Below are 230686 nucleotides of genomic sequence, written 5' to 3'. Positions count from 1 at the left end.
TAGTGTCATTTTTTTCTCTTAAATATACTAAATGTCTAGTTTCAGATTTTTTTTGTAGTTGTGCGTTTTGACTAGCTGTCATTAAGTGCATACCAAAAAATATACCTACACTTATAACTATTGATAAAAAAAGAGCTATAAATAGTCTCATTTTAATTCTCTTTTAGTGTTGATATTGAGATATTAAAAATACCTGCTAGTCTAATTTGATCCATAACTTGAACTAAAGTACCTGTTTTTGCTTGAGTATCTGATTGTATTACTACTGAATTTTGAGTATTTGAAGCTTTAAGCCTTTCTATATTTGCTCTAACTGATCTAATATCAACCATTCTTTTATCAATCCAAATTTCATTATTATTTCTAATTGCTATTAAGATATTTGCAGCTCCTTTTTGTTGTGCAGAGGCTGCACTTGGTCTATTTACTTCTATTCCTGCTTCTTTTACAAAAGATGTTGTAACAATAAAAAATATAAGCATAATAAAAACAACATCAAGCATAGGAGTTAAATTTATTTCTGTTTCTTCTTTATGATGTTTTTGTGAAAATCTTCTCATTTTATAACCTTTGAAAGTTCTAATTCTAATTTTTGAGTATGGTACTTTATAGAAAGTTCTAATTTTTTTTCAAAAAGTATTCCACTTAAAGCTACAACCATTCCGGCCATAGTTGGAATTGTTGCCATTGAAACACCATTTGCCATAGATTTAACATTACTTGTACCCATAATTGCCATAACATCAAATACTTCAATCATTCCTGTTACAGTCCCTAACAGACCAACTAAAGGACATATAATAATTAAAGTTTTTATAAACTGTAATCCTGTTTTTAGTTTTAAGTTAGCTTCTTCAACCATATATCTTTTTATTTCATCTTTAAACTTATTATCTGATGAAACACTTTTTATTTCTTCTAAAATTTTTCTTTTGTATTTTTTATATTCAAAAGTTATAAAGATATATCTTTCAACTAATAAAGTCCATAAAAAAAGTGCAATGGCAAATACGATGTATAAAACAAAGCCTCCTTTATTAAAGAAGGCTAATAAATCGTCTAGATATACTTCAATCATCTTATTTCAACGTTTTTGCTAATAATCCAATACTTTGTTCTTCTAAAATAGATACAAGTTCATCTGCTTTTGAAGAGATATAAGTGTATGCAAATAGAAGTGGTATTGCTGTGATTAAACCTAAAACTGTAGTAATAAGAGCAGTTGAGATACCTCCTGCCATTAGTTTTGGGTCACCTGTACCAAATAAAGTAATTGCTTGGAAAGTTGCTATCATTCCTGTAACAGTTCCTAGTAGTCCTAAAAGAGGCGTTACTGCTGCAAGTAGTTTTACAAAACTTTGACCTTTTTTGATTTTATTTGTTTCTTTTATAATTGCTTCACCAATTTTAATCTCTAAATCATTTATTGAGTCATTTATGTTTTTATAGAAGATATCAGCAATTTTTCCTAAAGAATTATTCTCTTTTGGTTTATCAAGATTTTTTACTTGTGACTTAATTTTTACAGAGGCAATATTCAAAATAAGAATTTTATATAATGCAAATAATAACCCTAGTCCACCAAGAGTAAGAATTATATATCCCACAACTCCACCTTGATTTACTCTATCTAAAATCGTAGGGTTATTCTCTATCATTTCAAAAAGTGTTCCTCTTGTTGGGTCGATAGTTATATTTGAAATTGTGTTTGACTTTTCAAAAGCTTTTGCTTGTTCTAATATGCTACTTCTTGGTTGAACTGCTAGTTCAACTAATGATTTCATATCATTTGAGTATGTTAAGTATTTACCATCTGATACAGCAGCAAATAGACCAACTCTTGTTACATCTTGTTGTACTTTCTCACCACTATTTAAAATAATATCTGCTTTGTATTGAGAAATATTTCCTGATTGAATAATTTCATCTAACATCACATGCCAAAACTTTGTAAGTTCTTCTAAGTTAGGAAGTTTTTTTGAATTTGCAAATTTTGAAAATACTTTTTCTTTACTTAAATCTTGTGATGCAGTAAGTGAGTTTTGATAGTTTGTTAAAAAGTCTGATGAAGTTTGTCTTACACTACCAAACATTTCTCCTAGATTTGCAGCTTTTGCATTAAGTTCTGTCTCTTTTTCTTCTAATAATAGTTCATTTTCATCAATTTTTGTTTTAAACTTAGTAGTTTTTGCTTCTTCAGCTGCTAAAGCTTTTCTACTTTTTTGAACTAAGTATGCTTGTTGATTTTTATTTTTGATAAACTCTTGAAGTCTTTGTTTTTCTTCCACTAATTCTTGTTTTGAGTCACTTTTTACACTTTGTAGTAAACCTTCAAGATTTAGTGAAAAACTTAGAGTAGAAATAAGTGTTAAACTTAGGATATGTTTTATCATTTTAATTCCTTCGCAGCTAAAAATGGTAAATTTAATAAATCAACATTTTGTTGTTTTTTCGCAATTTTGATAGCTTTTCTAATATTTGATTTTGATACTGAATCTTCTATCTTATCCCAAGATTTTGTTTGTTTATTGAAGTATCCATACTCTTTTAAATCTAAACTTTGGTAGTAAAGTGCAACTCTTCCTAATCTTAAAAAGTTGTATGTTTTTCCATCAATTTTGTCTTGATATGATTCTATTGTTTTTGCATAGTCATATTCAATTTTAAAAGCTTCAAGAATTATTCTATATTTTTCATGAGTTTGAATATCTGCTTTATTTAGAGTTTCTTCAAGCTTCGCAACTCTATTTAATCGCTCACTCATTAAAAATGGAGTATCTTCATTAATTAATTTTTTTAGTGAACTAATCATATTAATCATTAAAGGAAAGATGTTTTTTTGAGTTTGTTCTATATCAATAAGCTGTTGGTCTAAACTCTTAATCTCTTCTTCTTGTGATAGTATAATTTTCGATAACTGCTCATTGTAAATTTTTGTACTTTTAATTGAGCTATTATTAAATTTATACTCATTAAAAAGGTTTTCTCTTTGTTCCTCATTCTTATCAATGCTGTTTTGATAAGATTTTAACTGATTATTAGTTTGTTCAATAACTGCAATTGATTTGTCAATTTGATTGGCAAACAATGCTATATTTAAACTAGCTAAAACAATTAATGTTTTACCGATTTTTGTCATTTTTTTCCTTTTGTGTTTTACTCAATAGTAATTTACATGATTATGCCATTAAAAAATGACAATAAAATCACATTAACAATTATAAGAATCATAATCAAAATTATATAAAAAAGTTCTTATTAACTGTTAGTTCAAGACAAGTACTTTTTTATTTTTTAATTTTATGTCTTATTTTTTGTAGATCACTACTATTTATATAGACGAAATAAAACATAAAACTGGACAGTTTTTTTAAAGAAATTCTAAAATTATTTGTTTTGTATTTTTTATACTTCCTAAAATAGTCGTAAATAAAAGTAAAAAAGCCTTCATATAGAAAAAATTCGATATAATTTCGAAAAATTTACAATGAAAGATTAAAATGATTGATGTAAGAGAACTACAAAAAGATTTTGATACTATGGCAAAAGCACTAACTAGAAAGGGTGTTGATAGCGAAGTTTTAGATAACTTAAAATCCCTTGCACTTGAAGCTAAGCTTAAAAGGCAAGATATGGAAAATGTTACAGCCGAACAAAATAAGCTTTCAAAAGAGTTTGGAAGGTATAAAAAAGAAGGTCTTGATATTGCACCACTTCAAGCAAATATCAATGAACTAAAATCGAAGAAGCAAACTTTAGAAGATGATGTTAGAGTACTTGAAGAAAAACTTACTTCAATTGCCTTAGGTGTACCAAATCTTCCAGATGAAAATGTTCCAGATGGTGCAGATGAAGATGAAAATGTTGTATTAGAAACTATTGGTGAAAAACCAACTTTCTCTTTTGAACCAAAAGAACACTGGGATTTAGATAATGGTTGGTTAGACTTTGAAAGAGGTGTAAAACTTGCTAAGTCAAGATTTTCAGCAATTAAAGGTGAGGGTGCAAGATTAGAGAGAGCTTTAATCAATTATATGCTTGATTTTAATAGACAAAGAGGTTTTGAAGAGTGGTATGTACCTTTTATGGCAAACGCAAACACACTTCAAGGAACAGGGCAATTACCTAAATTTGAAGATGATTTATTTAAAATTGAAGGTGAAGATTTATACTTAATTCCAACTGCGGAAGTAAGTCTAACAAACCTTTACAATGATGAAATTGTGCCAGCAGAAGAGTTACCTTTAATGCTTACATCTTATACTCCTTGTTTTAGAAAAGAAGCAGGAAGTGCAGGTAGAGATACAAGAGGATTAATTAGACAACACCAATTTGATAAAGTAGAAATGGTTGCTATTACTAAAGCAGAAGAATCAGAAGAAGTATTTGAAAAAATGGTAGCTTGTGCAAGTGATCTTTTAACTTCACTTGGGCTTGCTCACCAAAAAGTACAATTATGTACAGGTGATTTAGGATTCTCTGCTGCAACAACAATTGACTTAGAAGTTTGGTTACCAGGTCAAAACAAATATAGAGAGATTTCTTCAATTTCTAATACAAGAGAATTCCAAGCAAGAAGAGCAAAAATCAGATATAAAGATGGTAAGAAAAATGTATTAGCTCATACATTAAACGGTTCATCATTAGCAGTAGGAAGAACACTTTTAGCTATTATGGAAAACTATCAAAGAGAAGATGGAACTGTAGAGATTCCTGAGGTTCTTAAGAAATATTTATAAGAAGTAGACTAAAGTCTATTTCTTATATTAATTTTTGGGGTTTACCAAAATAGTAGCCTTGCGAATAAGTAATACCCATTTCATTTAATATATTATAAATATTTTCATTTTCTACAAACTCTGCAATAGTTTCAATGTTTTGTTTTTTAGCAAAAGTTACTATAGTTTCAACTACATTTCTACTATATGAATCTGTTTCAATATTTTTAATTAAAGAACCATCAATTTTTAAAATATCAGGGTTATAATCAAGTAATCTTTCAAAATTAGAATATCCACTTCCAAAGTCATCAATAGCAATTTTTACATTTCCTAGTTTTTTAACTTTTGCTATAAACTTTTTGACACTTTTAAAATCTTTTATATTTTCATTTTCAAGTAATTCAAAAATAACTCGACCTTTATATTCAGATCTTGAAGTTAATTCTATTAATTTATTTTTAATTTCTTCATTTTCCATATCTAATACTGATAAGTTTATACTTACACTATTTGTTATATGATCAAGTACTTTAAAAGAGCTTTCAATTACTCTATTTGTGATTTTAGTATAATATGTTCCTTTTTTAGATACATCAAGAAAAAAATAAGGAGATATTGTTTTTCCTTCTTCATCTATTAATCTTACTAAAGATTCATACTTTACTATTTTTTTTGTTTTATTTTCTATAATAGGTTGGAAATATGAAACAATATTACAATTGTCTAAAGCTGTTTTTACCATGTGAATTGTTTCTATATTTTTTTGAGCAATTTCATGTGCTTCTTGAACCAAATTATTAGCAAAAATTAAACTTTTATTATCTTCTAATGCTTTTTCGATTCCATATTTAGCATTTTCATAAACATTTTTTTCACCATAACAATAACTTACAGCAATTGATACATCATATTCAATATTATCAAATTTTATAGTTGAATTTTTTGTATTTTTTATTAAAGTTAAAAGTTCTACTTCTAAATCTATATTATCTTTTTCTATATTGTCAAGACTATTGCTAATAGCAAATAAGCCATCTCCTAATTTAAAGATTTTTTCATAAAGTTTAGTATTTTTAGGAAATAAACCTATAATTAAATTCTCAAATATTTCTTCAATTTTTTCTACAGTTGTTGCATCATAAAATTTATCTAAAATATCAAAGTTTTCTATTTGTATTAAGGCTAAAAATGATTGTTTATAAGATTCTAAAGATGCAATTAATTGTCTTTTTTCACTCATTATTTCAGTTACATCATTTCTAAGTGCCATGTATTCTATAATTTCACCATTTTGATCAAGTAAAGGTTTTATTGTTGATTTTACAAAATAGCTTTTTCCATCCTTTGCAAGGTTCTTAATAATTCCACTCCAAGGTTCTTTTTTTATTTTGATTGTTGTCCATAATTCTTTAAAAAGTTCTTTTGGATTATCTGGGTGTCTTACTACATTATGATTTTTTCCAATTAGCTCTTCTTGTGAATATCCTGATATTTCACAAAAATTATCATTTACAAAAGTAATTACTCCAGAAGCATCGGTTTTAGAAATTATTGAGCTTTTATTTGTTATTTCTTGATATTGTTTTAATATCATTAAGTTTCTTTGGTTCTGTTTTCTTAATACAGTTTTTTCAATTGCTTTTTTTATTACATCAAAAAGTTGCATAGCATCTAAAGGCTTTACAATAAAATTATCTACACTAAGTTTAATAGCATTTAACATAAATTTACTTTCTGAATGTGCAGAAACAATAATCGTTGCTAGTTCGGGTTTAAGCTCTTTTGTAATTTTAAGAAGCTCTAAACCATTTATTTTAGGCATATTTATGTCAGTTATTAATAAGTCAATATCATCATTCGCTTTAAAAATCTCTAAAGCTTCTTCTCCATCTTTTGCTACAAGCACTTCATTAAAAATTATATTTAGTAAATCTTCAATTGTATCTCTAGTTAAATGTTCATCTTCTGCATATAAAACTTTTATATTTTTAGCATTTTCTATTAAATCATTAAGCTCAGAATTTTTAAACATTTTTTCTCTTTTTTTTATTATTTAAATATTATATTATGATTTTAATAAAAAGCTGTTAAATATGTATTAATTATTTTTGTTGAAAAGTCAAGTTTTATCAAAAGATGTTTGATTATTTAAAAAGATAAAACTTGGGAGATTAAATTTAAACTGATTAGTTTCGATGTGTGTTTTTATATAAAAAAGAAGCTTCATCTTCGAAAAAAATTGTTACAGCTACGTAATTTTTAACTAAGGAGAGATAAATAAGATAAAACTTCTTGTTTTATGAAGGTATTATATCAGAAAAAAAATAAAAATGCTACTTTAATGCTACGTTTATAGCAAAAATTTTGTAATTTCTATTTATAAGTTCAAATTATTTTTATAAATTACTTTAAATATTATTTACTAAGATAAAAATAGTAGATTAAAGAATCTTTCTATTTTTATATGCAAGTAAAATTACTATAGTTATAATGATAAGGGTTATAGGAATAAATGTAGGTATTGGTATAGGATCCCCTGCTGCATAAGAGTGTTTCCCCGCAAGGTAATAGTTTACTCCAAAATATGTCATTATAATAGATGAGTAACTTATTGTTGAAAGTACTGCTAAAGTAAAGTCATTAAGTAAGCCTTTTATATATTTTAAGTGAATAATTATTGCATAAATGATTATTGATACTAAAGTCCATGTTTCTTTTGGATCCCAACCCCAGTATCTTCCCCATGATTCATTTGCCCAAATTCCACCCAAGAAGTTCCCTATTACAAGCAGTACTAATCCAATAAGAATTGACATTTCATTTATTCTATTTGCTTCTTTTATACTTAATAAAATATTGAAAAATTTTTCATCTTCTTTTTTAGGATTTGCTAAAATAAATAAGCATAAACAAATAAAACCTAATAAAGCACTAAGTCCTAAAAATCCGTAACTAGCTGTGATTACACTCACATGAATAGTTAGCCAATATGATTTTAATACAGGTGTAAGTGTTGTTATTTGCGGTTCCATCCAAGATAAATGAGCTACAAATAGAGTTACACCACTTAATATAGTTGTGGTAGCTAAGGCTAAAGACGATTGTTTTGAGAAAAAAATTCCTGATAAAATAATAGCCCAAGCAATATAAATCATTGACTCATAACCATTTGACCAAGGTGCATGACCACTTACATACCATCTAAGAGCAAGCCCTAAAGTATGAATAGTAAATGCAAAAACTAATAAAATGAGTACAGTTTTGATAACTTTATCAAGTTTTATATTTGATTTAAAAATATTAATAAAAATCAAAATAAGTAAGAAAAACCCAAGAAGTAAATAAAAGGGTGTTAATCTTTCAAAAATATTATATTTATTAAAAATTAATTCTGCTTTTATTTTAAAGTCATTTGGAATAATATGACTTGCATTTTGTTTTTGATAAGTTTTTAAATTTTCTAAAGCTTTATTTACTTTTTCCCATGATATTTTATTTTGGCTAGCATCATTTAATGAAAAATAATACTCTTCCATTAGTTTTTTAATATGAGCTGAATCTTGAGCAATTAAAAGTTTTACAGCCTCATTTACATTTAGCCATTTATCGTTTTTATCACCAATTTTTGGAAAAATTCTTAAAAAATCCCCCGTAAATAATGTATAAGCTATATTTAGTCTTTCATCGATTTTGATTAAATCTTTATCAAAGTTATTTCTTAGTGCAGGTTTTTTAGCATTTGCTTCTTCTAGTGCTATTTGAAGTTTGTAGTTTCCTTGTTGATTATAAATATCCATAAAACTTATAGTTTTACTTTTTTTACTTATTCCTATAAGTTTTTTTAGTTTAGTATCTTTTATTTTTATAAAACTAACTTCTTGCCAGATTTTGGGATAAAGCATCATACTTAAGAAAAATTGATTTGCATCTAAACCATAAAGTTCATTTTTTCTACTAATTTTATTGATTATTTCAATTGCTAAAGAGTTAATAGGTTTTATTCTTCCTTGATAATCTTGTACTAATAAACTTCCAAATAGTTGAGCATGATTTTTATCTATATTTAAAACATGAGGGTTTTTATCTAAAATAGTATCTTTTGCATGGCTAGTATTTGGAGTATAAAAAAATATTAAAGCAAGAAAGACTAAACTAAGAGCTTTTTTTGCATGATAAGTTTTTTTAACCTCTTCAAGTGTATATTTTTTTCTAGCTAATTTTCTAAATCTACTTTTTTTGATAAATAAACTTAATAATAATCCAGTAAAAAGTAAAAAGTAACCTATATAAGTAGGTAATTTTCCTGGGTCTTTATTTACTGAAAGAATTGTAGCTGATTCATCTTGTTTGTATGAAGATTGAAAAAATCTATAGCCTTTATAGTCTAAAACATTGTTCATAAAAATAGTATACTCTAAAGTATCATCATTATTTTTATCATAAATTTTTATATCACTTTCATAAGTTGATGGCGAGTTTGAACCTGGATATCTTCTTAATCTAAAGTCATTTAGTAAAATAGAAAAAGGTAGTTCTATCATTTTTGAACCCCATGATAATGATATTGTTTCATCATCAAATTTTACTTTTTTTACAAAACCTTTTGTAGCACCGCCTTTACCAAATAGTGATACTTCTTGTGTTTTTCCTTTATATTTTAAATCTAAAACTACAGCATTTAACTGTTTATCTTTTGGCATATCATTATTTAAACTTACTGTTTTTAATGCACCTTTTGAAGTAGCTTCATTTACCATAAATTGTGTTTGACCAATTCTATATATTTGCTCTAAAATCAAAGGAGTATTTATATTAGCTTTTAAAGTTTTTACTTTTTTAAAGTCTTTTGTATAAACATTTGTTTGTATATTTGATTTAATAAAAATTTCATTTCCTTTAGTTTCAAATATAACTGTAGGTTTTGAAGTTTTTATTTCTTTATTTAAAGCAAATACTAAAAAATTGGTTTCTATAGTATCTTTGTCTTTTAAGTCAATACTTTTAGTACCCATTTGTTGCGATACTATTATATTAATAAGTGCTTGTCCATCTTTTGTAGGAACAATTTTTTCAGCAGCATTTTTTACATATCTATTAAGTTTTATTGATAATTCTTCACCATTTATTAATGTAGTAAAATCAACAGAAGTTTGAGATAAAGGTGTCATTAAAACTTTCTTATCATAAATTATTTGATCATCATTTTTTATTTGAATATATTCATCATTAGAATACATCTTATTTTCTAGGCTTCCTTCTGGGATAGTCATATAAGCTTCATATCCCATATATCTTGTTAATGCTGCACCTAAAAGAATAAAAACAAATGAAATATGTATAAATAAAATAAAGAATTTTTCTTTTTTATACATTTTAAACCAAACTATATTAAATACTATTCCAATTACTAAAATAAGCATTATTAACTCAAACCATGTTTGCCCATAGACAAAAGACTTTGCACCTAAAGGCCCAAAATCATTTTCAACAAAAGTTGCTAAGGCAGATGAAACTGCCATAAAAAATAGTAAAACTATCATTGCTTGCATACTAAAAAAAGATTTGAGTATTTTTTTCATAACTAATCCGTATATAATTGTTTGTAGATTTTAAATTTTAATGTAAGAAGATATAAGAAGCAAAAAAGAGGCAAAAGCCTCTTTTTTATTTTTAGTTGTATGAAGTTTTATCTTCAATACCTTTAGTTGATTCAGGGTTATATAAACCTTTTTTCTCAGCTTCTTTTTTCCATTCTTGCATTAAGCCTTTTTGGAATTTTTTCTTATCTTCAACAAGTTTATCAAATGGTAAACCAATGATTTCTTGTGCTTTTGCTTTATCTGTAATAGCAGGTGCAACATAATCACTTGCTCCATATTTAGCTAATATTTTAGCTAATTTTACTCTAGCATTTCCAGCTTTTTCTAAAGCAGTACCTAATACTTTTAAAGTCTCTTCTGGTGCATGGAAGAAAGCAGGGTGTGATGCTACAGCATAATCCCATCTCCATTGAGCATGTCTGATATCTTTAAGTACAGGTGCCATTTCTTCTTTTGTTGCTCCAACTTCCCAAGCTTTTCCAGCTTCTAAGTGAGCTTTTGCTATTGCTTTCATAGCTTTTTTATGTAAATCGTCTTTTCTTTCTCTTTTTTCATTAATATTTGCTAAAAGAGATTTTTCACTTGTTCTGTGACAATTCATACAAGTTTTATCCATGTGTTCAAGTGGATTTCCAATTTTATGATCTGTATATTTAATACCACCTTCTTGTGTGTAAGGCATGTGACAATCAGCACAAGATACATTGTTTTTACCGTGAGCACCAGTTTTCCACATTTCCCAACCTGGGTGTTGTGCTTTTAACATTGGTGTTTTAGATATTTTATGAGTCCAATCTTTAAACTCTAAATTATCATAATATTTTTCCATATCTTCTACAGAAGTTCCCTCACCCCAAGGTAAAGTAACAACAGCAGCTTTTTTACCATCAGCAAGAGGTGTTTTTTTGAAGTAATATTCAACATGACATTGAGCACAAACCATTGATCTCATATCTTGTTGAGTTGCATCTTCTAAAGTTTTTTCTCCAGCTGCTTTAAGCCCTTCATTTAAATAGTTTCTATTTACTTGTAACTCCATTGTTTTTGGGTTGTGACAGTCAACACAACCAATAGGATTTATAATATCAGAACCATATTTAGCCCATTTACCAGTAAAGTACTCCATATCTCCTTCTTTATCCATGATTCTAGGTACATCAGGAGATTTACAAGTCCAACATGCAGTTGGCATAGGTCCTGTTTTCTCATCAACAGGAGCACCTGTTCTTAATGTATTTCTATTATCTTCGATAGCATAAAAGTGACCTCTTGGAGCATTGTAATCTTTTGCAAAACCATATCCAGCCCATAAAACAACAAGTTCAGGATATTTTTTTAACATATCTTCTATTTCATCAGAATGTTTTGTTTCTTTCCAAGAATCAAATTGTCTTGGATAATGTTTTCTGAACTCTTCATTTTTAGTTTCCCATCGATCAATCTTTGGTACTTCTTTTAATTGTGCTTGTTCTACTTTCTTTTCATTAATTGAAGCTATTAACGCAGACATTAGACCAATTGCTATTATACTTATAACAAGTAGTATTTTGTATTTTTTCATAATGAACCTCTATTTCATTTGTTGTTTAATTCCAAGATTATATGGAGTTGAAATTAAACTTCTAACTTTTCCATGTGGCACATACTTGTGACACTCCCAACATTTCCTACCATTTTCAAGACTTCCTTCTTCTGCATTGTGATATTTGTCAGCATTCATTTTAAGTGTTGCATTTTCACTTGCATGACATCTAACACAATTTGCTTGCACACGGCTTGCACCATCTTCACCTATTTGAATATTATTCTTATAAGTGTTAAGAGTAAATGCAACTGAGTGATTCCATCCATCTATTGCTTTAGCTTTATACTTAGCTACAACATCCCCTACAGGTAGATGACAATCAATACATGCTGCTACATTTTTATGTGAACTTTTTTCCCATGTTGCATACGCTGAATTCATTGTATGACAATTAATACAGGCTTTTGGGTCACTAGATAAATATGACAACATATTAGATGCATAAACTGTGTAAACAAAAAGAGAAGTAGCAATAAGAAGACTTAAAATTGAGCCATAAACTACAACTTTCTGATTCTTTTTCATCGATAATCCTTTAAGTTACTCTGTAATTATAAAACTTATATTTTTTTAATGTCTTGATTTAAGTCAAGAGATTGAATGACTATTCATTTTTAAATAAGTATTTTTTATTTTACTTTTTTTTGAAGATGATATTTTGAAGTGTCATAAAAGTGTACAAAGCCTTTAAAATAGCATATTAGCTTTCAAAATATATAATTTTTTTTTATATTTAGAAGTAAAAATTTAAGTAAAATTAAATTTAGTAAATTTTTATTTACTTTTAAAAATTGTAATTAAAATGTAATAAAGAAAAAAGTTTATATAGATAATGTTATTTTATAGAAAAATTGTTACTTTATAAAAACCTTAGTATCATATAGCTTTCCATCAATTTTTACTTCAAAATATCCTCTTGTAACATTGAAATGTTTAAATGTAAACTCTTCTGCCATTTTTATTTTATATTTATTATAAATAGGAATGGATTTTATGAAGTGACCTCTTGAATTTCCTATTGTAACTTGTGGAGTATTTATATGAGATTTTGATAAAACTATTACTTTTGAGTAGCATAAACCATCATAATTGCTTTTTGTTTTTCTAAGATGTTGTATATTTTCACCATTGCCATTTTTATCAAAAATTCCAATAGCATAAGCTTTGATATTTGAGTTGGCAAAAACCTGTAGATATAATAGTATTATGCTTAATAGTATTTTTTTCATAAAGTATAATACTATATAATTGTGAATGAAACGTAAATCAATTTATTTTTTCATAAATTATCTTTCTAACACAATCATTTGTTTTTAGTCTTAATTTATCATATTTTATCTGATATTCAAGCTTTTTATCAAAACTAATAGGTGTCCTAAGAGATTTGTATTCTACTAGTTTATTATCTTTGTAAACACCTGAAATTTCTGCATAAACCCAGTAAAAACCTTGATCTTTTCTTAGGTTTTTTACATAGCCACTCCATTTAGCATTTTTTTGTAGACTCTCCCATAATTCTTTAAATACAGCCTTAGGCATATCTGGATGTCTAACTATATTATGGTGTTCTCCAATTAATTCATTTGCTTCATATCCTGAGATTTGGGCAAAGGTATCATTTGCATAAGTAATAATACCTTTCAAATCTGTTCTTGATACAATTAGTTCACCTTTAGGTACAATCGTTTCACATAAGAATTGGCTTGAATTATATTGCATTTTATTCTCCTGTATTATCAAAAGTTTTTGCAAATCCTATTAAATCTTTTCTTTTTAAGTCTCCATTATAAACTATATCTTTAGGGTCTATATCTTGTTCATTTAAAATCTTTGGAACAGCTTCTGCATTATCAAGTACTTCTAAGTGTGAACTTAACTCTTCTTCACTATAAGCCATTTGCATATCAGCACTTGCTACGTGAGGAATATTTTCAATAACTTTTAGTTTTTTTAATTCCTCTTCAACATTTTTACCTTCGATTGTAATAATTACTCTTCCTAATTCATCATGCATGTGATAATCACATACATCACATTTTTTAAGTGATTCTACAACTTCATCTATATGTTCTGGTAGTGTTTGTACTACAATACTTGAAATATTCATATTTTACTCCTTAATTTTATAATAGTTTATTTTTTTGTCATCACTTGATACAAAAATTTCTTTTTCATTTATAAAAATAATTTTTGAAATAATTGCTAGATTATCAATTAATATAGCTTTTTTTGTTTTATTTTTTGTATCAAAGATTAAAATATTATTCTCTTCATCATAAGCAATTCCTGCTTGTTTTCCACTTGGACTTAATCCTACACTATAAATCAAAAAAGGTGCAGTTATATATTGTGCTTTATTGTTTAAAATATCATAAACTACTGCTCTTCTATCTTGCCCTGCTGTTGCTATAATTTGATTTTTTAAAGCAACTTGGAAAACATTATCTAGGTTTTGATTTTTGAACTCTTTTTGTAGCTTTAAATCATCAGTTGTAAGCATTTTTAATACACCACTTTCATCTGCAACAACTATTTTTTTCTTATCTTCACTTAAAACAAAATCAGAAAATTTTGATAAAGAAACATCAACTTTTTTGATTCTTTTTTTTGTATTTATATCATAAATATATATTTCATTTGAAAGTAGGGCAAAAACTATTCTATTTTTGTCTAAAAATTTTGCTTTAGCAATAAACATTCTTTCTTTATCAGAAATTATAGTTTTAAAAGTACCATCTTGGTATATATTTAAATTTCTTCCACCTTTTTCTCCTTGAGAAACACTTAATACTTTATCTTTTAAAATATCAATACTGTATATTTTGGAATTAACTAAATCTCCCATAAAGTCTTTAATTTTAGGGAATAAAATAGTTGTAATTTTTTCTTTTGTTTTTGTATCAAAAATATCTATACAAGAAGCATCTGTTGAGGCATAAAGTTTATTCTCTTTGTAAATTAGTTCAGTAACTGCTCCACTTGCTTCATATTGAAATTGTGGTTTTAGTTCATTTGCATTTAAAAAAATAAATAAAAAATTAAAAAGGATAAAATATCTACTTATACTCATAAAAACTCCTTTTATACTATCTTAATTGCATCTGCTGGACAATATTTAATACAGTATCCACATGAAGTACAATTACTATTTATTTCAGGTCTAAACATAGCAAGAAAATCAATTGCTTCATCTAAGCATGGATCTTTACATGAAAAACACATTGTTTTATTCCAACTTAAACAAGATAATATATCAATTTCGATTTTAACATCTATGTTTTTTTTATTTTCAAGCTCTAAAACTCCATGTTCACAAGCATTTGCACACTCATCACAATAAGTACAACCACTATTTTCAAAACTAATAGCAGGTGTTTTATCTTCTAAGATTAAAATTATATTTTCTTCACAAACTGTACTACATTTTTTATCATTACATTCAATACAGTTTGTTAAAAAAACTTCTTCATCTTTGTAGTAAGGAGGTCTTATAATTTTCTCTTGCTTTTCTTTTTTCGTAAAAGATGAAGCAAGAGAACTAAAAAGTTCTCTTCTTTTCATATTATTTTACACCTTCATTGATTGTATCAATTAAGTTAGATTTTTCATTAAGTCCTTTAGTTCTAAATTCAGCTTGGAATTCATTTTTAGGAACTATATTACCTTCTGATTGAGGAGCATGACACTGAGAACAGTTAAATCTTGCACCTGCTAGTGTATGTAGGTTTTTACTTACTGTTTTTACATCACTAGTATTTTGAATTTTTTTACCTTCTTTTACTATTCTACCATCTTTTGCTAAAGATGTTTCTGGTCTAAAGTCTGTAAAGTGAGACTTTGGAATTGGAGTTGCTCCCATAGATTCAGCAATTGCAGGCTCATGACAAGCTGTACATTGATTATTATTTATAGTAATAGGTAACATTCCTTCTACACTATGAGGAATCATTGGAGGAGCATTTTCAAAGGCTCTTTCAATTTTTTTACTAGTTCCTGCTGGTTTATCAGAATACTTTGTTTTATCACCTGTTGTAGTAGATTCTGTATATAAATCAGTTTTTCTTAAACCTAAAGACTCTTCACTTACTGTTTTTGTTGCTGTTGCACACCCTACAGTAAATATTGCTGCAGCAGCTATGATTGCTATTGTTACTTTACTGAACTTCATTTTCTCTTTCCTTTATTAATTTTCTTATGGAAAAGTTTAGTGAATCATCATCACATACTTCAACACATCTTCCACAGTTTGTACATTCAGCTCCCATTATAGGAGCAGACTCTTTTGTAATAATATGTAAAACATGATTCTCAGGGCAAACCTCTTTACATTTCATACAAGCTGTACAAGTTTCATGATCATGATGAACTTTTATAAAACTAAACCTTCCTATTTGTGAATAAACACCACCTAAAGGACAAATATGTCCACACCATCCATTTTTTAAAACAAATAAGTCAAAAAGAAATATCACTAATATTGTTGCCCAACCAAAACCAAGGCCAAAGATAATTCCTCTATGTACCATTGAAATAGGAGAAATCAATTCAAACGCTGCAACACCCATAAAAAATGAAATTATAAAACTAATTGCGATAAGCCAATATCTTATATTTCTTGAAGCAGGTTGCTTTTTTTGGATTTGATTAAATCCAAGTTTTCTTCTTAAATAGTTTGCAGTATCTGTAATAATATTTACAGGACAAACCCAAGAACAAAAAGCTCTCCCACCTAAAACCATATAAAAAAGGATGATTAAAAATGCACCTAATAATATGTCAAATGATATTGTTGCACCTGCTACGAACATTTGTGCTACAGCATAAGGATCACTTAAAGGAATAAATTCTAAAAATAGTGAAGAACTTAAATTTCCCATTAAGATATTTACGCCATAGACATTAGCAATAACATACAAAAACATTATCGAAATTTGTGTGATTCTTCTAGCTAGAAGAAATTTATATTTTTTTATTAAAGTTTTCATTAATATAAATCCTCCATTCCACTATTTAAAGAATCAATGGCAGACTTTTTATTTATACCAGTTGTATTTTTTTTACTTGTGGCATTTTCAAGTCTTTTCTCATCATTTTTATCCCAGCCTTTGATGTAATAATCTCCTGCTTTTCCTAAAGCTGTTTCTCTAGGAAGAACAAAAATAGCTGCTTTTTGGGTTACACAAGCTTTTTCACATAAACCACAACCTGTACATACATCAGCATGAACAACTGGTTTTAAAAAAGCGTGTTTCCCTGTTCTTTCATTTTTTGTATATTCAATACTTATTGCTTCACCAAGCAAAGGGCACGCTCGATAACAAGCATCACATTGAATACCCCAAAATGCTATACAACTATTATCATCAATAACTGCAACACCCATACTAGCTTTATTAATATCTAGTTCTTTTTTTTCATTTTGTACAGATTTTATATCTAATGCATCTGTGGGACAAACAGGCACACAAGGAATATCAGTACACATATAACAAGGAATATCTCTTGGCTCAAAATATGGAGTTCCAAGGGGCTTGTTATCACCTGGTTTTGCTAGTTTTAAAGTATCAAAAGGGCAGGCTTCAACACACATACCGCATTTTATACAAGTAGCAAGAAAATCATCTTCTTTTAAAGCACCAGGTGGTCTTAGTATAAGCTTTGAAGCTTTTACTTCATCAACATAGGCACTCCAAGTAAGACCTCCTAATACTGCAAGACCTGTTGCTCTTGCAATATTTAGGAAAAATCTTCTTCTATCACTAATTGGTTCTTTTCTACTAGCTTTCATTTTTGACTCTTTATATTTGAAGGATTAATATTGCTCAAAACAATACACCCTCCTTATTTATGCTTTATAAATTTTTACCGCACATTTTTTAAAGTCTGTTTGTTTTGATTGTGGACAAGTATAGTCAGCACAAACTTTATTGATAAACACTTTTTCATCAAACCAAGGAACAAACACAAGTCCTTTAGAAGGTCTATTTCTTCCTCTTGTTTCAACTCTAGCTTTTACTTTTCCTCTTCTTGATTCAACCCAACATAAACCACCTTGTTTTACACCATACTTTTTAGCATCTTCTGGATGCATATAACATAATGCCTCTGGAACTGCTCTGTATAATTCAGGTACTCTCATAGTCATAGTACCACTATGCCAGTGCTCTAAAACTCTACCTGTACTTAACCATACTGGATATTCAGTATCTGGCATTTCTGGTGCATCCATATAAGGTCGAGCAAAGATTTTTGCTTTATTTTTAAGTGATGTTTTATTTTTATCTGTAACACCTTTTAAATCACCTTTTGGTAAGGCTTTTGCTAATTTACCATAGAAGGCAAAATCACTATTTGGATTTGCTTTTTTTGCATAAGGATCGTATTTTGTATTAAATCTCCATTGTGTTTCTTTTCCATCAACAACTGGCCATTTAAGTCCTCTTACTCTGTGGTAAGTATCAAAGTCAGCTAAATCGTGTGCATGACCTCTACCAAATTCTGCGTATTCTTCAAATAGATATTTTTGAATAAAGAATCCATAACCTTTCCATGGTTTTCCATCAGATCCAATTACATTTCTTGAATCTCCAAATCCATCAGTGTTGTCATATCCTGCTTGAATTTCATCATCATGAGATAATTTATAAGATTTTGCTTTATCATTAGCAAATAAAATATCATACATAGTTGTATTTTCATCATATCCCATTTTAGTAGCTTCAGCTCTTACATCTGCTAATTTTTTACCATTTCTAAGAGTATATTCACCCCATAAATCTTTTACTGTAAATCTTTTTGAAAGTTCAACCCATTGCCATGTATCAGACATTGCATCACCTACTGGTAGTACTTGTTGTCTCCAGTGTTGAGTTCTTCTTTCCGCATTTCCATAAGCTCCCCATTTTTCATAGATCATTGCAGATGGTAAGATAAGGTCAGATACTTTTGCTGAAATACCAGGGTATCCATCAGAAGTTACAATAAAGTTATCCATTTGTCTTGCTGCTTTAATCCAGTGAGATGCACTTGCTGTATCTTGGTAAGGATTACATACATTTACCCATGCAAACTTAACAACACCATCTTCAATATCTCTATGGATTTTCATAATATGTTGATTTCCAACAGGATTTAATGTGCCTTTTGGAATTTTCCAAGCATTCTCAGTAATTTTTCTATGCTTAGGATTTTTTACCATCATATCTGCTGGTAATCTATGTGCAAATGTTCCTACCTCCCTTGCTGTACCACAAGCTGATGGTTGACCAGTAAGTGAGAATGCACCAGAACCTGGTTTAGCTTGTTTATTTAATAAGAAGTGAACATTATATGCTAAAGTATTTACCCAAGTACCTCTTGTATGTTGGTTCATACCCATAGTCCAGAAAGATACTACTTTTCTATTTTTTTCAATATATAAGTTTGCTAACTCTTTGATTTTTTTCATAAATACTTCATCAGATTCATCAGGATTACCTTTTGAAACTTGAGTTGTATATTCAGCTGTATATGGTTCTAAGAATTTTTTATACTCTTCAAAAGAAATTTCCCAGTGTTTTAAGCCAGCAGGTTTATTTACCATTTTATCTCCAGCTTTATAACCATAAGGTTTAAGTGCAGGAGCTTCATCTTCTGAAACGATTTTTGACATTTCTTTAGAAATAGTTTCCATTTCTTTATCTGTATATTTACCTTCTTTGATTGATTTTTCATCAGATCTTCTCATACCATAACCCATGTTTACAGGAGAAGCAGCAAATACAATATGTTCTTTTACAAAATCCCAATCAATAGCTTCTGGGTGATTATAAACAATCTCTCTTGCAATATAGTTCCATAAAGCTAAATCTGAATTTGGTTTAAAGATAATTTCAATATCCGCTAAGTCAGAAGTTCTATGTCTATAAGTAGATAGGTTTACAACTTTTACTTTTTTAGGATCAGATAGTTTTCTATCTGTAACTCTTGACCATAAAATAGGGTGCATTTCTGCCATGTTTGAACCCCAAGTTACAACTGTATCAGTTAATTCAATATCGTCATAACATCCAGATGGTTCATCAATACCAAATGTTTGGTAGAAACCAACAACAGCAGAAGCCATACAGTGTCTAGCATTTGGATCAATAGCATTAGATCTAAATCCAGCTTTCATCATTTTTTGTGCTGCATAACCTTCTTGAACAGTGTATTGACCAGAAGCAAATACACCAACACCCTCAGGACCTTTTTCTTTTAAAGCTTTTCTGATGTGAACTTCCATTTCATCAAATGCTCTTTTCCAAGAAACAGGAGCGAAATTTCCATTTTTATCAAACTCACCTTTTGAATTAACTCTTAATAAAGGTTGTTTTAATCTATCAGCACCATACATGATTTTTGCATTGAAATAACCTTTAATACAATTAAGACCTCTATTAACAGGAGCTGCAGGATCCCCTTTTACTGCAACAATTTTACCATTTTTTGTTGCAAGCATAATACCACAACCAGTACCACAGAATCTACAAGCTGCCTTGTCCCATCTCCAACCACCTTGAGCTGCATTTGCCTTTGCTTGCAGTTCATTAGGTACACTCATACCAATAGCTGCTGCTGCAGATGCAGCTGCTGAGCTTTTTAGGAAATCTCTTCTTGAAAGCGACATAACTTCTCCTTTAAATATTTAAGTTTTGTAAAATGATTGTAACAATATTGATAACTAAAGCAATTGACCCATGTCAATTTATTTAAGTTTTAATTAAGATAAAAATTGTCCTATTTACTTAAGTGTTCCCAAAATTCAATGGCTATTTAGTACTTTTTATATATAATATTATTTTTATGTAAAGGGTTTTTCGTGGATTTTGTTAACTTATCTTTATTAGCTGTATTTATTCCTACTTTTTTTGTTGTTTCTATTACACCTGGTATGTGTATGACTTTAGCTCTTAGTATGGGAATGAGTATAGGCTTGAAAAATACACTTTATATGATGTATGGAGAATTAGTTGGAGTTGGTTTAGTTGCTACATCTTCTGTTATTGGAGTAGCTACTATTATGCTTAAGTATCCAACAATTTTTTTAATACTTAAATATGGTGGGGGAGCATATCTGTTTTATCTTGGTATTCAAATGTGGTTATCACGTGGAAAAATGGCTATTAATCTTGATGAATGTAAATATAGTATTTCAAAGAAAAATTTAATGATGCAAGGTTTTATAACAGCAATTGCTAACCCAAAAGGCTGGGCATTTTTTATAGCACTTCTTCCTCCTTTTATTGATCAAAATTTACCTATGGGATCACAATTAACAGTTTTGATTTTTATGATTTTACTATTAGAGTTTTCTTGCTTAATTATTTATGCTACAGGTGGTAAGACTCTACGTAAGTTATTACAAAATAGTTCAAATGTAAGATTAATAAATAAAATTGCAGGTAGTATGATGATGGGAATAGGGGTTTGGTTAGCTTTTGGCTAATTCCCCTAAAAGTCTATTTTTTACCTTTAAATTCACTTTTATTTACATTTTCAACAACAGCACTAGCAATATCTTCTGTTAATCTAGAAATGCTATTTGTCTCTTCTGCTACTTGTGCGTTTTCTTGTGTAAATCTATCTAGTTTATTTATTGTATCACTAATATGAAGCATTACTTTTGTTTGTTCTTGTGCTGCATTTGCAACATCAGTAATAATATGATTTGTTTCATTTATTTTACTTTCTAATGACTCAAATCCATTAATCATATTAGAGCTAATATCTTTTCCTTCTTTAGCTTGAATAGTAGCATCTTCAACTAGTTGTTTAATTTGCTTTGCTGCTTCTGCACTTCTTGAAGCTAGGTTTCTTACTTCTTGTGCAACTACTGCAAAACCTTTACCAGCTTCACCAGCTGTTGCTGCTTCTACTGCTGCGTTTAGTGATAAAATATTTGTTTGGAAGGCAATTTGGTCAATTACACTAATTGACTCATTAATTGTTTGAACTTTTTCATTTATTTCATCCATAGCATGAACTGTTTTATTTGCTAAGTTTTTACCTGTTGATGAAGATTTTTTTGTTGTTGAAGATAAGTCAAACATATTTTGTGCTTTGTTGCTTGTTTGATTAATATTTTCAGTAACTTGCGTAATAGATGCAGCTACTTCTTCTAGTGATGCTGCTTGATTAGTTGCATTTGTACTTAATGTATTTACATTTGATGATAATTGTGTTGAACTGTTTTTTAACTTTAGACCATCATTTTGATTATCTACTAACATTTTAGTAATAATCTCATTCATATTAAAAATTTCTTTTCCAATTTTTCCAGTATTGCTTGTATTTAAAGATTCTGTAAAATCTCTTTTTGAGTATAGTTCTAGGACTCTACTTAGTTCATTTATATCTTTACCTACAAATGTTTCTAATTTATCAAGCATGTTATTGATTAAATCTTTTAATTCATTTAGTGAAGTATTATCACAAGTATTCTGTATTCGCTTATTTAAATGCCCATGGCTCACTTTACTTACTACAGTTTTTACATTTTCAATTAAATCATGGTCTTGTGATAAATGAATTTGGATGTCTTCAATATTTTTATTAATTACATTAGCCATTCTACCTATCTCATCTGTAGTATTAATATCAATTTTCTTAGCAGTTTTATTTGTTCTATTTAAATATTTAAAAAAGTCAATTAATCCATCTTGAAATTTTTCTAGAGGATTTGATATTACTTTTGTAATAAGTAAAAAAATCATTACTGAAAGAATAAGAGTTAAAATAATAGTAGCAATAATAAATATTTTTTGCACTTCCTGAGATATTTTTAAAAATTCATCTTCATATGAACCAGCAACAATTACCCAATCCCATTTATCATATGTTGTAAAGGCTGCTATTTTATTATTTACTGAGCCATTTTCATCATACTCATAATGAAGAACTCCATTTTTACTATTAATCATTTCTTTTATAAATTCATTTCCATTGGCATCTTTTAGTTTAAATATGTTTTTGCCTTCTAAGGATTTATGAAGAATAAGATTACCTTTTTTATCAAGAATATAAATATATCCACTATCTCCAATAAGAACTTTTTTAAGCTCTTTTTTTAGGGTTGTTAAACCTTTTGTAAAATCATATCCTATAAATAAAGCACCTATAATTTCATCATTTTTTATTATTGGTGAGTAAACTGACATATAAGTTTTCCCCGCAAAAGATTCAAGCCCAATAAATTTTTTCTTTTCATTTATATTTTTATATGTTTTTGAATCTTTTTTAATAGTATCAAGTAGAATTCTTTCGCCATTTTCATCTTTTAATGATGAGGTAATTCTCATATATTCATCACCATCTTTTACATATACAGCTGAAACAGCTCCTGTTAATTCTTCAAATCTATCAACTGGGTCAAAGTTTTTATTTAATCTTGCAAAACCATCAAATAAAGCAAGTGTTTCTACACCATTTATTTTAACTCTTTTTTCTCCTCTTTTTCTTAGATTTAAAAAAGATTTTTCAAATACATTAAAAAGTGTTAATGAGTTTTTTTCAAGAGTGTCATTATAAATTTGTGTTGTTTGTAGGTAGTTACCAACTTGTACTTGCAGGTTTTTTTCAAGGTCTGTAATTAGTTTACTATTGATATTTTTGATCATAAATACTGTAAATACTGTCATTAAAATAAGAATAGTTATTCCAATAAGAGTAGATATTTTTTTGTTTATAGTATTGTTTAACATAGGGTTACCTTTCTAACATTCAATATAGTTAACGGCTAAGCCGCCCATAGAAGTCTCTTTATATTTATTTTGCATATCTTTACCTGTGTCATACATAGTTTTTATAACAGAATCTAGTGAAATATAATGTTTGCCATCTTCATTTATAGCCATTCTAGCTGCATTTACAGCTTTCATAGCAGCCATTGCATTTCGCTCAATACAAGGTATTTGAACTAATCCAGCTATTGGATCGCAAGTAAGCCCTAAATTATGCTCCATCCCAATCTCAGCTGCATTTTCTATTTGATTATTATTTGCTCCTAAAAATGAAGCCATACCAGCTGCTGCCATTGAACAAGCCACTCCCACTTCTCCTTGACATCCAACATCAGCACCTGAAATTGAAGCATTTTTTTGATATAAAAGTCCAATAGCACCAGAAGTTAATAAAAAGTCAATTACTACTTCATCATTATTTTTATGATTTAAAAAATTTATTATATAGTGCAAAACAGCGGGAATAATTCCCGAAGCACCATTTGTAGGAGCAGTTACAACTCTACCTCCACAAGCATTTTGTTCATTTACAGCTAAGGCATATAGGTTTATCCAATCTACAATTGCTAGTGGATCATTGGGAACTTTAGCTTTTAATTTTTGATGAATATTGAAAGCACGTTTTGGAACATTAAGTCCACCTGGTAAAATACCATCACTACTAAGTCCTTTTGAAACAGACTCTTTCATAACATTCCAAATTTCAAGTAACTCTTTTTTTATATCTTCTTCATTTTTATAGACTTTTTCATTTTCCAATACAAGTTGTGCAATACTTAAATTATTTGTTTTTGCTTTCTCTAGTAACTCTTTTGCTGAAGAAAAATTATAAGGAAGAGTTCTTTCATCTTTTTTTTCATTGTGAATTTCATCTTCACTTATAACTTCTCCTCCTCCAATTGAATAATATATTTTAGAAAATAGTTCAGTTTTATTTCTATAAATACTTAGTTTTATTGCATTTGGATGAAAAGGAAGAGTCTTATTTTTATATAAAATTAAATCATCTTTAGGGGAGAAATTAATCTCTTTTTCATTTAATAGTTTTATTTTTAAAGAATTTTTTATTTCATTTATTTTTGTTTGAATTGTACTTGTGTTTACAGTTTTAGGTTCATTTCCCAATAGACCTAATAAAACAGCACTATCACTATGATGTCCAATTCCTGTAGCTCCTAATGAACCAAATAATTCTATTTTGATTCTGTCAAGATTTGAAAAGTGATTTTGCTTTTTTATCAATTCTATAAACCTTTTAGCAATAAGCATTGGTCCTACGGTGTGTGAACTTGAAGGCCCAACACCTATTTTAAAAAGGTTAAATATAGTCATTTTAGTGATCTAGTATTTGTTCTAAAAATAGTTTTAATCTATCTGATTGAGGATTATCAAAGAACTCATGAGGAGTGTTTTCCTCAACAATTTGTCCTGCATCCATAAAGATAACTCTGTCTGCCACTTTTTTTGCAAATCCCATTTCGTGAGTTACACAAACCATAGTAATTCCATCATTAGCAAGTTCTGTCATTACATCTAAAACTTCCCCAATCATTTCAGGATCAAGTGCTGCTGTTGGTTCATCAAATAACATAATATCTGGGTTTGAACACAAACATCTAGCAATAGCAACTCTTTGTTGTTGACCTCCTGATAATTGATTTGGATACTTATCAGCTTGATCTGCAATTTTAACTCTCTCTAAATAGTGCATTGCAGTTTTTATAGCTTCTTTTCTTGGCTTTTTAGCAACCCAAGTTGGAGCTAAAATCAAGTTTTCTAAGATTGAGAGATGAGGGAAAAGGTTGAAATGTTGAAACACCATTCCAACGTGTGTTCTAATCTCTCTAATTCTTTTTACATCTTCTGTTAACTCTAAACCATTGATAATAATTTGACCTTCTTGGAAAGCTTCAAGTCTATTCATACATCTAATCGTTGTAGATTTACCTGAACCAGAAGGGCCACAAATAACTACTCTTTCACCTTTTTTTACATTTAAGTTAACATTTTTTAGTACGTGAAAATCCCCATACCATTTATTAACTTCTTTTAGTTGTATCATATATTCTACTTCACTCATTTTTTAATCCTATATTATTATCTATGATTTGTATTAAATCTATTTTCAATTGATTTAGCATATTTAGACATACTAAAACAAATAACCCAATATATCATCGTTACGAAAACATAACCTTCTGTTTCAAAACCTAACCAGTTAGTATCACTATTTGTAAGTGTTACCATCGCAAGAACATCAAATAATCCAATAATTAAGATAAGCGTAGTATCTTTGAATAATGAAATAAATGAACCAACAATATTTGGAATAGAAATTTTTAAGGCTTGTGGTAAGATAACTAATCCCATTTTTTTCCAATATGTTAAACCTAAAGCATCTGCTGCCTCATATTGTCCTTTTGGAATAGCTTGAAGACCACCTCTAATAACCTCTGCAATATAAGCAGCTTGGAATAAAGTAATACCAATTAAAGCTCTTAATAACTTATCAAAATCCATTCCCTCGGGGAAGAATAAAGGTAAAATAACAGAAGCCATAAATAAAATTGTAATTAAAGGAACACCTCTAATAAACTCAATATATATAATTGAAATTGTTCTAATTATTGGCATATTAGATTGTCTTCCTAAAGCAAAAATAATTCCAATAGGAAAAGAAGCAATAATACCAACAGAAGCCACGATAATAGTAAGTAATAAACCTCCCCATTTTTCAGTTTCAACTACTTCTAGACCAAAACCACCTGCAACTAAAATATAAGTAAATACAGGAAATGAAAGAATGATAAATGCTCTTACTTTAATATTATCAATCTTTTTAAAAGCAATTACATAAACAAGAAAAATAAATAAAGCTAAGTTTGGTCTCCAATATAACTCTTCTGGATAGAAACCATAGATAAATTGATTAAATTTCTCAAAAATAAAAATCCATCTTGCACCATCTTTTGTAATCTCTTCTTTTGTTCCACTCCAAGTAGCATCAAAAATCATCCAATCTAATAAAGGAGGAATAACAAGATAAAGAAAATAAAATGATATTAGTGTTAAAACTGTACTAAGAATAGAATTAAACAAATTCTCTTTGGCCCAGTGAATAACACCTTTTGTATTTGAAGGAGCAGGTCTTGCTTCTAGTTTTTCATAAATAGCCATTATCTCTCCTTTATTTGCATTTTTTTATTTGCATAGTTCATTAGCACTGAAATAAGAATACTTAGTGTTAAATAAACAGCCATTGTCATCAAGATAATCTCAATTGCTTGTCCTACTTGATTTAGTGATGTACCTGAGAAAATAGTTACTAATTCAGGATATCCAATAGCAGTTGCTAATGAGGAGTTTTTTACTAGATTTAGATACTGATTAATAACAGGAGGAATAATAACTCTTAATGCTTGTGGTAAAACAACTTTTTTTAAGATAACATAGTCTTTTAATCCTAAAGCATGAGCTGCTTCTTTTTGACCTTTTGGAACAGCTTCAATACCTGCTCTTACAGCTTCTGCTATATATGTAGCTGTGTAAATACTAAGTGCAAAGGCTAGGGCAAGTAGTTCTGGAATTAAAGTCCAACCACCTCTAAAGTTAAAACCTTTTAATTGTGCATATTCTAATGTAGCAGGTGTACCACTTAAGAAATAAACTAATATAGGTGCACCTATTAAAATAGCTAAAGAAGTAGGAATCAAAGGAAACTCTTCTCCTGTTTCATCATGTCTTTTTTTGGCCCAATTTGATAGGAAAATGACAGCTATAATAGCTAAGATAAAAGCAATGATAACTGCAATAAAACCACTTTCTAAAATAGGTTTAGGAATATATAACCCACGATTATTAAAAAAAATAGAGTCAAAAAAAGAAATACTTTGTCTTGGGCTTGGTAGGGCTGCTAATACAACGTTATACCAAAAAAGAATTTGTAAAAGAATGGGGATGTTTCTAAATGTTTCAACATATAACATTGATAGTTTTGAAACCATCCAGTTTTTTGAAAGTCTACCAATTCCTACTAATAAACCAATTAAAGTTGCGAAGATAATACCAATAACAGAAACTAAAATAGTATTTAGTAAACCAACTATAAATACTTTTCCATGAGTATCTGATTCATCATAAGCGATTAATGATTGTAAGATTCCAAAACCAGCTTCACTGCTTAAAAAATCAAAACCAGTGTTAATTCCACGTTTTTCAATATTTATAAACATATTATTTAAAACAAAATATTTAAATATAAATATGGCTACAAGTGCAACTACTTGATAAATAATGGCCCTATTCTCAGGATTATTATAAAATGCACTTGAAAGCATTGGGGGCTTATTTTTTTTATTCATTTTTATACCTTATAAAGAAGGGGGATTATTCCCCCTTGATTTGATAGAAATTAATATTTTAAAATATTAGATAAAACTATCTGATTGGTGCTCCATATTGTAAACCACCATCAGTCCAAAGTTTATTTAAACCTCTATCAATTTTAAGTGGAGAGTTAGCCCCAACATTTCTTTCAAATGATTCTCCATAGTTTCCAACATTTTTTATTATATTGTATGCCCATTTTGCATCTAATCCTAAGTTTTCACCTGCTTTTCCTGATTCCCCTAAAATTCTTTTAATCCCTGGGTTTTTAGATTTTAACATTGAATCTACATTTGCTTGAGTTATTCCAAATTCTTCTGCATTAAGCATCGCAATATGAGTCCATTTTACAATATTAAACCATTTGTCATCGCCTTGTCTAACAACAGGACCTAACGGTTCTTTCGAAATAATTTCAGGAAGTACTTTTACAGTTGAAGGGTCTTTTACTTTTAAAACTAATCCATAAAGTTGAGAAGCATCAGATGTTACAACATCACATCTCCCAGATTTAAATCCTTCAATAGTTTGACCAGATGTATCATAAGTAATTGGTTTATAAGTCATTTTATTTGCTTTAAAGTAATCAGTTAAGTTAAGCTCTGTTGTAGTTCCAGCTTGAATACAAACAGTTGCTCCATCTAACTCTTTTGCTGAATTTACACCAATATCTTTATTGATTAAAAAACCCTGCCCATCATAATAATTTACACCAGCAAAGTTAAGACCTAGGGATGTATCTCTTGTATTAGTCCAAGTAGTTGATCTAGATAATAAATCGATTTCACCACTTTGTAATGCTGTAAATCTTTCTTTTGCAGTTAAGGCAACATATTTGACTTTTGAAGCATCACCAAAAACAGCCGATGCAACAGCTTTACACATATCAACATCTAAGCCTTTCCATTGTCCACTTGAATCAGTTGCAGAAAAACCAGCAATTCCTGTAGAAACACCACAATTTAAAACACCTTTTTTCTTAACAGAATCTAATGTATCTGCTGTAGAAACACTTGCTAATAAAGCTACAGTTGCTATGCTTAATGAAGCAGTTTTTAAAAATCTCATTTCTCATCCTTAAAGTTTTTTTGTAAATTCTAAATAACTTTTTGAAATTAATTGAATTTAACTTGTAATTCAGTATATTAGTTAAATATAGCATTTAGGTAGCAATAGTATATATTTAATAGATAATTTTGAATTTTTTTGAAACTTTTTTAAATTTAATAAGATATATAAAAATTATATAGAAATAAAATTGATTATAAAAAACTGTAAATAGAAATAAAGCTCTATTTTATGGGTTTTTGAGCGTTTAGAAAAGAAAAATGGTTTAATTAAACCATTTTAATTCATTTCTTAAGTTTACTACTTCCCCTACAATTATAATAGCAGGGCTTTGGGCTTCTTTAGATTTTGAAACAATATCTTTTAATGTTCCAGTTATTACTTTTTGATTTTTAGTTGTACCATTTGAAATTATAGCAGATGGATAATCTTCTTTTTTTCCTACTTCTAAAAGTTTACTTACTATTAGTTCAATATTGTGTAAGCCCATTAGAAATACAATAGTTTCATCTTCTATAAAACTATCCCAATTTATTTTTGCAATATTATCACTACTTTTTCTATGACCTGTTACAACTCTAAAAGAAGGAGTGATACCTCTATGTGTAATAGGAATACCTGCATAAGCAGGAACAGAAATAGCTGAGGTTACTCCTGGAATAATTTCAAATTCTATATCTCTTTGTTTTAAATATAAGGCTTCTTCTCCACCTCTACCAAAAACAAAAGGATCACCACCTTTTAGTCTTACAACATTTTCATATTTTAAAGCATTTTGAAAGATAAGTTCATTTATTTCATCTTGTGGAACTCTATGATTTCCTTTTTCTTTTCCTACAAAAATAAGTTTTACATCTTTTTTTGCTTCTTTTAATATTTCACTATTTGCTAATCTATCATATATAATAACATCTGCATTTTGTACAACTTTCAATGCTTTGATTGTCATAAGTTCTATATCTCCAGGACCTGCTCCTGTTAAATATACCTTTCCCATTTATTACCTTAAGAGTTTATTTTTTTAAAGTATACAAAAATATACCTTATAAGAATATAGTATATTAAAATAGTAGAGATTAAAATCTTTTTTTTCTGTAAAACTCATTAAGCTTGAGTTTTACAGTTATTAATTAGAGAATCTAATTGTTTTTTTAAGTCTTGAAGTTTTTTTGATGAATTAATCAGTTCTTCTTGAGATTCTATAACCATATCTTCACTTTTATTTAATTGTTGTGAAGATATATTTGTATTATTATTTAATTCATCAAGGATTTCATCAAATTCTGCTGTGATTTCTTCTAGTTTTTTAGAAGCACTAGTTGAGTATTCAACTGCTGAATTAACTTTATTTATGAAACAATTTATTGTATCTGTTGCTTCTTTAATCTCTTCTTCTGCTTCTATTCTTATAGGTTCTAAGGGTTGAGTTCCTGAAGTTTCTACAAGTTTTTTTGAATACTCTAAGAATTTTCTAGCATTTTCTTCCATTGCTTTTAACTGAATAATACTATAGATAATTAAGAATATAATAGTAAAAGCAAAAAAGTATTGCATGTATTTAATATATTCAGTTTTACTTTCAGTATATATAGTATACATAGATACTAATCTATCTACTTCTTCTAAAAGTTTATTATTAGTTTCATAAACAGTATTTACTATATTTTTCAATTCTTTTTCATTAGATTGATTTCTTATTAATAAAAGTTCTTTAAATCTGTTTATATTATTATAAAAACTGTTCCATAAAATTTCAACTTTTGATATTTGTTCTGCAATTTTATCTGTAGGAGCTTTAAATATTCCAATTAAGTTATTACCATCTTTTAAAGAATTTAAATTATAAATAAACTCTAAAGTTGCACTATCAAGTTCAGAAAAGGAGTAATCTTTATTATGATATAAATAAAAGATATTTTTAGAAATTCTTTGAGTAAGCATTCTTTCTTTTCCTGCAATATTTATTACTAGGGCATCTTTTTTATTTTTACTACTTAAATATGTAGTTGTTGCTATAATTATTGTCATTAGAAAAATAAATAAAATACCTATAATTCTAATTTTCCTACCTATTGTATTTTGATTCATACTCCTACTCCTCTGAAAGTTGATATTAGTTCTTCTTCATTTATTATTTTGACATTTCCACTTACTATTTCAATAGTATTATTTCTAACCAGCCTTTTAAGAACTCTTGAGAGTGTCTCTGGTTGAATATGTAACATAAAAGATACTTCTTGTCTTTTTAGTTTATTAAACATTTCAAGATCTTGATTTAACATAAATGCAACCTTTGCTGTTGCGTCAAATACTAGTTCTCTATTTACAATACATTGTAATTGATGAGTTTTATCCAATAATATTTCCATTAAATCCATTGTAAGAATATTTTTTGATAGAAAAAGTTCTTGAAATTTTTCAAAGTCTATTGATAATACAGTTGAATCTTCTGTAAATTCTGCATTTGAAAAACAGTAAATCTCATCACTTCTTAAAGAACTAAGTTCTGAAATCATACTATTTTCATAAACATGATATAAGAAAATCTCATTATCAAACTTATCAATTTTATATATTTTAATCAGACCTTTTACTAAAAAAAGTAAACTATTAGAGGTATCACTTTCATAGTATAAAATGGAATCTTTTGGGTAATTGATTACATTTGATATAGATGCAATTTCATCTATTTGTTCTTTATTTAAACTATTAAAAAAACTTATTTTTGAAATGGTTTCTTGTATAGGCAAGTGTGTCCTTTTAATTTGTTATCTTTAAGCTATTGTATATTATCCTACAACAAAAATAAATTAAATGAACTATTTATAAGGTATAAAATGAGTTTTAAAAAGTATATAAAAGCAGTTGGGACAGGTCCTAAAGGAAATAGAGAATTAAATGAAGATGAAATAGTTGATGCAATAAAATTAATATTAAATAGAGATGTTACAGATGCTCAAATTGGTGCTTTTTTAGTTGCATGGAGAACAAAATTTGAAACTATTGGTGAGTTAAAGGGAACAGTTAAAGCTCTTAAATCTTTTATGAATCCAAAAAAAATTGAAGACTCTATGGAGCTTGGTTACTCTTTTGATGGAAGAGTTAAGAATCCATTTTTATTTCCTTTATATGATGAAATATTAGAAAAGTTTTATGAAAACAATAAAGATATAAGAAAACTTAATTTAGTTATTTCAGGTGATTATGTTCAACCAGCAAAAAATGGACTAACAACTAAAGAAATTTTTGAAAATCTTGACCTAGGTCGATTTTTATTCTACTTTAATAGGATAGAATACTTAAATAAGTTGAGTGATTTAACAACTTTAAGACATGAGTTAGGCCTTAGAACAGCATTTAATACTGTTGAAAAACTTTTAAATCCAGGGGTAAGTGAATATGGTGTTACTACAGCATTTCATAAACCTTATGTACAAAAATACTTAGATATTTTTGAAGATGATTTTAAAGAAGTTATTGTAGTAAAAGCTAGTGAAGGTAGTCCAGAAGTTTTTAAAGATGGAAAATTTTGGAAAAAAACTAATGATGAAATTATAGAAACTTCATTTTCTTTAAAAGATTATGGTGTTTTATATAAAAAAGAGTTTGATAAAATCACTTTAAATGAGGCATTAAATATTGTTAAAAACCCAGATGATGAAATAATGCAATTGGCAAAGTTTAATATTGCATTATATTTAGTTTTTGCTAATAGAGTAACTTCTTTATCTGAAGCTTGGGAAAGGTTAAATTAATTTTACCTTTTTAAGGGAAATTATATTATGCTTCAAATAGACAAATGAATAGGATAAGAAAATGTTAATTGATGGATTTGGAAGAAAAGTAGATTATTTAAGAGTATCTGTAACTGAAAGATGTAATTTTAGATGTCAGTACTGTATGCCTGAAAAGCCTTTTTCATGGGTTCCTAAAGAGAATTTATTATCTTATGAAGATTTATTTAAGTTCATTAAAGTTGCAATTGATGAGGGAATAAAAAAAGTTAGAATTACAGGTGGTGAGCCTCTTTTAAGAGAAGGTTTAGATGAATTTATAAAAATGGTTTATGATTATAAAAATGATATAGATTTAGCTTTAACAACAAATGGTTTTCTACTTCCAAAAGTTGCACAAAAATTAAAAGATGCAGGTCTAAAAAGAATAAACGTGTCTTTAGATTCTTTAAAACCAGATGTAGCTGCAAAAATTGCACAAAAAAATGTTCTTGAAACAGTTTTAAAAGGAATTCAAGCTGCCCATGACGCAGGTCTGAAAATAAAAATAAATTGTGTTCCTATTAAAGGGATTAATGATGAGGATGTTCTTGAAGTATTAGATTTTTGTAAACAAAAAGGTTATCCTGTGAGGTTTATAGAGTTTATGGAAAATCACCATGCAAAAGATGGAGCTAAAGGTTTAAATTCAGATGAGATAAAACAAAGAGTTTCTAAAAAATATGAAAACTTTGAAATAGTTCCAAGAGATACTAGTTCTCCTGCTCAATATTATAAATTAGAAGATGGATATGAATTTGGTATTATAGAACCACATAAAGATGATTTTTGTGCAGCATGTAATAGAATTAGATTAACAGCTGAGGGGTATTTAATTCCATGTTTATATTTTGAAGATGCAATGAGTATAAAAGATGCTGTTAGAGCAAATAAAATTGATGAAGCAGCAGCAATACTAAAAAAAGTTTTAGAAAACAAACCTGAAAAAAATAAATGGTCAGTTCAAGATGACAATGAAGTATCATCAAGAGCCTTTTATCAAACAGGTGGTTGATTATCTTAGAAGAGTCTTTTAGGCTCTCCTAAATAATAACCTTGAGAATAATCAATTCCTAATTCTTTTATTTTTTCTAAAATCTCTTTATTTCCTACAAATTCTGCTACTGTTTTAATTTTTTGTTTTTTGGCAAATACTATAATAGATTCAACTACATGAATACTGTATTCATCTGTTAAAATATTTTTTATTAAAGAACCATCTATTTTTAAAATATCTGGTTGAAATTGAAGTAGCCGTTCATAATTTGAATAACCACTACCAAAATCATCAATAGCAATAGTAACTCCTGCTTTAATCTTACTTTTAAGAATAAACTCTCTTACTAGATTGAAATCTTTTACTTCTTCATCTTCTAAAAGCTCAAAAGTTACTCTTCCATAGTTTTCTTTTTTAGAAACTAATTTCCAAAGTTGTTCCCTTACTTTTAAATTTTCAATATCTGATGAAGATAGATTGATTGTTATATCTTTATTTGTGTGCTTTAAAGCTTGAAATGAATTTTCAATAACGTGTTCAGTAATATCAGAATAATAACCTGTTTTTTTAGCAATATCCAAAAATTGGAAAGGAGATAAGACATTTCCTTTTTTATCAATTAGTCTAATAAGAGATTCATATTTTTCAATTTCATTAGTATTATTGTTAACAATTGGTTGAAAGAAAGAAATAAAACTTCCTTCTTTTGCTAAAGCATCTTTTATCATACCAATATTTTTTAATTTATTTCTAGCTTCAATCTGCGCTCTTTTATGGAAATTTTTTGCATTTATTATAGGGATTTTATATTTTAGAGCATACTGAATAGCTAAATAAGCATCATCTAAAATATGATGGCTTTCTTTAGAATAACTAATACAAATATCAACATCATAATTTGTATCCATAAAAGATATACCTATTTCTTTGAATTTATTTATTACTTCTTTCATTGATTCTTGAATAAAGTCATCATCTAAGTCTTCATTTTTTAAAAAACCAAATAATCCATTATTTAAATTATAAACCTTTTTTAAATCAAAAAAACTTGGGAAATAGTCTAATATTATTTGTGCAAATTCATACTCAAATGTATGCATTAAAGTTTCCGAGTAAAACTCTTTAAATAACTCATAATTTGCTATTTGTAAAAAAATAAGAGTGGGCTTTTCTAAATAAGATAAATCAGCAATTAATTGTTTTTTAGGATTCATAACATCTGTAATATCATGTCTTATTCCAATAATCTCTTTGATATTTCCATCTATATCTATAATAGGAGAAATAGTTGCATCTACATAATATGTAGTTCCTTCTCTACTTAAATTTTTAATAATACCTTTAAATGTTTTATGTTGTTTTATTTGAGACCAAAGTTCTTCATAAACTTTTTTAGGCATATCTGGATGTCTTACTACATTGTGAGATTTTCCTATTAAATACTCTTGAGAAAAACCACTTATTTTACAAAAGTTATCATTTACTTGTGTAATAATACCTCTTGGGTCAGTTTTACTAACAATATCACTTTCATTTAAGACTCTTTTATATTCATTTAATTCTTTTGCTTGTTCAGCAATAGTATCAATATATTCTGCTTGCGAAATATGTAAGTCTGCTTTAAGAAGAATCTCTTCTGTTAAAAATGGCTTTTTCATAAAATCTATAGCCCCATTTTTTATAACGTAAGCATATTTTTGTCTATCTTCTGTGCTTGATAAAACAATTACAGGAATAGATTTTGTTTTAGGATCTTTTTTTATTATTTCAAGTAATTGTATTCCAGAAACTTTTGGCATTTCTATGTCTAAAAAAATTAAATTTATTTTATGGTTATTCTCTAAAAAGTTTATTGCTTCTTGACCATTATTTACAGTTGATACTTTGTAATTTTTAGTTTCTAAAATTGTTTTTATAGATTTTCTTACAAAAGATGAATCATCAACTACTAAAACTTCTTTTTCTTTGTTTTTTGTAAGATTAGTAATAACTTTATGTAAATCTTTTACTAAAAGTCTCAAAGGCACATCTTTTGAAAAGTAATCAATTACTCCATTCTCAAAAAGATGATTTCTTCTTTGTATATCATTGTTTGCTGTTAGTACAATAATCTTAGAATTTCTTTCTTTTATTGTTAGTTCTAAGACTAGTTCATCACCTTCTCCATCTGGTAGTATTAAATCTAAAAGTATATAGTCAATATCATTATTTTGTTTTAATATTTGTTTTGCTTTTTTGATAGTAAAAGCTTGTAGAATTTCGAAATTTGGAGCTCTAAGTAGAGCTAAAAGTGCATTACTATAAGTAATTGAGTCTTCAATTATTAATATTTTAGTCATGAAATTTAAAGCCTTTTTTAAGTTTATATAATTATATCAAAAAATATTTAATTATTTTAATATAATTAAAAAAAATAATTAATAACACTAAAAATAATGCAAAAGAATAATCATAGATAAATTTAGATATAATCACGAATATATTGTTTGATTAAGTTTATCAATTTAGATTTTATATAATTAGATTTATAATAAAAAAGAGGGAAGAATGACTAAAGATTTTAACTATTCTAATTTAAAATTAGGAATTATTGGTGGTGGACAACTTGGTAAAATCATGGCAGTAAAAGCTAAAAAAATGGGTTTTCATGTAACAATACTTGACCCAACATTAGATTGTCCTGCTGCACAGGTTTCTGATAAACAAATTGTTGGAGGTTTTTTTGATAAAGAAAAACTTGAACAAATTGTAAAAGATAGTGATGTTACTACATTTGAATTAGAACATGTTGATACATCAGTTCTTAAAAAACTTTATGATGAGGATAATAACATTCACCCATCACCTTATTTAATCGAGTTAATTCAAGATAAATTTAAACAAAAAGAGTTTTTAGATAAAAAAGGTATTCCTGTACCAAAATATAAAAATGTACAAACTCCTGCTGATTTAGAAAGTTTTGGTTTACCAATTATTCAAAAAGCAAGAAAAGGTGGATATGATGGTAAAGGTGTTGCTTTATTAAAAGACAAAGAAGATTTAGCAAATGCACTTCCTGGTGAAACTTTTATTGAAGAGTTAGTTGATATTAAAAAAGAGTTAGCTGTTATGGTTTCAAGAAATATTGAAGGTCAAATTGCTTGTTATCCTGTAGTAGAAATGCTATTTGATGATAGAGTAAATATTTGTGATATTGTAATTGCACCTGCAAAAATTGATGAAAAAATCAATGAAGCAGCAAGACAAATGTCAATTGATTCAATTGAAGCTTTAGATGGAGTTGGTATTTTTGGTGTTGAGCTTTTCTTAACAAATAATGATGAACTTTTAGTAAATGAAATTGCTCCAAGACCTCATAACTCAGGTCACTATACAGTTGAAGCCTGTGCTACTTCGCAGTTTGAACAAATCATTAGAGCTGTTACAAACTTACCTTTAGGTTCAACAAAATTAATTACACCTGCTGCAATGGTAAATTTATTAGGAGAAGAAGGTTTTACAGGTGAACCCGTAATCGAAGGTATTCATGATGCCTTAGAAATTGATGGTTTATCTTTTCACTTTTATTCTAAAAAAGAAACAAAACCATTTAGAAAAATGGGACATATCACGGTTTTAGATGATAGTGTTGATGGGGCTTTAGAAAAAGTAGAAAAAGCAAAAGAAATTTTAAAAATTAAAGGGAGCAAAAAAGTATGAGTAAAAAACCATTAGTTGGGATCATTATGGGGAGTGATTCAGACTTACCTGTAATGCAAGATGCAGCAAAAATGTTAGAGTTTTTTGGAATTGAGTATGAATTAACAATCGTTTCAGCACATAGAACACCAGAGAAACTTTTTGAGTATTCTAAAAAAGCAGAGAAAAGAGGATTAAGAGCTATTATTGCAGGAGCTGGTGGAGCTGCTCACTTACCTGGTATGGTTGCTTCTTTAACAGCTTTACCTGTTATTGGTGTTCCTGTTAAGACTTCTTCTTTAAGTGGATTAGATTCATTATTATCAATTGTTCAAATGCCAGGAGGAGTTCCTGTATCAACAGTTGCTATTAACAATTCTAAAAATGCAGGAATCTTAGCTGCACAAACTATTGGAGTAAAATCTAAAGAAGTAAGAAAGAAAATCTCAGAGTATAAAAAACAAATGAGAGATGAAGTTGAAACTAAAGCTGTTAAGCTTGAAGATATCAAATATGAAAAATATTTAAAAGAAATGGGAAAATAAATCCCAATTCTTTTAAAATTAAACTAAGTTTAAATTAAACTAAGTATAATTCGCGACCACTTTAATTTTGAAGTGAAATAAATATACCTATTAGGAGGTCATGATGGCTTTAGATCAGGACGTAAAAGCAAGTATTGTAGCAAAATATGCAAAAAAAGAAGGTGATACAGGTTCAGCGCAAGTTCAAATTGCAATTTTAACAGAGCAAATCAAAGTATTAACTGAGCACTTAAAAATCAACAAAAAAGATCACTCTTCAAGATTAGGTCTTTTAAAAATGGTTGGAAAAAGAAAAAGATTATTAAAATACTTAAAAGCTAAATCTTACACTGAATTTACTGAATTAGTAGCTTCATTAGGAATTAGAGCTAAGTAATTAGACTACTTAATAAATTTTAAAAAAGGTCACAAGTTAGCTTGTGACCTTTTTTTTGGTCTTTTCTAAACTAAAAGAAATATTAATTATCATTTTTAATACTTCACAATAACTTATCTTAACCATACTTCATGTAAAATACAAATAATAAAAAATATCGGGACAAAAATGTTATTAACAAAAAAAAGTGAATATGCATTACTTTCTTTGATTTCAATTGCAAAAAGTGAAAATCCAAAGAATGTAGATGTATTATCAAAAGAATTAGACATTTCAAAATCATTTTTAGCAAAGATTATGCAAAACCTTGCAAAACATGATATTGTAGTATCTCATAGGGGAGTAAATGGCGGATTTGCTCTTAAAAAAGCATGGGATGAAATTACAATATTAGAAATAACAACAGCAGCAGAAGAGAAAATACCATCAGTTTTTGAATGTGCACCATCAATAGATAGCTGCCCAAGCCATAAAGGTATGTTATGTACAATTTGGCCTCTTCTAAATAACTTACAATCAAAAGTCAATGGCTTTTTAGAAGATTTAACTCTAAAAGATATTGCTTCATGAAACTATTTCATATTTCACATAATGATTTAGATGGTTATGGCTGTCATTTAGTTACAAAAGAGTATTTTAAAGAAGGTTTTTTTTACAATGCTAATTATGGTTTAGAAGTTAAATTATGTATTAAAAAAGTTTTAGAGCAAATAAAAGAGTTTAAAAATGAAGAGATTTTATTTTTAATTAGTGATTTAAATCTAACATTTCAAGAGTCAAAAGATTTAGATAAAGATGTAGAAAAGTTAATAGAAGATGGTTTTAATATAAAACTTCAACTTTTAGATCATCATGCAACAGGACAAAAAAGTGCTGATAAGTTTCATTGGTATTATTTAGATACAAGTAGATGTGCTACAAGAATTGTATATGATTATATGTTTGAAGAGTATGATGGTTTTATTTGTGATACAAGTGCTTGGATGAAGCCTTTAGTAGATGCGATAAATGCCATTGATATTTGGCTAGAAGATCAACATAAAAACTTTGAATTTGGAAAAGTTCTAATGTCTATGGTTACTAAAGCAAGAGAGATAAATAATGTACTTTTTGCTGATTTAAATAGAGAATATAGAATTTTTTTACTTAAAAAAGCAATTGATTTTATAAATGAAAAAGACGGAAATATCAAGCTTGATAATCAAGTACATTTTTTCAAAAAAGAGTTTTTAAGACTTGATAAAAGTGATGATACTTTAGATAATCTAAGTGCAAAATATTTAGTAAAAACTCTTGCAGATGTAAAAGAGAATCTTACAGTTACTTATAATGGACATAAAGGTTTATTAACATACTGTCTAGGTTCTATCTCAATTCCAGCAAATGCTTTTTTAAAGGCTAATCCTGATTATGATTTCTTTATTGATATTGGAAGAAAAGGAAATGCTTCATTTAGAGCAGATGGAAAAGTAGATGTTTCACTTATGGCTCAAAAATTAGCAAATGGTGGAGGTCATGTAAATGCTTCTGGTGCTAAGTTTGATACTTTTAAAGAAACAATACATTATGAAGAAGTTAAAAACTTCTTACAGCAAAGACTAGATAAACTCTAGTCTTTAATGTGAAGAATGTTTATGAGAGTTTTTATGCTTTTTGATAATCTCTTTTATTTGTTCTTCTTTAAGTTTTTGTAGTGATTGGTCATTTATTTTATTTATTAGTTCTTCACTTGTGATTCTTTCATCTCCTGCATAAAAAATCTCTATATTAGTCTTTTTGATTTTTTCATAAGGTGAACTTCCCATCTCTTTTATAACTATTTTATCTACATTTTTTGATATAAACCAATCAATAAGTTTTGAACCTGAATTTAATTCATTTTTTTCGATTTGTAAACTTTTACCATCATAAAAAGCAAAATATTTTGCTTTACCAAATAGTGGGGAAATAGCACTATCTTTTTTATTTGTTTTTAGTGGAAATACTATCATTTGTTTTATCCTTTATATTTTCTTTATTTAAATTTTGAACTACATTTATCACTATAATTATAAAAAGGAAGTAGACAAATCCTTTTTTCATAGCCTTTATCATTTGTTATTCCTTAATATTTTTCAATGATAATTTATAAGCTATATATATAATCAAAGGCCATGAACAAAGCCATATAATTGAACTTAAATATTCCATATATACTCCTAATAATTATGGGCATGGGGATCTTCTATCTCCTCTTTTGTGATTTTTACTTTATCCATTTGATACCAAACATAAGTAATATATGCTATTACAAAAGGTACCATCAAAGATACATAAGACATAGTTGTAAGTGTATAGTGACTACCTGAACTATTTTGAATAGTAAGGGAACTTTGTAAGTCAAAAATAGATGGGTAATATGCTGTATTATTAAAACCTACGTTTAAAAATAGTGCCATAACAGTTAAAACTATTCCTACTCCTCCTGTTTTAATACAGCAAGTCATATTAAAGTGAATAGTTGCAACAACAGCTATTACAACCATCAAAATCCCTAAAATAAAAAGAGCAAAAACAACAGGCATTTCCAAAAAGTTTATTAAGTATTTATATTTTTCTAAATAAACTAAACCTTCATTATTGTAAGCAAAACCTTCTTTTGTAAATAATATAAAAAGAAAAATTGAAAAGAAAACTAAAAAAATAGGCATATTTATTTTTATACTTTTTATAGCTCTATTTCGAATAATATCATTATTAATATTGTTGATAAAATACAAAGCTCCTGAGATTCTAACTAAGAAAAATAGTGCAAAACCTAGACTTAGATTAAAAGGATTTGTTAAGGCTTCTAAGCCTCTTAAACTTGTATGCCAATGGGAAAAATTGTTTTCATCTACACTAAAAGCTGAACCTGAAAAAAATGTAGCAATAGCAACACCTAATAAAATAACACCTAAACTTCCATTTATAAATAAAAAGCTTTCATATACTTTTTGCCCTAAAAAGTTTTGAGGTTTTTTTCTATATTCATAAGAAACAGCTTGAATAATAAAACAAAATAAAATTGCCATCCAAACCCAATAAGCCCCACCAAAACTAGTAGAGTAAAACAAAGGAAAAGCTGCAAATAAAGCCCCACCAAATAAAACAAGTGTTGTAAATCCAAGTTCCCATTTTCTACCAAGTGAGTTTACAAGCATAGTTTTTAAAGTTTCATCGCCCTTTGAGATAGTTCCAAACAGAGTTTGCCCACCTTGCACAAACATAATAAATCCAAAAATTCCACCAAGTAGTGAAATTATAATCCACCAGTATTGTTGTAGTTGTAATAGTGTAAGTTCTTCAAACATTTTAGTGACCTCCATTTGGACCAATTGAAATCTGTTTTAACATGATTTTTATCTCAGCTATTAAAAGTGCAGTAAATAAAAAGGCAAACATATAAAATGTAATTTTTACATTTGTAGATGAAATATCAGTTGCTGCAATACCAACAGGCATTAAGTCTTGAATTGCCCAAGGTTGACGTCCAACTTCTGCTACAATCCATCCTGCCTCACTTGCTATATATCCTAAAGGTATAGAAGCAACAGCACTTATAAGTAGCCATTTATATTGCATAATATCTTTTTTTAGAACAAAAAATAAAAGTAAAGCAAATAAAGCTAAGAACCAAGAACCAAGAGCTACCATAATATGAAAAGCATAAAAAGTAATACCCACAGGAGGTACAATGTCTTCTGGTTTATCAAGGTGTCCATAACCAAAGTATTTTATATTTTCATTTAGTATTTTTTCATATTTTGCCATAGCAATTAAGTCATTATTCTTTTTTGCTTCTTTATAGTTTTTTAAAGCTTGAATAGCTATTTTACCTTGAGCCATTTTTTGTGAAGTTGGTATAAGATTATACTTTTCATTTCCATAAACTAAATCTTTAAGCCCAGGAACAAAAGCATGAATATTATGATATCCAAGAAGTGATAGGGCATAAGGAGCTTCTATTTCAAAAAGAAAAGTATCTTCATCATTTGTAAGAGTTTTTTTAGGATTTAAAATACCAACAGCAACTATTCCAGCATCTTCTTTTCCTTCATAGAGTCCTTCCATAGCTGCAAGTTTAACTGGTTGTTTAAGGGCTACTTGATGGGCTGATTCATCTCCATTTAATATAATGAAAATTGATGAAATTAAACCAAAAGTAGCTCCAATTATCATAGACTTTTTAGCAAACTCTATTTCTCTTTTTTTAAGTAAATACCAAGCAGAAATACCTACTACAAATAATGAAGCTACTATATAACCACTAGAAATTGTATGCAAAAACTTTGAGATAGCAACAGGAGAGAATAAAACTTCCCAAAAGTTATTCATCTCATTTCTTACTGTATCTGGATTAAAAGTCATTCCTATGGGGTATTGCATCCAACCATTTGCTACTAAAATCCATAAGGCACTAAGATTTGAACCAATTGCTACTAACCAAGTTGATAGTAAGTGAAAACCTTTAGATACTTTATCCCAGCCAAAGAACATAACAGCAAAAAAAGTTGACTCCATAAAAAAAGCTAAAATTCCCTCTACTGCTAAAGGTGCTCCAAATATATCTCCTACAAACCAAGAGTAATTTGCCCAGTTTGTACCAAACTCAAATTCCATTATAATTCCAGTAGCAACACCAATAGCAAAATTTATGGCAAAAAGTGTCATCCAAAATTTTGTAGTTTTTTTCCAAAATTCATTATTTGTTTTTACATATATTGTTTCCATAATAGCAATAATAAAACCAAGACCTAAAGTCAGTGGTACAAATAACCAGTGATATATTGCAGTTAGTGCGAATTGGGCTCTGGACCAGTCAACTAAATGCTCTTCCATTATTTATCCTTTGTAATATTTTTATATACAAAATCTATTTTTCTTTCTTGTGTTTTGTATGTATTTTTAAAGTTATCATCATAAATAAAAAATTTAAGAAATACTAAGATAATGAGTAATTTTACAAATATTAATTTCCAAAGAGTTTTTCCTACTTTTAAGTTTTTAAAACCTTCAATATACATGTTTAAAAAGTTTTTTAATAACATCAACTAATTATCCTTTCATAATTTAAACTTATAATATGAAATGATAAATCAATAAATATTAAAAAACCATAAAATAGTTATAAGTAAAACTTATTAAAAATGAATTTTTTATAAATTGTTATTTATTTAAAAAATAAAAACATTAATATAAGATAAAAAATGTCCTATTTTAGGAGAACTTATTAGAATTGATTAAAAAAAATATTTTTCATATAGTAAAAAATAATCTTTTAAAATTTTTTAATTTTTTTTAACAAGCTTTATATGATATAATTATTGATTATAATAATAAAATTTAAAGGATATAAAATGGAGTGCGAATTTCCAAGTGTAAATTCTAATAATGAAGAAATAATTGAAATATTTAATAATACAAAAACAATAGCAATAGCAGGATTATCTCCAAATGAAGAAAAAGCTTCAAATAGAGTTGCTAAATATTTAAAAAATGCAGGTTTTAAAATAGTTCCTATTTATCCTAAAGAAGATGAAATCCTAGGTGAAAAAGTATATAGAAGCTTAGAAGAAATTCCTTTTAAGATTGATATGGTTGATATTTTTAGAAAGCCTGATGCTATAGCTGCTGTTGTTGATGCTGCTATAAAAAGAGGAGATATTGATACTGTATGGACTCAATTAGGTTTAGTAAATAATGAAGCTGCACAAAAAGCAAAAGAAGCAGGTATGAAAGTAGTACAAAATAAGTGTACGAAGATAGAACACGCAAATAATTTTTAATAGAAAAATTTTAAAGGTTTTTTAGTTTTGATGGGTTGTTAAGTACAAGCTTAGCAACACATCCTGACTTATTATCTTTTCTATTTTTTAGAGTAATTTTAGCTCTTAATGCATCTGCTGCATTTTTTGCTAAGAATAAACCAAGTCCTACTCCACTTTGATTACCAACTCTTTTAAATGGAGCGAATAAATCTATATTTTCATCAATACCTTTACCCTCATCAGTTACAGTGATAATGATTTTTTCTTTACCTTTTTTAAGTCTAATAGCTATTGATTTATCCTCAGGAGTAAACTTAATAGCATTTTGTACAAAGTTTTGTAATATTTGATTAAATAGGGTAACTTGTATAGATACTTTTAAATGATTTACATTAGAAAAAAATGTAACGATAATATTTTTTTGGGCACTTAACATTCTATAATCATTTGTTTTTTTCTTCATGAATTCAACTAAATCTAAATCTTGTGTTTGTTCAAATTGTGCACCCTCAGCTCTTCCTATATCTAAAATTGAAGAGATCATAATATTCATATCATCTATTTGTTTAACAGTTAATTTTAAAGTCTCTTCATAAGCTTCTACTTCTCTTTTTTTTCTAAGAGTTACTTCATTTTTTAATTTCATAACTGCAAGTGGAGTTTTTAATTCATGAGCAGCACCAATAAAGAGTTCTTTTTTAAATTTTACATAAGTCTCAATTCTATTTGTAAGGGAATTAATAGAATCTGATAAAGAGTGAAACTCTATAGGTAAATCTTTTTTGTCTATTTGTGTTAATGAATTTTCATCCATATTTGATAGTTTTTTATTAATTTGAATAATAGGTTTTAATAAAGACTTTGAAACTACAAGTGAATAAATAAGCATTAGTAAAAAACCAGGAATAGCTAATATAAATAAATTTTTGAAAATAATAGAATATAAGATTTCTCTTTCAAAGTTGATATTTCTTATAAGTTGGATAAATTTTCTTTTTTCTAAATTGTAAGGATAAAGAAGTTTTATATAATAGTTGTCATTTTTTTTATATGTAAAAAATTTATAACTTTTAAGTTTTGGATTATTTACTAATCCAATGGATAAGTCATCATCTTGAATTGTTTTAAAGTTTTTAAAGTTAAATTCTTTATTTACATGTGAGATTTTATATATTTTTTTTGCGTCTTTTAACATGTTTTTTTGAATATTTTCATAAGTTGTACTTCTTGAGTATTCATAAAAAATAAAAGATAATGCAATAATAAAAAGCGAAGTAGCAATAATTAGTTTTGTATAAAACTGTTTATATATGCTCTTCGCTTCCATTTATAACCTAAAGGAAAAATTATTTAGTAGTTTCGTCTTGTGTATCAGGGTAACAGAATCTGTAACCTCTTCTTCTGATTGTTTCAATTGTAGAAATATTTAATGGTTTATCCATTTTTTGTCTAATTTGGTTAATTGCAACTTCAATTACATTTGGAGTTACTAATTCTGGTTCTTCCCAGATTGCGTCTAATAATTGCTCTTTAGATACAATTTGATCTCTATGTCTAGCTAAGTGAGTTAATACTTCAAAAGGTTTACCTTTTAATTCGATTTCTTCACCGTTATACTCAATTTTTTCTTCATCAGGATTAATAGCAAGACCTTCAATTTCAATGATGTTTGTTCCACCAAATCTTAATCTAGCTTCAATTCTTGCTAATAAAATATCAAAATCAAATGGTTTTTTTATAAAGTCATCAGCTCCTGATTTTAAAGCTTCAATTTCAGACTCTTTATCATCTCTTGCAGAGATAATTACTACAGCAGTTCTTGAACTTCTGTTTTTTACAATTTTACATAGCTCAATACCATCACCATCTGGAAGCATCCAATCAGTTAAAACTAAATCATAATTTCTAATATCAATAAAGTATTCAGCATCTTTATAATTTTCAGCAGCGTCTACTTGATAACCAAAATCAGTAAGACCCTCTTGTAATGTTCTATTTAAAGTTATTTCATCTTCAATTATTAAAATTCTCATATATTTGTTATCCCTTAAATTTAAGTTAAGTTTAAATTTTTCGGAATTATATCATAAATATTTTTAAATTTAAAGGTTTTTTAAGGTAAATTTATGAATTTATTAAAAAAGTGTGTTTTTTAGGTATTTAGGCTTTTTATTAATTTTTTATTAACAAAGAAAAGTTACAATACTTTAAATATTTATGAAGGAAAATTATGAAGAAGATTATTTCAAGCGTTGTAGCAACATTAGTATTATCTACAGGATTAAGTGCAGCTGATTATTATGCAACAGTAGATGGAGAAAAAATTACTAAAACTGATGTAGCTATGGTTTTACAAGATCCAAGAATGCAATTTGAAGCTTTACCAAAAAAAGCTCAAGAACAAGTTTTAACTCAAATTATTAATAAAAAACTTCTTGCTAAAAAAGCAATGAAAGAAGGAATTGAGAAAGATAAACAATTTAAAGATGCTTTAGAAAGAATGAAATCTGATTTAGCATTTCAAGTTTGGCAACAAAATCAATTAAGAGCTATGAAAATTTCTGAATCAGAACAAAAGAAATTTTACAATGAAAATAAATCAAAGTTTAAAACACCAGCAACATTAAAAGCTAGACACATTTTAGTTAAAACTGAAAAAGAGGCAAAAGATTTAATTAAACAATTAGATAAAGCTTCAAAAAAAGAAGCAAAATTTATTGAATTAGCAAAAACAAAATCTCAAGGACCTAGTGGTAAAGATGGTGGAAATTTAGGTGAGTTTAATGCTCAACAAATGGTTCCTGAATTTGCTAAGGCAGCTCAATCTTTAAAGAAAAACACTTATTCTAAAACTCCTGTTAAAACACAATTTGGATATCATATTATCTATTTAAATGATAAAAAGGCGTCTAAGTCATTATCTTTTAATGAAGTAAAGGGTAATATTTCAAGAATGTTATTACAAAATAAATATAACAAAAAAGTTAAAGACATCACTGACGAATTAAGAAAAAAAGCAAAAATTGTAATTAAATAATCTTAATTAATAAAACACAAGGAGAACAAGTTGGGTGTATTAGATATTGTAAAGCCAGGGGTATTAACAGGAAGTGAAGCTAAAAAGCTTTTTGCTTATGCAAAAGAAAATAAGTTTGCTATTCCTGCTGTAAATGTAGTAGGAACTGATTCAGTAAATGCGGTATTAGAAGCAGCAGCTAAAGTAAATTCACCAGTTATTATCCAATTTTCAAATGGTGGAGCTCAATATTTCGCAGGAAAAGGTTTAAAAGTTGATAATGCAGCTATTTTAGGTGGAGTAAGTGGAGCACAGCATGTGCATACTATGGCTGAGGCTTATGGTATTCCAGTTATTTTACATACTGATCATGCAGCAAGAAAACTTTTACCATGGATTGATGGTTTATTAGAAGCAGGTAAAAAACACTTTGAAAAAACTGGTAGACCTTTATATACATCTCACATGTTAGACTTATCAGAAGAATCTTTAGAAGAAAATATTTCTACATGTGTTGATTACTTTAAAGTAATGAATGAATTAGATATGATGATTGAAATCGAGCTTGGTATTACAGGTGGGGAAGAAGATGGTGTTGATAACACTGATGTAGATAATGCTTTATTATATACTCAACCTGAAGAAGTTTGTTATGCTTATGAAAAATTAGGTGAAGTTGGACCTAACTTTACAATAGCTGCATCTTTCGGAAATGTACATGGTGTTTATAAGCCAGGAAATGTTGTACTTTCTCCAAAGATTTTAGAGAATTCTCAAAAATTTATTCAAGAAAAACACTCAACTGAAGAAAAAGCAGTTGATTTTGTATTCCATGGTGGGTCTGGTTCTGAACTTTCAGAAATTAGAGAAGCTATTGATTATGGTGTTATAAAAATGAATATTGATACAGATACTCAATGGGCATTTTGGGATGGTGTAAGAGCTTATGAAGCTAAAAATCATGATTATTTACAAGGACAAATTGGTAACCCAGATGGGGAAGATAAACCAAATAAGTCTTATTATGATCCAAGAAAATTCTTAAGAGCAGGACAAGAAAGCTTAATTTCTAGATTAGAAGTAGCTTACAGTGATCTTTGTTCTTTAGACAAAAACTAACAAATCTAAAAACCAGCTTTTAGCTGGTTTTACTCCATAAATTAAAATCTAATTTTATTTTAAAACTATATAATATTTCTTAAAGGAAAGCAGATGAATATAGTTTTAGAAAATCGTAAAAAAAAAGATGATGAAATAGAAATAATCTTATTTAAAAATACAGAAAAACTACCTAATAAAACACAAAAAATATTAGACAAAATAAATTTTAAAAATTCAAATTTTAATACATATTTTGAGATAAGTTCAAAAAAAATATTTGTATATATGAAAAATAAAGATAGAGAATCTATAAAAATAGCACTTAGTAAAGCTCTTAAAGTTACTAAAAAACATATTGATTTTTACATAGATATAAAAAGTTTAAACAAAGAGTTAAAAATAGAAGATTTAGTTCAAGGTTTTATTTTAGGTTCTTATGAATTTCTAAAGTATAAAAAGAAAGAAAAAAAAGAGAAAAGACTTTGTATAAATATTAAAAATTCTAAAGAACAAACTAAAGACTTACAAAAAAGGCTACAAGATAGTTTATCTTTATGTCAAAGTGTAAATTTTGTAAGAGATATTGTAAATACTCCTGCACAAGATTTTTATCCAAAAACTATGGCAAATGAAGCTTTAGAAATAGCAAAGAAAAAAAATATGAGTTGTAGTATTTATGGTGAAGATTATATGCGAAAAAACTCTTTAAATGCAATGTATGCTGTAGGAAGAGCATCAAGACATGAAAGTCAATTAATTCACTTATCCTATAAACCATGTAATTTCGCAAGTACAAGGACAAAAAATCCAAAAGCTAAGATAGTTTTAGTAGGTAAGGGTGTTACTTATGATACTGGAGGATTGAGTCTTAAAAGAGGTGATGGTATGGTTTCTATGAAATGTGATAAAGCAGGAGCTATATCAATTTTGGGAGTTATGAAATATTTGAGTCAATCAAACTTAGATATTGAAGTTCATGCTATTTTAGGTGCAGTTGAGAATATGATAGGTTCAAATGCTTATAAACCTGATGATGTGATTAAAATAGGAAATAAAACAGTAGAGATTACAAATACAGATGCAGAAGGAAGGTTAGTTCTTGCAGATTGTTTAGTATATGCACAAAAAAATATAAATAATATAGATTATATATTGGATTTAGCAACACTTACAGGTTCTAGTATAGGAGCATTTGGTGGATATACTAGTGCTGTTTTAGGTCATAGTGAAAAGCTAAAAAATAAGATCTCTAAGGCTTCAAAAAGAAGTGGAGAATTAATAGGCTTTTTACCTTTTAATATTTATATGCAAGATATTTTAAAAAGTGGTGTTGCTGATATTTTAAATTCAAGTGCAAATAAAAATGGTGCAGCAATTATTGGAAGTATGTTTTTAGATAATTTTATAGAAAAAAAATATAAGAAGAAATGGCTACACTTTGATATAGCAGGGCCATCTTATAGAAAAGTAAACTGGGGATATAATCCTTATGGTGCAACAGGTGCAGGTGTAAGACTTGTAGTAGAGTTTTTAAAAGATATAAGTGTGAAGAATCAATAAATTATTGATTCTCATACTTAGGGTATAGATTTATTATACTTCTTTCAAACTCTTCTTTAAACATAGAATAATTCTGAACTTCTTTTGGATGTTCTTGCTCTAAAATTTCAAAAGTATCAAATCCTTGTTTTACTGCATTTTTTAATGTAGTATCTAAATATTGTAGGTAAAAAATATTTTCATCTAAAACTTTTTTATTATAAGAAGCCTTTCCATGACCTGCAACTAAAACCTTAAAATCAATAGTTTTTAGTTTTTCTAAAGCTTTTATCCAATCTTGAAGATTTGCATGGGGCGTTGCTAAAGCACGATTATTAAAAACTAAATCAGAAGTATAAAGGATTTTTGTTTTTTCATCATAAATTACAATATCACTTTTTGTATGACCATTTAGATATAAAACTTTTAGCTTATATCCATCTAAAACAAGCTCTTTTTTTTCTAATAAAGTATTAGGAATTTTAATCTTTGTTGTGTAAGCAATTTTACCAATCAAGTTTACCATATTACTTATATATAATTCACCATTGTTTTTTATATCATCTTTTGTGTGTTTTGTTGCATAGATTTTTACATCTTTAAAAGCATAATTTCCTAAAAAATGATCAGGATGATGATGTGTATTTATTATATATTTTATGGGTTTGTTTGTGATTTTTTTGATAGCTTTTTTTAGCTGTTGTCCATACTCTACACTTGAACCTGTATCTATTAAAATCACAGAGTTTTTAGTAATTATAAAAGCACTATTTGCAATATCTCCGCCATTTTCTTTTGAAAAATACTCTTCTTTTCCATAAATATAATAGCTATTCTCAGTTAGTTTTATAGGTTTTATTTTAAAGTCAAAACTATTTGCATAGCATGAAATAGAAGCTATGATTAATAATAAAAGTTTCATCATAACTCCAATTCAAAGTCATTTCCATCATTGTCAAGAAAATTAATTTTATATGATTTACTATTATCTTTTATTTCAAAAATAAATCTTGGATTTTCACTAATAGCCGAGCTTGTTTTTATAGTTGATAAAAGTTCTTTATCATTTTGAATTTTAATAGTATTTATATAAAATTCAACATTTCCAAATATTAGACCAGTTTCCATTGGATGAAAAATAGAAGCTTTAATTCTATTTTTATCCTTTTTTTTAAAAACTTTACCTTTTGTTTTGCCTAAGAATTTAGCAAAATCACTATTTGTTGAAGCTTGACTTGAGACATCACATCCCCCACCATTACTTCTTATATTTTTACTTCCAATATGCCAAATACCTTTACTATCTAATACTAAGGCTCTTAAAGGTGTTTCTTGAGCTACTTTTATATTTATAGAAATTACTGGAAGGATCTTTGTTGTTTGCATATCAATAATTCTGGGAATTGGATTTAAATCTGCAAATAAAATCATTTTTTGTGCATCTTTTATTTTATAGGCATTTACATAAATTGGAACTTGTACAGGATTATCTGCAAAGTTTGGAACCTTGATTTGTATATTTTTATCATCAAAAATATATTTTTCACTACCTATAGTTTGTTTTATCAAATCATCAAAAGTAGGTGAAAAAATAGGGTTTTTAGCAAAAAGACTTGAACTTAGTAAAAAAGTTGAAATAAAAAAAAGCAATAATTTCATATTAATTCCTTATTGAGTTTTTGAAATTGGAGGCATATATTCAACTCCATATTTTTCAAATATTTTTTTTATAGATCCATCTATGTAAGCTTTATGAAGTACTCCATCTATATGATAACTTAGAGGTCTATACATACTAGAAACTGCCGTAGCTAAGTCCCAATGTGATTTAACATTTGCTAAAGCTTCACTTATGTAATACTTGTTTTTATTATTCTTATAATCTAAAAGATACTCTAATTGTGATTTTAAACCTGCAATAGCATCAACTTTTTTATTTTTAAAATCCTTGATTGCTTTATCAAGTTTAAAATAGTGTTTAACATTTTTACTGATTAATCCTCTAGCAAAACCTGTAATATGTGTATCAGGTAAGGTATCTAATTCGACTGCTATTGTATGATATGCAAAAGTCGCAAGTGTTTCAAATTCGGGAATTATATCTTTATGGGTTGCAATAACCCACTTTTCACTTTGGTAAGGACCTTTAACTGTAACCATTTCATTTTCAAGTTCACCTGTTGATTTATCAGTCATTCTTAAATAATCATAATCATAAGGAATTCTAAACATAATATCGGCTTTTGTTTTATGGACTAAATTACCTTTCCAAATTGTATTTCTTAAATCATCAGATAAGTTTTCATCAGAACCAGTAACATACCAAATAGGTTTAACATTAAGAGATTTTGCTATAATTTTGCCAAGCTCTATATCAATACCTTTTAATTTGCCATTTTCTTCAAAAGAATAAGGTGGAAAGTTTTCGTAAACTGCAATTACGATATTTCCACTTTCTTGAATATGTTCAATACTTCTTGCATTTGCGAATAAAGTAAGTAAAACTATTAGCACTGTTGATTTAAGTAAATTCATTTCTTACTCTTTTGGTAAAGATTGGATATACGTTCTAATTGCCCACATAGCTTCTTGATTTAATACACCTTCAAATGGAGGCATATAAACATTGCCATTTCTAACTGCACCATTTCTAACTCTTTCCATAAACCACTCATCACCATCCATACCTGCTTCTAAAGCTCTTAAATCTGGAGCAATACCACCTGAAATAGCATCAAGTCCATGACACCTTGCACAGTTTTCACTATATGCATAGGCACCTATTTCAACTGCTTTTTTATTATTAGTTTTATATGGATTCTCATCTAACCATTCTTTTCCTAAAGACTCTAAGCCTTTTGTATCAATTTTTTGAGGTGTAACACTTCCATGTCCAAATGCAAACACTGTTGAAAATAGTGTAGCTAATCCTATTTTTTGAATTTTATTCATCTCTTCTTTCCTTTTATTTTTTAGATTCTGAAATTATAAACAGTTTTTATAGCCTGATTATAGCAATGAAAAATAGGGGGTTTTCGCTAAATTCATGCTATAAAACTCTTATACAATGTTTTAGAGTTTTAGTTTTAAAGGATAAATATGTATAAAGTTTTTTTAGTAATTTTATTTTTAATAATAAAGGTAAGTGCCCAAGAGAAACTTAAGGTTGGAGTTTTAGCTTATGGAACTGTAAATTGGGAATTAAATGTAATAAAATATAATAAATTAGATAAAAAATATGGTTTTGATTTGGAGGTTTTAAAGCTTGCTTCTAAAAATGCTTCATCTGTTGCACTTCAAGCAAACTCTGTAGATATGATAGTTACTGATTGGCTTTGGGTAAATACTCAAAGAGCAAATAAAAAAGATTTTACTTTTTATCCATATTCAAAAGCAACAGGAACAATTTATACAAAACAAAATGTAAAGACTCTTTTAGCCTTAGAAGGGCAAGAACTTGGAGTTTCAGGTGGTGCTTATGATAAGAGTTGGCTACTTCTGCGGGCATATAGTAAGCATAAATATAAAAAAGACTTAAAAGATTTAATAACTCCTGTTTTTGCTAGTCCTGTAATCTTATATAAAAAAATACTTGATGGTTCTTTAGATTCTGCTATTAATTTTTGGCATTTTAATGCAAAGTTAAAAGCAAAAGGAGTACAGCCTTTAGTTGAAATGAGTGATGTTTTAAAACAATTAGGTGTAAAAGAGAATATTTCACTAATTGGTTGGACGTTTAGACGAGATATTGCTTTAAAAAATAAAAAGCTTTATAACTCATTTATAAAAGCCAGTCATGAAGCAAAAGATATTCTTTTATCAAATGAAAAAGAATGGGATAGAATAAGACCTCTAATGAAATCAAAAGAAGACAAGGTTTTCAAGGCTTTAAAAGAAGGATTTAGACAAGGAATTATAAAAGAGTTTAATTCTAAAAATATAGAAGATTCAAAAAAAGTATTTGAAATACTTTTAAAAGAAGGTGGTAAAAATTTAGTATCAAATGCTAAAAGTTTAGATGAAAAAACATTTTGGAATTTTCAAAAGTAAGAAGTATAAAAAGTGTTAAGTAAAAATATCAGAATCCTATCAATAGTAGCTTTTTTACTTATATGGGAAGTGACAGCTTTTTTTATAGCAAGTTCTACTTTCCCTTCTATTTCTCAAATAGCTACTAGTTTATATGATCATACTTTTAATTCAGATTTACTTTATAATTTAGGAGTTACTTTATATAGAGTATTTGTTTGTTTTTTTGTAGTTATGTTCTTAGGGATTATTTTTGGTATTTTAATGGGAATATCAAAAAAAATAGATGATATTTTTGATTTTATTTTAATTCTTGGATTAAATATCCCAGCACTTGTAACAATTGTAATTTGTTATATTTGGTTTGGACTTACAGATTTTGCAGCACTTTTAGCTGTGATTTTAAATAAACTTCCAATTGTAATAGTAAATGTAAGAGAGGGTACTAAGGCAATTGATAGAAAATATATTCAATTAGCAAAAGTATATAAAGTATCAAAAAAAGAGACTTTCTTTAAAGTTTTTTTACCACAAATATATCCTTATATTATGGCTTCTACAAGATTGTGTTTATCACTAATTTGGAAGATTGTATTAGTTGTTGAACTTCTTGGAAGAAGTGATGGAATAGGTTTTAAAATCTCTATGTTCTTTCAATTCTTTGATATTACTTCAATTTTAGCTTACTCTTTCGCTTTTGTTTTAGTAATTCTTTTAATTGAAAAACTATTTTTAAAACCAATAGATTTATATATCAATAAATGGAAATAAAATGTTAGAAATTTGTATTGAAAATAAAAACTATAAAGATAAAAGAGTTTTAAAAGATATAAATATAAGTCTTAAAGCAAAAGAATTTATCTCAATTATTGGTCCATCTGGTTGTGGGAAAACAACACTTCTAAATATTTTAGCATCACTAGATGACGACTATATTGGGGAAGTTAAAAAAGATAGTGAAGAGATCTCTTTTATGTTTCAAGATGATAGATTAATACCTTGGTTAAGTATAAAAGATAATCTTTTATTGGTTTATAAAGATAAAGATGAGAATAAAATAAAAGAGTTTCTAAAACTAATAGAGTTAGAAGATGTTTTAGAGTTTTATCCCAGTGCTCTATCAGGGGGAATGAAAAGAAGAGTAGCTTTAATAAGAGCTTTTATAAATGAACCAAAACTTATACTTTTAGATGAGCCTTTTATTTCTCTTGATTATCCAACATCAATGCAGTTGAAAGAAGAGTTTTTAAAACTATGTGAAAAGTTTAATCCTAAAGTAGTGTTAGTAACCCATGATTTAAGTGAAGCACTATACTTTTCAAATAGGATTTTCTTTTTCTCTAAAAATCCTGCAACTATAATTTTAGAGTTTGAAAACAATAAAAATAAAAAAGCCAATCAACGAAGAGTTGATGAGATAAAAAATGAGATATTTGAAAAATATCCAAATATATTAAAAGGAGAAATATGAAAAAAATAGTTTTAATCTTAATGCTAGGTCTTACTTTATTCGCAAGTGAAAGTAAAATGCAAGTTTTTCAACCTATGACAAGCACTTGTCCAAAATCATGGTTAGATGATATGAAAAAAATAGCCAATCAAGTTGAAATAGTTCAAATGGTAAATGTAAAAGGTTTGAAATATAGTGTAGGTGTTCCAAGAGAAGTTCAATCATGTAATACAACAATTTTTAAAGATTATGTATTTGAAGGAAATGTTCCAGCAAAAGCTATAAAAGAGTTCTTTAAAAGTATTCCAAAAGATTCAATAGGTCTTTCTTTACCTTCTTATGAAAATGATAAAGAAGTAAAAACAGTATTTTTACTTTTAGATAATGGCACTTACAAAGAGTTTGGAAAATATTAATCCAAACTCTTTAATATTAGATTTTTTAACTTCTCATTTACTTCTTTGTAAATCATATCTTCATCTTTTAAGTTATGATACTTTTTATAAGATATAAAAACTTCATTTTTAAGCTCATAAACAGAAATTCCTAAAGGACAATATGTAATATTTGAAGAGGTTTCTTGAATCATTTTTAAAGTAAAGCTACTTTTACACATAAGTAAATTTATGCCATTTGTTAAAACAGGGTTTTGCTTTAAAGCTTTAGCTACATTTGATGTAGATTTTGCAAGGTTTAGTTCATGAACTATTACAAAGCCTTGGAAGCTGATTTCATCTTTTAGATTTACTAATACTTCTTGAAAACTCTCATCTTCAACTTTAACGCTAAAAAGATTTTCATTCTCTATTATTTTATAGTTTGCACTTAAACTACAAGCTATAAAAAAAAGAAGTATTAGCTTTTTCATTACTTCTTACACTCCATTTCAAATGACGCAATACCTAAAGTATCTAAGTCAGTTTTTGGATGTAGAAATCCAACTTGAGGAGATGTTGATACTAAGGCTCTTGGTTGAACTAGTGCTACAGGCATTCTAATTTGACCATTAAATTCCCTAAATGTTAACTTTCTTCCTTTGTATGCTGCTAGTTCAAAATCCTTTGAATAGATGTAATTTATATTTGTTTTTAGATCAGCTGTTTTTGTATGAGTTAGTGCTGTAACTATTGTTCTAATAGCAACCCAGTTTGAATAATCAACTGATTGCATCCATCTTTTTGAAAATTTTTCAAATCTGCTTTGCATTTGTGCTGCACCCCATGCTTCAATTACTTTATGCCATGTAACAGGTGTTAAGCCTTGCGTTCCAGCAACTGGTCTTGGAAGCCAAGTATTAAAATACATAAACTCTCCAAAATCACCATGGTAATCAGCAAGTAAGATTAAATCATAATCTGAAGCTTGAGTAAATGAAGGAAATTCAGTATTTGCTTTTCTTCTTATATCACTATTATTATCCCAAGTTTTTTCTTTTACAATTTTTGCACCAAATTTTTTAATTGATCTTTTAATATCTTCTTTAATAAGCAAGTCTTTTTCATGCTCACCACTAATTAAAAAGATATTTTTAAAGTCTCTTTTTACTAAAAATTGAACTAATCCATCATATAGCATGGCATTACTTGATATTGTATGTAAAAGATTGTTATTACAATAGTTTTTTCTAAGATTTGAGTTTTGACTTTTTGCATTTACAAATAGAGTTTTTGAAGAGAAATTATGTGCTAAAAGCTCTTTTAATAAATCATCTTCAACATTTAAAACAACGTAATTGTTCCCTTCTTTTACAAACTTCTCATAAGCACTAATAAGTTCTTCTTTTTTATAAGAAATAGCTTTAATTAGATTGTATTTTTGATTTAAAAATCTGGCACTTTTATTGCTATCTTTTATAGCTATTTGAGCACCTTTTAGTCCTAAATCATTAGGGTCTTTTATAATATTTGAAAGTACTGGTGGCTTTTTGATTTTTTCTTCTAAGTATAAAATGTTTACTTCTAAAATATTTGCATTTATAAAAGTAGCAAATATAAATAATAATAGTAATAGTTTCATATATTTTCCTTCTTGATTTTTTTAAGTATACATAAGGTTTATAGCTTAAGTTTAGCAAAAAACAATCGCTAAACTCAGGCTATAATCATTTACTACAATTTTAAAACTATTCAACTAAGGAGAAAAAATGAAAAAAATCATAGCACTTTCAATTATGCTATTTTTAACAGCTGAGTTTGCTTTTGGAAATATTAAAGGTTTATTACATTCAAGAACAACATTAGCACCTATTACTATTGGTGCAGGTAAGACTTTGGCAGAGAAGCCATATAATTTAAAAGCAGGTAAGTATTATAAACTTGTATTAAAAAGTGATGGTTCAAGAGAAGTTCCTATTGTAGGTCCTGAATTTTTTAGAAATATTTGGGTAAATCAAGTATCTATTAATGATATTGAAGTAAGACCATTAGGAATTGATAGTTTCGAATTTGATGATGAAGGTGAAATTGAACTTACTTTTATACCTATTAAACCAGGTACTTATACACTAGGTCTTCCATCAGCTAAAAGCGATAGAGAAAGAGCTATTTTTATAGTTAAATAAACAATATATTTATGGGATAAAGCAGAAACTGCTTTATCTCTATACTTTTTAAAACTTTTCTTATTACAACAAATCTTTGCTAAACTCAAGCTATAAATATAATATACAATGCTTAAATTAATTTAAGGAGTAATTATTATGAGAAGGTTATTTTTAAGCTCACTATTATTATCAACAAGTTTATTATCGGATACTATTTTTGTATCAAATGAAAAAGATAATACTATTTCTGTTATTGATTCAAAAACAAATAAAGTTATAAAGACCTATGAAGTTGGACAAAGACCTAGAGGTATTTTACTTAATAAAGATTATTCTAAGTTATATATTTGTGCTAGTGACGATGATACAGTTCAAGCTATGGATACAAAAACGGGAAAAATTTTATATAATCTTCCATCAGGTGAAGATCCAGAACAGTTTGCTTTACATCCAGATGGTAAAGAACTTTATATATCAAATGAGGATGATGGTATTGTAACAGTTGTTGACATAGAAAAAAAAGATGTAATTGCACAAATTGAAGTTGGTATTGAGCCAGAAGGTATGGCTGTAAGCCCTGATGGAAGTGTTGCTATCAATACTTCTGAAACATCTAATTTTTTACATTGGATTGATACAAAAACAAAAAAGATTGTTCATAATACTTTAGTTGATCAAAGACCTAGACATATAGAATTCACAAAAGCAGGTGATAAAGTTTGGGCTTCTTCTGAAATTGGTGGTACAGTGATGGTTATTGATACTAAGACTAAAAAAGCACTTTCAAAAATCTCTTTTAAAATTCCAGGTATTTTTAAAGATTTAATTCAACCAGTTGGAATAAAACTGACAAGCAATGGAAAATATGCTTTTGTTGCATTGGGGCCTGCAAATCATGTAGCCGTTATTGATGCAAAAACATATAAAGTAATAAAATACTTATTAGTTGGAAATAGAGTTTGGCAACTTGATTTTGCAGAAAATGAAAAGAAACTTTATACAACAAATGGAGTAAGTGGGGATATTTCTGTCATTGATGTAGAATCATTAAAAGTTAAAAAAACTATTAAAGTTGGAAGGTATCCTTGGGGCTTAGCTGTAGTTCCAAGTAAATAATCATGACTAGTGATATTTTAGAGTTTAAAGATGTAGACTTTTTTTATGGAGATAAAAAAGTATTAAATAATGTATCTTTTAGTATAAAGCAGGGTAGTTTTTCTGTTTTACTAGGATTAAATGGTGCTGGCAAATCTACTATTTTTTCTTTAATCACAAGACTTTTAAAAGTTGAAGTTGGAACTATAAATATAAATCAATATTCAATAAAAAATTATACAAAATCCTTAAAAGATATAGGTATTGTTTTTCAAGAGCCAACTTTGGATTTAGATTTAACTGTACGGCAAAATCTTTATTATTATGGATCTATAAAAGGCTTGAATTTTAAAGATACTATTAAATCCATAGAAAATGAAATAGTAAGGCTTGAACTTCAAGATAGTTTAGATATTACAACTAGAAAACTAAATGGTGGACATAGAAGAAGAGTAGAGATTTTAAGAGCTTTAATAAATAAACCAAAACTTTTACTTTTAGATGAACCAACTGTTGGACTTGATTTAAAAAGTAGATTTGATATTTTGAATTATGTTAGAGATTTAGTTAAAACAGAGAGTTTGAGTGTTTTATGGATTACACATCTTTTTGATGAAGTAGAAGAAAATGATGATATATCTTTTATAAAAAAAGGTGAAATAGTAGAAACAGGAATTGTAAAAGATATAGTTAAAAAGTATGAAAAAGACAAATTAGTTGATACTTTCAATCAAATAGTAAGGTAAAACATGAATATTTATATAAATTGCATGAAAGGAATTATCTATAAAGAGTTAATTCGATTTGTAAAACAAAAAAGTAGATTCTTTTCAGCTTTAGTACGACCTTTATTATGGTTATTTATCTTTTCAGTTGGCTTTAAAACAGCCTTAGGTTTAGCTATTATTCCACCTTATGAGACATATATTACTTATGAAACATACATAGTTCCTGGACTTGTTGGTATGGTTTTACTTTTTAATGGTATGCAAAGTTCACTTACTATGATATTTGATAGAGAAATGGGAAGTATGAAGATTTTACTATCTTCATATATAAATAGAAATTATTTACTATTTTGTAAGATGTTTGCCACAGCAATTGTATCTACAATTCAAGCAGTAACTTTTTTATTAGTAGCAAAAGTTTATGGAGTAGATATTTCATATTTAGCTATTTTATCAACTATTCCTATTATTATGATTTCTTCAATTATATTAAATGCTTTTGCTTTATTTATTTCTTCTGTAATTAAGCAGTTAGAAAATTTTGCTACTGTTATGAATTTTGTTATATTTCCAATGTTTTTTTTAAGTAGTGCTTTATATCCTTTGTGGAAAATAAAAGATTCTTCCTTAGTTTTATTTAATATATCATCTTATAATCCATTTACTTATATAGTTGAATCTATAAGGTTTTCTTTGTATTTAAAAGTTGATATAAATTCTTTAATAATAGTAGTAATTTCTTTGCTTATAACCCTAATAATGGCCTTTGTAGGTTTTAAGTCTAAAAAAATAAATCATAGCTAAACTCAGGCTATATTTCTCATGTATACTTCTTTTAAGACAAATTTTTCAGGTTTGTTATCAAGATTTAAAAGGAGAGAAGATGAATAAAAATAAATTGCTAACTAGTGCAGTTGCCGTTACACTAGCTGCACTAATTAGTGGATGTGCTATGTCTAGCAACATGGAAAATGATAGCATAACAAAAGTTACAAAACCATCATTTGCACCAGTTACTTATGATGAAATTGTAAATGATGCAAAAACACCTGGTGATGTAGTTTCTTATGGTTTAGGACCAAAAGGTCAAAGATACTCAACATTAACTCAAATAAATAAAGATACAGTTAAAGATTTAGTTCCTGTATGGAATTTTAGTTTTGGAGGAGAGAAACAAAGAGGACAAGAGTCTCAACCTATTGTAAAAGATGGTGTTATGTATGTGACAGGTTCTTACTCTAGACTTTTTGCTATAAATGTTTTAACAGGAGAGGAACTATGGCAGTACGATGCAAGACTTCCTGATGCAATTTTACCTTGTTGTGATGTTATAAACAGAGGTGCTGCAATATATGATGATTTAGTAATTTTTGGAACACTTGATGCGAAACTAGTTGCTCTTGATAGAAAAACTGGAAAAGTAAAATGGAAAAAAAGAATTGCTAAATATAAAGATGGATATTCATTTACAGCTGCTCCACTTATTGTAAAAGATATGTTAATCACTGGTGTTTCTGGTGGTGAGTTTGGTGTTGTTGGTAAAGTAGAAGCTAGAAATCCAAAAACAGGTAAGTTAATATGGACTAGACCGATGGTTGAAGGTCACATGGGATATTTAAATGGAAAAGAAAATGGTATTTCAGGAACATTAAATGCAACATGGGAAGGTGATAATTGGAAACATGGTGGAGGTGCTCCTTGGAATGGTGTGACTTATGACCCTGAAACAGATTTAATTTATGTTCCAACTGGAAACCCTGCACCTTGGAATTCTCATTTAAGAAAAGGTGATAACTTATATACTGCTTCAAGAGTTGCTGTAAACCCTGATACTGGTAAAATTGTATGGCATTATCAAACTACTCCAAATGATGGATGGGATTATGATGGTATGGCAGAATTTATACCATTTGATTACAAAGATAAAAATGGAAATGTTGTAAAAGCAGGTGCTACTGCTGACAAAAATGGATTCTTTTATGTATTAGATAGAGTTACTGGTAAGTACATTAGATCTACTCCTTTCGTTGATAAAATCACTTGGGCTAAAGGAATTGATGAAAATGGTAGACCTATAGTAAATGAAGATAATAGACCTGGAGCTCCTGTAAATGGAAAGAAAGGTAAATCTGTATTCTCAGTACCTTCATTCTTAGGTGGTAAAAACTGGAATCCAATGGCTTACTCTAAAAAAACAGGATTATTCTATGTTCCTGCAAATGAGTGGGGAATGGATATTTGGAATCAACCTGTTTCTTATAAAAAAGGTGCAGCATACTTAGGTGCTGGATTTACAATCAAACCTATTTATGAAGATCATATAGGTGCTATCAAAGCTGTTGATCCTGTAAGTGGAAAAATTAAGTGGATTTATAAAAACAAAGCACCTCTATGGGGTGGAGTTTTAACTACTGCTGGTGGTTTAGTAATTACAGGTAATCCAGAGGGTAAACTTTTAGTATTAGATGATGAAACTGGTAAAGAGTTATACTCATTTAATGTTGGTTCTGGAATCGTTTCTTCTCCTATTACTTGGGAGCAAAATGGTGAGCAATATATTGCTGTAGTATCTGGTTGGGGTGGAGCCGTTCCTTTATGGGGTGGTGAAGTTGCAAAAGCTGTTAAGCTTTTAAACCAAGGTGGTTCAGTACACGTATTCAAATTACATAAGTAATCTGAATATAAAAATCTTACAAAGGAGGTAATTGTTATGAAATGGGAAACACCTATGTTTGTGGATAATAGATTTGGTTTTGAAGTAACAATGTATATTTGTAACGAGTAGAACCTAAGGTGAGTAAACTAGCTTTGTCTAGTTTACTCTTTTTATAATTAAGTCTAAACTAGACTTAATTATAAAAAGAGTTAAGGGAAGATTATGAAAATAGAAGTTTTAGGATCAGGTGCAGGAGGAGGTCTTCCTCAGTTTAACTGTAACTGTGATAACTGTAAGGGTTACAGAGAAGGTAAAAAAACTATTAAAAGAAGAACTCAAAGTTCTATTACTATAAGTGAAGATGGTGAAAACTGGGTTTTATTTAATACTTCACCTGATATCTTAGAGCAAATTCATAATTCCCCCTTTTTACACCCAACACAAAAAAGAGAAACAAAAATAAAAGCTATCGTTTTTAATGATGCTCAAATTGACCATACAACAGGTTTACTTATGTTAAGAGAGGGATGTCCTCATCAAATTTATTGTACAAAAGAAGTAAATGAAGAGTTAAATACATCTTTCCCTACTATGAAAATGCTAAAGCATTGGGATGGTGGAGGAACTGTATGGCATGAAATTCTTCCAGATTCAACTACAAAATTTGAAATACCAGTTATGCCTAGTTATGAGTTTTATGCTCATGCACTAATTTCAAATGCTCCTCCATATTCAGCCTACAGAGATAAACCAAGAAAGGGTGATAATATTGGAATAACAGTTGTAAATAAAAATACTGGAAAAAGACTATTTTATTTACCTGGACTTGGTGTTATGGAAGACCATGTATTTGAAGAAATGAGAAATGCAGATGTTCTTTTAATAGAAGGAACACTATGGACAAATGATGAAATGATTAAAGGGAACTTCTCAAATAAACTTGGAACTGATATGGGACATATTCCATTAAGTGGAGAAGAAGGGCTTATCAAAGTTTTAGATAGTTTAGAAAAACCAAGAAAAATACTAATTCATATAAATAATACAAATCCTATTTTAGATGAGAGTAGTGATGAGTATAAGGAGCTTATTTCCCATGGAATTGAAGTTTCTTATGATGGTATGAGTATCGAAATATAATTAAGGAGAGAATATTATGATTAAAAAAATTGACCAATTACTTTCAAAAGAAGAGTTTGAAGCTAAATTAAGAGCTATGGGTAAGATGTATCATATTCATCATCCCTTTCATATAAGAATGTATAAAGGTGAATGTACAAAAGAAGAGATTCAAGGATGGGTAGCAAATAGGTTTTATTATCAAACGGCAATTCCTATTAAAGATGCTGCAATTATGTCAAATAATCCTCCTTTAGAAGATAGAAGAAAGTGGATAGATAGAATTATTGACCATGATAGTGTTGGTGGAGGAATTGAAGCATGGCTTGAGCTAGGTGAAGCAGTTGGACTAAATAAAGAGGATTTAATTTCTCATAGATATGTATTACCATCTGTTAAGTTTGCAGTTGACGCTTATGTAAATTTTGCAAAACAAAGACCTTGGAAAGAGGCTGCAATGTCATCTTTAACTGAGATGTTTGCTCCTGAAATTCATCAACAAAGACTTAATACTTGGCCTGATAATTATCCTTGGATTGAACCAAAAGGTTTAAGATATTTCCAAAAAAGATTAAGTGAAGCAAGAAGAGATGTTCAGCATGGATTATCATTAACATTAGAAGAGTTTAATACAATTGAACTACAAAGTAAAGCTTGTGAAATATTACAATTTAAATTAGATATTTTATGGACAATGTGTGATGCTTTATATTTAGCATACGAATTAAAACAACCTCCATACTTTAATATTGAAGGGGTAGAAGATGCACAAAGAAAAATTAATTGTAGTGAATAATCACTTTCAATTACAGTTTGAAAAAGCACAAGACTGTTTTGTATTATTATACCCAGAAGGTATGGTCCAGTTAAATCAAAGTGCTGGCGAAATAATGAATCAATGTGATGGAACAAAAAGTTTTAATCAGATAGTAAAAACTTTAGAAAAAAAGTTTGAAATGTCTGATTTATCAAAAGATATAGAAGCATTTTTTAATGAAGCATTTGAAAGAAAGTGGGTGCAGTATGTCGATTAATGATAAAGCAAATAATGAAAAATTAGAAATAAAACCGCCACTTTGGGTGCTTTTAGAGTTAACTCATAAGTGTCCTTTAGAGTGTTCTTACTGTTACAATCAACTTGATTTTGTAAATACAAAAGATGCTATGAGTAAAGATGATTGGTTTAGAGTGATGGATGAGGTTAGAGAACTTGGAGCTGTTCAACTTGGTATTTCAGGTGGCGAGCCTTTATTAAATAAAGATATTGTTGATATTGTTCAAAAAGCAAATGACTTGAAGTTTTATACAAATCTTATTACATCAGGAGTTGGTGCTCCAAAAGGAATAGTAAAAAAACTAAAAGAAGCAGGGCTTAAAACAGTTCAGCTAGGTATTCAATCACATGATGAAAATACTATGACTTTAATTACAAACAATAAAAACTCTTATAAAGAAAAAATTGCTTTTGCAAAAGAAATTAAAGCTGCGGGCTTACAACTTATAGTTAATACTTGTATTACTAGACAGAATATTCATCAAGTAGGGGAAATTATAGAATTTGCCGAAACTTTAGGGGCGAACTATTTAGAAATAGCGAATATCCAATATTATGGTTGGGCTTTAAAAAATATAAATGCACTGCTTCCTTCAAAAGAGCAATTAGATGAAGCAAAAGCAAAAGTAAATAAGTATAGACAAAAAGATGATGCAATGAAAGTATTTTTAGTTGTGCCTGATTATTTTGCAGATAGACCAAAAGCTTGTATGAATGGATGGGGAACTACATTTTTAACTATCAATCCTGATGGGGTTGCTCTTCCATGTAATACAGCAAATACTTTACCTTTAGAATTTCCAAATGTTAAAGAAAACTCTGTAAAAGAAGTATGGTATGACTCAAAAGCTTTTAACTATTTTAGAGGGGATAGTTGGATGAGTGAGCCTTGTAGGACTTGTGATGAAAGAGACAAAGACTTTGGCGGATGCAGGTGCCAAGCCTTTGCTCTAACAGGAGAGATGAATGCTGCTGATCCTGTGTGTTCAAAGTCACCTGATCATGCAGTTGTTACGCAAAAAATCCAAGATAGCATTACATATAGCAATCAAAAGATTTTTTATAGAAATAGAAAAAATTCTATTTCATTTTTAGAAGTTTGATAGATTTTATCTATCTTCTTCTTTTTTTTCTAGTTTTTGAAACTCTTTTTGTATTAATTTTAAAACTGTAAGATAAATATTTTTTAATCATATATTCAGATAAATCATACATTTCATCTAAACTTGTTTTAACTTTCCATGTAGAAATTTCTTCTTTTTGTGAAATATTTTTTTTCACAGCGATATTGTTTTCATTGTATATATTTAGTATTTTTTCAATAGGGAAACTATCGATAAAAGTATACGAACAAAAAGATTTTTCAAACTCTTTTTTGTAATTGTAAATCAAACTAAAAGCAAGGAGTTCAGGAATCCAATATGAACCTTTCTTTAGTTGGGAAGAAAAGATTGAGGTTAGGAATTTATAATAAGCTCTCATTGGTTCTAAATTTATTGATATTTTTTTAAGTGTTGAGGACTTATTTTGGTTCTTAAAAACGTATGAAAGTGTTTCACTTGTAACTATATTATTGTCTAAATAGATTTTCAAATTTTTAACATTTTCATGAATAAACTTCATGTCATTTTCACTTTTAGGTAATTGCATTTTCTTGTAATCACTTAATAAGTGATGAACAATAATAAGTAATGTATCTAATTTTAATTTTTGTAAATTTATAGATTCACATTCTTGTAAAACTAAATTCAATTGTTTATTTAAGTTCATATTTTTTCCTAAAAACCTTACTTATATTTTGAATTGTGATTATTGTATGAAAAATTTAAAAATAATTCTTCTTTTTAAGTGCTATTATAATTGTTTATTAGTGCTAATTTTATATTTTATTTATGCTATAATTGATTTTATGAAAAAACAAACTCTTCAAAAAAGAACAAAAATAGCCAATGATATAATGTTTTATATTTATACTCATATTGAGACAAACATCGATATAGAAGAACTTAGTATTGATTTAAATATAAGTAAGTTTCACATGCATAGAATTTTTAAAGAGGCTTTTGGAAAAAATATTTATGAAAGCATTAAATCTATTAGATTACAAAAAGCATCTAATTTATTACTTACAAATAAATATTCAACAATCTCTGATATAGCAAATCAGTGTGGATATTCATCTCAATCTTCTTTTATTAAAACTTTTAAAGAAAGATTTGAAATGACACCAAAACAGTGGAGAAGTGGAGGTTATAAGCAGTATTCAAATAATATTTTACAACAATCTCCAAAAGCTATGGAATCAAAAGCAAATTTCAATGAAATAACACCAACTATAGTAAAAATGCCTTTTAGAAAAGCATATTACATAAGAAATAGAGGATATAATGTAAATATAAAACAAGCTTGGCAAAAACTACAAGTTTGGATTTTGTCAAATAATATTAAAGAGTACAAAGAAATTGCACTTTTTCATGATAATCCTTCAATTACTCCTTTAAATGACTGTCAGTATATCGCTTGTATTGAGACAAGTGAAAGTGAAGAAGTTCAAAGTGATAGATTACCTGATTTTAAAATAGCTGATGGAGTTTATGCAAGATTTGATATAAAAGGTGTTCATGGGGATGTCTTAAAGTTTATTCATTGGGTTTATCATGAATGGCTTCCAAGAAGTGAATTTGAAACAACAACAAAACCCTCTTATGTGGAGTATAGGAAAAACAACTTTTTAAATGATAATAATGAGTTTGATTTAAGTTTTTTTGTATCCATTAAGTTTTAGAAGTAGGGTTAATTTGGTCTTTCAACCATATAACCACTTCCTCTAATATTTTTGATAAAGTCTTCTTTTAATACTTTTTTTACTCTATTTACTTCTGCTCTTATTGTGGCATTATCAATAAAATCATCATTCCATACATAAGTTCTAAACATATCATATTGAACTACTAAGCTTCTATTATGAGCTAATAGTTCTATTATTTGAAGTTGTCTTTTAGGTAAAATATGTGGTTCATTATTAAAATACAAAGTCATGGTTTCTGCATCAAAACTATAGTTTTTTGATAATCTTTTATGTTTTTGTGGTGCTATATTTGTTTTTAATATTTTGTTTATTCTAAGAGTTAATTCTCTTAAATGAAAAGGTTTTTTTAAGTAATCATGACAGCCAATATTAAAAGCTCTATCAATATCTTCTATATCAATAAGAGCTGATATAAATATAGTAGGTATCATTCTTTTATTTTCATGAAGTTTTTCTAAAACACTTAATCCATCAATATTTGGAACATTAATATCAAGTATTAATAAATCAAACTTTTTTTCATCTAATATATCTAAACACTCATCACCTTTTGTTGTATTTGTGATTGAATGCCCTGTAGATGTTAAATACTCTGTAATCATTTCATTTAACATAATATCATCTTCTAAAAGTAATATTTTCATTTTTCAACTCCTTTAAATGTGTAAGTAAATGAAGCCCAGTTTTCACCTGATTCTAATTTTATACCAACATTTTCTTCACTACAAATTCTTTTTACAAGATTTAAACCTAAGCCAAAACCATCTTTTGATTCTTCTTCTCTATAATACTCTTCAAAAATCTTTTGAGGTTCAAGAATTTGAACAGATCGACTCTCTATTATAAAATCACATTCATTATTTATATAAATTAATTTTACATTTATAGTTTCATTAGGCAAAGTATATTTTATTGCATTAGTAAGATTATTATCAACTATTCTTTGAAGTTTAATTTCATTAAAATTAATTCTTATTTCATCTACATTATGAATAAAATTTAATTTTGATTTGAATTTTAAAGCCGTTTGTGTAAAAAACTCAATTCGGCTTCTAATAAAATCAACTAAGTTAATCTCATGTGTTGCTTTATTTACTTGGTCTTTTTTTACTAAATAACTTAAATCATCATATATACTAAAAACATTTTTCATAGCAACTTCAATATTTGATAAATACTTATTTTTACCATGCTCTATTTCATACATATCAATATTTCCCATAATAATAGAAAGAGGAGTATTTGTCTCATGAATTGCATATTTCAAAAATTGTTTTTGTGACTCTACTAAATTTTGTGCATACTTATTGCCTTCTTCCAATTTTTTTGATTGATGCTTATAATCATGGGAAGACTGTTGTATTAAGTGTGTTAAAGCTTGTAAACTTCTAGCATGTTCACTTATTATATTTTCAGTTTTTTCAATTTTCTTTTTTTCTTCATAAGAAATATCATCATTTTCACTAAGGCCTACTACTGTTAGTGTTTGATTTAGTAATTCATTATATCCTTCGTTATGATAAAACTCTCCATACGTAAAAAATCCAGAAGTATTAGCAATCTTTGAAAATGGTTTTATTTCAATATCTATTAAATCAGGAATATATCTTCTTCTAGCCATACAAGTATAAATAAAAAATGATTCTACCCCTGATACAGAACATTTATTAAATAAGGACTGTAAAGGGTTGTTCATTATAAGTTCAACATTACCAAAGCCTAACTTTACAATATCCCCTTTATTTAAGTTACCTGCGAAACTTAAGCTTCCATCATTATGTTTTTGAATAACAGCTCTTGCTACAGGAATTCCATTTTTTTGAACAATCAAAGGAAACTCAATTCCTGTTGCAGGTAAAGACTTGGCTACATACTCTCCTAAGTACTTTTCATAAAAATCTAAAGGGCTTAATCCAGAGATTTTATATACTCTATTTTCTTTAACTTCTTCAATCTCATGATCTATTCCTATTGGTGACCAGTTAAAATTATAAGCATTACAAATTTTTAGTTCTTTTGAATTTAATGAAACACCTACTGCACCTTTTGTAATAATTTTGTCTTGACATAAAATAAAGGTTTCTTTAAAGGTTGCATTATCAGCAGCCATTCCTCCACTTACAACAACATTATTATTTATAGAACTAATCCCATTTAGAAACTCTTCTCCATTAGTAGTTTCTCCATCTGTAAAAGTAATAAGTAGTTTTGTATCTTTTTTACATAGTTTTTTTGCTAATTCTTTTCCATTTTCAAAGGAGTTCTTATTTTGTACAAAAGCTATTTCAAGTTGAGTTTTTTCAAATATAGATATTGATATTACAATTTTTTTAGTTGTAATAGTTTCATTATTAATCTCTCCATCTGTAGATGAACCAATACAAATGGCTTGAGGTAGCTTTGTTTTTAATTTATCTAATATAGTTTTCATTGCTTCTTTAGATTGGCCACAAAAAATTTGTATTAATATGTTTTTTTCTTTTTTTAAAGTATTAAAATCTATTAACAGTTCTAAAGATTGGTCTTCTATTGTATAGTTAAATGTTTTCATAAAAAAATTGTAGCAGATAAATTAAAAAAAACAAAGAAAAAAAACTCTTTAAAAGTGCGTTTTATTGGGAATTTGTAACAAAAAAGTACATTGCTATACTGAGGCTATACTTAGGCTAAATTCATGCTATATTTATCATGTAAACTTTCATCATGCAGAAAAATTATGCAAAAGCAAATAGTTTTTCAAAACATATAAAATAATAAAAAGGATTAAAAATGATTTACAGTAAGCCGGAATACAAAGCTCAATATGAGAACTTTATTGGTGGAGAATGGGTAGCTCCTAAAAGTGGTGAATATTTTGAAAACATTTCACCTGTAGATGGAGAACTTTTAACAAGAATTCCAAGATCAAATGAAGAAGATGTAGATGCAGCAGTAGCTTCTGCAAAAAAAGCTTTTGAATCATTTAAACATACTTCTGTAGTAGATAGAAGTAATTTATTAAATAAAATAGCAGATGCAATTGAAGCAAATTTAGAAGCATTAGCAATAGCTGAAACTTTAGATAATGGTAAAACAATTAGAGAAACTTTAAATGCAGATGTTCCTTTAGTAGTTGATCACTTTAGATATTTTGCATCAGTAATTAGAGCTGAGTCTGGAACTGTATCTGATTTAGATGAAAATACAATTTCACAAGAAGTTTATGAGCCTTATGGTGTTGTAGCACAAATTATTCCTTGGAATTTCCCATTATTAATGGCAGCTTGGAAATTAGCACCAGCTTTAGCAGCAGGAAATTGTGTTGTTATGAAACCAGCAAGTGCAACTCCAATGTCAATTTTATTATTAATGGAAACAATATCTGATGTATTACCAGCAGGTACAATTAACATTATTAATGGTGCAGGTGGAAAAATTGGTAAACACTTATCAACTCATCCAGATGTTAAAAAAGTTGGATTTACAGGTGAAACTACTACGGGTCAGTTAATTATGCAATATGCAACTGAAAATATTATTCCTTCAACATTAGAATTAGGTGGTAAATCACCAAATATCTTTATGCCATCAATCATGGATGCAGATGATGAGTTCTTTGATAAAGCAATTGAAGGTTTAGTATTATTTGCATTTAACTCAGGTGAGGTTTGTACTTGTCCATCAAGAGCATTAATTCATGAAGATATCTATGAGCCATTTATGGCAAGAGTATTAGAAAGAGTTAAAGCTATTAAATTAGGTGATCCTCTTGATACTGATAATATGATGGGAGCTCAGTGTTCTTTAAATCAAAAAGAAAAAATTACTGAGTACATTAAAATTGGTAAAGAAGAGGGTGCTGAGTGTTTAATTGGTGGAGATGTATTAGAGTCTGAAAAATATCCAAATGGATTCTATATTCAACCAACATTATTTAAAGGTCATAATAAAATGAGAATCTTCCAAGAAGAGATTTTTGGGCCAGTACTTGCAGTAACTACATTTAAAACGGCAGAAGAAGCACTAGAAATTGCTAATGATACTATATACGGATTAGGTTCAGGTGTATGGTCAAGAGATGCTCATGAGTTACACTATTTCTCAAGAGGAATCGAAGCTGGTAGAGTATGGGTAAATTGTTATCACTTATATCCATCACACGCATCATTTGGTGGATACAAAAAATCAGGTATTGGTAGAGAAACTCACATGATGATGTTAAACTCATACAGACATACTAAAAATATTTTAACTTCTTATAGTAAAGATGCTTTAGGATTCTTTTAATAGTTAGATTCAATTAATATACCCCCCTTGTTTTAGTACAGAAGGTTAACCCCTTTTCCTTCTGTACTTTTTTATTTTTAACTTTCAAAAAGGATAAATTATGTCAATAAAAAGAGTTGATGTTACAAAAGAAGCTTGTGATGTTATAAAAAAACTTCAAGAAGAACATGGTGAATTAGTCTTTAATCAAAGTGGTGGTTGTTGTGATGGAACTGCTCCTATGTGTTATGCTAAAGATGATTTTTATGTACCAAGTAGAAATGTAAAGCTTGGAGAAATTTGTGGTTGTGAATTTTTTATAGATAAAGATCAGTTTGAATATTTTAAACACTCATTTATTACTATTGATGTGAGAGAGGAAAAAGCAGCTTTTGGAAACTCATTTTCATTAGAAATAGATTTAGGTTATCAGTTTATTACAAAATCAAGAATTTTTACTGATGAAGAGTATAATCAATTAAAAAAAGAAGAGGGCAATTAATCCTTCTTCTTTTCATTTTCATTTGTTACTAAGGCTAAGTTTGTGAGATTGTGTTTTTGTAATAAGTCTAAAACTTTCACAACTCTTTGATATTCTACTTTTTTATCTATTCTTACAAGTACAGCTTTTTGTTTATTTTCAATTGCTTTTAGATTATCTTCTAATGATTCAAAAGATACTTCAATTCCTTTTATAGCAAGTTTATTTGAGCTAAGTTCTATAAAAATTTGTTCTTCATCAACTTTTAATTCTTTTGCATTTGAACTTGGTAAATCAAGAATTAAAGCTAGCTCATCTTTTTTAAATACTGAGCTTACTATAAAAAATAAAAGGAGTATAAAAACTACATCAATAATCGGGGTTAAATCTAAACCTAAAGGTTCTCTTCTTTTCATATTATTTAATTGTACTTTTTGCTTTTAACTCTATTGAGTCAATTTGAGAAATAAAATGATTATATGCAATATGATGGGGTATTGCTACAATCAAACCTGCAATTGTTGTAATAAGTGCTATTGAAATACCATTTGAAAATACACTTGGATCTCCTAAGCCATTTTTAGTAATCGCATCAAAAGATTGATAAACTCCTATTACTGTTCCTAAAAGTCCTAAAAGTGGTGCAATTGTTGCTATATTTTTTATATAAGTAAGACCACTTTCTAGTTTTTTCACTTCATATTCTATTTGAGAAAAAATTGAGTTAGAAGAGCTTTTGTCAAGTTTAGTTTCAATTTTTTTAAGCATGGCATTTTTTCTTGGAAGAGTAAATAATTTCCATAGTATTATTGTAAAGCCAATAACATTTAGTGCAATTAATATATAAACAATAATTCCACCTTTTTGTATATAAAAAAGAATATCCATATTTGTCCTCTTCTTGTTTTTTTGTTATTGTACAAAAATTTTATTAATAAATGGTACAATCACAAAATGAATTATACAAACTCCCCAATAGAAAAAATCACTTTTAATAAAAATAGTTTTTATATAAAAAGAGATGACTTATTACATAAAAGCTTTTCAGGTAATAAAGCAAGAAAATTCTACTATTTTTTACAAAAAGATTTAGAAAATATAAAAAAAGTTGTATCTCATGGTTCAGCTCAATCAAATGCTATGTATTCTTTATCTGTTTTAGCAAAAATAAAAGGTTTACAGTTTGATTATTATGTAGATCATATTGCGTCTTTTTTAAAGCAAAATCCTATTGGAAATTATAAATATGCTTTAGAAAATGGTATGAATATTTATGAAAGCCAAATTCCAAAAAGTTTTGATGAAGAAACACTTTTTATAAAAGAAGGTGGAGCTTTAAAAGAGGCTCAATATGGTTTAGAAATTCTTGCTAATGAGATAATAGTTTGGGCAAAAGAAAATAATATTGAAAATTTAAAAGTTTTTTTACCAAGTGGTACTGGAACAACAGCTTTATATTTACAAAAGTATTTACCTTTTGAAGTATTAACTTGTACTTGTGTAGGAGATGAAGAATATTTAAGAAAACAGTTTTTCCAATTAGAAGATTCAAATCATCCTACGATATTAAAAAGAACAAAAAAATATCATTTTGGGAAACTTTATAAAGAGTTCTATGAAATTTATCTTGAACTTTTAAGTCAAACAAAGATTGAATTTGATTTATTATATGATTGTTTAGGAATCAAAATATTTGAAGAATATATAAGTAAATATAATAAAACAACTAATAATTATCTTTATATTCATCAAGGTGGAGTTCTTGGTAATGAATCAATGCTTCAAAGATATGAAAATAAATACAAGGCATAATAAAACTTATGATAAAATAGCGACATGTTGCACACAAACGAAAAAACTATATTAAATTTAATAAAATATGCTCCAACATTGATTGTTATATTACTTTTATCAATTGTTAGTTATTTTTATTTTTTAGAAAAAGATTTTCAAAATAAAAATGATATAAAAGAACTTAAAGAACAGTTTATTTTAAAAAGTAAACAAAATATAAAAAATGAAGTTGATTTAGTTTATGAATATATAGCTTATGAAAAAAATAATAGTACTAAAAACTTAAAGCAAAACTTAAAAAAAGAAGTTCAAAAAGCTTATAGGGTTATGAATTATATTTATAATAGATATAAAGATACTAAGACAAAAGAAGAAATTACTGTAAAAATAAAAGATGCTTTAAGAAAATTAACCTTCAATGATGGAAGAGGTTATTTTTATATTTATGATTTAAATGCAGTTAATATTCTTCATCCTTTAAAACCAAATATTGAGGGTAAAAGTCTTATAAATTTCAAAGATGAAAAAGGTAATTTCCCTTCAAGAGAGATTATTAAAGGTTTAGAAAATAGTGATGAGTTTTTTTATGAACTTTATTGGAATAAACCAAAAACTATTGATACTCAATATAAAAAAATCACATATAATTATCTTTTTAAACCTTATGGATGGTTTATTGGTACAGGGGAGTATGTAGATGAGTTTGAGAGTAGATTACAAAAAAGAATATTAGAATATATTCAAAAAATTAATTATAGAAATGACTCTTATGTTTTTATAGTAGATTATAAAGGAAACTACCTATCTCATATAAATAAAAATTATATAGGTTTAAATAGAATAAATTTAAAAGATTCAAACTCTTTTTATATAACTAAAGAATTAATAAAAACTGCTCAAAATGGTGCTGGATATATTTCTTATTTCTCTTCTGTAAGACCAAAAACAGGAAACTCTTATAAAAAAATTACTTATGTAAAAGGCTTTGATTATTGGCAATGGTCAATTGCAACAGGGTTTTATGTTGATGAATTGGACAAAAGTTTAAAAGATATAGAAGATAAAGTAAAAAAAGACAATAAAGAGGATTTAAAAATAATTTTATTATTTGGATTAATGTTGAGCTCTATTTTTATTTTAATTTCAATATTTTTATCTAAGCAATTAAGATTAAGATTTTTGAAACATAAAAAAGAGTTAATAAAGCAAATAAAAGAAAATAATGAAAAAGATTTGATTCTTTCTCAACAATCAAAAATGGCAGCAATGGGTGAAATGATTGGTAATATTACACATCAGTGGAGACAACCTTTAAATGCTATTAAAACACAATCTTCTGGAATTAAATTTAAAAGTGAATTTGGTGTTTTAGAGAAAAAAGATATAAATGAAGGAATGGATAATATCTCAAATACAGTAGAGTATTTATCAACTACAATTGATGATTTTAAAGATTTTTTTAACCCTAAAAAACATCATGTAACTTTTACTATTGAAGAGCTATTCCAAAAAATAGAAAAGCTTTTAGGTAGTCATTTTAAAAATGCAAACATAAATATTGTAAAGAATATTGATAATATTGAAGTTATAGGTTATGAAAATGAACTTTTACAAGTTTTGATAAATATATACAACAATGCAAAAGATGAGTTTGAAAGACAAAATATAAAAGATAGATATATTTTTGTAGAAGCAAAAGAAGAAAATGAGAATATAATAATCAAAATAAAAGATAATGCCAATGGAATACCAAAAGAAGTTATAAAACATATCTTTAAGTCTCATTTTACAACAAAAAAAGATAAAAATGGAACAGGTATAGGGCTTTATATGTCTAAGCAAATAATAAAACGATTTGCCAAAGGTAATATTGAGGCTTATAATGAAACTTTTGAATATAAAGATAGTAGTTATACAGGAGCTTGTTTTAAGCTAACTATCTTAAAGAACTTTTCTTTATGAGAAAATTACAAACTTTTAGATATAATCTTTAACTATGAAAAAGAAGAATATTATATTAATAGGTTTTATGGGTGTTGGTAAGGGTACAGTAGCAAGAGGATTAGTACAATCTTCTGATATGTTTGCTATTGATACAGATGACTTAATTGAGAGTATGGAAAATAGAAAAATTAAAAAAATTTTTGCCCAAGAGGGAGAGCCATACTTTAGAGCATTAGAAAAGAAAACTGCATTATGGTTAGAGCAAAGTGTAAATAACACTATTATCTCAACAGGTGGTGGCTTTTATAAGCAAGAAAATATTAAAAATATTGGTACAGTTGTTTATCTAAAATCTTCATTTCAAGGAATTTTAGACAGAATAAATGCTGCACCAAATGCTGCTAATAAACTTAGAAAAAGACCACTTTTACAAAATTTAGATGAAGCAACAAAACTTTATGATTTAAGAGTACCACAGTATGAAGAAGTTGCTGATATTATTGTAGATGTTGAGAAAAAGCCTTTAGAAAATATTGTAGAAGAGATATTAGGACAAATTTAATGAAAATTATAAATACAAAAGACTCAAACTTCAAAGAAGAGTTTGATGGAATTCTAGCTAGAGCAAAAAGTGATATTAAAGGTGTTTCTTCAATCGTTACAGGGATTATTGATGAGATAGTTGAGGAAGGAAATGAGGCTTTAAAAAGGCACATTGAAAAATTTGATAAATGGGAAGTTAAGGATGATTCTGACTTAATGATTTCTCAAGATGATATGAAAAAAGCTTATGATAATATCGACGATAAATTAAGAGCTGCTTTACATACAGCTTATGATAGAATCAAAGCTTATCACGAAAAACAACTTCCAAAATCATGGTTAGATTTTGAAGCAAATGGAACTATTTTAGGTCAAAAAGTAAGCCCTGTTGATAGAGCTGGACTTTATATTCCTGGTGGAAAAGCAGCATATCCAAGTTCACTTCTAATGAACGCAGTTCCGGCAATAGTTGCAGGTGTTGAAGAAATAGTAGTATGTACTCCAACTCCTGATAATGAAGTTAATGAATTATTACTTGCAGCCTGTCATTTATGTGGAGTTTCGAAAGCTTATAAAGTAGGTGGAGCTTCTGCTATTGCTGCTATGGCTTATGGAACTGCAACTATTCCAAAAGTAGATGTTATTACAGGGCCTGGAAATATTTTTGTTGCTACTGCTAAAAAATTAGTTTTTGGTGAAGTAAATATTGATATGATAGCAGGACCTTCTGAAATAGGGATTTTAGCTGATGAAACTGCTAAACCAAACTATTTAGCAATTGATTTATTATCACAAGCTGAGCATGATGAAATGGCAAGTTCTATTATGATTACAACTGATGAAAATATTGCAAATGAAACATCAGTTGAAGTTGAAAATTACTTAAAAACATTAAGTAGAGAAGAAATAGCTAGAAAATCAATAGAAGATAGAGGTGCAATTATCGTAACTTCAACTATGGAAGAAGCCTTAGAACTTATGAATGAAATAGCTCCTGAACATTTAGAAGTTATGACAAAAAATGCTTTTGAATTACTTCCTTATATTAAACATGCAGGTGCAATTTTCTTAGGTGAGAATACTCCTGAACCTATTGGTGATTATATAGCTGGACCAAATCACACTCTTCCAACAGGAAGTACAGCTAAGTTTTATAGTCCATTAAATGTAGAAAACTTTATGAAAAAAAGCTCGATTATTAACTTTTCAAAAAATGCAATTGATGAGTTAGGTGAAGCTTGTGCCTTACTTGCAGATACAGAAGGTCTAACAGCACATGCTAAATCAGTTAGAGTTAGATTAGAAGATAAATAAAAAGGAAATTATATGTCAATGTTCGGTGATTGGTTTACAGAAGATGAAGATGATATTTTTATGGGAAGTCCTAAATCAAAATTTTTTGATGTAAGTAGAGAAGCTTCTCAAGATATTGTAGAAGAAGAATGGGATAAAATTGTAGAAAAAGTTGCTGCTTTAGAGATGATGTTATCTCAAGGTAAAGATGAAAACTTTGATATTAATGAAGAAATTAAAGAATTTAAACTAAATAATGAAAAAGAACTAGAAGCTATGAAAAAAGGTCTTTACGTAGAGTTTACTGGTGAAATTATTTGTAGATTAGATTCATAAGGTATATTTGTGGAAGAGTTACAACAAGTTAAAGAACAAATAAAAACATTTGTAAAAGAGTGTAATGATAAAAAAAGTTTAGAGCTTTTAGATAAGTTAGCAACTGGAAAGATGTTAAGGTCTAAATTAGTTTTAAAAATTGCAGGAGTATCTGAGCAATCAGTTAAATTATGTGCTGTTATTGAAATGATTCATGCAGCATCACTTTTACATGATGATGTAATAGATGAAGCTGATACTAGAAGAGGACAGCCTTCTGTAAATGCTTTATATGATAACAAAACATCTATTATGTTTGGAGATATTTTATACTCTAAAGCTTTTACAGAGTTAACTACAATGCCTTATGAAATAGCCCATACTGTTTCAAGTGCAGTTACACTTTTAAGTATTGGTGAGATGTTAGATGTAGATTTAACAAATAGTTTTAACACTTCTTATGAAAAATATAATGATATGATTTATAAAAAAACTGCTTCATTAATTGAAGCTAGTGCAAAAAGTGCAGCTATTTTAGCAGGCTTATCAAAAGAAAAATATGCCTTATATGGTAAAAATCTCGGTCTAGCCTTTCAAATGATAGACGATATTTTAGATATTACACAAGACAGTACTACTTTAGGAAAACCTGCAATGCTTGATTTTGTTGAAGGTAAGGTAACAATTCCTTATTTATTACTTCATGAGAGACTTGAAGATAAAGCAAAATTAGAATCTTTATATAAAAAAGAGTTAACTAGTGAAGAGAGTTCTTGGATAAAGCAAATGATGAATGAAACAAATGCTCTTGAAGACTCAATAAAATTAGCAAAAAAATTAGGAAATGAAGCTATTGAAGCTGTAAAAGATGAGCCAAATAGTGAAACGCTTATTTTTATTATGAAAGCGATGATTGAAAGAGAGTTTTAAATGAGTTACTTAATAATTAGTTTCTCTCATAAAAATACAGATATTTCTATGAGAGAAAAACTTGCATTTGGAAGTGATGAAGATAAAGATAGATTTCTTCGAACCCTTTTAGATTATGAACATACAAAAGAGGCTGTAGTTTTATCTACTTGTAATAGGGTAGAGATCATTACAAGATCTTCAAATGTAAAAGAAAGTTCGAAAGATATTCTTTTAAAGCTAGCAAAATACTCTTCTTTAGATTTTGACAATTTATATAATAGAGCTGATATATATGATAATAATGGTGCAATACATCACTTGTTTTCTGTGGCATCAGCACTTGATTCTTTAGTTATTGGGGAAACACAAATTGTTGGTCAATTAAAAGATGCTTTTAGATTCTCTCAATCAAAACATTATTGTTCATCAAATGTAACAAGAGCAATGCATTTTGCCTTTAAGTGTGCAGCAGCAGTTAGAAATGCTACGAGTTTAGGTACTGGTTCTGTATCAGTTGCTTCAACAGCAGTTGCTAAAGCAAAAGAACTTGTAGGTAATACTAGTGGAGTTAAAGCTTTAGTTATTGGTGCAGGTGAAATGAGTGAACTTACTATAAAGCATTTGATTTCATCAGGTTTTGATGTTATTTTAACAAGTAGAAATAAGAAAAAAGCTCAAATCTTAGCTGATACATTTGAAGCAAATGTTGATGTAAAAGATTATTCTAATTTAGCAGAGTTATTAAAAGAATCAAAAGTTATGGTAACTGCAACTGCTGCACCATATCCTATTATTACAGAAGATATTGTAAGTCCTACCTCTTTTGATAGATATTGGTTTGATATAGCAGTACCAAGAGATATAGAGGACATTGAAATACCAAATCTTGATATTTATGCAGTTGATGACTTACAAGATATTGTAAACGAAAATATGAGTTTAAGAGCAGAACAAGCAAAAACTGCATATTCAATAGTAAGTAAAATGTCAATTGAATTTTTTGATTGGTTAAAGTCTTTAGAGATTGAACCAATTATTAAAAGCCTCTATGTAAAAGGTGATAAGGTAATTGATAAGAAAATTGATAATGCAATAAAAAAAGGTTTTATTAACCCCAAAGATGAAGAAAATATTCGAAAACTTTGTCAAACAGTGATTACTGAATATTTACATACACCTTCTAAAAAATTAAAAGATATTTCCAAAAATATGGAGTGTGATGTAGTAGTAGGCACTATTCAAAATATGTTTTCATTAAAAAATGAAACAGCAGTATTTAACAGTCACAAATGTGAACATTTAGAGAAAAATAAAAAATAGGAAACAATTAATGAAATTTAGTAATATGTTTATTCCAACGACAAAAGAAGCTCCAAAAGATGCAACTTTACCATCTCATCAATATTTAGTTAGAGGTGGATTTGTAAGTCAAACGGGTGCAGGTATTTATGATTTTATGCCTCTTGGAAAAATTGTTTTAGAAAAAATTAGAGCAGTTGTAAAAGAAGAAATGGATAAAAGTGGAGCAAATGAAGTTCAATTTGGTTTTGTAACTCCATTATCTTATTGGGATGAATCAGGAAGATCAACTACTATGGGTAATGAACTTTTAAAGTTCAAAGATAGAAAAAATACAGATTATGTTTTATCTCCAACAAATGAAGAAGCAGTTGTAAATATGGTAAAAAATAGAATAACTTCTTATAAAGATTTACCAGTAAATTTATACCAAATAAATACTAAATTTAGAGATGAAGCAAGACCAAGATTTGGTCTTATGAGAGGTAGAGAATTTTTAATGAAAGATGCTTATTCTTTCCATGCTTCAAAAGAGGACTTAGTAAGAGAATTTAATCTTATGGAAGAAACATATAAAAATGTTTATAATAGATTAGGTTTAGATTTTAGAGTTGTTGAAGCTGATAGTGGTGCTATTGGTGGAAGTGGTTCAAAAGAGTTCCATGTATTAGCAAACTCAGGTGAAGATACTATAGTTGTTTGTCCTGATTGTGAATATGGAGCAAACATTGAAGCAGCAGTTAGAAAGCCAAATAAAAAAGAATCACTAGAGACTATTGCTCTTGAAAAAGTAGAAACTCCTAATTGTAAAACAATTGAAGAAGTAAGTGAATTTTTAAACGCAGATGCTTATTATTCAATGAAAGCAGTAATGAAAAAAGCAGTTTATGAAGATAGAACAGAAGTAGTTTTATTTTTTGTAAGAGGATGTGATGAATTAGAAGAAACAAAAGCTTGTAATGCAGTTAATGCTTTAGAATTAGAAGATGCAAATGATGAAGATTTAGTAAAGGCAGGTTTAGTTGCTGGTTACTGTGGAATAGTAGGACTTCCTGAAAATATTCAAGTTGTAATTGATAATGAATTAAAAGATGATAATAATCTTGTTTGTGGAGCAAATGAAGAAAACTATCACTATAAAGGTGTAGATTTAACTTCAATGGAAAATTTAGTATTTGCTGATTTAAATACAGTTCAAGAAGGTGATACTTGTTCATGTTGTGGTGGAAAATTAGAATATACTAAAGGAATTGAAGCAGGACATATTTTCCAATTAGGTTCAAAATATAGTGAAGCAATGGATGCTAAATTTTTAGATGCAAATGGAAAAGCACAGCCTTTTGAGATGGGATGTTATGGTATAGGAGTTTCAAGATTAGTTGCTGCTGTGATTGAACAAAGTCATGATGATAGAGGTTGTATTTGGACTAAAGATACAGCACCATTTTTAGTTGATATTATTGTGTCAAATGCAAAAAAAGATGAAGAACTAGAAATTGGTGAAAAAATCTATGAAGAATTAAAAGCAAATGGAATTGATACTATTTTAGATGATAGAAAAAATGCAAGATTTGGTTTTAAAATGGGTGATTTTGAACTTATTGGTTTTCCTTATGCTGTTGTAATTGGAAAGAAACTAAAAGAGGGTAAAGTTGAAATTGTAAATAGAAAGACTTTAGAAAAAACAGAAGTTGAAATCGAAAACGCAGCTTCGAAACTTTTAGAAATTATAGGATAATTTCTAAAGTTGATTGTGTTATAATTTTATAAATTATTATAAGGAAAAAACTTGGAAAATAAAGTAAATGAAATAGCTGATAAATTTAGTTCATATCTTCCAGATAATATTGTAGAAATTGTAGGTTCTTATGCTTTCTCATTATTAATGGCTATATTAATTTTTGTAATTGGTAAATGGTTTGTAAATAGAGTTACAAGTGTTTTTGTTAAATTATTAAGAAAAGTAAAAGGTATGGATGAAACTTTAGTTAGGTTTCTTGAAAATATAGTTTACTATATCTTAATGGTTGTTGTTATTTTAACAGCATTATCAGAATTGGGAGTTGAAACAACTTCATTCTTAGCTATTTTAGGTGCAGCAGGTCTTGCTATTGGTTTAGCTTTAAAAGATTCATTAGGTAACTTTGCTTCTGGTGTTATGATTATTTTATTTAAGCCATTTAGATCAGGTGATTTTGTAACTGCTGCTGGTGTATCGGGAACTGTAACAGAAGTTGGTATATTTAATTCAGTATTTACAACACCTGATAACCAAAAAATCATTGTTCCAAATGGTGCAATTACAAGTGGTTCTATTGTAAATGTAAATGCACATGATACAAGAAGGGTTGATTTAGTAGTTGGTATTGGTTATGATGATGATATCAAGAAAGCAAAAAATGTTTTAAATGATATTATTAATTCAAATGAAAAAGTTTTATTAGAAAAAGGTGTAACAGTAGCAGTATCAGAACTTGCAGACTCTTCTGTAAACTTTGTAGTTAGAGCTTGGGTTAAAACACCTGATTATTGGGCTGTAAAATTTGATTTAACAGAAACTGTTAAATTAAGATTTGATGAAGAAGGAATTTCTATTCCTTATCCTCAACAAGATGTACACCACTACAACAACGATTAATATACCTAAGGTATTAAAACAAATTCTAATTGCACTAAAAGAAGAGGGAATAAAACCTCTTCTTGTTGGTGGCTGTGTTAGAGACTCACTTTTAAAAATTCCCTGTAAAGATTATGATGTAGAACTTTTTGGTATTGATACTTTAGTTGAAGTAGAATCAATACTAAAGCGTTTTGGAAATGTAAAACAAGTAGGTAAATCTTTTGGTGTTTTAACTTTAAAAATTAACTCTTATGATTTTGATTTTGCCCTTGCTAGATTAGAGAAAAAAATAGCATCAGGACACAAAGGTTTTGAAGTAATAAATGATAAAAATCTACAGTATGATAAAGCAAGTTTAAGAAGAGATTTTACTATAAATTCAATTGCCTATGATTTTTTTGAAAAGAAGTTTTTAGACCCAAATAATGGAATCAAAGATTTAGAAAAAAAAGTTTTAAGACATATAAAAGATGATACATTTATAGAAGACCCTTTGCGAGTTTATAGAGCTATCCAGTTTTGCGCAAGGTTTCATTTGACTTTAGATGAGAAAACGATACAACTTTGTAGAGATATGGTTCAAAGAGATGATTTAAAAGAACTTCCTAAAGAAAGAGTTTATGAAGAGTTTAAAAAACTATTTTTAAAGTCTTCTAAACCTTCAATCGGTTTAAAGCTTTTAGATACTTTAGGTATTTTAAAACATTTTCCTGAACTTGAAGCTTTAAAAGGGTGTATCCAAGATAAAGAGTATCATCCAGAAGGTGATGTTTGGGTACATACTTTAATGACAGTTGATGAGTTGGCAAGGATATTAAAAGAGTCTGAAATAGAAGACGAATATAGAAAGCTATATCTATTTTATGCAATACTTTGTCATGATTTAGGAAAGCCATTTTGTACTCAAACTACAGATAAAGGAAGAGTAACTTCTCATAAACATGAGACATTAGGAATAGAGCCTACAATCAAGTTTTTATCAAGACTTACAAATGAAAAAAAATTTATTGATTTAATTACTCCTTTGGTAAAGCACCATTTAGCACCTTTTCAATTATATTTAGCAGAGTCATCATTAAAAGCGGTAAAAAGATTGTCTTTAAAAGTGAATATTGAAGATTTGTGTTTTATTTGTTTAGCTGATTGTTTAGGACGAGATATAAAAGATAAAGAGAAATGTCCAAAAGCTACTTCTTGGCTTTTAGAAAAAGCAAAAGAGTTAAATATAGAAAATAAAGCTTTAAAACCATTAGTTCAAGGTCGTGATTTAATAGCTTTAGGGTTGACACCTTCAAAAGAGTTTAAGAAAATTTTGGATTATGCAATGGATTTACAAATTGAAGAAGATTTAGATAAAGAACTAATTCTTTCCAAAATTAAAGAATTAGTTTAAGTAAAAATATAGATAATAAAGTTATAATTCCGTTATTAAAAAATAAAAGGATATAAATGAAAAAATTATTATTAAGCGCTATTGCTGTTGCAGCTTTAAGTTCATCTGCATTTGCTAATCAAAATACAGGTTGTGGATTAGGTTCAGTTTTAATTAAAGATCAAAGTACAACAGTAATGCAAGTTCTTGCAGCAACTACAAATGGTACTTCTGGGAACCAAACTTTTGGTATTACTTCTGGTACATTAAATTGTGAAGAACCAGCAAGTTTTGCTTCAAATGACAAGTTAAATCAATTTGTTGCTGATAACATGGATGAATTAGCTTTAGATATTTCAGCAGGTAAAGGTGAAACTTTAAACACTGTAGCTAAATTAATGAATGTTCAAGATTCTTCAGCATTTAGTGCAAAATTAAAAGCTAATTTTTCAAACATTTATGCAAGTCAAAATGTTACATCTTCTTCGGTAATTGATTCTATTGCTAAATATATGTAATTTTTTTATAAATAAAGTAACTAAGATAATACTTCTTAGTTCTTTATTTATTTCATTTTCATTTTCTTCTACTTCTATAGTAAATCTTATTGAAAAAAATAAACTTTATGATAATACATATTGGGCAAAGCTATTACATTATAAAAATGGAAAAAGTGAAGTAGATTCTAATAATTTTTTTATTTCTAAAAATGGAAAAACTAATTTAAAAGAAGAATTATTAGAAACTATAAAATCTTTAGAAAATGGAACAAAAAATACTTTATGTAGGTTCCCTTTAAGAGTAAAATGGTTAAAAGAAAAACTGCCTTCTCTTTCAAGTAAAATAAAAGAGTATGAATGTAAAGATTTAGATTTATATCTAAAAGAAATAAATGCAAAATATGCAACACTTATTTTCCCTACTTCCCATATAAACTCTCCAGCTTCTATGTATGGACACACCTTTTTAAGACTTTCAGGAGATGAAAAAACACCCTTATTAGGAAATGCAGTTAATTATGCAGCTCAAACAGAAGAAACAAATGGTTTGATTTTCGCATATAAAGGTTTATTTGGTGGCTATGAAGGTAAGTATTCAATTTTGCCATATTATAAAAAAATAAAAGAATACAATAATTTAGAACAAAGAGATATATGGGAATATAAACTTGATTTAAACCAAGAAGAAGTTGAAAAAATTGCTTTACACTCTTATGAGCTAAAAGATTCTTACTCTTTTTACTATTTCTTTTTAGAAAACTGTTCATATAATCTTCTTTGGTTACTTGAAATAGCTAGAAGTGATTTAGAGTTGGTTAATAATTTTTATTTAAAAGCAGCACCTCTTGATACAATAAAAATTTTAAAAAAATATGATTTAATTAAACAGTCAGAATATCGATACTCTAAAATGACAAAAATGAAACATATTTTAAGAAATGAAATTTCAAATAAAAAATATATAAAAAGCTTTATAAAAGAGAATAAAAAACTACCAAATAGTTTAACTCTAAAAGATAAAGCAGCTTATTTAGATTTAAAAATTGAGTATACTCAATTTTTAAGAAGTAAAAATAAACTAGATAAAAAAGATTATTTAAAAAAATATTTAAAACTTTTGAAGGAAAGAAGCAATATATCAATTGTTTCTGATTATAAAATTAAAAAAGCAAGCAATCCTCTTTATTCTCATGATTCTGCGAGGTTTAGTTTATCTTATAATAGTGATAAAACCTATGAAATTTCAATCAAACCTGTTTATAGTAATATTTATGATATCTCTTATGGATATTTAGATGGTGCTTATATAGATTTTTTTGATTTAAATTTAAAAAAAGATGACAATAAAGTTTTTATTGATAAATTTAAATTATTAGATATTAGCTCTTTATCAAAAAGAGATGAACTTTTTAAGCCTTTATCTTGGGGTATTGAAATCTCTTATGAAAGATTTAAGAGTCAAGAAGATTATTTAAAAATCAAGCCTAGTTTTGGAATAACTTATGGAAATAAAGATTATTTTTTATATTTGCTAGGACAATCAAAGTTATATAATAAACTAGGAGATAACTTATTTTCCTTAGGTTCAAAAGTTGGATTTGTTGCCAATAAATTTAAGGATATAAAAATAGGCTTATCTTATGAATATGATAAATATTATAAAGATTTTGAAAATAGAAACTTTGAAGTATTTTCAACTTATAAGATAGATGATAATTTATCTTTTAATTTAAAATATATTAATGACAATCTAACGAAACAAAGAGATATTAGCTCTTTGTCTTTGTTTTATTATTTTTAAAATCTAAATTATTTTAAAATCAGGGTCTTATTATATAGTTTTTACTTCCATTTACAACATGATAAATAGTTACATTATATTTTTTTGCATAATATTTCATAAGTAGTTTTTGTAATGTTGGTTCTATTGATGGAGTAAACCAAGCATTATTTGAAATAGCAATCATATATTTTGTATCACCTAAGTTTTCAAATATTTTATCAGTTGTTGCCTCATAACAAATGGCATTTCTTATTTTTGTTTCATTTATTGTAAAATCAGTAGGATTAGTTGCCTTAGCATAATCTTGAGCACCACCATAAAAAGTATTATTGATTAAATCCACAAAAAACTTTGGTAGAGGAATTTCTTCTCCAAAAGGTACTAAAACAACTTTCTTAGCAATTTGTACTTCACCTTTTGAAAATAAATATGTTGCATTATAAATTTGATTATTTTCAAGATATAAAGCTCCTGTGAAAATATTTATATCTAAAGATAGCTCTTTTAGATACTTAAATAATTCCCTTTGATTATTTAAAACAGTAGGTATTGATGTCTCAGGTAAAACTACTAAATCCTTATTTAAAGAAATAGCATTTTCTATTATATTTAGGTTTTTATCTATAATATTAGCTCTGTTTTCTTTTTTCCATTTTAATTCTTGGGAAAGATTCAATTGTGGCATATAAATATCTAAGTTTGGATTATCAATAATTTTTCCATGGGGCATTTCAAAGGCAATAAAAAGAGGAATTAGTGCAAGTATTTTTAATCTTTTTAATTGTGAAATGATTAATATTGCTGCTAAAATTAGTGCAAAACTCTCTTTAGAAGTATTAAAATATGAATCAATAAATAAAAGTTCAAATTTCATCCAATTAAAACCAAATGGTGTAATAAAAGTAAATGCAAATATGGCAATCACTCTATAGATTATATTATTTATTAGTCCTAATAGTAAAAATAATAAACCATATCCTATCCCAATAACAATTAAAAGCACTGGTATTAGGTATGTAAGCTCATAATATTGAAGGGATATTCCAATCCAATAAAACCAAAAAATTCCTGTAGAAAAACCTGTAATAAAAAGTGATTTTCTAGGAATTGTTACTAAAAAATAAATAGCTAAAACACCTAAAATAGAATTTAAGGCAAGATATTCAATATTAAAATGACTTAAGTATATAAAAGCGCTTAATAATATAGATGTAATGAAGCCTTTTATTATAAAGTTTTTGTTAGAATTATCGCGTTTTACTAAAAACATACTAAACTACTTTTGAAAAGGAATTTTGATGGAAGGTTCAAGTGCTGATTTAATAAGCTCATTACTACCCCTTGTTGCATTATTTGCAATTTTTTACTTTTTGATTATAAGACCACAACAAAAACAAGCTAAACAGCATAAAGAAATGGTTAATAATCTTAAAAAAGGTGATAAGATTGTAACAAATGGAGGCTTAATGGTAGAAGTTACTAAAGTAGAAGATGACTACTTTGTAGTAAAAAATAGTGATGGAACTGAAATGAAATTAATCAGAGAGTTCGTAGCTAAACTTATAGAAGACTAAAAATCTTTTTTTTAAGACATGTAAGTTTCTTACATGTTTTATCTTTAAAATCAAAAAAACCTTACTAAGGATTAAGATTGAAAATCTTTAATTATAGACTTATTATATTTGCATTAAGTATTATTTTTGGTGTTGTTTTTTCAATTCCTTCACTTATGCAAACAGACAGCGGTAAAAAAATCTCATTAGGACTTGATTTACAAGGTGGATTGCACATGCTTTTAGGTGTTAATACACATGAAGCAGTAACATCAAAAATAAAAACAATTGCAACATCAATTAAATACTTTGCAGAAGATGAAGATTTATTAATTGATGGCTTATCTCTTGATACTGAATCTGTTAAATTTACAGTTTTAGACCCTGATGAATTACCAAGAATGGATGAAATGTTAGCCAAAATAAAAGGTTTACAAATTTCAAAAGTAAATACAGATTATACTGTAAAACTAACAAGTGAAGAAATTGAAAGAACAAAAGACTTATCAGTATCTCAAGCAGTAGAGACTATAAGAAATAGGCTTGATCAGTTTGGATTAGCAGAACCTACTGTTGTTAGACAAGGTGCTACTGATATTGTTGTTCAGTTACCAGGTATTAAAACAGCAGAAGATGAAAAAGCTGCAAGAGAACTTATCTCAAAACCTGCAAACCTAGAACTTATGGCAGTTGATGAGCAAAGAGCAGATCAAGTATATACTATGAGTGATGCACAAGCAGCTGAATATGGTGATATTATTTTAGAAGATACTAAAAATGCAGCTGTTAAATATCTAGTAAAAGAAATACCAATTTTAAATGGTAGCCAAGTAATAGACGCACAAGTTGCTTTTGATCAATCTAATCAAGCAATTATTAACTTTACACTTAATTCAAGTGGAGCTAGAATCTTTGGTGATTTTACAGGTAAAAATGTAGGAAAAAGATTAGCTGTTGTTTTAGATGGAAAAGTTTATTCAGCTCCAAATATTAGAGAAAGAATTGGTGGTGGAAGTGGTCAAATTTCTGGTGGTTTTACTGTTCAAGAAGCAGGAAATGTAGCTATTGCTTTAAGAAGTGGTGCTTTACCTGCAACTGTAAAATTACTTGAAAAAAGAAGTGTTGGGCCATCTTTAGGTGCTGATTCTATTAAAGCTTCAACTATTGCATTAGTTTCTGGTTTTATAATCGTATTTATTTTTATGATTATTTACTATAGAAGAGCTGGTATTATTGCTAATGTTGCACTTGTAACTAATATATTTATTATCATTTCAGTAATGGCGATGTTTGGAGCAACTCTTACTCTTCCTGGTATGGCAGGTATTGTATTAACTGTAGGTATGGCAGTTGATGCCAATGTAATTATTGGTGAAAGAATTAGAGAACTATTAAAACAAGGTGTATCAGTAGCTAAAGCAATTGAAGATGGTTATTCAAATGCAATGAGAGCTATTTTAGATGCAAATATTACTACTTTATTAGTTGCTGTAATCTTATATGCTTATGGTACAGGTCCTATTAAAGGATTTGCTATTACTATTTCTATTGGTATTTTAGCTTCAATGTTAACAGCTATTTTAGGTACGCATGGTATTTATGAAGCTTTAGCTAGTAAAATTTCAAAAGATAAAGACTTAAAAAAATGGTTTGGAGTTAAATAATGGAATTTTTTAAATCAGATAAAATACATAATTTTATGGGTAAAAGACTTCCTTTTTTAGGGATTTCTTCAATTCTTGTTATTGCTTCACTTGTAATACTATTTACTAAAGGGCTTAATTTTGGTATTGACTTTGCTGGTGGTACTTTAGTTCAAGTTCAATATGAGCAAAAAGCTCCTATTGATAAAATCAGAAATGTATTAAATGAAACTAAATATAAAGGTTCATCAATTACAGAATTTGGTAGTCCTCAAGAAGTAGTGATTAGAATTACAGGAACTTCTTCTAATTTAGCAAATGATATTGGCGATGAAATGCACAAAATTTTGGATTCAACAGGAAACTTTGAAGTAAGAAGAGTTGATATGGTTGGGCCAAAAGTTGGTGATGAGTTAAGGGAAAAAGGTCTTATGGCTTTAGGTTTATCTTTACTTATTATTTTAGCTTATGTGTCATTTAGATTTGAGTGGAGATTTGCAGTTGCTTCAATCTTAGCTTTAGCACATGATGTTACTATAGCTCTTGGAGCAATTGCTCTTGTAGGAGTTGAAGTAAACTTAGACATTTTAGCAGCTATTCTTACAATCCTTGGGTATTCACTAAATGATACAATTATTGTATTTGATAGAATTAGAGAGGGTGTACAAACATCTAAAGAAACAGTCCTTGATAAGGTTGTAAATGAGTCAGTAAGTAGAACACTTTCAAGAACAACTCTTACTTCATTAACAACATTCTTTGTTGTTATTACCCTTTATTTATTTGGTGGAGAAATCATCAATGGATTCGCATTTACAATGCTTGTTGGTGTAGTAGTTGGTACTTATTCATCTATATTTATTGCAGCATCTTTCTTAGTTCAGTTAAAATTCTCAATAAATGATTTTAGAGCTAAAGAAGCAGAAAAATTAAAAAAACAAAAAGAAAAAGATAAATTAAGAGCTATGTACGAGCAAGGTACAGTTTAGTTCTTTATTATCTGATTCTAAAAAGGGAAAGAGTTTTTACTCTTTCCCTTTTTTTATGGCTACATTAAAGCTATTTATGGGCTATAACAAGGCTATAAACTTATTTTATAATGGTTTTAAAATAAAAGATTTGAAAGGAAAAACATGAATTTGATTAGTTATATTTTATTTGTAATTGCATATTTTATTTTTGTTTGGAAGCTAGGCTTTTCCTTTTAATTTGTAGTTAATCATAAAAATTTAAACTTTAAATGTGAGCATTCCAATATATTTTTTAGTTATTTACAAACCCTGTTCACGGTTTTTTGTTTCTTTTTTTTAAAAAAAGAATATAAAGAAAACTACTAATAAGAGTAAAAAGATAAAATGTAAACAATTATTTAAATACTAAAGAGAAAAAATGAAAGAAGTAACTAAAGAAACTTTAGAAGAAGATATTTTTAATCAAATAAAAAATATATGGATAAAAGTAAGATTAGAAAAGTGTTTGAGTATTAATTTAACCAATAGTATAGAAAAATTTGATCATATTAATAGTGAGTTTCGTTTAAATTTAGGTGATCCTATAGATTATAAAGAAAAATTAGAAAATATTGGAAATATTGAAAATAATAGTTTAATGAATGAAATTGAAGAATCAATGAAGTCAGAATTTTCACTTGATGAACCATTAGATGAAATTTTAGTAGAAGTTTTAAAAGATAAAAAAATTAAATTAAAAAACTATATATTCTCATTAGAAAAATTTGATTATATTAAAGTATTAGAAAAATTATCTAAAGTGGAATTTATTGAATGTAAATTTATAGGTAGATATGAATTAATAAATTTTGAAGAAGCATTATATGATGACTGTATAATAAATGAAATATATTTTAAAAATATTTCAGAAGAAAAACGTATTTTTAATAAAGTATTATTTTATAATACTGAAATTAAAAAGATTTATTGTGAAGGAATAACGTTTAAGTCAAGACTTTTTAAAAAACTTAAAGTAAAAAATAGAATTGATTCAATTGAATTAATTAATTGTGATATTCCTATTGATTTTATACTGAATAATGAAAATAGAGAAACCGAGAATGATTTACTAAAAATTAATTATCTAAGTTTTAAAAACAGCACTTTTTTAAAAGGTACAAAAGTTAAGATTCAATTTTGTGAAATAGAAGAAGCAAATTTTTACAATACAAAATTTGAAGACCTTGCAGATTTCTATCAATCAGTATTTAATAATGCAGACTTTGAAAGAACAGATTTTAAAAGTATTTCTATATTTAGTGAAGTAGTTTTTAATTGTGATGTTGATTTTAAATATACTAAGTTTATAGGAAAAGCAATTTTTAGAGATACCGTAATAAAAAAACCTTATTTTTTTGATTTAAGAAATACAATTTTTGATGATGATGCAAATTTTTTAGACATAACATCCGAAAAACGAAAAACAGATGTTAATACTAAAGAAAAAAAAGGGAAAATAAAAGATATTAAGGTGAAAAATAGAGAAACTGCACGTATTATAAAAAGTTTTTTTGATAATCAAAATAATACAATTGAAGCTAATAAATTTTATAAATTAGAAATGGATAAAAGACTTAATGAACTTTTTAAACTAAAAAATAGAAATGATAATGATTTTTTTGAAATGTTAATTTTTTTATTTCACAAGATTTTTTCAAATCATTCTCAAAGTTGGTCATTATGTTTATTTTGGCTTGTATCTTTTACTTTTTTATCGTCAGCATTATCTTTAGATATTTACTGTATTGTAGAATTGTCAGTAAAATTTGAGAATATAGAGTCTATATTTATGCGTATATATAGTTTATTCTATGGATGGATTTATATAATATTACTGATTTTATTTACAATTTTTATTTTTGGAATTATTGATAAAAAGTGGCATATATCAGCACTATTTATATTTGTATTTATTATTGAATTGATTTTTTACTTTTATTTAACTAAAGATTACTCTTTGTATTACTTTTCAAATATGATTAATCCTTTTTCCATAATGACAGGATTACATAAACTATCTTTTGGAATATTAATTTATAAAATTGTTATAGCATACTTAATCTACCAATTTATTATCTCAATAAGACAAAACACAAGAAGAAAATAGTCAATAACATATAAAATTACTAAGCCCATAATATTGGGCTTTAAAGAAATTTTATATAAAATACATATCTTATATTTATAGATTATAAACCGGAGTTAATTATGAAAACAAACAAACAAGGATTTTTGTATCAATTCAATGATCTTACTTCAAGAAATGGTACAGATTGGTTTTTAGCTCTTACTTGGATTTTTGTATTTGAAATCATTTCTTCTATTATTGAATACAAGTTTTTAGACTACTCTCGAACTTATGTGATTGAAGTAGAACAAGGTATTTTTAGAGAGTTTATAATAGCTGTATTTGTTACTTTTTTCGTATGGCATTTTGTTTATAGTATTATACAAATGCAAAAAAATCAGTTTTATTTCTTAACTATGTATATTGCTTTAATTTTCTATTTTATTATTACAAATGATATGACTTTTAATCTATTATTTCATAATATTATAAACCCTTTTGAGTATAAAATAAATGGATTCACTCCATATACAATGGTGCAGATTTTTATAAAAATTATTATGTTTTACTTATTTATTATGATGATTAAAAGTTTTAAACATAGATTTTTAAATAATTCATAATATCAACAACAAAGCCATTTTTTACCTTTTATTAGATAATATATTTGTTTAAAATTTAAAATAGTACAACTATAAAAGGATAAAAATGGATTGGGGTAAAGTTACTTATATATTCTTTTCACTAATGTCACTTACTACAACAGCAGGTTTTTTATATGAACCAAATGCAATTGCATTATTTATTGCAGCAGGAGTAAATGTAATTTCAACAATTTTAAAAATTGGAGTTAGAAATCTTCTTGCAGCAGAGTTGTTAGCAAGTTCGTTAGTTGCTGATTTACACCTAATTCCAGCATTTATGGTATTAACTTTTATGCACGACTTACCTCTTGCAATTTCTTTAGCGATTGGTGCAGTAGTAGCAAATGTTTTCTCAATAGCTTTAGCCTTAATTGAGAGTGCAAAAATTCAAGACAAGGATGACTTTTAATGGAGTATAATTCAAAACAAGTTGAGCAAAAGTGGCAAAACTTTTGGTCAGAAAATAAATCATTTGAACCAAGTGATGAGCAAACAAAAGATAAAAAATATATCTTAAGTATGTTCCCATATCCAAGTGGTAGGATTCACATGGGACATGTAAGAAATTACTGTTTAGGTGATGCGTTTGCTAGATTTTATAGAAAAGAAAATTTTAATGTTTTACATCCAATTGGATGGGATAGTTTTGGTATGCCAGCAGAAAATGCAGCTATTAAACATAAACTTCATCCTAAAAAATGGACTTATGAAAATATTGACTATATGAGAGATGAACTTAAAGCACTTGGTTTATCTTTTAGCGAAACAAGAGAATTTGCTACATCTGATGAATTATACACAAAGTGGGAACAAGAGTTTATTATAAAAATGTTTGAAGAAGGACTTTTATATAGAAAGTCTACTACAGTAAACTGGTGTCCTCATGACTTAACAGTTTTAGCAAATGAGCAACTAGAAGAGGGTTGTTGTTGGAGATGTGGAACAGAAGTTGTACAAAAAGAGATGCCTGGTTATTATGTAGGTATTACTAAATATGCTCAAGAGTTATTAGATGATTTATCTTCTTTAGAAGATACTTGGCCTTCTCAGGTTTTAACAATGCAAGAAAATTGGATTGGAAGAAGTGAAGGATTAGAGTTTGAATTTGAATTATCAAAAGACTCAAGATATAAATTAAATAGAGAATTTAAAAAATACTCTGTATTTACAACAAGACCTGATACTATTTATGGAGTTTCATACTCAGCTTTAGCACCTGAACATCCAATTGTAAAATATATAGTAGATAATAACTTACTTCCTGATAACAAAATCAAAGCTATTAAAGAAATGCAAAAGGTAAGTGAAAGAGATAGAGCTACACAAGATAAACAAGGTGTTAGTTTAGAGATTGATGTAATGCATCCATTAACAGGAGAAAGAATTCCAGTATGGGTTGCTAATTTTGTATTAGCATCTTATGGTGGTGGAGCAGTTATGGCTGTACCTGCACACGATCAAAGAGACTTTGAATTTGCATCTCAATATTCATTACCTATAAAACAAGTTATAAATACACCAGAAGGTGAGATGATAAACCCAACAGAAGCCTTTACAGGTGAAGGTGAACTTATAAATTCTGAAAGCTTTACAGGGCTTAAAAATACAAAAGCTAAAAAAGCTATCATTTATCATTTTGAACAAAACTCAATTGGTACTAAAAAAATAAATTATAAATTAAGAGATTGGGGTGTTTCAAGACAAAGATATTGGGGAGCACCTATTCCATTTGTACATTGTGATGATTGTGGATTAGTTCCTGAAAAATCAGAGAACTTACCAATTGCTTTACCAGAAGATGTTGAAATCACAGGTGAAGGTAACCCACTTGATACACATCCTACTTGGAAACATACAACTTGTCCTTGTTGTGGAAAGCCAGCAGTAAGAGAAACTGATACTTTAGATACATTTGTTCAGTCTTCTTGGTATTTCTTAAGATATGCTACAAATCCAAAAGTTTGGAATGAACAGGGTATTTCTAAAGCTGATAGTGATTATTGGATGGATGTTGATCAATATATTGGCGGTATTGAACACGCTATCTTACACCTTTTATATGCAAGATTCTTTACAAAAGTATTAAATGATTTAGGATATACAAACTCAAGAGAGCCATTTAAAAGACTACTTACTCAAGGTATGGTACTTAAAGATGGTGCTAAGATGTCAAAATCTAAAGGAAATGTAGTTGATCCTGATTTAATCGTAGAAAAATATGGAGCTGATACAGCTAGAATGTTTATTTTATTTGCTGCACCTCCTACAAAAGAATTAGAGTGGAATGATTCTGCTGTTGAAGGTTCATTTAAATTCATCAAAAAATTCTATGAAAGAGCTACTAATGTAACTGCTAAAGGTATTGAAGAGTTTAAAAATATTGACCATTCATCATTATCAAAAGAAGAAAAAGAAGCAAGAAGAAAAGTATATGAAGCACTTCAAAAATCAAATGATGTATTTGAAAAAACTTATGCTTTCAATACTTTAATTGCAGCTTCAATGGAAGCTATGAATGCACTTCAAGCACAAAAAAATGAAGCAGTATGGGCAGAAGGATATTATATCCTTACAAATATTTTAGAGCCTGTTATTCCTCATGCTTGTTGGGATTTAGCAAACGGCTTATTTAAAAGAGAAAACTTTAACAACTCTTTAGAAGTAAAAGAAGAAGTATTTGCTTTAGATTCAATTACTCTTGCTGTTACAATCAATGGTAAAAAAAGAGCAGAAATTGAAGTAGCACCTGATGCTTCAAAAGAAGATATTTTAGCCCAAGCAAAAGAAGAAGCTTCAAAATGGCTAGAAGGTAAAGATATAATCAAAGAGATTGTAGTACCAAACAAATTAGTAAACTTAGTTATAAAGGGATAAAGAATAATGAAAAGTATGAATAATCTAAGGAAAGTACTATTTGTACTTTTCACTTTATTATCTACATCTTTTATTTTAAATGGATGTGGATACAAACCCTCAACATATTATGCTAAAAAAGAGATTGGTCAAAAGGTTTTTGTAAAGTTATTTGTAGATTTAAAAGACCCTAGAAATGCTGTAATTATAAAAGATTCTCTAAATCAAGTATTACTTCAAAAATTAAATACAAATTTAGTTTATGATGAAGCTTTAGCTGATACTATTATGAAAATTAAAATTGGTTCAGTTAATATGCAAGAGTTACAGTATGATAAAGAGGGATATAATAAACTTTATAGAGCCCTTGTTACGCTTAATATACAGTATAACAAAGTAAATGAAGAAGTGAAAAATATATCTTTAGAGGGGGAACATAACTTCTCTATTGACGATGGTACAACAATTACAGATACTAAAAGATTTGAAGCTATTAAAAGTGCTGCAAATGATGCTTTAGATGAATTTTTATCAAAGTTAGCAGTTTTATCTTTTGATAAGTAGTTTTTATGACTACTGATTTAAAGCAAGCTAACTTAGAAGAGTTTTTAAAGTATAAAACTCTTTATTATGACAAGATAGACTTTAGTACGGTAAAAAATTCTTGGGAAATACTAAGCCAAAAAATAAAACTTCCTTTTGTAATACATATTGTAGGAACAAATGGAAAAGGAAGTACTGGAAGGTTTTTATCTCATTATTTATATAAAAAAAATTATAAAACATTACACTATAGCTCACCTCATATATTGAAATTCAATGAAAGAATATGGATAGATGGAAGTGATGTAAGTGATGAAAAGCTAACTGAAGCTCATAACTTTTTACAAAATATATATGATGTAGATTTACTTTCAAAACTTACATATTTTGAATACACAACACTTCTAGCTATTTACTTATCAAAAGATATGGATTATTTAGTTTTAGAAGCTGGACTTGGTGGTGAGTTTGATGCTACAAATGTAGTACCAAATGATTTGTCTTTAATTACTACTATTGATTTAGACCATCAAAGTTTTTTAGGAAATAGTGTTGAGAAAATAGCTATTACAAAAATGCGTTCAGTTGATACTAAAATGCTTGTTGGCTATCAAATTCATGATGAAGTAAAACAAAGTGCTTTTGAAGTTCAAAAGCAAATTAAAGATGAAAGAAATAAAAATATAAATATAGAATTTGTAAAAGATTTTGATAAATATAATCTAAATGAAAAATTTGCATCGTACTTAAAAAGAAATTTACATTTAGTTATAAAGTGTTTAGAGGAACTTAAAATAGATATTGATATTTCTTTATTTGATGACGTAAAACTTTTTGGTAGATGTCAAAAAATAGCATCTAATATAACTATTGATGTAGGACATAATCCTCTTGCAGCAAGAGTTTTAAAAGAAGAGTTTAAAAATAAAAAAATTACTTTGATATATAATTCTTATGCCGATAAAGATTATGAAGAAGTTTTAAAAATCTTAAAACCAATAATAAAAGAAATATCTATAATTGATATTGATGATAAAAGAATGGCTGAAAAAAATAATTTATTGAAAATTATAAAAGATTTAAATATAATAAATCTTCAAACTATTGAAATAAAAGATGATAAAGAGTATTTAGTTTTTGGGTCTTTTCTTGTAGTAGAGAAATTTCTATCAATGATTGGTTTTAATGAAAAATAGATTAATAATTACTGTTTCGGATATAAAAGGTACTAAGTCATATAATTTACATCAGTTTATAAAAAAAATACTTTTATTTGTTATTATAGCAATTCTTCTTATATTAACTGGAAGTTTTGCTTTTATATCTTATTTAAGTAATGAAGTTGATGAAGTTAGAAAAGATAAAGAGAATCAGCTAAAAGTATTGGCACAAAAAGAAGAAAAACTTGTAGCACAAAATAAGTTTTATTCTATTCAAATAAAAAGTAAAATAAATGATATCGAAGAGTTAAGTTCAAAGCTTGATGAAATTCATACAATTATTGGTGTTGATAAAGACGCTACAACAGAAGAAATTACAAAAAAAACTCTTGAAGCTATGAATATCAATAAAAAAAGATATACCTTAAGGGTTATTCCAAATGGAAAACCTTTAGATAAAATTACAACTTCCTCAGGTTTTGGTTATAGAATTCATCCAATAACTAAAAAAAGGCAGTTTCATAGAGGTTTAGATATACCAGCAAATAAAAAAACACCAGTTAGAGCTACTGCTGATGGTGTTATAGAATATGTACAATCAAGAAATATAGGCTCTTATGGTAGAGTTATTAGAATAAGTCATAACTTTGGATTTAAAACTGTATTTGCTCATTTAAATAAAACTATGGTAAATGTAGGTCAAGTTGTAAAAAAAGGTGAAATTATTGGTCTTACTGGTAATTCAGGTAGAAGTTCAGGTCCTCATTTACATTATGAAGTAAGATATGCAAATAAAGTTTTAAATCCTAAAAAGTTTATAAAATGGAATTTAAATAATTATAATTACATCTTTAAAAGTGAAAGGAGAGTGCAATGGGAGTCTTTAATAAGTCTAATAAAGGATCAACATCAAATGGAGCAACAGTAGTTGCTGCAGGCACTTGTATAATTGGTGGTATTAGTACAAAAGGTACAGTTCATATTGATGGAAAATTTGAAGGTGTTATTTTAGAAGCTGATGTTATATCAATTGGAACAGAAGGTGAGGTTATTGGAGATATTAAAGCTAATAACTTAGTAGTAAATGGTCTTTTTGATGGTAAGATTGATTGTAATGAAGTTCAAATTTTAGAAGAGGGTAGAGTTATAGGTGAAATGCGATATAACGAACTTATAATTGACCCTAAGGGAAAGTTTGAAGGAAGAGGAATTAGAAAAAATTCAGAGCTTAAAAGTAGATATAATGAGATTGAACAAAAAATCAATAATATTGTAGTTGGTCCATCAGCAATTGCTCATGAAAAATCTTAAAATAAAACTAGAAGCACTTTATTCTCAAAAGAAGCAAATAGAAGAAGAGATTAAGGCTTTAGAAGAACAAATTAAAGAAGAGCTAAAACAGAAAAAAAACTTTACAAAAGATGAAAAAATAGAAATTTTTAAATCTTTATTTGTAGCTAGAAGTGATATTTATGCGAAAAAATGGATAAGTAAAGATGGAAATAAACAAGGTTTTTATCCTGTAACTCAAACTTTCAAAGGGGAAGATTTTCTTCCTTTAACAAATCATGATATAGAAACACACTTAAGAGGCTTATCTCACTTAGCTACTTATTGTATAGACTCAAACAACAACTCTAAATTTATAGCTTTTGAAATACTTGATGAAGATAAATTTAAATTACAAATAGCATTAAACTCTTTAAATATTAGAGCTTATTATGAATTGAATTCCTATAATAGTTTAATAGCATGGATATTTTTTCAAGAGCCAGTTAGTTCAAAAATAGTATATAACTTTGGTAAATTTATAATGAAAAAAGCAAATATTTCTGCTAAGCTTTATCCAAATAAAGAGTTTGCTACAAAAGCCAGCTTAGGACATAGTCTTGAACTTCCTTTGCATTTAAATTATAGAAAAAAGAATAAAACTGTTTTTATAGATGCAAATACAAATAAAATATATGAAGACCAATGGATGGTTTTAAATAGTGCATTAAAAGTAGACAAACAAACTATTTATAAGTTTTCTCAAGTTAGTACTTCTGCTAATGAAGAAAAAGATTTTGGAAATATTGAGTTTCCACTTGATATGATTGAAATGGTTTTATTTGATTTTATTTATATTCCAACTGCTAAGCTATCAAAATCTTTAATAAATAAACTAAAATCTTTTGCATCTTTTGAAAATCCTCAAATAAAAGTATTATTAAGTTTGAGAAAACCTTTGTATAATACTCCTCGAATGATTCAAGGTTTTGAAGAAGATGATACTCATCTTATGTTACCAAGAGGTCTTAAATCAAAAATTATTGATTTCTTTAATGAAAATGCAGTTAAATATACATTTGATGATAAAAGACACTATGAGCAAATACAAACAAAAAAAGTAAAATTTACTTTAAGACCTGAGCAAGATGAGGCAATAAAACAGATTTTGAAGACAGATTTTTCTATTTGTGTTGCTCCTCCTGGTTTTGGAAAGACTTTATTGGGTGCTAAAATGTTTGAAAAAAGAGCAGTTAGTACGATAATAGTTGTAAATAAGAATATGCTTTTAAATCAATGGATTGAAAGATTTGTAGATTATTTTGAATATAATAAAAAAGATATAGGCTATTTAGGAAAAGGTAAAAACAAACTAAATGGCATAATTGATGTGGCAACTATGCAAAGCTTGAAAAATTCTCCTGAGGTAATAAATAACTATTCTTTTGTAATTGTTGATGAATGTCATCATATTCCAGCAGTTACTTTCGAACAAATAATAAAAAACTTCAAAGGAAAATATCTTTTAGGCTTAAGTGCAACACCAAATAGAAAAGATGGTTTGCAGCCAATTTTATTTCAGCAATTAGGTGATGTAGCTTATGAATATAAGAAAAAAAGAACCCATAATAACAAACTAAAGATAGTAAGAACTAATTTTGTAAGTCAAGGTGATAATTATGCTACTATAATTAATGAACTTTGCCTTGATGGTGAGAGAAATAACTTAATAATTCAGCAAATAAAAGATAATATAACTAGAAAGATTTTAGTTCTAACAGATAGAATTGAGCATATTAATATTTTAGAAAATATGTTAAATAATGAAAATATTGAATATGTTAGCATCCATGGAAGTATGAATAAAAAAGAACAAGTTGAAAATATGAAAAAAGTTAGTAAGTCTTCTTTGATTTTAGCTACAACCTCATATTTTGGTGAAGGAATTGATTTTCCACATTTAAATACAATTTTATTTGCAACACCAATCTCATATTATGGAAGACTTGTACAATATTTAGGAAGAATTGGAAGAGGAAATCAAGAGTGTTTAGCCATTGATTTTTTAGATTCTAAAAATGCTATGTTAAACTCTGCTTATAAAAAAAGACTTGAAGGTTATAAGCAGATGCACTATAAATAAAGGAGAATATAAATGTTAGGGATTATTGTCTCAACAATTGCAATTGCATTAATAATAAATCTTATTTTAAAAAGATTTCATTTACCTACAATTATCGGATATATTTTTACAGGGACAATTATAGCTTATGCCTTTGAACTTCATGATGCTGTAAATAATCATACTTTAAAAGAAATAGCTGAATTTGGGGTTGTTTTTTTAATGTTTACTATTGGATTAGAGTTTTCAATAGAGCATTTAAAAAAGATGAAAAAAGAGGTTTTTGTTACAGGTAGTTTACAAATAAGTGTAACTGCTGTATTTGTATTTTTAGTTTGTTATTTTGTAATAGGTCTTTCAACTGAAACTTCTGTAATTATTGGAGCTGCTTTAGCTTTATCTTCTACAGCTATTGTACTTAAAACTTTTAATGAAACGAAAGAAATAAATAGGCCTCATGGTAGACGTGTTTTAGGTATCTTAATTATGCAAGATATTGCAGTAATTCCTATTCTTCTTATGATATCTTTTTTTACAATGGGTGATGATAAAAGTGTAGGGTATATGATATTTGAAACTTTAATTGCAGCGTTTATTTTATTAACACTTCTTTATGTTTCAGGAAAATATTTACTTGAACCTTTTTTAACACTTGTTTCAAAAACAAAAACAGATGAACTTTTTGTAGGTTCAGTTCTTTTACTAGCAATTGGTTCTTCTTATATGGCTCATTATTTTGGTTTTACTTATTCTCTTGGAGCATTTGTAGCAGGTATGATGATAAGTGAAACAAAATTTAAACACCAAGTTGAAGCTGACTTAATACCTTTTAGAAATATTTTACTTGGGGTATTTTTTATTACAGTTGGTATGCAAATAAACTTTACTGTAATTGCTGAATATATTTGGATTATTTTACTTTTACTTCCAGTTTTAATGGGATTAAAATATATTATTATCTACACAATTGTAAGATTTGAAGATAATAAAAGAGTTGCTTTTAAAACAGCTTTATCTTTGATTCAAATAGGGGAGTTTTCACTAGCAATTTTAGAATTAGCTAGAAGTCAGGATTTAGTTGATCCTACTTATTCTCAAATATTAATAGTAACTATTGTAATTTCAATGGTTTTAACACCATTAATTTTAAAGAATTTATCAAAAGCAGCAGCAAAACTTATAAAAGAAGATGTGATGATGATAAATTCAGCACATCATGTTGATGAAGATAAGCAAAACCACGTTGTAGTACTTGGATATGGAAGATTTGGTCAATCAATTGTAAAAGAATTAAAAATGTTAGGACAAGATTATGTTGTAATTGAACATAATATGAAGTTTTATAAAATGGGTGAGCAAAGTGGTGAACCAATTGTATTTGGAAATGCTGCCCATAAACATATATTAAATTCTGTAAATATTAAAAAAGCTTCAGCTGTTATTGTTGCTGTTAATAATCCAGAAGCCTTACAGCTTATATGTCATGCTGTAGATGAGTTAACTCATAATGCAAAAACTATTATAACTGTTACAAGTGAACAAGATAAAAAAGTACTTGAAGGCTTACACTTAGAACATATTATTGTAGAAACTGATCAAATAGCTAAATCAGTTGTTGATGAAGTTATGTATTGTAGATTGGATTAATTTTATATAGATAAGGACTAATCCTTATCTATATATCTTTTTCTAGCACTCTCTTTTATTTTTGCTACTTCGACTATAATAAACCCATCGATACAATCAGCAAACTCTTGATCTATATTAAAATCACAAAATTTTACACCATCATCTTGTGCAATATCTGAGTATTGTTTATAAAGTGTAGGTACTGCACAATTCATATTTGAAAGAGTTGATTTTAGAAACTTAAAATCGCTTTTTTTATCATTTAAATCAAATAGTTCTTTAACTTCATTTATATTTGTAGAGTATTGATATGGAAGTTTTGCTGTTACTGGTGTATTTTTACATTTGAAGTAATGTGAATAATAATAAACCATCATATCTCTGGCTACTTTTGGTAAAGAAGCACTCATTGATACAGGACCAAACATATATTTTATTTGTGGATTCTTTTTAAGATAAGCTCCAATTCCATACCATAGATAGTCTAAAGCTCTTGTACCCCAATATTTAGGTTGAACAAAACTTCTTCCAAGTTCAATTGAATTTTGTAAATATGGTATCATATCCTCATTGTAATTAAATAGTTTATTTGAATAGAAACCTTTTACTCCAATGTTTTTATAAATAAAATCAGAATTTCCAATTCTATAAGAACCAACTATTTCTAAATCGTTTTTATCCCATAAAATAATATGTTGGTAATATATGTCAAATTTGTCTGTATCTCTTTTTTTATTTATACCTTCACCAACTTTTCTAAAAGATATTTCCCTAAGTCTTCCTAACTCTTTTAATACAACAGAGTCTTCTGTATAATCATAAAGATAGATTTCTTTTCCATCTTTTGTTTCACCTATTAATTGTGAGTTTTTAAGCTCACTTAAAATATCAGCTCTTCTTTGGGGATGGGCAATTGCAGATTGAGTTTGGAAAAAAGATTTTTTCCCCTTTTTTAGAGCATATAGGTGTTTTCTATATAAATTTACTAAAAACTTTTTATTTATACCTTTTGGTATGATATTTTCATTCGGAATAATCTCCCCAATTTTTATATTGATTCTTTTTGATTTCTTTTTGAACATTTCATTTGATAAAAGTAGAGTTGAAAAAGTTTTATTTAAAACTGAAACAGTATAAAAAGTCTTAGAGTTTTTAGCATTTAAATAAATAGGTAATATTGGAGCATTGGTATTTTGTGCAAAGTTTAAAAAACCTTTACTCCATATTGGATCTTTTATACCCTTTGAAGTTGCACGGCTGACTTCTCCTGCTGGAAAAATAATAATAGCTTCTTCATTATTTAAAGCTTCATATATTTTTTTTATATCATTTTTTGATTGTCTAAGTTTGTAATTATCAATTGGAATTAAAAGTGAATTTAAAGCATCAAATCCTGCTAAAAAATCATTGGCAACAATTTTTACATCTTTTCTTACTTGAGATATTAGTCTTAATAAACAAAGTGCATCTAATCCACCTAATGGATGGTTAGCAATTATTACCACTTTTCCTGAACTAGGGATATTTTGTAAATCATTACTTGACACAGTGTAGTCAAAATCAAAATAGTCTAAAACTGCATCAACAAATTCAAAACCTTTTAGATGGTCATTTTTTGATAAGAACTGATTTATTGAGTCTTCATGAACTATTTTTCTAGCTATTTTAAATAAAGATTTTTTTAAAAAGTTCTGCTTTTTATTTATATTTGGAAACTTTTTTTCTATCTCTTTTTGTACATCTATCATTTATATTCTCCTTAATGTAATTGTAGTTTGCTTTGATTACAAAAAGGTAACAGTAACCTTTTTTAGTGACCATAAGAAAAATTGTTACTAAATTGTAATTTTAAACTTTTATAATTTACAAATTTTCGATTAGGACAAATGATGAATAAAAAATATACTCTTTTTATAGCTTTATTTTTAATGGGAAATATTGCATATTCAAAAGATTTAAAAACTAAAAATTTATATAATAAAAGTGCATATATTTCGAGTCAATGTTATACAAAAACTGTAAATGATTTAAATGAAAATATTTTACATAACCCATGTTTTAGCTGTCATACAAAAAACAAAGAGCCAAATTTTACTTTGGCAGACGAGGATTTACAAGAGGCTTATGATTTTCCTCAAGAGGCATTAAAAAATCCTTGGTTAAATCTTTTTAAAGATAGAACAAAACAGATAGAAACTATTTTAGATGATGAGATTTTAGCTTATGTAAAAGAAGATAATTATAAAAATGAAGATGGAAAAATCATTCTAGGAAATAAATTAAAAAATCTATCTAATAATTGGGATTTTAATGAAAATGGTAAATGGGATGGTTATATTCCTGATGTAGCTTTTAATTTTGATGAAGAAGGTTTTGATAAAAATATAAATGGAGGTTATACAGGTTGGAGAGCTTTTGCTTATTATCCTTTTTTAGGTACTTTTTGGCCTACAAATGGAAGCTTTGATGATGTTCTTATTAGACTTCCTAAAAGTTTTTATATAAATGAAAAAGGTTTATTTGATAAGGAACTTTATTTAGTTAATCTAGCAATAGTTGAGTCTTTGATAAAACAAAAAACAGTAAAAATTAAAACAGTAGATGAAAGAAAATATGGTTTTGATTTAAATCGAAATAAAAAACTAGATTTTACAAATGAAGTAGTTTTTCATTGGAAAACTCCAAAGTTTGATATTAAAACAAATAGATTAAAAGGTTTTTCTATGTCATATTTGGGAGAAGCAAAAAAACTTTTAGAAGAGGGGAAACTTAAAATAGCACCTGGTTTATATCCTGTTGGAACAGAGTTTGCTCACACAGTTAGGTATCTTGATATAAAAAATGATGAAGTAAAAATGGCTTCTAGAATGAAAGAGTTTAGATATGCAAAAAAACATCATTGGAATAACTATACTCAACTTTTAAATGCAGGTTATGCAGAAATAAAAGAGAAACATGATTTTCCTGATAGGCTTGATAGATATTTAGGAAATATGGAAATAGGGCTTAGTAATAAAAGAGGTTGGCTTTACCAAGGTTTTATAGAAGATAAAAAAGGTGATTTGCGACCTCAAACTTATGAAGAAACACTTTATTGTATGGGCTGTCATAGTAATATTGGTGTTACTGCTGATTCAACTTTTGTATTTCAAAGAAAATTTGAAGATGAAGATATGTCTTATGGTTGGTATCACTGGAGTAAAAAAGATTTAAAAGGTGTAAAAGATAGAGTTTTAGAAGATGGTCAAACAGAGTATGTAAGATATTTGAAACTTAATAATGCAGGGGATGAGTTTAGAGCAAATGATGAGATTATGGAAAAGTTTTTTGTTCAAAATTGGCAAGAAGATAAAAAGAATATTGAAAAAGATTTAATCTTAAAACTTGAAGAACCAAAGCTTATTTTAAAGCAAGAATGGAAATTAAAAAAAGATGAGATTGAAAAGCTAAAAAAAGACATTTCTCATCTAATAATTCCAAGCAAAAAAAGAGCACTACAGTTAAATAAAGGATATAAGATTATTGTTGATGAACAAAGTTATATATATGGAAGAGATACAAATATTAAGCCAGCTACTAATGTTCATAAAGCTATAAAAAAAGGTCAAATGACACATTTACAAAAGGTTGAAAGATAATGGAGTATTATGGAAATTTTTTAAGTTATATAGTTTCAAAACAGCAAGAGTTAAACTTACTTATATCAGATTATTTTGATAGATTAGAAAGTGGAGAGAGTATGGTTTTTTTCTCTATCTTATTTGTATCTTTTGTTTATGGTTTAGTTCATGCCCTAGGTCCTGGTCATGGGAAAATGGTAATAGCAAGTTACTTTTTAGCAAAAGAAGCAAAAATAAAAGAGGCTTTTAAAGCAGGTTTTTTAACATCAGTTATTCATACTATATCAGCACTTTTAATAACAGGTGTTTTATATTTCTTTTTTCAAAGAGCAGTAACAAAATATTTCCAAGAAATAAACGCAAATATGTATAAAGTATCAGCTGTGTTTATTATTTTAATTGCTTTATATTTACTTTATGAGGCACTAAAAGATAGAAATGAAGAAGAAAAGCTACAAAGATTAAAAAGTAAGAATCTTCTAGCTGTTAGTTTATCTATAGGAATTGTTCCTTGTCCTGGTGTTATGACAATTGTTCTTTTTTCTATGATTTTAGGATATATAAATTTGGGAGTATTAAGTGCTGTAACGATGAGTATTGGTATGGGAATTACTATATCTTTAGCAGCAATATTAGCAACACAAATTAAAAATGAAAGATTTAGAAATTATAGAAGTTATATGAATATTTTAACTTATGGAGCAATTGTTTTATTAATAGTTTTAGGAGTGGCTTTATTAGTATGAAAAAGATTTTATTAACAACAGCATTTTTCGCATATATTAGTTTATATGCCCACCCACATTTTTTTATAGATTCAAATATTTCATTTGAAGATGGGAAAATAAAAAATGAGTGGTTATTTGATAGATTGAATTCAAGGGTTTTATTATTTGATTTTGACAGAAATTCAAATAAAAAGTTTGATGAAGATGAAAAAAAAGAGTTTATAAAAACTCATTTTAAAAGTTTGGAAGTTAATAACTATAATATATTTCTTGCTAGTGATGAAGAGTATAAAATAAAACCTTCAAATATAGACGTAAAGTTTGAGTCAAAAAGAGTATCTTTGAGTTTTGATATAGATGTTAAGTTAAGTGAAGAGTTTACTATGTGTACAATGGATGAGAAAATTTATATGGCATATAAACTAAATGAAATAAATTCACATAATAAATTAGATGTTCAAAAAAGTGAATATGATTTTTGTTTAGGGGCTTCAAATGAATAGGGTTTTAATAATTTTAGCTTTTTATGTTAGTTTTAGTATTGCTCATCCAGTAAGTTACACAATAGATTTAGATGTATTTTACGATAAAAATACTCAAAAAGTAAAAGTTATTTGTAAAAGTAACAGTAAGAACAAATGTGGCTTATATAGTTATCATTTAGTTAATGAAAATGATGAAAATATAGTAACAAAGAGGTACCCTTTTTTAAAGAAATCATCTTTAGTAAAAGTCGATGAAAAGCCAACTAAAATGATTTTCTTTTTAAGAAAAGTGCCTGAACATAGTTATATCAAAATATTTGAATGAAAATATAATATAGGTATTAAAAACTCAATAATAAAATTATATTATCTTAATATGAATAATTTTTTGCAGTTTAAATAGTGGTTATTAACCATTATTTAATTGTAACTTTTTTGTAATCTTTGTTCATTAAAATTTTCGCACAAAGCAAAAGCTTAAGTACAAAATATAAATAACAAAAGGGAAATCTATGAAAAAGAATTATATGGGAATAAGTTTAGTCGCTTCTGCAATTTTAGCTTCAATTATTTTTGTTGGATGTGGGAGTTCATCTTCATCAACTACTTCAACTTCAAATACTGGAACATTAAATTTAAATCCAAATTTAGCAAATATTGATTATACATGTGGAAAAACAAGTGGAACAACTAACTCTAGCGGAGAGTATAAATATAACGAGGGCGAAACATGTACATTTATGATTGGAGGAAAAGAGTTAAAAGCAACTCCTAGTTCAAAACTCACTATTGCTGCGATTGCAGAGCAAAATGAGGGAGTTTCAAGTGAAGCTTTATCTGCTTATATTATTGCGAAAATGAGTAAAAAAACAGGAAAAGATTATGATGTAAATAATCTTCCAGATACTTTTGACCTACCAGACGATATTGAAGGGAGTTCATCAAATACTTTAGACTTTTCTTCTATTGATAAATTATCAGAAAAACTTGATGATGCAGATATAAAAGAGAAAATCAAAAAGATTAAAATTGATGTTAGTAAAAAGTTTGCAAATAAAGTTGATGTAAAATTTAAAGAGATTGAAACACCTACAACTGATGCTACAAAAACAACTAGACAAGCATCTTCAGAAGTTGTGATTAATGGAAAGACTCAAAATATTTCATATAAAACTATTATGGCTACAGGTGATAGTAATAATGGTGAGGTATTTGGTTTATCAAAAGATTATATGGATGAAGCAATTACTTTTAGTGGTGGAACTGTAGATGATGGTTCACCATATATTTGTAATGGTACAAACAGTGGAGTTGGTTCAGGGCTTGATTATAGTTCATTTTTAAATAAAGATGGAAAACTTTATATGGTATCACAGTTTGAATGTCAAATTGGTTCTATGTATATGCTTGAGTTAGAGCAAAATAAAGAGACTGGTGAGTTAAGTGCAAAAGATAAAAGTATGAAGTTTATCTCTCAAAAAGATGAATTTGGTGGTTTTGTTCACTGTGCAGGACAAAAGACACCATGGGAATCTCACTTAGGTTCAGAAGAGTATGAGCCAGATGCAAGAGAAGTTGAGCAAGAAGCAGATTCAGTTACTGGATTAACTGATGATAAGTATTATAATGAGGTTGCAAAATTCTGGAAAGGTGATGCAAAAAAAATGTCACCATACTACTATGGTTGGACTCCTGAGGTAAAAATCACTGATGAGGGTGAAGCTGATTATACAAAACACTATGCAATGGGAAGAATGTCTCATGAGTTAGCTTATGTTATGCCTGATAATAAAACAGTATATTTATCAGATGATGGAACAAATGTTGGATTATTTATGTTTGTTGCTGACAAAGCAAAAGATTTAAGTGCTGGTACATTATATGCAGCTAAATGGAATCAAACTTCACAAGCAGGAGTTGGAGCAGGTGAAGCTGATATTACATGGGTTAACTTAGGACATGCAACAAATAGTGAAATTAGAGCTTATTTAGATAAAGATTCAAATATTGCTACAAATGATGCTATTAAATTTTCTGATATATTTGATGTAGTTGCAGGAGATAAAGATGCAGGTACTTGTCCTACAGACTATAAAGCTGTAAATACTAGTGCTGGTTTTGAGTGTTTAAATCTTAAAGAAGGTATGCAAAAAGCTGCTTCAAGATTAGAGTCAAGAAGATATGCTGCTTATATGGGTGCTACAACAGAGTTTAGAAAAGAAGAGGGTATTACTTTTGATAAAAATTCTGGAAAACTTTATGTTGCTATGAGTTCAGTTGAAAGAGGAATGGAAGATAACAGTAGTAATGACCTTGGTGGAAATAATGATATTAAGGTTGAAAAAAATAAATGTGGAGCTATTTATTCACTTGATGTAAATACTGAAACAGCAAAAGATACTATTGATAATACAATCGATTCTGAATATGTAGTAAAAAATATGAATGCTATTTTAACAGGAACTCAAACTACTTATGATAGTGGTTCTATTTATGCAAATAATACTTGTGATGTAAATGGTATTTCTAATCCTGATAATGTTACATTTTTAGAAAACTCTGATATTTTAATGATTGGTGAAGATACAGGAAAACATGAAAATAATGTAGTTTGGGCATATAATGTTAAAACTAAAGAGTTAACAAGAACATTTACAACTCCACTTGATGCTGAAACAACTTCACCATTTTGGTATAACAACTTAGCAAATGGATATGGGTATTTATCAGTTGTAACACAACACCCAATGGAAGATCAAGTAAGTGCTACACTTGCTCAAAAACAATCTACAATTGGTTATGTAGGACCATTTAAAAATTTAGATGAGTTAAAAGAGACACCAAAGTTAAACTCTTTTGAAAAGTTAGCTGTATTAAAAACTTCAATAGAAGGTGGAAGTGAGATTGTAGCTTTTGATAGTACGACAAATAGAATGTTTACTACAAATGGTGCAAACAATGCTTTAGATATTAATACTGTTTCTTATGATGAAGATAAAAAAACAATGAGCTTAACATCATTTAAATCAGTTGATTTATCAACTTATGGTGCAGGTGTAAACTCTGTTGCAGTTACAAATGGAAAAGTTGCTGTTGCCGTTGAAAAAGTAGATTCACAAGATACATCAAAACAAGTAAAAGGTTTTGTTGTAGTGTTTGATACAGCAGGAGAGCATATTGAAACTATTGAAGTTGGATATTTACCTGATATGGTTACATTTAACGAAGATGGCTCAAAAATAATTGTAGCAAATGAGGGTGAGCCAAATAGTGATTACTCTTATGACCCAAAAGGTTCAGTTGGAATTATTGATGTTGCTAATGATTATGCATATACAGATTTAACTTTTGATGGTATTGAAATTCCAAGTGATGTAGTATTAAAAGATGGTGTTGATGCTTCTTTAGATTTAGAGCCTGAGTATATTACTGTTTCAGCAAATAAAGCTTATGTAACACTTCAAGAAAATAATGCTTTAGCTATTGTTGATATTGCTTCTAAAAAGATTGATTCAGTTGTTGCTTTAGGATTTAAAGATCATTCTAAAAAAGAAAATGCCATAGATATTGAAGAAGAAGGTATTACAATGCTTAAAACTTACAAAGGTTTATATGGTATGTATCAACCAGATTCAATTGCTTCTTACAAAATAGGTTCAAAAACATATTTAGTAACTGCAAATGAAGGTGATGGAAGAGAATATGGTAAATATTCAAATGAGACAAAAATAAGTAAATTATCATTAGATTTATCTATTGCATTTGCTTATGAAAATGAAAATGACTTAAAAGTTAATAACGAATTAGGTAAAAATAGTTCAGGAAATTATGAAAAACTATATACTTTTGGTGCTAGATCATTCTCTATTTGGGATGAAAAGGGTACTTTAGTATTTGATAGTAAAAATGAGTTATCAAAATTAACTGCTAAGTTTATGCCTAGTTTATTTAATCAAGATGATGGAGAAAAAGATGGAAGAAGTGGAAATAAAGGTGTTGAACCAGAAGCTTTAACTGTTGGAGAAGTAAATGATAGAACTTATGCTTTTATTGGTTTAGAAAGACAAAATGCAATTGTAATTTATGATATTACAGATGCACAAAATGCAAAGTTTGTTAAATTTATCAAATCAAATAAAAATGAAAATATTTCACCTGAAGGTATGAAATTTGTAGAGCCTAAAAACAGTCCTACTGGAAGTGCTTTACTTATGGTTGCTTATGAGGTGAGTGGTTCAACTGCTATTTATGAAATTAAATAAAACTCCTTAAAAACTTTTCTTACAAAACTTATGTTAAAATCCCCTTTTAATTAGGGGGATTTTACAAATGAATAAATCTGATATTACAAATTTAGCAGCATTATTACTTATGGCTTATGGCTACTCAAATGGCTATGATACTATTTTTACAGTAGGTCTTTTTGCATTAAGTGGTTCGCTTACAAATACATTAGCAATTTATATGCTTTTTGAGAAAGTACCATATCTTTATGGTTCAGGTGTAATTGAAAATAAATTCTCACAATTTAAAAAATCAATTCATGATTTATTAATGAATCAATTTTTTACAAAAGAACATCTAAAAAGATTTTTTGAAGATGAGGTAAGTAGTGCAAAAAATACTGTTGATTTTGAAAAAATCTTAAATAAAACTGATTTTACACCTGCTTATGATTCACTAAAAAGTGCTGTAATGGAGTCGTCTTTTGGAGGGATGTTAGGGATGTTTGGTGGAGAGCAAGCTTTAGAGCCATTAAAAGAGCCTTTTACTAAAAAGCTTAGAAGTTCAATAGTTGATATTTCAAAAAGTGATTCTTTTCAAGCTGTTTTAAATGAAGCACTAAAATCAGATGATTTAAGTGATGATATTTACAATAAATTAAGTTCAATTGTAAATAAAAGATTAGATGAATTAACACCTAAAATGGTAAAAGAAATGATTCAAAAAATCATAAGAGAACATCTTGGGTGGTTAGTTGTTTGGGGTGCTGTTTTTGGTGGACTAATTGGTTTACTTTCTACTTTTTTATAAAAGTACTATTTTATACCACTTGTTAATCATGATTAGCAAGTGGTAGTGTTATAGTAAACTTTGCACCTTTGTATGTTATACCTTCAAAGTCAAATACTTCATTTTCTACTTTTATATTACCTTTAAGTTTTTTAGTAATAATAGTTTTAGTAATATATAAACCTAATCCTGTACCTTCATCTTTTGATTTTGTAGTAAAATAAGGATCAAATACATTTTCTATTATATTTTCAGGAATACCACCTGCATTATCTTTAATAATTAATTCAATATTGTTATGATTATCTTCTTTTGCTGTAACTATAAAAACAAGTTTTTTTTGTAGTTTTTCGGCTGCTTTTAGAGCATCTTTTGCATTATTTAAAATATTAATTATTGCTTGTGTTAATTGGCTTGGATCTCCATAAGAGTTGATTTTATCATCTACTTCTTTCATTGTTTCAATAGTATTTGCTTCAAAAGAACTATGAACTAAATCTATACATTTATCTAAAAATCTTTTTACATTATAGTTATTATTATGCTCATTTGGTTTAAAAAAATCTGTAAAATCATTAATTGTATTATTTAAATACTCTGTTTGAGTCATTATATTTTCAGAACGTGCAAGAACACTTTCTTTATTTATTTGGTCAAGGTCATGTTCTATTATTAGACTACTTGCACAAGTAGAAATTATTGATAAAGGTTGTTTCCATTGGTGTGCAATATTACCAATCATTTCTCCCATTGAAGCTAGTTTTGAAGTTTGTAATAACATTTGTTCTTTTTCAAACAATTCTTCTTTTAACTTTATATTTTTTATAACACTTTCGATTTTATTTTCTAATAGAGTTAAATCAATAGGTTTTATGATGTATCCATCAACTTGTAGTTCAATTGCTTCTTGAAAAAAATCTATATCACTAAAAGCAGTTGTAAATATAATATGTTGTTCTTTATTTATCTCTTTTATTTTCTTAGACATTTCAATTCCATCCATAATTGGCATTTTAATGTCAGTTATAATAATGTCAGGCTTGTATTGTATAAACTGTTTTAATCCTTGTTTCCCATCATCTGCAAGATATAGGTTTTCACAGTAAAACTCTAATACTTCTGCTAATTCTTCTTGTACATTTTTTTCATCTTCTACATATAATATAGAGTTAACTTTTTGCATTTTTAACTTCCTCTTTATTAAATTCAATCATAATTACTGCACCATCATTTTTATTTGATGCAGATATTTTTCCATTCATGTTATCTTCTATAATCATCTTACACATATATAAACCAATTCCAGTTCCTTCACCTTGTTCTTTTGTAGTAAAGTAAGGTTCAAAAACTCTTTCTATAATATCTTCTGAAAAACCTCCTGCATTATCTTGGAAAAGAATTTTATTTTTATCAATGATAATTTTAATTGCAGGTTCTTTGACTTGCTTTGATATAAATGAATCCTTTGAATTACTAAGAAGATTTACAATTACTTGTTGAAATTCTCTTTTAAATCCATTTATTACTAACTCTTGTCCTAAAATTTCTACTTTAATATTATAGTTTTTAAGTTGAGATGTTTGAATTTCTATAATATCTTCAATGGCTTTTTTTACTTTGAATTGTATTTTTTCTTTATCAATTCTAAAAAAGTTTCTAAAATCATCGATAGTTTTACTCATAAAATCTATCGTTTTTTTATTTTTATAAATAAACTCTTGAATATATTCATCATCTATTTTACCTTTTGCATAAGTATATTTAATTTTTTGAATACGTATACTTAATTCATTTAAAGGTTGTCTCCATTGATGTGCTATTGCACCTATCATTTCACCCATTGAAGCTAGTTTGGCTTGGTGTAATAAAACTTTTTCTTGTTCTCTTCTTATATTTATTTCATTTTCTACTTTTATTTCAAGATTATTTTTGTAATCTTGAGTTTGTTTTAAAAGTTCTTTAGTCTCTTTATTTCTTTGTTTATACATATCAGCTGATTGGATTAATTTACCTATATTATCATCATGAGTATAAGAAGGAATTGATACATCATCTTCCCCTTTAGAAAGTTTTTGAAACATTATTGTAAGCTCTTCTAAAGGCTTTTGTAACATACGAATAATAAGAATAAAGCTTAATATAACTAATAATATATAAATTATACTTCCATAAAAATTAAATTTCTTATTCAATTCTGAATAGTATTTAATCATTTCTTGAACAGAATCAATTTTTGTAAGGGTTAATGTTTTTAATTTTTCTGCATAAAAATAAATCTCATAAACATCTCCTGGCATTACTACTTTTGTAAGCATTGAATATGTTCTATAATGTTCAATTGTTTGATTTACATTTTTTTTGAATTCTTTAATTGTATTAGATATTTGATTAATTATCTTTTTATCAATTTTGATTGATTTTTCTAACATCTTAAAATTATTTTCTATAATACTAAAAGTATTTTTTATAAATTTTATATGTACTCTATTATCTGTTTCCAAATATCTTATAACAGCACGTTCTATTTCTAAAGAAGTTTTTCTTATTAAAATCACTTTTATTAATGAGTCTTTTTTCTCCGTAAATTTATAGATTTGTTCAAGTTCATTTTCTAGTTTTTTACTGTTATGTCTTAAGTCTTCTCTTAAAGTGAAATTTAAAGGTATTTGTTTTTTAGCTATCTCATAATTTTTCTTATACTGCTTTATATTATCTAAGAGCTTTTTATAGATATAAGAGAAATTATTGTTTTTAGAAATATTTGGTATAGAATGATTTGAAACTTTATTAAAATATTTTTCTATTGGCTCAATTAAACCTTTATCTGAGGACATTGTGTATTCTATTATTAACCTTTGTAAATGTTCAACATCTGATAATAAAATCAAAGTTGATTGTAGTGAAGAATTAGTATTTTTCAAGTTTTCTAAATTTTCAAATATATGTTTATTATTTAAATTTGAAATATAAGTTATTAAGATAAAAAATATTATTAATATAAAGGTAATTATATAGATTTTGTATTGAAATTTTATATTTTTAAATATCATATTTTATCCTGTTTAGTATGCTCTTCTAACAAGTTTATTCCACTTGTATAAAGTGTAATCAAAGTTAGGCATTACTGTATTCCAAACGGCAATATTATTAAATCTATTTATGTAGGATCCTCCACTTCTTTGCATACCTTTTTTCACTGATATTTTTCCATTAGTTCCATATAAATGAGTTTTTGCTTTTTCACCTTTGTACCAATAGTTCCATTCTTCTTGACTCATTAATGGTTTTGATCGTTGAGGGTTTGAAATATAATATCCTTGTCTTGCTATAAAAGCACCAGGCCACCCAGATAACCACCAATTCATGTAAGAATAAGCAGCTTCTTGTTTTTCTCCTTTTGATTCAGAAGATAAACACATAACTCCATACCAAGCTCTAAATCCTTCTTTAGGTGCTGCATAAATACATGGAATACCCATTTCATTTAAAGCACTAACTCCTGGAGAGAACATGCTTTGTATATTCACTTCGTTATTTTTCATAAGTTCAATAGAGTGAGGTACAGAATTCCAAAAACCTCTAAAATGATTTTCTTTTTTGTATTTAAATAATACATCAAATAAAGCGTCAATTTCTTTAATAGTAAGATTTCCTATATCTTTATAATCAACTAAGCCTTGGGCTTTTGTAGCTAGTATTAAGTCAAATAATCCAATAGATGGTTCATTTACAATAGCTACTTTTCCATTATACTTTTTATCAAGTAACCATCCCCAACTCTCACTTTCGTAAGGAGTACCTTGTTTAATTATATTTGAGTTATATCCAAATGAATCTACATTATGTACATAGGGCATAAAAGAGATTTGTTCACTAGGAGTTGAACCTAAAGTTTTATCATTTTGAATATATAAAATCTTATTTGGAGAATCACCTGGTGCAATAGTAGAAGAAGAAGTAATTTTACCTGTTTTAGCTAAACTATTTATTTCATTCCAATAAGTTAACTTTTTTGTATCTATAGCTTGAATACTTCCTGAATTCCAAAGTAGTCTTGTACTATTTGACCACTGTTCATATAAATCAAATGAACTTGGATCCGCAATTGCTTTTGTTAGAACCTCAGCACTTCCTCCTGGAAAAAACTCAATATTAATTTTTAATTCTTTTTGCGCTCTTAATCTTATTTGTTCTTGTAACGTAACATGAGTACCTAATACTTTTATTGTGGGATATTTGTTTTTTGCACTTAAAATTGCAGGAAAACCTAATATTGCTGTAGTAGCAGTTGCACTTTTTTTTATAAAATCCCTACGTTTCATTATTTATTACTCCTTAAAATTATATTATAACTAAAATAGTAGGTACAGTATAGATAGAAGATTATTTTTTAATAAATTCTTTAAAATTCCAAATTAATGATATTTTAAATACAATACGCACAAAGAAAAAGCAAAAAGGAAAATTTATGGCAGAAGAGAAAGTTGATGTATTAGTTTTACTTGATGTTGGTGGCTTAAAAGATGAAAAGAAATTAGAAAAGTTTTTAAAAAGAGAAAGTTTTAAAGCAGTTGAAGGAGAAAAACATGTATATACTTCTTTTTCAACAACAACTTTTTATACAACAAAAGCTTATATTTTAGAGGTATTTAAAGAAGGTCTTTTAAAAGCAGGTTTTGAAGAAGCAAATCTAGTATTTTTATTAAATGAAACACCTTACCCTCCTTATTATTTTGATAAAAATACTGGATTTTTTGAAGAGTTAAAAGAAGAGAAATAGTGAAAAGTATTTACGAATTTTTAAAAAACTTAAAAGATGAAAAAAGATTAAAAGAGTGTGAGCTTTTAATTGTAAATGATGATAAACAAGCTCAAATAGCAAATGATATTGTTTCTTATTTGGGTTTTACTCCTTTTGTATTATCTGATTTTAGAGCTAATTTTGGAGATGATTTATTATCTTTTAGTGAAGAGTTACAAGATATTACTAAAGCTTTAAATGGTTTTTATAACTATAAAAAACAAAATAAGATTTTAATCTCACCTATTCGAACAATCTCTTATCCTATGCCAAAAGCACAATGTTTTGATAACTATGAAATAGCTTTTGCTGATACCATAAATCTTGAAGAGTTAAAATCAAAACTTTACAATTGGGGTTATTATTTTGTTGATATTGTAACCTCAGAAGCTGAGGTTTCTATAAGAGGAGATATTTTAGATATTTGTCCTTTAGGAAGTGAGTTTGGATATAGAGTATCTTTCTTTGATGATGAAGTTGAAAGTATTAGAAAGTTTGATATTGAAGATCAAAAGTCTTTTAAAGAAGAGATTGAAAGTTTTACAATTACTCCTGCTTTTTTAGCACTTGATGAAGAAACTTTTGAGGGTATTAATGAACAAGTTCAAAGTGTAGAATCTGATACTTTTGTAAAAGATATTCACTCCCTTGGGTTTTGGTATTTAAATGATTTAGGCGAGTATTTACCTCAAAATATGAATAGCTTTATTACACAAGAAGCTTTAGATGAGTTAGAAGAAGTTTATGTATTTGAAGATAAGAGACTAAATAAAGATAAGTTTTTAGCAACTCCTCAAATTTATAAAGCAAAAAACTATCAAGAAATAGCTCCTGCAAATGTAAAAGAGTTTATCTCTTTTCATGAGGGCAAAAAAGTAAATATTATCTCTTCATCAGAAGCTAAAATAAAAGCTTTTGATTTAGAACTTAGTGATACAAATATAAACTATATAATCGAACCATATATCTTAAATCTTATTGGTAATGATGAAATTATCATTTCTTTAAATAAAGAGATAAAAACAAGAAGAAAGAAAAGAGTAAAACTTGTACTTGATGAACTTCAAGAAAATGATTTTGTTGTTCATGAAAAACATGGTATTGGACAATACAAAGGTATAGAGCCTGTTACAGTTATGGGAGCTAAAAGGGACTTTGTTATTGTTATGTATGCAGGGGATGATAAGCTTTTAATTCCTGTTGAAAATATAGATTTGATTGATAGATATGTAGCTGATGGAAGTTCTTATGCAACTGTTGATAAGCTTGGAAAAGGAAGTTTTGCTAAGCTAAAAGATAAAGTAAAAGACAAACTATTTGCTATTGCGAATGATATTATCAAAATAGCAGCAGCAAGAGAGCTTATAAATGGTGTAAAAATAAATACAGATAAACAAGCCTTACTTGAATTCCAAAATAATGCAGGCTTTGAGTACACAAAAGACCAAGCAAAAGCTGTTAGAGATATTTTTACTGATTTAAGTAGTGGCCGAGTTATGGATAGACTTTTATCAGGTGATGTTGGTTTTGGTAAAACAGAAGTTGCTATGAATGCACTTTTAGCTGTTGTTTTAGATGGAAAACAAGCTTTATTTGTGTGTCCTACAACACTACTTGCTACACAACACTTTCATGGAATGCAAAAAAGGTTCGAGCAGTATGGTTTCCCTATGGCTAAGCTTGATGGTAAAACTTCAACTAAAGAGAAAAATCATATCAAAAAAGGGCTTGAATCAGGTGAAATTAAACTAGTTGTGGGAACTCACTCACTACTTGGAGTTAAGACAAATGATTTAGCTTTAGTTGTTATTGATGAAGAGCATAAATTTGGTGTAAAACAAAAAGAGAAACTAAAAGCATTAAGAGAAGATGTTCATATTTTCTCTATGAGTGCAACTCCAATTCCAAGAACATTAAATCTTGCCTTATCAAAACTAAAAGGTATGAGTGCCTTACTTACTCCTCCAAGTGAGAGATTAGGGGTTAGAACTTATGTTAAAGAGTATAGTGAAAAACTTATCAAAGAGATAATCTTAAGAGAGAAAAGAAGGGGTGGACAACTTTTCTATGTTCATAATAATATTGCTTCAATTGAGGCTAAAAAAAGTGATATTGAAGAGATTATCCCAAATATTAAAGTTGAAGTTATTCACTCTAAGATAAAACCTGCTCAAGCTGAAAAAATTATTGATGCCTTTGAAAACAAAGAGTTTGATATTTTACTAGCTACATCTATTGTTGAATCAGGTCTTCATTTACCAAATGCAAACTCTATTATTATTGATGGTGCTGATAGATTTGGTATTGCTGATTTACATCAGTTAAGAGGAAGAGTTGGTAGAAGTGACAAAGAAGGTTTCTGTTATTATGTTGTAGAAGATAAAAAACAAATCACAAATGATGCAGTAAAAAGACTTGTTGCTTTAGAATCAAACTCATATTTAGGAAGTGGAACTGCACTTGCTCACCAAGACTTAGAAATAAGAGGTGGTGGAAATATCATAGGTGAAGCTCAAAGTGGTCATATCAAGCAAATAGGTTATGGTTTATATCTTAAGATGTTAGAAGAAGCCTTAGCTAGTTTAAGTGGTGAAACAAAAGAAGAGAATAAAACTGTTGATATTAAACTTGCTATTTCAGCATATTTATCTGATGAGTATATTACAGAAGATAGAGTAAGATTAGAGCTTTATAGAAGACTTTCAAAATGTCATGATAAAGAAGCTGTTTATGCTATTGAAGAAGAGATGGAAGATAGATTTGGTAAGCCAGATATTCCAACGAAACAGTTCTTAGAGCTTATTATGATTAAGATATTAAGTTTATCTAAGAAAATAAAAACTATTTCATCTTATGAAATGAATATAACATTTGTAAAAGATGATGATTCAAAAGAAACTATAAAATCACCATCTAAAGATGATGACGATATTATAGCAACTACATTAAAATATTTAAGAAAGTAGAAGAGAGTTTTTCTCTTCTATTAATATTTAAAATCTTGAAGATTTTTACACATATAACAATTTAAGTTAATCTCACTTTTTTGACATGATACACAAGGGTGTTTAGCATATTCTCTTAAGTCTCTTTTTTCTGTACAATTTGGATTTTGTAATGCCATATATGATACATTCATAGATGGATCATAAGCTAAGTAATTAGCTATAGAAGTAGGTAGTTTTGTATTTCTCGCTAATGATCTTCTTACATTTGATGATACATGATGCTTTAATTCTTCCATAACTTTAATATCTTTAGTATTTAATGCTAATTTAATATTTTCGATAACTTCTGTATCTATACTATTTGCACTCATTTATCTTCCTTATAAAACTATAACAGAAATTATAACATATAAAAATAATTTTGATGTCAATAAAAATAAACTTTTTTAAGGATTTTAGAAAAAAGAGAAAAGTTAAGCACAAAAACTTTTCTCTTTTATAAGGAGGAGTTAAAGGAAGCATACTACTGCTTACTCTATGAATAAATTAATGGGTTTAATTTATCTCTGAGTGTATTATAATATGAACTCATGTATAAAAAGTGTATTTTTTGTTAAGTTTTTAATCTTTTTTGAAATTTAACTCACAAACTACTTGCGCATGATCACTTTTTAAGATTGAACCAGCATGATTTTCTTCAATATGTTTATTGAATAATTCATAATTGCTTACCTTAGCAATTGCATTTTTATTTTTTTTACTAAAATGATTACTTATAAAAATAAAATCTAAAACATTTCCTTTTCCAATAAAATAACTTGTAGCTTCTCTTTGTATTTCTTTTTGTTCAGGATGAGGATTATATATTTTTCTTTCATGTTCATAGTAGGCATCTTTTAAAATAAAGGTCTCTTTTCTTGTTTCATCGTGATATTTGTTATTTGATAGGGCATCTATAGTTAAAGAGTGAAGTCTATCATTTAAATCACATACTAAAATATAAGGTTTATCTTTTTGTTTTTTCATATCAAAAAATAGTGAAGAAGCCTCGCAAAGTCTTTGTTTTAGTGATTTACTAAAGTTTTCTTTTAAAGCTTTTTGAACTTGTTGGTTTTTTTCTTCAAGGGTATGGTTTTCATTGAAGATATATTCAAACTCATTTTCTCTATTTGATTTTAGATGACAAACATATATTGTAATATCTTGTTTATTTGGAATTGTAATATCAGCTTTTATTGGAGTTCTTGCAAACTTAAAATCACTTTTAAAATGATGTTTTTTTAAACTTGGTGTATGTTTTTTGACACTTTTTATATTTGATATTGGGTACTTAGAAGCAAGTGCAACAGTTGTACTTACATATATGAGTTCATTTTTTTCATGAACTTTTGGTGTATCAACTGTTATAAAGTATTCAAATCCTAATTCTTTACATAAATCTTTTAGGGCATCTTGAGAGAATACTTCTTGAAAACCAATAACATCACAGTTCATTGATGTTATTTGGTTTTTAATCCAAGCTCTTTTCTCTATCCATTGTTCTTGGGTGAATTTGTCTTTTTTTTCATACCAACTATATGGTGGTTCTACAAATTGAAATAAATTAAATGTTCCGACTCTTATTTTCATAAATGAAGTATATCAAAGTTTTTAACAATCTTTGGTTATGATTACGCCATGAAAAAACAATATGATGTAATAGTAATTGGTTCTGGTGGAGCTGGAATGATTGCAGCAATAACTGCAAAAAAATTAGGATTTGATGTTTTACTTTTAGAAAAGCTAAGTTCCCTTGGTGCAAAATTAAAAGCAACAGGTGGAGGAAAGTGTAATCTTACTAATACTTTAAGTAAAGAGGATTTTATGAGCTCTTTTGGAAGAAATGGTAAGTTTATGATGACTGCTATTAATATGCTTGATAAAAATGATTTAAGAGAGTTTTTCTCAAGTATAGGTGTTCAAACAGATACAAAAGATGGTTTTAGAATTTTCCCTATTACTCATAACTCTTCTACAATTATAAATGCTTTACAAAAAGAGTTAGAAAGACTTGATGTAGAAGTATTATGTGATTGTAAAGTTGATAGACTTTTATGTGATAATACAAAAATCACAGGAGTTCAAACACAAAAAGGTAATTTTGAAGCACCAAATGTAATAGTAGCAACAGGAGGACTAGGATTTCCTATGCTTGGAGCAAATGGCGATGGTTATGAGTTTGCAAAAGAGTTAGGACATAAAGTAACAGACCTTTATCCTGCTATGCTTCCTGTTTATACTAAAGAGACTTGGGTAGCAAACTGTACAGCTGATACTATTGCTAAAGCAATTGTGAGAATTGATTTAAAAAAAGCTAAAAAATTAAAAGCTGTTGGAGACTTGATTTTTACATCAAAGGGCTTAAGAGGTCCAGTTATTTTAGATTTTTCTAGGGAAATTACTCCTTTACTTGAAAAGTATGATGAAGTTCCACTTTTAATAAATATGGTAAAAGGTAAAAGTGAAGATGAGATTTTTCAGCATTTGAAAAAGCAAGCCACTTTAAAGCCTGATGCAAATGTAGTTGAGCTTTTAAGTACTCTTTTACCAGCTTCTGTATCAAAAGAGTTATGTTTACAAGTAAACGCAAAACTTGATAAAAAGTTTAAAGACCAAGATGGTCAGACAAGAAATGATTTAGTAAAAATAGTAGCAAATACACCATTTACAGTTACTGACTCAGTAGGCTTTAAAAAAGCTATGATTACAAGAGGTGGAGTAAGCTTAAAAGAGATAAACCCAAATACAATGCAAAGTAAAATAGTTGATGGTTTATATTTCTGTGGTGAAGTTATGGATTTAGATGGACCATGTGGTGGTTATAATCTTCAATGGTCTTTTTCAAGTGGATTTTTAGCTGGGCATTTAAAAAGATAGTAAAAGCGTATATTTATACTACTTTTACTACTACTTGGTTTCTTCCATTTTCTTTTGCTTCATATAAAGCATCATCAGCTAGTTTATATAATTCATCTTCATTTTTAACTGTATTAGCTTGTTTCGTAACTAAGCCAATTGAGACAGTGATATTTTTTGATACTAAACTTTCTTTATGCTCAATATTTAAGGCTTCAACTTCTTTTAAAAATTTATTTGCAAACGTTTCTGAACCTTGGGTATTTTCACTTATAAATAAAACACCAAATTCTTCTCCTCCTAACCTAAAAGAATAATCTCCACCTCTTTTACATAGACTTTTTAAAGCTTTTGCTACTTCTTTTAAAGCTTCATCTCCTTTTTGGTGTCCATAAGTATCATTATATTTTTTAAAGTAATCAATATCTAACATCATAAATGTAAGAAAAGATTTATTTCTTTTAGCTCTTAACAGTTCATCTTTAATTACTTCATTAAAGAATCTTCTATTTCTTAATCCTGTTAACTCATCTGTTATTGATAAGTATTCAACTTTCTTTTTATCTGTAATATCATGTCTTATAGCTGTATATCCAACTATTTCTTTATTTTTATATATAGGTTGGATTATTGCATCTACCCAATACTCTTTTCCATCTTTTCTTAGATTTTTTATTTCACCTTTCCATACTTTACCACTATTTAAAGTTTCCCACATTTGTTCATAAAATTTTTTAGGAACATCTGGATGACGGATTATATTATGTGAGGAACCTATAAGTTCTTTTTTTGAATATTTAGAAATATTACAAAAAGCATTACTAGCATTTGTTATTATTCCTTCTTTATCTGTAGAAGAGGTTATAACATTTTCATCTATGATATCTAAATAGTTTTTTTGTTTAAGAATAGCTTTATTTCTTGATTTTAGAGTCTGATTTAAACTATTTGCTAAGTCTTCAAATTCATCATAAGTTAGTAGAGATGTATTTATTTTTTTACTTTTTTTTGATGCTATTTTAAAGGAACCTATTAAGTTTGTTATATTCTTTTTTATTTTGTCAGACATATTTTTTGAGATAAAATAAACTAATATAAATAGACTAATAGAAACTAATACTAAACTAATAATTTGTAATATAATACTATTTTTTACTTCTTTTTGTCTTAGCTCAATATGGCTATTAACTTCATCTATATATAAACCAGTTCCAATAATCCAACCCCATTTATGGTATTGTTTTACAAAAGATATTTTAGGAAATTCTTTTTTTGTATTTAGCTTTCTAAAATTATATTGAAAAAAATCACCTTTTTTCATACTTTCTAGTTGAATATTAAATAATTTAGTATTTGTATAATCTTTGGGTTTATCAAGTTTTACTCCATTAAAGATTAAAGCTTTTTTATCAATTCTATTTACAAAAATATATCCTTCTTTCCCATATCTAATATTAGCAATATCAGTTAAGATAGTATCTTGTATATCTTTGACTACATCATCTATATATTCACCTGTTCCAATATGCCAATTATAAGGTGAAAATAATTTTACATAACTTAGTTTTGGATATTGAATATTATCTTTTAAATCAGGTTTAACAAAGTGAGTTTTTAAAAAACCTTCTTTTTTAGTTAATGCTATTTTTGATTGTTCTTGAATAAAGGCTTTACCTTTTCTATCTTTTAAGTTCCAATTATTTATATTTTTATTTAACATTGATTTTGTATTAAAAAGTATTGCTTTCCCATCATTTTTATTTATAAAAAAGTAAGATCTTTTATTTGTAAAAGAAATATTCTTTAAAGCTGTAACAATTAAATATTTAATTTCTTCATCACTTTTAATGTTTTTATTATCTTCATATATCGAATTAGCTATGGTATGAGCAAGAGCTACTCTTTTTTTTAGGTTTTCTTTTATTTTATTATTAATTTCTTTTTCTTTTTTTTCTATATTTTTATAAACTCTTAAAACTTCAGTTTTTATTTCACTTTTTTTTAGTTCAATAAAATCTTCTTTTACATGTTTTATTTCTTCTTCAAAGCTTTTATATTGAAAATAAACAGAAATAATAAAAGTAAAAGATATAGAGATAAATGCTATTAAAAGATTTGTTCTAGTTGTAATATTTGTTAACTGCATTTTTTTTCCATATAATTTTTTTATGTCTAGTATAGTGTAATACTGTTAAATTTATACTATTTCTATGTAAAGAGTATGTTAAGAGTTTATAATTAATATATAATTAACACATAAATGATATATTATGGAAAAAGGAAACTCCAATGAAAAGAAAATTATTCTCATTACTATTTTTAAGTTCAACATCAATTTTTGCATCAGCACTTAGTGTAAAAGACGCTTATGTAAGAGCAACTCCACCTAATCTTCCAAATAGTGCAGCTTTTATGGAAATAACGAATAGTTCTGATAAAAGTATATCTTTAATTAGTGCAACTTCAAGTGCTTCAAATATTGTAGAGTTACATACTCATGATATGAAAGATGGTATTATGAAAATGTATCAAGTTCCAAAAATTGAAATAAAAGCTAACTCAAGTACTGTTTTAAAACCAGGTGGTTTTCATATTATGTTAATTGATTTAAAGACAAAACCTTTAAAAGAACAAATGCAAGTAGAAATTGATTTAAGTTTTTCAAATGGGCAAAATATAAAAGTTTTTGCACCTGTTAAAAAAGTAATGGCTGGAATGATGATGAAAAATCATGGAATGAATAATAAAGAAAAAATGTCTTGTGGCGCAGGAAAATGTGGAAAATAACAAATGAATAAAACTTTATTAGTTCAAATATTTGTAATTGCTTCAATTGTTGCAGGATATTTTTTAATAGATTTCAACAAAGTGTATAATTATTTTAAAGGTGAAGTAAAATATACAGTTCAAGATAATAGTTGTGATTTACACAAATCTGCTTGTACTATAGTTTTAGAAGATGGAAAAGAGTTTACTCTTGAAGTTTTCCCAAAAGAGATACCTTTGATGAAAAATCTTACATTTAAACTTAAAAGTAGTGAAAAGAATTTAGAAAACATCTCTTTAAATATTTACGCAACAAATATGTTTATGGGATATTTTGACTTAAAATTTAAAAACTTAGGAAATGGCTTATATGAGGCTAAAGGTACACTTCCAACTTGTCCTGTTGGAAATATGAAATGGAATGCTGATATAAGTTTAGAAAAAATAAATCAAAGAGTTGGAGCAAGGTTTCAATTCCAAACAACAAGGTAAAACATGAAAAAATTATCATATTTAATTTCTGCATTAATAGCAGTAGGTATCATAGTTTTAATAGAACCGTATATTAATGATGTAAAAGAGAAAAATAAATACTCTTTTGAAGTAGATTCAAAAGATGGAAAAATAACTTTAGATGATTATAAAGGAAAAGTTTTAGCAATTTATTTTGGTTATACTTTTTGTCCTGATGTTTGTCCTACTTCTTTAAGTTCACTGGCTCATGCTTTAAATAGTTTTGATAGGCAAAAAGTTGAACAAAATTTTGAAGGTTTATTTATTTCAGTTGATCCCAATAGAGATAAACTTGAAGATTTAGCTTCTTATGCTACATATTTTCATCCTACTTTTAAAGGTGCAACTTCAAATAAAGAAAATATTGATGATATTGTTCAAAGATATGGCACTTACTATAAAAAAGTAGAATTAGAGAACTCTTCAATGGGATATTCTGTTGCACATACTTCATATATTTATTTTTTTGATAAAAATGGTAACTTTGTAAAAAAAGTTGATCACTTTTCAAATCCTGAACAGTTAAAAGAGGTTTTAAAGTCTTTACTTTAAACCTTTTTTATATGTTTGTTAAACTTACATTAAACTCATATTCAAATAGTATTAAAATATCAATGTCATAATTTTATCAGAACAAAAAAAGGATAAAAAATGACAACAAAAACAAAAATCTTATCAGTACTAGTTTTAAGCACAACTTTAGCTACAAGTGCATTTGCTTATGGAAATAAAGGTGAGTGTAATATGCAAAATAATCACAAAATGATGAAAAAACATATTTCCCATAAAAAAATGAGAAACCCAATTTTTTCAACATTAAAAAAGTTAAATCTAAGTGATTCTCAAAAAACACAAATTAAAAAAATTATGCAAGATTCAAAAAAACAAAAGCAAACAATAAGTGATGCATTTACTAAATCTAATTTTGATAAAGAAAAATATATTAAAATTATGAGTGAAAAAAGACAGAATATGCTAAAATCAAGAGCTTTAAAAATAGAAAAAATATATGCTGTATTAGATGACACACAAAAAGAACAGTTTAAAACTTTAATAGATTTAAAAGCTCAAAAGATGCAAAAAAAAGGTATGAATTTTGATAAAAATTGCAATGGTAGAGGATGATTTAGAACTTGCAGATGTTTTAACTCAATACCTAAAAAAGTTTAATATAGAAGTTACAAATTATGAAGAGCCTTTTCTGGCTCTTTCATCTTTGAAGTTAAATACTTTTGATTTAGTTATCTTAGATTTAACTTTACCAGGAATGGATGGCTTAGATGTTTGTAAAGAGATTGTAAAAAACTTTGATATACCCATAATAATCTCAAGTGCTAGAAGTGATATTACTGATAAAGTAACAGCTTTACAACTTGGAGCAGATGATTACTTACCAAAACCTTATGACCCTAGAGAACTTGAAGTTCGAATAAAAACAATTCTTAGAAGATTTAATCATACTAAAGATAATGACTTAAAAGTGAAAAAAAAGTTTATCTTAGATGAAGAAAAAAAACAAATAAGTAAAAATGAAAATTATGTTAAACTTACAGCAGCAGAATATGAAGTTTTATCTCTTATGCTAAAAAGAGAAAATTTCGTAATTTCAAGAGAGGAAATTTTTGAAAATTCTGATTTATTAAATCAAGACTATGAAAGTTCAGGTTCACTAGCAGTAATAATAAATAGAATTAGACAAAAGATAGAAGATAATCCAAAAGAACCTAAATATCTTCAAACAATTAGAGGAATGGGGTATAAATTTACACAATGAATAGATCATCAATATTTTTCACAATAACAGTTAGTTTTATAATTTCAATTGTTTTAGTGATTGTAAGTTTCTTTTTATTAATGACACACAATTATAAAACACAAGAAAAAGAGTTAATGGATAGATATATCCCAATAGTAAAAAGAGTAATGCTAAAGCATCATAGAGGTGGTTTAGATATGGATTTTGCAAAGGGCTTAAAAGAGTATAATTATGAACTTTTTACAAATAAAGGCAAAATAAATGCTATTACATATAATCCAGAAACGAAAGTTTTACTTCATAGGGAATCTAAAAAAAGAAAAACAATCTTTAGAGTTTTAAAGTTAAATGATTTTAATTATATTTATATGAAGAAAAAAGGTGAAACAATTCTTGTAAAAGATAATACAGTAAGTTCTCATAATTCAAATATTTATATAATTTTAGTATTTGCGATAGTTATTATAACTATTATTTTGATGTATTTAATCACACTTAGAAAACTGATGCCACTAAAAATCTTAAAAGATAAGGTAAAAACTTTAGGCGATGAAAACTTTGATTTTGAGTGTTGTAACCTTGATGGAAAAGATGAAGTTTCACTTTTAGCTGTTGAGTTTAAAAATGCAGCTAAAAAATTAAAAGATGTAAAAGAATCAAGAAATGTATTTATCAGAAATATAATGCATGAATTAAAAACACCAATTACAAAAGGAAAGTTTTTAGTTGAACTTGAAAAAAATGATGAAAATGATGAAAAATTAAAAGAGGTTTTTATAAGATTAGAAGCTTTAATAAATGAATTTGCCTCAATAGAAGAACTTATTTCCTCAACTAAAAATGTAGAAAAAAAAGTCTATTTTATTGATGATATAGTTGATAATGCAAAAGATATTTTAATGGTTGAAGATGAGTCTGTAATCAAAAAATATGAAAATAAAAAAATTGAAGTTAATTTTAAACTTTTTTCAATTGCTATTAAAAATCTAATTGATAATGCTTTAAAATACTCACCTAATGAGAAAGTAACTATAAAAAGTGATGGTTGGGATTTAATTTTTGAAAATGAGGGAGAGCCTTTAAAGTTTGATTTAGAAAAATACTTTGAACCATTTTTTAGCTCAGAAGTAAATAATAAAGACTCTTTTGGTTTAGGTCTTTATATAATTTTTAATATTTTAAAAGCAAATCATTATACTTTAGAATATAGTCATGAAAATGGCATAAATAGATTTATATGTAAAAAGGATGAAGTATCTACGATATAGCAATTATAGGTGCAGGAGCAAGCGGTTTGATGTTTGCTTCAAATTTAAATAAAAGAGTATTTAAAAATGTTTGTATGATTGAAGCAAACGCAAAAATTGGTGCAAAAATAAAAGTTTCAGGTGGGGCTAAATGTAATATTACAAATGAGCTTGTAAGTGAAAAAAACTATTTAGGTGATAGAAGTCTTGTAAAGAGTCTATTAAAGGACTTTTCAAAAGATGAAACTTTAGAGTTTTTAAATAAAAATGCAGTTTTCCCTACACTTAATCCAAAAATTGTAAAAGGAACATATTTTTGTAAATCTTCACAAGATGTTATAGATATGTTTACAAAGCTAACATCTCATATCAAAAAATATTTAAATACAAAAGTTTTAGATATTTCTTATGAGAACGAAGTTTTTAAAATCAAAACAAATCATAAAATAATTGAAGCAAAAAAACTTGTAGTAGCAAGTGGTGGTTTATCTTATGCAAGTTTAGGAGCTAGTTCTATTGCTTTTGATATAGCTAAGAAATTTGGACATACAATAGAAAAATTAGAGCCTGCACTTGTAGGTTTTACAGTTCAAAAAGATCAATTTTGGTTTAAAAATCTATCAGGAATTTCAACTTATGTAAATAGTTATGTAGATGGAAGAAAATTTGAAGGTTCTTTTTTATTTGCACATAAAGGATGTTCAGGCCCTGTAGTTTTAACAAGTTCTCTTTATTGGAAGAAAGGAAAGTTAGCAATTGATTTTTTACCTAAAACTGATTTATCAAAGTTATTAAAAGGTAATAAAAAAATTTCATCAGCTTTGCCTTTTGCTAAAAGATTTACGAGTGAATTTTTAAATTCAATAAACTTAAAAGATAAACCTATAAGTGAATTAAGTCAAGAAGAAAAAGAAAAGTTAGAGCTTTTAAAATATTATGAATTTTCACCTGCTGGTAACTTTGGCTACACAAAAGCAGAAGTAACAAAAGGGGGAATAAACACAGATGAAATAAATCATTATAACTTTGAAAGTTTAAAGCAAAAAAATCTTTATTTTATTGGTGAGTGTTTAAATATAACTGGTGAACTAGGAGGCTTTAACTTCCAAATATCATTTAGTGAGGCTATAAGATGTGCTAAAAATATTAAAAATAATTAAAAGATTTAATTATTTTTATATACCATTTATCAAAAATAAGATAATATTTCCTTAAATAAGTACTTATAAGGTTAGTTTATGTTTTTTGGTAATAAAAAATTAGAAAATGAAATAGTTTCATTACACTCTCAAATAAAAGAACTCAAGAAGCAACTTGCTCAAAAAGATAAAGATATTGAGCAGTTAAATGTGCAATTAAATAATAATCCTTATGAAAAAGATTATAATAACTGCAAAAAACAACTAGAACTTTTTAAGGAAACAGCTTTACTTTCTCAGGAAGAAGGTTTAGTAGTTTTCTCTCCTTTGGATGAAGTATTTTTTGTTAATAATATAGCAAAAGCAAATATTTCTGATTATTCTGTTGTTTTAGAAGCAGTTAAAAGTAAGAGTGAAACTTTGATTATGGATGATTGTGAAGCTAGTATTTTACTTAAAGAATTTGAAGGTTATAAAATAGCTTCTTTAAGAAAAACATCTATTCATGATAATAAAGAAGGTGGATTATTAGAAAGACATAATAAAAACATGACTAACTCTTTAAGTTCAACTCAAAAAACATATATGTCATTACTTGAAGATTTACAAGCAATGATGAAAGAATCAAAAGATACAGCTACTGGTTCAACAAAAGGACTAAATCTTACAACAGAAATTGTAGATGATACACAGTACCTACAAGAAGAAATCCAAAAAGAAAATGATATTGTAAACTCATTAGTTTCAAAAAGTAAAGATATCGCAGAAGTAATTACACTTATTCAAGAAATTGCTTTCCAAACAAATATTTTATCTTTAAATGCAGCAGTAGAAGCAGCAACAGCAGGCGAAGCAGGTAAAGGCTTTGCTGTAGTTGCACAAGAAGTAAGAAACTTAGCAAGTAGAAGTGCTGATGCAGCAACTCAAATAAAAGATGTTGTAGATTCAATTCAATCGGATACAGCAAAAATAAAAAGTAGTTCAGAAGTTGTAGGAAAAGGTGTAGTTGAAACTAAAGAAAGAGTAGATACTTTAAGTGACTTAATGAATTCATTCCAAAGAAATGCAAATAGATCAGTATATGAAGTAGAAAATATATCAAATACAATTTTTATTAATTTAGCAAAATTAGATCATGTTATATATAAAAACAATTTATATCAATTAATTTTTGGAGGGGAGCATAGTTTTAAAGCTGTTGATCATCATAATTGTAGACTAGGGAAATGGTATGACACAGGTTTAGGAAAAGAAGAATTTAGTTTTGTTCCTTCATACAGACATTTAGAAAAATATCATGCTGTTGTACATGATGAAGCTAATCTTTTAGCTAAAGAGTGTTCTGGAAATTCTGTATCGTGTTCTAAGCAGTTAATTGAAGATAAAATACAATTAGTTGAAGATGCAAGTGAAAAAGTATTTGTTTATCTTGATAAAATTTTAGAAGAAAAAAGTCAATCAACTATGAAAGATGCAGCTAAAAAGCTTTTTGATTAAAGGACAATAATGAGTAAATATAAAGTTTTAATAGTAGATGATGAAAGAGAAATTCTTTCTATGTTAAGTAGATATTTTAACAGAAGTGGAGATTTTGATGTTACAACACAAACTAACCCTGTTTTAGCAATTGATAATTTAAAGAACACTTCTTATGATATTGTACTTCTTGATATTATGATGCCTCAAATGAATGGATTAGATGCTTTAGAAAAAATCATGGAGATAAATAAGAACCAAAAAGTTATTATGATGACAGCCTATTCTACTTTAGATAAGGTTTTAAAATCTCATAAGCATGGAGCAACACATTATGTAATGAAACCTTTTGATTCTTTAGGTGCTTTAGAAAAAAAAGTTTTAGAAGTAATAAAGTCATAATTTATGATAGATAAAAGCCTATTAATTAGGTTATTCTCATGTTTTGTATTACTTTCATTTATTACTGTAATAATAGTTAAAAATAAAGAAGAAGAGAGTTTAAACACTGCTCTTCTTAAAGAAAAACAAAATTTAAAAAAAAGTTATAGTCACTCTTTTAAAAGATTAAAAAATAAAGTAGATTTGATTTTTTTTAATAACTTACATGATGAAAATATCTATACAGCTTTTATAAATAAAGATAAGAAAAAACTTTTTTCATATTTAAAGAATGATTTTTTTTATTTGAAGTCTCATGGTTTAAAACAGTTGTCTTTTTATACTAAAGAAAATAAACTTTTTTTTAAAATGAATAAAAACATTGACTCTAATAGTCTTGATTTAATTCCTTTTTCTCTTAGAAAAAAAGAATTGGATTTTTATGAACTTTTGAAACAAAATAATGTGATTAGTTTTACGAAACCAATTTTTAATAAAGAATTAGATTTTATAGGTTCTTTAAAATTAGAATTTTCTTTAAATAGTTTAATAAAAGATATCTCTGAACATTCAGATTTTAATACTTTTTTTCTTTTATCAAAAAAGAGTTTTAATAGTGAACATTTTAATAAGTTTCTTTTAAATAAAAACTATTTTATAAGTTCTGATAATTTTACTTTAAAAAGATATTCTTTAAAAAATCTTAAGGATATTAAAAAGTCGTATAAACATAATATTGAACTTGATATGAAGAATAAAGAAGAGTTTAGTTTTATTTATTCTTCGTCAAAGGTTTTAAATGCAGCTTTTTTTATTCCTATTAAGAATATAAATAGTTATACAGATGTTTATTTATTTGCTTTTATAAATAAAGAAAAAACCATTTATAATCAAATCTCAAATAACTATTTTTGGATATTAATATTAGTTCATTTTATTTATTTGTTTATATTATTTCTTATTTATAAATATTTTAGAATGAAAAAACTTAAGAATAGTGTATCTAAAAAATATGAAGATTTATTATTATCAATAGATAAATATGTAGTTATGGTTCATACCGATACAAAAGGAATAATAACTTATGTATCACAAGCTTTTTGTAATATTTGTGGCTACTCAAAAGAAGAACTTATAAATAGAAATATAAATATTCTAAGACATCCAGATGTTTCTCCTAAGTTCTATGAAGCATTATGGAAACAGTTACATGAGAAAGGTTATTGGGAAGGTGAAATTAAAAACTTAGATAAGTTTGCTAACTCATATTGGGTAAAAGGAAGTATTGTTTCAAAATATGATAGTAACAATAGATTAATAGGTTATATATCTATTAGAGTAAGCACTACAAATTCTAAACAATTAAAAAAGATAAATAATTTATTAAAAGAGGACTTGTCTAATAAACTAAATGAAATAAAAATGAAAGATAAAGACTTATTAGATAATACTAAAGTTGCTTTAATGAGTAAGGTTTTAGATGCAGTAGCCCATCAATGGAAAACACCAATATCTAATATTTCAATTAATTTAGCAAATTTAAAAGGAAAAATTAGAACTAAAGAAATAAATAAAAAAGATATCTATATCTTAAGTGAAAACATTGAAAAAGAGTTAAAAACTTTATCTATAAGTTTAAATGAATTTAAGTCTTTTTTCCCAAAAAATAGTTATGGTGATAAATATGATATTAATAATGTAATTGAAGAAGCAGTTTCAAGTTTAAAAGAGGATATTAGTAGATTAAATACTACTGTATCTTTAAGCTCAAAAGAAAACCTTCTTTGCTATGGGATTCATAATGAATTTAAACATATATTTATTAACCTTTTAAAATATTCTTTGAATAAAGTTGAAGTACATAAAATAAAAAACCCTACTATTGATATCTCTGTTATAGAAGATAACAATGAAATTATAATTAAATATTGTGATAACATATCTGTTGAAAATAGAGTGATAAAGAAAATATTTAATGAAGAGTATATTAAAAACTTTTCACAAGAGGACATTAATATTTATATAACAAAACTATTGATTGAAAAATCTGGTGCAAGTGTATGGTTTGAAAAAAATAATAATGGTTTAGTTTTTTATATAAAATTAGTATCAGAAGATAGAAGAAAAAAAGAAAGGTAAAAAATGAAATTGAATTTTTATAGTAAACTTTTCTTAACTTTTATTTTATTCGCAAGTATTTTACTTACTTTTTCTTTATATACATTCAAAAAGTTTTATGAAGAAGATATAAAAAATAGAAATATAAATACTATTTTTAAAAGTTTAGATATACATCAAGAAACATTTAATAATAAACAAAAAAAGCTTGAAAATGTACTTATTAAAATTAGTAAAAGTCAAGCTCTTAATAATTATGAAAATGAAAAAGATGATACTTTAATAAAACAATTACTAGAGCACTATAAAGTAAGTCAAAAAATTATTCATAGTTTTACTCTTATTGATTTAAAAGGAAATGAAAAGTTAAAATATATTTTTGATAAAAACTCTTTAATAAAAGAAGCTTCAAGTTTATATAATATAAAAAGAGAAGAGCTTTTTAGAAATATTATTACAAAAAAAGAAAGCTCTTTTTATCATTCAAATATATATTTAAAAAAGCAAAACAATGAATTATATTTTCCTTTAGTTCCTTTACAAAATATTGTTTTAAGAACAAAAAACTATTTTTTAATGTTAGAATTTGAAATAATGGAAGTTTTTGATGAACAACAGAGAAAATCATTTACTTATTCTTATATTGTTGATGAAAAAGGAGATTTTTTAGTTCATGAAAATAGTAAATATAATTGGTCTTCATACTTTACCCCAAATTATACTTTAGAAAAACTTTTTGATAATCAAGCACAAAATATACTTTCAAAAAATGATTTAATTTTTGATAAATATTTATCTAAAAGATTTTATATCTCAAATGATAAGTACTTGATATTTATAGTAAAATTAAAAAAATTATTTCCTCAAGAGAATTCAAAAAGATTTGAAGAACATTTTGAATCAATTTTATATATAGGATTATTAATTGCTATTGTTTTGACAATACTTTTAAGTGAGCCTATTTCAAAACTAAATAGAAAAATAATAGAAGAAAATAAAGATTTAGATTTAAGTGTAAAAAAAAGTTATTTAGAGTTAAGTGATAGTTTAAAAACAATTGACAATCATATTATGTCAATAAGACTTGATAAAAATGGAGTAATCTCAGATGTAAGTAATGCCTTTTGTGAAGTATCTGGTTTTTCAAAAGGTGAATTAATAGGTCATCCTCATAGAATATTAGTAGATCAAGAATTAGATGACAAAAAATATCAAGAAGTTTTAGATTATATAAAAAAAGGTAACTCTTATAATTTTGAACTTAAATGTTTAAAAAAAGATGGAACTTATTTTTGGTCTGAATCTTTTATTGAACCAAATTTTGATATTAAAAATAAGCTTATTGGCTTTACTATTATTAGAAATAATATAACAGACAAAAAGACTATACAAAAACTATATGATGATTTAAATACACAAGTAAATCAATACAATACTATTTTTGAAAATGTTAATAGTGCTATAGCCTTAGTTGATTTAAATGGAAAGTTTAAAAAAGTAAATAGAAGTGTTTCAGATTTATTTTTATATGACCATCACGAAATCTTATCAATGAACTTTTTTGATTTTATACATAAAGATTCTAAAGTTTTCTTAGAAAAACTATTTGATGAGACATTACAAATTGGTTCAATAAAAAATATAGAAAAAATCTTTATAAATAAAAATGGGGAAGAGATTCATTTAGAATTATCATTGAGTTTACTTTATGATAGAAGACATATTATTTTAGTTATGAATTCATTAGAAGATAAAAGAAAACTTCAAGAATTAAATCAAAATTTAGAAGATAGAATTAGTGAAGAAGTAGAAAAAAGTAGACAAAAAGATAAAATACATCAAGAAGAACAAATAAAAAACGCAAAATTAAGTTCAATAGGAGCCTTAGCTGCTGGAATAACTCATGAAATAAATACACCTTTGACATATATAAAAGGAAACTTTGAAATGATGGGTTATGATATAGAGGATTTACCATCTAGTGAAATAAAAAATAGAATGCTAGAAGATAGTATAAAAATAAATGATGGTATTGATAGAATAGCAAATATTGTTGAGTCTATGAGAGAAATTTCCCAAAGTTCAAATGAAAAGAAAGAGAGTGTAAATATTTATTCCACTTTAATAACTGCATTAACGATGGCATATAATAGATCTAAACAAATATGTCCTATTTTATTAAATGATGAAGAGTTTTCTTTAGGAAGTATTGATAAAAATAAATATGTATTTAATTGTAATGTTCAAAAGCAAAGAATGGAGCAAGTATGGATTATTATTTTAAATAATGCCCTAGATGAATTAGTAAAAATTCAAAATTATGAAAATAGATTATTACGAATAAAAGTTTTTGAAGAAAAAGATTGTGTTGCTATTCAGTTTATAGATAATGCAGGTGGAATAAACAATGATATAATTGATAAAATTTTTCAACCTTTTATTTCATCAAAAGAGCATAGTGGAATGGGAGTAGGATTAAATATTGCTAAAAAGATTGTAGAACAGCAAAAAGGTGAAATTGTAGCATTTAATGAACATAGTGGTGCAGTTTTTGAAGTAAAATTAAAAAAAGATAAGGATTAAGATGAAAAAAATTGCATTATTAGCAATAGTATTAATATTATTAGCTTTAGCACCATTAGGAGTTCAAAATATTATTAATGAAGAAGTTAATAAACAAACACTTCTTTTAAAAGATAAGGGAATAAACGTTGAGGTTTTAACTCAAGAAGGTTATTTAGAAACAAATAGAGAATTTAGTTTAACAATCAAAAATGAAAAAAAGTTTAAAAACTTTTTAAAAGAAAGTTTAATTGAGAAATATCCTTCTTATGAAAAATTAATTAAATCTCTTTTTAACGAAGAGAGTAAAGAATTAGATGAATTTATAAAAGGAATTGTTTTTAAAGGAAATATTAATAATTCAAATATAAATTATAACAGTGATATTAATGTGAATATATATCTTGATAAATTTTCAGATGAAATTATGAATAAACTTAGAGAGAATAAAGAAAAAAATCAAGGAATTTTATCCTTTTTACATAGAAAAGCTTTAGCCTTTGATGTTGTTTTAAGTAATAAGGCAAAATTCAAAAAGTTAACACTTAAAGATATAGATGAACAATCTATTGATAAAAGTTCAAGCGGCAGAGTAAAAGTATTATCTTACTTTATTGAAAATAAGTCTACAGATGATTTATTAAAAGCTCATATAAACCTTGATAAATTCTTAGTAGAAGCATCAAATAGAATAAATGATTATCTCTTAGAAATAAGCTCATTTAATCATGATATTACATACTTAAATGAATATATTAATAGTTCAGATTTAAAACTTGAACATTTGATTTTTACAGCAAAAAAGTCAAATTTAGATTTAAGTGATTTATCTTTAAAGACTAAAGGTGAAGTAGAAAATGCTTTATATAAATCACAGTTAAATATCAAAACAAATGAGATTTTAATAGGTTCAAAATATAAAAAAGCAACTTTAGATAATTTAGCACTTGATATTGAAGTAGGTGATATGAATTATGAAAATGTTAAAGCCTTAAATAGTGCATATCTTGATGTAGAATTAATAAGTTTAGATACTACTTTAACAAAAGATGAAAGAGCACAAAAGATGTCTTATGTGATTGATAATTTTATTAAATCTATTAATGATGTTTTAAATTCGGGAGCAACGTTAAATGCAAAACTTGATGTAAATAATTTCAAAAATAATATGTTTTTGTTTAAAAAGTTAGATTTAGATGTGAATTTAATTTTAAATAAAAATAAACTTTCTTTCCAAACTTTAGACAAAAAAGATATTTTAGCAAATGTTGATGGAAATGTAGTTTTATTATTACCTAAAGATGATTTTATTAATTTTATGAAAAAAATAAATCCATCTGTAGCAATGCTTGTAAATGCTTATTCTAAAACACAAAATAGTGATGTTTTATTTGATGTAAAAATTGATAAGGGAATGATAACAGTAAATGATAAAAAGCTAAACTAAAACTTTTACTTGATACAATTTGCCAATTAAAAGTCTACAAGGAAAGTTTTGAGATTAGCATTTATAGGTGATATAGTAGGAAGACCTGGAAGAAGAATAATAAAAGAGAATTTAGTAAAAATAAAAGAAGAATATAATATTGATTTTGTTGTAGCTAATGCAGAAAATGCAAGTCATGGTTTTGGTTTAACTATCAAAAACTGTGATGAATTGTTTAAAGCAGGAATTGATGTAATAACAGGAGGAAATCACTCTTTTGATAAGAAAAAAGAGATGTTTATTCTTCTTGAAACAAAAGCAGTACTAAGACCTGACAATTATCCTGAGGGTGTTCCTGGAAGTGGTATAAAAATTTGCGAAGTTGAAACTTCAAAAGGACTTGAAAAAATAGCAGTAGTAAACTTGATGGGGCAGTTTTCAATGCCAACTGTTGAAAATCCTTTTAACTGGGCAAAAAAAGTAGTCTTAAAGCTTCATGACGAAGGTGTAAAAAATATTTTTATTGACTTTCATGGAGAAGCTACAAGTGAAAAAAGAGTTATGCTTATGATGTTTAAAAACCAAGTAAGTGCTATTTGTGGAACACATACTCATGTAGGAACAGATGATTTGCAGATATATGAAAACACTGCTTATTTGACAGATATAGGACTTACAGGTTGTAGAGATAATGTTATTGGAATGGACTCTTATGTTCCAATACAAAAAGCAACAACTGGTCTTGGGGGACATTTTGAAGTACCAAATTCTTGTAAAACTATTTTACAGATGATGATAGTTGATATAGAAGATGGGAAGGCAGTAGATTCTTTCAAAATAAAAAAACTATGTGATAAAAAAGAACATATAATCACAAAGGCAATGCTTGACTGAGATTAATAACTCTTATGATTTATTAGTTTATCTAAAAAATCAAGATTTAATTCCACATAATTTAGAGTATTGGTGGCCTAATAATAATGATTTTGAAATATTACTAGGTTCAATACTTACTCAAAATACTAAATGGCAAAATGTAGAAAAATCACTTGAAAATTTACGAAACCTTGATTTACTAAGTTTAGAAAAAATAAGTGAAGTTGAACTTAGTTTATTAGTAGAAGCAATAACTCCAAGTGGTTTTAAAAATCAAAAATCAAAAAGGCTTATACTTTTAGCAAAAAATATACTTGATGAATTTGGCTCTTTTAATAGTTTCAAAGAAAATGTAACAAGAGATTGGTTACTTAATCAAAAAGGAATAGGTCCAGAAACTGCTGATGCAATTTTATGTTATTCTTGCCATCAAGAATATATGGTTGTTGATTCTTATACTAATAGATTATTAAAAAGATTTGGATATGAGTTTGAGTCATATTACGATATACAGACATGGATAGTATATGGAATTAATGAAAATTACGATAAAATAGCCAAACTTTATGGCTATGAAATTAGTTTAAATAAACTTTATGCAAGGTTTCATGGCAAAATTGTCGAGTTTATGAAACGCAATCCAAAGGGTTAATTGATGATTATAATTCCACAAACAAAAGGTGGTGTAGGTAAATCTACAGTAGCAATGCAAGTAATTGCTCCATATTTATATAAAAAACATGGTAAAAAGATTACTTATATAGAAGTTGATGATGAGAATAATGATAGTAGGTCTTTTACAAGAACAGAAATTGTAAATAAAAGAATGCTTGGAACTAATAGAATAACTGAATTAGATGAGCTGATTTTAATGGATGATAATCATGAAGTTATAGTTGATGTAGGTGGAAATAAAACTTCTACATTAGTACTTGATGAGATTAAAAAAGTAGGTTCATTCGGAAATGTAAAATGGATTATTCCTTTAGGTGATGGTGAGCTTGATGGGAAAAATGCAATAGCAACCATGAAAAAAATCAAAAAAATTGAAAAAAATCCTGAAGAAAATCTGATATTTGCTTTAAATAGAGCTATTTCTATGGATGAAGATTATTATCAAGAACAATATATAAACTTTTTTGGTCATAAATATTTAGACTCAAACTCAGTTATTTGTGATTTTGTAAAAGATCCAAAATATTTCCCTGTTCAGAATGATAAAGTAATTACAATGAGTAGATACTTGGGTTCTACAGTTTGGGAAATGGCTTATAATAACACTGATTTTGGAGCAAAAGCTATCCAAGCAAAAGAGATGGGTGATATTGAAAGTGCAAGAAAATATCTTTTTTTTAGAAGAATTCAAACAGAAGCAAAAGATTATGTAATCAATGTATTAAATAGAATTTTTTGTGATTTAGATCAGTGGATTGATATCAAGAAATGAGTGATATGAGTTTTAAACAAGCAAAAGAGCTTGTTGAACGAATGGAATTTTCAGAACTTTCTTTAAGAAAGGCAACTAAAAATTTAGAAAAAACATCTAAAAACTTTGAACAGTCAAATGATTACTTTCATAAAACACTTCAAAAACAAGAAGATGTTTTAAATATGTTACCAAAAGCAGATAAAAAAATTTCGCTTTTATATTTGGCATTGGCTGTAAATATTGGATTTATTTTAGGTCTTTTAGTTGGTAAATTTATTTTTTAAAAATATGAATAGGATTTAATAAATTATGGGTAAACAAGAAAAAATTGTATCAATGTTTAATGACATTGCTGGAACTTATGATGTAGCGAATAGAGTTTTATCAATGGGTATTGATAAATCATGGAGAAATAAAGCTTGTAATAAAACATTTGAACTATACAACAAAAAAGAGATTGAAAAGATAGTTGATGTTGCTTGTGGTACAGGTGATATGATTATGTTTTGGAAAAAAATTGCAAAAGAAAATAATATTGCTTTAAAAAATATTGTTGGTATAGATCCAAGTGTTGGTATGATGGAAGTAGGGAAAAAGAAACTTCCTGATGTTGAATTTATTGAAGCTTTTGCTACAGATATGCCACTTGAAAATGAAAGTGTTGATATTATTTCTATTTCTTACGGAATTAGAAATGTAGTTCAAAGACAAGAAGCTTTTGATGAATTTGCTAGAGCTTTAAAAAAAGATGGATTAGTTGTAATTTCAGAGTTTACAAAAAATGAAAAAACAAACCCACTTGATTATTTAACAGACTTTTATATAAATAAGATTTTACCAACTTTAGGTGGGTTAATTTCAAGAAATAAAGAAGCTTATACTTATTTACCAGACTCTATTGATGAGTTTTTAACAAAAGATAATTTATGTAAAGAGTTAAAACAAGCAGGATTAGAACCTGTTCATGTTAAATCTTTTTCTATGAATATTTCTACATTAATCATTGCAAGAAAACTATAGTTTCTTGCAATAAGGATATATATGAATTCTCCTTTAAGTGTAAGCTCACTAAATGCACAAATAAAATCTCTTCTTGAAACTACTTTTATTAAAGTGTATGTTGAAGGAGAAGTTTCAAATTTAACTTATCACAATTCAGGACACATTTATTTTTCTGTAAAAGATAGTACTTCTACTATTTCATGTGTAATGTTTAGAGGTAATGCAAAATATTTAAAATTTCAACTTGAAGTTGGTCAAAAGATAGTTATTACAGGAAATATTACTGTTTATGCCCCAAGGGGTAACTATCAGCTTTTATGTAGCAAAATTGAACCATCAGGACAAGGTGCTTTAGCTTTAGCTTTTGAACAATTAAAAAATAAGTTAGAGCAAAAGGGTTATTTTAATCCTGAAATCAAAAAACAACTTCCAAAATATCCTAAAAAAATAGCTTTAGTTACTTCACCTACAGGGGCTGCAATAGAAGATATGAAAAAAGTAGCTCATCATAGATGGCCTTTAGTAGAGTTTATTTTAATACCTACTTTAGTTCAAGGTGAGGGTTCGGCTTATGATATTGCTCAGAGCATAAAATATGCAGATACTTTAAACTGTGATATTATGATTGTAGGTCGTGGTGGAGGAAGTATTGAAGATTTATGGGCTTTTAATGAAGAAATTGTAGCAAATGCAATTTATGAAGCTACTACACCTACTATTTCAGCTGTAGGGCATGAAATTGATTATCTTATTTCTGATTTTGTAGCAGATATGAGAGCTGCAACTCCATCAAATGCTATCGAAATAGCACTTCCTGATATAAATGAACATAGAATATATTTAGATAGTTTGGCAAATGAATATATAAATAAAACAAAAAGAGTTCTTGAAATTAAGCAACAAAATCTTACAAATCTAAAAAGCTTATTTGAACAGAACTCTCTTGCTTCAAAATTTAGTTTTATTGAGTCTCAAATCAAACTTTTAAAATCTTCGTTTCAAGCAGATGTATCTCAAAAAATTGTAGTAGCAAATAATAATTTGAGCTTTTTAAAGACAAGTTTTTCAAATACTTTTGAACAAACAATCTCAAAAATGCAAAACCAAGTAAATATGTTAAAAAATAGTTATGAGCAAAATCATCCAAATAATAAAGATAAAAAAGGTTTTGTTCAAATAACAAAAAATAACAAAGTGATTTCTCTTGAGGAACTGAAAAAATCAGATAAAATATCTCTTCAAACACCCAAATATATTGCTACATGTACAATTGATGATATACAAAAACAATAATTATTTAAGTTTAGAAAAGATAAAATAAGCATAACTTATAGTATAACATGTAATCTTTGTATTTATTGCATTACATATAATTTATAATTAACTAATAATATAGCTTTTAAAGGAAACCTTATGGAAACTAAAGAACAAGAAAATGTAGAAGTTATTGATTATGCCAATACAAGTGAATTTATGACATTTGAACTTGGCGCAATGAAATATGCAATAGAACTACCTAAAATTAGGGAGATTTTAACTTATCCTGAAAACATTACTGTTTTACCAAATACTTCTGGATGGGTAAAAGGACTTATTAATTTAAGAGGTGAAGTTGTTCCTATTTTAGATGTAAGAATTAAATTTAATACAAGCGAAGAGCCTGTTTATGATGAAAATACTTCTGTTATCGCTGTAATAACAGAAGATAGTAGAATGATCGGTATTGTTGTTGATTTAGTTGATGATGTTCAAAGATTAGATACTAGTACTTTAGCACCTGTTTCAGAAATGGGTTCTGCAATTCCTGCAAAATATTTAAAGGGTTATGTAAGACTAGATAATAATGAAATGCTTGTAATAATGGATATTGAAAAAGTAGTGGCAAAAGAAGAGTTAAAAGACTAATTATGACAGATATGATAGAAAGACTAAGAGAATTAAAAATTCTATTTGTTGAGGATGAAGTTGATTTATTAGATATTATTACTGATGCCCTAGATAGTTTAGATGTTGAGTATTTAACAGCTGAAAATGGAGTCGAAGCTTTAGAAGTAATAGATAATAATCCAGATATTAATATTATCGCTACTGATATTAATATGCCTCAAATGGATGGTCTTGAATTAATTAGAATATTAAAAGAAAAAAGAAAACTTACTACTTCAATTATTGTAATGTCAGCTCACTCTGAGTCTGAATATATTCAAGAAGCTGAAAAACTTGGAGTAGATCATTATCTTGGAAAACCTTTTGATTTTATAAATTTTATAAATTTGATTTCAAGTATGGAAATTAAATAAAAAACTTATGGATAAAAAACTTTTAAAAAAATTAAAAATATTATATGTAGAAGATGATACTCTTGTAAGAAATGAATTACAAGAGTTATTATCAGATTTTTTTCAAAAAGTTTTTGTTGCCAAAGATGGGCAAGAGGGTTTAGAAATATACTTCGATTATAAAAATGAAATTGATGTAGTTTTAACAGATATTAATATGCCAAGTTTAAATGGTATAGATATGTTAAAAAGAATAAGAGAAGATTCTAAAAAAATTCCTGTATTTATAACAACTGCATATTCAGATAATGATTTATTAGCAAAAGCTATTAAACTTAAAGTATATGAATATCTAGTAAAGCCAATAGATGTAAGATATTTATTAAATCAAATGAATGAATTAGCAAATATTTTATATCAAGAATCATTAATTCATAAACAAAATAAAGAATTAGAAGAATACAAAAGAGTAATCGATGCAAGTAGTATAGTTGTTAAATGTGATGAGTATATGAAAATATCTTATGTAAATGATTTATTTTGTCAAACAACTTCTTATGATAATACCGAATTATTAGGACAAGACTTTAAAATTTTAAAGCATCCTGATGTTTCTAATGAGATTTATACTAATATTTATAATCAAGTTTTAAATGGTAATGCTTGGCATGGAGTATTAAAAAACCTTACAAAAGAACATAAAACTTTTACTACTGATTGTTATATAATTCCTGTTAAAAATGATTTATCAGAAATCACAGGTGCAATTTCTATTCAAAGAGATATTACAGAAGAATTAGATAAAAAAAGAAATATACAATTATCATTGATGAAAGATAAAAGTGAAATCTTTATTAGAAGTAAAGAAGGTTCTGCTGAACAAAATATGATTATCAATAATTTGAAAAAAGAATTAAGTATTTTAAAAAGAGAATTAGATAAATCTAAAAAAGATATTGAAAAATATATTTATTCACTTGAAAAATATAGTTTACATAATAAACATCTAAGAACTGAGCTTGCTGGATATAAAAAACAAGCTAGTGAACATACTAGTATGCTTAAAATTATGAATGAAAATTCTCAATTAGAATATAAAGTTAAAAAATTAAATAAAAAATGTGATGAACTAATTGATAAGTATGAAAAGCAATTCCAACAATTAAAAATGGATTATCAATTAGAAATTGATGACTTAGAAGAAAAACTTACTGATATTACTCAAAAATATGAAGCTATTGAAACTGATGATGCTTTAATTGAGAAACTTGAATATTGGAAACAAAAAGCTCAAACAGAAATGCTAAGAATTGAAAATTTAGAAAAACAAATAATTGCTTATGGAGATAAAGAGTTTATGAAAAAAGTTTTTAAATAGAAGCTAAGTTAGCTTCTATTTAATAGTAATTGATTCTATTTTTTGATCTACTAAAGGTTTGTTTCCTTTTACAGTTGGTACACTTTCTATTTTTTTAACAATATCAAAACCATTTTTTACATAACCAAAAATAGTATGTCTTCCATTTAGCCAGTAAGTAGGAACAGTTGTAATAAAGAATTGACTTCCATTTGTATTTCTACCTGCATTAGCCATTGCTAAAATACCTGCTTTATCAAATAATGCTTTAGATGAAAATTCATCTTCAAAAGGTTTACCCCAAATAGATTCTCCACCTCTTCCTGTTCCTGTTGGATCTCCACCTTGAATCATAAAGTTTTTTATAACTCTATGAAAAATTAAACCATTATAATAACCATTTTTTGCATGAGTTACAAAGTTTTCAACTGCTTTTGGTGCAAGATCTGGTCTTAGTTCTACCTCAAAAGAACCTTTATTTGTTTTAAATACAGCAATTGGATTTGCTGCTTCTAAAAGTAACACGAATGAACAAAGAATAAATAAAATTCTTTTCATAATTATCCCTTATAATTTTATTTTGTAGGAAATTAGTATATTATGTTTGGTTTAAAAAAAAATTAAAATCAATTTTTTATTAAAATTTAAAAAAAAAGTGTTAAAATTCGCTGAATTATTGTAAAATGCGAACAAAAAGGAAAAATAATGTCTATGCCATCAATTCCACAACCTACATTTTATATATTTAAGTGTGAACAAGCATCACCTCCTGGGATGCCAAAACCTTCATGTGTAAATGAAAATACTAGAGATTTATTTAATCATACAGCACAAAGTATGATGCAAAAAGGATTGATGGGACCTGTACAGGTTGTTAGAACATCATGTTTAGGTAGATGTCAGATGGGACCTGTTATGTTAGTAGAGCCAGGACATTATATGTACTGTCAGTTATCTAAGGAAAAAATAGATAGAATAATTGAAGAACATATAGTTGGTGGAAGCCCTGTTGAAGAGTATTTAATACCAAAACAGTACTGGGGTGAACCAGTTAATTTAGGAAGTTAAAAAGAGGAATTAAATATATGACATTTGATATGCTATATAGTAAAATTCATAGAGCAACTGTTACAGATGCGAATTTAAACTATGTTGGATCAATTACAATAGATGAAGAACTTATGCAAGCTTCTCATTTAAGAGTTGGTCAAAAAGTTGATATTGTAAATATTAATAATGGTGAAAGATTTCAAACTTACGTAATAAAAGGTAAGGCTGGAAGCAAAGATATGTGTTTAAATGGTGCAGCTGCAAGAAAAGTTGAAATTGGTGATAAAATTATAGTTATTGCTTATGCTTCATATAATGAAGCAGAATTAGAAAACTATAAACCAACAGTTGTAATTGTGGATGAAAAAAATAATATTGATATGATAACAAATGAACTAGTAGGATCTGATCATGTTTGATGGAATTGACTTAAAAAATCTTGATTTAAATTCGATGATGAAGCAAGTTCAAGACATGGCTGACAATGCAAAAGAAGAAAATGCAAATAAGGTATTTACTTCAAAAGCAGGTGGAGGAATGGTAGAAATTTCTATAAATGGAAACTCAGAAGTAATTGATTTACAAATCGATGATTCGCTACTAGAAGATAAAGACTCTTTACAAATTCTACTCATTTCAGCAATGAATGATGTAATTAAACAGTCTGATGAAAATAAAAAAATGATGGCTATGAATATGATGGGTGGTATGAATCCATTTGGCCAAAAGTAAATATGAAAGAACTTTTAAATAAATTTGAAGATTACTTACAAAGTAATCTTCCAACATCGAATACATTTCATCCCCATTTTGAAAAAGCTTTAGGTGATATGCTTCAAGCAGGTGGTAAAAGATTTAGACCAATGCTTTTACTTTCAGTTGTAAAATCAAATAAAAGCTTACTTATCTCAAATTCTATGCCTGTAGCTTTAGGTTTAGAAATGCTTCATACTTATTCCCTTGTACATGATGATTTACCATCAATGGATAATGCAGATTTAAGAAGAGGTTTTCAAACACTTCATAAAAAGTATGATGAAGTAACTGCTGTTTTAGTTGGAGATGCTTTAAATACTGAGGCCTTTAGACAAGTTTCAAATGCCCCTTTACATAATGATGTAAAAATTGAATTGATAAAAACTTTAAGTAGTGATGGTGGAATAAATGGAATGATAATAGGTCAAGCAATTGACTGTTATTTTGAAAACCAAAAATTAGAACTTAAGCAATTAGAATTTTTACATATTCATAAAACTGCAAAATTGATAGCGTGTGCTTTAAAAATGGGTGCTATTATAAGTGAGTATGATTTAGAAACTCAAGATAAACTTTATAATTTTGGAATTGATTTGGGATTGCTTTTTCAAATTCAAGATGATATTATAGATGAAACTTGTACCGAAGAAGAAGCAGGAAAAACAACTCAAAATGATGAAGCTAAGAATTCATTTGTTAATTTATTAGGACTAAAAGGTGCTATAAATGCAGCAGATGAATTAGCTTTAAAATGTGAAAATACACTTGAAACTTTAGATAATAACTTAAAAAACTCTCTTGAAGAGCTACTATTAAAGTACATAAATAGACATAAATAAGAGTTTTTTCAAACTCTTAGTCATTTTAACTCAAAGTACTTGACAATTAATCAAAAATTTTATAAAATTTTAGCACTTAAAAAATTAGAGTGCTAAAAGTACAAATAATAATTATAATAAAACTTAATAAAAGGAAATACTATGAATTTTAAACCACTAGGTAAAAGAGTTTTAGTGCAAAGAACAGAAGTTGAAGAGAAAACTGCAAGCGGAATTATTCTTGTAGATTCTGCAAAAGAAAAACCAAACACGGCAATAGTTAAAGCGATTGGTTCGGAAGTAACTGAATTAAAAGAGGGTGATACTATTGTATTTGAACAGTTCAGAGGAACTGAATTCACTTTAGATGGTGAAGATTATTTAGTATTAGATATTGAAAATATTATAGGAGTTATGTAAGATGGCAAAAGAAATTTCATTTAGTGATAATGCAAGAAATAAATTATATACAGGTGTTGAAAAACTAGCTGATGCTGTAAAAGTTACAATGGGACCAAGAGGAAGAAATGTATTATTACAAAAATCTTTCGGTGCTCCAAATATCACAAAAGATGGTGTTTCAGTAGCAAGAGAAATTGAACTTGAAGATACATTAGAAAATATGGGTGCTCAACTTGTAAAAGAAGTTGCTTCTAAAACTGCTGATGAAGCAGGTGATGGTACTACAACTGCTACAGTATTAGCTAATTCTGTATTTAAAGAGGGATTAAGAAATGTAACTGCTGGTGCAAATCCTATTTCATTAAAAAGAGGTATGGATAAAGCAACAGAAGCAATTTTAGCTAACTTAAAAGCTTCTTCAAAAGTAGTTGCTAATAAAACTGAAATTGAGCAAGTTGCTACTATTTCTGCAAATTCTGATACAGCAATTGGTGCTATGATTGCAGAAGCTATGGATAAAGTTGGTAAAGATGGTGTTATTACAGTTGAAGAAGCTAAAGGTATTTCTGATGAGTTAGATGTAGTTGAAGGTATGCAGTTTGATAGAGGTTACTTATCTCCTTACTTTGTAACTAATTCAGAAAAAATGATTACTGAGATGGAAAATCCATTTATTTTATTATATGACAAAAAAATCTCTAACTTAAAAGAGATGTTACCAATCTTAGAATCAGTTAACCAAGCAGGAAGACCACTTTTAATTATCGCAGAAGATGTAGATGGTGAAGCATTAGCTACATTAGTTGTAAATAGATTAAGAGGTTCTTTAAATATTGCAGCTGTTAAAGCTCCAGGATTTGGTGATAGAAGAAAAGCTATGTTAGAAGATATTGCTGTATTAACAAATGGTACAGTTATTTCAGAAGAAATGGGAATGAAACTAGAAACTGCTGAATTCTCTTGTTTAGGTACTGCTGCTAGAGTTGTAATTGATAAAGATAATACTACTATCGTTGATGGTACAGGTTCAGCTGATATGGTAGCTAACAGAGTTAATCAAATCAAAGCTGAGATTGAAAATACAACTTCTGAGTACGATAAAGAAAAATTACAAGAAAGATTAGCAAAACTTTCTGGTGGTGTTGCAGTAATCAAAGTAGGTGCTGCTACTGAAACTGAAATGAAAGAGAAAAAAGATAGAGTTGATGATGCCTTATCTGCAACAAGAGCTGCTGTTGAAGAAGGTATTGTTCTTGGTGGAGGAGCTGCATTAATAAGAGCTGCTGCTAAAGTATCTTTAGACTTAGAAGGTGATGAAGCTATTGGTGCTGATATTGTTTTAAGAGCTATTAAAGCACCTATGAAACAAATCGCATTAAATGCTGGTTTTGATGCTGGTGTTGTTGTAAATGAAGTAGAAAAATCAGATAATGAAAACTTTGGATTCAATGCTGCAACTGGTGAGTATGTAGATATGTTCGAAGCAGGTATCGTAGATCCTGCAAAAGTTGAAAGAGTAGCAATGCAAAATGCAGTATCTGTTGCATCTTTATTATTAACAACTGAAGCAACTGTAACTGATATCAAAGAAGATAAAGCATCTGCTCCTGCAATGCCTGATATGGGTGGAATGGGCGGAATGCCTGGAATGGGAATGTAAGTAAACGTTAAAAAAGAGTGAATATTTTCACTCTTTTAGTTTATGCAGACGAAGTGGTCGAAGCGTAGCATAGCCACGAAGTCCGAGAGACAACTCTAGAGTTTCTTGACATTTTCAAGAAACTCACACTCTTATATCTAATTTAAAATAATCACAATTTATAAACTATTTAATTTTGAAGGGGTATATCCATAATATCTTTTAAATACTTTTATCATATATGATTGGTCTGTAAAACCTGACTCAAAAGCTACATGAGATAATGGAATATTTTTTTTGATTAAATTTTTTGATAAGTTTACTTTTTTTATTTGAATATATTGATTTGGAGTAATACCAATATGTTTTTTAAACTCTTTAATTAAGTGATATTTTGTAATTCCTACTTCTAAAGCTATATCTGACAATGAAATTTCTACTTTTTTATCATAGTCATTTATAAATTCTATTGCTTTATTAATTGTATTTTTTGAGCAAGTTATATTTGCTATAGAAGGGATTTTATCATTTGTATGATATTTTAAGATATATTCAATAAACTGAATTATATAAGTCTCAATATCAATATTATTATTTTTATTACTTATTAGATTGAAGATAAGATTAAAAAGTTTTACAGCTTTTATATCATTTATTATAGGATTAAATAAAATATTTTTTACTAGGTTATTTTGTGTTAAGTCTTTTGATATATCATTTATTAGTTCTCTATCAATCATAACATTTAAGTATGACCAACTACTATTTTTTGTTGAGTGTAGTTCATAAGGATTTACAACTTGTAATGTACCTAGTCCTAAGTTAAATTTATCTTTTTCATTTTCATATATGTGCTCACCTTTATATATCAAACTAAAAGAGTATTCTTCATGGAAATGTTTATTTAATGTAATATTTTTAAATTTATTATTGATAAATGATACTTGTTGTTCTATGCTTTTCATTATGATACTTTCTTTTATGATTATACTATATAAAATATTTGCATATCAATATTTTACTATAGAAAAAATTCAAATAAAGGTATATTTGATAAAAAAGGTTTTTTGTGAGTAAATTAACACTTAAGATAGTAGTTTATGGTTTATTAGCATCATTATTCTTTAGTTCAACATTTATTTTTAATAAGTTTATTGCTCAAGATGGTGGACATTGGTTTTGGTCTGCAACTCTTAGATATATTTATATGCTATTACTTTTATGTATTGGATTTTATATTTTTAAAGGATATGGGTATTTAAAATCTTTATTTATAGAGTTTTATAATCACTTTTTATTTTGGAGTATTTCAGGCTCAATCGGATTTGGTGTATTTTATGCTTTGATTTGTTATGTTGCAGATAGTTCTCCCGCTTGGGTTGTTGCTACTACTTGGCAGTTTACTATTATAGCTACTCTTTTTATTTTATTCTTTTTTGGTAAAAAAATATCAAAATTAACATGGTTTTTTGTAGTAATTATTTTTATTGGAATAAGCCTTATTAATATTACATACATAAGCATAGATAACATTACAACACAAATTTTTAATATATTCTTGATTCTTATAGCAAGTTTTGCATATCCTATTGGTAATCAGCTGGTTTGGGAACTTCAAAATAATGAATCTCTTTGCCAAATAAGAAAAGATATAATAAGAAATACTTTCTCAAAAGTTTTTTTATTGTCTTTAGGAAGTTTACCTTTTTGGCTTATTTTATTTATAGTTCTTGATGTAGATAAACCTTCTGTTAATCAGTATATTTCTATGCTATTAGTAGCAATTTTTTCAGGTATTATGGCTACTTCATTGTTTTTATATGCAAGAGCAAAAGCAAATAGTTCCTCAAAAATTGCACTTGTTGACTCTACTCAATCAGGGGAAGTATTGTTTACATTAATATTTGAAATAATATTTTTAACAGTTTTACTTCCTTCTTCAATTGGAATAATAGGTATCTTTTTTACAATAATTGGTCTTGTTGGATTATCTTTTATTTAGTCATATATAACTTCTTTATACTCCTATTAAAAAGTTTTAATCAACTAAAATAACTTTAAAGTAGTGTTGATTCTAATCAATAATCATTTGAATTAATTTTGTTAAACTTCAACTTATTAATATTAGGAGAATATATGTTTAATTTAAAATCATTATATTTTAGAATGACAATTATACATTTAATGGGAATCTTTTTACTTCCTTTAAATGCGTTATTATTTACAAGTGATTATATTTCACAAATTATTCAAATACTACTTGCTTTAGCATTGATTGTACATGAATTAGATGAAAGAAAAAATGGAAATAACTTATCAAAAGAATTAATTAAATTTTTAAGAAATATGGATAATAAAAATGTTTCTTTAAAGATAAATACTTCTATGGCTAGTGAATACTCGGAGATAAAAGATGTTGTAGATAAAAGAGAAGAACAGCTTGTTTTAAAAGAGCAAGAAGAGTCAATTTTGATTCAAGAAGCAAAACAAGTTATGAATAAGCTTAAGCACGGAGATTATTCAGAAATTATTACTTCAAAAACATCAAACCCTTCTTTAGAAGAGTTTAAAGAGAGTGTAAATGATATGATTCTTGAAACAAAGCAACATTTTTCATCTATGAATAATATTTTAGAAAAATATATAAACTATGATTATACAAAAGAATTAAAATTAAATAAAATATCAGATGATAGTGAAATGAAACTTTTAGTAATAGCTATAAATAAACTAAAAGAGGCAATTACACAAATGCTTTTAGAAAATAAAACAAATGGAAAAACTTTACAAAGTTCAGCTGATATATTACTAAATAATGTAGATAAACTTAATAATTCTTCTTATGAAGCAGCTAGTAGTTTAAATAATACAGCTGTTGTTTTAGAAGATATTACTCATAATATAGTGGAAACATCAAACAAAACTCTTGAAATGTCAAGTTTATCAAATGCAGTTGTTAACTCTGCGAAGTGTGGAGAAGATTTAGCATTTAAGACAAATAATGCAATGGATGAAATTAATAAACAAGTTACTAATATTAATGAAGCTATTTGCGTTATTGATCAAATAGCTTTTCAAACAAATATTCTTTCATTAAATGCAGCTGTAGAAGCTGCAACAGCGGGTGATGCTGGAAAAGGTTTTGCAGTTGTTGCTCAAGAAGTAAGAAACCTAGCAAATAAAAGTACAGAAGCAGCAAAAGAAATAAAACATCTTGTAGAAAGAGCAAACATAAAAGCTAATGAGGGAAAAAACATAGCTCAAGATATGATTGAAGGGTATAATTCTTTAAATAATGATATTAATAAAACTATCGACATTATAGGAACAGTATCTAGTATTTCTAAAAATCAACAAACAGGAATTCATAAAATAAATGATGCTATGAATATATTAGAAGAACAAATTAAAGCTAATACAGAAGTTTCATCTCAAACAAATACAATTGCTAAAAAAACCTCAGATATTGCTAATAAAATTTTTAATAATGCAAATGAAAAAAAATTTGAAGGAAAATAATCAAAGAATAAGGATAAAAGTATATGGAAAATAATTTCAAAAAAGTATTAAAACATTACCAATTTAATGAATCTGATTCTAAAGAATTGATGAAAATTAAAGATATTGCCTTAAAGTATATTGATGAATTATTATTAGGTTTTTATGACTTTATTTTTAAATTTGATCATGCAAGAATGTTTTTAAATAATAAAGAAATTCAAAAAAGACATGAAGTGGGAATAAAAAACTGGTACTTAAGTCTTTTTTGTGGTAATTATGATGCTTTTTATTTTGAAAAACTAAATTATATTAGTGAAGTACATGTTAAAATAGGTCTTCCTACTCATTATGTAAATGCAGCTTTTAGTTATATTAGAAGATTTATGAAAGATGTTTTGATAAAAGAAAAAATGTTTAACTCTTTAAACTCTTTAGATAAAATAATAGATATAAATTTAGATATTTTAACTGTTGTTTATAAAGAAGAAGAACAAAGTAAACTTGTAGATGAAATTTTATTTCTAAAAAATGCAGTGGATGAGGGTAATATTGTACCTTATTTTCAAGCTATCTTTAATTCAAAAACATTAAAAATTGAAAAATATGAGAGTTTAATGAGAATCAAAACAAAAGATAATAGTGAGGTAGTTTCTATTTTTAAATATTTAGATTTATCTAAAAAAATCAATTTATATGAAAAAATGATGTATCTAATGTTTGAAAAATCTTTTGATGTTTTTTGTAATAAGGGTTTTGAATTTAGTTTGAATCTATGTTATGAAGATATACAAAATGAAAGCTTTAGAAATTTTATTTATGAAAAAGTAAGAAGATGTAAAAATTCAAATTATATAATATTTGAAATTTTAGAATCTGATTGTATAAAAGATTTTTCAGTAGTTCAAGAGTTTATTTATACAATAAGAGCTTTTGGATGTAAAATAGCAATTGATGATTTTGGTAGTGGTTATTCAAGTATGGAAAATATTTTAAAACTAAAACCTGATATTATTAAAATAGATGGTTCTTTAATAAAAGATATAAATACTTCTTTAGAGTCAAAAAAAATAGTAAAAAATATCGTAAGAATGGCAAAAGACCTAAAAGCCTATACTGTAGCAGAATATGTTCATTCAAAAGAGGTTTTTAATATAGTAGTAGATTTAGAAGTAGATTTTTTACAAGGTTTTTATTTAGCTAAACCTCAAAGGTTTATTAAACAAAATAATGAAAAAAATCTATAATTTATGTAAAGGTAACTCAATAGTAAAACAAGCCCCTTTATACTTCTTTTCTTTATGTGTAAAGTTTAAATTATTTACAACAATTGAACCATCCATACTATCTGTTATGATTCTATGAGTCATAAAAAGACCTAGTCCTGTACCTTGAGACTTATGTTTTGTTGTAAAATAAGGTTCAAATACTCTATCAATAATATCATTATCTAATCCTTTGGCATTGTCATATATTCTTAAATAACCATAATTATTTACTTTTTCAAGCTCAATAAAAATATATTTTTCATCAATTTTTCTTTCATCTAAGGCATCTCTTGCATTTGCTATTATATTTACAATTGCTTGTGTTAATTCGTTTGGATAGCCTTTCATTATTATGTCTTCATGTTTTTTATTGATAACAATTTTTATATGGGAAGTTTTTATAATCCCTTCAAGTAGAGATAAGTCTTTCTGAATTATATCACTTAAGTCAAATATTGTTTTTTTCTTATCATCTTTAATAAAGTTTTTAAAATCATCAATTGTTTGAGATAAGTGAGCTGTTGTATTCATTATTTGATCTAAAGCATTATCTAGTGTTTTTTCATCAAGTTTATTAAGTTCTTGGTATAGTTTTAATCCACTAGCCGTAGTGGAAATTAAACTTAAGGGTTGTCTCCATTGATGTGCAATATTTGCTATCATTTGTCCCATATCTGCAAGTTTTGCTTGTCTAGTTAATAATCTATCTTTTTCTTTTATATTACTTATATCAATAAAAGTTGATATTTTTTTCTTTTTGTTATCAAGTTGAATTGCTTGCCCACTTACTAGTGCAGGGAAAAACGTATCATTCTCTTTTTTTATATAAATTTCATAAGTTCTAATATCATCACAAGCAAGGTTTCTTTTAACTAAATCTTTACTTTTTTCACAAACAAAATCTAAAATATTTTTATTTTGTATAGAGTTTTCATCTTTTATTTTTAAAAGCTTTCTACCATAATTATTTATGATTTCGCAGTTACCATCTTCATCAGATATTATTAAACCTTCTGTTAAAGCATTTATCATTCTTTGAAATTCATCATTTTTTTCTTCTAGTTCTTTTTTAGATTTCTTTAATTTATAGTTTGTTTCTCTTAATAATGTTGTGTCATAAACGTATACAACAACTAATTCTTTTTCTAAATCAAAAGGTGAGATAGTAATACTTTGTTGCATATTGTAAAATACAGAATCAGCAATATTATTTAGTTTTATATCAAAAAGATAGTTTATTTGTTCACTATTATAAAAAGTTGATGAGTTTATTCTTAGAGTTGTTTTGATTTTTCTTGTAAGCATTTTAGAATTGATATTTCCGTAGAAGTCTAAAAGATTTTTATCTTTTATTTCATTTGCTTTTATTTTGGTATGTATTTCCATCCATTTATTCCAAAATTTTACATTTAAATTCTTGTCTAAAATTAGAATACCACTATTGATAGTTTCACAAATTAAGTTAAATTGATTTTCAAACATATTAATACTCATCAAGTATTTTATCTATGGTTTGTTTTATATGAATAATAGATTCATCTGTTGCTAACATTAATAAATGACCATAAATATTTTGTTCTGAAAAATTAAGTTCAGTGGAAATAATAATTACTTTTTGATACTGTTCTATTAAATTATCTTCAAGTTGAGAAGCATTTTTTATGATTCTTATGCTGGGTGGTGAAAATGAAACATACGAGTCCATTTCTTTTACAAGTGAGCTTATAGTTGTAGAAGACAAAATGTTTGTAATTTCCAAAATGATATCACTAATTTCTTCATCTTTTAAATCTTCATTATCAATCAAATCAAATTCTTCAGAAAGATTCAGTGCAGACTGTCTATCAATTATAAATAAATTTTCTCCACAAAAGTCACCATTTATTAATTGAGTTGAAACAAAATGTTCTTCATCATTTAACTGTTTGTTTAGATAAGTTTTTAATTCACTTACATTAATAATATTTATATTTGGTATTGCTAGTGTAGCAAAAGCATCTATTATATCTGCAATTGCACTACTTGCAGAGCCATAAGCTATATTCATTAATTCTTGTAAACAATCTTTTTGGTCTTCATTTAAACTTATATCACTCATTCTAAACTCTTCTTATTAATATATAATTATATAAAATAGCATACTCTAAAAGCCTAGTTTATAAGATATTAGAATATTATTATTTACTTTTATTTATTATACAAAAAGTTTATAAAAATTGTATCAAAATTTTAAACTATGTATTAATTTAGTTTAATCAACTATAAAAATAAGGAAATTAATAAATATTAGATAAAATAAAAAAAATTTAAAAAGAGTGAATATGATTGAAAAAATAATAGAAATAGTAAAAGAAGCTTCTTTAATTTTAAAAGAGGGATATTATAAAAATAAAGATGTGAATTTTAAAGGAAAAAAAGATTTAGTAACGAAATATGATGTAGCAGTTGAAAACTTTTTAAAGGATAAATTATCAAAAGAGTTTAAAGATTTTAATGTAATAGCAGAAGAATCAGATAATAGTAATTTAGAGTTTAAAAACTCAATCATAGTTGACCCAATTGATGGAACAACAAATTTTGTAAATCAAGTGCCACATACTTGTATATCTTTAGGTGTATATAAAAATAAAAAACCTTTTATAGGTGTAGTTTACAATCCAATTTTAGATGAATTATATACAGCACAAGTTGGTTTAGGCGCATATTTAAATGGTAAAAGAATTGAAGTTTCAAAAGAAGATGATCTTCAAAAAGCACTTTTATCAACAGGTTTCCCATACACAAGTGGTACTTGTGAAGATGATTTAAATGATGTAGTGAAAAAAATAAAAGATATATTGCCTTTATGTCAAGATATAAGAAGACTAGGTTCTGCTGCACTTGATCTATGTTATGTAGCACGTGGCATTTATGAAGGTTATTATGAAATGAATTTAAAAGCTTGGGATGTTAGTGCTGGGCTTATTATTCTTCAAGAAGCAGGTGGTATTATAAGTAATATTAAAGGTGAAGAATATACACTATTTGAAGATAAATATATTGTGGCTTCAAATAGTTATATTCATGAGGCTTTAATTAAGAATCTAAACCTTTAAAATAATCATTTTGAAGATGTTTTAAAGATTTTTGATGCATCTTCAAATATTTATTATTTGTTTTTTTTACATATTTAAAAAATTCAATCCCTTTAATAGTAATACAAAGTTCTAAATCTTCTTTTTTATTAAACTTATCAAGTTCATGAAATGTTTCTATATATTTATCTTGATAATTATCTAAAATATTTACAAAAAAGTCTTTATTAACTTTCGAATTATTTACAATTAGTTTATCATTTTCATTTTTCCCCACAGCTGGACATAAATAATCAATATAAATATTATTATCAATATTTGCACTAAGAGGATATGTTCTACAAATTGATGATCTTTTCTCATAAATTCCACATCTAAAATCTTTTAAATGTGGACAGAAATCTTTTCCATTGGTAAGTATTATGACAGGTTTTAAATACCCTAACTCACCAAAAATAAAAAGAATAGGGTAGTTTTCATAAATTTCTTCAAAGTCTGATAGTATAATTTGTGAAAAAACAGTACCTTTTCTTCCATCACAACAATTAGCTTCACAAGTTTCACATGAAGAAAAAGTAAAGTAGTCATTATTTGTTTTTATAAATTGTTTCATAATTTGATTGTATCAAAAAAAAATTATGCAAATCTAAATCGATGAATAAGTTAATTTATACTAAAAGGGGTTTTTTAGTAATTCTTAAATATAATCGCACAATATATTTTCACTAAAAAGGTATTTCATGTGCGGAATTGTTGGTTACATTGGTAAACAAAATACAAAAGAGATTTTACTTGATGGATTAAAAGAGTTAGAGTATAGAGGTTATGACTCTGCTGGCATTGCTTTACTAAATAAAGATAGGATTGATGTATATAAAGCATTAGGTAAATTAAGTAATTTAAGGGAAAAAACTTCTTCTTCAACTGATAGTTACGAAATTGGAATAGGTCATACAAGATGGGCAACTCATGGAAAACCAACAGAATTAAACGCACATCCACATTTAGGTGAATACTCTTATGTAGTTCATAATGGAATTATTGAGAACTATAAAGAATTAAAAGAAGAGTTAATTCAAAAAGGTCACAAGTTTGTATCCCAAACAGATACAGAAGTTATAGTTCATCTTTTTGAAAACTATAACAATAAATTAAATGATACAACAAAAGCTTTTCATAATACAATTGAAAGATTAGAAGGTGCTTTTTCAATTCTTTTAATCTCAAAAGCTGATCCTAAAAAAATCTTTTTCTTTAAACATGGTAGTCCTTTAATAATCGCAAAAGGAAATGAAGAAAATGAAGTTTTATTTGCTTCATCAGATGCTCCTTTAATTGGTTTAGCAAATGATGTAGTTTATTTAGAAGATGGAGTAGGTGGTATAGCAACTGCTGAAAATTTAGAGTTTTTTACAGATGATTATTCTTGGTCAACTCTTCCAACATCTAAGCAATATGCTCAAAAAGATGGTTATAGATTTTTTATGGAAAAAGAAATTTATGAGCAAAGTGATGTTGTAAGTGATTGTATGTTAGGTCGTGTAAAAGATGAAGAGATCTTCTTTGATGAGATAGATGCTTCAATTATTGAAGGAATAAAAGAAATAAAAATTTGTGCTTGTGGTACTTCTTATCATGCGGGTATGACTTCTGCTTATTTATTTGAAAGACTTTCGAAAGTTAAATGTAATGTAGAAATTGCAAGCGAGTTTAGATATAAAGAGCCTTTATTAACTGATGACACTTTATTTATTGTAATTTCTCAAAGTGGTGAAACTGCGGATACTTTAGAAGCTTTAAAAATGGCTAAAAAAGCAGGACTTAAATCACTTGTTGTATGTAATGTAGATAACTCATCAATGACAAGAGTAGCTGATTATAAGATTCTTACAAGAGCTGGGATTGAAAAAGGTGTTGCGTCAACAAAAGCTTTTTCAACGCAAACCGTTGTTTTATGGATGTTAGCTCTATATTTTGCAAAACAAAAAAATGTAATTGATAAAGAAGTTCTAGAAAGTGAGCTTCATGCTTTAAGAGAAGTTCCAAAATCACTTATTATAAATGATAAAATTCATGAGAAAACAAAAAGATTATCAAAAAGATATTTACATGGACATGGTTTCTTCTTTATTGGAAGAGATGTATTCTTCCCATTAGCTTTAGAAGGTGCGTTAAAATTAAAAGAGATTTCATATTTACATGCAGAAGGCTACCCAGCAGGAGAGATGAAACATGGACCTATTGCATTAGCTGATCCAGAGTTATTTACAATTGCATTAATGCCTCAAAATTTACTTTATGACAAAATCAAATCAAATGTTGAAGAATTAAGTGCTAGAGATAGTACTATTTGTGCAGTATCTCCACTTGATTTTGAACTTGCTGATGATTTTATAAAAACTGAAAAAACAGATCATTATATGTTAGAGTTTTTTGAAATGTTAGTTGCTTTACAACTTCTTTCTATGGAAATATCTATTAGACTAGGAAATGATGTAGATATGCCTAGAAACCTTGCAAAAAGTGTAACAGTAGAATAAAAAATTCTACTTTACACATATAAAAGAATATTTTAGATAAAATTTATCACTTTTTTACAATTTTTGTAATTAAGAAAATTCAAACTTTTATTTTTATTTTTATATATTTTTTAACTTTAAACGCAGTTTGAAAACAAAAATGGAAAACAAAAGAATGGAAAACAATAAGACATTGTTCTTTGGAAAACAAAAGGATGGAAAACAAAAATGGAAAACAAGACACAGTATTTATTTACAAGTGAAGTTGTAAGCCCTGGACACCCAGATAAATGTGCAGATATTATTGCTGATTCAATTGTTGATAAATTAATTATTGAAGACTCAAATAGTAGAGTCGCATCAGAAGTATTTGTAGCAGGAAAAGATATCGTTATTGGTGGAGAAGTAAAATCAAATTGTCAATTAACTAATGAAGATTATGAAAAGATTGTACTTGAAGCACTAGCTAAAATTGGTTATGATGGAAAATCATCATTTACTAATGAACAGTGTTTACACCCTGATGATGTGAAAGTTCAGGTTTTATTAAATCAACAATCAGCAGATATTGGTCAAGGTGTTGATCAAGAAACTGGTGAAATAGGTGCAGGCGACCAAGGAATTATGTTTGGTTTTGCATCTACAGAAACAGCAGATTATATGCCTGCAGCCATAACTTATGCAAGAATGTTATGTGATAAAGTATATAATTATGCTTTAAAACATAATCATAAACTTGGAGTTGATATTAAAACACAAGTTACAGTTGATTATGGAACAAAAGAAAATTTTGAGAATTGTAAACCTCAAAAAATTCATACAATAGTTGTAAGTGCACCTTCTGTTGAAGGTATGCCAATAACAGAAGTAAGAGAGTTAATTCAAGGTTTAATTGATGATACTGGATTACCTACATCTATGTATGATAAAGAAAAAACAATTATTCATATTAATCCAACAGGAAGATATGTAAATCATTCATCATTACACGATAGTGGATTAACAGGAAGAAAACTTATTGTTGACTCATTTGGTGGATATGCACCTATTGGTGGTGGAGCTCAAAGTTCTAAAGATTATACTAAAGTTGATAGAAGTGGTTTATATGCAGCTAGATGGTTATCTAAACATATAGTTGCAGCTGGACTTGCTACAAAAGCTTTAGTACAGATTTCATACGCAATTGGAGTTGCTAAACCAACTTCTGTATCAGTTGATACGTATGGAACATATACTAAATATGATGATGATAAGTTATCTACTTTTGTTATGGAGAATTTTCCATTAACACCAAGATGGATAACTGAAAAGTTTAATTTAGATAAGCCAAGTGCACAAACATTCCTTTATGCAGATGTTGCATCAAGAGGTCAAGTTGGTCAAAGTGATTATCCTTGGGAAAAATTAGACGAATTAGACAAATTTAATAATTTATAATTTACAAAAAAAGGGTCAAAAATGGATTTAAAAAATTTATTTAGCAAAATTTCTTTTGATAGTAGTTCAAAAGAACAACCTACAAAAAAAGATGCTCCAAGTCATTGGGTAAAGTGTCCAGAATGTAGTTCTTTAATGTTTTTTAAAGAGGTGGAAAATCAAGATAATATTTGTCCAAAATGTAACTTTCACATGAGAGTTGGGGCAAAAAGAAGAATTGAAATATTAACTGATAAAGATAGTTTTGTTGAATATGATGAAGATTTAAAACCTAATGATCCTTTAAAATTTGTTGATAAGACTTCTTATAAAAAAAGAGTAGAACAAGCTGAAAAGAAAACAGGCAGAACTTCTTCTGTTGTAAGTGGTGAAGCTACTATAAATGAAATTCCTGTACAAATTGTTGTATTTGATTTCTCATTTATGGGTGGTTCATTAGGTTCAGTTGAAGGTGAAAAAATCGTAAGAGCAGTTGATAGAGCTATCGAAAAACATCAAGGTTTAATTATTGTATCAGCTTCGGGAGGTGCCCGAATGCAAGAATCAACTTTTGCATTAATGCAAATGGCTAAAACATCAGCTGCATTAAAAAGATTAGATCATGCAAAACTTCCTTATATATCAGTATTAACTGATCCAACAATGGGTGGAGTTTCTGCTTCTTTTGCATTTTTAGGTGATATTATAATGGCTGAACCAGGTGCTTTAATTGGATTTGCAGGACAAAGAGTTATTAAACAAACAATTGGAGCTGATTTACCAGAAGGTTTCCAAAGAGCTGAGTTCTTACTTGAAAAAGGTTCAATAGATATGGTTGTAAATAGAAGTGAAATGAAAAAAACATTAGCTGATTTACTTACTATGTTTAAAAAAGAGAAAATTGCTAACTAATGATGAGTAATTTTGAAGAAGTTTTAGGCTTTGAGCTTAAAGCTTCAAACCTTCTTTATGTTTTATGTGATTATGAAACTCTACAAAAAAAATCTTTAACTCTTGAAAAATTTGTTCAAATATGTAAAAATCTTGATGTAAAAATTGTACAATATAGAGATAAAATATCTTCTAATTCTATCCAAAAAGAAAATTTGATTTATTTAAAAAAAAGTTTAAATATACCTATACTTATTAATGATAAAATTGATTTAATAGAATTTGCAGATGGTTTACATTTGGGGCAAGAAGATTTTGAAAAAATCCATGCTAATAAAAAAATAGCTATTAAATTAATACGAAATAAAATTGGTAAAAAACTTTTAGGTCTTTCAACCCATAATGAAGTTGAAATTTTGGAAGCAAATGATTTAGACTTAGATATGATTGGATTAGGTGCTTATAGAAATACAACTACAAAAAATGTCTCAACTCTTTTAGGAGATAAGATTACATATTTAGCAAAAATATCTAAACATCCAGTTTGTGCTATTGGTGGGGTAAAGATAGATGATAAAATAAAAAATGTTAGTTTCAATGTAGTTGGTTCTGATATTTATTCAAATATTAAGGATTAACTTTGCAGAAAATAAATGTATATATGATAGCAAAACCTTCAAAAGATGAATTTGATAAATTAGTAAATGAATTTTTAAAAATGTCATCGAAATATGCAAAAGTTGAATTTCATTATATTTTTAATAAAACTATTTCAAAAGCACAAAATATAGGTGAAAAAGAAGCACAACAATCTTATAGTGAGGCCTATGAACCTTTATTAAAAGGTTATAATGTAGCTTTAGATGTTTTAGGAAAAAAAGTAGATTCTTTTAAATTTGCTAACATAATTGAGGGTAAAAATGAAATAAATTTCTTTATTGGTGGAGCGTATGGTTTTCAAAGAGAGTTTCTAAAGAAATGTGATAGTATAATATCTTTGAGTGATTTAACAATGGCTCATAAAGTTGCTAATTTAGTTTTAGGGGAACAAATCTTTAGAGCATTAAGCATAAATAATAATCATCCATATCATAAATAACTTATATATTATATAAATTTTTGTATAATTTCAAAATTTAAAAATAAGGGTATATTAAGTGGCAAATACAAAACAGATTGAGGAATTAAAACAGACTTTACTTGAAAGAAAAGAATTAATTACTAATAGTATTAATGATAGTAGAGAAAGTATCAACTCTTTGAAAAATGCTGAGTGTAATGATGAGTTTGATTATGCTGAAGTTTCTAGTGATAGCTTTAAAGAAGGTATTATTGCTAACCAACAAGTAAAAGAACTTGAAGAAATAGAAGATGCTCTAAAAAGAATTGAAAAAGGCACTTATGGTGTTTGTGAAATGTGTGATGAATCAATTGCAATTGGTAGATTAAGAGCAAAACCATTTGCAAAATTTTGTACACCATGTAGAGAGATTTACGAAGTAGAAAAATAGTAAAAAGGATTAGAGATGGGTTTTAAGAAATATGTTATTTTTTCTGTGATATTTATCATAGCTGTTTATGGTTATGCATTTAGTTTAGAGTTGGGAAATTATAAAGTTACAATACTTGATATTTCACTTACTTTACCAGTTGCAGCTTGGATTATAGTACCTTTAGTAATATTATTTATCGCAACAATAGGACATATAGTGTTTTATGGTTTACTAAATATATTTAAACAAAGAGCTATTGATAAAGATCATGAAACTATGATAAATATGATTAAATCAAATTTATTAGAGAAAAGTTTCAACAAAAGGTTTAAGACAAAAGGTTTCAAAAACTTAGCTTCTATTCTTAATCAATTTAACTTAAGTGTTAAAGATAAAACATTCTCATCAAATGATGAAGAACTAAATAAAACTGTTGCAGCTATTCAAGATATAAATGCTGGTAAACATGTTGCTGATAAAAATATTAAATTTAGTGAAATTTCTTCTATAAATAATAGAAATTTAATAAATAAGGTAAATGAACAGCCTGATTTTGCTGTTGATGTAGTTAAGAAAAATGAAAATTATTCAGAAAATGTGGTTAAAGCTGCATTTGAAAAAGTACTTGAAGAAAAAAGTATGACTACAGTTAAAAAGATTTATAAAAACATAAAGCTTGATAAACACTTAGCAAAAAGACTTTTTGAAAAAGATGCAGCAAACAATGAGTTTGGATTTACACCTGAAGAGATTTTAAAAATAGTAAAAGATTTAAATTATACAAAAGAAGATTATATGTCTTTAGCTAAAAACTATGAGGCTATTTTACAGCCAGATCAAATTATTGCATTATTTGAAAAGCTTTCATCTGAACTTGATGAAGCAACACCTGCTTATTTACATGTATTATTTGAATATGAAATGATTGATAAAATTAGAGATGTTATAGCACCAACTGCTGATAATGAATATACTGCATTCAAAGCTTTATTAGAGTTAAAAGATGCAGGTAAACACTACGATTTAGAGTCAATTTCTTATAAATAATGAAAAATAAAATAGATTTTAGCAAACCTCTAGTGGTATTAGCACCACTAGCTGGGTATACAGATTTACCTTTTAGATCTGTAGTAAAAAAATTTGGTGCAGATATTACAATATCTGAGATGATTTCTTCAAATGCATTAGTATATAAATCAGAAAAAACTTTAAGAATGATTGAAAAGTCTCCAAGTGAAGATCCTTATATTGTGCAAATTGCAGGTAATAAACCTGAATTAGTAAGAGATGCAGTAGAAATACTTAATGATATAGATGGTATTGATGGTATTGATTTAAATTGTGGTTGTCCTGCCCCAAAAGTTTTCAATCATGGTTCAGGTTCAAATCTTTTAGGAGATTTAAAAAAACTTGAAGAAATATTATCAACAGTTAAAAAATATTCTAAAAAGCAATATACAACAGCAAAAGTTAGACTTGGAGTAAATGAAAAAATACCAGTTGAAATTGGGAAAGCTGTTGAAGCTTGTGGAGTTGATTTTGTTTCAGTTCATGGAAGAACAAGAGCAGGAAAATATAAAGCACCAGTTGATTATGATGCAATTAAAGCAATGGTAGAAGCTGTTTCTATTCCCGTAATAGCAAATGGTGATATAAAAGACTATGAAAAAGCAAAAGAAGTTTTAGAATATACAAAAGCTAATGGTGTTATGATAGGTCGTGGTGCTATTGGTAAACCTTGGATATTTTATCAATTAAAGCATGGTATTGAAGATATATCAGAAGAAAAGAAAAAAGAAATTATTTTAGAACACTTTGATTCTACTTTAGATTTCCATGGAGAACATGGAGCTTTAATGTTTAGAAAACTTTTACACTCTTATTCAAAAGGTTACAAAGGTGCCCATGAATTCAGAGATATTATAAATCGAGTTTCAGATAAAACTGTTATGAGAGATATGATAGAGAACTTCTTTTAAGACTCTTAATTATATTCAAAAAGTTATTTAGATAAAATATCTTATTTTTACGAGAGATAATTCAAATCGTATAAACTATAAAGGATATATTTGTCTGAATATTATTATGAATTAACAATAAAACCAGAAAAAAACTACGAACTTTTTTTAGATTTACTTAGTTCTTTAACTAATCAAGCTATTGAAGAGCTTGATGGTACATTAATAGCTAGAAGTGAAGATGATTTAGCTGATGTAGAAGTAGGAATACAAAAGTTTGCTCAAGCACTTGATATAACTTGCCAAACTACATGTTTAAAAAAAGAAAATATTGACTGGATAAAGCAGTATCAAGAATCTGTTAAATCAGTTCAAATAGGTAATTATTTTATTAGACCATCATGGGAAGAAAAAAATGATGACAAAATAAATATCATTATCGATCCTGCATTATCTTTTGGGTCAGGTCATCATGAAACTACATCTTCTTGTATAGAAGCTATTGATAAATATGTACTAAATAAGCAAAGTGTATTAGATGTTGGAACTGGAAGTGGTATCTTAGCAGTTGCTGCTGCTAAAAAACAGTGTAGTGTTGATATCTGTGACACAGATGAAGTATGTATTAAAGATACTCAATCAAATTTTAAGTTAAATGATGCAAGTTTTAATAATTCATGGATTGGATCTGCTAATTTAGCAAAAGAAAAATATGATGTAGTAATTGCTAATATTGTTGCTGATGTTTTAAGTATGATTGCAGGTGACTTAAAAAAATGTTTAAAAGACGAAGGTATTTTAATAATTTCAGGTATTTTAGATAAACACCTTGCTAGAGTTCAAAGTAGATTTAAAAATTTAGAACAAATAGAGTTAATCCATAAAAATGAATGGGTTACAATAGTATATAAAAATAAGGAGTCATAGTTTATGAATAATAAACCTCAAAATAACAATAATGGTGGAGATAATAACAACTTTTTTAATAATAATCCATTATTAGTATTTGTAATTTTTTCAATAGTTACAATTTTTGCTTTTAAAGCATTATTTCCAGAAGATCAAATGGGATCTTCAAATTCACAAGTAGCAGCATTTGGACAATCAAAAAATAAAACTGTTCCATATTCTGATTTAAAACAATTAATCTCAACTGGAAAAATTGAGTATGTTGGAATTGGTAATACTCAAGTTAAAGCTATTTCAAAAAATGGTAATCAAGTTATTACTTATACTGCAAGAAGAGTTATTCCTGATGATACGTTAATTCCTACATTAGAAAAAAATGGAATTGCTTATGGTGGAGTAAATGAAGAGAATGTATTAGCTGATATTCTTTTTGGTTGGGTTTTACCTATTTTTATTTTCTTTGCTATTTGGATGTTTATTGCAAAAAGAATGCAAAAATCGATGGGTGGTGGTTCAGGAGGAATTCTTGGAATAGGGTCTTCTAAAAAGATGATTAATTCTGAAAAACCAAAAGTAAAATTTGAAGATATGGCTGGAAATAAAGAAGCTAAAGAAGAAGTACAAGAAGTAGTTGATTTCTTATCTGATCCAGAAAGATACGTAAAACTTGGAGCTCAAATTCCAAAAGGTGTTTTATTAGTAGGACCTCCTGGAACTGGTAAAACATTATTAGCAAAAGCAGTTGCTGGTGAAGCAGATGTTGAGTTCTTATCTGTATCTGGTTCTGCATTTATTGAAATGTTTGTTGGAGTTGGTGCGTCAAGAGTTAGAGATTTATTTGAACAAGCAAAAAAGTCTGCTCCTGCAATTATTTTTATTGATGAGATTGATGCAATTGGTAAAAGTAGAGCAAGTGGTGGACCAATGGGTGGTAATGATGAGAGAGAACAAACTCTAAATCAATTACTTGCTGAAATGGATGGTTTCTCAACTGAGGCTGCTCCTGTTATTGTACTTGCAGCGACAAATAGACCAGAAGTATTAGATCCAGCATTATTAAGACCAGGAAGATTTGATAGACAAGTACTTGTTGATAAACCTGATTATGAAGGAAGAATTGAAATTCTTAAAGTTCATATTAAAGATGTAAAATTAGGTGATAATGTTGATTTAAAAGAAGTTGCTAAAATGACAGCAGGACTTGCAGGTGCAGATTTAGCAAATATTATTAATGAAGCTGCATTACTTGCAGGTAGAGCAAAAAAAGATCAAGTTGAACCAAGTGATTTTAAAGAAGCAGTTGAGAGACAAATTGCTGGATTAGAGAAAAAATCAAGAAGAATTTCTCCAAAAGAAAGAGAAATTGTAGCTTATCATGAGTCAGGTCATGCATTAATTGCAGAGATTACAAAAGGTGCTAAGAAAGTAAATAAAGTATCTATTGTTCCAAGAGGTTTAGCGGCACTTGGGTATACATTAAATACTCCAGAAGAAAATAAATACTTAATGCAAAAGCATGAGTTAATTGCAGAAGTTGATACATTATTAGGTGGTAGAGCTGCTGAAGAAGTATTTATTGGTGAAATTTCAACTGGTGCAGGTAATGACCTTGAGAGAGCTACTGATATTATTAAGTCAATGGCTTCAATTTATGGTATGAGTGATGTTGCTGGTCTTATGGTTTTAGAAAAAAGACAAAATCAATTCTTAGGTGGTCAAACTCAAAAAGACTTCTCTGATGATATGGCTAAAAATCTTGATGAACATGTAAAATCAGTACTTAATGAAAGATATGAGGCTGTTCTTCAAGCTCTAAGAAATAACAAAGAAGCAATTGAACAAATGACACAAGAGTTATTAGAAATTGAAGTTATTTCAGGACAAAGAGTAAGAGAAATTATCAAAGAAAATGGTGGAGAAGTTTTTGAAGATGAAGATTTACATTCAGGACCAATCAAAGATAATGTAGAATCAGAAGAAACTCAACAAATAGACAATGAAGAGAAGATAAATAAAGAAGAAAATACAGAATCTAAAAATGATTAAATAGATATTTAAGAGTTTATCTTCTATAAAAAGTAAGCTAAAGCTTACTTTTTATTTACTATAATTTTTTATATAATATAAAATATTTAGGCAAAATTTGACTTTCTTACTTAAAACAATAATTATTCTAAGCTTAACCCTTAACTTATATTCAAGTGATAAAAATTACAAATTTGAATCTACTTATGGTTTTACTCAAAATGGAACTATTTTAAACCGATTTAAAGATGCAAGAGTGGCTATGAAAACATGGCTGGAAGATATTGCAGAATCTTATGAAGGAAAATTAACTTTGAGGTTCTACGATAATGATAGAGTTCTATACAATGATTTTAAAAAAGGTAAAGTAGAAATGATTGTTTTAAATCTTCCTTTTTATTTTAAATATGAATCTGAAATTAATAAAGATGCCATTAATTTATGGTCTATTGCAATGAGTAAAGATAGATATATTAAGTATTATCTTATAACATCTAAGGATAGTGGTATTAAAAGTTTTAAAGATATAAAAAATAAATCAATTAGTATTAATATAACTGACAATGTTGGTAGTATTTGGTTAGATAAAAATTCTTTAGTTTATTTTAAAGCTTCATATAAAGATATATTTTCAGAAGTGCATCTAGCTTCTAAAGAATCAACTGCTTTACTAAATGTATTTTTTAAGAAAAGGGATTTAGCAGTAGTTACAAAAAAAACATGGGATACAATGATTGAATTAAACCCTGGAATATTAGATAAAATAAAAATTATAGAAGAAACAAAACAAAAACATTTACCTTTTATAGGATTTTTTTCTAAATATGCTAATAAAACATCTATAGATACTTTTTTTGAGCTTAGTGAAAATCTTAAAGAATTAAAAGGAAGTAGACAAATTATTGAACTTTTAAAATTTGATTCTGTTTTTAAAGTTGAAAAAAACTCTTTAACTGGATTAAAAAATTATTATAGAGAATATGAGTTTTTAAAAAAGAAATATAAATGAAAAGTATTATAACTAAAGTATTTTTACTGATATTTATTTCTATTTTTGCAGTATTATCAGTCTTTTCTTATCAAGCAGTAGAATTACAAAAAAAATCTATACTTGATAATCTTAAATCAAATGCAAAAAGTATTGCTTCTTCTATTACTTATGTAAATACAGATTATATGGTAATTGATGATGAAATAAAGCTTTTAGAATTTTCTTATGAGTATATTCAAACATCAAAAGAACTCCAAACTTTAAGTATTTCAAGAAAAAATGGTAATAGTATTATTGTAACTAAGACAAAATGGAGTGTAGAAAAAAATATTGAACAAAACTTTGATTTTGAAGAAGAAGCTAGTATTATGTATTCAAAATTTGCACAAAAAAATGTGTTTGCTTATAAATATCCTATTATTCTTTCTGGTATTAAATGGGGTTGGATTGATTTAGAACTTTCTTTAGATGAATATGATAAAAAATTAAATAGTATGTATAAGCAATTTATGTATTTAGCTATTACTATGCTTATTGTTGCATTTTTTGTTTCATACTATATAGCTAAAATGGTTAGTAAACCTATTGTAAAATTAGAACAAGTATCAGAAATTATTTCAAATGGAGATTTAAGTAAAAGAGTTGAAATAAACTCTTCTGATGAAATTGGCCGACTTACAAAGAGTTTCAACAAAATGGTTGATAACTTAGAACAATCACAGCAAAAATTAAAGAAATCGCATGATGATTTGGAATTAAGAGTATATGAACGAACAAAAGAGTTAAGAAATCTAAATGATAATCTTGAATTTAGAGTTAAAGAAGAAATTAATAAACAAAAAGAACAAGAGCAAATTCTTATACAACAATCTAAATTAGCAGCAATGGGTGAAATGATTGGAAATATTGCACATCAATGGCGACAACCTTTAAATGCTTTAGGATTAGTAATGCAAAATATTCATTTTTCTTACCAAATGGGAGAACTTGATGATGAGTTTATGCAAAGATCTATTGACAAAGTTAATACTTTAACTAAAAATATGTCAAAAACTATTGATGACTTTAGAAACTTTTTTAAACCTACAAAAGAGAAAGCTTGTTTTAATTTAAAAGAATTAGTATTAAAATCAAGTTTATTAGTAGAATCTGCATTTAAACATTATGAAATTGATATAAAACATAATCATTTTATTGATATAAATGTATATGGTTTTGATAATGAGTTTTCACAAACTATTTTAAATGTTTTAAATAATGCAAAAGATGCAATAGTAGAAAATAAAGTAAAAAATGGTTTAGTAACAATTTCTTTACAAAAAAGTGAAAAATATGGAATTGTTATAATTCAAGATAATGCAGGTGGAATACCTCTTGAGATAATGGATAAAGTTTTTAATCCTTATTTTACTACAAAAGAAGAAGGTAAGGGAACGGGAATAGGTCTTTATATGTCAAAAATTATAGTTGAACAAAATATGGATGGTAAATTAGAAGTTATGAATGATGATAATGGTGCAATATTTACTATAAGTATTCCTTTATATGAAGAAAAATAGTTACAAAATAAAAATTTCTTATTAAAATATAAAATTATATATCATTTCTATTAACAAATTATATTGTATAAAAAGAATATAATAATAAAAAAGAAAGAAGAGAATTTTAAGACTATAACTAAGAATATTTTACCTACTATAGACTTTTATGCAATTTCAAATTTTATTAGAAAGAATAAAAGTTAAAAAGAAAAAACTTATAATTATAATAGGTGTTTATAAAATAAAGTTATATTTCAATTTAAAAAAAATATAAGCTTAAATATAGATAATCTTAATATTATTAATGTTAAAATTAATAAAATAATTAGGTATAGCCAAAAATAATGAAGAAAATTAATAAAGAATTGTTGTCAAGTCTTACTGTACTTTATGTAGAAGACGAAGATATGATTAGAGATGAAGTAACTTATTTTTTTAATAGAAATATACCAAATTTTTATACTGCTAAAAATGGTGAAGAAGGCTTAGAACTTTTTTATAAAATAAACCCTGATTTAATTATTACAGATATTCAGATGCCAAAAATGAATGGTATTGAAATGTTAAAAAAAATCAATAAGAGAAGTTTACCCGTTATTGTAACTACAGCTTATTCTGATTTAGATTATTTTTTAAAAGCAATTGAACTTCAAGTTAATAAATTTGTAATTAAACCTATTGATTTAATGCAATTAATTTATGATATTCAAGATTGTTTTTTAACTACACATTTAAGAGATCAACTTTTTGAAAAAGATAATCTTTTAGAAATAGTTGATGAAAATGTACTTCTTTCTATTACTGATAAAGATGGAAAAATTATTGATGTAAGTTCTGCTTTTTGTGAATTTGTAGGTTACTCAAAAACAGAATTAATAGGGAGCAAACATTCTCTTTTAAGACATGAAGATACTCCTGATGAATTCTATGAAAATATGTGGAGTCAAATTATTTCAGGTAAAACTTTTTCTTCAGAGATTAAAAATAAAAAGAAGAATGGAGATATTTATTGGGCAAAACTTACAATTACTCCTGTTTTTAATAATGGTGAAATAGTTAATTATACTGCAATTAGACAAGACCTTACAGATAACAAAAAATTAGAATTACTATCAATACAAGATGACTTAACAAAACTATATAATAGAAGGTTTTTTAATGAAACAATTGAAAAAGAAATTAGAAGAGTTAAAAGAGAAGGAATTTATTTAAGTCTTTTATCTTTAGATATTGATCATTTTAAAAAATATAATGATACCTACGGACATCCTAAAGGGGATGATATCTTAATGCAAATAGCTAAAAACTTAGAAGAAACTACTTCAAGAGCAACTGATTATGTGTTTAGAATGGGAGGGGAAGAGTTCTGTATAATATTTTCGAATTTAGATATTGATGAATCAATGATTTATGCACAAAAAATTGTAAGAAATATTGAAAATTTAAAAATTGAGCATAATCAAAATACAGCAAGTAAATTTGTAACTATTTCAGCAGGTTTAGTTGTTCAAAAATCAGAACATATTGAAAATCAAGAACAATTATATAGAGCTTCTGATAAAGCACTATATAAAGCAAAAATAAATGGTAGAAATCAAGTTTATTTATCAAATAACTCAAAATAGTCTTGACAAATCTTGTTTTATTAATTATACTTAAGCCAATTAATTTATTCAGGAGAGAAAATGAAAATTTTTGATTTTTACAACAATCATTTTATAAAAAGTGTTAACTCTCTTCTTCTACTTAAAATCTCTCTCTAATTTTAATCAAATTAGACTTCATATATTTAAATAATTCAAATATAAATTAAACCGTTATAGTTTTCTTTTTTATAAAATAAAAAAAGATATAATATTGTATATTTTAAAGGGTAAATACAATGGATAAAAATAAAATTATAGTTTTTGATACTACATTAAGAGATGGTGAACAATCTCCTGGTTGTTCGATGAATACAGAAGAAAAGATAAAAGTTGCGTTACAATTAGAAAAGTTAGGTGTTGATGTTATAGAAGCTGGTTTTGCAGCTGCAAGTCCAGGGGATTTTGATGCAGTTTCAAGAATAGCAGAACAGGTTAAAAATTCTTCTATCTGTTCTTTAAGTAGAGCTATTGAAAATGACATAAAACAATCAGGTTTAGCAGTCTCAAAAGCTCCTTTACATAGAATACATACTTTTATTGCTACTAGTCCTATTCACATGCAATATAAGTTAAAAATGAGCCCAGAAGAGGTTATTAAAAGAGCAGTTCATGCAGTTGAATATGCAAGAACATTTGTTGATGATGTTGAATTTTCATTAGAAGATGCAGGAAGATCTGAAATTCCATTTATGAAAGAAGTAATGGATGCAGTTATAAATGCTGGAGCTTCTACAATTAATTTACCTGATACAGTTGGGTATAGATTACCACATGAATTAGGTGCAATGGTTAAAGAATTATCAGATTTTGCAGGAGATAGAGCAATTATTTCTGTTCATAATCATAATGATTTAGGTTTAGCAACTGCAAATACTTTATCAGCAGTTGAAAATGGTGCTAGACAAATTGAAGTAACAATTAATGGTTTAGGTGAAAGAGCTGGAAATTCATCATTAGAAGAAGCTGTAATGGCTATTAAAACTAGAAGTGATGCTTTTGGTGGTTTATATACAAATATAAATACTCCGGAGATTTATCCAACTTCAAGATTAGTTGCTACAATAACTGGTGTTGAACCACAACAAAATAAAGCAATTGTTGGTAAAAATGCCTTTGCTCATGAAAGTGGAATTCATCAAGATGGTGTATTAAAACATCAAGAGACTTATGAGATTATGAAACCAGAAGATGTAGGTGTATTTAAAGAATCAACATTAATTTTAGGAAAACATTCAGGAAGAGCAGCATTTAGAGATAAGATTGTACATTTAGGATTTGATAAGGTAAGTGATGAAGAGTTAAACTCTGCCTTTGAAAGATTTAAAGTCTTAGCTGATAAGAAAAAAGATGTTACTGATGATGATATTAGAATGTTAATAACTGATGAGTCATTAAACTCTGATAAAACTTATGAATTAGTAGGATTACAAATTTCTGACTGTTCAAATGGAATGCCAATGGCAGCAGTATCAATTAAACATAATAATACAGTTATGCAAGATGCAAATATTGGTGAAGGTACAATGGATGCAATCTTTAAAACAATAGATAGATTAACAGGAATAAATGGTAGTTTACAAAGCTATAATGTAACTTCTGTTACAGAAGGAAAAGATGCACTTGCAAAAGTTACAACAAGAGTAATTTTTGATGAAAATTCACCTTCTTTTGTTGGACATGGATTAAGTATTGATACAATGTTAGCAACAGCAAAAGCTTATTTAGGAAGTGTAAACTCTTACCTTTCTCAAAAAGAGAGATTAGCCAAAAAAAGTGAGCATCAAGTTTAATATTATAAAGTAGTTCTTCTACTTTATAATAATTTCTTGTATATTTAAAAATAACTCACAAAAGCCTTTAAACTTTATCCCACAATTCAGTAAAAACAATGTAAAATAGAACTATTAACTAAAATTATTAATAATTTTAGAATTAGTAGGAGACATAAAATATATGATGCAATTTAACTTCTTTTTGAAGCTATTAAAAGAGTCATTTAGGGATTTAATTCCTATTGTTGTAGTTATTCTTTTCTTTCAACTAGCAATTATTCAAGCTATACCTGATGGTTGGGTAAGCACTGCGATTGGATTAGGTATTGTTGGAGTAGGTTTAGCAATTTTTTTACAGGGACTTGAAATTGGTATTTTCCCTGTAGGTGAAGGTTTAGCAAGGGATTTCGCAAAGCATGGTACAATGCTTTGGGTACTATTTTTTGCTTTTTTAATCGGTTTTGGTACAACTATTGCAGAACCTGCACTTGCTGTAATTGCTGATAAAGCAGCTTCGATTTCTAGTGGTCGTATTGATGCAACTATGCTTAGACTTGTTGTTGCAGGTTCTGTTGGGTTTGCTATTTTCTTAGGTGTTTTTAGGATTTATAAGGGACATCCTATTCACTATTATATCATTGCTGGATATTTATTAGTTGTAAGTGTTACTTTTTTTGCACCAAAAGAAATTATTGGTTTAGCGTATGATTTAGGTGGAGTTACAACATCAACTGTAACAGTTCCTTTAGTTGCAGCACTTGGAATTGGACTTGCAACAACTATTAAAGGTAGAAACCCTGTTGTTGATGGTTTTGGTCTTATTGCTTTTGCTTCTTTAACTCCTATGATTTTCGTACAAATTTATGGAATAGCAGTTTACAATTTAGTAGATGCAAAAGATGTAGCAACTGTTGCTGTTGAAGCTACTGTATCGAGTAATGCTACAATTTCTTTTTCTTCACTATTAATAGGATTAGCAAATGTTGTAAAAGATGTAGCACCTATCTTATTTATTATTTTATTTTTTCAATATGCTGTATTAAAAAAGAGAATTGAAAATCTTAAAACAGTACTTTTAGGTTTTGTTTTAGTTATTTTAGGTTTAGATGCTTTTATTCTTGGACTTGAAATGGGGCTTTTCACATTAGGTGAAACTATGGCTTATCAATTAACTAAATCTGATTCTGTAATGATGATTTATGCTTTTGCCTTTGCTATTGGATTTTCAACTACAATGGCAGAACCTGCACTTATGGCAATTGCTAAAAAAGCAAAAGATATTTCAGATGGTAAAATTAATGACTTTATTTTAAGAATATTTGTAGCTTCTGGTGTTGCTATTGGTATTGCTTTAGGAGCCTTTAGAATTGTAGATGGAGGACATATTCATTACTATATTATTGTTGGATATATGGTAGTAATTATTCTTACATTTATTGCACCTAAATATATTATTCCTATTGCTTATGATAGTGGTGGAGTTACAACATCAACTGTAACAGTTCCTTTGGTTGCAGCACTTGGAATTGGACTTGCTACAAATATTGAAGGAAGAAGTCCACTAATTGATGGTTTTGGTCTTATTGCTTTTGCTTCATTATTTCCAATGATTACAGTGATGTTGTATGGTATTATTACTGAGAAAATTGGTGTAAAATCAGATACTGAAATTGAAAAAGAAGAGTTATTAAAAGATGCATTAATTGATGCTGAGAATATGGATTTAGCAACTGTTAATATTGATGGTTCATCAGTGAGACATTCATTAGATTTAGAGTTTAGTGCTGTTGTTATAATAGTTCCAGTTGATAAAAAGCTTGATGCAATTTCTGCAGCACATAAAGCAGGAGCTTCTGGAGTTACAGTTTTAAGAGCTGATGGAATAGGTTTAGAAGAAATGGCCAATTTCTATAGAACAAACTTTGAAGCAAATGATACTTTACTTTTATTTTTATTACCTAAGTATTTAGTAAATGAGGTAATTAAATCAATAATTCATTCTTTACATATTACAACTACTGGAAAAGGAATTGCTTTTGCTTTCCCTCTAACTCACATGAAAGGTATTTCTTTAAGTAAAGAAGATATTTTTAGAGAAAAAGCTTATGAAGTAAATATTGATGAGCAAGATAATAAAGAAATTGAAAATGATACAAGTAACGAATCTGATACAACTTCAAAATAGTATTAATACAGGGGAACCTGTATTGATATATTTCTCTGGTGAAAATTGTTCTGTTTGTAAAGTATTAAAACCCAAAATTGAAGAAGAAGTAAAAAAGAACTTTTCAAAGTTTAAAATCTATGAAGTAAAAACTGATTTATATAAAGAAATTACAAGCCATTTTACGGTATTTTCTATACCTACAATATTGGTTTATTTTGATACTCATGAGTTTAGGAGATATGGAAGAAATATCTCTGTATCTTATTTTATAGAAGAATTAAAAAGACCATATAATTTAATGTATGAGTAGGTTTTATGAAAAGAACACTTTTGATTTTTCTTATTGTATTTATTGTAATGCAATTTATACAAACTGAACAAAAAAACTTTCCTATCGATAAATCTTTAGAAATCCAAGCTCCTTCTGAAATAATGACAATGTTTAAGCAGTCTTGTTATGATTGTCATTCTAATAATGTAAATTGGCCTTGGTATTCTAAAATTGCACCCTTTTCTTGGATTATTAGTGAACATGTAAATGATGGAAGAAAATGGTTGAATTTTTCTGAATGGGAAGCTTATTCGCAAGAAGAAAAAAACAAAAAGTTAAAAGGTATTTATAGAACAGTATATGCTGTAATGCCCTTACATTCATATCTTTGGCTTCATGAAGAAGCTGATCTTACAAAAGAACAAAGAAAGCAAATAAGAGATTGGACAGGAGTTAGAAAGTAAAGTGAGAGAAGAAGTAGCAGAACTTTTAGCTGATAAAAAAACATTATTAACTATTACATATTTTAAACTTCAAGAACTATTTGAAAAAAAGTATGGAGAGAATACTGTAGTTCTTATGGAAATAGGAACTTTTTTTGAAGTTTATGAAGTTAATAATGATGAAATGCAAATAGGGAAAGCTAAGGAAATAGCTGAACTATTAAATATTCAATTAACAAGAAAAAATAAAACAATCCTAGAAAACTCTCCTGAAAATCCCATTATGGCAGGAGTTCCTGCTATATCCTTTGAGAAACATTTATCAAGAATAATAAGTGAACAAAAATATACAGTAGTAGTTATAAAACAAAAGGGTTTACCTCCTAAAGTATCAAGGTATTTAGATACTGTAGTAAGCCCTGGAACAAATTTTGATTTTGTAATAGACCAAGATGAAAATAATATTACTTCTTTAGTGATTGAACAAATAAAAGGTATTTATTTAGTTGGATATAGTGCTATTGATGTAACTACTGGAAAGTGTTATTATAATGAAGTTCATGGGACAAGTGAAGATAAGTTTTATGCTTTAGATGAAGTATTTAATTATATGAATATGCACAAAACTAATGAAGTAATTGTAAGTTTTGCAGATAAAAATATAAATCAAAAAGAAGTAATTGATTATTTAGAGTTAAACCTAAAAACTTTTCATATAGGTTCTTTTAGACCAAAAATAAATTATCAAAATGAATTATTTAAAAATGTTTTTGATATTCAGTCTTTATTAACTTCAATTGAGCATTTGGATATGGAAAGAGTTCCTCTAAGTACAGAAGCATTAGCTATTTTAATTGATTTTGTAATAGGACATGACTCAAATATAGTTCAAAAACTTTCTCTCCCTCAAAAACTTGATGTAGGAAAATATATCTATTTAGGAAACAATGCACTAGAACAGTTAAATATAATTGAAACTAGTCATAACCCAAGTTTAATAAAACTGATGAATAATACTTCAACAGCAATGGGAAAAAGACTTTTAAAAGAAAGACTTACTCATCCTGTAAAAGATACAAAAGAAATATTAAGAAGGTTTAATCTTTCAAAAGAACTATTTGATTATCACGGGCCTATAGAGAATGAATTAGCAAATATTTATGATATTGAAAGATTAACTAGAAGAATTAAACTAAGCAGACTTCATCCTTTTGAATTAAACTATTTATATGATTCTCTTCTTAGTATAAAAGAAGTTGTAACCTTTATGGAAAACTACAAGTTTTTAACACCTCCGTGTAGTAGTTCAGAACTTAGTTTATTTATTCAATCAATTGATTCAACGTTTGATTTAACAGTATCTGGTAAATATATGTTAAAAGATGTTGAATCAAATATGGTTTGTGAGGGAATAAATGCTCAAATTGATGAGTTGAATAATGAAAATATTGAACTTTATTCAAAGTTAGAACTTCTTAGAAAACATATTTTAAGATTTTTAAATGCAAAAGACGACTCAAATTTTGTTAGTATAAATAGACTTGATAAAGAAGGCTTTTTTCTTTCAATGACTAAAAATAGATTTAATCTTATAAAAGAAGAATTGTTAAATTCTCATATAATTATAGATGATGATTTACTTTTATTTAAAGATTTTACAGTAAAAATGCAAACAAATTCTGTTAAGATATTTTGTAGATTAAGTGAGAGTGTAAGTGATAAATATGTTCATAATTTGAAAAAAATAGTTGAATTAAATAAACTTGTATTTAAAGATAAACTACTTGAATTTGAAAAGAAGTTTTCGAAACTTTTAGAAGAGTTGGTTCAGTTTATTGCAGAGGTAGATTTAACAGTATCAAATATAAAAACAGCAAAAAAGTATAACTATACTTGTCCAAAGATTGTAAAAACTAAAGATGAAGAGAACTTTATTGAACTTATTGATTTAAGACATCCTATTATTGAAGCAAATGAAGATCAAGGTATTTATGTACCAAATGATATTATCTTAGGACAGCTATCTTATGCTTCAAAAGAGTATAAAGATAATGTGATTATCAAAAACTCAAATCCAGTTAATATCAAAGATAATAAAATGCATGGAGTTTTACTTTATGGTATTAATTCATCAGGTAAATCCTCACTTATGAAATCAATCGGAATAGCAGTTATATTAGCTCAAGCAGGTTTTTATGTACCTGCAAAATCTATGAGATTCTCAATCTTTGATGCTGTATATACTAGAATTAGTGGTGCTGATAATATAGCAAAAGGTTTATCTTCTTTTGCAGTTGAGATGTTGGAGCTAAAAAATATTTTCAATAGAGCAAGTAAAAAGTCACTTATTTTAGGAGATGAAATTTCTCATTCTACTGAAACAATGAGTGGCTTAAGTATAGTAGCAAGTGCTATTTTAAAACTAGCAAAATTAGAATCAATTTTTGTATTTGCGACACATTTACACCAACTTCCAGAGATAAAAGAGATTCAACAACTTAAAAATATTATCTCTTTACATTTATCTGTAATGTATAAAGATGATGAAGATAAACTTATTTTTGATAGGAAATTAGCATTTGGTAGTGGTTCATCTATGTATGGATTAGAGTATGCAAGATCACTTCACATGGATAAAGAGTTTTTGAGTGTTGCAAATGATATAAGAAAAAGATTAACAGATGATTATGATAAAATAGAAAGACTTACTCATAGAAAAACATCTAAATACAATAAAAATGTATTTGCTTCAACTTGTGTGATATGTGGCAAAGCTTGTGATGATGTTCATCACATAAAAGAACAAGCAAAAGCAAATAAAGATGGATTTATTGAGCATATAAACGCAAATCATAAATACAATCTTATTCCACTTTGTAAAGAACATCATAAAATGGTACATGATGGAAGTATTAATGTAAATGGTTTCGTAGCAACTTCAAATGGATTGGAACTTCATTATACTATGCTTGAAGATTAAGAAGATAGAGTATTAATCTTCTTGTACTTCAGGTAGCTTATTTGCTAAAATAATTGCTATTAATCCAATAATAGATAAAACTAAAATAACACCACTAAGTCCAATAAATGAAGTTAATGCTCCAATAAGTCCACTAGCTAATAGAATAAGTCCAATTAGTGTATTACTTACAGCTACATAATCTGTTCTTTTATTTCCCTCAGCTAAATCAACAATATATGTTTTTCTTCCTATTCTAATACCTTGATAGCCTATACTTAATATAAAATATATAATAGGCATTAACCAAATATATGAAAATAAATCTTTATAAAAAAAGTCAATAGCTACAACTAAAAATCCCATAGATGTAGAAATACTAGCTCCTAGTATCATAACTTTTCTACTTGATTGATCAGAAAATTTACCCCAAAAGTTTGCTGAAAGCATATCTGCTAAACCATTTGATAAAATAAAAAGACCTAATAAAAAGGCATTTGCATCACTATTTTGTTGAGCCATAACTACAAAGAAAGGTGCACTTAAAACAGCACATAAAAATAAGGCTCTAGTGATTACAAAAAGTCTAAAAGGTTTATCAGTTTTTAAAATTGATAATTTACTTATAGCCACGCTAAAAGCATTTCCTCCTCCATCAGTTTCTCCTTCAAACTCTTTTATTCTTAAATATGTAAGAGATGCTAATATCCAGAAAAAACCTGCAATTGAAAATAAAACTCCAAAGTTTTGAGGAGAAAAAGGTTTTTGTGAATTTACTAAAAGGTATATACCAAAAGCTACAACTAAGATACTTGAAAGCATTGCCGAGTAGCCATTTAGTGCACCTCTTCTGGTTTTGGGTATAGTTTTTCCTACTACATCTTTTGCTGCAACTGAGCATAATCCTCTTGATAAACTCATCGCAATTAATAAAGCGATAATTGTTAATCCAGCATCTAATCCTTCCATCTTCCATGCTACAATAGCAATTAAAATCATACAAACTGCTTGTAAAAAAGTACCAAGTGACCATATATATTTTCTAAAAGGCAGTTTTCTTATAAATGAAGCAATAAATAGTTGAGGTATTAATGAACCAGACTCTTTTATTGGAACTAAGAAACTTATTAAATACATGGGTACACTAAGGCTTTCCATCAACCAAGGTAGAACTACCTTTGCATTAGCTACAGCATCTGCTATTTTATTAAAAAAGTAGCTTATTAAGGTTATAAAAAAGTTTCCAGGAACTACTTTACAAGCACTTTCATCTATTGCTTTACAAACTCTAGCATCTTCTTCATTTACAAGTTTTTCATATATTGAATCTATTTTAGTTTTATTTGACATGATTATTTTTCTTCATTTGAATGATATTTTTAATTAGTAAGCTTATAAATATTAGTGATATACCTATATTTATATAGAAGCCTTGCATATTGTCTTTTCTAAAAAAAGTATATGCTAAGGCTGAGAATATTAAAGAAATTACTAAATACATTTTAGTTTTCCTTATATTAAATTTTATAAGGCTTTAAAACCTTCTTCTAAATCAAGTGTACCCTCATAGAATGCTTTTCCTACAATAACACCTGCAATGTTTCCATTTTCTTTACAGTTAGTGATGTCATTTATATCTTTTACTCCACCCGAAGCAATAGTATCAACTCCTGAAGCTAATGCAATTGATTCTGTAAACTCAACGTTTACACCACAAAGCATACCATCTTTAGAAATATCTGTACAAATAATAGCTTCAACACCTGCATTTGCAAACTCTTTTGCTAAATCAGTTGCCTTCATAGTTGAAACTTCTGCCCAACCTTCAACAGCTACCATTCCATTCATAGCATCTATTCCAACAGCAATAGGATATTTTGCTGCCATATCTTTTACAAATTGTGGATCTTTTACAGCAATTGAACCTAAAATAAGTCTATCAATTCCAAGTTCAACATACATTTTGATAGTTTCTTCATCCCTGATTCCTCCACCAACTTCAATCTTTAAGTTACAATTTTCTTTGATTTTTTTGATTTGCTCTAAGTTTGCTGGTTCACCTGCAAATGCTCCATTTAAATCCACTACATGAACCCATTTAGAACCTAATTCTTCAAATCTTTTTGCAACTTGCCAAGGCTCATCTGAATAGATTTTTGCACTATCCATAAGTCCTTTACTTAATCTTACAGCTTTTCCGTCTTTTAAATCAATCGCTGGTAAAATATCCATACTTTTTATATCTCCTGTTTTTTAATTCTTCTTTTCTTTTAGCATAAATCTTTTATTGTTTCATCAATAGTTTTGTATTTAAATTCAAAACCTAAATCCATAAGGTTTTTAGGAATAGCACTTTGCCCATCAGTTAAAACTTTAGCACCTTCACTAAATATTATATTTAAAACAAATTCAGGTACTGGAAGTATAGTAGGTCTTTTTAGTGTTTTTCCTAAAGCAAGAGTTAGACCTTTATTTGTTGTTGGATTAGGGGCTGTAAGGTTGAAAATATCTTCATGATTATTTTCAATTACAAATTTATAAGCATTTAGTAAATCTTCAATATGAATAAAACTAAAAGCTTGTTTCCCAGTTCCTATAACTCCCCCAAGTCCAAGTTTAAAAGGTGTAATCATTTTTTCTAAAGCACCACCATCTTTTCCTAAGACTATACCAAATCTAAAGATAGATACTTTTGTACTTTCACTTCTTACTTTTAAGGCTTCTTCTTCCCAGTCCTCAGCTAATTTTCCTAAAAAGTCACTAGTATGAACTCCATTTTCATCATAAGTTTGCTTATTATCATAGATACCAACTGCAGATGTTGATATAAGTTGTATAGGTTTATTTTGAACTTTTTTTATTGCTTTAACTATTGCTTGTGTTGTATCAATTCTACTTGAGTAAAGTAGTTTTTTATAACTTTCACTCCATCTATTGATGATGTTTGCACCTGCAAGATTTATTACTATATCACTTTGATTTATAATCTCTTCTAATCTTTGTTGATTTGATAAGTCACCTCTTGCAATAGGCAATACTTCATAACCTAAGTTTGTAAAATACCTTTTAAGATTTGTTCCTACAAATCCACTTGATCCAGTTATTGCTATTGTTTTCATTTGTGACTCCTTTTATATAAATACTATTTTATTTTTATAAAGTTTTCTAAAATCTTAATACCATTATCATGAGATTTTTCTGGATGTGGTTGGAAACCATAAACATTATCTTTATTTACTGCACTTACAAACTCATATCCATAAACTGTTTTACCTATAATATTCTCTTCTTTTGTTTGTGCATGATAAGAGTGCACAAAATATAAATATGGATTTTCAAGTCCTTCAAATAAAGAGTGTTCTTTGTTTATTATTGTATTCCATCCCATGTGAGGTATTTTTATATCCTCATGCATTTTAGATTTATCAAACTTTACAACCTCCCCATCTATTAAACCAAGACCTTGTGTATGACCAAACTCTTGTGAACTCTCAAATAGAAGTTGCATACCTAAACAAATACCAATCATAGGTTTTCCAGTCTTAGAAAACTCATAAATTGCTTCTTTCATACCTGTCTCATTTAGGTGCTGCATTGCATCTGCAAAAGCACCAACTCCTGGTAAGATTACTCTATCAAAATTTTTTAGTTCATTTGGATCTTTAACAATCGAAGCTTTTGCATCTATTAGATGACAAGCATTATAAACACTTGCTAAATTTCCCATGTTATAATCAATAATTCCTATCATATATACCCTTTAATAAAAATTTATTATACTAAAGTTTTGCATCAGCTAGGGTTAAAGAGAATAACACTTGATTATTTCTTTTTTCTAAAGCTTTTTTTGCTTCTTTTATTGTAGCACCTGTTGTGATTAAATCATCACATAAAATTGTCATTTGATTAGATATTTTTGTACATTTAAACTTACGAGGATTTTTCTGTCTAAATTCAAGGTCTTTTCCTGCATATTTGACTATGTTTTGTGCTTTTAAGCAGTTGTATTTAGGCTTGATATTTTGTGAGTTTAAATGACGTGCTAATATTGCTGTATGTGAAAATTCATGCCTAACATGATCATCAATAGGAATTGCTAGAATATTTTGAAAATAAGTGAAATTTTGTGCAAATTTATAAAATGATAACTTAGCTAAAAGATTAAAAACTCTATCTCCATGAAAATAGTATTTTGAACTAATAAGTTCTTCTATATCACTTAGAGCATAAAAAGAGTAGTTATAAAAATCTTTTTCAATTTCTCTTTTATGAAAAGAGGGGTGTAGTAGGGTCTTTTGACACTTTTTACATATAATTTGAAAAGATAGGTTTTCACATAGGATACATTTCATAATCAATATAATAACATAAAAAATTATAAAAGTATATAATATTAAAATTACTGAAAAACTTAATAGACTAAGTTAATCAATAATTTTTATTTTAAATTTAAAACTACAGAAATTAGATTTTTAAAACAGCCATAAATGCTTCTTGTGGTACATTTACTTTACCAATAGCTTTCATTCTTTTTTTACCGGCTTTTTGTTTCTCTAATAGTTTTCTTTTTCTCGTAATATCCCCACCGTAACATTTTGCAGTTACATTTTTACCTGTTGATTTTACCGTTTCTCTTGCGATGATTGTTGTACCAATACTTGCTTGGATTGCTACTTCAAATAATTGTCTTGGTATCATTTCTTTTAAGGCTTTGATAAACTCTCTACCTTTTGTTACAGCTTTTTCTTCAGGTACGATAATAGATAAAGCATCTACTACATCACCAGCTACTCTAACATCTAATTTTTTAAGATTTCCTGGTCTAAATCCAATTGGTTCATAATCAAATGATGCATAACCTTTTGTAGTTGATTTAAGTTTATCATAGAAATCCATTACTATTTCATTCATTGGAATATCATATTCTAATAATACTCTTGCTCCAAGATAATCCATTTTTACTTGAATTCCTCTTTTATCATTTAAAAGTTTTATCACGTTTCCTAAAAACTCATCTGGTACTAAAATAGTAGCTTTTACATAAGGTTCAAAAATTGTTTCAATATAGTTTGGCTCTGGTAATTCAGATGGATTTTGAATATCAATTCTCTCTCCATCTTTTTGTAAAACTTCATATACAACAGTTGGTGCTGTTGCTATTAAATCAAGATTAAATTCTCTCTCTAACCTTTCTTTGATTACTTCCATGTGAAGCATACCTAAGAAACCTGTTCTAAATCCAGAACCAAGGGCAGCTGAACTTTCAGGTTCAAAAGAAATAGAAGAATCATTTAGTTGAAGTTTAGTTAAAGCTTCTCTTAAGTCTTCAAATTTATCAGTTTCAATTGGATAAAGTCCAGCAAATACAAAAGGTTTAGCAGGTTCAAATCCATCAATTGCCTCAGGTGTTGGCTCTTTTGCATCTGTCATAGTATCACCTACTGCAATACCATCAAGTGTTTTAAGTCCAAGTACAACGATTCCAATTTCACCTGTTTTTATTTCATTTGTATTTTGTCTTTTTAGTGGATGTGGATACATTAAGTTAAGAACAGGATGTTCAACTTTAGTATTCATCATTTTAAGCATTTGACCTTTTTTGATACTTCCTTCATATACTCTTACAAGTGCTAAGGCTCCAAGATAATTATCAAACCAAGAATCATAAATAAGTGCTTTAGTTGGAGCATTTTCATCACCTTGTGGTGCAGGAACTCTATCTACAATTGAATCAATTAAGTCTCTTACACCTAAACCTGTTTTTGCTGAGATTAGATTGTTTTCAGTACAATCAAGTCCAATAGCATCTTCAACTTCTTCAAGAACTCTATCTGGATCTGCTGATGGTAAATCAATTTTATTTACAACTGGTAATAGTTCTAAATCATTATCCATTGCTATATAAACATTTGCAATAGTTTGAGCTTCAACACCTTGAGTTGAATCTACAATAAGTAAAGCACCCTCAGATGAAGCTAATGATCTACTCACTTCATAAGAGAAATCAACGTGACCTGGAGTGTCAATTAAATTAAGAACATAGTTTTGTCCATCTTTAACATAATCAAGTCTTACACTTTGAGCTTTGATTGTAATACCACGCTCTTTTTCAATATCCATTGTATCCATTACTTGTGCAGACATATCTCTATCTGCTACTGAACCACATTCTTGAATAATTCTATCTGCTAATGTAGATTTTCCGTGGTCAATATGAGCAATAATACTAAAGTTTCTAATATTTTTCTGCAAGGCTAATCCTATTTATTTAATTATATATTCGCGATTATATCTAAAGTTTTGTAAGTTTATAGTTAAAAGAGAAAAGAAGGAGTAATTACAAGGTTTAGAATAATTCTAAACCTTATAAAAAAAAAATTACTGATTAATAAGACCAATAACTCTTCTATTTTTTGCTCTACCTTCTGCTGTAGTATTTTTAGCAATTGGCTTTGTTTCTCCATACCCAATTGGTGTAAGTCTTGATATATTAATCCCAGAATTCTTAAGTTCTTTGATTATAGAATTAGCTCTTTTTAGAGATAATATTTCATTGTATTTATTACTTCCTTTTGAGTCTGTATGTGCTTCAATTGTTGCAGTAAGTTTTTTATTTTCTTTTAAAATCATCGCAAATTTATTTATTTGATTTAGATATTTATCATTGATTTTTGCTGAGTTATAATCAAAATTAATTTTTAAATCAATTGTTGCTACACAACCTTCATTATTTACTTTTATACCTTCTGATGTGTTAGGACATTTATCTAATCTATTAATAACACCATCATTGTCATCATCTAGCTCACACCCATTTTCGTTTACTTGAACACCCAGAAGTGTATCAGGACATAAATCTTTAGAGTTTAAAACACCATCTTTATCATCATCTCCATCTATAACTACAGGTTTTTTTTCTTCCTCAACAAGTGGTACTTTTGCTACAATTGGTTCTTTATATTTTTTACCAAGAGGTAAAGCTAATCCTAATGTATACATAATATCATTTCTACTATTTTCAAAAGCATATAAATGTCTAATATCACTTTTTATAGCCATTCCGTAATAAGGAATATCATATCTTAAACCAAGACCCCAGTTAAAAAATATAGAGTCTTTATTTTCCCCTAATTCTTGAGAAACATCTTGATTTCCTAGACCAGCTAGTCCATAAGCAGATAATTTATCAGTAATACCATATTTTTTAATGGCATTTAAGAAAATAGTATTCATGTTTGTATTTGAACCAGTTGAATATTCAACACTTTGGCTTCTTAAAAAACCTAATTCTACTTGGTCTATCATCATACCTTCTAAATTTTTAGCAATGGATAAACCACCATTTAAATAATTATCGTCTTTAAGTTTGTTACTTGAATCACTTAAAATTCCTGCTGCATAACCTGTAACTTCATATTCATAGTTTTTACTTGGATTACTTGCTGAAAATAATAAAGAAGATGAAATTATTGTTGTTAGTATAATTTTTTTCATCTAAAATCCTTTAAAAAATAATTTGTCAAATTATATCATAAAGAACGTACAAAATAAGTTAAATAAGAAAACTTAGTAAGAAAAAAGGGCATAGTAAAAACTAAGCCCTTTATATTACAAGATAGTTGAAGTTTATTTAGAGATTACAGCTGTAACTCTTCTATTTGCTGCTCTACCTTCAGCAGTTTTATTTGATGCTACTGGTTTAAGCTCACCATATCCAATAGCTCTTAATCTTGTAGCTTCTACATCTAAGTTAGTTAAAGCTTTAATTGTAGCTGCTGCTCTTCTTTGAGATAAGTTTTGGTTATAAGCTTTTGTACCTACTGAATCAGTATGTGCTTCAATTGTTGCTTTTAATTTTGTATTACTATTCATAACTTTAGCAAATTCAATAATCTTTGAAGTGTATTGCTCTTTAATTTCTGTTGAGTCATTGTCAAAATTGATTTTTAAATCAACTAATGTCATACATCCAACATTATTTACTTCTGCGTCTGCCATAGTATTAGGACATTGATCTAATCTATTTACTACACCATCTTTGTCATCATCTAATTCACAACCTTGTGCATTTACAACTGCATTAGGAACTGTATTAGGACATTGATCTTTTTCATCAATAACCCCATCATTATCAGAATCAAGAGGAGCAGGTTCAACTACCTTTTTTACTACTGGTGCAGGAGCAGGAGCTGCAACTTTTCCAAATGGAATTGATAAACCAACATTGTATAATAGTGTATTATCACCATGGTCTGTTTCAATAGCATGTCTTAAGTCAATTTTTACAGCCATATCATCATAAAATTTGATTTTAACACCAGCACCATAGTTACCAAATAGTCCACTTTCATTACCTGCGAACTCATCATTGAAATACTCAACTCCCGCACCAACTAATGCATAAAAAGAATAAACTGAATTTAAATTATATTCTTTTACTAAGTTAGTGAATACTCTAGTAACTCCTGTATCTCTATTTGCATTCTGATAATTTACGTCTTCAATTGATCTTAAAAAACCAACTTCAACTTGATCGAAAATAGAATCTGTTTGGTTAAAGCCAATAGCTAAACCTGCATTACTATAACCTTTTGGTAAATCAGTATTATGCTCAGAAAAAGCTGTTGAGAACATAGGTGTAACTTCATATTTATATTCTGCCGCATTTGCACTTACTATCATAGAAGCACATGCTATAGTTGAAAGAATTATTTTTTTCATTTTTTACCCTTGTTATAATTTTTGTTATTATAGCATAAATCGTTTTATATATTATTAAGCTATGAAAATAGAATTAACAGACTCGTTATTATGGATTCTTCTAATTGTTTCTCCTATCATAACAGAAGCTGATAAAACAGTTACCTTTTTAGCGTCTTTTTGTGTAGGAATTGTGTCAGCAACAACTAATTCATCTAAAACACCTTTTTCAATTCTTTCATAAGCTGGTCCAGAAAGTACTCCATGTGTACAACAAGCCATAACAGAATTAGCTCCTCTTTTCTTTAGTACTTCAGCCGCTTTTACTAGTGTTCCAGCAGTATCAACCATATCATCAACTAAAATAACATCTTTATCTTTTACATCACCAATAATATTCATAACCTCAGATACATTTGCTTTTTCTCTTTTTTTATCTACGATTACTAAGTCATAACCTAATTTATCAGCATAAGATCTAGCTCTTGCTACTCCACCAATATCAGGACTTGCGATAATAGGGTTTTTGAAGTTTTTAGATTTAATATAATCTACAAATAAAATAGAACCAAATAAATTATCTGCAGGAATATTGAAGAAACCTTGAATTTGTGCTGCATGTAAATCAATAGTTACAATTCTATCAATTCCAGCTGCTTCTAATAAATCAGCAACTAATTTTGCAGTAATAGGAACTCTTGGAGCTGCTTTTCTATCTTGTCTTGCATAGCCATAGTATGGAATTACTGCTGAAATTGACTTTGCACTTGATCTTTTTAGTGCATCAACCATAATTAGAAGTTCCATTAAGTTATCGTTAGCTGGAGCACATGTTGGTTGACAAATAAATACATCTTGTCCTCTTACACTTTCTGTAATTTGAACAGAGATTTCTCCATCACTAAATCTATTTAAAGTAGCACTTGAAACTGGAACACCTAAATAATCCGCAACTTTTGCTGTAAACTCAGGATTAGCTGAACCACTAAAAAGTTTAAATGTTGACATATAATTTTCCTTGAATGATTGTTGTTAATATCGTGTGATTTTATCTAAAGAGTACTTAATGAATTGTTAGAAGTTTAAAAGTAGGATTTATAAAAGGTAGTTAAATAAAAAGAAGAGCATAATTCTTCCTTCTATTTAAAAATAAAATGTCTTATTTCGTAGTCTTAATCCAGCCACTTCCAATAACTTTTTCTTTTTCATAAAAGACTGCAAGTTGTCCAGCAGCTACACCAAATGCAGGCTGATGAAGTTTTATAATAGCTGAATCATTTTCAATTGTTACTTTACATGGAATAGATACAGATCTATATCTTAGTTTTACAGTACAGTCAAATTTTTTGTCTGTAATATACATATTTAAATTTTCTGTAATAATTTCATTTACTTCTAATGCTGTTTTTTTACCAACTACAATTGTATTGTCTTTAGCATTGAGTTTTGTAACAAAGTGTGGTTCTTGAGCCCCATGAACAGTAAAACCTCTTCTTTTCCCAATTGTATAATGTGCATAACCTTTATGTTTACCAATTATATTTCCATTTTCATCTAATACATCACCTTCTTGGTCTATTTTTGCATGTTTTTTTACAATATCTGTATAGACTGTATCAACAAAACAGATTTCTTGAGATTCATTTTTTTCTGTGATTTTTTTGTATGTAGAGTTTAACTTTGCACCAAATTTAATAATATCTTCTTTTTTGTAAGTACTTAGTGGGAACATCATTGATTTTAATGCTTCAACTGGAACTTGGGATAGGAAGTAACTTTGGTCTTTTGATTTATCATCAGCTTCGTAAATGAATTCTCCATCTGTTTTTGCATAGTGTCCTGTTGCAAGAAAATCTGCACCTTTGCTTTTAGCAAAGTCAAGCATAGCGCCAAATTTAATTTGTCTATTACATTTAACACATGGATTGGGAGTTGTACCCTCTATATATGAGTTTACAAAGTAGTCATAAACTTCTTCTTCAAATTTATTTGCTAAATCTAATACATGATATTTAATATTAAGAAATTTAGAAACATTTTCAATAAAATCTAAGTTAGATTCATGATAACCATCAGTTCTATTATGAAGCTTTAGATAAACACCTTCAACTTCATAACCTTCTTGTTGTAGCATATAAGCAGTAACAGAAGAGTCAATTCCTCCACTCATACCTACCATAACTTTTTTTTGCATTTATAATCCTTTTTAAAGGAATAGTCACAAACTCTCTATTTGCCCAATTTTATATAAAATTTATTTTTTGGTTTTAGGCGTATCTTGAAAGGATCGCTTTCTTCCGAATGTTAATTACCAATCTTTAAACAGTAAAGATTAGTAAAAAACGCGATTATATCATATTATTTATAATCACTTATAAATCCACCACCAAGACAGTACTGTCCATCATATAGAACAAGACTTTGACCTAAAGTTACAGCTCTTTGAGGTTTATCAAATTTTACTAATACTTTATCTTCATTTACTTCTACAACTGTGCATTCTTGTTTTTGTTGTCTATATCTAACTTGTGCTGTTAATTTATCTCCTATCTTTGGAGTTTTTTCTAGAACCCAGTGTACATGAGAAGCTTGGGTATATTCACTCATAAGTAATGGATGGTTTGTATCTTGAACAACTGTTAAAGTATTATCTTCAATATTTTTCTTTGCAGCATACCATGATTTGTGAGTATTATTTTCACCTTCATTTCCTTTGATACCACCAAGACCAATACCTTTTCTTTGACCTAGTGTATAGCAAATAAGACCTTTGTGCTGTCCTAAAACTTTTCCATGCTCATCAATCATATCACCTGGAATTGCTTTTAGATGTTGTGTTATAAAATCATCAAATCTTTGATTACCAATAAAACAAATTCCTGTACTATCTTTTTTATCACTTACAGGTAAGTTATGTTCTCTTGCAATTTCTCTAACTTCTGTTTTTGTTAAATCTCCAAGTGGAAACATAGCTTGACTTAGTTGTTCACTTGATAGAGCATGCAAGAAGTAACTTTGATCTTTTGAGCTATCTTTTGGAGTATCTAATACATAATGATCTTCATATTTTGCAATTTTTGCATAATGTCCAGTTGCAATAAAGTCAGCACCCATTTTTTTTGCTTCATTCAAAAATACATTAAATTTAATTTCTTTATTACATAAAATATCTGGATTTGGAGTAAGACCTTTTTTTAAACCTTCTAAAAATATATCAAATACTTTTGTTCTATACTCTTCTACAAAGTCTTTACCTTTTACTTCAATACCAATTAGTTCACCTACTTTTTTAGCATCTTCAAACTCTATACGATTAGGACATTGGCTTCCTTTGATTCCATATTCCCAGTTACGCATAAATAAGCCTACTACATCATAGCCTTGTTGTTTTAATAGTAATGCTGTAACAGAAGAGTCAACACCACCTGACATTCCAACAACTACTTTTTTTTTCATTTATTTACCTTTTTTAATTCACGTTTTATAATTTATTCATATATTTTAAAGGAATAATCACTGATTCTCTATTTGCCCAGTCTTTATGAGGGATAATAAGGTGTTCTGAATTTATTTTTTTCTTTTCAAAAAATATAATATCTATATCCAGAGTTCTAGGCGCATCTTGAAAGGATCGCTTTCTTCCAAATCTATTTTCTAATCTTTGCATGTTTTTAAGAAACTCGTTAGGACAAAGATTAGTTTTAAGCGCAATTATACCATTTAAAAAATCATTTTGTTCTAAGTAACCAAAAGGAGGATTAATAAGTAAGGGACTTGTCATAAGAATATCAAATTTTGTATTTTTGCATAATGATAAGAATAACTTATCAAAAGTTTGTTTTACATTTCCAATATTTCCCCCAATACCAATAGTTACATGATATTTTTTATTTGAAGTTTTTTTTGAATAAAATGGAAAATTTGGTGTTTTTAAAAGTGTTAACTTTTCATTTAATTTTTTTTTCAAATTTTTCTCTTTTTTATAAAATTATTGCTTTTCCATTTTTCATTACAACAGTGTCCTCAATTCTTACACCAAATTCATCTGGTAAATAAATTCCTGGTTCTATTGTAAATACCATATTATCTTCAATAATAACATCTGACCTTGAATTTATATTAGGAAATTCATGTATATCAAGTCCTACTCCATGACCTGTACTGTGTACAAAATATTTTCCGTATCCTGCTTTTTCTATTATATCCCTAGCTAATTTATCAATTTGACTTGCTTTCATTCCAGTTCTAGCTTTATTGATAGCTGTTAGTTGAGCCTTATAAACTAAGTCATAAATTTTTTGATGTTTTTTATTTTTAAAATTTTGTTCTCTTTTAAAAGTAAAGCTTTCAAAATCTACACTAGAAGTACAAGTTCTATCTGAACAATACTTTTTATACTTTACTCCTGCATCAACTAAAAGTAGGTTGTTTAGTTTTAGTTTTTTATTTGTTGGAAGTGCATGGGGTTTTGCTGCATTTTTATTTATAGCAACTATTGGATCAAAACTAAGTTCAAGTTTTCCTGCTTGACTCATTTTTTCAATTGCTTTAAAATGTAAAAACTCTTCAGTTTGATTAAAGCCATTTTTTCTAATATATTTAGCAAAAGAAGTAAAACCTTTTCTTCCCAATGAGGCTGCTTTTTTTAGATATTTAATCTCTTCATTAGTTTTAATAATTCTATTTTCTTTTGAAAAGTTAGCCTTTGGAATAAAATCAGTTTTTAAATCAGCTGTTAGATTAACGTAAGTTGCATATTTAAAATCATTTGGATCAAAAAATATTTTTTTAACTTTATTTTTTTTTAATATTTCTTTTGCACTTTGTATTAAATCATTAGATTCAATAACTGCACAGTTTTTAGTATATTCTTTAGCTTCAATTGTATATCTAGCATCAGTGATAAAATATTTTTCTTTTCCTAAGTTTAAAAAAATTACATTGTCACATGAAAAATTAGCTTCAAAATAAATAGCATTTTCATTTAATAAAATAAAATTTCTCATAATCCCTCTTTCTTTGGTATGATTTAACATAAATTTAAATATAATCTTACCTAAAATTTATAAAAGGAATATAATATGAAAATAGCAGTAATTCAAGGACCAAACTTAAATATGTTAGGAATTAGAGAACAACATATTTACGGTCCAATGAGTTTAGAACAAATTCATGAGCAGTTAAAAAATGCAGCAGCTCAAAATGGAGTAGAATTAGAATTTTTCCAATCAAACTTAGAGGGTGAAATTGTTGATAAAATTCAAGAATGTTTAGGTGAGGTTGATGGTATCATGATTAACCCAGCAGCATTCTCTCACACTTCAATAGCAATTAAAGATGCATTGTCAGCTGTAGAATTACCAACAGTTGAAGTTCATATTTCAAATATTTATAAAAGAGAAGAATTTAGACAAAAATCAATTACAGCTGGTGCAGCAACAGGTGTAATTACTGGATTTGGACCATTTGGATATCACATGGGACTTATAGCTTTAATGCAAATTATTTCTGAAATTAAAGCTGTAGAAGAGTCTTCTCAAAACGCTGAATAAATAGAACTTTTATGAAAATAATAAGTTCGAAGTGGGTTGTAACCTGCGATGAAAACAATAGCATCATTGAAGATGGTGCTATTGTTTTTTCTGATAAAATTATAGATGTAGACACTAAAGAAAATATCCAAAAAAAATATCCAAATATTGAAATTCAAGAAGAAAAAGAAAATTCTGTATTAATGCCAGGTTTAATTAATTCTCATGTTCATTTAGAGTTTAGTGCAAATAGTACAACTCTTAAATATGGTAATTTTATGAATTGGCTTAATTCTGTTATTAAAAATAGAGAAGTTTTAATTGAAAAAGCAAATAAAAAACTTATTGAAGATAAATTAAAAAAGATGAAAAAAACTGGTACTACAACAATTGGTGCAATTTCTTCTTATTCTTTTGATTTAGAAGCTTGTATTTCTTCACCTTTAAATAAAGTATTTTTTTGTGAGGTAATAGGAAGTAAACCTGATATGGTTGATACTTTATTTACTGATTTTAAAGCAAGACTTAAAAATATAAAACAGTATGCCAGTTCTAATTTAATACCAGCAGTTGCTATTCATTCACCTTATTCAGTACATCCTTTTTTATTAAGGGAGACTTTAAATATAGCAAAACAAGAAAATTTAGCTGTAAGTTCACATTTTTTAGAATCACCAGAAGAGTTTGAGTGGTTGCATAAAGATGAGGGTTTATTTATAGATTTTTTTAAAAATTTTTTAGGACAAGATAAGGCAGTTACAAAACCTATGGAATTTTTAAATCAGTTTAAAGGAGTTGATAAATTATCTTTTACACATTGTGTAGAAGCTAGTAATGCAGATTTAGAGAAAATAAAAGAATTAAATGCTTCAATTAATCATTGTGTTACTTCTAATCGTATTTTAAATAATACAAAAATTGATATGAAGAAATTAGATGGCATAAATATAAGTATTGGTACAGATGGATTAAGTTCTAATAACTCTTTATCTATGTTTGATGAATTAAGAAATGCATTAATGATTCATGTGGATGAAAATATTATAAAACTATCTCAAAAACTTTTAAAAGCTGCTACAGTTGGTGGCAGTAAAGCTTTAGGTTTAAATAAAGGTGTCATAGAAAAAAATGCTGATGCTGATATTATCTGTTTTAAATTACCAGATGAGGTAAATAATAAAGATGATTTAGCTATGCATATTATTCTGCATACAAAATTTGTAGATAAAACAATTATAGGAGGAAGAAATGTTTAATTTTTTTAAAAAACTGTTTTATCCTATTACTGCTGTATTAGATTTTATTACAAAATATTTTAAAACAGTTGTATTTTTAACTATTGTTTATTTTATTGTATATGGTACGGGTAATAATAATGAAAACAATAATAATTACGAAGTCGCTAATTTACAAAAAATAGTTTTATTTGGACCTATTTTAGATGTAAATAAGACTTTAGAAGATATTCAAAAAGCAAAAGAAGCTGATAATATTAAAGGTGTTTTACTTGAAGTGAATTCTCCTGGTGGTGCTGTTGCTCCTTCTGTTGAATTAGCTTATGCAATTAAAGAGTTAAAAGAAGTAAAGCCTGTTGTTGTTTATGCTAGTGGTGTAATAGCTAGTGGATCATATTATGCTTCTATTTGGGCAAATGAAATTATTGCTAATCCTGGAAGTATGGTTGGTTCAATTGGTGTTATTATGCAAGGTGTAAATACAGAAGAATTAATGGCTAAGATTGGTATTTCAACTCAAACTGTAAAAGCAGGGAAATATAAAGAGTCAGGAACACCAACTAGAAAATGGTTTGATTATGAAAAAGAACAGTTACAATCTATAATAGATGATACATATAATATGTTTATTTCAGATGTAGCAAAGGCAAGAGGTTTAAAAGTTGAAAATCATAAAAATTTTGCTGATGCAAAAGTTTTTACATCAAGACAAGCTAAAGTAGTGGGACTTGTAGATGAAGTTGCTACTATTTCTTATGCCAAAGAAAAGTTAGAAAAATTATCAAAAGTTGAGTATCCTATTTGGAAAAAGCAAGATAAGTTTGAAAAGTTTATGGATAAAATTATAAATGAAACAGTTTCAAAAGTTTCTATGACTTTTGTAAATTCTTTAAAAGCTTATTAGATAGTATTTGTATATTAAAAATAAAAAGGGATGAAGATAAACTTCATCCCTTTTTTTATAGAAAATTTAAAAAATAAATTATTTTTCAAGTCCTGAAACGATTTTGAAAGTGTCATTATCAATAACGTATTCTTCATTAGTAGGAATAACAAAAATTCTTGAAGAAGAGCCATTTGTCGCAATATCTCTTGCTTCTCTTGATCTTTTGTTATTTTTAACTGGATCAATAACTAGACCCATTGCATCTAATCCAGCACAAACTTTTTCTCTGATTAATGCAGCATTTTCACCAATTCCACCAGTGAAACATAAAGCATCTATTCCGTCTAAAGCTGCTACATAAGCACCTACATATTTTTTAATATTATATGCAACCATATCTACAGCTAATCTACAATTATCATCACCTTCTTGCATACCTTCTAATACTTCTCTTAAATCAGAAGATTTTCCAGAAATACCTAAAATACCTGATTTTTTATTCATAATATTTAAAGCTTCATCAATAGTAATGTTTTCTTGACTCATCATATATTGTAATGCACCAGCTCCAACATCACCAGCTCTTGTTCCCATCATTAAACCTTGAACAGGTGTAAGTCCCATAGATGTATCAATACATTCTCCATCTTGAACAGCAGAAACAGAAGAACCATTTCCTAAGTGACATACAATAATTCTAGTATTATGTTTTTTATCTAACATTTTTCTTGCTTCATTTGAAACAAAGAAGTGAGAAGTTCCATGGAAACCATATTTTCTAATACCATGTTTAGTATATTGATCTTTTGGTAAAGCATACATATAAGCATAATCAGGCATAGTTTGGTGAAAAGCAGTATCAAATACAGCTACATTAGGTTTTCCAGGCATTAATTCTTGACAAATTTCCATTCCCATAATATTTGCTGGGTTATGTAATGGAGCAAGTGGAATTAATTTTTTCATAGTTTCAATCACTTTATCTGTAACCATTACAGATGAAGCAAATTCTTCTCCTCCATGAACTGCTCTATGACCAATTGCTTCAATATCATCAATAGAATCAATTACTTTACCTTCACCATCAGTTAATGTTCTTAAAACAAGCTCAATAGCTTCTTTATGTGTTGGCATATTTACATCAATTTTTAATTCTTGATCATTACCAAACTCATGTTTTAAAAGACCATCAATTCCAATTCTTTCACAAATTCCTGCTGCTAAAGTCTCTTTTGTAACTGGGTTCATTAATTGATACTTAAGAGATGAACTTCCTGCGTTTAAGATAAATACTAACATATTTTGCTTCCTTTTCTTTTATAGATTTAATTATTTAATTTGAGTTGCTGTAATAGCTACTAAGTTTGCGATATCATCAACTGAACAACCTCTTGAAAGGTCATTTACAGGTTTTGCTAAACCTTGAACAACTGGTCCATGAGCTGCAGCACCTGCAAATCTTTGAACTAATTTATATCCAATATTTCCTGATTGTAAATCTGGGAATACAAGAACATTTGCTTTACCAGCTACTTCTGAACCTGGTGCTTTTTTAGCTCCAATTGCTTCAACAATTGCTGCATCAGCTTGCATCTCACCGTCAAATGAGAAGTCAACATTTCTTTCTTGTAAAATATCAACAGCGTATTGTACTTTATCAACTAATGGATGATTTGCACTACCTTTTGTTGAAAATGATAACATAGCAACTCTAGGGTCTAACCCAACTACAGAATTAGCAGTTGCAGCAGTTGCACAAGCAATATCAGCTAATTGTTCTGCATTTGGTTCTGGAATAACTGCACAATCTGCAAAAAGAATTAAACCATTGTCTCCAAACTTTCCATCAGCAGTTTCCATAATAAATGCAGATGATACAGTATTGATACCAGGTGCAGTTTTAATAACTTGAATAGCAGCTTTTAAAACATCAGCTGTAGGAGAGTTAGAACCTGCAACTAAACCATCAGCATCTCCAAGTCTAACCATCATACAACCAAAGAATCTAGGTTCATTTAACATGATTTCAGTAGCTTCTTCTCTTGTTAAACCTTTCTTTTTTCTAAGTTCAACTAACTCATCAATATATTTATCAATGTTTTCAAACTTTCTAGGGTCAACAATTGTTGCTCCTTCAATATTTGCATCACATGATGAAGCATCAGATTTGATTGTTTCTTCATTACCTATTAATACAACATTTGCAGTTTTCTCTTCAAGAACTTTTTGAGTAGCTTTTAATACTCTTTCATCTTCTGTTTCTGGAAGAACGATAGTTCTTAACTGTAACTTTGCTTTTTCTTTAATGCTTTTAATTAAACCCATTAAGTTATCCTTTCTACTTTAAAAACTTGTGAAAGATTATAATTTATAACCATAGCAAAAAAATAGCATTGGTTTATAATCTTGATCATTTATATTGTATATTATATTTTTCGAAAAGTACATAAAATATACATAATATTTGATAAAAAAAGAAAATGTGCAGAATCGTAATAAAATATGCTCTAAATGGCTCTTAAGTGTTATATTTTACTTTATTAATGTACAATTATTGTACAAAATGAATAAAAAGTTAACGTTTTAAGTAGCTACCAAAAGTAAATGTAACACTTTTGGTAGTTTAGCATAGTTTAAGTTTTCTTTATTGTATTTTTAGTTTTGGAATATTTTTTAATTTTAAAAATATTAACGAAGTCATAAGTGCATCATTATATGCATCATGTTTTCCCATAACAGGAATTTGTAATTCATTCATAATTGTGTCAAATCTTAAATCTATATTTCCTTGTGGTATAGCTTCTATTTTATAGTCATGATAGACTGCTGATACTTCAATTCTTCTATTAGGTAGTGTAATTCCAAGTTTTGGCTTTATATATTTGTTAATCATAGCAATATCAAATTCTAAAAAATATCCTACTAATGTTCTATTTCCAATATAATCTAAAAATTCATATATTACATCATTTATATCTTCTGCATCTTCTAAATCAATTTCTCTGATATGATGAACTTTAATAGCATCTTCTTGTAGCTTTGTTTTAGGTTTGACAAATTTAACAAACTTTTTACTTGAAACTACTGTATTATTTTTTATTATAACTGCACCAATAGATACAATTTCATCTACTTTTGGATCTAATCCTGTAGTTTCACAGTCAAAACAGACATACTCTTCCTCATGAGGAGCATCAAACAAATGCAAATACTTTTCATTATTTAGATTTTTTTTATTAAAATAGTTTTTTATACTTCTAAACATAGTTCAACTTAAAATGATATTCTAATTTTTTCTTCAATTTATTAATAATTTTAAAAGAGTCTTTTAATAAATCTTTTTGCATTGTATTTAGATCATCAGGATTAATATAATTATTAATAGTTTCTTTCTTATCTATTTTTTCAAGGTTTGACTTTAATTTTAGGTTTGATAAGAAATTAAATGCCATTATAATTTCTTGGGAAAACTCATCATCTAATACACCTAAATCTTTTAGTGCTTTTACTCTCTTAATAGTATTAGTATTAAATAGTTTTTTTTCTAAACATAAGGCTCTTATACTTTGAACCAAAATAAAAATACCACCTTTTTTGATATCTATTTCATTTTTATGTTTTTTATCATTACTATCAAATACAAAACCATCAAAGAATCCAAGAGGTACATCAAAGTTCATTATTACTTTTGCAAATTGCGAATTAAATGTTTGTGTATCTCCTACTACTTTAAATAAGTACTCTTTTAAATCTAAAATTATTTGTTTTTCACCTGCTACACAAATAGAATCATAAAATATTGCAGTATTCATCATATTGTCAGGGTTTGGTTCATTTACCCATGAATATATTAAATTTTTAAATTCTTTAATTTTTCTTGTCCAGTAAGGGTTTGATACCATAATATTCCCTTCACATCTTGGAAAACCAAAATCAACTAAAGTTTCTGTAAAATTATGAGTAAACTCTTTTAGTTTTTCATCACTTATTTCACAATCATCACTTAGTATTAAAGCATTATCTTGGTCTGTTCGTAGTATTTGTTCGGCTCGTCCTTCACTTCCCATCACTACTAAACATGATTTGCCAATTAATTCATCAGGAGCTAAGAAACTAAATAGTTTTGCTAGAAGTTTTTTATTTAGTTGATTTATCAATTTAGAAATAAACTCTATTTTCACACCTTTTGCATTTAAAGATTTAACAATTTTTATAAAAGATAAAGACGCTTGTTTTAATTCTTCAATAGTTTCAGCTTTTATGATTTCATTTGAAACTGAAAAAGTATTTGTTGCGAAAAATGATGATAAAGAAATTTGATCTAGTATTCCAGTTATTTCGTCTTTATTATTTTTTACAACAACTCTTTTTAGACCATGTTTAGCCATGATAAGTTGTGCATTAAATAAAAAGTCATCTTCATTTACATAGACTAAACCTTTTGAAGCAATTTTTATAATCTTATCATCAAAATCCATTCTGTTTAAAATTACTTTTTGTCTAAAGTCAGAATCAGTAACAATATACATCTCATTATTTTTATCTTTTAATAATAATGTGGGTACTTTTTCATCTTTTATTATTGTTGCTGCTTCAAAGATTGTTTTTGTTGTATCTGTAATTACTGCTCTATGGATATTTGCATCTTTTACTTTTGCTACCATGATGTTAGCTATTTCTTTATTTTTCTCTTGATTTACATGATTGTTTAATTTTTGAGATATTGATTGAAAAAAATAGCTTTCTAAATTTTGATTTTCATGGAGTGTTTTTATAAATATTTCTCTTGGTAAAGAGTAACAAATAGTTTCTTGTGCAGTTACAAAAGTATGTTTACAATAGTTCTCAATTAACGATATGGGATCAAATATTTCATTTTTTGAAAAAATTGATAATACTTCATCTTCATGCTTTTCTTGAACAATACCTTTTAAAACAAAATATAAAAATTTTGGTTCCTGCCCTTGCTTTTGTATAATTTCATCTTTTTTAAAATATACAATATCAATATGTTCTGAAAAATCATCTACTTGAACTTTAGTTAAGTGTTCAAAAGGATGAATTGAACTTAAAAATGCTTTTTGTTCTAATATACTCATTTATGTTTCCTAATTTCACTTTATATATTTTAGCTAATAAAAAATAAAATAATAATTACTAGAATTAAATAGTGTTAAATATCATATAAGTAAATTTTATAGTAATGTTATAAGTTAAATTTTAAAATTTGTAGTTAATAGTAAATATCAAAGAAGAATACTTCTTTGATATTTTTAAAGGCCTAGTGATCAACAGCACCAGCTGCACCGATACCAGTATTTGCTCTAATATTCTGAGCTTTAAATAATTTTTTCTCCGCTTTCCCTTTTTCTGAATTATCAGTTTTTGAGAAAAACCAAATAGCAACAAACGCAATTGTTACAGAGAATAGTGCAGGGTGTTTATAAGGGAATAATGCTTGCTCATTTCCTAAAATCTGTACCCATACAATTGGTCCAACGATTACAAGAGTAACAGCAGAGATAAGACCACATAATCCACCTAAGAATGCTCCTCTAGTTGTTAACTGAGACCAATAAATAGATAAGAATAAGATTGGGAAGTTAGCAGATGCAGCAATACCAAATGCAAGACCAACCATATAAGCAATATTTTGTTGTTCAAATGCAATACCTAAAGTAACACCAACAATACCAACTACAATAACTGTATATTTAGATACTTTAACAACTTGCTCATCTGTAGCTTTAGTATTAATTACATTTGCATAAAGGTCATGTGAAATTGCTCCCGCTGCTGATAATGTAAGACCAGAAACAACTGCTAAGATTGTAGCAAATGCAACAGCTGAAATAAATCCTAAGAATGCATTACCACCTAACATGTGTGATAAGTGAATAGATGCCATATTATTTCCACCAAATAGTTTACCATCAACATAGTATGCAGCACCTGCATCAGAGTTTAAGAATGCAATAGCACCAAAACCAACGATTGTAATGATAATCCAGAAGTAACCAATAAAACCAGTTGCATAAACAACAGATTTTCTAGCTTCTTTTGCATTTCCAACCGTAAAAAATCTCATAAGTACGTGTGGAAGACCAGCAGTACCAAGCATTAAAGCCATCCCTAAAGAAATAGCAGAAATAGGATCTGAAATAAATCCACCTGGAGCTAAAATAGACTCACCAGCACTGTGGTTTTCAACTGCTTTAACAGCTAAAGATTCAAAACTAAAGTCAAAGTGGTATAAAATCATTATAGCCATAAATGAAACACCAGATAAAAGTAAACAAGCTTTAATAATTTGAACCCAAGTAGTTGCAAGCATACCCCCAAATGTTACGTAAATAATCATCATAACACCAACAAGAATTACTGCATACTCATACTCTAAACCAAATAATACTTGAATTAATTTACCCGCACCAACCATTTGTGCAATTAGATATAAAACAACAACTGAAATAGTACCAAATGCAGCTAATGTTCTAATTTGCTTTTGACCAAGTCTGTATGCAGCAATATCAGTAAATGTAAACTTACCTAAGTTTCTTAACTTCTCCGCCATGAAGAAAAGAATAATTGGCCAACCAACTAAGAATGATACAGCATAGATAACTCCATCATAACCTTTCATATAAATAAGACCAGATACACCTAAGAATGCAGCTGCTGACATATAGTCACCTGCAATTGCTAAACCATTTTGGAAACCTGTAATTCCTCCACCAGCTGTATAAAAGTCACTTGCTGATTTTGTTTTTTGTGCAGCCCAATATGTTAAACCTAATGTTCCTAAAATAAATATAAAGAACATAATAATTGCTGGAATATTTAATTCTCTTTTTGTAGCTTCAAAAGATGCATCACCTGCTGCAAATGCTGATAAAGCAATAACTGAAATAATCGCTAAAATTCTAAACATTACACTAAATCCTTTACATCTTCTTTAATTTCATTTGTTAGATCTTCAAACTCCCCATTTGCTCTTCTAACATAAATCACTGTTGTGATAAAACTGATAATTAAAATAGCTAATGCAATAGGAAATGCAATAGTTGTCATACCTTCACCTATTTTAGTCGCTAAAATCTCTTTGTTAAATGCAATTGTTAATATATATGCATAAAACATTACTAATACAAAAATTCCTAATTTGATACCAAAACTATTTCTTTTTGAAACTAGTTCCTGATACTTAGGGTTATTGTCAATCCTCTCTACTAACTTTTCATTCATTCTGCTTCCTTTTTTTATTGTATAAACTAGTCATACAAAAAACTAATTCTCATTGTTACTAAAGCTAATTTTTTTATAGCAATAAAGTAGCAAATAAGAAAAATCACTATCTATTATACATTTTAAAAATTATTTGTGAAGGAAAAAAATTGATTAAATATGTAAATAAAATGTAAAAAATGTAGAAAAGTAACAAAAAAAGCAATTATTATGTATTGATATTAATTATAATATTTAAGGTTTTTTTTATAGTTTCAATAAGTTTCATAAAAGTTATATTTATAATGGGATAATTAGTAATACTTATATTTTAAGTGTTACTAAAGAGAAAAAATCTCTTTAGTAATTGGTTTAGTGATCAACTGCTCCTGATGCACCAATACCTGTTTGTGCTCTAACATTTTGTGCTTCAAATAATTCTTTTTCATCTTTTGCTCTTTGTGAATTATCTGTTTTAGAGAAGAACCAAATAGCAATAAATGCAATAGTTACTGAGAATAGTGCAGGGTGTTTATAAGGGAATAAAGCTTCTTCATTTCCTAAAATTTGTACCCATACAATAGGACCTACAATAACTAAAACAACAGCTGTTAATAGTCCAATGAATCCACCAAGATATGCACCTCTTGTTGTTAATCCTTTCCAATAAATAGATAAGAATAAAATAGGGAAGTTAGCTGATGCAGCAATAGCAAATGCAAGACCAACCATAAATGCAATATTTTGATTCTCAAATGCAATACCTAATACAACACCTATAATACCAATTGTAATAACTGCTATTTTAGAAACTTTAATTTCTTGTTCTTCTGTAGCATTTGGGTTTATTACACAAGCATAAATATCGTGTGAAATTGCAGATGCACCTGCAAGTGTAAGACCTGCAACTACAGCTAAAATTGTAGCAAATGCAACAGCTGAAATAAATCCTAAGAATACATTACCACCTACAATATGAGATAAGTGAATAGCAGCCATATTATTTCCACCAAATAATTTACCATCAACAAAATATGCAGCTCCTGCATCAGAATTTAAGAATACAATTGCACCTAGTCCAATAATAGCAATTACTAAATAGAAGTAACCAATAAAACCAGTTGCATAAACAACAGATTTTCTAGCTTCTTTAGCATTTCCAACTGTAAAAAATCTCATAAGTACATGAGGAAGACCAGCAGTACCAAGCATTAATGCTAATCCTAAAGAAATAGCAGAAATTGGATCAGAAATAAATCCTCCTGGTTCCATAATTGCTTGACCTTTTTCATGAGTTTCAACTGCTTTTGTAGCTAAGGCTTCAAAAGAGAATCCAAAATGGCTTAATACCATGAATCCCATAAATGAAACCCCTGATAATAATAATACTGCTTTAATAATTTGAACCCAAGTAGTAGCTAACATACCACCAAATGTTACATAGATAATCATCATTACACCAACAAGAATTACAGCATATTCATACTCTAATCCAAATAATACTTGAATCAGTTTACCTGAACCAACCATTTGTGCAATTAAATATAAAGTAACAACTGATAGAGAACCAAATGCAGCAAGAGTTCTAATCTCTTTTTGCCCAAGTCTGTAAGCTGCAATATCAGCAAATGTGAATTTACCTAAGTTTCTTAATTTTTCAGCCATTAAGAATAAAATTACAGGCCATCCAACTAAGAATCCAACTGCATAAATTAATCCATCATAACCACTTAAGTAAACAAGACCAGAAATACCTAGGAATGATGCTGCTGACATATAGTCACCTGCAATAGCCATACCATTTTGGAAACCTGAAATTCCTCCACCTGCTGTATAAAAATCACTTGCAGATTTAGTTTTTTTAGCTGCCCAATATGTAATACCTAAAGTACCACCAACAAAAATAAAGAACATAATAATTGCTGGAATATTTAGTTCTCTTTTTGATGCTTCGAAATTTGCATCTCCTGCAGCAAATAATGCCACAGCAAAAATTGAAATTAGTGCTATAATTCTAAACATTACATAATATCCTTTACATCATCTTTTATTTCATTAGTTAAGTCTTCAAACTCACCGTTTGCTCTTTTAACATAAATTAATGTTGTAATAAAACCAATTATGATAATTGCAGCAGCCACTGGGAATGCATAAGTCATAACACCTTCACCTGTTTTTATACCAAGTAATGTTGGATCAAATGCAATAGTTAAAATATATGCATAAAACATTACCAATACAAAAATTGCCAATTTTAGAGAGAATGCATTTCTCTTTTGTACCAACTCCTGATATTTAGGGTTGTTTTTGATTCGTTGTACTAACTCATCGTTCATTTTGCCTCCTTAGTTATTTTATTTAAATTAAAACACTAAATTCACTGAAAATAGCGAAAATAGCATTAATGTAGCATTTAAATAAAAATAAGATTAATTATACATATATAAATTTATAAGGAAATATCATTTATGTAATTTAAGTGTAATTTAATTAGAAATATTTGTAAGTGTAACTTTTAGAAGCTAATAAAAAGAGAAATTAATAACGTTTTAAATTCTCTTTTTTAATTAGTATAGAATGTAGTTTTTGCTGGAGTTAAATCTTTTAGTTTAATAAACATCATTGAAGTCATAATTGCATCATTTAGTGCATCGTGTTTTCCAAGAGGTGGTAAATCTAATTCCTTCATTATGGTGTCAAACTTTAAATCAATAAATTCATATTCACTAGATTTTTTTCTAGTTTTATAAAACATTGATGAAACTTCTATAGTTTCATTTGGTAAGGAAATACCAATATATTTTTTTGTATATTTTGAAATCATAGCTACATCAAATTTTATATAATAACCAACAATTGGACGATTACCTATAAAGTCAAGAAGTTCATATATTGCATCTTTAGGATCAATGGCATTTTGTAAATCAATAGGTCTTATATGATGAATTTTTATAGATTCTGCATCAATTTTTATTGAAGGCTTTACAAAGATATTAAGAGTTTTTCTCATTAAAATTTTATTTCCTTTTATTATAACTGCACCAATTGAAAGAATCTCATCTTTTTTGGGGCTTAATCCTGTTGTTTCACAGTCTAAACAAACATATTCATCTTTTTTAGGTTCATCAAAAAGATATTCATATTTTTTATCTTTTAAAGATCTTTTTTTCCAGTTCTTAATAAAATTTGTAAACATTATGAAATCTTATCAATTTTAAATGTATAGTTTATAAACTTTTTGAAGTCTATGACAATTTTGAATGAATCTTTTAGTAAATCTCTTTCTATTTTACCAAGAGCATGAGTATCAATCTCATTGCTAATTTCTTTGTTTTCTTGTAAGTAACCTAAATGTGCATTTAGTCTTAAAGTATTTACAACATCAAAAGCTTCAAGAAGTTCAGCAGCTCTATCTTTCTCTAATATTTTTCTTTGTTCTAGTATTTTTATTCTTCTTACAGTTGTAGTCTCTCTAATCCTTTCTCTTAATGCTAAGCTTCTAATTCCTTGTACAATTGGGAAAACCGCAGTCTTTTTAATATCGATTGTGTGTTTTTTTGTCATAAAATTTGCTACTGTACTTGGTGTATCAAAAGTTAAAGTAGCTTTTGCAAAATAAGCCATAAATACATCTTTATCATGAAGCTTATTGAATAAATCGTCTTTTAAATTTATTAGAAGTTCTTTATCTCCTGCAACGGCAAAAGAATCGAAGAAAATTGCTAAATCCATATAGTTTTGCATATCAGGAGCTTCAATCCATCTTGCAGTCTCTTTTTTATAGTCATTAACTGTTTTACACCAAAATGGATTTGATACCATTATATTTCCTTCACATGGAGGATAACCAAAATCAATTAAAGTTTCTGTCATCTTTTCCATATAAGGTCTATATTGTTCAACATCAATACCATCATTTATTACTAAGGCATTATCTTGATCTGTTTTAATAATTTGTTCATTTCTTCCTTCACTTCCCATTACAATAAAGCAAGCATTTTTTTGTAGTTCTTCTGGAACTATTAACTTAAAAAGTTTTTTGTATACTTTAGTATTTAATTGACCAATTAGATTTGAAATATGGTGAACTTTTACACCTTTTGCTTGAAGTGATTTAATAATATCTAATAAATCTTTACTTGCATTTTTTAAATCCTGAATTGTTTTAGATTTTTTTATTTGTGTATCAACAATATATGTATTGTTGGCAAAATGAGAAAGAACATCAATTTGTTCTAGTATCCCTTGCATTTCTCCTTGAGAGTTTATTACACCAACTCTTTTTATATTTCTTTTTATTAAAACAGATAGTGCATCAAATAAGTAATCATCATTAAATACAGTCATTAAAGGAAATATTGCAATATCTTTAACAGGAATACTTAAATCTCTTCCTTCAAGTAAGACTTTTACTTTTAGTAAAGAGTCAGTAATTATCCCATACTCTTCATTTCTTTTAACAATAATTGTAGAAGTTTTGTATTCCATAGATTTTTCAATAGCATCAAGAAGTTTAGTATTTTCTTCAACTATACATGCATCGTGTACTAAAGCATCATCAACTTTAGCAATCATAAACGAAGATAATTGTGAAGTATATTCTTTATCTTTTAAGGTTTTAATTCTATTTACTAAATTTTCTAAAAAAAAGTCTTTAAAAGCTTTATTATTTTCTATTAAATTTAAAAAAGCTTTTTTTTCTAATTCATAGCATATTAAATCCTCATGAACTTTAAAAGTGTTTTTACTTTCACCATAAATTAAGGAGTTTGCATCAAAGGAGTCTTGCTGATGATAGTCCATTACAATTTCATCTTCTTTGTATTCATAAACTGTTCCTTTTATGATAATAAAAAAATAGTTTGGGATTCTTTCAGGAGTTATTAAAATTGAATCTTTTGCATAATAAGCTATGTCCATGTGTTTTATGCAAATGTCAAGTTGTTCTTGTGATAATACTTCAAATGGGTGTATATTTGATAAAAATGCTTCTTGATCTTGTAGACTCATGTAAAAAATCCTTGATAGTTAGTGTTTTTTTATATTAATAAAATAGTAACATAAAAAAACACTAAAAGTATACCCGAGGGTATACTTGTTAGTTTTAGTGATCTACAGCCTCACCAGCTCCTGAAGGGATTCTGATTTTCTCTACTAGATCTTGAATTTCTTGTGGTGGTTCTGGTGTCATTCTAGAAACAACTACTGCCACGATTAAGTGAAGTAATGTACCAATTGTACCAATACCAGTTGGATGAATTCCTAAGAAGTAATCTTTTGGATCTCCACCTAAGAATACGAAGTAGATAATGTAACCGAATGTGAAAATTAAACCAGTTAAAATACCTGCAATCGCACCTTCTTTGTTCATTCTCTTATCAAATACCCCAAGGATAATTGTAGGGAAGAATGCTGCCGCTGCTAAACCGAATGCAAATGCAACAACTTGTGCAACAAATCCTGGAGGGTTAATTCCTAAGTAACCAGCAACACAAATTGCAGCTACCGCTGAAATTCTTGCCCACATTAACTCTGTTTTCTCATTTAATGTAGATTTACCAGTCTCTTTATCTTTAAATAATACTTGTCCCATTAAGTCATGAGAAATTGCAGAAGCAATTACAAGTAATAAACCTGCTGCTGTAGATAATGCTGCTGCAAGACCACCAGCTGCAATAAATGCAATTACCCAGTTAGGTAAGTTTGCAATTTCAGGGTTAGCAAGTACCATAATATCTCTATCAACGTATAACTCATTTGCAATTCCATTACCTTTAGCTAATTCAGCTTCAGATGCAGGTCCAACAGCATTTGTAGTTAATCTATGACCATCTTCTGCTCTTTTATCACCATCGAATGCAGGCTTACCTTTAGCACCTTCGAAAGCTTTTCCAGTAGCATATTGGATTTTACCATCACCATTTCTATCGTTCCATGCGATTAATCCACCATTTTCCCAAGTCTTAAACCAGTTACCATCATTTGGTGTACCATCATCATGTTTTAGTTCACCTGCAACAAATGCTTTATACTCAGTATTTTGTAAGTTTTTAATTAAGTTCACTCTTGAGAATGAAGACACAGCTGAAATAGTTGTATACATTAATGCAATAAAGATTAACGCCCAACCAGCAGAAATTCTAGCATCTTTAACAGTTGGAACTGTAAAGAATCTAACAATAACGTGTGGTAAACCAGCAGTACCTAGCATTAATGCAGTAGTTAACATAAACATATTCCATAAGTTACCTGGTTGAGTATACTCATTGAATCCTAAGTCAGAAACAGCGGTATCTAAAGCATGCAATAGATAGGTACCTTCTGGGATTGTTTGTACTCCTGTATCAAATGCAAATGTAGTTTGACCGAAAATACCTAATTGTGGTAAGAACGTATCAGTAACTTGTAATGATAAGAAAATTGCAGGAATCATGTATGCAAAAATCATTACTACATATTGTGCAACTTGTGTATATGTAATACCCTTCATACCACCTAAAACTGAGTAGAAGAATACAATTGCCATACCAATTAATACACCTGTATTTACATCAACTTGTAAGAATCTTGAGAATACGATACCAACACCTCTCATTTGTCCAGCAACATAAGTAAACGAAACGAAGATTACTGAAATAACCGCAACTAATCTTGCTGTATCAGAATAGTATCTATCACCAACAAAATCAGGAACTGTAAATTTACCAAATTTTCTTAAGTAAGGTGCTAATAACATTGCTAGTAGAACGTATCCACCAGTCCAACCCATTAAGTAAGCACCACCATCAGAACCTTTAAATGCGATAATACCTGCTAAAGAGATAAATGATGCAGCAGACATCCAATCCGCAGCAGTTGCCATACCATTTGCTACAGGATGTACTCCTCCACCTGCAACATAAAAGTCTTTAGTTGATCCAGCTTTTGCCCAAAGTGCAATACCAATATAAATTGCGAATGAAATACCTACGAATAGGTAAATTAATGATTGTAATTCCATCTTTTCTTTCTCCCTATTCGTTTACGCCGTATTTTTCATCGATACTTGTCATAACCTTTACATAAACAAAGATTAAGATAACAAATACGTAAATTGCACCTTGTTGTGCAAACCAATAACCTAATTTAACACCACTAATTTCAATAGCGTTAAGTTCATTAATGAATAAAATTCCACATCCGAAAGAAACAATAAACCAAACTACTAATAGTTTAAGAATCATTGAAATATTTTCTTTCCAGTATGCTTGTGCTTTTTCTGGACTCATATTCTGCTCTCCTTATTGATTTTGACATTAAACTTAATATGTTTAATAATCTAACATTGAAAGTATAATAAGTGTAGATAGCAAAAAGGTAGCAATTGAAAAAAATTTTTTTAAAGTTTATTTGAACGTAGGATTAGCGTAGCAAAATGGCTTTTAAAAAGCCATTTTATGGGAAGTTTTAAGAAGAGTAATATCTGTCAATTTTGTAGCCAAGACCTCTGATGTTTTTTATAAAATCTTCTTTTAATGCTTTTTTTAATCGTGAAATCTCTGCTCTAATAGTTGGATTGTCAATATTTTCTCCATCCCAAATATCAATTCTAAATCTTTCAAAGTCAACAATCATATTTATATTAAGAGCTAAAATATGAATAATTTCTAATTGTTTTTTTGTTAAACTTTGTGGTTCTCCACTAAAATATAGAGTTTGTTTGTCTTTTGAGTAAGAATAGTTTTCAGAAAATCTAATATGAGAAGTATTATTTTGTTCTTTTTTTAATATCAGGTTTATTTTTATCCCTAATTCTTCTAAGTGGAAGGGCTTTTTTAGATATTCTCTTGCTCCTAATTCATAAGCTTTTGATATATCTTCTATGTCAATAAGTGCAGATATAAATATTGTTGGAATAAATATCTTTTTTTTGTTTAAATCTTCAAGTATTGTAAATCCATCTTTTGAAGGAACATTAATATCTAATATTAATAAATCGAAAGAACTATCAATATTATCAATTGCATCTTGACCATCAGTAAAGTTTTCTACCATGTGTCCAATATTCTTTAAATATTCACATATTGCGTTATTTAACATTAATTCGTCTTCAAGTAGTAGTATCTTCATTTATTTTAAACCTATAAGTAAATTTTGTTTCTTTTTCATTAGACTTTAGTGTTATAGTAACATTATTTTTATCACAAATTTCTTTTACTATTTTTAAACCTAAACCAAAGCCACCTCTTGCATTGTTTTCTCTATAGAAATCATCAAAGATTTTATTTTCATATTCAATCTGTTTTGAATTTGTTGTTACTGAGAATTCAACTTCAATATCGTTTATATAATCAAGTCTAACAAATATAGGAGATTTTGGATATGAATATTTTATTGCATTTGATAAATTATTATCTATTACTCTTTGTAATTCTGTTTTATTAAATTTAATATATATATCTTCTTCTATATTATTAATAAAATATAGTGAATTTGAAACTGCAATTTCATCAAAAAAATCTATTCGATGAAGTAGGATACTAGAAAACTCCAAATATTCTTTTTCATAAATAACTCTATCTTTTTTTATTAAATATGAAAGATCATCATATATATATTGAATTATTTTTGCACCAGATTCAATGTGAGTAATATATTTATTGTTTGGAGTATTCATTTTTAGTAAATCTATATTTGTTTGAATTATTGATAAAGGCGTGTTTATTTCATGTACAGAGTTTTTTATAAAGTCTTTTTGTGATTGAATAAGTTTTGTTAATTCTTTTGTTTTTTCATCTACTTTATACTCTAGATTTTTATTTAAGTCTTCAAGCATGTGTGTTTTAAGTTTAATATTATTCATTGCATCTGTTGCATAGTTTGCAATAATCTTAAATTCACCAAAGATAATTCTATTTTGATTAATAGGTTCATCATTATTTTGTGATTCTTTAAAATACTTACCTATTTCTTTTACATCATTTACAATTAATATTGTTGCATTTTTATAAATAAAAATAGAGTAAAGAACTAGCATTATTGTTAAAGATGTTATTTGAAGTGTATAATCAGACATTTTTTGATTGTATTCTTCATTTTTCATTCTAACTAACTTATCAATTTCATCTAAATATACACCTTTTCCTATTGTCCAGTTCCAATGTTTATATGAATTAGAATAAGATATCTTATTAGCATTTTTTGCTATGTTTGGTTTATACCAAGAATACTCAACATAACCACCCATATATTTTTTAGAATTATCAATTAGTTCTTTAATTACAAGCTTACCATTTCTATCTTTCATATTAATTCTATTTTTGCCTATATCTTTTTTTGCAACTGGATGAAAAAGTAGGGTACCATCAAAATTATAAATAAAAATATAGTCATTTATATTTTTTGATTTTTTCATTTGTGAAATTGCTTCAAGTACTTCTTCTTGTATTTGTTTCTCGGGTTTAATATTTTTATATTTTTGATGATAATACTCTATAAAACTAATTACTGAATTAATATCATTTTTTAAAAGTTCTTTTTGATTCTTAGTAAAGTCTTCTTTTAATGCTACTATCTTTTCTTGTAATTCTTCATGGGCATTATCTATAATAATAAAAGTAAAAAATGAAATAAGTACAACAATAAATAAAATACTATAAACGATAAGGTGATATAAACTTTTTGCTTTAAACATATATTTTGTGCTTCCTAAAATAAACTATAATAGAATAGCTTTTTTTTTATAAAATAATACTTTGAAGTGATATTTGATTTGATATTAAAAAGTAAGTGGGAAGTTTTAAATCATGGCGCGGATGACGAGACTCGAACTCGCGACCTCCTGCGTGACAGGCAGGCATTCTAACCAACTAAACTACATCCGCATGATTTATTATATTAATGGTGGTCGATATAAGACTCGAACTTATGACATCTACCTTGTAAGGGTAGCGCTCTACCAACTGAGCTAATCGACCGAAATTATAAAATATTTTGAAATTGTAATGGTGACCCCTAGGAGACTCGAACTCCTGTGGCATGGATGAAAACCATGAATCCTAACCGCTAGATGAAGGGGCCAACAATGTAAAAATAATGGTGACCCGTGAAGGATTCGAACCTTCGGCCACCTCCTTAAAAGGGAGATGCTCTACCAGCTGAGCTAACGGGTCAATAAAAAGTGGCGCGGATGACGAGACTCGAACTCGCGACCTCCTGCGTGACAGGCAGGCATTCTAACCAACTAAACTACATCCGCACACTTTAAGTAATGGTGACCCCTAGGAGACTCGAACTCCTGTGGCATGGATGAAAACCATGAATCCTAACCGCTAGATGAAGGGGCCACATAATAACAATAAATTTTAATGGTGGTCGATAGAAGACTCGAACTTCTGACATCTACCTTGTAAGGGTAGCGCTCTACCAACTGAGCTAATCGACCAAAATGGTGACCCGTGAAGGATTCGAACCTTCGGCCACCTCCTTAAAAGGGAGATGCTCTACCAGCTGAGCTAACGGGTCGCTCTGCAATTTAAGTTGTTCTTCTTAAATTGGACTGGAATTATAATAGAAAATTTTTTACTTGTCAAGGGTTTTTGAAATAAATTTCAAAATTTCTTTTAAAGAAGTCTTTGAAGCTATGTTTTGTATGTCTTTTCTACTCCCATCAAATTTATGATTTTTGATTATAATATTTTTATTATTATCACATACACCAATTACTACTGTTCCTACTGGTTTATTTGCACATCCACCTTGTGGCCCAGCTATTCCTGAGATAGCAATTGCATAAGTTGCATTAAATTTTTTTATTGCACCTTCTAACATTTCTTTTACTGTTTGAGTTGAAACAGCTCCATATTTTTTAAGTGTTTCTTCTTTTACCCCTAATTCTTTTGATTTTATTTCATTTGAATAAGAAATTATAGCACCATTAAAAATATCAGATGAACCAGCTACTTGAGTAATAAGATGTGCAACTAATCCTCCTGTACAAGATTCAGCAGTTGTTATTGTTTCATTTCTTGCTCTTAGAAGGTTTTGAAGCTTTATCATATCATTTTCATTAAATATATTGTTAAATGCCATTTGTGTGCCTTTTATATAGCTTATTTTTGATTTTATATTGTAGTAAAAAATTTATTATGTGTCTAGTAGTTATATGTATAAAATAAGAGGGTTCTCTTATTTTATACGAAGTTGTAATTTAGTTTTCTTCTGTAAAGTCTGCTAAGAATCTTTCATGATCAAATTCTAAATTTAAGTAGTCACAAACTACTTTAATATCTCTTTCTGCATTTCCTAAACAAGATGTTGCACCAGGAGATGGAGTCATATTGAAAATAATTCCATTACCTGGATTGATTGAAGCTTCACCTAACATCAGTTTTTGTTCATCTTTATTAAGAACTTGTGGTCTAACTCCACCAAAACCTTTTGCATATTCAATATCATCTGTACTTAATGAAGGAACAATTTTTTGTGCATCTTTAACAAATAGTTTTTTGTTTATTCCTGGAACTTCAAATAAGAAGTTTTTAAATACATAATTTCTAATATCACTATCTTTTAATAAGTCCCAGAATATTTTTACAATATTTCCATCGAAGTTCATAGTTTTTAGACATTGGAAGAATGATTTTCCACCTTTATATCTTTCAAGAACTAATAATGCTAAAGCAGTTGGTCCAAATCTAGTTTTTCCATCTTCTAAAATATCTGGATCTCCATGAAGTGCTGCAAATGGTAATTTGTCATTTTGTACCATATAAACTTTACCATTTAAGTACTTATCATTAGTAATATAGAATGATCCTGCCATTGAAAGTGAACCCATGTGTTTACCATAACCCATTTTATGAGCTAAGTATAATGAGTGAGCACCTGCATTTGTAACTACAAAATCAGCAGTATAAACTGTACCATTTACAGTAGTTACTTTAAATTTATCACCAATTTTTTCGATTTCATCTACTTCTGAATTAAAGAAGATATCAGTTGTTTTTTCTGAGTCAGCTTCTTGCGCAGCTTTTGCAAGTTCTTTTGTCATTTCACCAAAATCAACAGTTGTGTATTGATCATCTGTACCCATTGCTACGATAGGTTCTGGTCTTTCTTTTGTTCTTTGTTTATCAGCATAAACTAGTAAAGGTTCTTTTTCTTTTAATGTTTCTTTATCCCATAATTCTAAATAAGGGAAAATCTCTTTAAACTCTTCATATCTTTTTGTGATGAATTCAACTTCTTCTTCTCCAACACCTAAAGCCATTTTTTGATGTTTAAACATAATTTTATCTTGTAAATTATACATTAAACAGAACTTCTCAATCATTTTTGCAGTTCTTTTTGTAATCTTAGCTTTTTCAAAAGTATAGTTTGTTTCAATATCCCCTACGTGAATAGTTTGAGAGTTACTTGTACCTTTTGAATTTAATGTTGCTAAATCCTCATATTTTTCTAACATACAGATGCTTTTTGCATTTGTATATTTTGCTAGTTCAAAAAATAAGGCAGCACCAGAGATACCTCCACCAATAATTAAGACTTCATAATGTTTCTCATTCATATCTATAGTTCCTATCTGTTTCGAAATATGAGAGGAGTATATCATATTGAAGTTATATTTAAGTTAAATAAAATAAATAGTTGTGCAATTTAACAATAAAATATAGAGTTTGGTAACACCTATGTTAGTATTATATGTAAAATTTATGTACAATTATTGTACATGAGAAGAAAGAAAAAATTGGCTAATCATTTTTTCAAATATTATTAGATATAATCAGCGATTTAATAAAAACTATAAATATTTAGATAAATAAGGTACTTTAAAATGGATTACAAAGAGAGTTTATTACTACCAAAGACAAAGTTTCCAATGAGAGGAAACTTACCACAAAATGAGCCTAAAAAATATAAAAAATGGGACGAAGAAAACGTTTACGAAAGAATGAAAGCAAATAGAGAAGGGGCACCTTCTTTTACTTTACATGATGGACCACCTTATGCAAATGGTCATATTCATATTGGTCATGCACTAAACAAAGTTTTAAAAGATATTATCAATAAATTTCACTATTTTGATGGAAAATCAATTAGATATGTTCCAGGTTGGGACTGTCATGGTTTACCAATTGAGCAAAAAGTTGAAGAAAAAATTGGAAGCACTAAGAAAAAAGAGTTACCAAAATCTAAATTAAGACAATTATGTAGAGATCATGCTACTAAATTTGTTGATATTCAGAAAGAAGAGTTTAAAAGACTTGGTGTTTTAGGTGATTGGGAAAATCCATATTTAACAATGGACTTTAAATTTGAAGCTAATATTTATAGAGAATTATGTGCAATTGCTAAGCAAGGACTTTTAGTACAAAGAAGTAAACCTGTATATTGGTCTTGGGCTGCACAAACAGCATTAGCAGAAGCAGAAGTTGAATATGAAGATAAAACTTCACCATCTATTTATGTTGCTTTTAAACATGAAAAACTAGATGCTTCTGTTATTATTTGGACTACAACTCCATGGACACTACCAGCTAATACTGGTATTGCTTTAAATGGTGAAGAAGAGTATGTATTAACAAGTGATAAATTTATAGTTGCTAAGAAACTTTATAATTCACTGATTGAAAATGAAGTTATTTCTGGTGAAATTGTTGATTCTGTTTGTCCTAAAGAATTAGAAGGTACTCATGCAATCAATCCATTAAATGCAAGACAATCTAAGATTATCTTAGGTGAACATGTTGAAATGGATGCTGGTACTGGTGCAGTTCATACAGCTCCTGGACATGGTGAGGATGACTATAAAGTTGGTCTTCAATATGGTCTTGATGTAATTATGCCAGTTGATGCTTATGGTAAATATGATGAAACTATTGTAAGAGAAAAACTATTTAATGATACTGATAAATATTTAGGACTTCATGTATTTAAAGCAAATGAATTAATTTTAGAAGAATTAGGTGAGGCTTTACTTAAACATGTAGATATTAGACACTCTTACCCACATTGTTGGAGAACTCATAAACCAATTATTTTTAGAGCAACTAAACAATGGTTTATTTCAATTGATGATGAGTATGGAAAAGAGAATAAAACACTTAGACAAAATGCTTTAGATGTAGTTGAAAACTTAACTTTCTATCCTGAATGGGGAAGAAATAGACTTAAGTCTATGTTAGATGGAAGACCTGATTGGTGTATTTCTAGACAAAGAGATTGGGGTGTGCCTATAGCATTTTTCAGAAATAAGAAGACTGATGAAATAATCTTTGATGAAAAAGTTCTTAACTTTACAGCTATGATTTTTGAGCAAAAAGGTTGTGATGCTTGGTATGACTTACCAATTGAAGAGTTATTATACCCAGGAAGTGGATATAATCCAGAAGATTTAGAAAAAACTATGGATATTTTAGATGTGTGGTTTGATTCTGGTTCTACTCAAAATGCAGTACTTAGAAGTAGAAACTATGATGCTGGAACATTCCCTGCTGATATGTATTTAGAAGGAAGTGACCAACATAGAGGTTGGTTCCAATCTTCACTTTTAACTACATTAGCTTCAAGTGAAATAGCTCCTTATAAGTCTATTTTAACACATGGATTCACTGTTGATGAAAAAGGTGAAAAAATGTCTAAATCGAAAGGAAATGTTGTTGCTCCTGATAAAGTAATGAAGCAGTACGGTTCTGAGATTTTAAGAATGTGGGTTGCTATGAGTGATTATCAATCAGATTTAAAAATCTCTGATAATATCTTAAAGCAAAATGCAGAGCTTTATAGAAAGATTAGAAATACTGCAAGATTCTTACTTGCTAATGTAGATGATTTAGAAGAGATTATTTCAGTTGATAAGATGGGTGAGCTTGATAAGTGGATTTTAGCAAAAGCAAAATCTGTATTTGATGAGATTGAAGCTTCATTTAATGTATATGAATTCTCTAAAGGATTAAATAAATTAAATAACTTTTTAGTTGTTGATTTATCTGGTATTTATTTAGATGTATGTAAAGATAGATTATATTGTGATGATAAAAATGATATTCATAGACTGGCAAGCCAAAGTGCTATGGCTATTATTGCTAAAAAATTAATCTCTACATTAGCTTGTATTTTAACATATACTATGGATGAGTTATTAGAGTTTGCACCTGTGTGTATAAAAGGTAACGCAAGTGATATTTTTGACTATGAAAAGGTTGAATTACCAGTAGTTGAATCTGTAATAAATGATGAATTATTTATAGCAGCAAAAGAAAAATTTGCAGAAATAAAAGACTCTTTAAGTAAAGAAAAAACTATTAAATCAACATTAGAATTAAGTATCTATACAAATTGTGAAGATATACTTAATTTAGGACAAACAGAAGCAGCGGATTGGTTTATTGTAAGTTCTATAACAAATAATAAACAAAGTTCAGATATACTTGGAAAATTTGAAGTTAATAACTTCGAGTTTGAAGTATATAAAGCTGTAGAACATAAATGTCCTAGATGTTGGAAGTTTACAGCTAAGCAAGAAGATACTCTTTGCCAAAGATGTGAAGAAGTTTTAAACTAAAATTAGGGTAAAGATGTTTCAAGAAGAAGTAACATTAACATTTATATTTCAAACAATAGCAGTTATCTTTGTATTAATTGCTATTGGAATATTCTATGTTAAAAAAAATTCAAAAGGTGATTAAACATGATGCCATTTACTGATGAGGATTTAAGACCTCCTGTTAATTCTATAATAGAAAGTAAAGTTGCACCTATGTTAGCTAGAGATGGTGGAGCAATTGAACTACTTGATATAAAAGATGGAAGAGTTTTTGTTCAATTGCAAGGTGCATGTGTTGGATGTAGTGCTAGTGGTAGTACCTTAAAATATGTAGTTGAAAAAGAATTAAAAGCTGCAATACATCCTGAATTAGAAATAGTAAATGTTCCACAAGGAATGGAGAATAAATTAGAGGAAATTTAATGATAAATGAAAATAGATTATTAAACGAAGCAAATAGCTTTTTTACTCAAAAACAATTTGATAAAGCACTATTTTTGTATTCGCAACTATCTTCAAATTTCCCTGAAAATAAAGAGTATCCTATATATGCTCTTTTTTGTGATATAGCTTCTGAAGATGAAGAGAAAGCTATATCTCTTTTTGACTACTTTAGTGTAGTAAAAGATGAAAACATTGATGAAGCTATTCAATATGTAGAAGATGTTGTAAATGCTTATGATGGTGATATTGATAAAATGATGAATATTTTAAAGGATTTAACTGATTCTACAGTTGATTCATTAGATGCTATAAAATACGATGATTTTAAAAAACTAATTAATTCAAGAGGCTCTTTTAGAGTTGCTTTTGAGGATATTATGTTTTCAACTAAAGTTGCTATAGAAAATAAAGATGATTTCTTTGATTTTGTATCAAAGTTAATCGATAATGATTTCAATAGTACGGCATATACTTACTTAGATGGGTTCAACGAATACTTTTCATACGATGAACAAATTGAGAAACTTTATAAAAGATTAGAAGAGAAACAACTTGCAAATAATCATAAATAATCGAGTTTTTACAGATAACTCAAAAGAAGCAAATAAAGATACTACTTTTGTAGTATCTAAACAGAATAAAAGATTTGTTGAAGATGCAAAAAACAATGGTTGTATTGATTTTGTTGATGCAAAAGATTTAAAAAAACATTTAGATATGAGTAGTATTAAAGTTATTGGTATTACTGGAACAAATGGTAAAACAACAACAGCAGCTGCTATATATTCAACACTTTTAGATTTAGGTTATAAAGTTGCCTTACAAGGAACAAGAGGCTTTTTTATAAATGATGAAAGAGTAGAGGATTATTCTTTAACTACTCCTGTTCAATTGGGAAATTTTGCACATATACAAAAAGCAATACAAAATGATTGTGATTTTTTTGTAATGGAAGTAAGTTCTCATGCTATTGAACAAAAACGAATTGAAGGTTTAGAGTTTGAACTTAAAATTCACACAAATATTACAAGAGATCACTTAGATTATCATAAAACTGTAGAAGAGTATATAAATGTAAAAAACTCTTTTTTTGATGATGAAACAAAAAAGTTAATAAACAAAGATGATCCAGTAGTTAAGTTTAATGCAAAAAATGCTTTATCTTACTCTTTAGATAATCCTTCAACATATAATGTAAGTGCATATTCATTTAAAAATGGAATGCATGTTATGCTTTCACATTTAGGAAAAATGCATTCTTTTTCATCTGTGATGATGGGAATTTTTAATGTTTATAATTTAACAGCTGCAATTGGTGCTGCCCATATACTTACAGGTAAAAATCTAGATGAAATTTGTGAAGCACTTGAAGGTTTTGCTGGAGTTAGTGGAAGAATGGAAACTATTAGTGATAAGCCACTTGTTATAGTGGATTTTGCTCATACCCCTGATGGAATGAAAGAAGTTCTTCAAAGTTTCAATGAAAAAGATATTATTTGTGTTTTTGGAGCAGGTGGAAATAGGGATAAAGACAAAAGACCTTTAATGGGACAAGTTGCTGCTACTTATTCAAAACATATAATAGTAACTTCTGACAACCCTAGGTTTGAAGATCCTGATTTAATAATTGAAGATATTTTAAAAGGTATTAAAAATCATCAAAGTGTTCAAGTTGATGTAAATAGAAAAACAGCTATAAAAAAAGCTATTGAAATGGCTGATGAAAATAGTGTAGTTCTTATACTTGGAAAAGGTGATGAAGTTAGTCAAACTATTTATGATAAAAAACTTCCTTTTTCTGATAAAGAAGAAGTATTAAAGCATATTTAATAATATGCTTTAATTATTACACCTTTATTATTCTTTTGAGATTCTACAAAATAGTTTGTAGGTGTTAATACTATATTTTTAGTTTTTATTTGTTTTATATTCCAAGTAAGTTCTAAAACTCTGTCTCTTGATAAACCTCTTAAAGCATATTTTTTTAATCTTTGAGGTGTTGAATAGTTTTTAAGTTTTACATTTTCAATTCCATCAAATAATGCTTTATCTTCTTTATCAACAACAGCAATAATTTCAATTCTTAGAGCATTTTTATTTTCTTCTAAAAAAGTATGTAACCTATCTAAACATTTTCTTGAAGGTTGAATTGCACCTGCTTTATAGTCATAACAAGTAAGTTTTTTAAATTTAGCACTATTATAAAACTCTTTAAATTTCTTTTTTGTAAGATTTTTATCTACTATTTTTATTTCTTTAATTACTTCTTTTTCTTCAATAATCTTTTTTTCTTTTATTATAGGTTGTGCTTGTACTACTTTAACTTGACTTTTCATATTTAAAGAAGCAATTTTTTCTTCAAGATTTAATAGGTTTGAATTTTGTTTATTTATTAAGTAAATACAAATAAGTAATGCAAAAATAATTATTGATAAAAGGGGTATTTGTATATTTGTTAATCTTTTATTCTTTTTATTTGGTTTTTCTACTTTTATTTTTTGTTCTTGAGTATTATTGATATTTCTATCTTTTTTATAATCTTTAAAATGATCAGTAGAAACTGATTTTTTTAATAGTTGTTTTAATTCTTCTTTTTTATTGTCTTCCATTATTCCTCTTTATTTTGTTTGTACCCTAGGATTTATTTCTTAAAAAAATCAATAAGCAAAGTGCTATTACACTTATGAAAAGTGGGTAAAAGAATAAGTAATCTTTTATTACAACTTTATTTTGTTCTATTTTTGATTTTTCTAATAAATTAATATCTTCATATATTTTCTTTAAACTCTTTTCATTATGAGCTGTATAAGATTTTCCTCCTGATATAGAAGATACTTTTTCTAAAATATAATTGTTAGTATTACCTATTGAAATACTATAGACTTTTATTTTATGTTTTTTAAGCATACGTTCTATAACTTGAAGGGGAATTGTACTTGCATTATCCATCCCATCACTTAATAAAATTACAATATTTGATTTTGCTTTTTTATCTTTTAAAACTTTAATACTAAGTGCAAGTGAGTCTAAAATAGCAGTTGAGTTTCCTAACATACCAACTTCAAAATATTTTAAAATTTCATTTTGTGCTTGCTTATCAAAGCTAAGTGGACTAGCAATCATAGCACTTTTTCCAAATAAGATAAATGCAATATTATCAGAAACTCTTTTTTGTATAAAATCAGAAACTATTTGTTTAACTGAATCAAATCTTGTTTTTTTGTAATTATTTTGATCAAATCCCCTATCATTCATAGATCCACTTGCATCAAGGTTTAACACGATATTTATTCCATCATTTTTTATGATTTGAGTATTGTTTATCTTAATAGGTGATGCAAGAGCAATAATAGAAAAAACAATAACTATATATTTTAAAATTGTTGTTAAAATATTTATTTTGATATTTGATTTATTAAATATATGAAGATGTGGCATTAAATAAGAAGGGCTTTTTGCTTTGCAGTAAAAAGCACAAAATATAAATACTAAAATTAGTAATAAAAAATAAGGATATTCAAATGTAAAATCAAACATCTACTATATCCATAAAAGTTGAAAGTTTTGCTTTTGTTTTTTCACTAATATTTTTAACTTCTTTTTTATATTTATATTCATGAAGGTCCTCTATTAATTCATAAGCTATTTTCTTTTCTCTTTCACTTTTTGCTAAGATTCTTACATACTTTGTAATAAGATAAGCTGCTTGTTTTGCTTCTTTAAAATCTAAATTTTCAAGAGTTTTAAAATACTCTTTTCTTAAATTTTTTTTTCTATTTTTTATAAGTTTTATTATAAGTAGAACTAGTAAAAAAACAATAATAAGTACAACAAAAACTAAAAGTGCAAAAATAAAAATAGAGTTATCTGGAATTTGAACTAAATCTTTTATATCATGGAGTTTTATATCTTGAGTTTTTTCTATCATTTAAGAACTCCTATTAGTTTTTTTATGGGATTTTCATGGGTATAAACTTTTGTAAATCTAATACCACAGTCTTGTAAATGTTTGAAAAGCTTATGGTCATTTTCTTTTACTTTTTGCATATAACTTCTAATAGTTGACTCATCTAAAACTCCCTCATAGCTTTTGGAACTACTTGGATCAATTAAATTTACACTTCCTAAAGGTTTTGGCTCTTCTTCAAACTTATCTCTTATAATCAAAGCTACAATTTCATGTTTACAGCTCAAAAGTTTTAAGTCAAAATTTTGAATATCAAAAAAATCACCTATTAAAAATATAATTGATTTATGATGAATAGCTTTAAAAAGGTCATCTAAAACTTTTTTATAATCAGTATTTTTATCAAGTACATTATAATCAAATATTTTTTCAGCCATTAAGTTTACGTTAAAAACTTTTTTTGATTTTCTTGTACAAAGTTGTAGAGAAGTATTTGCTATATATGAAGTAAAAGGATCTGCTTGTCTAGTACAAATAAAACCAATAGTTGAAGCTAGTTCAAGTATCACATCTTTTTTTAGTTTTGAAGTTCCAAAATAAGTTGAACCACTAAGAAAATTCACTATTTTTATATTTAGTTCTTTTTGAGAATGGTAAACTTTTACTATGGGTTTTTGCATTTTTGCACTTATAACCCAGTCTATATTTTTTACATCATCAGCATATTCATACTCTTTTAGCTCACAGAAATCATAGCCTTCACCTTTTTGTTTAGAAATATTGTTTCCAATTACTTCTGAAAAGGCTTGCTTTTTTGTTTTTATAAGTATTTTTTTTAGTGCTTGATTCATATTTTATGGAATATCTACTTTTTCAATAATTTTTTGTATTAAATCATCTACATTTATCTCTTGGGCTTGTGCTTCATAAGTTAATATAATTCTATGTCTTAAAACATCTTTTATTACTAATGCTACATCAAGGGGCGATACATAATCATTTCCTCTAATATAAGCATTTGCTTTCACTGCTTTAAACATATCAATAGTTGCTCTTGGACTTGCTCCAAAATGAATATAATCGCTTATTTCTTCTAAATCATAATCTTTTGGTTTTCTTGTAGCACATATAATATCAACTATATATTCTTCAAGCTCTTTATCTATATGAATATTTTTAATATCTTCTTTTATTTGTTCTAAAGTTTGTATATCAAGAATTTTATTTATAGATTCAAATGAGTTCATTGTTGCTTTTTTAGCTATTTCATACTCTTGTTCTTTGTTATTGTAATCAACAACAACTTTAAACATAAATCTATCAAGTTGAGCTTCTGGAAGAGTATATGCTCCTTCTTGATCAATAGGATTTTGAGTTGCCAAAACTAAAAAAGGTTTAGCAATTTTAAATGTATTATCAGCAATAGTAACTTGTTTTTCTTGCATTGATTCAAGTAGGGCTGATTGAACTTTTGCAGGGGCTCTGTTTATTTCATCAGCTAAAAGTAAGTTTGTAAAAATAGGTCCTTTTTTGATTGAAAACTCTTGGGTTTTCATATTATAAATTTGAACCCCTAAAATATCACTTGGAAGTAAATCAGGTGTAAATTGAACTCTTTTAAATTCTAAATCAATTGCATTTGCCACAGCTTTTACAGCTGTTGTTTTAGCAAGTCCTGGTACACCTTCTAATAATATATGACCATCTGTAAAAAGACCAATTAAAATAGAGTTTATCATCTGGTCTTGACCTATTACTCCTTTTGAAATTTCATTTTTTAGTAATAATATCTTTTCCTGTAAACTCAAAAAAAATCCTTTTATTAATTTATGGTATTTTATCTAATTATTTTGAAAGGTAATTTTAAATATCGCTCCTTTTTGATTTTGATATTGAATTTTTCCATGAAGTTGTAAAGTACAAATAGAGTTTACAAGTTTTAAACCTAAAGAATCACAATTGTAAATATCTATATTTTCATCTATTCCTTTTCCATTATCTTTGATAATTAATAAAAGATTTTTATCTTCTTTTTTCATAGAAATAAATAGTTTTGGATTTTTATTGTTTTTAAAAGCATACTTATATGCATTTGAGATTAATTCATTTATTATTAGACCACAAGGCATTGCTTTTTCGATTGTTGTTTCTATTTCATCTATATCAAATTTTAAAGAAACTTTTTCCTCATAATCATAAGTTTTTGAAATATCTTCTACTAAGTTGATAATATACTCTTTTAGATTTATAGAGTTTAAATTACTTGATTCGTAAAGTTTTCTATGAAGAAGTTCCATTGTATAAACTCTTTCTTGAATATCTTTTAAAATTTTTTTAGTATTTTCATCTTCTATTTTTGCTTGTTGAAGTTTTACTAGACCTATTGTTAAAGCTAAATTATTTTTAACTCTATGATGGATTTCTTTTAGTAAAGTTTCTTTTTCTTCCAGAGAAGTTTTTAACTCTTCTGTAAGTGAATTGATATTTTTAAATAGTCTTTTAAACAAATAAAAACCTATAATTAAAGCAAAGATTAAAGCAATTATAGCAGCAGGTAAAATCTTTAAAAAACTAGAATCTATTTGATTTACTAAATCCTCTTTATACAAAGTTTTTATAAGTAAAAAAATATATTTATCACTTTTATCTTTAGATAAGTCTCGCACCCAAGTTAGAGCTTCTTTATTATTTAATAAATGTGAGATAGCAGGTTTATTTCTTGCTTTTAAAATCTCTTTTGCACTTAAATCTCCTGTAGAAATATTCTCTACATTTGACATATTACTAATTGTATATTTCTTTTTTCTTTCTTTTTTATCTTTTGTATAAAGAGGTTTATTATCTTCATCTTTATATTTTGAATTTATCCATATAAGATAAGTTTTGCCTTTATGTAAATTTTGAGTAGTTTCAAAGGCTTTTTGTACGTTGATTTTGATATTTTTTTCGAAAACTGAATGTCCTTGATTTAGTTTTGCTTCTTTTGTATAAATAGAGATTTCTGTATTTTCATCTATTTTTATAGTGTAGAAAAGATATTTTTTATAGTAAACATAAGTTCTACTTAAATCTTGTAATTCATACTTTTCCCATTGATTATAATTTTTTAGTTTATAGTTTTTGAATATTTCACTATTAGAGCTAAGATATAAACTATTTTTTGTTTTTACAGCAAAATTACATAGTTGTGAAATTTCACTTTTTTGAAGTTCTTGTATTACTCTTTTATTACTATAGTTTTCTTTTTTTATTTTATTTTTTAATTTTAAAAGTTCTAGTTCTAAAGTTTTTTTATTTACTTCTATTTCTAAAGAAGACTGCATTTGTATTGCTTTTCCAGCAAGTTTTACTTGCTCTTGAGTGATTGAGAGAACTTGATTTATTTCTTTGATCGCTTGGTTATATTGATCTTTTTGCATTTTTGGAATAATTAGTGCAAAAAGAATTGTCAATAAAAAAAGAGCTAAAATAAATAGGGATACTACTACTTTTGCATTTATTGAATATAGTTTAATATTTAGAAGTTTACTCACTTTATTTTTTCACTCTTAGTTTATAACCTTGCTCAAAAATATTTTCAAATAAGTTTGTCTTTGTTTTTAGTTTTAATCTATAAATTAAAGTTCGAAGTTTCCCTAAATCATAAATATCTTCTCTCCAAATATAGGCAAATATTTTCTCAAAACTTGCAGTGTAATTCAAACTGTCAGTTATTAAAGCAAAAAGTTTTTTTTCATTTTTTGTTAGTTTTATAATTTCATCATGTTTATATAAAACACAATTTGTTTTGTCAAATTTTATATTTTCTTCTAAGTATATAAAGTCTTCTTGTTTTTGTGATAAGTCATTTTTTCTTTTAAAAAAATATCTATGTTTATGTAAGGCAGTATTTATAGAAGCTTTTAACTCCTCATCTCTACAAGGTTTTATTAAATATCCATAGGGTTCACACTCTAAGGCTTTATTTATAGTTTTATCATTTGTATAAGATGTAAGAAAAATTATGGGTATTTTAAATTTTTGCCAAATTATATTAGCAGCATCAATACCTGTTTGTGAGCTGTTTAAATTAATATCCATTAAAATAATATCTGGATAATTGTTTTGAGCGTGGAGTATGGCTTTTGAAGGTGAACTTTCAATTCCACTTACATTAAAACCCATTTGTTTTAAACTAACTTCAAGTGCCATTGCTAAAACAATTTCATCTTCAACTATTAGTACATCTATATCATTTATTTTCATAGAGCCTAAGGGTTTAGTCACTAGAATACCTTTTGATTTTTTTGTAATGATACTAATTATCATTTTAAAAGTTAATAAAATCTAAAGTAGAATTACATTTGTGATTAATTTGTGATTTTATATGAGTATGATTCTTATTATTAAATAAGAAATAGGAAAGAAAATGAATTATAAAAATAAAATACTATTGTCTTTATCTTTAAGTGCTTCACTAGCGATATGTGCAAATGCCAATCAAAAAGACTTAGGTGAAGTAAATATCAGTGATACAGCTTTAGAAGCTCATATTAAAAGTATAACTTCAGAAAAGTTAGATAATCTTCAAGCAAGTGATATAAAAGATATTTTAAAGTCTATGCCAAGTGTTGTAGTAGATGGAAATGCAAGATATTCTCAAAAAGTTTATGTAAGAGGTTTAGAAGATAAATCTTCAAGTATATCAATTGATGGAGCTAAAATGTCTGGACAGTTGTTCCATCATTCAGGTGACCAAACGATTGATGCCCAAATGTTAAAAATTGGTTCTATAGAATTAGGTCCCAATTCAGCTCTAAGTTCAGGAGTTATCAATGGTTCATTTGTTTATGAGACAAAAGATCCAAGTGATTATTTGGAAGAAAATGAGACTTTAGGTGGAAAAGTAGGTGTCTCATATCAAAGTGCCTATGATAGAAAAGCTTATGATGTAGCAGTATTCTCTAGAATAAATGATAAGCTAGAGTTTGTAGGGATTGGAAATATCTCAAAAGATGGTGAGCTTGAAATACCAAAAAAAGAGAAAATCAAATCCAAAAAAAGTGAATTAAAAAGTGGTTTAATAAAATTTGTTATAAAACCAAATGATTTTAATACTATCAAACTTTCTTACAATAGATATGAAGATGGTGGGAATAGACAACTTTCAGGTGAAAAACCAGGTAGTGATTCTACTGATAATGTATATAATGAAATTTCAAGGGATACATATACTTTAAATTATAAGTATAATTCAGGAAGTGATTTATTGAATTTAGATACTAAGATATATCATTCATCACAAGAGTTGTTTATGGATTCTATGAGTAATACAGATTATTGGACTGATGCCGATAAAGCAGATGAACCAGCAAGAGTATTTCAAAATGAAAACTCTGGATTTGATTTAAGAAATAGTTCTTTTATCAAAAATCATAAACTAACTTATGGAGTAAGTTATGATAAAGAAAAACAATCAGTAGAAGGTAAGGGACTTAGAGTATATACTTCTGGTGCAAATATAGGTACTTCTGAAAATGTAGATGTAAGTGGAGGAGAGACTAGACTTTATGGAGCATATTTAGAAGATGAAATCCAGTTTGATAAAATGCTTTTAACTTTTGGACTTAGGTATGATGTACATAAATTAGAAGGAGCTTATGAAGGTGAAAATAAACAACTTTCTCCAAAATTTATGGGAGAATACCAAGCAACAAATGATTTAAAACTTAGAGCAGCTTATGGAAAGATATTTAAAGGGCCAAGTTTAGGTGAAACCTTACTTATATATAGTGGAACTCCTACTCAAGGAACAAATACAAATGCCCAAACAGGTCATAACTATGAATTAGGATTTGATTATGATTTATCTACTAGTTTAAATGCTGATAATTCTATTTTTGGGTTTACAGCTTATACTT

At 27.4% G+C, this 230686-nt stretch carries 216 protein-coding genes and 8 tRNA genes (2 of these 224 cut by a window edge); 121 read left to right on the top strand and 103 right to left on the bottom strand.

Features of this window, described 5'->3' with window-relative positions; translation table 11 throughout:
- The 5 genes in view from ACH5BH_RS05040 to ACH5BH_RS05020 are tightly spaced (at most 1 nt apart) and all read right to left on the bottom strand, a layout consistent with a single transcriptional unit that may run on beyond the window.
- On the bottom strand, positions 1-151 hold the beginning of the coding sequence (locus tag ACH5BH_RS05040; protein WP_404305917.1) for an energy transducer TonB. It extends 464 nt beyond the left edge of the window; the window shows 151 of its 615 coding nt (coding positions 1-151); it begins with the start codon at positions 149-151; its stop codon lies beyond the left edge, outside the window.
- A gap of 1 nt (position 152) precedes the next feature.
- The gene (locus ACH5BH_RS05035; protein WP_404305915.1) at positions 153-560 is read right to left on the bottom strand and encodes an ExbD/TolR family protein; all 408 of its coding nucleotides are present in this window, start codon (positions 558-560) and stop codon (positions 153-155) included.
- On the bottom strand, positions 557-1078 hold the full coding sequence (locus ACH5BH_RS05030; protein ID WP_404305913.1) for a MotA/TolQ/ExbB proton channel family protein: 522 nt from the start codon (positions 1076-1078) through the stop codon (positions 557-559). The genes ACH5BH_RS05035 and ACH5BH_RS05030 overlap by 4 nt, the downstream gene beginning before the upstream one ends.
- Position 1079: 1 nt before the next feature.
- On the bottom strand, positions 1080-2393 hold the full coding sequence (locus ACH5BH_RS05025) for a MotA/TolQ/ExbB proton channel family protein (RefSeq protein WP_423297652.1): 1314 nt from the start codon (positions 2391-2393) through the stop codon (positions 1080-1082).
- Positions 2390-3139, bottom strand: a complete 750-nt coding sequence (locus ACH5BH_RS05020; RefSeq protein ID WP_423297651.1) for a DUF3450 domain-containing protein — start codon at positions 3137-3139, stop codon at positions 2390-2392. Before ACH5BH_RS05020 ends, ACH5BH_RS05025 begins: the two co-directional genes overlap by 4 nt.
- 361 nt (positions 3140-3500) lie before the next feature.
- On the opposite strand from ACH5BH_RS05020, the gene serS reads away from it, so the two are divergent.
- The gene (gene serS, locus ACH5BH_RS05015; RefSeq protein ID WP_423297650.1) at positions 3501-4739 is read left to right on the top strand and encodes a serine--tRNA ligase; all 1239 of its coding nucleotides are present in this window, start codon (positions 3501-3503) and stop codon (positions 4737-4739) included.
- A gap of 22 nt (positions 4740-4761) precedes the next feature.
- Here serS and ACH5BH_RS05010 read toward each other — a convergent pair whose 3' ends face one another.
- From ACH5BH_RS05010 to napA, 13 genes are all read right to left on the bottom strand, one after another.
- The gene (locus tag ACH5BH_RS05010) at positions 4762-6753 is read right to left on the bottom strand and encodes an EAL domain-containing protein (RefSeq protein WP_423297649.1); all 1992 of its coding nucleotides are present in this window, start codon (positions 6751-6753) and stop codon (positions 4762-4764) included.
- A 409-nt stretch (positions 6754-7162) separates the two neighbouring features.
- Positions 7163-10300, bottom strand: coding sequence for a cytochrome c biogenesis protein CcsA (locus ACH5BH_RS05005; RefSeq protein ID WP_423297648.1), 3138 nt, complete (start codon positions 10298-10300; stop codon positions 7163-7165).
- Positions 10301-10391: 91 nt separating this feature from the next.
- Complete coding sequence (nrfA, locus tag ACH5BH_RS05000; protein WP_404305895.1) at positions 10392-11882, bottom strand: ammonia-forming cytochrome c nitrite reductase; 1491 nt, start codon at positions 11880-11882, stop codon at positions 10392-10394.
- 9 nt (positions 11883-11891) lie between these two features.
- Positions 11892-12431, bottom strand: coding sequence for a cytochrome c nitrite reductase small subunit (gene nrfH / locus ACH5BH_RS04995; protein ID WP_404305893.1), 540 nt, complete (start codon positions 12429-12431; stop codon positions 11892-11894).
- Positions 12432-12760: 329 nt separating this feature from the next.
- Positions 12761-13135: a hypothetical protein gene (locus ACH5BH_RS04990; protein WP_404305891.1), complete on the bottom strand. Its 375-nt coding sequence runs from the start codon at positions 13133-13135 to the stop codon at positions 12761-12763.
- Positions 13136-13172: 37 nt separating this feature from the next.
- Positions 13173-13625: a PAS domain-containing protein gene (locus tag ACH5BH_RS04985; protein ID WP_404305889.1), complete on the bottom strand. Its 453-nt coding sequence runs from the start codon at positions 13623-13625 to the stop codon at positions 13173-13175.
- A gap of 1 nt (position 13626) precedes the next feature.
- A complete protein-coding gene (locus tag ACH5BH_RS04980; RefSeq protein WP_404305887.1) occupies positions 13627-14013 on the bottom strand; it encodes a chaperone NapD in 387 nt (128 codons plus the stop codon).
- A 3-nt stretch (positions 14014-14016) separates the two neighbouring features.
- Complete coding sequence (locus ACH5BH_RS04975) at positions 14017-14976, bottom strand: WD40 repeat domain-containing protein (RefSeq protein WP_423297647.1); 960 nt, start codon at positions 14974-14976, stop codon at positions 14017-14019.
- A gap of 11 nt (positions 14977-14987) precedes the next feature.
- On the bottom strand, positions 14988-15467 hold the full coding sequence (locus tag ACH5BH_RS04970; protein ID WP_423297646.1) for a ferredoxin-type protein NapF: 480 nt from the start codon (positions 15465-15467) through the stop codon (positions 14988-14990).
- A gap of 1 nt (position 15468) precedes the next feature.
- A complete protein-coding gene (locus tag ACH5BH_RS04965) occupies positions 15469-16074 on the bottom strand; it encodes a nitrate reductase cytochrome c-type subunit (protein ID WP_404305882.1) in 606 nt (201 codons plus the stop codon).
- On the bottom strand, positions 16061-16891 hold the full coding sequence (napH, locus tag ACH5BH_RS04960; RefSeq protein WP_423297645.1) for a quinol dehydrogenase ferredoxin subunit NapH: 831 nt from the start codon (positions 16889-16891) through the stop codon (positions 16061-16063). The genes ACH5BH_RS04965 and napH overlap by 14 nt, the downstream gene beginning before the upstream one ends.
- A complete protein-coding gene (gene napG, locus ACH5BH_RS04955) occupies positions 16891-17694 on the bottom strand; it encodes a ferredoxin-type protein NapG (protein WP_423297644.1) in 804 nt (267 codons plus the stop codon). Before napG ends, napH begins: the two co-directional genes overlap by 1 nt.
- Positions 17695-17751: 57 nt before the next feature.
- Complete coding sequence (gene napA, locus ACH5BH_RS04950; protein WP_404305876.1) at positions 17752-20553, bottom strand: nitrate reductase catalytic subunit NapA; 2802 nt, start codon at positions 20551-20553, stop codon at positions 17752-17754.
- A 192-nt stretch (positions 20554-20745) separates the two neighbouring features.
- Here napA and ACH5BH_RS04945 point away from each other — a divergent pair, with 192 nt between their 5' ends.
- Positions 20746-21372, top strand: coding sequence for a LysE family translocator (locus tag ACH5BH_RS04945; protein WP_423297643.1), 627 nt, complete (start codon positions 20746-20748; stop codon positions 21370-21372).
- 13 nt (positions 21373-21385) lie between these two features.
- Here the strand turns inward: ACH5BH_RS04945 and ACH5BH_RS04940 are convergent, their stop codons facing one another.
- The 9 genes from ACH5BH_RS04940 to ACH5BH_RS04900 all read right to left on the bottom strand — a co-directional run bounded on the left by ACH5BH_RS04940 (position 21386) and on the right by ACH5BH_RS04900 (position 31869).
- The gene (locus ACH5BH_RS04940) at positions 21386-23626 is read right to left on the bottom strand and encodes a methyl-accepting chemotaxis protein (RefSeq protein WP_404305872.1); all 2241 of its coding nucleotides are present in this window, start codon (positions 23624-23626) and stop codon (positions 21386-21388) included.
- 12 nt (positions 23627-23638) lie between these two features.
- Complete coding sequence (locus tag ACH5BH_RS04935; protein ID WP_423297642.1) at positions 23639-24997, bottom strand: L-serine ammonia-lyase; 1359 nt, start codon at positions 24995-24997, stop codon at positions 23639-23641.
- A 1-nt stretch (position 24998) separates the two neighbouring features.
- Positions 24999-25745 carry an amino acid ABC transporter ATP-binding protein gene (locus ACH5BH_RS04930; RefSeq protein ID WP_490372057.1) on the bottom strand — a complete coding sequence of 249 codons (747 nt, stop codon included), beginning with the start codon at positions 25743-25745 and terminating at the stop codon, positions 24999-25001.
- 17 nt (positions 25746-25762) lie between these two features.
- Positions 25763-26842 (bottom strand): amino acid ABC transporter permease, encoded by a 1080-nt coding sequence (locus ACH5BH_RS04925; RefSeq protein ID WP_404305868.1) that lies wholly within the window; start codon positions 26840-26842, stop codon positions 25763-25765.
- Positions 26842-28026 carry an amino acid ABC transporter permease gene (locus tag ACH5BH_RS04920; protein ID WP_423297641.1) on the bottom strand — a complete coding sequence of 395 codons (1185 nt, stop codon included), beginning with the start codon at positions 28024-28026 and terminating at the stop codon, positions 26842-26844. The genes ACH5BH_RS04925 and ACH5BH_RS04920 overlap by 1 nt, the downstream gene beginning before the upstream one ends.
- A 76-nt stretch (positions 28027-28102) precedes the next feature.
- Positions 28103-29119: an amino acid ABC transporter substrate-binding protein gene (locus ACH5BH_RS04915; RefSeq protein WP_404305864.1), complete on the bottom strand. Its 1017-nt coding sequence runs from the start codon at positions 29117-29119 to the stop codon at positions 28103-28105.
- 265 nt (positions 29120-29384) lie between these two features.
- Entirely contained in the window at positions 29385-30116 is a 732-nt protein-coding gene (gene cobA, locus ACH5BH_RS04910) for a uroporphyrinogen-III C-methyltransferase (RefSeq protein ID WP_423297640.1), read from the bottom strand.
- Positions 30117-30223: 107 nt separating this feature from the next.
- The gene (locus ACH5BH_RS04905) at positions 30224-31207 is read right to left on the bottom strand and encodes a type IV pili methyl-accepting chemotaxis transducer N-terminal domain-containing protein (RefSeq protein WP_423297639.1); all 984 of its coding nucleotides are present in this window, start codon (positions 31205-31207) and stop codon (positions 30224-30226) included.
- The gene (locus ACH5BH_RS04900; RefSeq protein WP_404305858.1) at positions 31204-31869 is read right to left on the bottom strand and encodes a Crp/Fnr family transcriptional regulator; all 666 of its coding nucleotides are present in this window, start codon (positions 31867-31869) and stop codon (positions 31204-31206) included. The genes ACH5BH_RS04905 and ACH5BH_RS04900 overlap by 4 nt, the downstream gene beginning before the upstream one ends.
- Positions 31870-31956: 87 nt before the next feature.
- Between ACH5BH_RS04900 and ACH5BH_RS04895 the strand changes: the two genes are divergently transcribed.
- Positions 31957-32874, top strand: coding sequence for a glycosyl transferase (locus ACH5BH_RS04895; protein ID WP_404305856.1), 918 nt, complete (start codon positions 31957-31959; stop codon positions 32872-32874).
- A 61-nt stretch (positions 32875-32935) separates the two neighbouring features.
- Entirely contained in the window at positions 32936-33907 is a 972-nt protein-coding gene (moaA, locus tag ACH5BH_RS04890; protein ID WP_404305855.1) for a GTP 3',8-cyclase MoaA, read from the top strand.
- A 5-nt stretch (positions 33908-33912) separates the two neighbouring features.
- On the opposite strand, the gene ACH5BH_RS04885 is transcribed toward moaA, so the two are convergent.
- Positions 33913-36228, bottom strand: a complete 2316-nt coding sequence (locus tag ACH5BH_RS04885) for an EAL domain-containing protein (protein ID WP_423297638.1) — start codon at positions 36226-36228, stop codon at positions 33913-33915.
- A 208-nt stretch (positions 36229-36436) separates the two neighbouring features.
- On the opposite strand from ACH5BH_RS04885, the gene ACH5BH_RS04880 reads away from it, so the two are divergent.
- From ACH5BH_RS04880 to ACH5BH_RS04860, 5 genes are all read left to right on the top strand, one after another.
- A complete protein-coding gene (locus ACH5BH_RS04880; protein ID WP_423297637.1) occupies positions 36437-37588 on the top strand; it encodes a 5-(carboxyamino)imidazole ribonucleotide synthase in 1152 nt (383 codons plus the stop codon).
- Positions 37585-38112 (top strand): 5-(carboxyamino)imidazole ribonucleotide mutase, encoded by a 528-nt coding sequence (gene purE, locus ACH5BH_RS04875; RefSeq protein WP_404305849.1) that lies wholly within the window; start codon positions 37585-37587, stop codon positions 38110-38112. Before ACH5BH_RS04880 ends, purE begins: the two co-directional genes overlap by 4 nt.
- 103 nt (positions 38113-38215) lie before the next feature.
- Positions 38216-38488 carry a 30S ribosomal protein S15 gene (rpsO, locus tag ACH5BH_RS04870; RefSeq protein ID WP_404305847.1) on the top strand — a complete coding sequence of 91 codons (273 nt, stop codon included), beginning with the start codon at positions 38216-38218 and terminating at the stop codon, positions 38486-38488.
- A 168-nt stretch (positions 38489-38656) separates the two neighbouring features.
- Positions 38657-39058 carry an RrF2 family transcriptional regulator gene (locus tag ACH5BH_RS04865; RefSeq protein ID WP_404305845.1) on the top strand — a complete coding sequence of 134 codons (402 nt, stop codon included), beginning with the start codon at positions 38657-38659 and terminating at the stop codon, positions 39056-39058.
- Complete coding sequence (locus ACH5BH_RS04860) at positions 39055-40101, top strand: DHH family phosphoesterase (protein ID WP_404305843.1); 1047 nt, start codon at positions 39055-39057, stop codon at positions 40099-40101. The genes ACH5BH_RS04865 and ACH5BH_RS04860 overlap by 4 nt, the downstream gene beginning before the upstream one ends.
- Positions 40102-40104: 3 nt before the next feature.
- On the opposite strand, the gene ACH5BH_RS04855 is transcribed toward ACH5BH_RS04860, so the two are convergent.
- The 4 genes from ACH5BH_RS04855 to ACH5BH_RS04840 all read right to left on the bottom strand — a co-directional run bounded on the left by ACH5BH_RS04855 (position 40105) and on the right by ACH5BH_RS04840 (position 43557).
- Entirely contained in the window at positions 40105-40479 is a 375-nt protein-coding gene (locus ACH5BH_RS04855; protein ID WP_404305841.1) for a NifB/NifX family molybdenum-iron cluster-binding protein, read from the bottom strand.
- 207 nt (positions 40480-40686) lie between these two features.
- A complete protein-coding gene (gene cydB / locus ACH5BH_RS04850; RefSeq protein WP_423297636.1) occupies positions 40687-41820 on the bottom strand; it encodes a cytochrome d ubiquinol oxidase subunit II in 1134 nt (377 codons plus the stop codon).
- A gap of 1 nt (position 41821) precedes the next feature.
- Positions 41822-43348 carry a cytochrome ubiquinol oxidase subunit I gene (locus ACH5BH_RS04845; RefSeq protein ID WP_423297635.1) on the bottom strand — a complete coding sequence of 509 codons (1527 nt, stop codon included), beginning with the start codon at positions 43346-43348 and terminating at the stop codon, positions 41822-41824.
- Positions 43348-43557, bottom strand: coding sequence for a DUF4492 domain-containing protein (locus ACH5BH_RS04840; protein ID WP_404305835.1), 210 nt, complete (start codon positions 43555-43557; stop codon positions 43348-43350). Before ACH5BH_RS04840 ends, ACH5BH_RS04845 begins: the two co-directional genes overlap by 1 nt.
- A gap of 309 nt (positions 43558-43866) precedes the next feature.
- On the opposite strand from ACH5BH_RS04840, the gene ACH5BH_RS04835 reads away from it, so the two are divergent.
- Entirely contained in the window at positions 43867-44295 is a 429-nt protein-coding gene (locus tag ACH5BH_RS04835) for a CoA-binding protein (RefSeq protein ID WP_404307562.1), read from the top strand.
- Positions 44296-44305: 10 nt separating this feature from the next.
- Here ACH5BH_RS04835 and ACH5BH_RS04830 read toward each other — a convergent pair whose 3' ends face one another.
- Together ACH5BH_RS04830 and hsrA are read right to left on the bottom strand one after the other, a co-directional pair.
- On the bottom strand, positions 44306-45604 hold the full coding sequence (locus ACH5BH_RS04830) for a HAMP domain-containing sensor histidine kinase (RefSeq protein ID WP_404307560.1): 1299 nt from the start codon (positions 45602-45604) through the stop codon (positions 44306-44308).
- A 19-nt stretch (positions 45605-45623) separates the two neighbouring features.
- Positions 45624-46310 carry a homeostatic response regulator transcription factor HsrA gene (gene hsrA, locus ACH5BH_RS04825; RefSeq protein ID WP_404307558.1) on the bottom strand — a complete coding sequence of 229 codons (687 nt, stop codon included), beginning with the start codon at positions 46308-46310 and terminating at the stop codon, positions 45624-45626.
- Positions 46311-46507: 197 nt separating this feature from the next.
- On the opposite strand from hsrA, the gene ACH5BH_RS04820 reads away from it, so the two are divergent.
- The 3 genes from ACH5BH_RS04820 to ACH5BH_RS04810 all read left to right on the top strand — a co-directional run bounded on the left by ACH5BH_RS04820 (position 46508) and on the right by ACH5BH_RS04810 (position 49954).
- A complete protein-coding gene (locus ACH5BH_RS04820) occupies positions 46508-47314 on the top strand; it encodes a peptidylprolyl isomerase (protein WP_423297634.1) in 807 nt (268 codons plus the stop codon).
- A 30-nt stretch (positions 47315-47344) separates the two neighbouring features.
- Positions 47345-48412 (top strand): class II fructose-bisphosphate aldolase, encoded by a 1068-nt coding sequence (fbaA, locus tag ACH5BH_RS04815; protein WP_404307554.1) that lies wholly within the window; start codon positions 47345-47347, stop codon positions 48410-48412.
- Positions 48413-48505: 93 nt separating this feature from the next.
- Positions 48506-49954, top strand: a complete 1449-nt coding sequence (locus ACH5BH_RS04810; RefSeq protein WP_423297633.1) for a leucyl aminopeptidase — start codon at positions 48506-48508, stop codon at positions 49952-49954.
- A 1-nt stretch (position 49955) separates the two neighbouring features.
- On the opposite strand, the gene ACH5BH_RS04805 is transcribed toward ACH5BH_RS04810, so the two are convergent.
- From ACH5BH_RS04805 to pedF, 4 genes are read right to left on the bottom strand one after another with little or no spacing between them, the layout of a single operon-like run.
- Entirely contained in the window at positions 49956-50855 is a 900-nt protein-coding gene (locus tag ACH5BH_RS04805) for a quinoprotein relay system zinc metallohydrolase 1 (RefSeq protein ID WP_423297632.1), read from the bottom strand.
- A complete protein-coding gene (locus tag ACH5BH_RS04800) occupies positions 50855-51592 on the bottom strand; it encodes a quinoprotein dehydrogenase-associated SoxYZ-like carrier (protein ID WP_423297631.1) in 738 nt (245 codons plus the stop codon). The genes ACH5BH_RS04805 and ACH5BH_RS04800 overlap by 1 nt, the downstream gene beginning before the upstream one ends.
- Positions 51593-51601: 9 nt before the next feature.
- Complete coding sequence (locus ACH5BH_RS04795) at positions 51602-52468, bottom strand: substrate-binding periplasmic protein (RefSeq protein ID WP_423297630.1); 867 nt, start codon at positions 52466-52468, stop codon at positions 51602-51604.
- A gap of 3 nt (positions 52469-52471) precedes the next feature.
- Positions 52472-52885 carry a cytochrome c-550 PedF gene (gene pedF / locus ACH5BH_RS04790; protein ID WP_404307544.1) on the bottom strand — a complete coding sequence of 138 codons (414 nt, stop codon included), beginning with the start codon at positions 52883-52885 and terminating at the stop codon, positions 52472-52474.
- A gap of 147 nt (positions 52886-53032) precedes the next feature.
- Between pedF and ACH5BH_RS04785 the strand changes: the two genes are divergently transcribed.
- Genes ACH5BH_RS04785 through ACH5BH_RS04770 form a run of 4 tightly spaced genes read left to right on the top strand, consistent with a single transcriptional unit; the run spans position 53033 to position 55828 of the window.
- Entirely contained in the window at positions 53033-53983 is a 951-nt protein-coding gene (locus ACH5BH_RS04785; protein WP_423297629.1) for an ABC transporter substrate-binding protein, read from the top strand.
- 12 nt (positions 53984-53995) lie between these two features.
- Positions 53996-54733: an ABC transporter permease gene (locus ACH5BH_RS04780; RefSeq protein ID WP_423297628.1), complete on the top strand. Its 738-nt coding sequence runs from the start codon at positions 53996-53998 to the stop codon at positions 54731-54733.
- A 1-nt stretch (position 54734) separates the two neighbouring features.
- The gene (locus ACH5BH_RS04775; RefSeq protein WP_423297627.1) at positions 54735-55433 is read left to right on the top strand and encodes an ABC transporter ATP-binding protein; all 699 of its coding nucleotides are present in this window, start codon (positions 54735-54737) and stop codon (positions 55431-55433) included.
- Positions 55430-55828 (top strand): DUF411 domain-containing protein, encoded by a 399-nt coding sequence (locus tag ACH5BH_RS04770; protein ID WP_404307536.1) that lies wholly within the window; start codon positions 55430-55432, stop codon positions 55826-55828. The genes ACH5BH_RS04775 and ACH5BH_RS04770 overlap by 4 nt, the downstream gene beginning before the upstream one ends.
- On the opposite strand, the gene ACH5BH_RS04765 is transcribed toward ACH5BH_RS04770, so the two are convergent.
- Together ACH5BH_RS04765 and ACH5BH_RS04760 are read right to left on the bottom strand one after the other, a co-directional pair.
- On the bottom strand, positions 55825-56280 hold the full coding sequence (locus tag ACH5BH_RS04765; protein WP_404307534.1) for a DUF302 domain-containing protein: 456 nt from the start codon (positions 56278-56280) through the stop codon (positions 55825-55827). The genes ACH5BH_RS04770 and ACH5BH_RS04765 overlap by 4 nt on opposite strands.
- The gene (locus ACH5BH_RS04760) at positions 56280-57428 is read right to left on the bottom strand and encodes a type 1 periplasmic-binding domain-containing protein (protein WP_423297626.1); all 1149 of its coding nucleotides are present in this window, start codon (positions 57426-57428) and stop codon (positions 56280-56282) included. Before ACH5BH_RS04760 ends, ACH5BH_RS04765 begins: the two co-directional genes overlap by 1 nt.
- Positions 57429-57555: 127 nt before the next feature.
- Between ACH5BH_RS04760 and ACH5BH_RS04755 the strand changes: the two genes are divergently transcribed.
- From ACH5BH_RS04755 to pqqE, 10 genes are all read left to right on the top strand, one after another.
- On the top strand, positions 57556-57972 hold the full coding sequence (locus tag ACH5BH_RS04755; protein ID WP_404307531.1) for a cupredoxin domain-containing protein: 417 nt from the start codon (positions 57556-57558) through the stop codon (positions 57970-57972).
- Between the two features lie 138 nt (positions 57973-58110).
- A complete protein-coding gene (locus tag ACH5BH_RS04750; RefSeq protein WP_423297625.1) occupies positions 58111-59070 on the top strand; it encodes a YVTN family beta-propeller repeat protein in 960 nt (319 codons plus the stop codon).
- Between the two features lie 2 nt (positions 59071-59072).
- Positions 59073-59795, top strand: coding sequence for an ATP-binding cassette domain-containing protein (locus ACH5BH_RS04745; RefSeq protein ID WP_423297624.1), 723 nt, complete (start codon positions 59073-59075; stop codon positions 59793-59795).
- A gap of 3 nt (positions 59796-59798) precedes the next feature.
- Positions 59799-60581, top strand: a complete 783-nt coding sequence (locus tag ACH5BH_RS04740) for an ABC transporter permease (protein WP_423297623.1) — start codon at positions 59799-59801, stop codon at positions 60579-60581.
- 79 nt (positions 60582-60660) lie between these two features.
- Entirely contained in the window at positions 60661-62451 is a 1791-nt protein-coding gene (locus ACH5BH_RS04735) for a PQQ-dependent methanol/ethanol family dehydrogenase (RefSeq protein WP_404307523.1), read from the top strand.
- Between the two features lie 36 nt (positions 62452-62487).
- Positions 62488-62562 (top strand): pyrroloquinoline quinone precursor peptide PqqA, encoded by a 75-nt coding sequence (pqqA, locus tag ACH5BH_RS04730; RefSeq protein ID WP_404307570.1) that lies wholly within the window; start codon positions 62488-62490, stop codon positions 62560-62562.
- A 93-nt stretch (positions 62563-62655) separates the two neighbouring features.
- On the top strand, positions 62656-63573 hold the full coding sequence (pqqB, locus tag ACH5BH_RS04725) for a pyrroloquinoline quinone biosynthesis protein PqqB (protein ID WP_423297622.1): 918 nt from the start codon (positions 62656-62658) through the stop codon (positions 63571-63573).
- Between the two features lie 16 nt (positions 63574-63589).
- The gene (gene pqqC, locus ACH5BH_RS04720; protein ID WP_423297621.1) at positions 63590-64348 is read left to right on the top strand and encodes a pyrroloquinoline-quinone synthase PqqC; all 759 of its coding nucleotides are present in this window, start codon (positions 63590-63592) and stop codon (positions 64346-64348) included.
- Positions 64317-64586 carry a pyrroloquinoline quinone biosynthesis peptide chaperone PqqD gene (pqqD, locus tag ACH5BH_RS04715; RefSeq protein ID WP_423297620.1) on the top strand — a complete coding sequence of 90 codons (270 nt, stop codon included), beginning with the start codon at positions 64317-64319 and terminating at the stop codon, positions 64584-64586. The genes pqqC and pqqD overlap by 32 nt, the downstream gene beginning before the upstream one ends.
- Positions 64576-65709: a pyrroloquinoline quinone biosynthesis protein PqqE gene (pqqE, locus tag ACH5BH_RS04710; protein WP_423297619.1), complete on the top strand. Its 1134-nt coding sequence runs from the start codon at positions 64576-64578 to the stop codon at positions 65707-65709. Before pqqD ends, pqqE begins: the two co-directional genes overlap by 11 nt.
- 10 nt (positions 65710-65719) lie before the next feature.
- Here the strand turns inward: pqqE and ACH5BH_RS04705 are convergent, their stop codons facing one another.
- Positions 65720-66376, bottom strand: coding sequence for a hypothetical protein (locus ACH5BH_RS04705; RefSeq protein ID WP_423297618.1), 657 nt, complete (start codon positions 66374-66376; stop codon positions 65720-65722).
- 139 nt (positions 66377-66515) lie between these two features.
- Here ACH5BH_RS04705 and ACH5BH_RS04700 point away from each other — a divergent pair, with 139 nt between their 5' ends.
- The gene (locus tag ACH5BH_RS04700) at positions 66516-67391 is read left to right on the top strand and encodes an AraC family transcriptional regulator (RefSeq protein WP_404307512.1); all 876 of its coding nucleotides are present in this window, start codon (positions 66516-66518) and stop codon (positions 67389-67391) included.
- 8 nt (positions 67392-67399) lie between these two features.
- Here ACH5BH_RS04700 and ACH5BH_RS04695 read toward each other — a convergent pair whose 3' ends face one another.
- Together ACH5BH_RS04695 and ACH5BH_RS04690 are read right to left on the bottom strand one after the other, a co-directional pair.
- The gene (locus ACH5BH_RS04695) at positions 67400-68059 is read right to left on the bottom strand and encodes a response regulator transcription factor (RefSeq protein WP_404307510.1); all 660 of its coding nucleotides are present in this window, start codon (positions 68057-68059) and stop codon (positions 67400-67402) included.
- Entirely contained in the window at positions 68056-69966 is a 1911-nt protein-coding gene (locus ACH5BH_RS04690) for an FIST N-terminal domain-containing protein (RefSeq protein WP_423297617.1), read from the bottom strand. The genes ACH5BH_RS04695 and ACH5BH_RS04690 overlap by 4 nt, the downstream gene beginning before the upstream one ends.
- Positions 69967-70184: 218 nt before the next feature.
- On the opposite strand from ACH5BH_RS04690, the gene ACH5BH_RS04685 reads away from it, so the two are divergent.
- Both ACH5BH_RS04685 and ACH5BH_RS04680 read left to right on the top strand, forming a co-directional pair.
- Positions 70185-71681, top strand: a complete 1497-nt coding sequence (locus tag ACH5BH_RS04685) for an aldehyde dehydrogenase family protein (protein WP_423297616.1) — start codon at positions 70185-70187, stop codon at positions 71679-71681.
- Between the two features lie 100 nt (positions 71682-71781).
- A complete protein-coding gene (locus tag ACH5BH_RS04680; protein WP_404307503.1) occupies positions 71782-72162 on the top strand; it encodes a DUF779 domain-containing protein in 381 nt (126 codons plus the stop codon).
- On the opposite strand, the gene ACH5BH_RS04675 is transcribed toward ACH5BH_RS04680, so the two are convergent.
- Both ACH5BH_RS04675 and ACH5BH_RS04670 read right to left on the bottom strand, forming a co-directional pair.
- Positions 72159-72557, bottom strand: coding sequence for an ExbD/TolR family protein (locus tag ACH5BH_RS04675; protein ID WP_423297615.1), 399 nt, complete (start codon positions 72555-72557; stop codon positions 72159-72161). The two genes, ACH5BH_RS04680 and ACH5BH_RS04675, sit on opposite strands and share 4 nt — an antisense overlap.
- Position 72558: 1 nt before the next feature.
- Positions 72559-73029 (bottom strand): MotA/TolQ/ExbB proton channel family protein, encoded by a 471-nt coding sequence (locus ACH5BH_RS04670; protein WP_404307499.1) that lies wholly within the window; start codon positions 73027-73029, stop codon positions 72559-72561.
- A gap of 66 nt (positions 73030-73095) precedes the next feature.
- Between ACH5BH_RS04670 and ACH5BH_RS04665 the strand changes: the two genes are divergently transcribed.
- The 12 genes from ACH5BH_RS04665 to ACH5BH_RS04610 are packed head-to-tail and all read left to right on the top strand — an operon-like array spanning position 73096 to position 86534.
- Entirely contained in the window at positions 73096-73953 is an 858-nt protein-coding gene (locus ACH5BH_RS04665) for a 1-aminocyclopropane-1-carboxylate deaminase (protein WP_423297614.1), read from the top strand.
- 24 nt (positions 73954-73977) lie between these two features.
- A complete protein-coding gene (locus ACH5BH_RS04660; RefSeq protein ID WP_423297613.1) occupies positions 73978-75897 on the top strand; it encodes a sensor histidine kinase in 1920 nt (639 codons plus the stop codon).
- Between the two features lie 34 nt (positions 75898-75931).
- Entirely contained in the window at positions 75932-76441 is a 510-nt protein-coding gene (locus tag ACH5BH_RS04655; RefSeq protein WP_404307493.1) for a shikimate kinase, read from the top strand.
- Positions 76441-77736, top strand: a complete 1296-nt coding sequence (hisD, locus tag ACH5BH_RS04650) for a histidinol dehydrogenase (protein ID WP_423297612.1) — start codon at positions 76441-76443, stop codon at positions 77734-77736. Before ACH5BH_RS04655 ends, hisD begins: the two co-directional genes overlap by 1 nt.
- Before the next feature lie 12 nt (positions 77737-77748).
- Complete coding sequence (locus ACH5BH_RS04645; RefSeq protein WP_404307490.1) at positions 77749-78051, top strand: DUF2018 family protein; 303 nt, start codon at positions 77749-77751, stop codon at positions 78049-78051.
- 9 nt (positions 78052-78060) lie between these two features.
- Positions 78061-78960, top strand: a complete 900-nt coding sequence (locus ACH5BH_RS04640; protein ID WP_423297611.1) for a polyprenyl synthetase family protein — start codon at positions 78061-78063, stop codon at positions 78958-78960.
- Positions 78961-80262 (top strand): glutamyl-tRNA reductase, encoded by a 1302-nt coding sequence (gene hemA / locus ACH5BH_RS04635; RefSeq protein WP_423297610.1) that lies wholly within the window; start codon positions 78961-78963, stop codon positions 80260-80262. It abuts the gene before it with no gap.
- Between the two features lie 10 nt (positions 80263-80272).
- Entirely contained in the window at positions 80273-81979 is a 1707-nt protein-coding gene (locus tag ACH5BH_RS04630; protein ID WP_423297609.1) for a proline--tRNA ligase, read from the top strand.
- A 51-nt stretch (positions 81980-82030) separates the two neighbouring features.
- Positions 82031-82879: a mechanosensitive ion channel family protein gene (locus tag ACH5BH_RS04625; protein ID WP_404307482.1), complete on the top strand. Its 849-nt coding sequence runs from the start codon at positions 82031-82033 to the stop codon at positions 82877-82879.
- The gene (locus ACH5BH_RS04620; RefSeq protein ID WP_423297608.1) at positions 82854-84254 is read left to right on the top strand and encodes a CCA tRNA nucleotidyltransferase; all 1401 of its coding nucleotides are present in this window, start codon (positions 82854-82856) and stop codon (positions 84252-84254) included. Before ACH5BH_RS04625 ends, ACH5BH_RS04620 begins: the two co-directional genes overlap by 26 nt.
- A gap of 56 nt (positions 84255-84310) precedes the next feature.
- Positions 84311-84751 (top strand): DUF3015 family protein, encoded by a 441-nt coding sequence (locus ACH5BH_RS04615; protein ID WP_423297607.1) that lies wholly within the window; start codon positions 84311-84313, stop codon positions 84749-84751.
- Positions 84735-86534 carry an Lnb N-terminal periplasmic domain-containing protein gene (locus ACH5BH_RS04610; RefSeq protein ID WP_423297606.1) on the top strand — a complete coding sequence of 600 codons (1800 nt, stop codon included), beginning with the start codon at positions 84735-84737 and terminating at the stop codon, positions 86532-86534. The genes ACH5BH_RS04615 and ACH5BH_RS04610 overlap by 17 nt, the downstream gene beginning before the upstream one ends.
- 19 nt (positions 86535-86553) lie before the next feature.
- On the opposite strand, the gene ACH5BH_RS04605 is transcribed toward ACH5BH_RS04610, so the two are convergent.
- A complete protein-coding gene (locus tag ACH5BH_RS04605) occupies positions 86554-87786 on the bottom strand; it encodes an apolipoprotein N-acyltransferase (protein WP_423297605.1) in 1233 nt (410 codons plus the stop codon).
- Between the two features lie 28 nt (positions 87787-87814).
- Between ACH5BH_RS04605 and yajC the strand changes: the two genes are divergently transcribed.
- From yajC to ACH5BH_RS04540, 13 genes are all read left to right on the top strand, one after another.
- On the top strand, positions 87815-88090 hold the full coding sequence (gene yajC, locus ACH5BH_RS04600) for a preprotein translocase subunit YajC (RefSeq protein WP_404307472.1): 276 nt from the start codon (positions 87815-87817) through the stop codon (positions 88088-88090).
- Between the two features lie 77 nt (positions 88091-88167).
- On the top strand, positions 88168-89733 hold the full coding sequence (secD, locus tag ACH5BH_RS04595) for a protein translocase subunit SecD (RefSeq protein WP_404307470.1): 1566 nt from the start codon (positions 88168-88170) through the stop codon (positions 89731-89733).
- Complete coding sequence (secF, locus tag ACH5BH_RS04590) at positions 89733-90701, top strand: protein translocase subunit SecF (RefSeq protein ID WP_404307468.1); 969 nt, start codon at positions 89733-89735, stop codon at positions 90699-90701. The genes secD and secF overlap by 1 nt, the downstream gene beginning before the upstream one ends.
- Before the next feature lie 400 nt (positions 90702-91101).
- A complete protein-coding gene (locus ACH5BH_RS04585; protein WP_423297604.1) occupies positions 91102-92829 on the top strand; it encodes a pentapeptide repeat-containing protein in 1728 nt (575 codons plus the stop codon).
- 101 nt (positions 92830-92930) lie between these two features.
- Positions 92931-93413, top strand: coding sequence for a hypothetical protein (locus tag ACH5BH_RS04580; RefSeq protein ID WP_404307464.1), 483 nt, complete (start codon positions 92931-92933; stop codon positions 93411-93413).
- Between the two features lie 85 nt (positions 93414-93498).
- On the top strand, positions 93499-93843 hold the full coding sequence (locus ACH5BH_RS04575; protein ID WP_404307462.1) for a DUF6394 family protein: 345 nt from the start codon (positions 93499-93501) through the stop codon (positions 93841-93843).
- A complete protein-coding gene (leuS, locus tag ACH5BH_RS04570; protein WP_423297603.1) occupies positions 93843-96308 on the top strand; it encodes a leucine--tRNA ligase in 2466 nt (821 codons plus the stop codon). The genes ACH5BH_RS04575 and leuS overlap by 1 nt, the downstream gene beginning before the upstream one ends.
- Before the next feature lie 6 nt (positions 96309-96314).
- Positions 96315-96851: an LPS assembly lipoprotein LptE gene (lptE, locus tag ACH5BH_RS04565; RefSeq protein ID WP_404307458.1), complete on the top strand. Its 537-nt coding sequence runs from the start codon at positions 96315-96317 to the stop codon at positions 96849-96851.
- A 5-nt stretch (positions 96852-96856) separates the two neighbouring features.
- Positions 96857-98026 (top strand): bifunctional folylpolyglutamate synthase/dihydrofolate synthase, encoded by a 1170-nt coding sequence (locus ACH5BH_RS04560; RefSeq protein ID WP_423297602.1) that lies wholly within the window; start codon positions 96857-96859, stop codon positions 98024-98026.
- Entirely contained in the window at positions 98016-98918 is a 903-nt protein-coding gene (locus tag ACH5BH_RS04555) for a M23 family metallopeptidase (protein ID WP_423297601.1), read from the top strand. The genes ACH5BH_RS04560 and ACH5BH_RS04555 overlap by 11 nt, the downstream gene beginning before the upstream one ends.
- Complete coding sequence (locus ACH5BH_RS04550; protein ID WP_423297600.1) at positions 98864-99301, top strand: bactofilin family protein; 438 nt, start codon at positions 98864-98866, stop codon at positions 99299-99301. Before ACH5BH_RS04555 ends, ACH5BH_RS04550 begins: the two co-directional genes overlap by 55 nt.
- A complete protein-coding gene (locus ACH5BH_RS04545) occupies positions 99288-101402 on the top strand; it encodes a TOTE conflict system archaeo-eukaryotic primase domain-containing protein (RefSeq protein WP_423297599.1) in 2115 nt (704 codons plus the stop codon). The genes ACH5BH_RS04550 and ACH5BH_RS04545 overlap by 14 nt, the downstream gene beginning before the upstream one ends.
- Before the next feature lie 12 nt (positions 101403-101414).
- Positions 101415-103028, top strand: coding sequence for a cation:proton antiporter (locus tag ACH5BH_RS04540; RefSeq protein ID WP_404307448.1), 1614 nt, complete (start codon positions 101415-101417; stop codon positions 103026-103028).
- A 17-nt stretch (positions 103029-103045) separates the two neighbouring features.
- Here the strand turns inward: ACH5BH_RS04540 and olsF are convergent, their stop codons facing one another.
- On the bottom strand, positions 103046-104758 hold the full coding sequence (olsF, locus tag ACH5BH_RS04535) for a bifunctional ornithine lipid synthase OlsF (protein ID WP_423297598.1): 1713 nt from the start codon (positions 104756-104758) through the stop codon (positions 103046-103048).
- A gap of 141 nt (positions 104759-104899) precedes the next feature.
- Here olsF and ACH5BH_RS04530 point away from each other — a divergent pair, with 141 nt between their 5' ends.
- The 6 genes from ACH5BH_RS04530 to ACH5BH_RS04505 all read left to right on the top strand — a co-directional run bounded on the left by ACH5BH_RS04530 (position 104900) and on the right by ACH5BH_RS04505 (position 112877).
- Complete coding sequence (locus tag ACH5BH_RS04530) at positions 104900-106648, top strand: Aq_1262 family (lipo)protein (RefSeq protein WP_423297597.1); 1749 nt, start codon at positions 104900-104902, stop codon at positions 106646-106648.
- Positions 106648-107376, top strand: coding sequence for a nickel/cobalt transporter (locus ACH5BH_RS04525; RefSeq protein WP_423297596.1), 729 nt, complete (start codon positions 106648-106650; stop codon positions 107374-107376). The genes ACH5BH_RS04530 and ACH5BH_RS04525 overlap by 1 nt, the downstream gene beginning before the upstream one ends.
- Positions 107373-107861: a DUF1007 family protein gene (locus ACH5BH_RS04520; RefSeq protein ID WP_423297595.1), complete on the top strand. Its 489-nt coding sequence runs from the start codon at positions 107373-107375 to the stop codon at positions 107859-107861. Before ACH5BH_RS04525 ends, ACH5BH_RS04520 begins: the two co-directional genes overlap by 4 nt.
- The gene (locus ACH5BH_RS04515) at positions 107854-108168 is read left to right on the top strand and encodes a hypothetical protein (protein WP_423297594.1); all 315 of its coding nucleotides are present in this window, start codon (positions 107854-107856) and stop codon (positions 108166-108168) included. The genes ACH5BH_RS04520 and ACH5BH_RS04515 overlap by 8 nt, the downstream gene beginning before the upstream one ends.
- Positions 108169-108355: 187 nt before the next feature.
- Positions 108356-112105 (top strand): choice-of-anchor I family protein, encoded by a 3750-nt coding sequence (locus ACH5BH_RS04510; protein WP_423297593.1) that lies wholly within the window; start codon positions 108356-108358, stop codon positions 112103-112105.
- Positions 112106-112172: 67 nt separating this feature from the next.
- Entirely contained in the window at positions 112173-112877 is a 705-nt protein-coding gene (locus ACH5BH_RS04505) for a DUF445 domain-containing protein (RefSeq protein ID WP_423297592.1), read from the top strand.
- 22 nt (positions 112878-112899) lie between these two features.
- On the opposite strand, the gene ACH5BH_RS04500 is transcribed toward ACH5BH_RS04505, so the two are convergent.
- The 3 genes from ACH5BH_RS04500 to ACH5BH_RS04490 are packed head-to-tail and all read right to left on the bottom strand — an operon-like array spanning position 112900 to position 117178.
- Positions 112900-114039: a response regulator gene (locus tag ACH5BH_RS04500; protein WP_423297591.1), complete on the bottom strand. Its 1140-nt coding sequence runs from the start codon at positions 114037-114039 to the stop codon at positions 112900-112902.
- Positions 114026-115906: a sensor histidine kinase gene (locus ACH5BH_RS04495; protein ID WP_423297590.1), complete on the bottom strand. Its 1881-nt coding sequence runs from the start codon at positions 115904-115906 to the stop codon at positions 114026-114028. Before ACH5BH_RS04495 ends, ACH5BH_RS04500 begins: the two co-directional genes overlap by 14 nt.
- A 12-nt stretch (positions 115907-115918) precedes the next feature.
- A complete protein-coding gene (locus tag ACH5BH_RS04490) occupies positions 115919-117178 on the bottom strand; it encodes an ABC transporter substrate-binding protein (RefSeq protein ID WP_423297589.1) in 1260 nt (419 codons plus the stop codon).
- 146 nt (positions 117179-117324) lie between these two features.
- Between ACH5BH_RS04490 and ACH5BH_RS04485 the strand changes: the two genes are divergently transcribed.
- Both ACH5BH_RS04485 and mfd read left to right on the top strand, forming a co-directional pair.
- On the top strand, positions 117325-117636 hold the full coding sequence (locus ACH5BH_RS04485; RefSeq protein WP_404307436.1) for a hypothetical protein: 312 nt from the start codon (positions 117325-117327) through the stop codon (positions 117634-117636).
- Positions 117636-120623, top strand: a complete 2988-nt coding sequence (gene mfd / locus ACH5BH_RS04480) for a transcription-repair coupling factor (RefSeq protein ID WP_423297588.1) — start codon at positions 117636-117638, stop codon at positions 120621-120623. Before ACH5BH_RS04485 ends, mfd begins: the two co-directional genes overlap by 1 nt.
- 20 nt (positions 120624-120643) lie before the next feature.
- On the opposite strand, the gene ACH5BH_RS04475 is transcribed toward mfd, so the two are convergent.
- Together ACH5BH_RS04475 and ACH5BH_RS04470 are read right to left on the bottom strand one after the other, a co-directional pair.
- Positions 120644-120976: a hypothetical protein gene (locus ACH5BH_RS04475; RefSeq protein ID WP_404307432.1), complete on the bottom strand. Its 333-nt coding sequence runs from the start codon at positions 120974-120976 to the stop codon at positions 120644-120646.
- A gap of 250 nt (positions 120977-121226) precedes the next feature.
- Positions 121227-122234 (bottom strand): endonuclease/exonuclease/phosphatase family protein, encoded by a 1008-nt coding sequence (locus ACH5BH_RS04470; RefSeq protein WP_423297587.1) that lies wholly within the window; start codon positions 122232-122234, stop codon positions 121227-121229.
- A gap of 48 nt (positions 122235-122282) precedes the next feature.
- On the opposite strand from ACH5BH_RS04470, the gene ACH5BH_RS04465 reads away from it, so the two are divergent.
- The gene (locus tag ACH5BH_RS04465) at positions 122283-123521 is read left to right on the top strand and encodes a BaiN/RdsA family NAD(P)/FAD-dependent oxidoreductase (protein WP_404307428.1); all 1239 of its coding nucleotides are present in this window, start codon (positions 122283-122285) and stop codon (positions 123519-123521) included.
- Positions 123522-123534: 13 nt separating this feature from the next.
- Here ACH5BH_RS04465 and ACH5BH_RS04460 read toward each other — a convergent pair whose 3' ends face one another.
- On the bottom strand, positions 123535-125646 hold the full coding sequence (locus tag ACH5BH_RS04460; protein ID WP_423297586.1) for a cache domain-containing protein: 2112 nt from the start codon (positions 125644-125646) through the stop codon (positions 123535-123537).
- A gap of 143 nt (positions 125647-125789) precedes the next feature.
- On the opposite strand from ACH5BH_RS04460, the gene ACH5BH_RS04455 reads away from it, so the two are divergent.
- From ACH5BH_RS04455 to ACH5BH_RS04355, 21 genes are all read left to right on the top strand, one after another.
- Positions 125790-126287, top strand: a complete 498-nt coding sequence (locus tag ACH5BH_RS04455; RefSeq protein WP_423297585.1) for a copper chaperone PCu(A)C — start codon at positions 125790-125792, stop codon at positions 126285-126287.
- A gap of 3 nt (positions 126288-126290) precedes the next feature.
- The gene (locus tag ACH5BH_RS04450; RefSeq protein ID WP_404307422.1) at positions 126291-126758 is read left to right on the top strand and encodes a hypothetical protein; all 468 of its coding nucleotides are present in this window, start codon (positions 126291-126293) and stop codon (positions 126756-126758) included.
- Positions 126759-126761: 3 nt separating this feature from the next.
- Positions 126762-127331 (top strand): SCO family protein, encoded by a 570-nt coding sequence (locus ACH5BH_RS04445; RefSeq protein WP_404307420.1) that lies wholly within the window; start codon positions 126762-126764, stop codon positions 127329-127331.
- A 99-nt stretch (positions 127332-127430) separates the two neighbouring features.
- On the top strand, positions 127431-127904 hold the full coding sequence (locus ACH5BH_RS04440; RefSeq protein WP_423297584.1) for a Spy/CpxP family protein refolding chaperone: 474 nt from the start codon (positions 127431-127433) through the stop codon (positions 127902-127904).
- Positions 127876-128553: a response regulator transcription factor gene (locus tag ACH5BH_RS04435; RefSeq protein WP_404307416.1), complete on the top strand. Its 678-nt coding sequence runs from the start codon at positions 127876-127878 to the stop codon at positions 128551-128553. Before ACH5BH_RS04440 ends, ACH5BH_RS04435 begins: the two co-directional genes overlap by 29 nt.
- The gene (locus ACH5BH_RS04430) at positions 128550-129803 is read left to right on the top strand and encodes an ArsS family sensor histidine kinase (protein WP_423297583.1); all 1254 of its coding nucleotides are present in this window, start codon (positions 128550-128552) and stop codon (positions 129801-129803) included. The genes ACH5BH_RS04435 and ACH5BH_RS04430 overlap by 4 nt, the downstream gene beginning before the upstream one ends.
- Before the next feature lie 29 nt (positions 129804-129832).
- Entirely contained in the window at positions 129833-130942 is a 1110-nt protein-coding gene (locus ACH5BH_RS04425) for an aminoacetone oxidase family FAD-binding enzyme (protein ID WP_423297582.1), read from the top strand.
- Positions 130943-131020: 78 nt separating this feature from the next.
- Positions 131021-132418 carry a methyl-accepting chemotaxis protein gene (locus ACH5BH_RS04420; protein WP_423297581.1) on the top strand — a complete coding sequence of 466 codons (1398 nt, stop codon included), beginning with the start codon at positions 131021-131023 and terminating at the stop codon, positions 132416-132418.
- 6 nt (positions 132419-132424) lie between these two features.
- On the top strand, positions 132425-132799 hold the full coding sequence (locus tag ACH5BH_RS04415) for a response regulator (RefSeq protein WP_404307566.1): 375 nt from the start codon (positions 132425-132427) through the stop codon (positions 132797-132799).
- A 3-nt stretch (positions 132800-132802) separates the two neighbouring features.
- The gene (locus tag ACH5BH_RS04410; RefSeq protein ID WP_423297580.1) at positions 132803-134917 is read left to right on the top strand and encodes a PAS domain S-box protein; all 2115 of its coding nucleotides are present in this window, start codon (positions 132803-132805) and stop codon (positions 134915-134917) included.
- Positions 134918-134920: 3 nt separating this feature from the next.
- A complete protein-coding gene (locus ACH5BH_RS04405) occupies positions 134921-137479 on the top strand; it encodes a PAS domain S-box protein (protein WP_423297579.1) in 2559 nt (852 codons plus the stop codon).
- 1 nt (position 137480) lies between these two features.
- Entirely contained in the window at positions 137481-138905 is a 1425-nt protein-coding gene (locus ACH5BH_RS04400; RefSeq protein WP_423297578.1) for a YdgA family protein, read from the top strand.
- Positions 138906-138953: 48 nt separating this feature from the next.
- Positions 138954-139778 (top strand): TIGR00282 family metallophosphoesterase, encoded by an 825-nt coding sequence (locus ACH5BH_RS04395; RefSeq protein ID WP_423297577.1) that lies wholly within the window; start codon positions 138954-138956, stop codon positions 139776-139778.
- 1 nt (position 139779) lies between these two features.
- Positions 139780-140412 (top strand): 3-methyladenine DNA glycosylase, encoded by a 633-nt coding sequence (locus ACH5BH_RS04390; RefSeq protein WP_404307564.1) that lies wholly within the window; start codon positions 139780-139782, stop codon positions 140410-140412.
- Positions 140413-140415: 3 nt separating this feature from the next.
- Positions 140416-141207, top strand: a complete 792-nt coding sequence (locus tag ACH5BH_RS04385) for a P-loop NTPase family protein (RefSeq protein ID WP_404307402.1) — start codon at positions 140416-140418, stop codon at positions 141205-141207.
- Between the two features lie 5 nt (positions 141208-141212).
- Positions 141213-141473 (top strand): hypothetical protein, encoded by a 261-nt coding sequence (locus tag ACH5BH_RS04380; protein WP_404307400.1) that lies wholly within the window; start codon positions 141213-141215, stop codon positions 141471-141473.
- Positions 141474-141498: 25 nt separating this feature from the next.
- Positions 141499-142209: a bifunctional demethylmenaquinone methyltransferase/2-methoxy-6-polyprenyl-1,4-benzoquinol methylase UbiE gene (gene ubiE / locus ACH5BH_RS04375; RefSeq protein WP_404307398.1), complete on the top strand. Its 711-nt coding sequence runs from the start codon at positions 141499-141501 to the stop codon at positions 142207-142209.
- 21 nt (positions 142210-142230) lie between these two features.
- Complete coding sequence (gene xseA, locus ACH5BH_RS04370) at positions 142231-143484, top strand: exodeoxyribonuclease VII large subunit (RefSeq protein WP_423297576.1); 1254 nt, start codon at positions 142231-142233, stop codon at positions 143482-143484.
- 120 nt (positions 143485-143604) lie between these two features.
- Complete coding sequence (locus ACH5BH_RS04365) at positions 143605-144096, top strand: chemotaxis protein CheW (protein ID WP_404307395.1); 492 nt, start codon at positions 143605-143607, stop codon at positions 144094-144096.
- A gap of 2 nt (positions 144097-144098) precedes the next feature.
- A complete protein-coding gene (locus ACH5BH_RS04360; protein ID WP_423297575.1) occupies positions 144099-144491 on the top strand; it encodes a response regulator in 393 nt (130 codons plus the stop codon).
- 7 nt (positions 144492-144498) lie between these two features.
- Positions 144499-145848 (top strand): response regulator, encoded by a 1350-nt coding sequence (locus ACH5BH_RS04355; RefSeq protein WP_423297574.1) that lies wholly within the window; start codon positions 144499-144501, stop codon positions 145846-145848.
- Positions 145849-145863: 15 nt separating this feature from the next.
- On the opposite strand, the gene ACH5BH_RS04350 is transcribed toward ACH5BH_RS04355, so the two are convergent.
- Positions 145864-146385, bottom strand: coding sequence for a peptidylprolyl isomerase (locus ACH5BH_RS04350; RefSeq protein WP_423297573.1), 522 nt, complete (start codon positions 146383-146385; stop codon positions 145864-145866).
- 147 nt (positions 146386-146532) lie between these two features.
- Between ACH5BH_RS04350 and ACH5BH_RS04345 the strand changes: the two genes are divergently transcribed.
- From ACH5BH_RS04345 to groL, 6 genes are all read left to right on the top strand, one after another.
- Positions 146533-146895 (top strand): (2Fe-2S) ferredoxin domain-containing protein, encoded by a 363-nt coding sequence (locus ACH5BH_RS04345; protein ID WP_404307387.1) that lies wholly within the window; start codon positions 146533-146535, stop codon positions 146893-146895.
- A gap of 17 nt (positions 146896-146912) precedes the next feature.
- Positions 146913-147296 (top strand): aspartate 1-decarboxylase, encoded by a 384-nt coding sequence (gene panD / locus ACH5BH_RS04340; RefSeq protein WP_404307385.1) that lies wholly within the window; start codon positions 146913-146915, stop codon positions 147294-147296.
- Positions 147289-147609: a YbaB/EbfC family nucleoid-associated protein gene (locus ACH5BH_RS04335; RefSeq protein ID WP_423297572.1), complete on the top strand. Its 321-nt coding sequence runs from the start codon at positions 147289-147291 to the stop codon at positions 147607-147609. The genes panD and ACH5BH_RS04335 overlap by 8 nt, the downstream gene beginning before the upstream one ends.
- 2 nt (positions 147610-147611) lie before the next feature.
- Complete coding sequence (locus ACH5BH_RS04330; RefSeq protein ID WP_423297571.1) at positions 147612-148472, top strand: polyprenyl synthetase family protein; 861 nt, start codon at positions 147612-147614, stop codon at positions 148470-148472.
- Between the two features lie 141 nt (positions 148473-148613).
- Positions 148614-148871 (top strand): co-chaperone GroES, encoded by a 258-nt coding sequence (groES, locus tag ACH5BH_RS04325; RefSeq protein WP_254577254.1) that lies wholly within the window; start codon positions 148614-148616, stop codon positions 148869-148871.
- Between the two features lies 1 nt (position 148872).
- On the top strand, positions 148873-150513 hold the full coding sequence (gene groL / locus ACH5BH_RS04320) for a chaperonin GroEL (RefSeq protein WP_404307379.1): 1641 nt from the start codon (positions 148873-148875) through the stop codon (positions 150511-150513).
- A gap of 158 nt (positions 150514-150671) precedes the next feature.
- Here the strand turns inward: groL and ACH5BH_RS04315 are convergent, their stop codons facing one another.
- Positions 150672-151457 (bottom strand): AraC family transcriptional regulator, encoded by a 786-nt coding sequence (locus tag ACH5BH_RS04315; RefSeq protein WP_423297570.1) that lies wholly within the window; start codon positions 151455-151457, stop codon positions 150672-150674.
- A 104-nt stretch (positions 151458-151561) separates the two neighbouring features.
- On the opposite strand from ACH5BH_RS04315, the gene ACH5BH_RS04310 reads away from it, so the two are divergent.
- The 3 genes from ACH5BH_RS04310 to ACH5BH_RS04300 all read left to right on the top strand — a co-directional run bounded on the left by ACH5BH_RS04310 (position 151562) and on the right by ACH5BH_RS04300 (position 155237).
- Entirely contained in the window at positions 151562-152494 is a 933-nt protein-coding gene (locus tag ACH5BH_RS04310; protein ID WP_423297569.1) for a multidrug resistance efflux transporter family protein, read from the top strand.
- A gap of 134 nt (positions 152495-152628) precedes the next feature.
- Complete coding sequence (locus ACH5BH_RS04305) at positions 152629-154011, top strand: methyl-accepting chemotaxis protein (protein WP_423297568.1); 1383 nt, start codon at positions 152629-152631, stop codon at positions 154009-154011.
- Positions 154012-154034: 23 nt separating this feature from the next.
- Entirely contained in the window at positions 154035-155237 is a 1203-nt protein-coding gene (locus ACH5BH_RS04300) for an EAL domain-containing protein (RefSeq protein WP_423297567.1), read from the top strand.
- On the opposite strand, the gene ACH5BH_RS04295 is transcribed toward ACH5BH_RS04300, so the two are convergent.
- Positions 155232-156740 carry a PAS domain-containing sensor histidine kinase gene (locus ACH5BH_RS04295; protein ID WP_404307369.1) on the bottom strand — a complete coding sequence of 503 codons (1509 nt, stop codon included), beginning with the start codon at positions 156738-156740 and terminating at the stop codon, positions 155232-155234. The genes ACH5BH_RS04300 and ACH5BH_RS04295 overlap by 6 nt on opposite strands.
- A 1-nt stretch (position 156741) precedes the next feature.
- Positions 156742-157356, bottom strand: a complete 615-nt coding sequence (locus ACH5BH_RS04290; protein ID WP_404307367.1) for a chemotaxis protein CheC — start codon at positions 157354-157356, stop codon at positions 156742-156744.
- Positions 157357-157579: 223 nt separating this feature from the next.
- On the opposite strand from ACH5BH_RS04290, the gene ACH5BH_RS04285 reads away from it, so the two are divergent.
- Positions 157580-158353, top strand: a complete 774-nt coding sequence (locus ACH5BH_RS04285) for an inositol monophosphatase family protein (protein ID WP_423297566.1) — start codon at positions 157580-157582, stop codon at positions 158351-158353.
- Here the strand turns inward: ACH5BH_RS04285 and ACH5BH_RS04280 are convergent.
- Complete coding sequence (locus ACH5BH_RS04280) at positions 158334-158945, bottom strand: YkgJ family cysteine cluster protein (protein ID WP_423297565.1); 612 nt, start codon at positions 158943-158945, stop codon at positions 158334-158336. The two genes, ACH5BH_RS04285 and ACH5BH_RS04280, sit on opposite strands and share 20 nt — an antisense overlap.
- Before the next feature lie 127 nt (positions 158946-159072).
- Here ACH5BH_RS04280 and glmS point away from each other — a divergent pair, with 127 nt between their 5' ends.
- From glmS to ACH5BH_RS04190, 18 genes are all read left to right on the top strand, one after another.
- The gene (gene glmS / locus ACH5BH_RS04275) at positions 159073-160872 is read left to right on the top strand and encodes a glutamine--fructose-6-phosphate transaminase (isomerizing) (protein ID WP_423297564.1); all 1800 of its coding nucleotides are present in this window, start codon (positions 159073-159075) and stop codon (positions 160870-160872) included.
- A gap of 207 nt (positions 160873-161079) precedes the next feature.
- Positions 161080-162288, top strand: a complete 1209-nt coding sequence (gene metK / locus ACH5BH_RS04270; RefSeq protein ID WP_404307359.1) for a methionine adenosyltransferase — start codon at positions 161080-161082, stop codon at positions 162286-162288.
- Positions 162289-162309: 21 nt separating this feature from the next.
- The gene (gene accD, locus ACH5BH_RS04265) at positions 162310-163179 is read left to right on the top strand and encodes an acetyl-CoA carboxylase, carboxyltransferase subunit beta (protein ID WP_404307357.1); all 870 of its coding nucleotides are present in this window, start codon (positions 162310-162312) and stop codon (positions 163177-163179) included.
- Positions 163179-163796: a thiamine phosphate synthase gene (locus tag ACH5BH_RS04260; protein ID WP_404307355.1), complete on the top strand. Its 618-nt coding sequence runs from the start codon at positions 163179-163181 to the stop codon at positions 163794-163796. Before accD ends, ACH5BH_RS04260 begins: the two co-directional genes overlap by 1 nt.
- A 2-nt stretch (positions 163797-163798) precedes the next feature.
- The gene (locus ACH5BH_RS04255) at positions 163799-164257 is read left to right on the top strand and encodes a 23S rRNA (pseudouridine(1915)-N(3))-methyltransferase RlmH (protein ID WP_404307353.1); all 459 of its coding nucleotides are present in this window, start codon (positions 163799-163801) and stop codon (positions 164255-164257) included.
- Between the two features lie 58 nt (positions 164258-164315).
- Entirely contained in the window at positions 164316-164669 is a 354-nt protein-coding gene (gene dksA, locus ACH5BH_RS04250; RefSeq protein ID WP_404307351.1) for an RNA polymerase-binding protein DksA, read from the top strand.
- A 15-nt stretch (positions 164670-164684) separates the two neighbouring features.
- Positions 164685-165698 (top strand): hypothetical protein, encoded by a 1014-nt coding sequence (locus ACH5BH_RS04245; RefSeq protein ID WP_404307349.1) that lies wholly within the window; start codon positions 164685-164687, stop codon positions 165696-165698.
- Positions 165698-166630: a tRNA dihydrouridine synthase gene (locus ACH5BH_RS04240; protein ID WP_404307347.1), complete on the top strand. Its 933-nt coding sequence runs from the start codon at positions 165698-165700 to the stop codon at positions 166628-166630. Before ACH5BH_RS04245 ends, ACH5BH_RS04240 begins: the two co-directional genes overlap by 1 nt.
- A 90-nt stretch (positions 166631-166720) precedes the next feature.
- Positions 166721-167536, top strand: a complete 816-nt coding sequence (locus ACH5BH_RS04235; protein WP_423297563.1) for a 50S ribosomal protein L11 methyltransferase — start codon at positions 166721-166723, stop codon at positions 167534-167536.
- A gap of 3 nt (positions 167537-167539) precedes the next feature.
- Positions 167540-169564, top strand: a complete 2025-nt coding sequence (gene ftsH, locus ACH5BH_RS04230) for an ATP-dependent zinc metalloprotease FtsH (protein WP_423297562.1) — start codon at positions 167540-167542, stop codon at positions 169562-169564.
- A 97-nt stretch (positions 169565-169661) separates the two neighbouring features.
- The gene (locus tag ACH5BH_RS04225; protein WP_423297561.1) at positions 169662-170552 is read left to right on the top strand and encodes a PhnD/SsuA/transferrin family substrate-binding protein; all 891 of its coding nucleotides are present in this window, start codon (positions 169662-169664) and stop codon (positions 170550-170552) included.
- Positions 170549-172093 (top strand): ATP-binding protein, encoded by a 1545-nt coding sequence (locus ACH5BH_RS04220; RefSeq protein ID WP_423297560.1) that lies wholly within the window; start codon positions 170549-170551, stop codon positions 172091-172093. The genes ACH5BH_RS04225 and ACH5BH_RS04220 overlap by 4 nt, the downstream gene beginning before the upstream one ends.
- 326 nt (positions 172094-172419) lie before the next feature.
- Positions 172420-173700: a GGDEF domain-containing response regulator gene (locus ACH5BH_RS04215; RefSeq protein WP_423297559.1), complete on the top strand. Its 1281-nt coding sequence runs from the start codon at positions 172420-172422 to the stop codon at positions 173698-173700.
- Positions 173701-173957: 257 nt separating this feature from the next.
- Positions 173958-175511, top strand: a complete 1554-nt coding sequence (locus ACH5BH_RS04210) for a 2-isopropylmalate synthase (RefSeq protein ID WP_423297558.1) — start codon at positions 173958-173960, stop codon at positions 175509-175511.
- Positions 175512-175674: 163 nt separating this feature from the next.
- Complete coding sequence (locus ACH5BH_RS04205) at positions 175675-177678, top strand: DUF1538 domain-containing protein (protein ID WP_423297557.1); 2004 nt, start codon at positions 175675-175677, stop codon at positions 177676-177678.
- Positions 177641-177970, top strand: a complete 330-nt coding sequence (locus tag ACH5BH_RS04200) for a thioredoxin family protein (protein ID WP_404307331.1) — start codon at positions 177641-177643, stop codon at positions 177968-177970. The genes ACH5BH_RS04205 and ACH5BH_RS04200 overlap by 38 nt, the downstream gene beginning before the upstream one ends.
- 5 nt (positions 177971-177975) lie before the next feature.
- Positions 177976-178395, top strand: a complete 420-nt coding sequence (locus ACH5BH_RS04195; RefSeq protein WP_404307329.1) for a heme-binding domain-containing protein — start codon at positions 177976-177978, stop codon at positions 178393-178395.
- Position 178396: 1 nt separating this feature from the next.
- Positions 178397-181354, top strand: a complete 2958-nt coding sequence (locus tag ACH5BH_RS04190) for a MutS-related protein (protein WP_423297556.1) — start codon at positions 178397-178399, stop codon at positions 181352-181354.
- A gap of 12 nt (positions 181355-181366) precedes the next feature.
- Here ACH5BH_RS04190 and ACH5BH_RS04185 read toward each other — a convergent pair whose 3' ends face one another.
- From ACH5BH_RS04185 to ACH5BH_RS04120, 14 genes are all read right to left on the bottom strand, one after another.
- Positions 181367-182683, bottom strand: coding sequence for an MFS transporter (locus ACH5BH_RS04185; protein WP_423297555.1), 1317 nt, complete (start codon positions 182681-182683; stop codon positions 181367-181369).
- Positions 182673-182834 (bottom strand): protein YpmT, encoded by a 162-nt coding sequence (gene ypmT / locus ACH5BH_RS04180; protein ID WP_423297554.1) that lies wholly within the window; start codon positions 182832-182834, stop codon positions 182673-182675. Before ypmT ends, ACH5BH_RS04185 begins: the two co-directional genes overlap by 11 nt.
- Before the next feature lie 23 nt (positions 182835-182857).
- Positions 182858-183565: a 1-(5-phosphoribosyl)-5-[(5-phosphoribosylamino)methylideneamino]imidazole-4-carboxamide isomerase gene (gene hisA / locus ACH5BH_RS04175; protein ID WP_404307321.1), complete on the bottom strand. Its 708-nt coding sequence runs from the start codon at positions 183563-183565 to the stop codon at positions 182858-182860.
- 38 nt (positions 183566-183603) lie between these two features.
- Positions 183604-184452, bottom strand: coding sequence for a TIGR01777 family oxidoreductase (locus tag ACH5BH_RS04170; RefSeq protein ID WP_423297553.1), 849 nt, complete (start codon positions 184450-184452; stop codon positions 183604-183606).
- Between the two features lie 23 nt (positions 184453-184475).
- Entirely contained in the window at positions 184476-185084 is a 609-nt protein-coding gene (gene hisH / locus ACH5BH_RS04165; RefSeq protein ID WP_404307317.1) for an imidazole glycerol phosphate synthase subunit HisH, read from the bottom strand.
- A gap of 28 nt (positions 185085-185112) precedes the next feature.
- Complete coding sequence (locus ACH5BH_RS04160; RefSeq protein ID WP_423297552.1) at positions 185113-185685, bottom strand: ComF family protein; 573 nt, start codon at positions 185683-185685, stop codon at positions 185113-185115.
- A 112-nt stretch (positions 185686-185797) separates the two neighbouring features.
- Positions 185798-187585: a translation elongation factor 4 gene (gene lepA, locus ACH5BH_RS04155; protein ID WP_404307312.1), complete on the bottom strand. Its 1788-nt coding sequence runs from the start codon at positions 187583-187585 to the stop codon at positions 185798-185800.
- A gap of 126 nt (positions 187586-187711) precedes the next feature.
- Entirely contained in the window at positions 187712-188827 is a 1116-nt protein-coding gene (locus tag ACH5BH_RS04150) for an OmpA family protein (RefSeq protein WP_423297551.1), read from the bottom strand.
- Between the two features lie 132 nt (positions 188828-188959).
- On the bottom strand, positions 188960-190054 hold the full coding sequence (locus ACH5BH_RS04145; RefSeq protein WP_423297550.1) for an OmpA family protein: 1095 nt from the start codon (positions 190052-190054) through the stop codon (positions 188960-188962).
- Positions 190055-190108: 54 nt separating this feature from the next.
- Entirely contained in the window at positions 190109-191041 is a 933-nt protein-coding gene (locus ACH5BH_RS04140; RefSeq protein ID WP_404307306.1) for a ribose-phosphate pyrophosphokinase, read from the bottom strand.
- A gap of 151 nt (positions 191042-191192) precedes the next feature.
- Positions 191193-192227 carry a tRNA 2-thiouridine(34) synthase MnmA gene (gene mnmA / locus ACH5BH_RS04135; RefSeq protein ID WP_423297549.1) on the bottom strand — a complete coding sequence of 345 codons (1035 nt, stop codon included), beginning with the start codon at positions 192225-192227 and terminating at the stop codon, positions 191193-191195.
- Positions 192228-192391: 164 nt separating this feature from the next.
- Positions 192392-193489: a tRNA 2-thiouridine(34) synthase MnmA gene (mnmA, locus tag ACH5BH_RS04130; RefSeq protein WP_404307302.1), complete on the bottom strand. Its 1098-nt coding sequence runs from the start codon at positions 193487-193489 to the stop codon at positions 192392-192394.
- Between the two features lie 25 nt (positions 193490-193514).
- Complete coding sequence (gene folK / locus ACH5BH_RS04125) at positions 193515-194000, bottom strand: 2-amino-4-hydroxy-6-hydroxymethyldihydropteridine diphosphokinase (RefSeq protein WP_404307300.1); 486 nt, start codon at positions 193998-194000, stop codon at positions 193515-193517.
- 13 nt (positions 194001-194013) lie between these two features.
- On the bottom strand, positions 194014-195039 hold the full coding sequence (locus ACH5BH_RS04120) for a M24 family metallopeptidase (protein ID WP_423297548.1): 1026 nt from the start codon (positions 195037-195039) through the stop codon (positions 194014-194016).
- A gap of 75 nt (positions 195040-195114) precedes the next feature.
- Between ACH5BH_RS04120 and aroQ the strand changes: the two genes are divergently transcribed.
- Genes aroQ through sppA form a run of 3 tightly spaced genes read left to right on the top strand, consistent with a single transcriptional unit; the run spans position 195115 to position 197703 of the window.
- Positions 195115-195585, top strand: coding sequence for a type II 3-dehydroquinate dehydratase (aroQ, locus tag ACH5BH_RS04115; protein WP_404307296.1), 471 nt, complete (start codon positions 195115-195117; stop codon positions 195583-195585).
- 11 nt (positions 195586-195596) lie between these two features.
- Positions 195597-196820 (top strand): aminofutalosine deaminase family hydrolase, encoded by a 1224-nt coding sequence (mqnF, locus tag ACH5BH_RS04110; RefSeq protein WP_423297547.1) that lies wholly within the window; start codon positions 195597-195599, stop codon positions 196818-196820.
- Positions 196813-197703 (top strand): signal peptide peptidase SppA, encoded by an 891-nt coding sequence (gene sppA, locus ACH5BH_RS04105; protein WP_423297546.1) that lies wholly within the window; start codon positions 196813-196815, stop codon positions 197701-197703. The genes mqnF and sppA overlap by 8 nt, the downstream gene beginning before the upstream one ends.
- Before the next feature lie 78 nt (positions 197704-197781).
- On the opposite strand, the gene ACH5BH_RS04100 is transcribed toward sppA, so the two are convergent.
- The 24 genes from ACH5BH_RS04100 to ACH5BH_RS03985 all read right to left on the bottom strand — a co-directional run bounded on the left by ACH5BH_RS04100 (position 197782) and on the right by ACH5BH_RS03985 (position 217456).
- On the bottom strand, positions 197782-198984 hold the full coding sequence (locus ACH5BH_RS04100; RefSeq protein ID WP_423297545.1) for an acetate/propionate family kinase: 1203 nt from the start codon (positions 198982-198984) through the stop codon (positions 197782-197784).
- A 30-nt stretch (positions 198985-199014) separates the two neighbouring features.
- Positions 199015-200010: a phosphate acetyltransferase gene (pta, locus tag ACH5BH_RS04095; protein ID WP_404307288.1), complete on the bottom strand. Its 996-nt coding sequence runs from the start codon at positions 200008-200010 to the stop codon at positions 199015-199017.
- Positions 200011-200329: 319 nt separating this feature from the next.
- The gene (locus tag ACH5BH_RS04090; RefSeq protein ID WP_404307286.1) at positions 200330-200950 is read right to left on the bottom strand and encodes a 3'-5' exonuclease; all 621 of its coding nucleotides are present in this window, start codon (positions 200948-200950) and stop codon (positions 200330-200332) included.
- On the bottom strand, positions 200943-202784 hold the full coding sequence (locus ACH5BH_RS04085) for a putative nucleotidyltransferase substrate binding domain-containing protein (RefSeq protein ID WP_423297544.1): 1842 nt from the start codon (positions 202782-202784) through the stop codon (positions 200943-200945). The genes ACH5BH_RS04090 and ACH5BH_RS04085 overlap by 8 nt, the downstream gene beginning before the upstream one ends.
- 182 nt (positions 202785-202966) lie before the next feature.
- Positions 202967-204616: a cation acetate symporter gene (locus ACH5BH_RS04080; RefSeq protein WP_404307282.1), complete on the bottom strand. Its 1650-nt coding sequence runs from the start codon at positions 204614-204616 to the stop codon at positions 202967-202969.
- Positions 204616-204930, bottom strand: a complete 315-nt coding sequence (locus ACH5BH_RS04075) for a DUF485 domain-containing protein (protein WP_404307280.1) — start codon at positions 204928-204930, stop codon at positions 204616-204618. Before ACH5BH_RS04075 ends, ACH5BH_RS04080 begins: the two co-directional genes overlap by 1 nt.
- A 351-nt stretch (positions 204931-205281) precedes the next feature.
- A complete protein-coding gene (locus ACH5BH_RS04070; RefSeq protein ID WP_404307278.1) occupies positions 205282-206931 on the bottom strand; it encodes a cation acetate symporter in 1650 nt (549 codons plus the stop codon).
- The gene (locus ACH5BH_RS04065; RefSeq protein ID WP_404307276.1) at positions 206931-207245 is read right to left on the bottom strand and encodes a DUF485 domain-containing protein; all 315 of its coding nucleotides are present in this window, start codon (positions 207243-207245) and stop codon (positions 206931-206933) included. The genes ACH5BH_RS04070 and ACH5BH_RS04065 overlap by 1 nt, the downstream gene beginning before the upstream one ends.
- Before the next feature lie 227 nt (positions 207246-207472).
- On the bottom strand, positions 207473-208105 hold the full coding sequence (locus ACH5BH_RS04060; protein WP_404307274.1) for a 3'-5' exonuclease: 633 nt from the start codon (positions 208103-208105) through the stop codon (positions 207473-207475).
- A complete protein-coding gene (locus tag ACH5BH_RS04055) occupies positions 208105-209919 on the bottom strand; it encodes a DUF294 nucleotidyltransferase-like domain-containing protein (RefSeq protein WP_423297543.1) in 1815 nt (604 codons plus the stop codon). Before ACH5BH_RS04055 ends, ACH5BH_RS04060 begins: the two co-directional genes overlap by 1 nt.
- A gap of 94 nt (positions 209920-210013) precedes the next feature.
- Entirely contained in the window at positions 210014-211909 is a 1896-nt protein-coding gene (locus ACH5BH_RS04050; protein WP_423297542.1) for a sodium:solute symporter family protein, read from the bottom strand.
- A 13-nt stretch (positions 211910-211922) separates the two neighbouring features.
- The gene (locus ACH5BH_RS04045) at positions 211923-212177 is read right to left on the bottom strand and encodes a DUF4212 domain-containing protein (protein WP_404307268.1); all 255 of its coding nucleotides are present in this window, start codon (positions 212175-212177) and stop codon (positions 211923-211925) included.
- 178 nt (positions 212178-212355) lie between these two features.
- Entirely contained in the window at positions 212356-213018 is a 663-nt protein-coding gene (locus tag ACH5BH_RS04040; protein WP_404307266.1) for a response regulator transcription factor, read from the bottom strand.
- Complete coding sequence (locus ACH5BH_RS04035) at positions 212999-214582, bottom strand: sensor histidine kinase (RefSeq protein WP_404307264.1); 1584 nt, start codon at positions 214580-214582, stop codon at positions 212999-213001. The genes ACH5BH_RS04040 and ACH5BH_RS04035 overlap by 20 nt, the downstream gene beginning before the upstream one ends.
- A 113-nt stretch (positions 214583-214695) precedes the next feature.
- Positions 214696-214772, bottom strand: a tRNA-Asp gene (locus ACH5BH_RS04030).
- A gap of 17 nt (positions 214773-214789) precedes the next feature.
- Positions 214790-214865: transfer RNA gene (locus tag ACH5BH_RS04025), tRNA-Val, on the bottom strand.
- A gap of 28 nt (positions 214866-214893) precedes the next feature.
- Positions 214894-214968 (bottom strand) — tRNA-Glu (locus ACH5BH_RS04020).
- 16 nt (positions 214969-214984) lie between these two features.
- Positions 214985-215060: transfer RNA gene (locus ACH5BH_RS04015), tRNA-Lys, on the bottom strand.
- 9 nt (positions 215061-215069) lie between these two features.
- A tRNA-Asp gene (locus ACH5BH_RS04010) sits at positions 215070-215146 on the bottom strand.
- Between the two features lie 13 nt (positions 215147-215159).
- Positions 215160-215234: transfer RNA gene (locus ACH5BH_RS04005), tRNA-Glu, on the bottom strand.
- A 22-nt stretch (positions 215235-215256) separates the two neighbouring features.
- A tRNA-Val gene (locus ACH5BH_RS04000) sits at positions 215257-215332 on the bottom strand.
- 4 nt (positions 215333-215336) lie between these two features.
- Positions 215337-215412: transfer RNA gene (locus tag ACH5BH_RS03995), tRNA-Lys, on the bottom strand.
- Positions 215413-215469: 57 nt separating this feature from the next.
- Entirely contained in the window at positions 215470-215979 is a 510-nt protein-coding gene (locus tag ACH5BH_RS03990; RefSeq protein ID WP_404306573.1) for a CinA family protein, read from the bottom strand.
- A gap of 118 nt (positions 215980-216097) precedes the next feature.
- Positions 216098-217456, bottom strand: a complete 1359-nt coding sequence (locus ACH5BH_RS03985; protein ID WP_404306571.1) for an FAD-dependent oxidoreductase — start codon at positions 217454-217456, stop codon at positions 216098-216100.
- A 267-nt stretch (positions 217457-217723) separates the two neighbouring features.
- On the opposite strand from ACH5BH_RS03985, the gene ileS reads away from it, so the two are divergent.
- The 4 genes from ileS to ACH5BH_RS03965 all read left to right on the top strand — a co-directional run bounded on the left by ileS (position 217724) and on the right by ACH5BH_RS03965 (position 222709).
- A complete protein-coding gene (ileS, locus tag ACH5BH_RS03980; protein ID WP_423297541.1) occupies positions 217724-220453 on the top strand; it encodes an isoleucine--tRNA ligase in 2730 nt (909 codons plus the stop codon).
- 126 nt (positions 220454-220579) lie between these two features.
- Complete coding sequence (locus ACH5BH_RS03975) at positions 220580-220858, top strand: NifU family protein (RefSeq protein ID WP_404306567.1); 279 nt, start codon at positions 220580-220582, stop codon at positions 220856-220858.
- Complete coding sequence (locus ACH5BH_RS03970) at positions 220858-221451, top strand: hypothetical protein (RefSeq protein ID WP_404306565.1); 594 nt, start codon at positions 220858-220860, stop codon at positions 221449-221451. Before ACH5BH_RS03975 ends, ACH5BH_RS03970 begins: the two co-directional genes overlap by 1 nt.
- Complete coding sequence (locus ACH5BH_RS03965; protein WP_423297540.1) at positions 221432-222709, top strand: UDP-N-acetylmuramoyl-L-alanyl-D-glutamate--2,6-diaminopimelate ligase; 1278 nt, start codon at positions 221432-221434, stop codon at positions 222707-222709. Before ACH5BH_RS03970 ends, ACH5BH_RS03965 begins: the two co-directional genes overlap by 20 nt.
- On the opposite strand, the gene ACH5BH_RS03960 is transcribed toward ACH5BH_RS03965, so the two are convergent.
- Genes ACH5BH_RS03960 through ACH5BH_RS03930 form a run of 7 tightly spaced genes read right to left on the bottom strand, consistent with a single transcriptional unit; the run spans position 222706 to position 229052 of the window.
- Complete coding sequence (locus ACH5BH_RS03960) at positions 222706-223488, bottom strand: hypothetical protein (RefSeq protein WP_423297539.1); 783 nt, start codon at positions 223486-223488, stop codon at positions 222706-222708. The two genes, ACH5BH_RS03965 and ACH5BH_RS03960, sit on opposite strands and share 4 nt — an antisense overlap.
- 25 nt (positions 223489-223513) lie before the next feature.
- Complete coding sequence (locus ACH5BH_RS03955) at positions 223514-224416, bottom strand: VWA domain-containing protein (protein ID WP_404306559.1); 903 nt, start codon at positions 224414-224416, stop codon at positions 223514-223516.
- Positions 224409-224807, bottom strand: coding sequence for a hypothetical protein (locus tag ACH5BH_RS03950; protein ID WP_404306557.1), 399 nt, complete (start codon positions 224805-224807; stop codon positions 224409-224411). The genes ACH5BH_RS03955 and ACH5BH_RS03950 overlap by 8 nt, the downstream gene beginning before the upstream one ends.
- The gene (locus ACH5BH_RS03945) at positions 224804-225637 is read right to left on the bottom strand and encodes a DUF58 domain-containing protein (protein ID WP_404306555.1); all 834 of its coding nucleotides are present in this window, start codon (positions 225635-225637) and stop codon (positions 224804-224806) included. The genes ACH5BH_RS03950 and ACH5BH_RS03945 overlap by 4 nt, the downstream gene beginning before the upstream one ends.
- Before the next feature lie 3 nt (positions 225638-225640).
- Positions 225641-226594 carry an AAA family ATPase gene (locus ACH5BH_RS03940; protein ID WP_404306553.1) on the bottom strand — a complete coding sequence of 318 codons (954 nt, stop codon included), beginning with the start codon at positions 226592-226594 and terminating at the stop codon, positions 225641-225643.
- 33 nt (positions 226595-226627) lie between these two features.
- Positions 226628-228319 carry a sensor histidine kinase gene (locus tag ACH5BH_RS03935; protein ID WP_423297538.1) on the bottom strand — a complete coding sequence of 564 codons (1692 nt, stop codon included), beginning with the start codon at positions 228317-228319 and terminating at the stop codon, positions 226628-226630.
- A 1-nt stretch (position 228320) separates the two neighbouring features.
- The gene (locus ACH5BH_RS03930; RefSeq protein ID WP_423297537.1) at positions 228321-229052 is read right to left on the bottom strand and encodes a response regulator; all 732 of its coding nucleotides are present in this window, start codon (positions 229050-229052) and stop codon (positions 228321-228323) included.
- Between the two features lie 142 nt (positions 229053-229194).
- Between ACH5BH_RS03930 and ACH5BH_RS03925 the strand changes: the two genes are divergently transcribed.
- Positions 229195-230686, top strand: the 5' portion of a protein-coding gene (locus tag ACH5BH_RS03925) for a TonB-dependent receptor domain-containing protein (protein WP_423297536.1). The gene runs 530 nt beyond the window's last position; 1492 of the gene's 2022 nt are visible here — the first part of the coding sequence; it begins with the start codon at positions 229195-229197; its stop codon lies off the right edge, out of view.

It is taken from the genome of Arcobacter rhizosphaerae (assembly GCF_049472155.1).
Taxonomy (GTDB): domain Bacteria; phylum Campylobacterota; class Campylobacteria; order Campylobacterales; family Arcobacteraceae; genus Arcobacter_B.
The sequence above is the reverse complement of the archived record's forward strand: the minus strand, read 5'-3'. Positions and strand labels throughout refer to the sequence as shown.

Bases quoted from the DNA above. Each gene is read 5' to 3' on its own strand.
- ACH5BH_RS05035 (WP_404305915.1), bottom strand. From the start codon at position 560: ATGAGAAGATTTTCACAAAAACATCATAAAGAAGAAACAGAAATAAAT.
- ACH5BH_RS05030 (WP_404305913.1), bottom strand. From the start codon at position 1,078: ATGATTGAAGTATATCTAGACGATTTATTAGCCTTCTTTAATAAAGGA.
- ACH5BH_RS05025 (WP_423297652.1), bottom strand. From the start codon at position 2,393: ATGATAAAACATATCCTAAGTTTAACACTTATTTCTACTCTAAGTTTT.
- ACH5BH_RS05020 (WP_423297651.1), bottom strand. From the start codon at position 3,139: ATGACAAAAATCGGTAAAACATTAATTGTTTTAGCTAGTTTAAATATA.
- serS (WP_423297650.1), top strand. From the start codon at position 3,501: ATGATTGATGTAAGAGAACTACAAAAAGATTTTGATACTATGGCAAAA.
- ACH5BH_RS05010 (WP_423297649.1), bottom strand. From the start codon at position 6,753: ATGTTTAAAAATTCTGAGCTTAATGATTTAATAGAAAATGCTAAAAAT.
- ACH5BH_RS05005 (WP_423297648.1), bottom strand. From the start codon at position 10,300: ATGAAAAAAATACTCAAATCTTTTTTTAGTATGCAAGCAATGATAGTT.
- nrfA (WP_404305895.1), bottom strand. From the start codon at position 11,882: ATGAAAAAATACAAAATACTACTTGTTATAAGTATAATAGCAATTGGT.
- nrfH (WP_404305893.1), bottom strand. From the start codon at position 12,431: ATGAAAAAGAATCAGAAAGTTGTAGTTTATGGCTCAATTTTAAGTCTT.
- ACH5BH_RS04990 (WP_404305891.1), bottom strand. From the start codon at position 13,135: ATGAAAAAAATACTATTAAGCATAATACTATTATATCTACAGGTTTTT.
- ACH5BH_RS04985 (WP_404305889.1), bottom strand. From the start codon at position 13,625: ATGCAATATAATTCAAGCCAATTCTTATGTGAAACGATTGTACCTAAA.
- ACH5BH_RS04980 (WP_404305887.1), bottom strand. From the start codon at position 14,013: ATGAATATTTCAAGTATTGTAGTACAAACACTACCAGAACATATAGAT.
- ACH5BH_RS04975 (WP_423297647.1), bottom strand. From the start codon at position 14,976: ATGAGTATAAGTAGATATTTTATCCTTTTTAATTTTTTATTTATTTTT.
- ACH5BH_RS04970 (WP_423297646.1), bottom strand. From the start codon at position 15,467: ATGAAAAGAAGAGAACTTTTTAGTTCTCTTGCTTCATCTTTTACGAAA.
- ACH5BH_RS04965 (WP_404305882.1), bottom strand. From the start codon at position 16,074: ATGAAGTTCAGTAAAGTAACAATAGCAATCATAGCTGCTGCAGCAATA.
- napH (WP_423297645.1), bottom strand. From the start codon at position 16,891: ATGAAAACTTTAATAAAAAAATATAAATTTCTTCTAGCTAGAAGAATC.
- napG (WP_423297644.1), bottom strand. From the start codon at position 17,694: ATGAAAGCTAGTAGAAAAGAACCAATTAGTGATAGAAGAAGATTTTTC.
- napA (WP_404305876.1), bottom strand. From the start codon at position 20,553: ATGTCGCTTTCAAGAAGAGATTTCCTAAAAAGCTCAGCAGCTGCATCT.
- ACH5BH_RS04940 (WP_404305872.1), bottom strand. From the start codon at position 23,626: ATGTTAAACAATACTATAAACAAAAAAATATCTACTCTTATTGGAATA.
- ACH5BH_RS04935 (WP_423297642.1), bottom strand. From the start codon at position 24,997: ATGACTATATTTAACCTTTTTAAAATAGGTGTTGGGCCTTCAAGTTCA.
- ACH5BH_RS04930 (WP_490372057.1), bottom strand. From the start codon at position 25,745: ATGAGTGAAGTAGAATATATGATACAACTAAAAGAAGTTAATAAATGG.
- ACH5BH_RS04925 (WP_404305868.1), bottom strand. From the start codon at position 26,842: ATGGCTATTTATGAAAAACTAGAAGCAAGACCTGCTCCTTCAAATACA.
- ACH5BH_RS04920 (WP_423297641.1), bottom strand. From the start codon at position 28,026: ATGAATAAAAAAAATAAGCCCCCAATGCTTTCAAGTGCATTTTATAAT.
- ACH5BH_RS04915 (WP_404305864.1), bottom strand. From the start codon at position 29,119: ATGAGATTTTTAAAAACTGCTTCATTAAGCATAGCAACTGTAGCTTTA.
- cobA (WP_423297640.1), bottom strand. From the start codon at position 30,116: ATGGGAAAGGTATATTTAACAGGAGCAGGTCCTGGAGATATAGAACTT.
- ACH5BH_RS04905 (WP_423297639.1), bottom strand. From the start codon at position 31,207: ATGAATCAAAATACAATAGGTAGGAAAATTAGAATTATAGGTATTTTA.
- ACH5BH_RS04895 (WP_404305856.1), top strand. From the start codon at position 31,957: ATGAGTTTTAAAAAGTATATAAAAGCAGTTGGGACAGGTCCTAAAGGA.
- moaA (WP_404305855.1), top strand. From the start codon at position 32,936: ATGTTAATTGATGGATTTGGAAGAAAAGTAGATTATTTAAGAGTATCT.
- ACH5BH_RS04885 (WP_423297638.1), bottom strand. From the start codon at position 36,228: ATGACTAAAATATTAATAATTGAAGACTCAATTACTTATAGTAATGCA.
- ACH5BH_RS04880 (WP_423297637.1), top strand. From the start codon at position 36,437: ATGACTAAAGATTTTAACTATTCTAATTTAAAATTAGGAATTATTGGT.
- purE (WP_404305849.1), top strand. From the start codon at position 37,585: ATGAGTAAAAAACCATTAGTTGGGATCATTATGGGGAGTGATTCAGAC.
- rpsO (WP_404305847.1), top strand. From the start codon at position 38,216: ATGGCTTTAGATCAGGACGTAAAAGCAAGTATTGTAGCAAAATATGCA.
- ACH5BH_RS04865 (WP_404305845.1), top strand. From the start codon at position 38,657: ATGTTATTAACAAAAAAAAGTGAATATGCATTACTTTCTTTGATTTCA.
- ACH5BH_RS04860 (WP_404305843.1), top strand. From the start codon at position 39,055: ATGAAACTATTTCATATTTCACATAATGATTTAGATGGTTATGGCTGT.
- ACH5BH_RS04855 (WP_404305841.1), bottom strand. From the start codon at position 40,479: ATGATAGTATTTCCACTAAAAACAAATAAAAAAGATAGTGCTATTTCC.
- cydB (WP_423297636.1), bottom strand. From the start codon at position 41,820: ATGTTTGAAGAACTTACACTATTACAACTACAACAATACTGGTGGATT.
- ACH5BH_RS04845 (WP_423297635.1), bottom strand. From the start codon at position 43,348: ATGGAAGAGCATTTAGTTGACTGGTCCAGAGCCCAATTCGCACTAACT.
- ACH5BH_RS04840 (WP_404305835.1), bottom strand. From the start codon at position 43,557: ATGTTATTAAAAAACTTTTTAAACATGTATATTGAAGGTTTTAAAAAC.
- ACH5BH_RS04835 (WP_404307562.1), top strand. From the start codon at position 43,867: ATGGAGTGCGAATTTCCAAGTGTAAATTCTAATAATGAAGAAATAATT.
- ACH5BH_RS04830 (WP_404307560.1), bottom strand. From the start codon at position 45,604: ATGGAAGCGAAGAGCATATATAAACAGTTTTATACAAAACTAATTATT.
- hsrA (WP_404307558.1), bottom strand. From the start codon at position 46,310: ATGAGAATTTTAATAATTGAAGATGAAATAACTTTAAATAGAACATTA.
- ACH5BH_RS04820 (WP_423297634.1), top strand. From the start codon at position 46,508: ATGAAGAAGATTATTTCAAGCGTTGTAGCAACATTAGTATTATCTACA.
- ACH5BH_RS04810 (WP_423297633.1), top strand. From the start codon at position 48,506: ATGAATATAGTTTTAGAAAATCGTAAAAAAAAAGATGATGAAATAGAA.
- ACH5BH_RS04805 (WP_423297632.1), bottom strand. From the start codon at position 50,855: ATGAAACTTTTATTATTAATCATAGCTTCTATTTCATGCTATGCAAAT.
- ACH5BH_RS04800 (WP_423297631.1), bottom strand. From the start codon at position 51,592: ATGAAATTATTGCTTTTTTTTATTTCAACTTTTTTACTAAGTTCAAGT.
- ACH5BH_RS04795 (WP_423297630.1), bottom strand. From the start codon at position 52,468: ATGAATTTACTTAAATCAACAGTGCTAATAGTTTTACTTACTTTATTC.
- pedF (WP_404307544.1), bottom strand. From the start codon at position 52,885: ATGAATAAAATTCAAAAAATAGGATTAGCTACACTATTTTCAACAGTG.
- ACH5BH_RS04785 (WP_423297629.1), top strand. From the start codon at position 53,033: ATGTATAAAGTTTTTTTAGTAATTTTATTTTTAATAATAAAGGTAAGT.
- ACH5BH_RS04775 (WP_423297627.1), top strand. From the start codon at position 54,735: ATGTTAGAAATTTGTATTGAAAATAAAAACTATAAAGATAAAAGAGTT.
- ACH5BH_RS04770 (WP_404307536.1), top strand. From the start codon at position 55,430: ATGAAAAAAATAGTTTTAATCTTAATGCTAGGTCTTACTTTATTCGCA.
- ACH5BH_RS04765 (WP_404307534.1), bottom strand. From the start codon at position 56,280: ATGAAAAAGCTAATACTTCTTTTTTTTATAGCTTGTAGTTTAAGTGCA.
- ACH5BH_RS04760 (WP_423297626.1), bottom strand. From the start codon at position 57,428: ATGAAACTATTACTATTATTATTTATATTTGCTACTTTTATAAATGCA.
- ACH5BH_RS04755 (WP_404307531.1), top strand. From the start codon at position 57,556: ATGAAAAAAATCATAGCACTTTCAATTATGCTATTTTTAACAGCTGAG.
- ACH5BH_RS04750 (WP_423297625.1), top strand. From the start codon at position 58,111: ATGAGAAGGTTATTTTTAAGCTCACTATTATTATCAACAAGTTTATTA.
- ACH5BH_RS04745 (WP_423297624.1), top strand. From the start codon at position 59,073: ATGACTAGTGATATTTTAGAGTTTAAAGATGTAGACTTTTTTTATGGA.
- ACH5BH_RS04740 (WP_423297623.1), top strand. From the start codon at position 59,799: ATGAATATTTATATAAATTGCATGAAAGGAATTATCTATAAAGAGTTA.
- ACH5BH_RS04735 (WP_404307523.1), top strand. From the start codon at position 60,661: ATGAATAAAAATAAATTGCTAACTAGTGCAGTTGCCGTTACACTAGCT.
- pqqB (WP_423297622.1), top strand. From the start codon at position 62,656: ATGAAAATAGAAGTTTTAGGATCAGGTGCAGGAGGAGGTCTTCCTCAG.
- pqqC (WP_423297621.1), top strand. From the start codon at position 63,590: ATGATTAAAAAAATTGACCAATTACTTTCAAAAGAAGAGTTTGAAGCT.
- pqqD (WP_423297620.1), top strand. From the start codon at position 64,317: ATGCACAAAGAAAAATTAATTGTAGTGAATAATCACTTTCAATTACAG.
- pqqE (WP_423297619.1), top strand. From the start codon at position 64,576: ATGTCGATTAATGATAAAGCAAATAATGAAAAATTAGAAATAAAACCG.
- ACH5BH_RS04705 (WP_423297618.1), bottom strand. From the start codon at position 66,376: ATGAACTTAAATAAACAATTGAATTTAGTTTTACAAGAATGTGAATCT.
- ACH5BH_RS04700 (WP_404307512.1), top strand. From the start codon at position 66,516: ATGAAAAAACAAACTCTTCAAAAAAGAACAAAAATAGCCAATGATATA.
- ACH5BH_RS04695 (WP_404307510.1), bottom strand. From the start codon at position 68,059: ATGAAAATATTACTTTTAGAAGATGATATTATGTTAAATGAAATGATT.
- ACH5BH_RS04690 (WP_423297617.1), bottom strand. From the start codon at position 69,966: ATGAAAACATTTAACTATACAATAGAAGACCAATCTTTAGAACTGTTA.
- ACH5BH_RS04685 (WP_423297616.1), top strand. From the start codon at position 70,185: ATGATTTACAGTAAGCCGGAATACAAAGCTCAATATGAGAACTTTATT.
- ACH5BH_RS04680 (WP_404307503.1), top strand. From the start codon at position 71,782: ATGTCAATAAAAAGAGTTGATGTTACAAAAGAAGCTTGTGATGTTATA.
- ACH5BH_RS04675 (WP_423297615.1), bottom strand. From the start codon at position 72,557: ATGAAAAGAAGAGAACCTTTAGGTTTAGATTTAACCCCGATTATTGAT.
- ACH5BH_RS04670 (WP_404307499.1), bottom strand. From the start codon at position 73,029: ATGGATATTCTTTTTTATATACAAAAAGGTGGAATTATTGTTTATATA.
- ACH5BH_RS04665 (WP_423297614.1), top strand. From the start codon at position 73,096: ATGAATTATACAAACTCCCCAATAGAAAAAATCACTTTTAATAAAAAT.
- ACH5BH_RS04660 (WP_423297613.1), top strand. From the start codon at position 73,978: ATGTTGCACACAAACGAAAAAACTATATTAAATTTAATAAAATATGCT.
- ACH5BH_RS04655 (WP_404307493.1), top strand. From the start codon at position 75,932: ATGAAAAAGAAGAATATTATATTAATAGGTTTTATGGGTGTTGGTAAG.
- hisD (WP_423297612.1), top strand. From the start codon at position 76,441: ATGAAAATTATAAATACAAAAGACTCAAACTTCAAAGAAGAGTTTGAT.
- ACH5BH_RS04645 (WP_404307490.1), top strand. From the start codon at position 77,749: ATGTCAATGTTCGGTGATTGGTTTACAGAAGATGAAGATGATATTTTT.
- hemA (WP_423297610.1), top strand. From the start codon at position 78,961: ATGAGTTACTTAATAATTAGTTTCTCTCATAAAAATACAGATATTTCT.
- ACH5BH_RS04630 (WP_423297609.1), top strand. From the start codon at position 80,273: ATGAAATTTAGTAATATGTTTATTCCAACGACAAAAGAAGCTCCAAAA.
- ACH5BH_RS04620 (WP_423297608.1), top strand. From the start codon at position 82,854: ATGTACACCACTACAACAACGATTAATATACCTAAGGTATTAAAACAA.
- ACH5BH_RS04615 (WP_423297607.1), top strand. From the start codon at position 84,311: ATGAAAAAATTATTATTAAGCGCTATTGCTGTTGCAGCTTTAAGTTCA.
- ACH5BH_RS04605 (WP_423297605.1), bottom strand. From the start codon at position 87,786: ATGTTTTTAGTAAAACGCGATAATTCTAACAAAAACTTTATAATAAAA.
- yajC (WP_404307472.1), top strand. From the start codon at position 87,815: ATGGAAGGTTCAAGTGCTGATTTAATAAGCTCATTACTACCCCTTGTT.
- secF (WP_404307468.1), top strand. From the start codon at position 89,733: ATGGAATTTTTTAAATCAGATAAAATACATAATTTTATGGGTAAAAGA.
- ACH5BH_RS04585 (WP_423297604.1), top strand. From the start codon at position 91,102: ATGAAAGAAGTAACTAAAGAAACTTTAGAAGAAGATATTTTTAATCAA.
- ACH5BH_RS04580 (WP_404307464.1), top strand. From the start codon at position 92,931: ATGAAAACAAACAAACAAGGATTTTTGTATCAATTCAATGATCTTACT.
- ACH5BH_RS04575 (WP_404307462.1), top strand. From the start codon at position 93,499: ATGGATTGGGGTAAAGTTACTTATATATTCTTTTCACTAATGTCACTT.
- leuS (WP_423297603.1), top strand. From the start codon at position 93,843: ATGGAGTATAATTCAAAACAAGTTGAGCAAAAGTGGCAAAACTTTTGG.
- lptE (WP_404307458.1), top strand. From the start codon at position 96,315: ATGAAAAGTATGAATAATCTAAGGAAAGTACTATTTGTACTTTTCACT.
- ACH5BH_RS04560 (WP_423297602.1), top strand. From the start codon at position 96,857: ATGACTACTGATTTAAAGCAAGCTAACTTAGAAGAGTTTTTAAAGTAT.
- ACH5BH_RS04555 (WP_423297601.1), top strand. From the start codon at position 98,016: ATGAAAAATAGATTAATAATTACTGTTTCGGATATAAAAGGTACTAAG.
- ACH5BH_RS04550 (WP_423297600.1), top strand. From the start codon at position 98,864: ATGGGAGTCTTTAATAAGTCTAATAAAGGATCAACATCAAATGGAGCA.
- ACH5BH_RS04545 (WP_423297599.1), top strand. From the start codon at position 99,288: ATGAAAAATCTTAAAATAAAACTAGAAGCACTTTATTCTCAAAAGAAG.
- ACH5BH_RS04540 (WP_404307448.1), top strand. From the start codon at position 101,415: ATGTTAGGGATTATTGTCTCAACAATTGCAATTGCATTAATAATAAAT.
- olsF (WP_423297598.1), bottom strand. From the start codon at position 104,758: ATGATAGATGTACAAAAAGAGATAGAAAAAAAGTTTCCAAATATAAAT.
- ACH5BH_RS04530 (WP_423297597.1), top strand. From the start codon at position 104,900: ATGAATAAAAAATATACTCTTTTTATAGCTTTATTTTTAATGGGAAAT.
- ACH5BH_RS04525 (WP_423297596.1), top strand. From the start codon at position 106,648: ATGGAGTATTATGGAAATTTTTTAAGTTATATAGTTTCAAAACAGCAA.
- ACH5BH_RS04520 (WP_423297595.1), top strand. From the start codon at position 107,373: ATGAAAAAGATTTTATTAACAACAGCATTTTTCGCATATATTAGTTTA.
- ACH5BH_RS04515 (WP_423297594.1), top strand. From the start codon at position 107,854: ATGAATAGGGTTTTAATAATTTTAGCTTTTTATGTTAGTTTTAGTATT.
- ACH5BH_RS04510 (WP_423297593.1), top strand. From the start codon at position 108,356: ATGAAAAAGAATTATATGGGAATAAGTTTAGTCGCTTCTGCAATTTTA.
- ACH5BH_RS04505 (WP_423297592.1), top strand. From the start codon at position 112,173: ATGAATAAATCTGATATTACAAATTTAGCAGCATTATTACTTATGGCT.
- ACH5BH_RS04500 (WP_423297591.1), bottom strand. From the start codon at position 114,039: ATGCAAAAAGTTAACTCTATATTATATGTAGAAGATGAAAAAAATGTA.
- ACH5BH_RS04495 (WP_423297590.1), bottom strand. From the start codon at position 115,906: ATGATATTTAAAAATATAAAATTTCAATACAAAATCTATATAATTACC.
- ACH5BH_RS04490 (WP_423297589.1), bottom strand. From the start codon at position 117,178: ATGAAACGTAGGGATTTTATAAAAAAAAGTGCAACTGCTACTACAGCA.
- ACH5BH_RS04485 (WP_404307436.1), top strand. From the start codon at position 117,325: ATGGCAGAAGAGAAAGTTGATGTATTAGTTTTACTTGATGTTGGTGGC.
- ACH5BH_RS04475 (WP_404307432.1), bottom strand. From the start codon at position 120,976: ATGAGTGCAAATAGTATAGATACAGAAGTTATCGAAAATATTAAATTA.
- ACH5BH_RS04470 (WP_423297587.1), bottom strand. From the start codon at position 122,234: ATGAAAATAAGAGTCGGAACATTTAATTTATTTCAATTTGTAGAACCA.
- ACH5BH_RS04465 (WP_404307428.1), top strand. From the start codon at position 122,283: ATGAAAAAACAATATGATGTAATAGTAATTGGTTCTGGTGGAGCTGGA.
- ACH5BH_RS04460 (WP_423297586.1), bottom strand. From the start codon at position 125,646: ATGCAGTTAACAAATATTACAACTAGAACAAATCTTTTAATAGCATTT.
- ACH5BH_RS04455 (WP_423297585.1), top strand. From the start codon at position 125,790: ATGAAAAGAAAATTATTCTCATTACTATTTTTAAGTTCAACATCAATT.
- ACH5BH_RS04450 (WP_404307422.1), top strand. From the start codon at position 126,291: ATGAATAAAACTTTATTAGTTCAAATATTTGTAATTGCTTCAATTGTT.
- ACH5BH_RS04445 (WP_404307420.1), top strand. From the start codon at position 126,762: ATGAAAAAATTATCATATTTAATTTCTGCATTAATAGCAGTAGGTATC.
- ACH5BH_RS04440 (WP_423297584.1), top strand. From the start codon at position 127,431: ATGACAACAAAAACAAAAATCTTATCAGTACTAGTTTTAAGCACAACT.
- ACH5BH_RS04430 (WP_423297583.1), top strand. From the start codon at position 128,550: ATGAATAGATCATCAATATTTTTCACAATAACAGTTAGTTTTATAATT.
- ACH5BH_RS04425 (WP_423297582.1), top strand. From the start codon at position 129,833: ATGTTTGCTTCAAATTTAAATAAAAGAGTATTTAAAAATGTTTGTATG.
- ACH5BH_RS04420 (WP_423297581.1), top strand. From the start codon at position 131,021: ATGTTTTTTGGTAATAAAAAATTAGAAAATGAAATAGTTTCATTACAC.
- ACH5BH_RS04410 (WP_423297580.1), top strand. From the start codon at position 132,803: ATGATAGATAAAAGCCTATTAATTAGGTTATTCTCATGTTTTGTATTA.
- ACH5BH_RS04405 (WP_423297579.1), top strand. From the start codon at position 134,921: ATGAAATTGAATTTTTATAGTAAACTTTTCTTAACTTTTATTTTATTC.
- ACH5BH_RS04400 (WP_423297578.1), top strand. From the start codon at position 137,481: ATGAAAAAAATTGCATTATTAGCAATAGTATTAATATTATTAGCTTTA.
- ACH5BH_RS04385 (WP_404307402.1), top strand. From the start codon at position 140,416: ATGATTATAATTCCACAAACAAAAGGTGGTGTAGGTAAATCTACAGTA.
- ACH5BH_RS04380 (WP_404307400.1), top strand. From the start codon at position 141,213: ATGAGTTTTAAACAAGCAAAAGAGCTTGTTGAACGAATGGAATTTTCA.
- ubiE (WP_404307398.1), top strand. From the start codon at position 141,499: ATGGGTAAACAAGAAAAAATTGTATCAATGTTTAATGACATTGCTGGA.
- xseA (WP_423297576.1), top strand. From the start codon at position 142,231: ATGAATTCTCCTTTAAGTGTAAGCTCACTAAATGCACAAATAAAATCT.
- ACH5BH_RS04365 (WP_404307395.1), top strand. From the start codon at position 143,605: ATGGAAACTAAAGAACAAGAAAATGTAGAAGTTATTGATTATGCCAAT.
- ACH5BH_RS04360 (WP_423297575.1), top strand. From the start codon at position 144,099: ATGACAGATATGATAGAAAGACTAAGAGAATTAAAAATTCTATTTGTT.
- ACH5BH_RS04355 (WP_423297574.1), top strand. From the start codon at position 144,499: ATGGATAAAAAACTTTTAAAAAAATTAAAAATATTATATGTAGAAGAT.
- ACH5BH_RS04350 (WP_423297573.1), bottom strand. From the start codon at position 146,385: ATGAAAAGAATTTTATTTATTCTTTGTTCATTCGTGTTACTTTTAGAA.
- ACH5BH_RS04345 (WP_404307387.1), top strand. From the start codon at position 146,533: ATGTCTATGCCATCAATTCCACAACCTACATTTTATATATTTAAGTGT.
- panD (WP_404307385.1), top strand. From the start codon at position 146,913: ATGACATTTGATATGCTATATAGTAAAATTCATAGAGCAACTGTTACA.
- ACH5BH_RS04335 (WP_423297572.1), top strand. From the start codon at position 147,289: ATGTTTGATGGAATTGACTTAAAAAATCTTGATTTAAATTCGATGATG.
- ACH5BH_RS04330 (WP_423297571.1), top strand. From the start codon at position 147,612: ATGAAAGAACTTTTAAATAAATTTGAAGATTACTTACAAAGTAATCTT.
- groES (WP_254577254.1), top strand. From the start codon at position 148,614: ATGAATTTTAAACCACTAGGTAAAAGAGTTTTAGTGCAAAGAACAGAA.
- groL (WP_404307379.1), top strand. From the start codon at position 148,873: ATGGCAAAAGAAATTTCATTTAGTGATAATGCAAGAAATAAATTATAT.
- ACH5BH_RS04315 (WP_423297570.1), bottom strand. From the start codon at position 151,457: ATGAAAAGCATAGAACAACAAGTATCATTTATCAATAATAAATTTAAA.
- ACH5BH_RS04305 (WP_423297568.1), top strand. From the start codon at position 152,629: ATGTTTAATTTAAAATCATTATATTTTAGAATGACAATTATACATTTA.
- ACH5BH_RS04300 (WP_423297567.1), top strand. From the start codon at position 154,035: ATGGAAAATAATTTCAAAAAAGTATTAAAACATTACCAATTTAATGAA.
- ACH5BH_RS04295 (WP_404307369.1), bottom strand. From the start codon at position 156,740: ATGTTTGAAAATCAATTTAACTTAATTTGTGAAACTATCAATAGTGGT.
- ACH5BH_RS04290 (WP_404307367.1), bottom strand. From the start codon at position 157,356: ATGAGTGATATAAGTTTAAATGAAGACCAAAAAGATTGTTTACAAGAA.
- ACH5BH_RS04285 (WP_423297566.1), top strand. From the start codon at position 157,580: ATGATTGAAAAAATAATAGAAATAGTAAAAGAAGCTTCTTTAATTTTA.
- ACH5BH_RS04280 (WP_423297565.1), bottom strand. From the start codon at position 158,945: ATGAAACAATTTATAAAAACAAATAATGACTACTTTACTTTTTCTTCA.
- glmS (WP_423297564.1), top strand. From the start codon at position 159,073: ATGTGCGGAATTGTTGGTTACATTGGTAAACAAAATACAAAAGAGATT.
- metK (WP_404307359.1), top strand. From the start codon at position 161,080: ATGGAAAACAAGACACAGTATTTATTTACAAGTGAAGTTGTAAGCCCT.
- accD (WP_404307357.1), top strand. From the start codon at position 162,310: ATGGATTTAAAAAATTTATTTAGCAAAATTTCTTTTGATAGTAGTTCA.
- ACH5BH_RS04260 (WP_404307355.1), top strand. From the start codon at position 163,179: ATGATGAGTAATTTTGAAGAAGTTTTAGGCTTTGAGCTTAAAGCTTCA.
- ACH5BH_RS04245 (WP_404307349.1), top strand. From the start codon at position 164,685: ATGGGTTTTAAGAAATATGTTATTTTTTCTGTGATATTTATCATAGCT.
- ACH5BH_RS04240 (WP_404307347.1), top strand. From the start codon at position 165,698: ATGAAAAATAAAATAGATTTTAGCAAACCTCTAGTGGTATTAGCACCA.
- ftsH (WP_423297562.1), top strand. From the start codon at position 167,540: ATGAATAATAAACCTCAAAATAACAATAATGGTGGAGATAATAACAAC.
- ACH5BH_RS04220 (WP_423297560.1), top strand. From the start codon at position 170,549: ATGAAAAGTATTATAACTAAAGTATTTTTACTGATATTTATTTCTATT.
- ACH5BH_RS04215 (WP_423297559.1), top strand. From the start codon at position 172,420: ATGAAGAAAATTAATAAAGAATTGTTGTCAAGTCTTACTGTACTTTAT.
- ACH5BH_RS04210 (WP_423297558.1), top strand. From the start codon at position 173,958: ATGGATAAAAATAAAATTATAGTTTTTGATACTACATTAAGAGATGGT.
- ACH5BH_RS04205 (WP_423297557.1), top strand. From the start codon at position 175,675: ATGATGCAATTTAACTTCTTTTTGAAGCTATTAAAAGAGTCATTTAGG.
- ACH5BH_RS04200 (WP_404307331.1), top strand. From the start codon at position 177,641: ATGATACAAGTAACGAATCTGATACAACTTCAAAATAGTATTAATACA.
- ACH5BH_RS04195 (WP_404307329.1), top strand. From the start codon at position 177,976: ATGAAAAGAACACTTTTGATTTTTCTTATTGTATTTATTGTAATGCAA.
- ACH5BH_RS04185 (WP_423297555.1), bottom strand. From the start codon at position 182,683: ATGTCAAATAAAACTAAAATAGATTCAATATATGAAAAACTTGTAAAT.
- ypmT (WP_423297554.1), bottom strand. From the start codon at position 182,834: ATGTATTTAGTAATTTCTTTAATATTCTCAGCCTTAGCATATACTTTT.
- hisA (WP_404307321.1), bottom strand. From the start codon at position 183,565: ATGGATATTTTACCAGCGATTGATTTAAAAGACGGAAAAGCTGTAAGA.
- ACH5BH_RS04170 (WP_423297553.1), bottom strand. From the start codon at position 184,452: ATGAAAACAATAGCAATAACTGGATCAAGTGGATTTGTAGGAACAAAT.
- hisH (WP_404307317.1), bottom strand. From the start codon at position 185,084: ATGATAGGAATTATTGATTATAACATGGGAAATTTAGCAAGTGTTTAT.
- ACH5BH_RS04160 (WP_423297552.1), bottom strand. From the start codon at position 185,685: ATGAAATGTATCCTATGTGAAAACCTATCTTTTCAAATTATATGTAAA.
- ACH5BH_RS04150 (WP_423297551.1), bottom strand. From the start codon at position 188,827: ATGAAAAAAATTATACTAACAACAATAATTTCATCTTCTTTATTATTT.
- ACH5BH_RS04145 (WP_423297550.1), bottom strand. From the start codon at position 190,054: ATGAAAAAAATAATTCTTTCAACTATAGCATGTGCTTCTATGATAGTA.
- ACH5BH_RS04140 (WP_404307306.1), bottom strand. From the start codon at position 191,041: ATGTCAACATTTAAACTTTTTAGTGGTTCAGCTAATCCTGAGTTTACA.
- mnmA (WP_423297549.1), bottom strand. From the start codon at position 192,227: ATGCAAAAAAAAGTTATGGTAGGTATGAGTGGAGGAATTGACTCTTCT.
- mnmA (WP_404307302.1), bottom strand. From the start codon at position 193,489: ATGAAAAAAAAAGTAGTTGTTGGAATGTCAGGTGGTGTTGACTCTTCT.
- ACH5BH_RS04120 (WP_423297548.1), bottom strand. From the start codon at position 195,039: ATGAGAAATTTTATTTTATTAAATGAAAATGCTATTTATTTTGAAGCT.
- aroQ (WP_404307296.1), top strand. From the start codon at position 195,115: ATGAAAATAGCAGTAATTCAAGGACCAAACTTAAATATGTTAGGAATT.
- mqnF (WP_423297547.1), top strand. From the start codon at position 195,597: ATGAAAATAATAAGTTCGAAGTGGGTTGTAACCTGCGATGAAAACAAT.
- sppA (WP_423297546.1), top strand. From the start codon at position 196,813: ATGTTTAATTTTTTTAAAAAACTGTTTTATCCTATTACTGCTGTATTA.
- ACH5BH_RS04100 (WP_423297545.1), bottom strand. From the start codon at position 198,984: ATGTTAGTATTTATCTTAAACGCAGGAAGTTCATCTCTTAAGTATCAA.
- pta (WP_404307288.1), bottom strand. From the start codon at position 200,010: ATGGGTTTAATTAAAAGCATTAAAGAAAAAGCAAAGTTACAGTTAAGA.
- ACH5BH_RS04090 (WP_404307286.1), bottom strand. From the start codon at position 200,950: ATGTTTAGAAGTATAAAAAACTATTTTAATAAAAAAAATCTAAATAAT.
- ACH5BH_RS04085 (WP_423297544.1), bottom strand. From the start codon at position 202,784: ATGAGTATATTAGAACAAAAAGCATTTTTAAGTTCAATTCATCCTTTT.
- ACH5BH_RS04080 (WP_404307282.1), bottom strand. From the start codon at position 204,616: ATGTTTAGAATTTTAGCGATTATTTCAGTTATTGCTTTATCAGCATTT.
- ACH5BH_RS04075 (WP_404307280.1), bottom strand. From the start codon at position 204,930: ATGAATGAAAAGTTAGTAGAGAGGATTGACAATAACCCTAAGTATCAG.
- ACH5BH_RS04070 (WP_404307278.1), bottom strand. From the start codon at position 206,931: ATGTTTAGAATTATAGCACTAATTTCAATTTTTGCTGTGGCATTATTT.
- ACH5BH_RS04065 (WP_404307276.1), bottom strand. From the start codon at position 207,245: ATGAACGATGAGTTAGTACAACGAATCAAAAACAACCCTAAATATCAG.
- ACH5BH_RS04060 (WP_404307274.1), bottom strand. From the start codon at position 208,105: ATGTTTACAAATTTTATTAAGAACTGGAAAAAAAGATCTTTAAAAGAT.
- ACH5BH_RS04055 (WP_423297543.1), bottom strand. From the start codon at position 209,919: ATGAGTCTACAAGATCAAGAAGCATTTTTATCAAATATACACCCATTT.
- ACH5BH_RS04050 (WP_423297542.1), bottom strand. From the start codon at position 211,909: ATGGAATTACAATCATTAATTTACCTATTCGTAGGTATTTCATTCGCA.
- ACH5BH_RS04045 (WP_404307268.1), bottom strand. From the start codon at position 212,177: ATGAGTCCAGAAAAAGCACAAGCATACTGGAAAGAAAATATTTCAATG.
- ACH5BH_RS04040 (WP_404307266.1), bottom strand. From the start codon at position 213,018: ATGAAGATACTACTACTTGAAGACGAATTAATGTTAAATAACGCAATA.
- ACH5BH_RS04035 (WP_404307264.1), bottom strand. From the start codon at position 214,582: ATGTTTAAAGCAAAAAGTTTATATCACCTTATCGTTTATAGTATTTTA.
- ACH5BH_RS03990 (WP_404306573.1), bottom strand. From the start codon at position 215,979: ATGGCATTTAACAATATATTTAATGAAAATGATATGATAAAGCTTCAA.
- ACH5BH_RS03985 (WP_404306571.1), bottom strand. From the start codon at position 217,456: ATGAATGAGAAACATTATGAAGTCTTAATTATTGGTGGAGGTATCTCT.
- ileS (WP_423297541.1), top strand. From the start codon at position 217,724: ATGGATTACAAAGAGAGTTTATTACTACCAAAGACAAAGTTTCCAATG.
- ACH5BH_RS03975 (WP_404306567.1), top strand. From the start codon at position 220,580: ATGATGCCATTTACTGATGAGGATTTAAGACCTCCTGTTAATTCTATA.
- ACH5BH_RS03970 (WP_404306565.1), top strand. From the start codon at position 220,858: ATGATAAATGAAAATAGATTATTAAACGAAGCAAATAGCTTTTTTACT.
- ACH5BH_RS03960 (WP_423297539.1), bottom strand. From the start codon at position 223,488: ATGGAAGACAATAAAAAAGAAGAATTAAAACAACTATTAAAAAAATCA.
- ACH5BH_RS03955 (WP_404306559.1), bottom strand. From the start codon at position 224,416: ATGTTTGATTTTACATTTGAATATCCTTATTTTTTATTACTAATTTTA.
- ACH5BH_RS03950 (WP_404306557.1), bottom strand. From the start codon at position 224,807: ATGATAGAAAAAACTCAAGATATAAAACTCCATGATATAAAAGATTTA.
- ACH5BH_RS03945 (WP_404306555.1), bottom strand. From the start codon at position 225,637: ATGAATCAAGCACTAAAAAAAATACTTATAAAAACAAAAAAGCAAGCC.